Source organism: Clostridium muellerianum (assembly GCF_012926525.1).
Taxonomy (GTDB): domain Bacteria; phylum Bacillota; class Clostridia; order Clostridiales; family Clostridiaceae; genus Clostridium_AM; species Clostridium_AM muellerianum.
Map to the genome: position 1 here is coordinate 57,672 of NZ_JABBNI010000058.1, position 225,208 is coordinate 282,879.

The window sequence follows — 225,208 nt, forward strand, 5'->3', positions numbered from 1 at the left end:
TATAATAAAATTCGCTCTCACGCAGTATAAAGAACTTCCAGCCAACTCTTTGAAGAGTCATTCTTCTATTATGGTTTTCTTCCCAGTTCAAGGAGAATGCAGTATCTTCGCCGCAGCAATCCACTGCTAGTCTACTGTGAGAACCTTCTACCACAAAGTCTATTCTATATTTTCCTATTTTTACATCACATTTAACCGTATACCCTCTTTTTTCTAGAGCACAGAATACGTCATTTTTAAAACCAGATACTAATAGATTATTTGTCTTTTCATACTGGAGTGATTTTTTTTCACTATTTGAGCAGTAACTTAAAAGACTTGATCTTACGCATTTTGGATTTAAATCCTCTATATCCACGCTATGAAATAAGAACATTTGATTTTTAGCACGGCTTGCAGCAACATTAAATCTTCGTATATCTGATTCCTTAGTTAAAGCTGTAAATTTAGCATTTTTAGCAATAACTAAAGATAAGAATATGATGTCTCTTTCATCACCCTGGAAAGAATAAGCATCACCGCATATTAATCTTCTGCGTATCATTTCTTCAATACCTAAATTTTCTTTAAGCAAATTTTCGATAAGTTCACTTTGAGCTTCTCCTAAAAGGGATATAACACCCATAGTCATATTTTTATATTTTTCATCACTGCAGCACTGAACTATTTTATTTACTATAGCTAATGCTTCTTCCTCATTTACATTTTTAGATAAATCTTTAAAACCATTTTCTACTTTAATTGCAGAAACTGTAGGTGAAAATGAATCAGAAGCTTCAGGACATCTTAAAGGTATAATTTCTCGAGAATAACATAAATCATTACTGAAACCAATTATGCTAGGGGCACATCTAAAATGTTCCTTAAGAACCAAACGGCTTGGAAATACTCTTAGTGCTGTATGATAAAGGCTGGTTTTCAAATCAAACCATTCACTATGAGGAATATCTTTTAAATATCTGTGAATAAGATTTTCAACCATTTCATTATCTTTACCTATAGCTTCAGGGCTTATCTGCCATTCATCACCAACAATAACAGCTCTCTTGCCTCTAAGCAGTACAGTTAGTGCTGAAATGTCACTTTGACTGCTTTCGTCTACAATAACAACATCAAATAAATCATCTTCTAGCTTTATAGTTTCTATAACTTTATTTAAAGGCATAATCCAAACAGGTATGACCCCTTTACAATTTTCCATTTCTTTTTGGGCTAATCTTCTATACTTTGAAGCTTGTTTTCCTGTACCTTTTCCAATCCTTTTTATAGACTCCATCCAGGTAAAAAGACTTCTTTTTTGGGATTCAGTAGTACGTATAATTTGATTGTACCAGGTTTTTTTAGCCACTATTTCTTTTATTAACATAGTCTCTCTTAAATTTTCAGCTTCTATATCCTGTTCTAATTGTTCAGGTTTTAATTTGTATATTTCACTTAAAAGAGAACTGCCAGCTTTCCATTTCCAGGCGTTATCCCAATTTGTGTAATTATCTAAAGTAGAATTATCTGACCACTTGCTTAAAAGCTTTTTAGTAAATAAAGGACAGGTACTTTGAAGTTTACTTATATACGTATTTAATTCATTAGCTGTATCTTTTATTTCTTTGAATTTCCACAAATCATCATACAATTTTCTTAATTTTACTTTATCGTAGTCAGCTATCCAATCAGCAGCTTCATTTAAATAGTCATTTTTTATAAATAGTTTTCTTGTGGTTTGCAGTTTAGTATTTAAAGTTTCATGTTCTCTTATATATTTTACAGATTGAAATACATTTATTAAGTAATAATAATCTTTTTTGTTGTATAAGTTAATTTCAACAGGAAATTTTGAACCGGCTAAGTACTCGTGAATAACATTTGCATAAGATTTTTCCCAATCGACTATGGTTTTTATTTCCAATATGTTTTCCGAAATAGTATTTAAAAGATTATTATCTGAATTAGTTATTAACCTTCCACCATATTCTTTTACTGTATTATTCCATAAGGTTTTAAGATTTCTTTCTAAAAGTTCTTTTTCTATAGCCTTTTTAAATATATCACACTGCTCCTTAGTAGCTAAAGGCCTGTAATCTACTTCACAATCTTGTAAAATATAATTGCATTGGTTATGAAATAACTTAAATATAGAACCTATCTTTCCTTTATTACTAATATAATTATAAATTATTTCAAAATCATTTTTTAGTTTGGTTAAGTTTATACCAGAAGGAAATTTAACGTTATGTGAATTTACAATCTGTTTTATAACACTTATTTCATTTATATATTTATTTAAATTTAGAACTATATCTTTCCAAAAGTCTTTATAAGCATTATTGCTATAATAGGATTTTAATACAGATTTAAGCCAGCTATTTTCTATTATTTCTATTTTTTCTTTGGATGATGTGATAAACTTTAAAAATTCTTCTAACCTTTGGTCATCCATTTCAATATCACACAGTTCTATATTTTTTCTGTAACTGTCCAAATTATTTTGCAAAAATTTTACTCTATCTAAAGTTTCTATTATTTCATCGTAGGAAGGAATTTTGTATAATAGACTTCCAACCTTATTAAGCTTGTCTATATCATCTTTTTTATTTTCTTTCATTAGTTTTATAAGTTTATTAAAATCCTGTTCTGTTAAAGTAGATCTTGTCTTCATATCTATGTTATCGTCTAGCCATGAACAGGTGCTTTTATTATCTTTAATCCATTTTGATAATTTTGTAAGGGTAAAAGTTTCATTTCTATAATTTACACTTTTATTTTCAAAGGATTCTGCTTGTTTTAGCTCAGACATAAGATTTTCTATGTTTTTTCTACATTTTCTTAATTCATCTTCTAAAGGTTCAGTTTCCTTCAAAAGAATTTTAGGATTGATTGATAAATTTTCAGTTATTTTTCTTACAGAATCATCTAGATCCTTTAAAGCTTTTGTATCGTTACCTAAAAGACTTATACATAAAGACCTTATTTCTTCAGGTATTTTTTCAGATAATACTTTTAAAGCTTTATCTGTTTGACTTGTAACGAGAACTCTTTTTCCATGAGCCATAAGATGGCAGATTAGATTACATATAGTATGGCTTTTTCCAGTTCCAGGAGGTCCCTGTACCACAACTCCGAAGTTATTAGCAAGCCTTTTTGTTATTTCTCTTTGCTCTTCATTAGCTGGAAGAGGAAATAATATATCTTTGCCTATACTTTCCCATTCATTATAAATGTCGTTATTTCCTGAAGAATTAGTTTCTTTTACTAGGGCTTCTATAGTCTTAGGTATGGAGTTACCTTTATCTATGTAATTTAATATATCATTAAGCTCCGTGTCCCACAGTCTTGTGTCTATATTTCTTAAAATGATACAAGGAGTATTATAAAAAACAGGTGCCTTTGAAACCTTGATAGAACTTAGAGGAGTAATATCTTTATTTAATGAATTTTCTTCAGGCGATGGACTTAGGCAATTTAAAATATTTATTAAAATAGGCTCCAGATCACATATATTTCGTGCATCTACTCCATGCTTTTTTACATCTAAAGCTATATCTAGTAATTTATCTAAATTAGGTAAATCCAAACCTTCTAATATTCCTGTTTCAAAATTTGTTATGTTATTATAAGGGGAAAGGGTAAAAACTGCTTTTTCAGCATTAAAGTTTAATACCATTTTGGTGCTGAACATAGGGTGAATTATTTTTTCACCATGCACTTCTAAGGCTAAAAGCCCGTGTCCCCAAATTATTTCTAAATCCTCACTATTTTTTTCCATGGTAGAATATATTTTAAATAAAGTGTTGTATAAATCATCACATTCTTTATTAACTGTAAGCCAATTTTCATCATCGGTTTTGTTAAGTATACATCCATTTTTATTGTGTAAATCTTGTTCAGAAATTACTTTAATATATTTTGTAACATCTCTTACTATTTTTTTATCCATATTTTTAATGCTTAGTAGATATAAAAATATATTTCGTATTTTTTCTCTCGTGTCCAAAATAAAACCTCCTATAGTAAATAATACAGTTCATTATAGCATATATGTGAGTAGTAGTACTAGTATCCCTATATATGGCAGAAAATAAGTTTCCCTACACAAAAAAATATGTGTAGGGAAACATTGTGTTTTTGTAAATTTTAAATTATGATACCTTTAATTTTATATATTATAGACGCTATAATATTAAGCCTGTGTTATGGCGTGAAGTATAAGAAAAGCTAGGCTACTTTTTCTAACTGTTCTCCTTCTTTTTGTAACTGTTCTTCTTTGCTGGCATTTTGTATGAAAGCCACTGCAAATATTATAACAAATATTCCAAATATCTGTGGTAATTGTACTGTTTCATTAAAACATAAGAATCCCAGTAGAGTTGCAATTATAGGCTCTACACTTACTAGTACACTTGCTTTGCTTGATTCTATATATTGAAGTCCTTTAATAAATGCACCATTTGGTATAACTGTAGCTACAAAACCTATTCCGATAACTAGCATTACAGCTTTAGGACTACTTACAGACATCTTTATTAATTGAACTGGTGGTTTTAAGCACCAAAAGAAAAGTGCTGCAAAAATAAATGAGTAGCTTAACTGAGTTCTATAATCATATTTACTTACTCCAACTTTTCCTAATATGTTTTGAAGAGCTACAGCGAATCCTGAAATAATTCCACATATTATTCCAATGGCATTTAACTTTAATGAACTTGAATCATAAGCTTTTGATATTAAAATGCATCCAATTATAGTAAGTATGACTGAAAGCATTTTTTTATTAGTTAGCTTTTCTTTAAATATTATTCTAGACATTATCATTACCATTATAGGACTAGTAAATAAAAGTACTGAAGCTGTAGCAATACTTGTATATTTTACAGCGTATGTAAAAGATAAAAACATACCATCAAAAGTTACTACTCCATAAATTAAAAAGAATAAAAGACCTTTTAGGTCTATTTTAAATATTTTAGGATTTCTTATTAAATTAAATAATACATAAAATAAAACTGCGACAGTAGGCCTTAAAGATGCTATCTGCAAAGGGCTAAAACCTAGATTGCTAAGTCCTCTAGTAAGTACTCCCATCATCCCCCAACAGGCGCCAGCGAGTGTTATTAATAGGTATCCATATTTTGTGATTTTAGCATCATTCATTAGATGTCACCTCCAGGTTAACTATAATATACCTTTTATGATTTGTAGTCAAGTTAAAAACATTAATGGTAATTTGTTTTTGGTGATAGAACTAGGATTAAAATAAAATCCATTGAGAAAAATTTTAGATACTAAAGCATGGAAATACACATACTAGATAAACTTTAAAATTAGAGAATGAATATTGAAAAATACCTATTATGATTGTAAAATTATGTTATGTACAATTATGATGATGAAATTTATAATATATTTTTAGAAAAGGAAAAAGAATACGTTTAAAATTTGTTAACAAGTTTGACAACAAATTGTAACAGTAAATATGTAAACTGGAAATAATTAACCAGTAGTAGAGAATGACTGCTGATTAATGTTGGGAGATTGAATATGAGTAAAACTATATTAATTGTAGATGATGAAGAAAGAATGAGATTTTTAATAGGAGCTTATTTAAAAAAGGAAGGCTTTACTGTATTTGAAGCAGAAAATGGAAAGGATGCTTTGAAAGTTTTTAAAGAAAATACCATAGAATTAGTTGTGCTTGATATAATGATGCCTATTATGGATGGTTGGGAAACTTGCAAAGAAATTAGAAAGATATCTCAAGTGCCAGTTATCATGCTTACTGCAAAAGCAGAAGATGAAGATCAATTACTAGGCTTTGAGTTAGGTACAGATAATTATGTTACAAAACCTTTCAGTCCTAAAATATTAACAGCTAAAATAAAGGCACTTTTAAAAAGAACTTACCCAGATGGAAATAATGATGATAACTTTTTTGATGGACTTTATATAAACGAAAAATCACATGAGTTTAAGATATATGATAAAGACATATATTTGTCACCAAAAGAGTTTGAGTTATTAATATACTTTATAAAAAACAAAGGAATAGTGCTTAGTAGAGAGCAAATTTTAGATTCTGTGTGGGGTACGGATTATTATGGAGAGCTTAGAACTGTAGATACTCACATAAAGAGGCTTAGAGAAAAACTTGGAGAAAAAGCATATTTAATATCTACTGTAAGAGGAACAGGATATAAATTTGAAACGAAAGGATATGCTTAAGGGTATTTGATATGAAATTAAACATAAAATTTTTTGAAGGTAAAATAAAAAACAAGATAAATAAAAGCATAACATGGAAGCTGTTTATTGTAACTGCCTTGGTTTTTGTGATTTTTATAAGCACAACTCTTTTAGTTCAATCTTTGTTTTTTGAAAAGTTTTATGTAAGTAAGAAAAAAGCAAATTTACAAAATCAAATACAAAAATTTAAAGTGAACTATAATAAAACAAAAGATGAAGAAAAAGAAATGCAGCTTATAAAAGATTTTGAAGAAAATAATAATGCAAAGATAGCTATATTAGATCAATATGGAAACTTAAAGTTTATATTAAAATCTAATAATGAAAAAGCAGATAATGTGAGAATTAAAGCTATTAACGAAGTTATAAGATCATGGAGAGTAAATTCCGATATTATGGAAAGCATGAGAAAACAAGATAAGACAATAACTAGAATAACTTCTAAAAAAACTAATGAAATGAGAACTATAGTAACTGCTTCTTCTGATACTAGTAAAGGATATATAATATTTGCTATATCTTCACTGCAGCCTGTAAATGAGGCATCTTTAGTAATAAAAGAATTTTATTTTTACTTTTATATAGCAGCAGTAATATTGATTATAATATTATCATTTGTATATTCAAATATGATATCAAAGCCGCTTTTAAAACTCAATAAAGCAGCATCTAAAATGGCAGTTATGGACTTTTCTGAAAAGTGTAATATACAAAGTGAAGATGAAATAGGGAATTTATCCAATACCCTAAATTTTTTATCGGAAAACTTACATGAATCATTAACGTCGCTAAAAGAAGCTAATATTAAACTAGAAAAGGATATAGAAAAGGAAAGAGCTTTAGAAAGAATGAGAAAGGAATTTGTTGCTGCAGTTTCTCATGAATTAAAAACACCTATAAGCTTAATAGAAGGGTATGCGGAAGGAATTAAAGATGGTGTATTTGAAGGCAATGATAAGGATTATTATATAGATATAATAATAGATGAATCTAAAAGGATGGGAAATTTAGTTTATGATATGTTGGATTTGTCTCAGCTAGAATCTGGAAATTTTAAATTAGTTAAGGAAGAATTTTTGATGCACAGTTTAATAGAGTCTGTTATTAAAAGATTTTCGGCATTAGTAGAAGAAAATAGTATAGATTTTAAATTAAAATTATTATATGATATAAAAGTATGTGCAGATTGGAGAAGGATGGAACAAGTTTTAATTAACTTTATTACTAATGCTATAAAACATACTAGAAATTATGGATATATTAAAATAGCTATGGAAGAGTTAGAAAACAATAAAGTTTTAATTTATGTGGAGAACAACGGCAAACACATACCAGAAGATGAAATGAATAAAATATGGGATAAGTTTTATAAGGTAGATAAGTCAGGAAATAGAAAATTAGGTGGAACAGGTATAGGGCTTGCAATAGTTAAAAATATACTTATGCTTCATGGTTATGAATATGGTGTAAAAAATGTATATGAAGGTGTAAGATTTTATTTTACAGTAACTTTGAGTAATTCGTTTTAAAAATGTATATTTACAATTTATTCATGAACTTGTCACCAATATGTAATTTATACGTAGTATTATAAGTTTATAAGTACGATAGGAGGGTTGTAAGTGAATAATATAAAATCTAAAATAAATAATATAAGATTGAAAATAAATGATATAAAATTGAAAATAAATGATAAATTTAACATAAATATAGATGATCTAATTTTACATGTTAAAAATAACATAGATATAATTTTGTTTTTAATTATAATATATGTAAAAGTTATGCATTATGGAAAGCAAATATCCCCAGAATATTTTTATTCCAAAGTAAATCGTCCAATTATAGCTTCAATTTTAATATTAGTTAGTTTCTTTACACTATTTAAACAAAGAAGACGAATAAAGCTTTTATTTATACTAAATATTGTTATAAGTTTGGTTTTAATATCGGATATAGTATATTTTAGATATTATAAAGATGTAATAACAGTTTCTGCTTTAAAAAACGTAAAACTTTTAACAGGAGTATCTTCCAGTGTAAAAAGTTTAATTAGTATTAAAGATTTTCTATATTTAATAGATATAGTATTTTTAATACCTATTATAAAAAGATTTGAAGTAGTAGATAACAAGAAAAAAGTTTTCTTTAGAAAAGCAGCAATGTTTGTGGCAACGTTACTTATTGGAGTTGTTATGGATACTCAATCTGTTTATGCAGTTTCTAAAGAGCAGCCTACACTTATAAGTTCAATGAGTGACAGAATATATTTAACAAAAATGATAGGAAATATTAATTTTCATGTTATAGATGCTTATAATTATGTAAGTACATCTATAAAAAATTCATCCAAGCTTTCAACTGCAAGGGAAAATGAAATAAAGGACTTTTTAGTTAAAAATAATCAAAGCACTGGTACGAATTTAACGGGTGTAGGAGAAGGAAAAAACCTTATAATGATACAAGTAGAAGCTCTTCAGAGTTTTGTTATAAACCAAAAAATAAATGGACAAGAAATAACTCCTAATTTAAACAGATGGATAAATAAAAGTATGTACTTTGATAACTATTTCTATCAAGTAGCAGGTGGAAATACTTCTGATGCAGAATTTATGTCCAATAATTCGCTTTATCCTGCAGAATCAGGTTCAGCTTATTATAGTTACAGTGGTAATGCATATAATTCTTTAGCTAACGAACTTAAAAGTAAACAATACTATACTGCTGCCTTTCATGGAAATAATGAAGGCTTTTGGAATAGAAATGTTATGTACCCAGTACAAGGATTTGATAAATTTTATGGACAACATAGTTTTAATATAGACGAGAATGTGGGACTTGGACTTAGCGATAAATCTTTTTTGAATCAGAGTTTTGATAAGTTGAAAACTCTTAAGCAACCGTACTACTCGTTCTTAGTAACTCTTAGTAGTCATTATCCTTATGATGATACAAAAGGATATGGAAACTTTAATGTAGGTCAATATGAAAATACTCTTTTAGGTAACTATTTGAAAGGAATACACTACACGGATGAGCAGCTTGGAGTATTCCTAGATAAATTGGAGAAGGAAAAAATAACAGATAATTCTATTGTTGTTTTATATGGAGATCATTTTGCAATTCCTAAAGACAATGCAGATGAACTTTATAAATTCGAAAAAATAAGTAATGCAAATGACTTGACTTGGGAACAATATCAAAAAGTACCTATGCTAATACACTTCCCTGGAGATGAAAACAAAGGGGTAAATCATACTTATTCAGCACAAATGGATTTGTATCCTACTTTGGCTAATATATTTAATTTACCTAGACAATATATGCTTGGGAAAGATATTTTAAATAGTGACAGTGGTAAAGTTATTTTCAGAACTGGTACTTTTACAGATGGAAAGGTGTTTTATATATCATGGACTAATACTTATTATGATATAAAAACAGGTGCACAAATACCGGAAACTGATACTTTGAAGGCTCAAAAGGAACAATATTTAAAAGAGCTTCAGTATTCAGATGATATATTAAATCACAACTTAATAAAGGATTTCAAAAAGAAATAGCTGAATTGAAATTCTTTTAAAGTATTAATATGTATTTTTTAATTAATGAAATTCATAATTGGAATATTGCTTAAGGTGGTGAAAAAATGTTGAAAGGTATAGATATTGAAAAATTCAGAAGTCTATCTTTTGATGTAATAGTAGTAAGTACAATTTATTTTACTTTTAGCTTTATAAAACAGTTGTTAGCATGATGAAATTTGTTAGATTAAACAATATAGGACGCCAAAGTTTATTTTAGAAATTAATTTTTCAAACTTGTTGTATGTATTTTGCTATGTTATCATGTAGTAGGGCTATTTACAATCAGGAGGTAAAATTAAATGATTAAAGCAGTTTTATTTGATTTAGATGGAACACTTATAAATACTAATGATCTTATTATAAAAAGTTTTAAATATGCTTTTAAAAAACATTTTAATAAAGATATTTCAAGAGAAGAAGTAGTAAAAACTTTTGGAGAACCTTTAAGAGATGCTATGGTAAGATATGATAAGGATAATGCAGATTTACTTCTAAAGCTTTTTAGAAGTTTCAATGAGAGCAACCATGATGAACTTGCTTCAAAGTTTAAGGGGGTAGAACAAGGACTTAAAGGTTTGAAGGATATGGGAATGAAGCTTGCTATAGTTACTTCAAAAAGAAGAAACATGGCACTTAGAAGCCTTAAACTCATAGAGGTGTTTGAATATATGGATGTTATAGTGTGTCCTGAGGATACAGAAAAGCATAAGCCTTTAGGGGATCCAGCGTTAAAGGCTTGTGAGAAGCTTAATGTTTTGCCAGAAGAAGCATTAATGGTTGGGGACAGCCATAATGATTTACTTTGTGGTAAAAATGCGGGATGTAAAACTTGTTTAGTAAAATATACAGCGCTTTCCTTAAAGGAACTTATGAAGTATGATCCCGATTATGTTATAGATAGTGTAGAAGATTTGATTGAAGTTTGTAAACATTCTGATGAGGAAAAGGTAGTATAGCAAAGTTAATAGCATTACATTGAATATTAGGGTAGCAAGTATAAAACAAATAAGTTTAATTATTGAAAATAATAGACCAATCGTATTGGTCTATTATTTTTTTATGCCAGTTCATAATCTAAAAAAAGCCTGCATATATAAATTGTAGTAAAACATTTAAAAAATTGCTTCACAATAATTTTAAATGGTGGTGAACAAAAAAATGAATTTGCTGAGGTTTATGTTGGCAGCTTTAATAGTAGAAGCTTTGTGGGAAACTACGAAGATGTTCTGGCAAAATGGAAAATTTAGTTATGACAGACTTGGGGCATTAGCTTTTGGTGAACTTATAGCTGTTGGTTGTAATATAGATTTTATGAATGCAGTGGGATTGCCTACAAATATACCATATATGGGTGTGATACTTACAGGGGTACTTATATCAAGAGGGTCAAATTTTATGCATGATTTTTTAGATAGTATAAATAATTTTCAGAGAAGAAATATAGGTAAATAGCTAGAGTATATATGTACTATTTTGTATATTTAAAATTGGAATTTTTTAACGGTTGATTTTACATTAATGAATATAGAAAGTATAAAATGTTTTTTAATAGGAAAAATATATAAATAATTTTATTAATGTATCTAAGGAGGAAAAATGTTAAGAGCCATACCTGAAAAGTTGTTAACACCATTAATATCATTTATATCAATAATACTTGGAGCAATAGTTGGAGGGATTTTTGGTTGGATTACAACTAAGAAATCCACTGATAGAAATATAGAAGTTCAGAATAAAATAGTAGAAGATAACAGGAAATATGAGGAGGGCGTGAGAATAAAAAGAAGTCGCCAGTGTGCAAATATAATAAGATTAGATCTATGTACAGCTATTTTTCAAAGTATAAGATTTTTAAAGTCAATTAATCATAAAGATAATGTTGATGTATATCCTATACCTATGGATAGCGAATATGCAGCTGGTGTTGCTTATTTAAAAAGTGAATTTGATTTAAAAGAATTAAGCTATATATACCAGTTATATGGAATTGTAGAAAAATTAAATAAGGACACAAATAGTTTTAACTATGATGATAATAGAATTTACAATTCAATAAAAATAGAATATACTATGCTTTTAAGAAAACTTTATGGAGAAAATTTAGAAAAGGCAGTAAACATAGATATAGATAACATAAGTTATAAAGAATTATACGAAAATGAAATAATAAAATCAGGGTATAGAAAGATTCTAAATAAGTTAGATGAAATTTGTTCAGAAGATTAGCACGTATTCATAATAGTTTCTATAATTATATTTCTTTTAAAGTAAGTTAAGTTAACTTAAAAAAATAAATTCATGGAAATGAAGCCTTAAAATATACATAATAAAAAAACACCTCTAGGCTAAAATATAAATAGGAGGTGGTTTTATGACTTATCGTTCAATGGCAAAAACAGCACCAGATAAAATTAAGGATATAGAACAAAAAAATCCGGAAAACAATCAAGCACAATCTGTACAGAGTACTGATATGCATACAAAGACACACTGGAAGGTTCACAGTGCAGAAGAAGGGGAATTTATCTGTGGAAATGAAATAAGAAGACAAATATAATACTATAAAAGTTAAGAGGCTGTCGCATTAAGAAATTTATATACAATATATTGATTTTGAAATCAATTGCAAAAACAATATGTTGTAATGTTTATTTTAGTGCGATAGCCATTTTTTTATACGAATAATAAGTTCTATTTTTTCAAAATAAGTTATAGAATTAAAAGTAGAGATATTTAAGTAGGTGAAAAAAGTGGCAAATGAAGATTTTTTCACTTTTAGTGAATATATGAAAAAAGAATGTGATGTATTAACTGCTTCTATGGAAGATTATTTGGAAATGATTTATAGATTATCAGAAGAAGTAGGTTTTACGCGAATACATGAATTGGCAAAGGCTTTAAATGTACAACCTCCTTCTGCTACTAAAATGGTACAAAAATTGTCAGAATTAAAATTTGTAAACTATGAAAAGTATGGAATTATAGTTTTAACCAAGGAAGGAAAGGTAATGGGCAGATATTTGCTTAATAGACATAATACCATAGAAGAGTTTTTTAAAGTTCTTGGGATATCTGATGAAGTTCTTGAGCAAACTGAAAAAGTAGAACATACCATAAATGATGAAACTGTAGAATACTTAAAAAATTTTGTTGATTTTTTACAAGAAAGACCAAAAATAATTAATGATTTTAAAAAGTTTAGAAAGAATAAAGAAAACAAAGTAAATAAACCAGGAGAAACTTAAATTAGAATATTATTTACAAATAATGGTGTTGTATAGTTTTTGGGAAAGTCAAGTTTTAGGTTTGGTAATGATATGGAAGAGGAGCTTCTCAAAATACATATATGTATTATAAGAATCCCCTTATATTTAAGAAATAGCTGCTAAGGCATTTTGAAAAAATAACAAGTCCATATGCTAGTCTATTTTTGTAATACTGTGTCTACAGAAACCTTAGATAGTTTAAGCTTCTGCGGAACTTGTTTCCTTGTCTTACAAAAAACATCCGTCGCATATTGGAATTGTTATTTCCTTTCAGATACCTAAATTTTTCTTTGCTTCTATATAAAGGACTTTAACAAATTTTTTAGTGTTAATATGAATAGAAGACATAGAAGATGATTTTCCGCTCTGTAGCTCCAACATTTTTTTACGTACTTCTGTAAAATCAAAGAAGGTAGCTGCATATTCTTCAAATTTAGGATTAGAATAATCAGTTAATCCCAGTGAAGCTAAATGATTTAATGCTTGAAATATGGATCTACGGATTCTTTGTTCTGAAGCTTTTATTTCTTTGTTTAAATCCATTGAGTCACACAAAGGTCCCAATTTTTTCATAGCTACATCAATAAAGATTTTTTTAAGTGAAGGGAAGCCGTGTTCAAAGGCGTTTGCATTTTCACATTCGAATAAATATTTAAGTATATTTAATAAATCTTTACTCCCACTTTCTCCAATCATACCTAATTCCGTTAGCAAAAATTGACCAGAACTTATTATGTCTTTATTTATAAAGTTATAGGTTTGTTTAACACTATCTTTTTCTTTTTTAAATTGGAGTACATTTAATGTTTTTTGAATATCATGTATGGACTTTTCGAGCTGCATATGCTCAATTACTTTTTCAATAATACTTATTACTTCAAGTCTGTTAATTGGTTTTGTAATATAGTATTCAATTCCGAAGGAGTATGCTTTACCAATCATCTCTTTATCTTCTACTTGTGAAAGCATTATGGCTTTTCCTGTAAAAGAATTATCTAAGTCACGAATTGTTTGAAGACCATCTTTAATTGGCATTAATAAATCAATAATAATGATGTCAACCTTTTTTAAAGTTAATAATTGATTATCTATAATGGAACCGTTTTCGGCTTCTCCAACAACTTCGCCCAAATCATAGTCTTCAATAATTTCAGTTAACATAGAACGAATAGCTTCATCGTCGTCAGCAATAAAAAAGTTCATTTTACCACCCTTTCTCTATTAAATTATCGATTGGAAGTTGTATAATAAATGCTGTTTTATTTTCTATACAGTCATTCTCTAAAGTTATACTACCTTTTAAATTATTAATTAATTCTTTTACGTAAGATAATCCCATTCCTGTAGATGGCTTGCCATTTACATCGTACTTTGTGGTATAACCAGGTTTAAAAATCAAATTTCTCTTTTTTTCAGGAATTCCTACGCCGTTATCTGAAATTTCAAATTCAATCAATTCTTCTTTTTTATGAATAGAAATCTTTATAATACCAGTATCATTAATGGACTCAACAGAATTAGATGTTAAATTATTAATAAGCGACAAAATAGTGTAAATATGTAAATGGGGAAAATAATCATTAATATCTAAAATAAATTTTATATCTTTGCCTAAACTACGAGCGTATTTTTCATTAGTTTGAATAATAATATTTCCTATTTTATTTATATCCATATAATCTGTTGAATTTTCTGCAGAGATCATTTTGGATAGACCAGCTTGAAGTCTTTGATTATCCTTTTTTATTTCATGAACTTGTCCGGCAATGGATAACAATTTTGGAGCTAAATCTTTTGGATTTAATGAATAATTAGGATTTTGAAGATCTTGATACATATCATAGCAATTTCTAGTAATATCTTCGGCATCCTTTAAAGATTTCTTTATTTGAATTGATTCCGCATATAAGCTTGAAATAAGCAAAAGCATATGCTCATTTTGTTCTTGATGCTGCTTTACGGTCATCCTTACTTCATTTAATTTAATTATGTTAAAAAAGCTAAGAACAAAAAAACTTCTAATTATAGCTATAATAACAATAAGCCCTAAAGTAGATACAGAAAATTTATTCCCTAAAAAATAATATCTGAAAAATAATTCAATTATACTTGCTGCTATATCTATTAGTACAAATATAGAACCTAATAAAAGTGGTCTTTGATGTAAGCGGTTTGCTTTTACTAAGCAAAAAATAATAGAGTAGGCTGCATAGTAAAAAAAGGCTGAAAAGTGAAAAATGAAGTCGGGACCTAATTGGAAACTTCCTTTTATTAAAAAATCTAAAGCTACGCGAAATGCAACAACGAAAAATCCAACCACAAGTCCAGGTATAAATAAAGGTAACTTTTTCATCCACAGTAAAAAAAATAAGAAAATTGGGGTAGCAAAACTAATACGAAAAGTATCATGAAAAGGATGAATTTTAAGTTCACCTGTTAAAGGTACTGTAATAACCATTAGAGCTAAAATAAATAAATCTTCTTTCAAGTATTGTACACTCCTTTGAATTTGTTACTTGTAATTTAATAATTATATTCTTAAATTAAGTGTTCCATAAAAAGAATAACAGAAAATCTATAAAGATGCCAGCCCACGTATAAACATGGATAATAAGTAGTATTTTAACAACGGTAAAAATTTACTGGCTAAAAACATGCAAATTAATCATCATTTTTTATAAGATAACGTATAAAAATGAATAAAAATAATTCAAAAATTCATTTAAGAAAAAATTACAAAAAATTATTTTGTAGATTTAAGTTTGTTTTAGTAGTTTTTTATAGGCTTTACGGTAAAATTCTGTTATAATAATAATTCGTAATAGAAAAATAAAAGAATAAACAAAGAACAAAAAACTTAAAATTTATAATTTTAAATTAAAAGTAAAGAAAGGATGGTAAAAATGAAAAAAAAGAAATTAGGTCTGGCAGGTCAAATTGTTATAGGACTTATACTTGGTATTATAGTAGGAGCTGTATTTTATGGAAACCCAGCAGTTAGCATATATTTGCAGCCAATAGGAGATATATTTTTAAGATTAATTAAAATGATAGTAGTTCCAATTGTATTTTCAGCACTTGTAGTTGGTATTGCCGGAGGGGGAGATATTAAACAGGTCGGAAAATTAGGTGTAAAAACTTTGGTTTATTTTGAGGTGGTAACTACTGTTGCTATTGTACTTGGATTAGTAATAGGTAATGTATTTCACCCAGGAACTGGTATTGATATGCATTCTCTTGTAAAAAGTAATGTTTCAAGCTACATGAATACGGCACAAAGTGTATCACATCATAGTTTTATAGATACTTTTGTAAACATAGTTCCTACAAATATTGTTGAGTCACTTGCTAAGGGGGACATGCTTCCAATTATATTCTTCTCTGTTATGTTTGGTTTAGGTGTTTCTGCTATAGGAGAAAAAGGCAAACCGGTTCTAGCTATATGTCAGGGTATTGCTGATACAATGTTTTGGGTAACTAACCAGATCATGAAAACAGCACCATTTGGAGTATTTGCATTAATTGGTGTAACTGTTTCAAAATTTGGAGTTAAATCATTAATTCCTCTTGGTAAATTAGCTATAACAACTTATGGAGCTATGTTCTTCTTTGTTTTAGTTATACTTGGATGTATAGCAAAATTTGTAGGAACAAGTATCTTTACACTTATAAAAGTGTTAAAGGATGAACTTATACTTGCTTATAGTACAGCAAGCTCAGAAACAGTTTTACCAAGAATCATGGATAAAATGGAGAAGTTCGGATGTCCTAAATCTATTGCTACATTTGTTGTTCCAACAGGTTATTCCTTTAACCTAGATGGGTCTACATTATATCAAGCTATTGCAGCATTATTCATAGCTCAATTGTATGGAATGCATTTGCCAATATTAACTCAAATTAATTTGGTAGTTGTACTAATGCTTACTTCAAAAGGTATAGCAGGAGTTCCAGGAGTATCATTTGTTGTACTATTAGCTACATTAGGATCTGTAGGTATACCAGTAGAAGGTATAGCATTTATTGCTGGAATTGACCGTATTCTTGATATGGCAAGAACTGCTGTAAATGTTTGTGGTAACTCACTGGCAGTTGTAGTTGTATCTAAGTGGGAAGGAAAGTATGATGCAGAAAAAGGCAAAAAGTATATAAATTCTATTAAAACTGCTGCGTAGATTAAATTTATATAGTTATGTAGAATGTATTAAAAAATTAAATAACTCAACTTTCTCAGTTTGCTTATTATATTAAGTTCAAATTTTGTATGTGCGAAAATTGAGTTGAATAATATGTAAAAAAAGATAACTTTGTCCATAAAAGTGGACAAGGTTATCTTTTTTTTAGAAATATATATAAGAAAAAGTGTTTTTTGAAATATGATAATAAAGCTGCGCAGTGAACTTAATTTAAATAATAAAAAGAAAAGTCAGAAAATATTTAAAATACAAAACTGTATAATTATAAAAATGTGGATGAAATAAAATATAAAAAATTAATAAGCAAAAACATGATAATTTGTTATATAATGACACAAAGTTTTCTTAAATATAATTAATTATCAGGAAAATAATTCCGAATATGTTAATTTTGTATTTTGAAATGAAATGGTAAATGGATTAAAAAATGCATATATATTAGCTGCCAGAGAGGTAAAAATGATGCTATATAATCAATTTGAGAGATTTTTAACTTGTAAAATTGCAAATAAGATGCTAAAATAAACTTGTAAAAAATATGGAAATGAGGGTGATTAATGTGGAAACGGAACTTACAGGAAATAAGAAAGTCAAAACAGGTAAGATGAAACAGCCACCAGGACTTTATTTGTTATTTGCTACAGAAGCATGGGAAAGATTTAGTTACTATGGAATGAGAAGTATATTAATATTATACTTAACGACAGAGTTAGTTAGAGGCGGACTAGGTTACAATAAAGTTGAAGCAACAGGCCTTTATGGAACATATACTTCATTAGTATATCTTACACCATTAATTGGAGGATATTTAGCAGATAGATTTTTAGGACAGAGATTAGCTATAACAATAGGTGGTATAACCATGGCGCTTGGAGAGTTTGCTTTATTTAGTGGTCAAAATAGAACATTCTTATGGATAGGACTTATATTACTTATAGTTGGTAATGGTTTCTTTAAACCTAATATTTCTACAATAGTTGGAAATTATATCCAAAAGGAGATAAAAGAAAAGATTCAGCTTTTACAATATTTTATATGGGCATAAACCTTGGTGCAATGATAGCTCCATTTGTCTGTGGTACTTTAGCAGAATCAACTATGGCTGTAAAACAAGGTGCAACTATAATGCATTATGGTTTTAGATATGGTTTCTTAGCAGCTGGTATAGGCATGGTAATTGGACAAGTTATGTTCAATCTTTTAGGAAATAAATATCTTGGGGATGCAGGAAAGTATCCAGTAAGTAATAAGGTTAAGAAGGCTGATACTAATAATGGTGCCGAAGAAAAAGAAGAAGATGCAAGAAAACCTCTTACACTACAAGAAAAAAGAAGAACCTTAGTTATATTTATATTGGTACTATTTAATATAATTTTCTGGACAGGCTATGAACAAGCAGGAACCTCGCTTACATTATTTACTGAACAATCGGTAAATAGAAGTATTTTTGGATTTGAATGTCCAGTATCTTGGTTCCAATCAATTAATCCTGTATTTATAATAATACTTGCGCCAATAATGGCAGGTTTGTGGATGAAATTATCAAAGAGACCTAAAGGAGATTTAAACATACCTACTAAAATGGCTTTAGGACTTATATTGCTAGGAGTTGGATTCTTGTTTATAGGAATACCAACACTTACAATAGCAGGAGACAGTGCTGCAAAAATAAGTATGCTTTGGGTAGTTGGAATTTACTTTATACACACAGTAGGCGAATTATGTACATCACCAATTGGTCTTTCTATGGTAAGTTCATTAGCACCTAAAAAGTTTGCATCATTACTTATGGGATGCTGGTTTTTAAGTTCTTGTTTTGCAAATAAATTTGCAGGCTTTATAGCTGGCTTTGGACCATTGCAGATTTTCTTAGGACTAGCAGTTGTAGCTATAGCTGTAGGGTTAGTATTGTTAAGCCTTAACAAAAAGCTTGCAGTTATGATGGAATAAATAAAATCACAAAAACAGCAGTTAAAATTTAGCTGCTGTTTTTTAATTTATTTTTAAAGGGTTAAATACATTTCATATTGAGATATAGGGTTTTTAATAAATCCTACATGATTAATGAATCCTTGAATTAAGTTATTATTAGGAAATCCTATTGAAAGTTTTGATAAACTTAAATCGCTGAAAGCTGAAGTTAGTAAAGTTTTTCCTATGGATTTACATCTATAATGTTTGTTTACCCATAAAAAGATAATTCTTCCACTAAGGTCTATACATAAAACTCCTAAAAGGCTGTAATCCTTATAAGCACTGTAAAAATATGCATCATTAAGTTTTTGAATGTAATCAATATCACTTTGCCAGTTTATATGAAAGTCCTTTAAATTTTTAAATATCAGTTTTGTATCTGTAATATCTCTTTTTTTTATTTCAAATTGTACATTATTATTTTTGGTTAAAGATTTTATACTTTTTGTATAGAAATAATTCAAATTATATATTTTTTCATAACCCATATTTTCATAAAATTTTATTGCTCTAAAGTTATCTTTAATTACTTCTAAAAATAATTGTTTGCATCCACTTTTTACAGCTTCTTCTCTGTGCATTTTAAATAGTTCTAAACTTATGCCTGTACCTCTATAGGAAGGGTGTATGGCAAAACTACCGCATCGCATAGTGGAAATGCCTTCATAAGTTTTAATTCCTCCTAAAATGATTCCTATAGGATTATTATAGTCAAAAGCTATAAATGATCTTTCTTTAGAATTACCTTCAGTGTTGAAAAATCTATTTATAAAAGTTTCTTTTGATATATCTATTTTTATCATATAATCACTAAAACCTATTTTAAAAGCATTAAATACTGAATTCATAGGTACTTCTGAACATCTTTTATAATTAATCATTCTATTCTTCGCCTCACTATCTTATATTATTATACAATAAAAATGTTTCCTTTTATTAAGGAAAAAGCGAATTAATTTTATTGTTTAAAGTTGTAAGAAGTATGTCCTAAACTTTAGATGTGGTAATGGTAAAGGAAAAGTGGTATAATTCCACAGAATGGCGATATATATATTTATTAATAAATTTTACTTATTAGATTAAAGATGATTTGCAAATACTTGATAATCCCATTAAAAACTTACGTTATGATGAAAATTTAGTAAACGTTTTACGGGGGATGAAATAAAGTTTTGAATATTATTGCATTATTTTATAATTGTGGTAAGATTTATATAGAATAAACTTTAAGGAGGTCGTATACTGTGTGGTGCTGTTGTTGCTTAAATTTTTCTTTAAAATTAAATGCGGCCTGCGTGTTTTAAGCAATTTATTAAAATTTAAACAAGTTTAATGTATCGCAGGTGAATTTTAATATCCTGTGTTTTTTATTATGCCTTGAAGAAGGTTAATACTAGAGTGGTTGCCACTAGATAAAAACAAAAGTATTTGAAGGGAGAGACTGTATATGGATTTTTATGTTTATAATACTATGTCTAGAAAAAAAGAAAAATTTGTGCCTGTGTATGAAGGAAAGGTAGGAATGTATACTTGCGGACCTACAGTTTATAACTTTGCACATATTGGAAATTTAAGAACATATATATTTGAAGATATATTAAAAAAATCTTTAAGATATTTAGGCTATGAAGTAAAACATGTAATGAATATTACAGATGTAGGACATCTTCAGTCTGATGCAGACGAAGGCGAAGACAAAATGGAATTAGGTGCTAAACGTGAAAATAAAACCGTATGGGAAATAGCTAAATTTTATGAAAATGCCTTTTTAGATGATTGTAAAAAGTTAAATGTTGAAATTCCAACTGTAGTTTGCAGAGCTACAGAACATATTGATGATATGATAAGTTTGGTAAAAAGGCTAGAGGAAAAAGGTTATACTTACATATCTAATGGAAATGTATATTATGAAATTGATAAATTTGAAAATTACAATAAGCTTGCAAACCTAAGTATGGAAGAGTTAGAAGCTGGAAGTAGAGTCGAAGTAGATGAACATAAGAAGAATCCTATGGATTTTGTTTTATGGTTTACAAATTCAAAATTTAAAAATCAGATTATGCAATGGGATTCACCTTGGGGAAGAGGATTTCCAGGATGGCATCTTGAATGTTCAGCTATGTCTATGAAGTATTTAGGAGAAAAAATAGATATACATTGTGGTGGAGTAGATCATATTCCAGTACATCATACAAATGAAATTGCTCAATCGGAAGGTGTTATTGGACATAAGTGGGTAAACTATTGGATGCATGGAGAATTTCTTGTGCTGGATAGTGGAAAGATGTCAAAATCTAAAGGAGAATTTTTAACAGTAAACAAACTAGAAGAAAAGGGATTTGATCCATTAATTTATAGATATTTCTGCCTTCAATCAAGATATAGAAAACAACTATTATTTAGCTTTGATGCATTGAAAGATGCAGAAACTGCATATAAAAAATTAAAGAGCAAGGTGAGGGCTTTAATAAAAGAAGTTAAAGAAGATGATAGAGTAGATTTAGAGAGAATAAATAATTATAAAAATAAGTTTGGAGAAAAAATCAGTGATGATTTAAATATACCAAATGCATTCACTGTTTTATGGGAAGTTATAAAGGATAATGAACTTACAAGTAAGGAGAAATCTACTTTAGTAGAAGATTTTGATAAAGTATTATCTATGGATCTAATGAATGAGGATATAGAAGAAGGTTTAGACTCCAATATTGATAGTGATCTTGTAGATAAGCTTATTCAGGAAAGAAACGATGCAAGACAAAGTAAAAATTGGGCTAAAGCAGATGAAATTAGAGACAAATTAAATTCCATGAATATTGAAATATTAGATTCTAAAGAAGGAACTAAGTGGAAACTAAAAAAATAAAAATGTAAAAGGCGAAGGCTAAAAAATTAGCTTTCCCTTTTTTTATTATAGATTAATTTTCTATTTTAGCATAAAAAGGTATACCATGAGCTATTTAAATTAAATAGTTAGTAGGTTTGAGAAAAATATTACAAACGAGGTTAATTCTCAAAAGGTGTTCAGAGGATTTTTAAGTTATAAAAATTTAAGATTTTTTTATGAAAAAAATTGCTCTTAGGTACTGGAATAAAAGGACTTTCAGGATGATGAAAAACATTTTAAATAGTAATATTAAGACAAAGTCAATGCAAAAAAAAGACAACTTAGTGCATTGGTTTGTAGATAAACTTTCATATTATGTAGAAATATTACAAAAAAAGTGTTAATATATTAACAGGAAGAGGATAGATATATATAAATATACGACTCTTCCTAGAAATGTTTATAAAATATATAATCTCGAAAGGGGAAAATACTAAATGGAAACAGGAAAATACTTAGAAGAAACAAAGAAAACCTTAACACCTCTTTTAGCAATGGAGGAGGCAGCAAGATGTCTTTTATGTCATGATGCACCTTGTAGTAAGGCATGCCCAGCAGGAACAAATCCAGCAAAATTTATACGTTCACTTCGTTTTAAAAATCTTAAAGGCGCAGTAGAGACAATAAGAACAAACAATGCACTTGCTGGAATATGTGCAAGAGTATGCCCTTATGATAAATATTGTGAAGGAGCCTGTAGCAGATGTGGTATAGACCAACCTATAAGAATAGGCGAACTTCAGAGATATTTAACTGATTATGAGAAAACTATAGACATGAAGGTACTAGATAAGGTAGAAGTTACAAAGGAAAAGGTAGCAGTTATAGGTGCTGGTCCAAGCGGTATTACAGCAGCAGCAGGACTTGCATTAAAAGGATATAAAGTAACTGTATTTGAAGAAAAAGATATTTTAGGTGGATGGTTAAGTTATGGAATACCACCAGAAAGACTACCTCAAGATGTTGTAGAAAATGAGATAAATTATATAAAAGATTTAGGGGTAGAATTTAAAACAAATTGTAAAGTTGGAAAAGATATTAAATTAGGTGATCTTAGATCAGAAGGATATAAAGCATTCTTAATTTCTAGTGGAATCCAAAAAGGAAAGGCTATAGATGTTAAAGGCGCTGATTTAGAAGGTGTTGTAAATGGTGTAGATTTTCTTGGAAAAGCTAAAACAAATAAAGGTGATGTAAACATAGGCAGTCACGTAATCGTTATAGGCGGTGGAGATGTTGCCATGGATTGTGCATCAACTGCTAAGTTACTTGGGTGTGAAGATGTAAAAATAGTTTATAGAAGAGCTATAGAGAAAATGCCTGCAGATGTACATGAAAGAGAATACATACAGTCATTAAATATTCCTATATTTACAGGTTTTAAACCATCAGAAGTAATAGGAAGCAAAGGAAAAGCTGTAAGCTTTAAAGCAACTGGTATGTTCAATGAGTCAGATGTATTGGAACTTAAAGCTGATATGGTTATATTTGCAGTAGGACAGGAAATAGAAGAGGCTAAACTTATTGCTGATGTAAAGACTAACGAAAAAGGAATAATCGTTACAGAAAATTGCAGAACAAATGTAGAAGATGTATTTGCATCAGGAGATATAGTTGCAGGTGACAAAACAGTTGTACAAGCTGTTGCATTAGGTAAATTAGCTGCAGAATCAATAGATTCTTATTTAGCAGGTTTAAGGTAGTTACACAAGAAATTAGGAGGCGTAGATTAAATGAGAAGAAAAAATCTTTCAATAGAATTTTGTGGAGTAAAATGTGAAAATCCATTTTTCTTAGCATCATCACCAGTTGGAAATAATTATGATATGTGTGCAAAAGCATTAGAAACAGGTTGGGGTGGAATAGTATTTAAAACAGTTGCTATGGAAAGAATGATAGAGGTTTCACCACGTTTTCATGCTAATAAAAAAGAGGGAACTCCTTTCATAGGATTTAAAAATATGGAGCAAGTTGCAGAACATTCACTTGAAGAAAATCTTGCAGATATGAAAAAACTTAAAGAAAATTACCCAAATAAGGTATTAATAGCTTCAATAATGGGTTCAAATGAAGAAGAATGGACTAAGCTTGCACAGCTTGTTACAGAAGTAGGTGCAGACATTATTGAATGTAATTTCTCATGTCCTCAGATGACAAGTCATGCTATGGGTTCAGATGTTGGACAAAATCCTGAATTAGTAAAAAAATATTCAGCAGCAGTAAGAAGAGGTACTAACCTTCCTGTACTTGCAAAAATGACTCCAAATATAGGACGTATGGAAGTACCAGCAGTAGCTGCAGTTGAAGGTGGAGCTACAGGTGTTTCAGCTATAAATACAATAAAATGTATAACTGCAGTAGATTTAGATAAAAAAGTAGCACTTCCAATAATAAATGGTAAGTCTGCTATATCTGGATATTCAGGAAAAGCTGTTAAGCCAATAGCTTTAAGATTTGTAAGTCAACTTGCTAAAGAACCAAAGCTTAAAAATGTTCCAATAAGCGGTATTGGAGGAATAGAAACTTGGGAAGATGCTATTGAATTTATAATGCTTGGAGCAAGTAATCTTCAGGTAACTACAGCTATTATGCAGTATGGATACAGAATAGTTGAAGATTTAATTAGTGGAATAGAATATTATATGGAAGAAAAAGGTGTAGAAAAACTTTCAGATTTAGTAGGTGTGGCACTTGATAACGTAGTACCAGCTGAAAATTTAGATAGAGATTATATAGTATATCCAAATTTTGATACTGATAAGTGTATTGGATGCGGAAGATGCTATGTTTCATGTTATGATGGAGCTCATCAGGCAATTGTGTGGGATGAAGAAAACAGAAGACCTTCAGTGAATAAAGATAATTGTGTAGGTTGTCATTTATGTGCACTAGTATGTCCAATAGAAGGATGTATAACAAAAGGTGAAATCAAATTCAAAGATTTTGGGGTAAAGAGAGAAATATCACTTTAGACATATGAAAGAAAATAACAAGTCAAAGATGTTAGTATATTTTTTTGAATATGCCTCAACCCAAATGGCAAAGGAGAGTTTTTATGAGCGCTATAATGGCAAGTGCTGTTAGTATGGGAATATTATCATGGATGTGGGCTGTTCTAAGTGGGGCTATTGGAGTTTCAACTTGGGCTGGCTTTATGGGTACTACAACCTATTATGCATCAGGAGAACGGTTTATAAAAGGATGGGTAAAAGGTATCATAGCAAACATGACAGGAGTACTATGGGCTGTAATTGCTATAGAAGTATCTAAAGTTGTTCATATTTCTGGCATAGGTGCTATTATGACAGGAATTGTTTCTTTTGCCATGGTAGCAGAAGCTAAGTGGAAAAAGTTTTCGTTTATACCAGGTGCATTTATTGGATGTGCAACAACTTTTGGAATTATTACTTTAAATGGAACGTATTTATCTAGCATAGAAGCACTTCTAATGGGTTCTGTAGTGGGTATAGCTTCAGATGTTGGAGGAGTAATGATATTTAAGTTAACTGGTAAAAAAGAAAGTACAGAACATATAAAAAAAGCTTCATTGAAAAATGAAGCATAATTAATAAACTTTGTTTAGTAAGTTAGGGGCTGTTGCACTAATTAATTAGTGTGGCCAGCCCTTTTAGATTACAATCTTTGTTATTATAATTGTTTAGATCTAAAAAAGGATGTGTATTAAAATGAAAAATGATATGTTAACCTGTAATATGGATAGAATGGAGGATAAAATTGTTACATTTAGCAAATTTGGTGATGCTGGTCATGGTGGTATAACAAGATTTTCTTTATCAGAAGCAGCTCTTCAAGCAAGAGCAGAATTCTGTAACAGAATGAAGACAATGGGCGCAGAAATTAAAACAGATGATATGGCAAACATTTATGCAATACTTAAGGGGTCAGAAGATCTTCCTGGTGTAGTAATGGCATCACATTTGGACTCAGTTAGAAATGGTGGAAATTATGATGGAGTTTTAGGTGTACTTACAGCAATGGAAGTAGCTGAGACTATAGTTACAGAAAAAATTTCACATCGTCGTCCTGTTATAGTTATGGTATGGACAAATGAAGAAGGATCTCTTTATCCACCAGCTATGATGTCATCAGGTGTTGTTTGTGGTAAATTTGACAAAAAAGCTATGTTAGCTTCAAAAAGTCCTGAAGGAAAAACTTTTGGAGAAGCTTTAAAGAAAAGTGGATATGAAGGAGATATATCAAATAGATTAAATCCTAAGGAATATATAGCTATGCTTGAATTACACATTGAACAAGGTCCTGTACTTGAAGCTGAAAAGAAGGATATAGGTGTTGTAGAAGGTGTTGTTGGAATGGTTAATTACAGAATCAGAACTTATGGACAATCTGATCATGCAGGTACTACTCCTATGAAATACAGGAAGGATGCTCTTTTAGCAGCAGCCAGTGCTTTAAAATATCTACATCAAGAACTTGATAAACTTGATAGTAATCTTGTTTACACTACAGGTGAAATAGTTTGTCATCCATGTGTCCATACTGTTATTCCTGATTTTGTTGATTTTTCATTAGATGCAAGACATCAGGACCCTGAAGTAATAAGACAGGTTGTTAAAGTTATTGAAAATATTCCTAAAGAATTTGACAAATGTAGAGTTGAATATGAATTGCAGTGGGCACGTAATACAGTTGCTTACAACAAAGAATTGGTTGGTTTTATTAAAAAGAATGCAGATGCATATGGATATCCAAATATGAATATTTATAGTGGTGCAGGTCATGATGCTCAGTATGCAGCTGAAATGTTACCTACAACTATGATATTTGTTCCAAGTAAAGATGGACACAGTCACTGTGAACCTGAATTTACACCTGTTGAAAATTGCTGGAAGGGTGCTAATGTATTATTACAAACGGTACTTGATGTGGATAGAAAATAGTTAGAACTTCAAAAATATAATAAAATTAGATTAGGGATACAACGCAAAATATACTAACATATAGACTAGTTGTTTTTTAAATATAATTTAGATGTATAGGAGTATTATATATTTCTATGTATTATTTTACATATTAAGAAAGTTTAAATACCAACGATTTAACTATTATAGAGATACTTAAATAAGGAAAATAGTTTAGTAATAATTTTAGAAGATTTTTAGGAGGGAAATATGAAATATAAAATAGGGGAAAAAATTCAGTTTACACAAACATCTATAATAGAAACTAATAAAGGAAAAAAGGTAAAGATAAAAAAAGGCGATGAAGCTATGGTTTTAAGAAGAGTAGATGATGAATGTGGCGAAATAATTTATATGACAGGGGAAGCTGCTGGATTAAGCCAGGTAATAGCAATAGAAGTAGATGGAGAATTAAATGCAGATTACTTTGCAAAAAAGATAATGGAAGACCTATAAAATTATTTTATAGAAACTCTTAGTTTGATTATTATTTAAAGATTTTAATAGAAAACAGAAGCTTATTTGATATACTTCATTTAGGCATCTGAAAGAAAATAATAAGTCCAGATGCGAAGGATATTTTGCGTCAGGCAAGGAGGCAGGTTCCGCAGATAGTTGAACTATCTAAGGGTTCTGCCGACGCCGCATGACACAAAATAGACTAGTAGATGGACTTATTATTTTTTTGAAGATGCCTTATAGTAGATAGTTTAAATGAAAGACTGCCTATATAAATGAGAGATTATCATTTTAAACTTCTGTTTTTTCTATTATATATTTATACGATTATTAATAGAATTTATGTATGAACATATTTATAAGGTGGATGAATATGAGAATACTTAAAGTTTTAAGAAGTGTTAAAAAAACTAATTTGCTTATATTTATAGCAATGTTTTATATAGGTATAATATTAATTTTTGGAGTAATTTATTGGGAAATAGCTAATTTAACTTCAGGAGAATTTTTCGTTTTTCAGGAAGATGTAAACATGAATATAAAAATGAATGCTTTTAAAAAACAAACAGGCATAAAAGCATATAATAAGGATTTTAAAAATGTTATAAATGATTTAATGATAGCAGGAGAATACAAAAGACCTTTTGTAAAGATTTTAAAGAATGAAAAACTATATACTTTTGACTTTAGTAATTCACTAGGGGATATGTGGGCTAATTATTACTATTTATTGGCTCAGGAAAAGGGAATTACTCATATGAAAATAGAAAGTGCAAGAGAAGATATGGTAGCTGCTAAATTTAAAACTTATGTAATAAAAATTTCTTTATATAAATTAAATGGTAAAAACAAGAATGGTATATATGAAATTTATAAAAATGATAGTAATAATTTAATGAAAATAGATACGGTAGAAATGTGGGTGGAAAATTATCCTTTATTATGTGAAGAATTTTTTAATGATAAAAATTGTTTTTATCCGCTAAATTTTTATTTTGTAAACTTGATAAAAAATTCGGTTTCATTTTTAGATGATAGTCCTATTGTATTAAAGAAAATTGCAAATGATAAATTCAAGTATTCCTTATGGAATTTTTTGTATTTTAGCACAGTTACAATTACTACTTTAGGGTATGGAGATATTTTGCCTAATTCTACTTTAGTTCGTGTGCTTGTAATGGTTGAGACCATATCTGGTGTTTTTGTAGTAGGAACTTTTGGATCCTGTTTGTTTTGGAATAAGAAAAAGTAAATATATATTTAAATTAAATTTCACGGTTTAAGAATATTGTGAAGCAATATTTTGAGAGAACAGAGGACAATTGTCTTCTCAAAAAGTTGCTTCGCAATATGCTTTAGATAAGCAAAAAAAACTTTAAAACTTTTGTTAAAAAGGATAAAATATAGTTAAATGTTTAAATTATGAAGGGAGCTGTTTAGCTTGACGGAAAAACTATATTATAAAGATGCTTATATAAAAGAATGTGAAGCAAATGTTTTAGATATAATAGAAAAAGAGGGAAATGTACTTGTTGTATTAGATAAAACACCATTTTATCCAGAAGGAGGAGGACAGCCTTCAGATATTGGAACAATAGATGGAATAAAGGTAAATTATGTTTCAGAACAGGGTGAAACAATATATCATCATATGGAAAAAGCACCGAAAAATAAGAAAGTAAAATGCTTAATAGATTTTGAAAGACGCTTTGACCATATGCAGCAGCACTCAGGAGAACATTTGATTTCAGGAGTTATTTTCAAGCTTTATGGTGGAAATAATAAAGGATTTCATTTAGGAGAAGAATATGTAACTTTAGATATAGATATAGACCATTTTAGTGAAGACATGATTAAAAAAGTTGAAGATGAAGTGAATGAGTACATATATGCAAATAGAAGCTTTGATACATACATGGTTACTAAGGATGAAGTAGATAAAGTTCCTGCAAGGAAAAGGATAAATGTAGATGAAGACATAAGAATAGTTGAAGCAAAAGATATGGATTGCTGTCCTTGTTGTGGTACACATGTTAAAACTACTAGTGAAGTGGGTATAGTGAAGATTTTAAAGGCTGAAAGATATAAGGGAATGACTAGAATTTATATTAAATGTGGAAAAAGAGCACTTAAGGATTTCCAACTAAAGCATGATATTGTAACAAATTTAAATAAAGCTCTATCTGTAGATGAAAATGGCATATTAGATAGGGTTAATAAGCAGTTTGAAGAGATAGAAGGCCTAAAAAGAGAATCAAGTAGATTGAAAAGCATTTTAGCAGGAATTGAAGCAGAAAATATAATTAAGAATGCAAAATCTAAACTTATATCAATACTTATTGAAGATAAGAGTTTTGAAGATATACAATTGATAGGTTCTATAATTGAGAATAACGGTTATATAGTTATTTTAGCATCATTAGAAGAACAAAAAATATTGTTTTTAAATAATACAGATATAGATGTAAGTTGTGGAAAGTTATTTAAAGAACATATAAAAGAGTTCAATGGAAAAGGCGGCGGAAAAGATAAAAGAGCTCAAGGAACTTTTGATAATAAAGAGGATCTTACTAAGTTCTGTCAATTTTTATCAATGACTGTAAGAGAAAAGCTTTAGACGGTAGTAGATATTGCTGTTTTTTATGTACTTAATCTATACATAATAAAAATATTGCGAAGCAACCTTCACTGTCCTCTGAAAAAGTTGTGTCGCAATTTGCTCATATTGTATGTTATTTTGGAGGGGATTTAAGTGAATAAAACTGGGACTGCTGTTATACTTTGTGGAGGTAAAAGCAGCAGAATGGGTTTTGATAAAAGCAAAATAGAAATAGAGGGAAAATATTTAATAGAGTTAATAGCTAAAAAATTAGAAACTATATTTGATGAAGTGGTATTGGTAGCTGAAAAAAAGGATAAATTTAAGAAATTAAAGTATACAGTGTTAGAGGATTTAAAAAAAGAGTATGGTCCAGCAGGTGGAATGTATACAGGACTAAAATATGCTAATTCCAAATATGTTTTTTTCATGGCTTGTGATATGCCTATAGTAAACTTAGAATATATAAAGTATATGATGAAAATAGCTGAGGAAAGTGACTGTGATTGTGTTCTACCAAGGAATGGAAAATGGATTGAACCAATGTATGCTTTTTATTCTAAAGATTTAATAAAGGATTTTGAAAAAGGAATAGATAACAATAATCTACTTCTTTATGATATAATAAAAAGCTCGAGGATTCATTATATTCCAGAAGAGGTTACAAGAAGTTATAGTAAGGATTTGGAGATGTTTGTTAATCTAAACTATGTTAAGGATTTGGAGATATTGAAAAAGATATACTAAATTATGTGATTTTTAATAGAATAGTTTTTTAGTAGTGCAAATAATAGTAAGAGAGGAATGTTTTTATACATGGGAAAAGTTTTAGTTTTAGCAGAAAAACCTTCAGTGGGAAGAGAAATTGCGAGGGTTTTAAAATGTGGTAAAAAAGGCAATGGATGCCTGGAAGGGGAAAATTATATTGTAACTTGGGCTTTGGGACATTTAGTTACTTTAGCAGACCCAGAGGCTTATGATGATAAATATAAAACATGGAAAATGGAAGACTTACCAATGCTTCCAAAGTATCTGAAGTTAGTAGTTATAAAGCAAACTGGTAAACAATTTAATGCAGTTAAGGAACAATTAAATAGAAAAGATGTAGTTGAAATTGTTATTGCTACAGATGCTGGAAGAGAAGGAGAATTAGTAGCAAGATGGATAATTGAAAAAGTTAGGGTAAATAAACCTATAAAAAGACTTTGGATTTCTTCTCAAACGGACAAAGCTATTAAGGAAGGCTTTAGAAATTTAAAACCTTCATCACAATATGATAATTTATATAGAGCTGCACAATGTAGGGCAGAAGCGGATTGGATTGTAGGACTTAATGTTACAAGGGCATTAACTTGTAAGCACAATGCTCAACTTTCAGCAGGAAGAGTTCAAACTCCAACTCTGGCTATGATTGTTCATAGGGAAGAGGAAATTAAAAACTTTAAACCAAAGGATTACTACAGTATAACTGGAAGTGCTAATGGATATACTCTTCAGTGGCAAGGTGGTAAAGGACATTTTAATACCTTTGATGAAGATTTTGCAAACAAGATAGTATCAAAGGTTAATAATCAAAATGGAAAAGTAGTTGATGTAACAAAGAGTGATAAGAAAAAGTACGCACCAGCGCTTTATGATTTAACAGAGCTTCAAAGAGATGCCAATAGACTTTTTGGTTTTTCTGCAAAGCAGACACTTTCTATAATGCAAAGATTATATGAAAATTATAAGTTCCTGACTTATCCAAGAACAGATTCAAGATATATTTCAGATGATATAGTACCTACACTGCCAGATAGATTAAAGGCAATATCAGTGGGAAACTATAGTAAATTTGCTATGGAAATTATGAAGGGAAGAATAAGATCACATAAAGGATTTGTGGATAATAGTAAGGTTTCAGATCACCATGCTATAATTCCAACAGAAGAAAAAGTTAATCTTTCAAAGCTGAGCAATGAAGAGAGAAAAGTATATGATTTAGTAGTTAAAAGATTTTTAAGTGTAATGCTTCCTCCATTTGAATATGTGCAAACCACTGTAAAGGTAGAAGTTAACGGAGAAAACTTTGTAGCCAGTGGAAAGGTAATTAAATCAAAGGGTTGGAAGGCTGTATATGATAAAGATGAAGATTTCGATGAAAATGATGCACATGAAAATGAGTTAAAGGAACAGGTGCTTCCACAGATAAATAAGGGAGATAGTATAAAGCTTACATCAGTTAAGATGCATAAAGGACAGACAAAACCGCCTGCAAGGTTTAATGAAGGAACATTACTGTCTGCTATGGAAAATCCACAAAAGTATATCAATATGAATAAGGAATATGCTAAAACTTTAGGAGAAACAGGTGGACTTGGAACAGTTGCTACAAGGGCAGACATAATTGAAAAATTATTTAATACTTTTTATTTAGAGAAAAAAGGTAAGGAAATAATCCCAACGTCTAAAGGAAAACAGGTTGTGGAATTGGTTCCAGAAGATTTGAAATCACCACTTTTAACTGCAAAATGGGAAACTGACTTAAATTTGATAAGTAAAGGAAAACTAAATGATAAAAGTTTCATAGGTAATATGAGAAATTATTCAATGAAGCTTGTGGAAGATGTAAAAGGAAGTCATGATAAATTTAAACATGATAATTTATCAGGTGCTAAATGTCCTGAGTGTGGCAAATATATGCTTGAGGTAAATGGAAAACATGGAAGAATGCTTGTGTGTCAGGATAGAGCCTGCGGTCATAGAGAAAATTTAGCAAGATTAACTAATGCTAGATGTCCGAACTGCCACAAAAAGCTAGAGCTTAGAGGACATGGAGAAGGACAAATTTATGTGTGTACAACTTGTAGCTTCAGGGAAAAAGCAGCATCTTTCAATAAAAGATTTGATAATAAGGAAGGCAAGAACAGTAAAAGAGATGTAGCAAACTATATGAAGAAGATGAAGAAAGAAAGTGAAGTTCCAATGAATTCAGCTTTAGCAGATGCATTAGCTAAATTAAATTTAAAATAAGAGAAGGAAAAGAATATTAGATATAGTTTTTTAGAACAATAAATAACTATTTAAAGGAGTATTTCAAAACTAAACAATTAGTTTTGAAATACTCCTTTTATATAAAAAAATACTTGACCTGGAGTTAAGTCTAAGTTAAGTATTTAAAAATTAAACATATTTAGAAGAAATTAGTGTGTTACTTTTGCTATTATTAAGGGAATAATAGTCTCATAAAATTATGAAAGGTAGTAAGTATTTCTAGTATAAATATTATGTATTTTGTATTAAAAAGTAAAGGAGAATTAGAGTATGAAATTTTATATGACCAAAAAACATAGATTAATAAATATAAAAATGATAATATTAGCTATTCTAACTTTACTAATATACATATGTAATACTAATCAAGTATTGAGTAGTAATGCTGATTGTAAAGAAGAAATCGTAAGTTCTATAGAAAAGATTTTCAAGATTAGAAATAAGGCTATATTAGATAAAAATTTGGAAATGGTGGGATCTATTTATGATAGAAGTACTAAATATGGAAATTGGGCTTATGAACATGAAAAAAAGAAGATAAACTATATTCATAATTGGGAACAAAAACAGGGAGTTAAGTTTACTGATATTTCAGCTAAAACTGTAATTAGAAGTATTAAAGGTAATGGAGACAAATATACAGTGAATTTGTTATGTTCAATGGAGTATAAGTATATATATGAAAATGATCCTCAACTAATAAATATATCTAGAATAGGGATGCACCATTTGCTAAATATTATAGATAAAGATGGGGTATGGCTAATTACAAAAGAATGGTATGAAGATCCTTTTGCAGATTCCTTAAATTTAGATAATTTAAAAGTGGATTCTATTAGGCAATATATATCCTCACAACAATCAAGAGATATTTCTAATATAAGCAGTAGAAGAATAAAGGCTGTAGAATATGCTGATCAATATTGTGGAGCAGCTAATGATGAAGTATTTGGATTTAAATATAATAAAAAATATAGAGACTATAATCCTATGGGAGGAGATTGTGCCAATTTTGCATCTCAAATATTATTTGAAGGTGGAGGATTTAGAAAAAACTCTGCCTGGAATTATGATAACAAGGGTGCAACTCGTGCCTGGTTAAATGCGGATGGATTTAAGGAGTATATGATCCATAGTGGCAGGGCATCTGTTATTGCACATGGAAGTTATGAAAAGGTATATATAGAAGGCTATAAACTGCTTCCAGGAGATTTTGTTGCCTATGAAAAAAAAGGTGATGTTAAACATATTTCAGTTGTAACAGGTGTTGATTCAAAAGGATATCCTTTAGTTAGCTGTCATAATACAGATAGGAATAGAGTACCCTGGGATCTTGGATGGAGTGACAGAAATATAAGATTTTGGTTGATTCATGTAAACTATTAACATATGAAGTAACAAAAGTGTATTTATGTTGTTTATGAGTATATTTTAGATATCTTTAAAATATAAGATACTATAATAAAGATAAAAACAGTAGAGACGGCTTTTAGTACTAAGAAAAACCGTCTTTACTGGTAGAAATTTACCTGCCTTTTGTTTTTTGGTTTTACTCAATTTTCAATCATTTCCTTATGTTCATAATTAAGTATATGATGATGCCAAATATATCCTGGCTCCAGACTAGGATTGAAAGGATAGAAATTATCACCCGACGTTACATCATATACCTCAGAATCCTGTGGAGCATAACGAACTCTAATTGTCAGGGGTTGTTAAGAGTACTTTTCCGGCCACTTTCATTTGGTGAAGGCAAAGATGGATAGTAATAGGGCTTTGTGTTGATTCAAGGTCTGGTGGAAAAGATAGTTTCTATCTAGGTCTTCTATGCTCACAATGTCCAGGTACCCATCGTCGTTCCCAATGTCCAGGAATCCACCATCCATTAGGACCACAACGTTGAGGACGAGGACGTTGTGGAGGGTAATACTGAGGCCGTTGACGGGTCATATTATAATCCATCATTGAATAAAGCGGCATATATGAGTAAGGTTCATAGTTATAATACATGTATATACCTCCATAATAATTAACTACTATATTATTATATGAAGAAGTTTAAAAAAGGTGCATTTATTTATATATGGAATTACATCATAAAGATAGATGAAAAAATTATAGGATTTTTAGAAATTGATGATATAATACTATACATGTGCAGTTGCTACTTTACTCATTGGAATTTATGCAAATCTTCCACTAGCTATGGCCCCAGGATTAGGGTTAGGTGCTGTGTTTGCATTTGTAATGGTAGGAAGTATGGGTCTTAATTGGCAGACTGCTTTAGGTGCAGTATTTATATCTGGTGTTGTGTTTTTCTTACTAGCTATAACAAATGTTACAAAATCTATTATAGAAGCTATTCCTAAGGACCTTAAATCAGCAATTGGAGTAGGTATAGGCTTATATATTTCTTTTATTGGTTTCAAAAATGCAGGATTAGTTGTTACAAATAAAAGTAATATAGTGGGACTTGGCAACCTACAATCTTAACAATTATAATGATGCCTTTGACTTTTAGTATTGTAGAGGGTATGTCATTTGGATTTATATCTTATACAGTTCTTAAGCTTGCTGCAGGAAAATATAAAGAAATAAATCCTATTATGTATGTACTTGCAATTATATTTATAATTCATCTAGCAATAGCGTAAGGTGAAACAGAATTTAAAGGTAAAAGAAGAACTTCATTATAAAGAGAATTTTAGATTAAAAATGAATAAAAATTTAGTATATTGATAAACTTAATAATGTGTTATAGAGGACGCATTATAACGCAATGTGAGGGAACAAATAAATCCAGGCAGGAGTAATCTAAAAAAATTATTTGTTAAAGTGAAAAAGGCTGAAATTTATCAGCCTTTTTTGTATTAAATGACCCTAATTGCTAAAAATAATTTTAGAACAATGTAATAAATTATTTTATAAGAGGGGGATATTGTGGAAAAAGAAAAAAATAGACATAGTAAAATAGTTACAAGTACTATAATTTCTATTTGTACTTTGATTGTTATATATTTTGGTATAGCAGCATATTTTAAAAATCATTTTTATTTTGGATCGCAAATTAATCATGTTAATGTTTCAGCTAGAACTGTAGAAGAAGTAAAAGAACAAATGAAGTCAAAGTTAATGGCATATACGCTGAATATAAAGGAGCGTGGAGGTAAAAGCGAAGAAATTAGATCTATTGATATTGGTTTAAAGTATAATTCAGGAGGAGAATATAAGAATTTTAAAGATAGACAGAATCCTTTAAAATGGATGTCAGCTTTTTTTAGTACAAAAAATTTAAAAATGACAGATGTAGTTACATATGATACCAAACTATTGAAAGAAAGAGTGGAAAAGATCTCCTGTCTTGATAGTAGAAATATAGTTGAACCTAAAGAGCCCAGCTTTAAATATACAGATAAGGGCTATATGGTTATAGATGAAGTAAAGGGAAATAAGATTAATAAGGATATTTTATATTATGATGTAACAAAGGCAATACTTAATGGAGAAACTGAAATAGATTTGGAAGCAGCTAATTGTTATGTGAAGCCTAAATATACTTCAAAATCTCAAAGAACTATTGATATTAAAAACATTCTTAATAAATATGTATCTTCAAAAATTACCTATGCTTTTGGAAATCATAAAGAAACTATAGATAGTTCCATAATAAATAAGTGGCTTAAAATTAATGAAAATTTTGAAGTTGTAATTGATGAACAAAAAGAAAAAAGTTATATTAACTCATTGTTTAATACTTATAACACGGTGGGAAAGACAAGAAGTTTCGTTACAACTTCAGGAGAAACAATAAATATTAGTGGTGGCGATTATGGTTGGTACATTAATACTAGTAAGGAAATACAAAATTTAAATGAAGTAATTAAGGAAGGAAAAACTATAATAAAAGAGCCTGCTTATATTCAAACTGCTTCTTCTCATGATAGTAATGATATTGGGAATACATATGTGGAACTGAATCTGACGAACCAACATTTATGGTTTTATAAAAATGGGAGTCTAATAGTACAAGGGGATGTTGTTACAGGTAATGCCAGTAGTGATGATTTAACACCTGAAGGTATTTATAGGTTAAAATATAAAGAAAAAAATGCAACACTAATAGGTCAGGATTATAGTACTCCTGTTGAGTTTTGGATGCCCTTTAATAAGGGAATTGGAATTCATGATGCAAGTTGGAGAGATGAGTTTGGAGGGAATATATATAAGACAAATGGTTCTCATGGTTGTATAAATTCACCATACTATTTAGCAAAGGTAGTATTTGATAATATTCAGATAGGAAATCCTATTGTTTGTTATTATTAGATATGTTGAGATATAAACTTATACTGATATAGCAAAAGGCATGTAATAATGGATTTCAATTTCTGAACATGTATCATTTAAAAGAATTTCACAGCGCTTCCATAGTTATTGTAAATTTAAACAATGATGCAGATGGTATTCATATATATCAGCTTTATTTGTAACTCCAGCAAAGGTAGATTTAAATAAAACTAAAAAATTCAACACTAATCAAGAGCTGGATCAGATAAAACATTATAAGAAGGATAAGACTATTACTGTGTACAGCGATGTAAAGACAGGTTATAATTTATATACTGCTTATAGAATATATAATTGATAAAGTTAAGGGGACTAGAAAATAGATTAATATTTATGAAATATGTGATTTAAGAAAGAGGACGTTTGGCATTAAGAACGTCCTCTTTCTTATGCTTTTTTCATTTAAAGTAATGATATAATTTAATGAGAATTAATTACTCGACTTTTTCAGAGGAAAATTGTTCCTTAAAAAGTACTTTGCATTGTGCTTATATAAAGATCCAATTTTATATATGCCAAAGTTGAGTCGATTATAATTGTAATATTGTGGAGGAAAGAAATGAATTTTATAGCTATAGATTTTGAAACTGCAAATGAAAGAAGAAATAGTCCATGCTCAATTGGTATTGCCGTTGTTAAAAATGGACATGTTGTAGAAAAAATACATTATTTAATAAGACCTAAAGAAATGAGGTTTATGCCAATTAATATTGGAATTCATGGAATAAGACCAGCTATGGTTGAGAATGAATTAGAGTTTGATAAGGTATGGGAAAAGATTAAGCATTATTTTAATGGAAATTTAGTAATAGCTCATAATGCTTCCTTTGATATATCAGTTTTAAGAAAGACTGCAGAACTTTATTCTATAGATCTGCCAGAGTTTAAATATATTTGTACCATGAAACTTAGCAAAAATTTTTATAAAGGAATTGAAAATGTAAAATTAAACACAGTAAATGACTTTTTAGGATATGAGTTCAAGCACCATGATGCATTGTATGATGCTCTTGCATGCAGCAATATATTACTTAGTATAGCAGCGGAGTTAAAATGTGATGATATTGGTGAAATATCTAAACTAGTAGGAGTAAGCATTGGGACTGTAGATGGCAGCGAATATAAGCCGTCACGTATTAAAGGAATGACAATAAAAACCTCTAATAGAATTTATGTTCCTAAAAAACAAAGTGTATGTGAAAGATTAAAAGCTGATGCATATAAAAATGAAGTGGTGGTGTTCACTGGAAGGCTGGATTCTATGTCAAGAGATGAAGCTATGAGATTAGTTAGGGTACTTGGGGGAACTGCAGGAAGTTCTGTTACGAGAAAGACAACAATTTTAGTTACTAACATGAAAGATATAAAAGATTTGCGTAGGGAAGAAATGAGCACTAAGCTTAAAAGAGCAGTGGATTTAAATGAAAAAGGACAAAATATAAGTTTTTTAAATGAAGAGGAGTTTTTGAAAATAGAATAAGTTTAAGATTAGTTATGATGAATCGTACCATAAATGACTTCAATATTATTGAACATATTTAATACAGTAGGTCTTAAAATAATAAAACAAGCCTTAATTGCCAATATAACGGTGATTAAGGCGTTAATTAAAGCAAAGATGCAGGCATTGGAGGTGGTTCTACAATGATGATGTTTTACCCGGAAAGAGAACTTACTGTTGTTTATTTGGGATGCGGTTTCGTTCTTGGTTTAGAACATTTTCAAAGAATACGGATTTTTTGAATGCTGAAATGATTGTAGTAGTTACTGGATAAAAGAATAATTACACTTTTACTCGGTAAAAATAATCTATGAGGTGATAAAACATGACTCATATAAAACAAGAAATTAATAAAAATGGAAACATGCAAAATGGAAAAGATATAAATTTAGGAGCTTCAGATATAGTAAATGGTGCTGGACCACAATATACTATTAAAGGAATTGAAATGGAATCAGAAATTGAAGAAGTATTAGAAGAAAGCAAAAAACACGGCTAATAGCTGTGTTTTTTCTTGGTTGTGTAACAAAGTAAATTATAAAAATAAATGTTTATTTTTGTAGGAATTCTCATTGTTTTTCTAAAACCCCATTAGAGTCTTAACATTGTTACAATTTTCTTTAGATGTAAGCATCTCTAAAAGTTTAAAAGCTACATTGAAAGCAGTTGAAGGATTATAGGAAGTGATTATATTTTTATCTACGACGATAGGCTCATAAGCAAGAACATTTGCACCAAATTCAGATAATTGTGTTTGTCTTTCACCATTTCCTAAATTATATGTTGTGGCATTTCTATGAGTTAGTACTCCACTTTTTCCAATGGGAAGTGCACCAACACAAACAGAAGCAATTATTTTTCCTGCCCTGTCAAATTCTCTGATTAAATTTAAAAAATCTTCACTATAAGCATCTTCATAAAAGCCTGCTTCTTCAAAACCTCCTGGTATTGCAAGTGCGTCAAAATCATCAATGTTAACTTCACTGATGTGCATTTCAGGAATCACTGTGAAGTTAAAGGTGCATTTCAATTTTTTTCTTATTCCCACAGTTATTAAATCTGTAGTGCCATCACCATCTGATTTATTCCATCCAATAACATCTGTAAAAACACTTGCTTCTACTGCTTCAAAACCGTTGGCAAGAAGTAATAATACTTTTTTCATACTTAAAAATCTCCTTTACTTATATATATTTTTTGAGACTTGGTTTTCTAAATTATAACTCTATGTGTACTATCAGTAAAATTGAAATAAATGAAGCAAACAATCGAAATATATGATATTGTAATATTATATATTTAAGGGATAAAGGAGTGAGATTAATGGAAATTAGACATTTACAAACATTTATAACTATAGTTAAACTTGATGGATTTACAAAAGCAGCGGAGCATTTAGGATACGCTCAATCCACAATAACCTCTCACATTCAAATTTTAGAAAATGAACTAGATGGAGCTTTATTTGATCGATTGGGTAAAAAAATTATTTTAACTAATGTAGGTAAGGAGTTAGTTCCTTATGCTAAGCAAGTGTTAGAGGTATATAAAGAAATTAAGAACATAACTTCAGATCAAAAGGGTGTGTCTGGCGATTTAATTATTGGGGCGTCAGAATCATTAACCATATATCGGCTAGGAAAAATTTTAAAGGAGTATAAAAAAAGCTTTCCAAAGGTAAACATCATTTTAAAGAGTTTAAAGTGCAGTGATTTAAGAAGTAAATTACACAATGGAGAATTAGATATTACACTTACTATTGAACCGGAAATCATGGATAAAAATTTAATTGTTAAAAATTTAAAAGATGAAAATATGGTCATTATTGGTGCACCAGATGCAGATTTAGAGTTTCTATCAGAAAATTTTGAAGGTGAAGCAGCAAGAGAAAGCATCATATTTACTGAAAAAGGATGTATTGCTAGAATGGCCTTTGAAAATTACTTAAGACAGAAAAAAATAAGGTATGCAAATCCTTTAGAATTATCAAGTATGGAAGCTATTAAAAAATGTGTAATGAATGGATTAGGAATTTCATTTCTACCTTTTTATATAGTGAGAAATGAGATAAAGGAAGGAAGGCTTAAGATGACAGAAGTAATGGAACCATTTGATAAGTTTAGAACTCAACTTGCGTATCATAAAAATAAAAGTATATCATTGCCAATGAGTAAATTAATAGAAGTTATATTAAAAAACTCTAGTAATTGGATATAAATATAGAGGATATTAATAATATACTTGATAAATACATTCTAAATTTATAGTATATAATTTTTGTAAATTAAAAAAATTAGTAGCTTTCAACTTTGAGTGAGAGGCTATTATTTTTTTGAGTTTTTTTCTATTTATATAAATACTTATTTATTGCTTCTATTCCAGCCTTTAATATTCTATCAGAGGAAATTTCTTTTTTTAAAAAACCACTCTATTCACAATAGAATTAATCATATCATATCTTAAGAATATTTAATTTATTAAGAGTTTTAAGATGGTAAATTTATAAATGATTCGTTCTATAAAAACGATAATTGATTTAACAGTATATAACTTGACATTAGTTCGGTAGCGTACTATACTTATATTAATAGTAAGTGAAAAAGATGGGAGTATTACTCATTATGAATAAATATTTGGCTATATCTAAAGTTTCAAAAATAAGAAGTGAGATTTTTAATTATATTGAATGTGAACTTAAAAAGCGAGGAATTGAGGGACTTGTAGTGTCACATGGTAATATATTAGATATACTCTATGATAATAATGGAAAATTAACTATGAAAGAAATAAGTGAAGGAATTAATCGTACAAAGTCTACAGTTACTCAGTTAGTGGATAAATTATTATTAAACGGATATGTTACCAAAGAAGCAAATTTAGAAGATAGGAGATCATCTTATATAGTATTAACCCAAAAAGGGCTAAGTATAAAGAAAGATTTTAAAGAAATTTCAGAGAATGTGATTAAAGAATTTTTTTATGGTTTTACAGAAGAAGAAGCTGAAACTTTACTTATGTTATTAAATCGGGTAATAAACAACTTTACCTGATAATTTTTTACAATTATAGTTCGGCACCGAACCAGTAAAGGGGGGGAATAAAAAATGACATAAATTAATGTAGTGTATTTTAGGTTATAAAATTAAAAAAATATTCGAAGGAGATATTAAAATGAATGAAACTATAGAAATAGTAAAAAGTCTTAAAACTGTTAGGAAGTTTTCTGATAAAAATATATCAGAAGATAATTTGGAACTTATATTAAAATCATGTGTAAATGCAGCCACAGCATCAGCAAGACAAACCTATTCTATTATAGTTGTAGATGATAAAAAAGTTATGAAAAAGATAGGATATGTTGGTGACAAAATGCTGGTATTTTGTGTTGATTTTAATAGAGTGATGGACTCAGCTGAATATTTAGGATTTCAATATAAGCATGAAGTGCCTATTGTAGATTTTATAACAGGCAGCACTGATACAATCCTTGCTGCGCAGACTGCTGCTATTACTGCGAAATCTCTTGGAATTGATTCTTTTTTTAGCAATTGTGTACATAGAGGGAATATTAATAGAATATATGATTGTTTAAACTTACCAAAAAAATATTGTTTTCCAATAGTTGCATTGATACTTGGATATTCAGGTGAAGAAAAAATAAAATTCACAAAGAAAGGCAGATTAAGTGGAGAAGGAGTAATACATTTTAGTAAATACAAGAGATTAAATGATGAAGAATTGAAAAATATAGTTTTAGAATATGATAGCGAAGATAAACACTTTCTATCTTTAATTGATAATTGGAGAGAAAAAGGATATAAGCATTACCTAGAATATTTTTATGAAAAATGGTGTGGATGTTCAAGAACAAATGAGAAAAATGATAATCAAATAGAACCTAATAGTCAATATAGTGAAGTAGAAAAGATGTTATTGAAGACTGGATTTTTATCAGAAATGTAGTGAACTTTAAAGGTTGCACTTCTTATTCAACATTGGAAGCATTGACAATTTAGTATACTTAATAAGTCTTAGCAAGTAGAAAATGCTACTTTTTTATTAGTTGTTTACTATAATACTAATTGTTTTATGTTTTTTATAAATGATATATAATTGAAAAGGAAAATAAGCAGATTTATAAGGAGTGCATTACATGTTAGTTAAAATTACAAATGGCTGCGTTACTTTTGGCGCAAATACAATATTATCTAATATAGATTTTGAAATAAATGAAGGGGAAAAAGTTGCTTTAGTTGGACGAAACGGATGCGGAAAGACAACTCTGCTTAAGTTGATTTCTGGTGAATATGAGCTTGCAAAGCTTGATAATGGTGAAACATCCTCCATTATTACAGCTAGAAATATAACTATTGGTTATCTTAAGCAGATTACCTTTGAAGATGAAACTGTTACTCTTGAGGAAGAAGTAAAAAAAGCCTACAAGGAAATACTTGATATGGAAATTAGAATGGAGAAACTTCTTGGTGATATGGAAAGCGGTTCAAATAATTCTGCAGTTAAGAAATATTCAGAATTACAGGAAAGATATAATCTGCTCGGGGGATACTCTTATAAGAAGGAATATGAGAGTGCTATTAAGCAGTTTGGTTTTACAAATGAGGATAAGTCAAAGACTCTTTCAGAGTTTTCAGGAGGACAACGTACTAAAATTGCCTTTATTAAGCTTTTACTCAGTAAGCCGGATTTATTGGTATTAGACGAACCTACCAATCATCTTGATATTAATGCTATTGAATGGCTTGAAGAATATTTAAAGTCATATAAAAAGTCAGTTCTTATAGTTGCCCATGACAGGGAATTTTTAGATAAAATTGTTGGTGCAGTTTATGAAATTGAGCGAGGAAAAATCACAAAATACGCTGGGAATTATTCTGCATTTGCTGAAAAGAAGCGTATTGAGTGGGAAATACAGCAGAAAAAACACATTGAACAACAAAAGGAAATAGCTCATTTAAGTGGAATTGTTGAACGTTTTCGTTATAAAGCTACCAAAGCGGCTATGGCACAATCTAAAATAAAGCAGCTTGAGCGTATGGATATTGTAGAAGCCCCTGAGACCGCAGATACAAATAGCTTTCATGCGGATTTTGAACCTGAATACCAAAGTGTTCAATTGGTATTGTCAGTAAAGGATTTGAAAATAGGCTACAGTGAAACACTTTCAACAGTTTCACTTAATATAACTCGTGGTGAAAAAATAGGGATTATTGGAGGTAACGGATTAGGTAAATCTACCTTTTTAAAAACTATTGTTGGTGCAATACCTCAGCTTGGAGGTAACTATTCCATTGGAGATAAGGTTAAAATTGGATACTTTGACCAGCATATGGCACAGTATAAAAGTGATAAAACTGTATTGGATGAATATTGGGATGAGTTTCCTAACTTAACTCAGACAGAGGTTAGAGGTGCTCTTGGAGCTTTTCTTTTTACACAGGAGGATGTGTTTAAACCTGTTAATGCCCTTTCTGGTGGAGAAAAGGTACGTTTGGAATTATGTAAGATATTAAAGCGAAGACCAAACTTTTTGATCCTCGATGAACCTACAAATCATATGGATATAATAGGTAAGGAAACTTTGGAGAAAATGCTCATGGATTATACTGGTACGGTGCTTTTTGTCTCCCATGACAGATATTTTGTGAAACAGATTGCTTCGTCAGTTTTGGTATTTGATAATGGTAATGTTGACTACTACCCTTTTGGATATGAGTACTATTTGGATCAGGCAGCAAAGAAATCTTGTGAGGAAGAAAAACTTGCAGTTAAAGAAAAAAGTAAAAAGAAAAAATTTACAACGCCTGGCAAGGAAAGAGCTAAAATGGAGGCAAGGATTAAAAAACTTGAAGTATTGCTCCAGGAATGTGATGAAAAAATTGCAAAACTTGAAGAAGAGCTTCAATCGGAAGAGGTTGTTTCCGATTATGTAAGATTAACGGAGCTTCAAGAAGAACTTATATTACAGGAAGAGCTCAATATGAGCTATTTGGAAGAATGGGACGAATTGCAGGACAAATTAGCTTAATAATTTAAAAATAATGTGACGCAAGGGTGCAGTAGCAGTTTGTATTTTAACTTTTATTCCATGATATATGGTAAGTGTTTCATCACTGCTAAATGTTTTAATTATTCAAAAATTTTGAGCTAAGAATAATACTAAAACAATTTAGCTAATGTGATGAAACACTTACCATATATCATTACATAAAAGTTAAAATACAAACTAGTAACTTCAAGCGTATACATATAATTAAATTGTTTTATTAATATCGTAATTTGTTATAAGCAATTTTTAATATTAGAATTACAATAGTTACTACACAACTTTTTAGGTGGAGGGAGCATTGAATATATTAGCCACCAATTTTTATATGCGAAAGTTGAGTTAACATAATTCTATCTTGTTTCTTCCATTAAGTTTTGCTTTATATAAGCAATCGTCTGCTCTTTTGATTAATGAGCTGATATTGTCATCACATTTTAACTCAGCTATTCCTATACTTATAGTAATATGTGAGCATTCATATTCAAATATATAGTCGCTAACTTTAAGTCTAATTTTCTCACACAGGCCATAACCAGCGTTTAACTGCGTATTACACATCAATATTAAAAATTCTTCACCACCAAACTTCTCGTTAATTCCTAATTTAGTAGTAACTAAAGTAACAGCTAGAATAAGTAAAATAAAAATATATAAATCCATGAAAATCCTCCAATATTTCTACATTACTAACATGTAAAAAAGTTTACACTTTTTACCGATTTTTTTTATATAAATAGATTTTGTATGTCTAATTATATCATTAATTAAGAAAATGTAATTTTTTAATTCAATTTTAATTTTCAATAGATAATATAGGATATGATAGAGTAAGTTATATTTAAGTTTACTAATTTAATTCAGTAATCTAGGAATAGCATGAGGTGATGGTAATTTGAAGGATTTTAAAATTCTTTTAGTGGAAGATGAAAAGCAAATGTCAATGCTTATTGAAATGGAGCTTGTTCATGAAGGATATAAAGTTGATACAGCCTATGATGGTAGAGAAGCTTTAAAAAAAGTACAGAATATGGAGTATGAATTAATTCTTCTTGATATCATGATACCATATTTGAATGGTATTGAGGTTTGCAGAAGAATAAGGGAGTTTTCTTATGTACCCATAATAATGTTGACAGCTAAAGGAGAGGTACCAGATAAAGTTTTAGGACTTGATGTTGGTGCCAATGATTATTTAACTAAACCATTTGCCATAGAAGAATTGTTAGCAAGAATAAGGGTATATAAAAGGGATAAAACCTTAAAGAATAAAAATGATGAAATTAAAGTTAAAGATATAGTTATGGACAATAAAACTCATCAGGTTTGGAGAGGTAATAAGGAAATTGAACTTACTAAAAAAGAATATTATCTTCTTGAAATGCTTTTAATTAATAAAAATATTGTACTTACTAGAGATAAATTAATTGAGGAGATATGGGGGTATGATTATGATGGAGATACCAATGTGGTAGATGTGTTTATAAGATATTTGAGAAGCAAAATTGATAATGGCTTTGAAGATAAACTTATAACTACTATAAGAGGAGTAGGATATGTTATTAAAGATAATTAATCGTGTTTTAAAGGTTATTAGAAGTGCAAAAATTTCTATAAAGCTCACAGTAATATATGTTTTTATGTTTTCGTTAGTATTACTTTTGTTAAATGCATCAATTTTGTATGGTGTTAAGTATTATATGTACAATCAAGCAAATAAACAGATAGAAGATATGCAAACTATAGTGTTAAATAAGATTACATCACAAAATGAGCGGATAGATTTGGCAAGTAAAGAAATTTTATCAAACTTTCCGTCTAAAGAAAATGTATCTGTAAGGATAATACAACAGGATGGAAAAGTAATAAATTCATCAGAAAAGTTTGATTACAATATTAAACAATCTAATTTAAAAAAATCACCAAGTAAAGAAAAGCATATGGAGGATAAAGAGCGTCATTTAACATATAAAAATGTTAAATATGAAAGTAAAAAGTATGGCACTGTATATATTCAAATAGTAAAAGATATGCACAATGAATATGAGTTTATGAAAATATTATTTGTAGTTATGGCTGCAGCTGACTTTATAGGAGTTATTGCGTCTATTGTATTGGGATATATGGTAAGTAAAAAAATGTTGAAACCTATTGATCATATAACTAAAACTGCTGAGAACATAAGTATCAAAAATTTGAAGGAAAGAATAGAGGTAAAAGAAGGATCTGATGATGAACTTAAAAGGCTTGCCAGCACCTTTAATAAAATGATAGATAGACTTCAAGAAGCTTTTAATAGGCAGGCACAATTTGTTTCAGATGCTTCACATGAGCTTAGAACTCCTATTGCTGTCATTCAAGGATATGCTAATTTACTAGATAGATGGGGAAAAGATGATAGAAATGCTTTGGAAAAATCCATTTATGGAATTAAGTTAGAAGCTGCTAATATGGCTGATTTAATTGAAAAGTTATTGTTCCTTGCAAGAGGGGATAGTGATACTCAAGTTATAGAAAAGAAGGAATTTTGGCTTAATGAATTGATTGATGAAGTAGTGGAGGAAAGTAAAATAATAGCACAAGATCGCAGTATATGCAGCAATAAAAATGATATTGTGAAAATTTTTGCAGATCATAAGATGATAAAGCAGATGTTGAGAATATTTATTGATAATAGCTTGAAATTTACTTCAGAGAATGGAAGGATAAATATAAGTTCAGAAGTTCAAAACAAAGCTGTAAAAATAACTGTTAGTGATACAGGTATTGGAATACCTGAGAATGAAATTAAAAACATATTCAATAGATTTTATATTGTAGATAAATCTAGATCTAAAGAAAAAGGTGGTACGGGGCTTGGATTGTCCATAGCAAAATGGATTGTTGATATGCATAAGGGAACTATAAATGTAGAAAGCGAAGAAGGTAAAGGCACAAAAATAGTAGTGACACTGAATATAGATAAATAGCTGGTATAAGGTGAAGGAAAAAGTTTCTTTTACCTTATTATTTTTTTATTATGCTTATATTAAGTTGAAATTTTTTAAGAAAAATCTAAGAACGTTTTAATGTAATTTTAATCTTAATAGTTAATAATGTATAACATAATGAAAGCAAATTAGATGGATAAAATTATATATATTAATTGCTATTATAATAATATCTATTATTCCGGGAATAGCTGCATTTATTAAAGAAAAAAGAGATGGTGATAATAATGAAGATGATGTTAGCAATACAGGATCTTGATAATTATATTCTCTTAAGTATAAAGAATAAAATGCATGGATATGTAATGGATAAAACTATGGTGCTCATAACCTCTTTAGGCAATGGAGGAATCATATGGATTGTAATATCCATTTTACTAATGAGCAATAAAGAGTATAGAAATATAGGCTTTATGACTTCAGAAACGTTAATATTAAGCACAATTATTGGTGAAGGAATAGTAAAACATTTAGTTAGACGTATAAGGCCATGCAACCATTTAAATGAAAATAAGCTTTTAATTGCAGAGCCTAAGTCTTATTCATTTCCGTCAGGACATACACTATCTTCTTTTGCTGTAGCAGGGGTTTTGTCAATGTACTTTGCAGAATATAGTTTTATTTTTATAGGCATAGCATTTTTAATAGCTTTATCAAGATTATACTTGTATGTTCATTACCCAACTGATGTTATAGCTGGAATTATATTTGGATTGTTATGTTCAAAGTTGGTATTTATAATTTTACAACAAGGATATTTTGAAAAAATTATAGTAGTGTATAAAAATATGTAATAGAAGGGATATTTTAAATATGAATATGGAGTTTTTTAGATTAATAAATAATTTAGCAAATAAAAATGCATTGCTAGATAAAATAATGATTTTCTTTTCAAAGGATGTACCCTATATATTTATGGCAATTACCGCATTAGTGTTTATTCTAGGTGTCATTAAGAAAAATGAAGAGTTCAGAAAAGTATCTGTGAACACATTTATCATTACAGTAATTAATTTAATGTTAAGTTTTATAATTGGAAGTGTGTATTATGTAGATAGACCTTTTGTGCACAATAAGGTTAATTTGCTTGCTTTGCATGTTAAAGATGCATCTTTCCCAAGTGACCATGCTACAGGAACAATGAGTGTAGCGTTAGGACTTAGAAAATACAATAGAATACTTGGGATAATAATGACAATACTATCAATAGTAGTAGGATTTTCAAGAGTGTATGTTGGAAATCATTATCCTTCAGATGTTATTGGTGCTTATATTATAGTATTTATTACAAGTTGCTTCTATAATTTATTATTGAAAAGTAAAGTTGAAGGGCTTTATATGAAGGTTGAAAAGCTGTTAATTAATAAATTGAAGTTTGATAAGAGTATAGAAGACAATGTACTAAATGAATAATAAGATAATTTACATTCATACTGTACTAAGTTTATGAAAGGTAGATATTGGAGGGAGTTGCAAGTTGCAGTCTATAACAGTGCTTTTTAATCATTATGGATATATAGTTTTACTAATTGCATTAATGTTAGAGTTGATTGCGTTTCCACTTCCAGGTGAAGTTCTTATGACCTATTGTGGATTTCTTATAAATCAACAGAAATTAAACTGGTTGCTAAGTATTATAATTGCAGCAGCTGGAACAATTATAGGAATAACAATATCCTATTTTGTAGGAAGTAAACTAGGAGTTACGTTTTTTAAGCGGTATGGTCATTATATTCATTTAGGTCCAGACAAGTTAGATAATACTTCAGTATGGTTTAATAAGTATGGTAACAGATTAATATTAATTTCATATTTTATACCTGGTGTTAGACATATTACAGGATATTTTTCAGGAATAACGGAAATTTCTTATAAAAAGTTTGCATTGAATGCTTATATAGGAGCTTTGTTATGGACTGCAACATTTATTTCTTTAGGAAAGGTTTTAGGAACTAAATGGGAAAAGTATCACATTATGATTACTAAATATCTAATTATTAGTGGTTTGATAATAGCTCTAATTATAGTGACTATATATCTGTATAGAAATTATAAGCAACAAATTATTGAATTTACTTTAAGAATACTTGGAAATGCCACAAAAACATTCAATTCTTTCGGTAAAATTAAAGTTGCAGTAACAGGTGTTGCAATAGCTTTTTTAGTTTTTTTCGCACTTGTAATTGGTGTTACTCAAGATTTTTTAGCCCATGAATTTAATCAATTTGATACAGTTGTAACCTATTTAATAAAAACAATTTTTACAGAAAATTGGCGATATACGATGAAGTTATTTGATAATATAACATCTTTGAAGATATTAATATCAGTTGCAGTATGTGCGATTATATTAATTATGATAAAAGGTATTGATAAGTTTCTTGAAATTAGGTTCATGTTTTTAGCTATTGGTGGTGGAGAAGTTTTACAGACTATATTAAGGCTCATTTTTAGACGCTTAGGGCCATCAGGGCTATTACTAATAGAAGATATTAAATATACTTTTCCAGGTAAACAATCCTTAATGGCTACAGTTACATATGGATTTCTATGTTTTCTTATATTGCGTCATATAAAGAAAGATTGGATTAGGACTGTATCTGTGGGAATAACTATACTTATTTGCTTTCTAGGAGGCTTGAGCCCTCTATTTTACCAAATTCAATATCCAAGCGATGTTTATGCTGGGTACATTTTTGGCGGTGTATGGCTAACTTTAAATATTGTTTTATTAGAAGTATTTCGTATTTTACCTAAGGTACAATTGCAATAATAAGATATTAGGAAAAATTCAGATAAAGCTAGGAAGAGTTTTTGAAAATTATGGGAATATGATTTATAATTATATTATTAAATTATAGAAGAATAAAGAAGGGATGATGGGTGTACATTAATCTTAAAAAGGGCAAAAAAATTTTTGGTATTGAACGGAATATCTTCTTTACTGGCATAACTAGCTTTTTAACTGATACAACTACGAAAATGATATATGCTATTATGCCATTATTTTTAATGTCTATAGGTGCGTCAAAGACAGAAGTATCACTTATTGAAGGAATTGCAGAAAGCACTGCATCAGTTCTCAAAGCTTTGTCAGGATGGTGGAGTGATAAAATAGGCAAAAATAAACCTTTCATGGTTATAGGATATGGTTTTACAGCTATTTTGTCTCCATTATTTTCAATAGTAACTTCACCCTTACAGGTTCTAGTTATCAGATTCAGTGAAAGGGTTGGAAAGGGAATAAGAACTGCTCCAAGAGATAGTCTTGTAGCAGGTTCATCAAGTGATAGTGAAAAAGGAAAAAGTTTTGGGTTTCATAAAGCTATGGACAATAGCGGGGCAGTATTAGGACCATTGATTACTTTTATAATTTTATCAATTTTCCCTGGTGATTATCGTAAGGTATTTATATTTTCAATTTTACCAGGAGTACTTGGTTTGTTTACTATAATTTTCTTTGTGAAGGAGGCTAAAAAGAGTAAAGAAACTCTTCCTAAGAAAATTACTTTTAAGGACTTTCATGTTAAATATTATATATTTCTAGGGATTGCTTTCATTTTTGCATTGGGGAATTCAACTGATGCTTTGTTATTAGTAAAGGCTAATGTATTTAGTAATGCTAATAATACTTGACTTCTATACCAATAATATAGCTTTAATAAGGACTATTATTAAATACATTCAGAGTATGTTTTATTCAATCAGGCTACATACACGTCTTGCCCGCTAGTTACTGATTATCCTTAAAAATAAACTAAGAAAAACTTACTGCAAAATTATGCAGCATTTTTTTATGCTTAAAAGAAATGTTGCAAAACTAACAACTTTAGTTTTGCAACATCCCATTTTTTAAGTTTTTGTATGACAAAAAGATAGTTCACTAAAGGCTTACAATATAAAATATGGTAAGTTATTTTACACTTATAGAGAAAATTTAAATGTGCATACTTATTACTTTATATTGTTAACATTTTTTAAAATTCTCTCAAGCTTTTCAGTAGATGCAATTCGGTCATTGCATTTCTTACTGTCTAAACAAATATAAAAGCCTATTGACTTATAGGCACCTTCCCCTGAATTAGATGTTTTACAGACAGGTGAGACAAAAGCTACTTCATCTTTTCTTCCTACATGATTGCAAAGTGAACATATATGGGTATTGTTTGAGCTATGGTTTGGCATTCTACATGTCATACCTATGAGATTACCATTCATATTATATGCTACAAATAACTTTTTAATGGGTTCATCAATCCAACCTAAATATACATTCTTTGAATCTTGTGAATCCAAATTTTGCAATTTTAATTTCTTTTCTTTTTTAAACAGTTTACTGATTTGTGCATTTGTAACTTTTGGCATTCCATATACATATTTATCTAACCCATCTAAATATTTATCAATTTGGAATGGGTCATTTATTTCATTAATATCAAGAAGTTCTTTTTGTTCATGGGATAAACTTGTAAAAGTATTTAATATCTTATCGGATATATATGCCTTACTAGCTTCAACAATATTAATATCTACACAGCTTTTAAAAGTATTATTTAAATCATTTAAACATTTTTTTATATAATTATACTCATGTTTTTTTATGAAAGCTTCCATAAAATTTAGCACCTCTTTTCTAATATGTGTTATTTTTTATTATCAATAAATATAGGTATGTCATTGTTTTGGTTTAGCTACATTAATGAACCCACTAAAAAAAGATGATTATTAATACTCCAATCGAAAGTAACAATAATCATCTTAATATAAGATATACTTCATATTCACAATCATTTTATTTTTGAACCTTATCTTAAAATATAAATGATACTTTCATTGGATTGACACAATGAAATCATAACATAGTTTAAAATAAGCATTCAATCTAATAAATAATTCCGTAATGATTATGAGCATAGAAGTTTTTCCTTACCTATTATTCTTCTTATACTTTTTTCTGATAGATAATATTCTTGAGTTAGTTCATCAATAGTAGCTCCATTAATATATTTTTTATAAATCTCATTATTTCTCAATTTAAGGCTACTCTTTATACCACTCTTTTCTCCCCAGGTTTTATGATTTCCAATTTTTCTGGGTATGTAAAGATATTCTCCATCTACATATTCTTGTATTATTTTAACAATTTCCTCTGGCAACACATCTTGTGCTTTTACATGTTTCATTTCCTTACTCCTTCACTCTTATTATAGAATTGAAGCAAAGAATACACAAAAGCTATGTGTTACAGAGCCTAAAATATGCACGCAGTTCAGCTAATTTAACAACTTAGGCTCCAAACAAAGCATAGCTGAGTTTGTTGTAGTCCTTGCAAGGAGCAAGCTGATGTAAAGCTGAATGTATCATCATAGACCTTCATAAAAAATCACCCCCAATACGCACATATTATATCATGATTATCAAGTTTTATGAAATACTATGAAAAATATTGGCTTCTTCAAAGCTCTTTCAGGTATCTTCTTGCAACTGTATATTTTATATTTCCAATAATGTTATTGTACTTGGATGCGGTCCAGTAGGACTTTTGGCTCAAAAATTTTGCTGGCTAAATGGTGCAGAAAGAGTCATTGCAGTAGATTATATAGATTACCGATTAAAACATGCTAAAAAGTATAATAAAGTTGAAACGGTGAACTTTGAACAACATGATAATACTGGTGAATATTTAAGAGAGATTACACATGGGGGAGCAGATATTGTTATTGACTGCGTAGGAATGGATGGAAAGATGACACCTTTAGAATTTTTAGGAACAGGTGTAAAACTTCAAAGCGGAGCATTAGGAGGTTTTGTTATAGCCACCCAGGCAGTTAGAAAAGGTGGAATGATACAAGTAACAGGAGTCTATGGAGGAAGATATAATGGATTTCCTTTTGGAGATATAATAAACCGCAATATTAATATAAGAACTGGTCAGGCACCAGTAATTCCTTATATGCCAACACTCTATAATTTAATTGTTAAAAATAAAGTTGATCCTAGTGATATTGTTACTCATAAATTGCCACTTAATAAAGCACCTCATGGATATGAAGTTTTTGATACAAAAACTGAAGACTGTATTAAGGTCGTACTTAAACCATAAGAGATTTTAAAATTAATTAAGGAGGCTTAAAAAATATGGAACAACAAACAATTGCACCACATGAAACTATGCAGCTTCATGAACTGTTAACCTTTAAAGACCTTTGTCTTACTAAATCAGTTACCATGTCATTATTGGTTAGTGATGAAGAATTAAAAACTATTTTAAAAAATGATGCCGCTACATTAAAGCAACATATAAAAGAATTAAGTGAGCTTATGACACATTCACCTATAGCTACTTCGGTAGATGGCGAATCTTAAACTAATATAGAAAGAAGGTAGGCATATGAATTCAATAATAGAAAGTCTTACTGGAATGGATAAAATGAGTGATCAGGTTATAGCTACAGACTTTTTGATATCTGCTAAAAGTGCCGTTAGAAATTATTCAATGGCACTAACTGAAACAACTTCCAAGGAGGTCAGAACAGTACTTAGAAAGCAGCTAAATGATGTCATTATAGCGCATGAAACAATTCTAAACTATATGTCAAAAAAAGGTTACTATAATGCTTATAATTTAAATGAACAATACAAAATAGATATGCAAACAACAGAAACAGCACTAAATCTTACATAAGCCAACCAAGGAGGCTTACTGCAAAATTAAAATTATATAGCAGTTCTTTTTATGTTTAAAAAAGAGCAAATAAATGAGATATTGCAAAACTAATCACTTTAGTTTTGCAATATCTTCTTTTGTCAATGCTATTCAGTTGATGATATAATAACGGTTTTGCTAAATAGTTCATAAGTTTTTTAAATTGGACATGCATATGCTGTGTTTTTATAATTAATAACAATATCAAAATAGAAGTGCATAATTTAAAAGGTTAGTAAGATTTTGAAATTGCAAGTATTTTTATATAAAGTATAATTACTATAAATAAACTGTATTATTGTGATATTATATTGAAAAAGCGTAAATATTTTACATGGAAATGAGAAATATACGAATAAAGTGGTATAATGTTTACATAAATTAAATTTAGAGATTTAATGAATTATGAGAGCTATTGATACAGTGTGGAGGTAGTAAAAATGACAGAAAAAGAAAAAATGATTAATGGAAAACCATATAGAGCATCTGGAGAAGAATTATTTAGGGAACGACAACATGCTAAGGAAATGCTATTTGATTTTAATAGCTTGCGTCCAACTGAAATTGATAATAGAAATGTGATTATAAGAAAATTGCTTGGCAAGGTTGGAGTCAGCTTTTTTATTGAACCACCATTTCGATGTGACTATGGATATAATATTTCTATTGGAGAAAACTTTTATGCCAATTATAATTGCACTATTTTGGATTGTGCTAAAGTTACAATTGGTGATAATGTTTTGTTTGCACCTAATGTTAGTCTTTTTACAGCAGGTCATCCAATTCATTTTGAGCCACGTAATGAAGGGATTGAATATGCCTTTCCAATTACTATAGGTAATAATGTTTGGATAGGTGGTGGTGTTATTATAAATCCCAATGTTAAAATTGGTGACAATGTAGTAATTGGTTCTGGTAGTGTAGTAACAAAAGATATTCCATATAATTCTATTGCGGTAGGTAATCCTTGTAAGGTTATAAGAAAAATTACGGATAGTGATAAGCAATATTACTTTAAAAATCTTAAAATTCAATAGCATATGAATATAGTATGAATGATATGCTATTTAGTCTTGAGGCACTTTTGTATCATACTTTAAATGCTATATGATATCCAGCTAAAAACCTTTAGAAATAAAAATCTGAAGGTTTTATTTTTATATAGAAATTTTTTGTTTTTTTGTGCAGAATGTTTCTAAAAATATTAAATATGTTCATCAAATAAGCAGCTTTAATATTATTGCTTTTACAAAATATGATAATTTATTTGATTTATATTACATAATATGTTAATCTTTTGAAGGTGAGGTGATAGTAATGTACGAATTAGTGAAATATGGTTCTGTTATAGTATGTACGATAATAATATTAGTTGCTATATATCAGGTTGCAACAGGAAAAGCTAAATTTCAACAAAAGAAAAAATAATTGAAATGTTAATGATATATTTTATATAAAATTAAAGTGGCTATTGTATTTAATTAAATACAATAGCCACTTTAATTTTAACTTATTACTATGATTGCTATTTTCTTTGGAATTTTAATACTAGGTAACTCAACTTTAGCAATAATCATTTTTTATCTATATATTTTAAGTTATTTATTCTAATCAAAACTTTAACTTTACTTTGCTTCGCGTTATACTTTTAATTTGTATTTGTCTTTATTTTGTAAATACCATTTAGGAATTATTAAGTTGAAATTATCATAATGATCAAAGGATTTTAAACAACGTTTCATCATTCCATCAAATTCTTTTTGTCCAAGTTTTTCTGCCCATTTAATTGAATACAAAGACGCATGTGCTACATATACTGCTTGTATTTTCCAAAAGTCAATTGGAGGATTTTCATTAAAGTATCCTTGAATTTCTCCTACTGAGAATGCAATACTATGTTCTATATCAAAACTTTCAATCTTGTAAAACTCTTCATATTTATCACCACATTCTAAGCGGTTAAAATCTATAACTCCAATTGTTTTATCAGGTGTATATATTAAGTTTCCCACATGAAAGTCACCGTGTTCATAAACAGGTGATGACTTGCATAACATATTAATGTTGTTTCTTACAAATGCTATAGCTGTTTCATCATTTGGAATTCGGATAGATGAATTTTCATATTTTTGTAACTGCAATAACTTTTTAGAAATTTTATTTACTGAAGGAATATCTTGTGGTTCAACTGGAATGCTATGAATTTGTTTTTAAAATGTTCATAAATATTTTTTATTATTTTAATCAAAAATTAACAAATTTGATTAAAATTCCAATAGAGGATAAAATTAAAATTAGTTAAAATAAACTTAAATATCAATTATATGTAGAAATGACAATTGGTCATAAAATGAGGTGAAGCATGAATATAGTAAAAAAGTATGAAGAATTAACTAAAAAGGAAGCTAAAACTAACCCAAAACTAGCATACAACATGATTAAATTGGGACTTTTTTTTGAAAAACAAATAGTAAAATTATCGTCTAAAGAAGTTCCAAAAGCATATACAGAGTTAAGTTTAATAGCTGTTAATTCAATTCTAAAGGCATTAAAAAATCCTGAAAATTCTGCATGGGTTAATATCTTTACTCCAGTAGAAATATTACAATGCTTTGACATAAATCCTTTATCAATAGAATGTATGTCATGCTTTATGTCAGGATTTCAATGTGAAGATTTTGTAAATGAATATGCTGAAAATATGGGTGTAGCAGAAACCTTATGCTCTTATCATAAAGGTTTTATTGGAACAGTTGAAAGCGGAATACTTCCAGAACCTAAATTTGCATTTACAACATCTACTTGCTGTGACGGCAATATTAACACAATACGTTATCTTACTGCAAAACACAATTTAGACTCATATATATTAGACATTCCTTATGAGTATTCTTTAAAAAGTGAAAAATATGTTGTAACTCAATTGAAGCATATGATTTCTATGATTGAGGAGAAATGTAATAAAAAATTTAATGAGGATAAATTAAAAGAAATATTAAAAAGAGAAAATGAATCTAAGAGGCTTTTTAAAGAATACTTAAAATATCAAAGAACAAAATATTATCCAAGCTCTTTAACGTTACATATGTATATGCTGTTTGCATCTCATGTGGGTATAGGAACTAAAGAAATTTATGATTTTTACAAGTTATTAGTGGAAGACATAAAGAAGTATCCTGAAAGTGAAGGAGTAAAGATATTTTGGGTTCATCTTTTACCATACTATCAAGAGACGATGAAGGAATATTTTAATTTTAATCCTAAATATCAGGTTCAATGTTATGATACAAACTTTGATTATATGGAGGAATTGGATATAGAACATCCACTAGAAGCATTAGCTAAAAAACTTATTTTAAATATATATAATGGTCCTTATGAAAGAAAGGTTGAAGCAATTGGAAAGGTAGTAGACGAGCTTGATTCGGATGCTGTTATCCACTTCTGTCACTGGGGGTGCAAGCAGTCTTCAGGTGGAGTAATGCAGCTTAAGCAGGCTATGAAAGAGAAAAGTATACCTATGCTTATTTTAGATGGTGATTGTATGGATAGACGAAATTGCCATGATGGTCAGTTAAAAACCAGGTTGGAAGCATTCTTAGAAATACTAAAAAATACGGAGGCAAGCAGATGATTGGATATACATGTAAATATGCACCTATAGAAATATTTACAAGCTTAGGAGTTAAGGTAAAGAGAATTGAGCCTAATGTAACAAGTTATGATAAAGCAGAAACAATAATGCATACTAATTTGTGTTCCTATGTTAAGGGTGTATTGGAAGATGTGATTATGAATGATTATGAAGGAGTAATATTAACCAGCTGTTGTGATAGTACTAGAAGACTATATGATACACTAAAAGATAACTTTCCAGATAAATTTATTTATATATTAGATTTACCAAGAAAGGTTAATGAAGAATCTGTTAAGCTTTATGAAGATACAGTTAAGGAAATGTTGTATTCTTATGAAAGGTTTAGTAGGAAAATATTTGACGAGAAAAAACTTAAGGAAGTATGCGATTCACTAAAAGTCCAATCCATTAAACCTTCAAAAGGGCTAAATATAGGATTAATGGGTGCAAGATGCAATGATGGAATAATTGAATTAGTTAAGAGCTATGATGCTAATGTATTGTTTAATATTTCATGTACTGGAGATGAACGAAAATACGATTTAAAGAGTGAAAACATATATCATGAATATATAAAAGACTTATTAAGCAAACTTCCATGTTTGCATATGACAGATATTAGTGAAAGAGAGAGTTTTCTTGAGGAGCAGAAGAAAAATTTAGATGGAATTGTTTATCATACAGTTAAGTTTTGTGATATTTATTCTTATGAATATGCATATATTAAGGAAAATTATGATATTCCTGTATTAAAAGTAGAAACGGATTATACTAAGCAATGCGAAGGTCAAATAAAAACAAGAGTTGAAGCTTTTATTGAAGCGTTAAAAGCAAAGAACGGGATAGGTGATGATGTTATGGAAAAACGTATTGATGATAGGCTAAACAGTAAGGATATCATGGAAGACACTACAGGAAAAAGATATGTAATGGGAATTGATAGTGGTTCAACATCAACTAATGCTGTTATTTTAGATAGTGATAAGAAAATTGTAGCTTATACTGTAGTGAGAACTGGAGCTAAAAGTAGTGAAAGTGCTAAGAGAGCTTTAGATGAAGTACTTAAAAAGGCTGGAATGGATAGAGAAAGACTTTCACTAATTGTGTCTACAGGTTATGGAAGAGTTAGTATACCTTTTGCAGATAAAGAAGTAACAGAAATAAGCTGCCATGGAAAGGGTGCTCATTATATAAATTCTAAAATTAGAACAATAATAGATATTGGTGGACAGGATAGCAAAGTTATTAAACTAAATGAAAAAGGTGAGGTAATTGACTTTGTAATGAATGATAAGTGTGCAGCAGGAACAGGAAGATTTTTAGAAATGATGGCTAGAACTTTAGAAATAGATATAAAAGATATGGGGCCAGAGTCTTTAAAATGGAAGGAAAGTATAAAAATAAGTAGTATGTGTTCTGTTTTTGCTGAGTCAGAAGTAATTTCGCTTATTGCACAAAATAAAGAAAAAGCCGATATTATTCATGCTTTAAATCAATCTATATCCAGCAAAACCAATGCTCTTCTTGGAAGGGTAGGAAAAGAAAGTGAATTTATGATGACAGGTGGAGTAGCGAAGAATATAGGGGTTGTAAAAGCTTTAGAAGAAAAAATAGGAGAAAAGCTATTTATATCTGATGAGCCAGAAATAGTTGGAGCAATAGGAGCAGCATTGTTTGGCTTTGAAGGGTTAGAATAGAAGGTTTAAACTTGTGAAAGATAGATAGAGCACTATTTTTATTATCACTCATCATATTCCTTATACATATTATAGAACAAGAAGTTATGAGGAGGAATAGAGATGAGTAGAAATCATGTAAGTCATGTAAATAATGTAAGTGATGTAAGTGATGTAAACAATATAGATAATTCTAAAACTGAGCCAGTAGAGAAAGTGAGTAAGAAAGTAAGTCAGTGTGAAGAAAAAATAAAGAGTGTTGAAGAATATCTTAATGCTATAGATAGTATTTATAAAAAATTCTGGGAAGAAAATCAGAGTAATGATACTATTAAGTATAGTCCTAAAATTTGGTATAGAGGTGTTAGAGCTCAGGATTATGAGATGTTACCTTCTATTTCAAGAAATGGATTAAATGTAAGTCATGAAACAATATTTTTATCCAAATTCAAATCAAAATCAATACCTTATTTAGGTCAGTTACCAGCATATCCTTTTTCAAAAGGACTTTCTGGTTATTGGGATTGGATGTTTTTAATGCAGCATTATGGTGTACCTACAAGACTTATGGATTGGTCTGAGGATGCATTAGTAGCACTTCTTTTTGCTATTAATGTAGATGCAACAGATAAAGAATTAGCTAAAGATCCTGCGGTTTGGTGTTTGAATCCTGTTAAATTAAATGAAGCTTTTAAGTTTAATGATGTTTACCCATTAGGATATATTCCTAATGTAGAGGAAAAGGAAGTATACGAGATGTTTGGACCAGAACAAAGTGGATTTGTTAATAAGAAGCCCTGTGCAGTTTATGGACCTTTGAATAGTACAAGAATTGTGGCTCAAAAAGGAGTATTTACAATTTTTCCGTATAATAACAATATGACTGAATTTGATAAGCTTCTAGATAGTTCTGACTATATGGAAAAACTTATAATATGCAAGGATTCAAGGGAAGATATTACAGAACAGCTTAGGAAATATGGTATAAACTACGCACAATTATTTCCTGAAATTGAGTATGTTTCAAAAGAAATATTTGAAGAGGGATATTAGCATAGAAGGGTTTCACTGTGATATAATTCTTTGTAGGAATTATTTAGTAGTAAAATTTTCGCAGTTTAAAAATATTGCGAAGCTTTTGTCTGGCAGTATGCTTATATTATGCCCAAATTTTGTATGCGCTAAAATTGGGGTAATATTTTATTAACCTATGGGGAAAATATTATGAACAGTAAAAATAATGGTAGCAGAATCGTTTGAAAAACCGTTGATGAAAAAAATCACAAAATGTAACATATATTGTTTTGTGACTTTACTTTTATTAATTTATAAATTATAATTAAATTATCTAAAAGCTATGAAAGGAATAAGTAGGTCAGTTTTATGTTATTTAGAGAGCATTTGGTTGGTGAGAAGATGCAAACACACTGATTCGAAATACATCCTGGAGCTGCTGCCTGAATTATAGTAGGGTTTGACGGGCACGCCCGATATAGCGTGAGAGTGTGATTGCACTCAGTGAGGGAAATTCTGTGAGGAATTTCTAAGTCAGAGGTGGTACCGCAATTTTTGCCTTCTGTTCCAATTGGAGCAGAAGGCTTTTTTATTAAGCAATCATCTGATTATAAGGAGGATGAGCTTCATTACTAAATATTTTTGATAGGAGTGTTATAATGAAAATTTATGATGAACTAGTAGCTCGTGGCTTGATTGCACAGGTTACTGATGAAAGTGAAATTAAAGAACTTATTGATAATGGTAAGGCAACCTTTTATATTGGATTTGATCCAACTGCTGATTCTTTACATGTTGGTCATTTTATGACTCTTTGCCTTATGAAGCGTTTGCAGATGGCAGGCAATAAACCTATAGTTCTTTTAGGCGGTGGAACTGGTCATGTTGGTGATCCATCTGGACGTACTGATTTACGTTCTATGATGACACCTGAAACAATTCAGCATAACTGTGACTGTTTTAAGAAGCAGATGGAAAGATTTATTGAATTTGGTGAAGACAAGGCAATTATGCTTAACAATGCAGAGTGGCTTTTAAAGCTGAATTACATTGATTTCCTTCGTGATGTAGGAGCTTGTTTTTCTGTAAATAATATGCTACGTGCAGAATGTTATAAACAGAGAATGGAAAAAGGGCTATCTTTCTTAGAATTTAACTACATGATTATGCAATCTTATGATTTTTATTATCTTCATAAAAATTATGGTTGTAATATGCAGTTTGGCGGCGATGACCAATGGTCTAATATGCTAGGTGGTACAGAATTGATTCGCCGTAAACTAGGTGAAGATGCATATGCTATGACAATTACATTGCTTTTAAATTCTGAAGGTAAGAAAATGGGTAAGACTTCTAGCGGAGCTGTATGGCTTGACCCTAATAAAACATCACCTTTTGAATTCTTTCAATATTGGAGAAATGTTGGAGATGCTGATGTTCTTAAATGCATACGTATGCTTACCTTCTTGCCACTTGAACAGGTTAACGCAATGGACAAATGGGAAGGTAGCCAGTTAAATGAGGCTAAGGAAATATTAGCTTATGAATTGACTAAGCTAGTTCATGGTGAAGAAGAAGCAGAAAAGGCAAAAAATGCTTCTCATGCTCTTTTTGCAGGTGGTACAGATGACTCTAATATGCCAACTACTGAAATTTCAGATGACCAGCTAAATGATGGTGTTATTAGCATTTTAGATTTAATGGTAGCATGTGGTTTAACTGCGTCTAAGAGTGAAGCAAGACGTGTAGTTCAACAGGGTGGTGTATTTGTTGATGATGATAAAGTTAAATCCATTGACTATAATATTACTTTAGAACAACTAAAAAATGGTGTTAAAATACGTAAAGGAAAGAAAACTTATCATAAGGCTTTGATAAAGTAGATTAGATAAAATACAATTAAAGAATAGTAGTTATCCAATTTGACATGGAGCTACTATTTTTTAATATGATTGAGAATATATTTATTAAAGCTAAATGTTAATTATAAGAGGAGGAATTAGCATGAAAACTAATAAAAAGGTTTTAAGTCTTATTCATAGCGATTTTGAGGATTTAGAATTTTGGTATCCTATTTTAAGGCTTAAAGAAGAAGGAGTAGAAGTAATTGTAGCTGGTGAAAAAGCTGGTGAAACATATATTGGTAAGTATGGAGTTCCTGCACACTCAGACTGTGCTTTTTCAGAAATAAAGGTAGAAGAATTTGACGGTATTTTAATACCAGGAGGGTGGGCTCCAGATAAACTAAGAAGATTTCCAGAAGTTATAGACATAGTAAGAAAGATGAATGATGAAAACAAGGTAGTGGGACAAATATGTCATGCTGGATGGGTAGCAATCTCAGCAAAGATTTTAAAAGGAAAAAAGGTTACAAGTACTCCAGGAATAAAGGATGATATGGAAAATGCAGGTGCAACCTGGATTGATGAAGATGTAGTTATAGACAAGAATCTTGTTTCTAGCAGGCGACCAATGGATTTACCTATATATATGAAGAAATATATTGAAGTTTTGAACAAGTAGTTATAATAAGCTAAAAAATATATATAAGTATATTTTATAATTTCTCCAAGAAGTTTTTTGGAGAATTTTTCTATGTATATAAATATAGGAATAATACTAATTTGCTATAGGTTTGTAAGAAATATTTAGTATAATAGGTGTATGAGGTGAGTTTTTTGAAGATAAACAATTTTTTTAGCTTTATGCTATTATTATCTGCATTAGTATTGTTTTTTATAGGGTGTTTTTCATGGAAAAGAGGCAAGAAATATGTTTCTATATCTTTGATTCCTGTATCAATTTATGCATGTGGATATGCATTTGAAATACTAAGTACAAGTATTGAATGGGTAAAATTTTGGGTTAAGGTGGAATATTTAGGAGGAGCTTTTTTAGGAGCACTATGGTTAATGTTTGCAATTAATTTTACTGGGAGCATGGACAAAATTAAGAGAAAAACCTTAATGCTAATATATATTATACCTACTATAACATTAATAGTTAATTATACAAATGATTTTCACCATCTGTTTTATAAAAAAATGTATATTAACAATCAAGGGGTTTTTCCAATTTTAGAGGTAATACATGGACCATGGTATTGGATACATACAATATATAACTATGTATTAATGCTTGTAGGACTGGTAGTTTTTATAAGGGCTTATTTAAAAGCAGTATCAATTATAAGAAAGCAAATATTACTTTTAATAATAGCCTGGATAATTCCATGGATTTCAGATGTTATTTACATTTTGGGATTACTTCGTTTAGATGTGGATTTAGCTCCACTTGCACTTTGTGTTTCAGCAATAATATATAGTTTTGCTGTGCTAAGATTTAAACTTTTAAAACTTACACCAATTGCACTGGATAAAGTTTTTTCTAATATGTTAGAAGGGGTCATAATATTGGACTGTGAGAATAATATAGTGAATTTTAATGATGCATCGAAAAATATTATTTCAGAATTACAGTATATAGAAGCAGGTGATAAAAAAATTGATGAGGTATTGAAGGAGTATGAGACAATATTAAAAGCTGTAAATAATGATTGTTATAATGAAGGTTTAATAAGTATAAAGAATAAAGAGCAGTTAAGATATTATAAGATGAACATTACCAATATATATGAGAGTAATGGTAAAAGTAGTGGTAAAATAATAATTTTGAATGATATTACTGAGTTTGAGTTGCAGAGGGAAAGGCTAACTGATAATTTGAATTTTATTGAAACGCTTATGGATGCTATTCCCAATCCTATATATTTTAAGGATGAAAATGGAATATACAACCATTGTAATATTGCTTTTACAGAATATTTAGGGATTAAGAAAGAAAAAGTAATAGGAAATACTGTTTACGAAATATTTGAAAGGAAATTAGCAGAAACCTATGATAAAACAGATAAGAGTTTAATGGAGAAAGAAGGAGCTCAAGTTTATGAATCAAAGCTCATGCATAAGGATGGTATACATCATGATGTGATTTTTAATAAATCAGTTTTTGTAAATGAACAGGGTAATTATAAAGGATTAGTTGGAGTTATACTAGATATTACAGAAGAAAAAAAGAATAGAGAAAAAATAAATAAGCTATTAAAGCTTAAGGAAGTTATGCTGAATATTGGGTATTCTATTAATGAAATATCAGATATTAATGATTTGCTCCAATTAATATTAGATGAAGTTATTAACTCTATTGATATAAGAGGTTGTGGTTCTATAGTGCTTTTACATGAGGATAAAAATTTAAGAATAGCTGCATCTAAAGGCTATAATTCAGGAGATATTAAAAAATTTGTGATTACCCTTGAAGAATGTGTTGCATGGCGTAAGAATGAAGAAAATTTAAATAAGACAGTTATTTATAATGATATTGATAAAATGAAGAATGTAAGTATGTTAAACACAGCAGAAGGAAAAAAGATAAAATCTGTTGTTAGGTCACCAATTATTATAGATGATAATCTATATGGATTTTTAAATATTGATAGTATATATAATAATGTATTTGATGAAGTATATTTAGAATTAATGGAATATGTAGCAAATCAAATTTCTATTGCAATTACTAAGCATAAGCTTTATGAAGAAATATTATATTTATCTAGATATGATAAATTAACCAATGTGTATAATAGAAGTTATTTTGAACAATTACTTCGTAACAATATTTATAGCAATGGTACAAATAAAAAAGAATTTTTTTTAGCAGTTTGTGATTTAAATGGATTAAAATATATTAATGATAATTATGGACATTTAGCAGGAGATGAATTAATTAAAACATTTTCAAGAGGGCTAAGTAGTTTAGCTGAACCTTTTGACATTATAGGAAGATTTGGAGGGGACGAATTTGTTGGAGTTTTTTTTAATGTGGATTTCCAAAGTTTAAATAATAGATTTAAAGAATTGAGCAAAAGCTTTAAAAATAATCCAATAACTTTTGAGGAAAATAAAATTATTTGCAGCTATAGTTATGGAATTGTTGGATTTCCGAGGGATGGAGAGGAAATTGATGAGCTAATAAAAATTGCTGACAAGCGTATGTATGAATATAAAAGTATGGTTAAAAAAATAATTACTAATAAAGATGTTTAGATATACCAATCAATATTCTATACAAGTTTGTGTAAATCAAATTTGTATAGGTTTTTATTTATATTTAAATCGTTAGCATTTATATATAACATAAGGTCAGCAGATATTTTTACTGCATTCATTTTTGGTTTAATATAAAAAAGTTAAAGTGGACGCTGGTATATGATCAATAATTTTAGGAAGTATTGCTGGGCTTTTATGGTAATATATTAAAGATATTTTTGGAAGTATGATTATTGTGGTGGGACAATTATACACAGTAAAATAAGCGGCAGAAAGTTAATGCCGCTTAAATGTTTAATTTCAATATTATGATATACATAAATCAGCTAAAATAGATTTTTCTATTTCTAAAGCAACTCCATCATTTTGTACTGTATCTGTAACTTTTTTAGCGAAACCTTTAACATAATTATCTGCATTTCCCATGGCTATTCCACAACCTACAGTAGAAAGCATTTCTATATCATTTTTTCCATCACCGAAAGCATAACTATTTTCTATTGGAATATTTAAGTGATTAAGTGCTTTTAATATTCCTGAAGCCTTTGTGTTTGATTTTGAATATAATTCAAAATAACCTCGGTTTAAATCATAAAGATAATTGAAGTCTTCATTTTTCAAAGATAAGCAATAATCCATAGATTTTTTATCAGTGCAAAGCATTTCAATCTTGTATATATCTACATCTTCAAGGTTATAATCACCCTGTAAGTATTTTTTTGATATATTGTAATCGGCAAAAAGTGAATGTAGTTTTTCATATTCATTTTTAATGTATGAATATGATTCACCTTCTAATATATATTGAATATTACGTTTTTCAAAATTGTGTATAAAGTTTCTTATATGATCCTTTTTTATAGAGTTTTTATATATACATTTTTCTTTAACTTGTACATATGCACCATTAGCAAATACAAAACCATCAAATCCAAAGTTACGTATAGCATCACTTAGAAAAGCATAGGGCCTTCCTGTTGCAATAAAAACATAATTTCCATTTGATTGTAGTGCACGTATAGCTTTTTTTACTCTAGGAGTGATGTCTTTTATTCCATTTAAACAATCAATTAGAGTTCCATCAATATCAAAAAATACTGCTTTTTTCATAACTCCTTATCCCCCTCCTGATATCATGTTACTATTTGATGTAACTTATTATCATTTAATATCATTTTATTTTATTTATTCTCATTTGTCAATTGATTTAATCGAACTTTAATATTATAATTATTAAAACAAAGTAAATGAGAGTTAATTGGAGGAGAAAATGTTTATTGAGGAAAGACACAAACTTATCTTAGACTTATTAGAAAAAGACGGAAAAGTATTAGTAAAAGATTTAAGTATAAAGTTTCAGGTAAGTGAAAGTATGATTAGAAAGGATTTACAAGTTTTAGAGAAAAATAACTTGCTACAACGTACTTATGGTGGTGCTATTAATATAAAACGTACTATAGTAAATGCTGAAAGTTTCTCCAAGAGAGTTGAAAAAAATACAGATTTGAAAGAAATTATTGCTAAAAAAGCATATGATTTAATTGAAGATGGTGACACTATATTTTTAGATTTATCAAGTATTTCTTATTTTCTTACAAAGCTTATTATGCAGAATAGAAAAAAAGTCACATTAATAACTAATATGGTTGCGCTATCTTCATTATTTAATTTAGATTCAAATATGAATGTTATTTTTATAGGAGGAGATTATAATTTCCTTGAAGGTGGAAACATAGGGTCTCATTCCATTGAACAAATAAAGCTTTACAGATGTAATAAATCATTTATAGGATGTAGTGGAATAGATTTAAGAGATGGAAGTGTTAGTTCTGGTATATCTGAAGATGCAGGTACTAAAAAAGCAATCATTAGTATATCTAAAGAATCATACCTGATGGCATTAAATGAGAGATTTAGTTTAGATGGGATTTTTAATTTTTCAAATATAACAGATTTTCATGGTGTTATTACAGAGGATTTGCCAAATAACGCTATAATGAATTTGGTTGAGCAGTATGATGTAAATTTAATTTGATTTGGAAAGTAAACCGTCTAGTGGTATAATTATGCATATATTGAAAAGTATTAGAATTAAGTGACAATAAGTGCAGAAATATGTTGATTTGAAACAATTATATTAGTTAATGCTAGAGGTGAGGTTATGTATAGAAAATTATTTGAAAAAGGAAAAATAGGAAAATTAGAAATTAAAAATCGTATTGTTATGGTGGCATTAGCATCTGGGGTTGCAAAAACTGATCAAACTGTTGGCGAAGATATGATAGAATACTATTTAGAACGTGCCAGGGGTGGAGCAGGTTTAATTATTGCTGAGAACACCCGTGTAAATGATGAACATGGTGTTGCAGCAAAACGTCAGATATCTGTTGCTAGAGATGAACATATAGTTCCACTTGAAAAATTAGTAAATGTACTTCATGCAGAGAAAACAAAATTTTTTGTACAATTACATCATCCAGGAAGAGAAACCTATTCTAATTTAAATGGAGATAAGCCAGTAGTTGCTCCAAGTGCAATACCTTGTGGAGTTTGCAAACAGGAAACTCGCGCATTAGAAACTAGTGAAGTAGAAAGCTTAATTAAGGATTTTATTAATGGTGCAAAACGTGCAAAAGCGGCAGGAGTAGATGGCGTTGAACTTCACGCTGCACATGGATATATAATTTCTCAATTTTTAAGTCCATACACTAATAAAAGAACGGACAAGTATGGTGGAAGCTTTGAAAATAGATTCAATTTCTTAAAGGAAATAGTCTTAGGTATTAAGGAAGCTTGTGGTAAGGATTATCCTATAAGTGTTCGTTTGACAGTAGATGAATTACTAAAATTAAATGGAGTAAAAGAAGAATATTTAAATTTAGAAATGGGAGTTAAAGTGTGTATAGCTCTTGAAAAAATAGGAGTAGATGTTATAAATGTTTCTAATGGAATCTATGAAACCTTTAACTCTTTATCAGAGCCTATGACCTATCCTCAAGGTACAAGAACACCATTGATTAAAGCTGTAAAGGATGCTGTTAATGTACCGGTTATTGCTGTTAATATGATTAAAGAACCTTGTTTTGCAGAAAAAATGCTGGAGGATGGATTAGTTGATTTTATTGGTCTTGGAAGAGCTTTAGTGGCAGATCCTAATTGGCCTAAAAAAGCAGAAGAGGGAAGAGATGAAGATATAAACCGTTGTATTTCCTGTACATTTTGCTTTGAAACCTTATTAAGTGAAGTTATTCCAGATGTTGGACCAATTAAGTGCGCAGTAAATCCAAGAGCTGCTCATGAGCTTCAGTATAAGGAATTTAATAAAAATGGCAATGGAAAAGTAGTAGCTGTTATTGGAGCAGGAGTTTCTGGTTTAGAAGCAGCAAGGGTACTTTCAATTCGTGGATTTAAGCCAGTAATTTTAGAAAAGTCAGATAAAATTGGTGGTCAAATTAATATTGCAGATAAGCTTCCAAATAAAGAAAAAATCCATTGGATTGTAGAGTATGAAAAAACACAACTAAATAAAATGGGAGTAGAAATTAGATTTAATACCAATGCTTCTGTTTATTACTTGAGAAATATGAAGCCTTATGCAGTATTTATTGCCACAGGTGCAATACCAATAGTTCCAGAATCTATTGAAGGTTTAAACAGCAATAATGTATATACTATTGATGATGTGTTAAGTAGAAGAGTAAACATTACAGGAAAAAAGATTGCAGTAATTGGTTCAGGAGCATCTGGTTTAGAAACTGCAGAATTTTTGTGTGAAAAAGGTAATGATGTATCTATTATTGAAATGCAGGATGAAATTGGAAAAGGTATTTATGTGCAGCATTACTTAGACGCTATGGATAGATTAAGTAAGTTTGATATTAAGTATATGCCATCTAATAAATTATTATCAGTAACTGATAGAGGGGTTAGATTAGAAAAACTAGTTGAAAATAAAATTGTGGATTATAATGTAGACTATGTAATATTATCTTTAGGAGTTAGATCAAATAATGGAATGGTAGACGTTTTTACTAATAGATTTGACAATGTTAAAGTTATTGGTGATGTTTCAGAGGTAGGAAGAGTTGAATCTTCAATACGAACTGCTTTTGATGCTGCATATAATCTATAAAAGTTAGCAATACAAAGGTAAAATATATTTATTGTAAAGCTAGATAGTTATGTTGCCTAATTTCAATTCATTAGAAATGTGAAAAGTTATATAAAACATATTATTCAAAACTACTTAAAAGATTTTGGATAATATGTTTTTTTATTAAATAATGCTAATTATTTCGCTTCTAGGTTTAAAAATTCAGCGTAATAAATATCCTAAAATTTAAATTAAATATTTATGGGTTAATAGTGAAAGAAAATATTATATAACCATTCTGATTTATATAATATAGTAATGGAATATTATATTAATGTCAATAATTAAAAATATAAAAATATACTAAATCTTGTACAATATTTAATTTATTTAGAAATTTATAAATAATTATTGACAACAATAGCAAAAACATTATAATATTGCAATTAAGATAGTACAAAATGAAATAATGGTCGAAATTGTAAGATATATGTAGTTTTAATTGATAATTCTCAACCATAAGTCCACTGACTTGATATGAATAGATTCATAAAGGATTACACATTCTACTAAAAAGAAAGAACTTACTTTTGTTCTTTTCTATACAAATTTTAAAAATAGGAGGTCTTTTTTATGAAGAAAAAACTTGCACTATTATTAAGTTTAATTTTTGTTTTTTTAGTGGGATGCACTACTAAACAGCAAGAAGCTGCTAAACCAAAGGAAGCTAGAAGTATGGTACTAGCTACTACTACCAGTACCCAAGATACGGGACTTTTAGATTATTTAGTTCCATTATTTAAAAAGGATACTGGAATAGATGTAAAGGTAGTAGCTAAAGGAACAGGAGAAGCTTTAAAGCTTGCTCAAAATGGAGATGCTGATTGTCTTTTAGTACATGATAAAGCAAAGGAAGAAGAATTTATAAAGAATGGTTATGGTATTAAAAGAAATGATGTAATGTATAATGATTTTGTTATTGTAGGACCAGCTGAAGATCCAGCTAAGATTAAAGAAAAGGCTTATAATAATCCAGTTGATGCTTTAAAGATAATTAAGGATAGTAATGCTAAATTTATCTCAAGAGGAGACGAATCAGGTACTCACAGCAAAGAAAAGAGCTTATGGAAGTCTGCAGGAATTACGCCTAGTGGAAGCTGGTATGTATCTGCAGGTAAGGGAATGGGTGCAGTATTACAAATGGCAGATGAAATGAAAGCTTATACTTTAACTGATAGAGGAACATATTTATCTATGAAAAACAAGTTAAAACTTCAAATTGTTACAGAGAAAAGTCCTCAGTTATATAATCAATATGGAGTAATAAAATTAAATCCTGCCAAGAACCCTAAGCTTAAGGAAAAAGAAGCAGATGAATTTTACAATTGGATTTTGTCTGATAAAATTCAAAAAACTATAGGTGAATATGGAAAAGACAAATATGGTCAGGCACTTTTTATTCCAAATGCTAAAAAATAATTTATAATGGGAGACATTTTTAAAATGCTAACACTTATAAAAGAACTACTTCCTGTTATAGGTATGTCCCTAATGGTATCCATGTCATCTACAGTTATGGCAGCAGTAGTAGGAATAACTATAGGGATTTTAGCAGGACTGAAAGACTTCAAATTGAAAAAAGTTATAGTAAGATTATTAGAAACCCTTATGAGTACTCCACCAGTACTCATGGGGCTTTTAGTATATTTACTACTTTCTAGAAAAGGTGCTTTAGGTAGTCTGGAGCTTTTATTTACTCCAACAGCTATGATTATAGCACAGACACTATTGGTATTTCCTATAATAACTGGTCTTACAATCAGTTCAACACAAAAGCAGGGGAGGGAGATTAAAAAAAATTGTAAAGTACTTGGTGCTTCAAGATTCAAAACCTTATTAACCATAATTGTGGAAATGAAGGAACAGTTACTTACTATAGCTGCCAGTGGCTTTGGAAGAGCTATTTCAGAAGTTGGAGCAGTAATGATGGTAGGAGGAAATATTAAAGATCATACAAGAGTAATGACCACATATATAGCATTAGAAACAGGAAAGGGAAATTTTGAAGGAGCTATTATAATAGGAGTAATACTACTTTCTATTTCTTTAATTATAAATATTATTCTCCACAAATTTCAAGGAAGTGAAACTGATGAATATTGAGGTTTTAAATATTATAAAACAATATGGAAATAGAGTAGTGCTAAATATAGACAAATTTAATTTTAAAAACACAGGATTATACATAATTTTAGGCTTAAATGGAAGTGGAAAAAGTACATTCCTTGAGTGTATAGCAGGGGTAAATAGAATTAATTCAGGAAGCATAAAATATGACCATAAAGATTTTAAAGATGAAAAAGATAAAGTTTCAATGCTGCTTCAGAAACCATATATTTTCAATACTTCTGTTAAGGAAAATATAACAAAAGGACTTCTATTTAAAGAAAAAAGGTGGGAAGAGCTTTTAGAAAAGTATAATTCTTATATTAAAGATTTTGATATGGAAAAATTAATGGATAAGAATGCAAAAACTTTATCTGGTGGAGAAAAAGCAAAAACAGCTCTTTTGAGAGTAGCTATGTTGGAGACAAAGATAACTTTATTAGATGAACCAACTGCTAGTATGGACTTAGAAAGTACGCTAGTTGCTGAAAAATTAATAAAAAGTATGTCCTTAAATGGCAGAATTGTAATAATGATTACTCATGACTTGTATCAGGCAAAGAGAATAGCTGACTATGTTCTGTACATGGATAAAGGTAAAATTATTGAATATGGAGATAAGGGTGAGTTTTTTACAAATCCTTCAAATGAAAAGCTTAAAATGTGGTTAAATGTAGATTGCATAAAATAGAATTAAATACTAAAATCATCACTTTGATGGTAGAAGATAGGAGGCACTGAAGTATGGACTTTTATAAGGTATTATCAGTTGAAGAAGTAAAAGATATAATTAAATCTAAATTTTCTTTAGGTTTAGGAAAAGAATTAATAGATATAGAGCAGTGTAATGACAGAATACTTTATGAAGATATTGTTTCACCATTAAATATCCCAGGTTTTAAGAGATCTATTGTGGATGGATATGCAGTAAAGTGCAGAGATGTGCAGGGTGCTAGTGAAAGCATACCTTCTATGCTGGAGTTAAAAGGAGAAGTTATAATGGGCAAGATGCCTTCTAAAGCATTGGAGTTTCCAGGAGAATGTATGTACATACCAACTGGTGGAATGCTTCCTGAAGGTGCAGATAGTGTAGTAATGATTGAGTATACTGACAAAATGGATGATACTACTATACTTGTGAATAAGTCAGTTTCCTTTGGGGAAAATGTGCTTAATGAAGATGAAGATGTAGAATTGGGAGAAACTGTGCTTAAAGCAGGAACACTGCTTAAACCTTACAGTATAAGTATGTTGTCAAGCTTAGGAATTATTAGGGTACCAGTAGTTTGCAAGCCAAAGGTAGGGATAATTTCCACTGGGGATGAAATTATAGCACCAGAAGAATATCCAAAGCCTGGTGAAATTAGAGATATAAATTCATATCTTTTATACTCTTCTGTCATTGAAGATGGTGGAGAACCAATATTCTATGGAGTTATAAGAGATGATTATGATAAATTATTTGAAAATGTAAGAAAAGCTAATGAAGAATGTGATTTAGTTCTCATATCTGGTGGGAGCTCAGTAGGAAAAAAAGATGAAACTGCAAGAGTTATTGATGGACTTGGAGATCCAGGCATACTTCTTCATGGAATAGCAATAAAACCAGGTAAGCCAACCATACTAGGAAAAGTTAAAGATAAACCTATATTTGGGTTACCAGGACATCCTCTTTCCTGTGCAGTAGTTTATAGAATAATAGTTAGATATCTTCTGCAGAGGATGATGAAATTTGAAGAAGTTGAATATCCTATTCCTTGTAAGTTTAGTACTAACTATCATAAGGCCAAAGGAAGGGAAGAATATCTTCCAGTTACAATTGAAAATATAGAAGGAGAATATATAGCTGTACCTGTTTTAACCAAGTCTGCTGTAATAAGTGGATTTACCAAGGCTTGGGGTTATGTAAAAATAGATAAAAATATAGAAGGAATTTTTAAAGATCAGCAGGTATATGTTTATAAATTTCAGAGGTGATATTATGGCACAGAAGGTATATTTATCAAATTATGAATTTAAAGAAGCATTAAATAAATATTTAGGTGAAATAAGTTCTGTATTTCTAAGGAAAGAAGTAATAAATACAGAAGAAGGTTTAGGCAGGGTTACTGCGGAGGCGGTTTATTCAAAAATTTCTTCACCTTTTTATAATTGTTCTGCCATGGATGGAATTGCTCTTCATAGTTCCAAAACTATAGGAGCATCTGAAAAGCATCCTATTGAACTGGAGGAAGAGGAGGATTATATAGTAGTAGATACAGGAGATCCAGTTCCAAAGGAATATGATTGTGTAATAATGGTAGAGGATATAGTTAACATAGACGAAAATAAAATTCAAATATATAAAAGTGCAGTTCCTTGGCAGAATATACGTCCTTTAGGTGAAGATATAGTGGAAAATCAACTTATTGTTCCATCAGGTCATGTTGTAAGACCTGTAGATATAGGAGCAATGCTGGCAGGAGGAGTAAATGCAATTGAAGTTTACAAAAAACCTTTAGTAGGCATTATACCAACAGGTACTGAACTAGTGGAACCAGGTAGTGACCTTAAAGTTGGAGATATAATTGATTTTAATTCAAGAGTTTTCAGTGCACAAGTAATTGAATATGGAGGAATGCCAAAAAGGTATGGTATAGTAAAAGACGATTATGAAACTTTAAAGGAAACTTTAAAAAGAGCTGTTTCAGAGTGTGATATAGTTATAATCAATGCTGGTTCTTCTGCAGGAAGAGAAGATTTTACCAGTGATTTAATTGCTGACTTAGGAAAAGTTTATGTACATGGTATTGCTATAAAACCAGGAAAACCTACTATTATGGGACAAATTGATAATAAGGCTGTTCTTGGTATACCTGGGTATCCTGTTTCTGCTTATTTTATAATGGAAAAAGTTCTTAAGAAAATAGTAGAAAATTATCAAGGGCTAAAGACAAAAGAACCTGAAAAGGTAGATGCAATTTTATCAAGAAGAATTATATCATCCTTAAAGCATTTAGAATTTGTGAGAATGAAGCTTGGATATGTGGGAAATAAGATTATTGCCACACCACTATCAAGAGGAGCAGGTGCTACTATGTCACTTGTTAGAGCAGATGGAACATTAGAGGTTCCTCAAAATGTAGAAGGTATTGAAGCAGGAACTAAAGTTGAAATAAATCTTATGAGGGATATGGAGGAAATCAAAAACACTATTGTGTGTATAGGCAGCCATGATCCTATTTTAGATATATTATCAGATATGCTTCATGTAAGAAATAAGCATTATTATTTGTCTTCAGCTCATACAGGAAGTATGGGAGGAATAATGGCACTCAAAAATGAAGAAACACATATTGCTCCAATTCATTTATTAGATATGGAAACTGGGGAATATAATATTTCTTATATAAATAAATATTTAAAAAATAAAAATATTGCATTGATAAAAGGAGTAAAAAGAATTCAAGGACTTATGGTTCAAAAAGGTAATCCTTTGGCACTTGAAAAAATTTCAGATATTTCAGAAAAAAATGTGCGTTTTGTAAATAGACAAAGAGGAGCAGGCACAAGATTACTTTTAGATTATTACTTAAAAAAGATTAACATTTCACCAGAACAAATTAATGGTTATGAAAGGGAAGAGTTTACACACCTTTCAGTAGCAGCGGCAGTAGCTAACGGAGATGTTGATTGTGGTCTTGGAGTATACTCTGCAGCGGATATGATGGGGCTTGATTTTATTCCAGTGTGTAATGAGGAATATGATTTTGCAGTGCCTGCACAGTATTTGGAACTTGATATAATTAAAGAGCTGCTTCAGGTTATGAAAAGTGGTGAATTCTTAAAGAAGCTTGATGAACTTGGAGGCTATGATTACTCGGATATATGCAATATAATATACTCAACTTTCGCAGTTTAAAAATAATGTGACGCAAAGGTGAAGTAGCAGTTTGGATTTTAACATATATCACTACATAAAAGTTAAAATCCAAACTAGTAACTTCAAGCGTACACATACAATTAAATTGTCATAAGTTATTTTAGTAATTAAAAGTTATATTTATCAATACATTATAATGCTTAGAAATTAAGGCAAAGCCTGTAGGTATATTAATATATTAAATTTAAAATCAGTTATTTTCTATTTTATAAAAACATCTCAAAAGAGATTTCTCAATTGAATTGTTGAAAACTCTAATACGAAAATACATTATATATTCAATGCGGACTCCAGCTAAAAAGTTGTGTCGCAATATGATTATTATATTAAGCTAAAGTTTTGTATGTACGAAAGGAGATACTTAGATGCCTTGTATTTTATCAATAAATATAGGTGAGAAAAAAGGAGTTGTTAAGAAGGATATTGAAAAGGGATATTTTGAAGTAAATCATGGTCTTGTAGGTGATATTCATGCAGGAAAATTGGATAGACAGGTGAGTTTACTGGGGCAGGAAAGCATTGATAAGATAAAGAAATCAGGAATAGATGGCTTTTGTACAGTTAAGTTTACGGAAAATCTTACTACCTTGGGCTTGGAGTTATATAAGTTGACTGTTGGTACAAAAATGAAAGTTGGTGAAGCTGTTTTAGAAATTACTGAGGTTGGAAAACAGTGTCATAAAGGCTGTGAAAGAAGAAAACTAGCAGATGACTGCGTAATGACCAGGGAATGCGTATTTGCTAAAGTGTTAAGCTCTGGATGGATTAAAAAAGGAGATAAAATTGAAATAGTATGAAAAATGCTAATGAAAAAGTATATAGAAAATCAGTAAGAAAGATAGCTCAAGGTCGTGCTATATATAGCTTTGATAAAATAATAGGGAAAAGCAAAAACTTTGTAAGCATCATAGAGTATGCAAAAAAAATATCTGACAGTACATCTACTGTATTGATAACTGGCGAAAGCGGTACAGGTAAAGAGGTTTTTGCACAAGCTATACATAATGCTAGCAGCAGAAGAGATAAAGTTTTTATTGCAGTAAACTGTGGTGCTATACCATCAAATCTTATTGAATCAGAGCTGCTTGGGTATGAAGAAGGAGCTTTTACAGGAGCTAAAAAGGGTGGAAATGCTGGTAAATTTGAAATGGCTCATGGTGGAACTATTTTTTTAGACGAAATAGGTGAAATGTCTTTAGAGACACAAGTAAGACTTTTAAGGGTTATAGAAGAAGGTGTTGTAAGCAGAGTTGGAGGTTCAAAGCAGATTCCTGTAGATGTGAGAATTATAGCAGCTACCAATAAAGATTTGCAAGAGGAAGTAAACAAGGGAAGCTTTAGAAAGGATTTGTTTTACAGACTTAATGTTATTCCTCTAGGACTTCCTCCTCTAAGAGAAAGAAAAGAAGACATACCTATTTTAGTGGATTATTACATGTCCAGAATAAGCAAAAAATTGAATAAGAAACAGTTTAATATTGATAACAGAGTTATGAACAAGTTTTTAGAATATGAGTGGCCTGGAAATATAAGAGAATTGGAAAACGTTATTGAACTTATAGTAAATACAGAAAAGATTCCAGACTATATACTTAAAATACATAAAACTTCTGTAGTTGGAAACAATAAAGCTGCTGAAAGTTCTATAAATTTTGAAAGTATGAAGCTTGAAGATGTAGAAAAAAATCATATTATAAAGGTTCTTAAAAGTTTCAGTGGAAATATAAGTTTAGCAGCTAAGGCAATGGGAATTGGGAGAAACACCTTATATAGGAAGATGGAAAAGTATCATATAGATTGTTCTGAAATGGAACAATGATCTGAAATGGAACAAAAGTGCGCCAAGATGGAACAATAATTTTGGCGCAGTACCCTCCAAACACTACATTTTCATCATTGGCATGATTTATGCTATATATGAATATGCAATTATTTGAATAATCAATTTTTTTAGGAGGGTTTTTTATGTACGGATATAATGGTAAGGTGTTAAGAATTAATCTAAGTAATAAAACTTATATAGTAGAAGAATTGAAAATTGACCAAGCTAAAAAATTTATAGGCTCAAGGGGATTAGGCGTAAAAACCTTATTTGATGAAGTAGATCCCAAAATAGATCCATTATCACCTGACAACAAATTCATTATAGCAGCAGGACCACTTACAGGAGCGCCTGTTCCAACAAGTGGAAGATTTATGGTAGTTACAAAATCACCTTTAACAGGAACTATTGCTATTGCAAACTCAGGTGGAAAATGGGGAGCAGAATTCAAAGCAACTGGATATGATATGATAATCGTTGAAGGCAAATCTGATAAAGAAGTTTATGTAAATATAGCAGATGATAAGGTAGAATTTAGAGATGCTTCTCATGTTTGGGGAAAACTAACAGAAGAAACTACAAAAATGCTTCAAGAAGAGACAGATCCAAGAGCTAAGGTTTTATGTATAGGACCAGCTGGTGAAAAATTATCACTTATGGCAGCAGTTATGAATGATGTTGATAGAACAGCAGGTCGTGGCGGTGTTGGAGCTGTTATGGGTTCAAAGAACTTGAAAGCCATTGTAGTTAAAGGAAGCGGAAAAGTAAAATTATTTGATGAGGAAAAAGTGAAAGCTGTATCACTTGAAAAGACAGGTATTTTAAGAAAAGATCCAGTAGCTGGCGGAGGACTTCCAACATATGGAACAGCTGTACTTGTTAATATTATAAATGAAAATGGTATACACCCAGTAAGAAACTTTCAAAAATCTTATACGGATCAAGCAGATAAAATTAGTGGAGAAACTTTAACTAAAGACTGCTTAGTTAGAAAAAATGCTTGCTATAGATGTCCAATTGCTTGTGGAAGATGGGTAAAACTTGATGATGGAACTGAATGTGGAGGACCAGAATATGAAACATTATGGTCATTTGGATCTGATTGTGATGTATACGATATAAACGCTGTAAATACAGCCAATATGCTCTGTAATGAATATGGATTAGATACAATTTCAGCAGGATGTACTATTGCAGCTGCTATGGAACTTTATCAAAGAGGTTATATTAAAGATGAAGAAATAGCAGCAGACGGATTGTCACTTAACTGGGGAGATGCTAAGTCCATGGTTGAATGGGTTAAGAAAATGGGACTTAGAGAAGGATTTGGAGACAAGATGGCAGATGGCTCATACAGACTTTGCGACTCCTATGGCGTGCCTGAATATGCAATGACTGTTAAAAAGCAAGAACTTCCAGCATATGACCCAAGAGGAGCACAAGGACATGGTATAACTTATGCTGTTAACAACAGAGGAGGCTGTCATATTAAAGGATATATGATAAGTCCTGAAATACTTGGTTATCCAGAAAAGCTTGATAGACTTGCAGTAGAAGGAAAAGCAGCATATGCTAGAGTGTTCCATGATTTAACAGCTGTTATAGATTCACTTGGATTATGTATTTTCACAACATTTGGTCTTGGTGCGCAGGATTATGTTGATTTATATAATGCAGTAGTTGGTGGAGAACTACATGATGTAAATTCTTTACTACTAGCTGGAGATAGAATATGGACTTTAGAAAAAATATTTAATTTAAAAGCAGGTATAGATAGTTCGCAGGATACTCTTCCAAAGAGATTGCTTGAAGAACAAATTCCAGAAGGACCATCAAAAGGAGAAGTTCATAAATTAGATGTACTACTACCTGAATATTATTCAGTAAGAGGATGGGATTCTAATGGTATTCCTACAGAAGAAACTTTAAGAAAGCTTGGATTAGAGGAGTATATTGGAAAAATCTAAACCGGGAGGGAAGAATGAAGCTTGAAGTAAGATTGTTTGCAACATTTAGAGAAGGAAGAGAAAAAAAGTATTTTTTAGATTTAAATGAAGGCATAACTCCGAGAGATATTGTTAATATGCTTAAAATAGATGAAGAAGAGGTAGCTATACTTCTTATAAATGGAAGAGATGGCAAACTAGATACTATTTTATGTGATAACGATGTACTAGCCTTATTTCCACCAGTAGGAGGTGGCTAAACTTGGAACGTTATGACAGAAATATGAAAACTCTATCAGAAGAAGAAAATCACAAATTAAAGGAATTTAAAGTTTGTGTTATAGGCTGTGGAGGAATTGGCGGATATATTATTGAAATGCTGGGTAGAATAGGAATTGGCAGCATTACAGCAGTAGATGGAGATATATTTGTAGAATCCAATTTAAACCGACAGATACTTTCTAGCAGCGAGTCTCTAGGATTAAGTAAAGCTCTAGAAGCAAAATACAGAATGAAAAAGGTGAATCCTTTAATTGAGGTAAAAGCAGTAAACGAAATGTTAACTGAAGAAAATGCTTTAGAAATTTTAAGCGGTCATCATGTGGTAGTAGATGCACTTGATAGTATACCAGCTAGACTTTTACTTCAAGATAGCTGTAAGAAATTAAATATAACGATGGTTCATGGAGCTATAGCAGGATGGTATGGGCAAATTACTACCATACTTCCTGGAGATGATACTTTAAACAAAATTTATAATAAAGACAAAAATCACACAAAAGGCGTTGAAAAGAAAATGGGAAATCCATCCTTTACGCCAGCTTTAGCAGCTTCAATTGAAGTAAGTGAAGTAATAAAAATTTTAATAGGAAGAGGAGAACTTTTAAGAAAAAAGGTACTTTTTATAGATCTTCTTTCTAGCGATTATGATGTAGTTCCTTTTGAATAAAAAATTGTAAATAAACTGTGTAAGTGGAGATTTTAAAACTAATTAATTGGTTTTGAAATCTCCATTTTTTTATTAGACATGAATTTACCCTTTCAAACAAGAATTTAGTTTTTCATTTTAGATAGAATAATTAAAAAAATGCTTGACTTGGAGTTCGCTCTAAGTAGTAAAATTTATATACAAGGATTAAATTTACTTATCTAAATTAATGAAACTGTTTAAGAAAGTGTAAAATATTGAAAAGGAGATATATAGTATGGAAAATTATTTAGGACAGGATATTCCGAAATTAGGATTTGGGCTTATGCGTCTGCCAATGTCAAATGGTGAGATTGACATTGAGCAGGTAAAAAAGATGGTTGATTTGTTTTTATCCAAGGGGTTCACATATTTTGATACAGCGTATGGTTATAATAATGGAAATTCTGAACGTGCCATAAAAGAGGCATTAGTAGAACGTTATCCGCGAGATAAATATTTGCTTGCAACAAAACTGCCTGCATGGGCAGGTGCAAAGACCAAAGAAGAAGCACAGCAGATGTTCTACACATCACTTGAAAGAACAGGAGCAGGGTATTTTGATTTTTATTTATTGCATAACTTGGGTGAATCACGTACTCAATCCTTTGATAAGTTTGAAATTTGGGACTTTCTGAGACAAAAGAAGAAGGAGGGGTTGATTCATCATTTAGGTTTCTCATTTCACGACAAGGCTGTTGTATTAGATAAGATTCTAACAGAACATCCTGAAATGGAGTTTGTTCAACTACAAATTAACTATGCAGATTGGAATAATCCGATGATTGAATCCAAATTGTGTTATGAGATTGCTAGAAGACACGGTAAGCCAGTTGTTATAATGGAACCAGTAAAAGGCGGCATATTAGCGTCACCTCCCCCTGCTGTGGAAAAGATTTTTAAAGATGCTAATCCCAACGCGTCTTTACCTTCCTGGGCAATTCGTTATGCAGCGTCACTAGAGGGCGTTATTGTTGTGTTGAGTGGAATGTCTAATATGGAGCAGATAGAGGACAATATTTCACACATGAAAAATTTTGAGCCGCTTACTGAAAAAGAGTATGAGATTATCAATAAAGCTCAGAAGGAACTTGATTCAATTTCATCAATTCCCTGTACATCATGTGCATATTGTATGAAAGGATGTCCACAATCCATAGCAATTCCAGGTATATTTAAGTCTATGAATATGATCAACATATACAATAATGAACAGGCTGCCAAGGGTTCTTATGCGTGGAATACAAAAGGTAATAACTTAAAAGCTGCATCTGCTTGTATTGAGTGTGGTCAGTGTGAGAGTGTTTGTCCTCAGCACATCAAGATTATCGATGAACTTAAGAAAGCGACTTCAGTATTTGAATAAGTATATTCATTAATAGAATATGATATATATGGAGGTACAAAAAGTGAAAAAATTAGGATTTGGATTTATGCGTTTGCCACTCAAAAATAAAGAAGATCAATCAAGTATTAATTTTGAACAGCTAAATAAAATGGTGGATACTTTTTTAGAAAGAGGATTTACTTATTTTGATACAGCTTATATGTATCATAATTTTATAAGTGAAACTACATTAAGAGAAGCATTGGTGAAACGTCACCCAAGAGATTCCTTTACTGTTGCTACAAAAATGCCAACTATGTTTTTGAAAACAAAAGAAGATTTGAATAAAATTTTTAATGAACAGTTAGAAAAGATTGGAGTAGATTATTTCGATTATTATTTGCTTCATAATCTAGGTGTATCTCATTATGAAATTGCAAAAAAATTAGATGCATTTTCATTCATTCAAAAAAAGAAGGAAGAAGGAAAAATTAGAAATATTGGTTTTTCTTTTCATGATACAGCAGACCTATTAGACGAAATATTAACTGCACATCCAGAAGTGGATTTTGTTCAGTTACAGTTAAATTATCTGGATTGGGAGAACGAAAGTATTCAGTCTGGAAAGTGTTATGAAGTAGCTAAGAAACATAATAAGCCAGTTATCGTTATGGAACCAGTTAAGGGTGGAACATTGGCACAAGTACCTAAGAAAGTAGAAAAGTTGTTTAAAGAATATCATCCAGATATGTCTGTACCATCCTGGGCAATTAGATTTGCAGCAAGTCATGAAAATGTAATGATGGTACTAAGCGGAATGTCTTCTATGGAACAGTTATTAGACAATACAGGATATATGCAGGAATTTAAACCCTTTGTTTCGGAAGAATACGATATTGTAAATAAAGCAGTTAAAATTATTAATGAAGCCATTGCAATACCTTGTACTGCATGTCAGTATTGTGTAGATGGATGTCCAAAGAAAATTGCAATACCAAAATACTTTGCACTATATAATGCAGAAAAGCAGGCCTTAAATCAGGGATTTTCAACACATAGCGTATATTATGCTAATTATACTAAAACACATGGTAAGGCATCTGATTGTATTGAATGCAAAAAATGTGAAAAAAGTTGCCCTCAACATATTGAAATTACAAAGCACTTGAAAGAGGTAGCAAATACATTTGAAAATCAACAGAGGAGATCAGGAAAATAAGGATAAACATCCTCATCATCAGAACATATAATATTTGATGATGGGGTGATTTTTTATTTTATGTCTAAAAATTTTTCATAAGACATCTTGATTTAGAGTGTACTCTAATTGGTAGTCTACTAATGTTTCATTAGTAAATGAAAAAATAGTACTGGAGGAAGAAACATTGGAATTAAAAGTATTAAATGATAAAGAACTTTTTAAAGATAAAGAAGAAATATTAAAGTTAAAGAAAATATCCATGAATGATAAAGAGCTTTTTAAGGATTTTGATTATATAGGTTCAGATTATGTATTTTCCTATATTTATATGTACAGTGAACTCTATAAATTAAAAATTTACCATGATGATAGGACAATAATCATATATTCAGGTTATGAGAAACCATCATTTTATATGCCACTAGGAGATACCGAATATGGTATAAAGCTTGTTTTGCAACATTGCCGTCAGCATCAGTTGAAATCTTATTTTGCAAAGATACCGGATAGTCATATTGAAATATTTAGATCTATGAATTACAAAATCCAGGAAGATAGAAACTCATTTGACTATATATATTCAAACTCATCACTGGCAGCTTATGAAGGACATGATTTTAGAAAACAGAGAAATAATCTTTCTAATTATCTGAAAAACTTCACTCCCGTTTACAGCAGTGATATAGTTTCTAATATTCAAAAATGCAAGGAATTTACACTAAAATATTATGCTGAAACTGATGTGGTACAACCTACCTTGAAGATATTGGATTGTATTGATAGATTAAATCTAAAGGGAGGTATAGTATGGAACGGTAGTGATATGCAGGCATACTGTATATACGAAGAAATAACTAGTAATATGGCTATTTCTCATGTAGAGCTTACTGATAACAGCCACAGAGGAGTTCATGCTTATATGATAAATGAGATGTCCAAGAACATGAATGTGGAGTTCATTAACAAGGAAGATGATATGGGAATAGCTGGTCTTAGAAGGTTTAAGGAGAATTATAATCCATGTAAACTGTCTGTAAAGTATTGTGCTTATCCTGATTTTCAATTCTAAATAATTTAGTGGGGTGCAGTATTTGTAGCCCACTTTTGATAATGAAACAATTCAAGCTGGAGTTAATGCATTAGGGGCAATTTACATTAGTTTATCATGATATAGAACGATCATTAAAAAAATTTCTTGACTTGGAGTATACTCTAAGTGGTAGGGTATTATATAGAAAGATTATTAATAGTTTAAACTAGAAAATACAATTTAAAACATGGAGAATAGTAAAAACGGATAAAAACTTTCAATGTAAAGCTGATTCAAGTATTATAATATTGAATATTAAGATGTAAAAATCCATGACTATAAAATTTAGAGGGTAAGAAGGGGTAATAAAAATGAAGATTTTATATTATGATTGTTTTTGTGGAATAAGTGGGGATATGAATTTATCAGCATTAATAGATTTAGGTGTTCCAAAAGAATATTTAATTCAGGAGCTTTCAAAGCTTAACTTAGATTCTGAATATGAAATAAAAGTTGAAGGTTCTGCTAAGCTTGGAATAACAGGAACTAGAGCAGACGTTATATTAAAAAATAGTACACGTATTTCAGAGCAAGTTTTACATACTGAGCATAACCATGAACATTCTCATCACCATAGTGGTGAAAATAATCATAATCATGAACATAGTCACGAAGAGCATGTTTACAATGATGAGCATCATCATAGAAATTTGAAAGATATAGAGAAAATAATAAATTCTAGTGATTTAAATGATAAGGTTAAAAAGCTTAGTTTAGATATGTTTATGAAGGTTGCAGAAGCAGAAGCAAAGGTTCATGGAAAAGATATATATGAAGTACATTTTCATGAAGTAGGAGCTATTGATTCAATTGTAGATATAGTGGGAGCAGCTATTTGTTTAGATTATTTAAAAGTTGATAAAATTATTGCATCTCCAGTTCAGGTTGGAGGAGGATTTGTTAAATGTGCACATGGTCTCATGCCAGTACCAGCTCCTGCAACAGTAGAAATCTTAAAAAATGTTCCTATAAATGTTGGAATTGTACAATTTGAAACTACAACTCCTACTGGAGCAGCAATACTTGCAGCAAATGCTTGTGAATTTACAACAAATATTGATTTTTCAATTAAAAAGATTGCATATGGAATAGGTCATAGAGATTTAGAAATTCCAAATGTGTTGAGAGTATATTTAGGTGAGAAAGAAAGCACTGAAGAAATAGAAGAACAATATATTTTAGAGACCAATATAGATGATATGAATCCAGAGCTTTATGGGTATGTAGAAGAAAAACTATTTGAAGCAGGAGCTTTAGATGTATTTAAAACACCTATATTTATGAAAAAGGGAAGACCAGGAACAAAATTAAGTGTACTAGTTAGCGAAAAAAATGAAAAAGATGTTCTAGATGTAGTTTTTGAAGAAACAACTTCAATTGGTGTTAGAAAATTCAAGGTTGAAAAAATAATGTTAAATAGGGAGTTTTCAAAAGTAAAAACGGAATATGGAGATATTACAATAAAGAAAGCTTATTATAAAGGAAAACTTGTGAAATATAAAGCAGAGTATGAAGAATGCAAAGCCATAGCAAAGGAAAAAAATATATCTATAAATAAGGTATATAAAGCAGTTTATAAACAAGATATACATTAATGCTATAGGTGATAAATGAAAAGAAAAATGATAAACAGTGAAAAATATAACGAAATGATAAAGAAAATTTAAGATGAACAAAATAAATAGATTATTATTAAAAGATGAATTTGAAACTATACATAAAGCAGTATATAAGAATCTTAGGAGGACAAAGTGGATAAGAAAGAAATTAAAATTTTATTACAAGAAGTTAAAGATAATAAAATAAATGTAGAAGAGGCTCTTAAACAATTAGAAGATTTACCCTTTAAGGATTTAGGCTTTGCTAAGATAGATAATCATAGAGAAATGAGAGTTGGTTATCCAGAAGTAATATATTGTGAAGGAAAAACAGTAAGTGAAGTTAAAGATATTATTAAATTCATGCTTACAAAAGACAATAATATATTAGGAACTAGAGCTAATGAAGAAATGTATAATGCAGTAAAGGAAATATGTAAAGAAGCAGAATATAATAAATTTGGTAGAACAATAACAATTGAGAAGAAAAAGCAGCCTCTTACAGATAGTTATATAGCTATAGTTGCAGCAGGTACTTCTGATTTACCTGTTGTAGAGGAAGCTTATGAAACTGCGAAAATATTAGGAAATAAAGTTGAAAAAATAATTGATGTAGGGGTTGCAGGCATACATAGACTTTTTGCAAAGCTAGACGTTATTAGAGGAGCAAAAGTTGTTATAGTGATTGCAGGAATGGAAGGAGCTTTAGCCAGTGCTATAGGCGGACTTGTGGACAAAGCTGTTATAGCAGTTCCAACAAGTGTTGGTTATGGAGCCAACTTCGGAGGAGTTGCAGCATTGTTATCCATGTTAAATAGTTGTGCTAGTGGTGTGAGTGTAGTAAATATAGATAATGGATTTGGTGCAGCATATAATGCCAGTATAATTAATAAATTATAATCTAAGATTCCAAAGGATATAATGTGAAAAACGGAGGTAAATTCACATGACCATTACAGAAGTAAGTAAAAAATATGGACTTTCAGCAGATACTCTTCGTTACTATGAACGTGTAGGGCTGATTCCTGAAGTAAATCGAAATAAAAGTGGAATAAGGGATTATACAGAGGAAGACTGCAAGTGGGTTGAATTTATCAAATGTATGAGAAGTGCAGGCCTTCCTATTGAAGTATTAATTGAGTATGTTACATTGTTTAAGCAGGGTAATGAAACAATTGAGGTAAGAAAAGAACTATTAACTGAGCAGCGTAAGCAGCTGGTAGAAAAAATGGAAGATATAAGAAAAACAATAGAACGTTTGGATCGTAAAATAGAAAGATATGAACAAGCAGTAGTTATAAAAGAAAATGAATTGAGAAGAACAGATAATTAAATATCAATGCTATTTTTAATTAGGAGGTGCATGATATGGAATATAGAATTTTAGGAAGAACAGGAATTAAAGTAAGTGCCATTGGTATTGGAGGTGAGGGATTTGAAAATAAAAGTTATGAGGATTGTGAGACAATTATTGATACTGCAATGAAAGAAGGTATTAACTTTATTGACATATACAATTCAAATCCAGAAGTTAGAAGTAATGTTGGTAAAGCATTAAGCAAATACCCTCGAAACAGTTTTGTAATTGAAGGACATTTATGTTCTACCTGGGATAAAGGACAATATTGACGTACAAGAGATATTGATGAAGTTGTCAATGCATATGAAGATTTTTTAACAAGAATGAAGCTTGACTATGTGGATGTAGGAATGATTCACTATGTTGATGATGAAAAAGATTTCAATAACATTTTTAATGGAGAAATAATTAAATACGCAAAAGTATTAAAAGAAAAAGGAGTTATCAAGTCTTTAGGAATATCAACGCATAACCCAGATATTGCTTTTAAGGCAGTGGAAACAGGAATAATTGATGTAATTTTATTTAGTATTAATGCTGCTTATGATATGCTGCCTGCCAATGAGGATGTAAATATACTATTTGAAGAAAGTACTTTTAAAAACAGGACTTATAATCTCAATTAGCTCAATTAAAAAGTCCTTCTATGGCATATGCGTTAGAATACATGGTTGGTAAATGGAGTGCAATAGTAGTAAATATAGGTTTAATAATATCTTTATTGGGGGCATTCCTTGGATGGACTTTGATATGCTCGGAATTATCATATTCTGGAGGTAAAGGTGGAGCATTTCTAAAATTTTTCACAGAAGAAAATAAAAATGGTGCTCCTAAGAATGCTCTTTTGGTTACAAATGTGATAACTCAACTTTTCTTGATATGGGCTTTCTTTTCTAAAAGTTCTTACCAGATATTATATGATATTGCGAGTTCTGCTGTATTAGTACCATATTTTTTCTGTGCACTATACTCACTAAAAGTAACTATAACTAAGGAAACATACGATATAGGTGATAATAAAAGAATTAGAGATATGGCTATATCAGGTTTATCAGTTATATATGCAGCAGGTTTGAACTATATGCTTCTTCTTACTATATTATTTTATTTAAAACACCAACGTTTATCAGACGTCCTTCAGCTTCTGCTTTTTTAACAATCAAAAATTGGTAGTATGCTATGATTGTTGTATGGGTAATAAACTATTAATTAATATTACTTATAGTTTTCTTTTTTTATGAAATTTACACATATTTTATGTCACAAAATTAAGGCAGTTTTTATATTATATAATGTGTTTGAAATTTTACAATCCTTTAATTGTAGATATTAAATACATAAATATTTAAATAAGACAGGGGCCATCAATTTTTAATTTTTATTGTGATATAAGGGGATGGGAATCATGAAAAAAAGAAAAAGTAAATGCAATAAAATTACTATATGCATTATAACTGCTATATGTACTTTATTTGCTATATATTTTGCATTATCAGCATACTTTATAAATCATTTTTATTTTGGCTCACAAATTAACCATGTTAATGTTTCAGGTAAAACTGTAGACGAAGCAAAAGAAAAAGTTGCATTTGAACTTCCGAAATATGTGCTGAATTTAAAAGAGAGTGATGGTAAAAGTGAACAAATTAAAGGTATTGATATTGGGTTGAAACATAATTCGGGAGAGCAGTATAAGGATTTTAAGGATAGGCAGAAGCCTTTAAAATGGGTTTCAGCATTTTTTTATACAGATAATTTAAAAATGACAGAGGTAGTTACATACGATGAGAAATTGTTAAAAGAAAAGGTGGAAAATCTTTCTTGTGTTAATAGCAGTAATATAATTGAACCTAAAAATCCAAGTTTTAAGTATGAAGATAAGGGTTATATAATTATAGATGAAGTAAAAGGAAACAAGGTTAATAAAGATATTTTATATAATAACGTGACAAAGGCAATACTTAAGGGGGAAACTACATTAGATTTGGAATCAACCAATTGTTATGTGAATCCTAAATACACTTCAAAATCCCCAAAGACTATTGAGGTTAAAAATATTCTTAATAAATATGTATCTTCAAAAATCACTTATACTTTCGGTAATCTTAAAGAAACCATAGATGGTCATGTAATAAACAAGTGGCTTAAAGTTAACGAAAATTTTGAAGTTATAGTTGATAAGCAAAAAGAAAAAGCTTATATGCAATCATTATTTAAAACTTATAATACAGTAGGGAAGACAAAAAACTTTCATGCAACGTCAGGAAAGACAATAAGTATTGGAGGTGGTGATTATGGTTGGTCAGTTGATATTGATAGTGAAATGCAAGATTTAGATGAAGTTGTTAAAGAAGGAAAAATTGTAGTAAGGGAACCTGCCTATGCTCAAACTGCTTTTTCTCATGATAGTAATGATATTGGGAATACCTATGTGGAAATAGATATGACAAAACAACATTTATGGTTTTATAAAAATGGATCACTAATAGTACAGGGAGATGTTGTTACGGGGAATGCAAGAAATCATTCTACACCAGAGGGGATTTATAGATTAAAATATAAACAGAGAAATGCGGTTTTAACTGGTCAGGGATATAGATCTCCTGTTGATTTTTGGATGCCATTTAACGGAGGAATTGGAATTCATGATGCAAGCTGGAGAAGTAAGTTTGGAGGAAATATATATAGGACAAATGGTTCTCATGGTTGTATAAATTCGCCACATTATTTAGCGAAGACAATATTTGATAATATTCAGGTAGGCAATCCAGTTGTTTGTTATTATTAAGAATAAACATTGCAACATATTGCGTTTGTAATTGATTTGCGAAGCAATATATAATCATTAATGGCAAAGATCAAGCTACAATTTTTGTAGTTTGATTTTTCTTTCCTATAATGTATGGTTTTTTAGTTTATTTAGGGATAAGGACATTTTACAAAATCAGAAAAATAAAAAAAGTTCCACACATAGAAATGGATATTCTTTGTGTGGAGCTTTCTTATGATAAAAACTTAATAAATTGTTCATACATTTGTTAAGAAACGGTGAAAGTAACAAGTTAAAATGGATTCATCAAATAATTTAAATAAAGGAGAATAGTTAATGGATAATAAATTACCGCAGAGGAGTTTTTTATATGTTAGGATTGATTAAAAAAACAATATATCTAATATTTACTTTTTTCATAGCACTTTTTATAGCATCATCATTTTTTGTTAGAGCTCAGTACAATTACTTTGTATATGGTGATACTCCTATTTTACAAAATCAAAAGCCTGGCATTTTTATTTTACTTATAATACTACTAATTTTATTAAGTATAGTTCTGTACAAGCTGTGTTTAAAATTCAATAAGTACAGTAAAAAAGTTGTAATTCCAGTAACACTGTTATTTTCATTTATTATTCAAATAGTTATCATATTTTTATTTACTAGGTTACCTACAGATGATTCTCAAACGGTAGTTTCACTGGCTTTAAACATGTTATATAATAAAGATTATTCTTCATTTCAAAGTGGTGGATATCTTTATATGTTTCCTTTTAATTTTTCTATTGTATTATATTTACAAGCTTTATTAGCTATATTTCCAGATAACTATTTAGTTATAAAGATTTTTAATATACTATTTACTCTTCTTACAACCTTAATGATTTACTTAATATATAAAGAGATAAATTATAAGTCAAAGGAAAATGATTATGGTGTATTAATTTTTGCTGCAACCTATGTACCATCACTATTTATGTGTAATTATATATACAATGATGTTATAGCTACAGCACTTTTTACTACTGCTATATACTTTTTAATAAGATTTATAAAGGAAAAGTCAACTAAGTATATTGTTATTTCCTCAATTCTTTTAGCAATTGGAAATTATTTTAGAAGTGTAGGAGCTATTATTTTTATAGCTGCAGTTATTTACATTTTACTATGTATAAAGAAAATTGGAGTTAAAAAAGGAATAACCTCTTTATGTATAATGGCTTTGCTATTTAATGTTCCAGGATTTACTCAAAATGTTGTTTTACAAGCTACCCATACTGTAAGTCAATCTGTTAATAAAAATTCTGCACCTATATATATGTGGCTTAACATGGGTATAAATAAGGACAGATTTGGTTTTTGGGATAATATGCAAAGCTACAATATATATGAAAGGCAAGGAAATTATAATAAAGAAAAAAGTACAGAATTATTTAAGGAAGAAATAAAAAATAAGTTATCCAACTTAACTCTTGTGGATTTAACAAAAATGTATTATAAGAAGATTGTATGGGTATGGACAGAAGGGACATACCAAATTGAAAGGTATGGTCTTGGTGTTCAATCATCATCTAGTCCAGGAGAAAGGGGAAAAGGCATGGTAATGGGTGGTTATAGTTATACTACCTTTGCTACTGATTTATTTAAGGGAAATTCACAATATAGAAGTGGATTGATTTGGATATTATATGTAATGAATTTCTTAATGTATTGTTCTATTTTGGTTAGATTGATAGGTGGAATAAGAGCTAAAAGGTTTGATGAAGTGTTCTTAATTTTAGTGATTTTAGGGTTCATTGGATTTTATGTTTTATGGGAAATTAAATCTAGATATATTTACCCAGTATATCCTTTATTAATAGTTTTATCGTACATGGGATTTAAGGATGTATATGATTTTGTATCAAAAAGAAAGCTTTCAGAGTACCTGCCGTTACTTGGAAGGAGGTCGTAAAATATGAGAAAAATAATATGTAGTATATTTATAGTTGCAGCACTATTTATTTGTTCTATATCACTTACTTCCTGTAAGGCAATTACAGCTCAAAATATAACCAATACTGGTTCTAGTCAGGGGATGAACGGTGGAGGAATGAATGATAACAAAATGTCTAATGCTGATCTTATTGGTAAAATAGTATCTGTGGATGGAAATACTATAAAAATAGAGGTAGCAAAGCAAAATTCAAATGGCAATAAGAATGTAAATGGTGCTTCGAGTACAAATGGGAATGCAGCATCTGATATGAACGGTAGTCAAAATACTAATGGAGCTCCAAAGATGAATGGTAATCAAGCTCTCAAGGGAATACCAAATACAAATGGCAGCTCAAGTGTAAATAGTAACCAAGCTAACAAGAACAATGATGATAGAAAGTCACCTCAAGGTGGATTTCCAGGTGGTAAGCTTGAATTAAGCTATACTGGTGAGACAAAAACAATTACAGCTAATAGTGATGTTAAAATATCAGAAAGAACTGGTATGCCTGGCCAAAATGAAAATGACAGTTTAAAATCATCTACAAAGATATCAGACTTGAAAAAGGGACAAGTAATAATGATTTGGTATAAACAAAATACTAAAACGGTAGAAAGGATCAGTGTGATGCAGTCATAGAAAATAAACTTTAGGATTAAAACTTAAAATATATTGAAAAGTGGCAGTTATTAAGGCATATGAAAGAAAATAGCAAGTCAAAGATGTTAGTATATTTTGTGTCAGACAAGGAAACAGGTTCCGCTGATAGTTGTTCTATCAAAGGGTTCTGTTGACGTAGTATGACGCAAAATATACTAACATACTGACTTGTTATTTTTTTGAATATGCCTAATAGTAACTACCACTTTTTTATCATTAACATTTCTTTTTATTCTTCAGATTGTTGAAAATACAATCATAGCAACAAACAAAAATAAAAAGGAGTATTAACAGTCAGAAGTTGTTCCCTTTGGTAAAATTTCTAGTATAAGCCTATTCGTTTTATATCCTGAACTTTTGAACCATTTCATTAAGCTTTTGAGCAAGTTCTGCTTGGCTTTGAGAAGTTTTTGCTAATTCTTCTATAGCTTTTGTTGTTTCACCAACACTTATTTTTATTGTTTCTGAGTGCTCACTAAATTTGTGTGTACTTCCAGTCACGTTTTGGGCTGCATTACTTACCTGATTTACTGTGGCTGTGAGTTCCTCAGACATAGCCGCAATTTCTTCAGACATTTTATTTACAAAATTTGCATCACTATAGTATTGAGTACCAACATTTCCGAACTCATGAAATTGTGGATTTACTTTTTCGTTTATAAATTTCAATACATCATTGCCATTTCCAGATAAATTTTCGAATGCATTCCACACTTTTACAATAGTATTTTGAATACCTGTCACTGCCTGTGAAGATTGTTCTGCAAGTTTTCTTACTTCCTCTGCAACTACTGCAAACCCTTTACCTTGTTCACCAGCTCTGGCTGCTTCTATGGCTGCATTCAAGGCAAGTAAATTTGTTTGTTCTGATATGGCTGCAATAGTAGCTGCCATAACTTTTATATCATTTACAACTTTTCCGTCTTCAATGGCCTGTAACATATGATTTTCTTTTTCTTCATACAAGTTTTCTACATTTATTACTGCCTCTTGACCTTTTTTCTCAACCATAGATGCTCTTTTTTTAAATTGATGTGCAGTAGTACTTCCTTCTATAGCTTTCTCTGATAGTTCATTAATGCTTGAATCCACTTCTTCAATAGATGCTGTTATTTCTTCTGATGATTCACTTACTTCTTTAATTCCAACTGCCATATTTTTAACTGCATTGTTTATTTCCTCTGTTTTTGATGATATTTCTTCAGCTGTAGCAGAAAGTTCTTCACTAGATGCACTTATGTTCTCAGAATTTGTCATTATTTGCTTGATCAAATCAATTAAATCTTTCTGCATTAAATATACTGAATTAGCAAGTTCTCCAATTTCATCTCTACGTTTTATAAATTTATCAGGTACAACTGTAGTTAGGTCTCCTTTAGCTACAATTTTTATGGTTTCTACAGCTAATTTTAATGGTTTTGATATATCTGAATTTAACAATAAAGCTAATCCAATTGAAAGTAGTAATCCTATTAACATTAGTATAAGTATAAACCTATTACTATTGAGAAATATAGAATGGTTATTTGAATTTTGTATTTTTGAGTTATCAATATTTACATTAATTAATTTATCAAGACTTGTAAACATTGCGTTTCTTACAGGTGGTATTTGTTCATATTGTTTAACTGCTTCATCAAAGTTTCCAGAATCAACAAGCTTAATTACACTTTCCCTTAAAGTTTTATATCTATCACTTTGATTGTTAAATGTAGACCAAATTTGTTTTTCAGTATCAGTCATAGGGAGTTTTTCATAATTTTTAATATGTACCATATTTTCGCTTTTATTTGATTCAATATTTTTTTCTAAATCATTTTTTTTTGAAGCATCCCTTACATAAACTAACTGAAGCATATCACTTTTTATTTCTGTTAAATTTTGTTCTATGTCTGTGAGTAAATAAATACTTTGTAAATTATTATTGTACATTGACTCAGAATTTACAGCCACTGTTTTTAAGGACATCATCCCTATAATGCCAACTATAGCAATTACTATAGATACAATAATAAAAGATAAAATTAATTTTGTTCTTACTTTAATGTTTTTAAAAGAATTCACTCCTATGGCCCCCTCAAATTTAAATATATTATTACTCATGTTTCGCATAAATTTTTATCACATACTATTTCAAATGTTAATTTGTATTGTAGTAATTTTATTACATTTAAAAAGCTTTATACCATTTAAAATAAAACTGTAAAATTGAAAAATTTAATCATGCGAAATGCGAGCTATTATACAATTTGACTTATTTATTATATACATTATAATTTATTTAGACGAAATAAATATTTTGTCCCAAAAATGATAATTATATACTTAATTATCATTTAATTCTTGAAATATAAGTCCATAAATTCAAAAATATGACATTTTTCATTGCTTTTTTATTCAAAATATAACATTATTTTCATCTTCTTCTCATAATAATTGGATTTTGCTCAATATTATGTTATAATTTATTGGACAAAATATTTATATTGTATAATTATTTTGAAAAGAGGAACTTAAATGGAAAGAAATAGTGACAGAAAAATAAAATATCTTACCCAAGAGGAAGCAAAAAATCTTTTTAGTGCTATTACTAGTCTAAATAGTATACACGCAGTTAGAGATTTGGCAATTTTTAGAATTGCTTATAGATGTGGGTTAAGAGCTTCAGAAATTGGACTAATTAAGTTAGAAGATTATAATGCTTCAAAAGGTGAACTATATTGTAAAAGACTAAAAGGTAGTTCTAATAATACTATACGTCTTGATAGTAAAACTAAAAATGCGTTAGATAAATATATAAGTGAAAGTGCTCCATTGTTTAATTCTGAAATTCTGTTTAAAAGCCAAAAAGATAAACCAATTTCAAGACAAACTCTTGATTATTTAATGAAAAAGTATTGTTCCTATGCTAATGTTCATGATAAGAGTAAACATCATTTTCATTCCATAAAACATACTACAGCAGTTCATTTAGCAGAGTCTGATATGGACATAAAAGAGTTACAATGGTGGCTTGGGCATAAATCTGTTACAAACACAGAAATTTACTTTCAGTTTACAACTAGGCAGCAAGAAAAAATGTATTCCAAACTTGAAGAAAAAAGTGAAATGGTTTAAGATTTAACCCTAGTTTTGTGCAGATATAATATAAATTATGCAAATAATTTATTTGGGTGATATTATGAGTGAAAATTATGAAAGCACAAATAATAAGCAAGAAAATAAAGTTTTAGATAAGGCATATTCAAAAAAATAACAAGTCAGTATGTTAGTATATTTTGCATCATACTGCGTCAACAGAACCCTTTGATAGAACAACTATCAGCGGAACCTGTTTCCTTGTCTGACACAAAATATACTAACATCTTTGACTTGTTATTTTCTTTCATATGCCTAAATCAATATACAATAACATATCTTTGATTAAAAACATTTTTTTAAATGATGAAATACTAATTGTTAGAGAATTCACTTTCAAGTATCTGTTATTGAAAAAAGCTAAATTCAATGATACACTGATAATAGTTATTAATAGATAGGTTATATATAAAAGTGGGCTTGAATTTAATTAAGTAAGTTTTTATATTAAATTAATCTATTAAGTAGTTAAATTATTTCATGGAAGGGGATGCTAAGGAGATGTCAAAAGTATATTTTACAAATTTAAGAACTAAGCCAGGTTTCAATTTATTAGATAAGCTAGAAAAATTAATAAAAAAGGCTGGTATAGAAGATATTGATTTTAAAAATAAGTTTGTAGCAATAAAAATTCATTTTGGAGAACCAGGTAATTTGGCTTACATAAGACCTAATTATGCTGCAAAAGTAGTAAAAATTATAAAAGAATTAGGTGGTATACCATTTCTAACAGATTCCAATACTTTGTATACTGGCAGAAGAGCTAATGCAATTGACCATTTGGATTCTGCTTTTGAAAATGGTTTCAATCCATTAACAGTAGGTTGTAATATAATCATTGCAGATGGACTTAAGGGTACTGAATATAGGGAAATAGAGATTGATGGTAAGCACTGTAAAACTGCTAAAATAGGTTCTGCTATAGCAGATGCAGATATTGTTATATCTATGAATCATTTTAAAGGACATGAAATGACCGGATTTGGTGGAGCATTAAAAAATTTAGGTATGGGTTCTGGTTCAAGAGGTGGAAAGCTTGAAATGCATTCTGCGTCTCAACCTAAAATACAGGAGACAAATTGTAAAGCATGTAAACAGTGCGTAAAAAGATGTTCACAGGAAGCCATAAGTTTAAATGAAAACAAAGTGGCTTCAATAGATTACAGTAAGTGTATAGGATGTGGACAATGTGTTGCAGTATGTCAATTTAATGCGGCACAGGTTGTTTGGAATGAATCAGCAGATACTGCTAACGAAAAAATAGCTGAATATGCCTATGCTGTTATAAAGGATAAAAGAAATTTTCACATTAATTTTATAATGAACGTTTCTCCAGATTGTGATTGCTTTAATTCAAATGATTTACCTATTGTACCTGATATAGGTATAGCTGCATCCTTTGATCCTGTAGCACTTGATAAGGCTAGTGTCGATTTGGTAAATAAGGCTCCGATTATTGAGGGATCTGTACTTACAGATAAGCACTATCATGAAGGTGAAGATAAATTTAACCATGTACATGTGAATACAAATTGGGAAACTGGGTTAAAGCATGGTGAAGAATTAGGAATGGGCGCTTTGGACTATGAATTGGTAACAGTTTAATTAGCTTAAGGATAAAAGGGCAGACTTCCTAAATTAAAACAATTGCGAACATAGTTTTGTTCATAATTAGTTTATTAAAGTTTTAGACTTATTTTATAGAAATGAAAAGAGGTTGTCGTATTAAGAGATTTATATACAATGTATTGCTTTTCAAATCAATGATAAGCACAATGTGATATAATATCCTTAGTGCGATCCCCACTTTCCTTTGTAACATAGAAAACTTATTTTCTGTGATGGCTATCTTTACATTATAATTAGCAGTTTAAGTATTTATATTTTGAAAATTTCGAATAGCAACTGATTCAATTTTTTGTTTATTATTCACATGGATTGAGTAACTTCCGCTAGTGAGAATACCCGTAGCCTTAATTCTTACATTTTTAGCATCTTCTTTAGAAATTTTTATAGTTTCATCCTTTGGACTAGATTTTTTAAATAGCACTTCTTTATCATTATAAATTTGTATATTTACTGTTCCAAATTTAATATTTGATTTTATATTTATGTTGTAATCTTTTCCATTTTCACTTATTTTATATGAATCTTTTCCACTCCATAGTCCAAAGGTATTATTATGTTCATCATTATCAAAGCCTGCAGCAGGATTTACTTCACTTACAGATACTGAACTTGAGTTATCATCTGTTTTTAAATTAGAAGCTTTGGTTAATCCCACAGATCCTATAATGGCAACTACTAAAATACTCAAGATAATGCTTCTTAAGGAAACTTTTTTATGTCTTGATATCATGGCAATTCTCCTTTTTATTTCTGATTTGTTTTTAATCATTGAAGTTGTTCCAATTAATGAATTGTTGGCATTGTTTATTTCTAGTATTTTTATAATTGTATGCCCGTATTGTATATTTTCATTATTTTTTAAGTATTTAAGAACATCAGAATCACAGGAAATTTCACAATCCTGTTTCATTTTGCAAAATCCATATCTTATTATTAGATTGAACCAATATACAGCGTTTAAAACTATGGTAATCCAGTTAATTAGTATGTCTTTTCTCTTCAAGTGGCAAAGTTCGTGCATTATAATATATTTAAATTTCTGATCTGAAATGTTTTTTGCCGCTTTTTGGGGTATGAAAATTATAGGATGAATTATTCCATGTAAACAGGGGCTGCTTATATAATTAGTGTACATTAAAGAAATTTGTTTTTTTATATTCATAGTTTTTATACAGTTATTTAATATTTCATTGAAACTAAAAAGAGTTTCCATTAACTTTAACATGATACCACCTGCCAATTTATTTGTTTGAGGAATCACTATTTGATTTATTTAAAATGTCTTTTAACTCTTCGATTTCTTCACAAGATAACTTTTTATTATTGACAAAATTTGATACCATTGAATTAATAGAACCGTTGAAAATTTTATTTAAAAAAGATTTACTTTCCTCATTTATATAATCATCCTCAGAAATCAAAGAGTGATAATAATATTCCTTTCCATCTTTACGGAAACTAATAGCATCTTTATTTAATAACCTATTTATTAATGTTTTTATAGTATTAGGCTTCCATTTACTTTTACTTTCAAGCTGTTCTATGATTTTATTTGATGTTATTTCAGAATATTTCCATATAATTTTCATTACTTCTAATTCTGCATCAGAAATGTTAGTGTTATTTTTCATAAAATAAATCGCCCTCCTAAATATTGTTTACACATGTAATTGATAATTTAATATTACGCTTGTAAACACAAAAAGTCAATAATAATGAAAAGTTGACTGTGTAATGGTAAAATTATTATATTTTTAAACACTATATTAGTTATTGTGATATAATCGTCAATATAAATAAAATACTATTTATGTTTTTCTAGGCGATAATGAAAGCATTAAATTAAATTTCAGACCACGTTATTTATATGTAGTTTATTTAAAAATCAAAAAAGCCTTTTGCTGCAATGTGGTTTATATAAGATATTTAGAGGAGTGATAATGTGACAGGTAAATATATAGTGTCTCGATTTATAAAAAATTACGAGGACACAAATAATATAAATGTAAGAGAAAAGTATGGTATTTTAAGTGGTGTTTTAGGGATAGTAGTAAATCTAATGCTTTTTATAGTAGAAATTATTCTTGGATTTTTAACAAACAGTATTGCCATAGTAGCTGATGCATTTCATAATTTAACTGATGTAACCAGTTCTATAGTGGCTCTTGTTGGCTTTAGGCTGTCAATCAAACCAGCAGATAAAACACATCCTTTTGGTCATGGAAGAATGGAGTATATTTCTGCATTAATAGTTGCATTTTTAATTTTAATGGTTGGATTTGAATTTGTAAAAACTTCCTTTGGTAGAATTATGCATCCGGAACTAGTAACCTTTAACATTACAACTTTAATAATTATAGCGTTTGCCATACCTTTAAAGCTATGGCTTAGTTCTTTTAATAAATCTTTAGGCAAAATGATTAATTCATCTACTCTTGAAGCAACAGGAAGAGATGCTTTAAATGATGTGGCAATATTAAGTGGAGTAATTATTTCGTTAGCATTTGCTTATATATTTAAAGTAAATATAGATGGATATGTTAGTATGATTATAGCTATATTTATAATGTTATCAGGAATATCTCTAATAAAGGAAACAATAAATCCACTTTTAGGAGAAGCACCTGATCCAGAGTTAGTAAATGAAATAAAAGAGTCCGTACTTGAATATGAACATATTTTAGGTGTTCATGATATGATAATACATAACTATGGTCCAGGAAGGTCTATGGTTTCACTGCATGCAGAAGTTCCAAGCAACATATCAATTATGAAAATCCACGAAATAATTGATAGAGGAGAGAGGCAACTCTCAGAAAAATTTAATATGTTTATAGTTATTCATATGGATCCAGTATGTCATGATTCAAAAGAAATTAACGATGCTGAAAAGGTGGTACAGAAGGTACTTAAAAACTTTCCTATTATAAGTTCTTTTCATGACCTTAGAATAATAGGGGAAGGTGAAAATAAAAATATTGTTTTTGATATAGTAGTAGGCTTCGATAATGAGTTAACAGAAGAAGATGAAAAAAGACTTAAATTAGATATTGATACTGCAGTTAAATCTGAGCACACGGGATATGATACGGTTGTAACTGTCGATAGGGACTATATTGATTAATTATAATATTAATAGCTACTTGTAAAATTTTTACATAAACTTATTTAAATATAGTTTTTTAAGAGGAAAGCTATGTTTAAAAGGGGGACAAATTATGAACGTAATTACCTATTGTTTAAAGATTGAAAATGATAGTTCGGATTTATATTATAAAGAAATATCATTAATTTCAGATAAAGTAGTGGAAAAAATTAAAAGCTCACATTCTTTAATAATTAATAATTTCGTAAGTTTTATAAAACGAAGCGGCATAGAAGAATGTAGAAGTAATGAAGAATATATTTTAGAGTTTCTTACTATAGGGGTTTTACTTTTGGTATATGAGGATAGAGCTAAAAAGTTGAAGTTAATTCCTCAAAAGGCGCTTTCATACTTATCTCGAGTTCGAAATAATACTAAGATTTTAAAACCTGGATTTAATAAACTTAAAGGAATATTATCAACAATGTTTCTTGATAAGAATCAAATAGACAGTATTAGTTTTGAAAAAGTATATTTTAGTGATTTTATTAATTTACTTAGATGGATGGAAGCTTCAGGTGATTTTAAGTTTTCTTTGGAAAGGTTAGTTAATTGGTACAAGTTTCTTAAAAGTGAATCTAAAGAATATAAAAATGAAGTTATTAGTAAGGCTATCTCTGCTGCTAAATGGTTTAAAATAGAAGGAAGTAAATCACTTAGTAAATATACTTGGGGTGTAAATAATTTTTTAGTTAAAAATCATCCAGGATATAGATTTAGAGAAGATGTGTTGTTTTGTGGCAGAAAGGAAATAGAATATCATCTTAATATGGTTGGAGCTGAAATACTTAATAAAGTTTTTAGAAAGGATTTTATTAAAACAAAATCTAAAATGGTTTTAGTTCCTTCTTGTATGAGGTTTCACAATGATGCTAATTGTAAGGTTAAGAAAACTGATAAAGGTTATTTTTGTGCAAGCTGTAGTGAAGCCTGCAAGGTAAATAAACTTTCAAAGATAGGCGGTAAACATAATTTTAAGGTATATATGATACCTCATGAGTCAGAAGCTTTTTCAAAAGGAAAAATATTAAAAAGAGAAATTGGAGTTGTAGGAGTAGCTTGTGTTCTTAACCTGCTTGAAGGTGGTTGGAGGGCAAAAAGTTTAAATTTCATACCACAATGTGTAATATTAGATTACTGTGGCTGTAAAAATCACTGGCATAAAGAGGAGATAAAAACGGATATAAATATGGGAGAGTTAAAAAGAGTACTACAAATTTAGATGTGAAAAATATTTGAAATACTCTTTTTAAAAAATTTACTTTAATCTAAGAATTGCTTGATTTACGTTTCATACTCCAAATTAATTCTTTTATTTACTTGTCCACTCTTAAGAATCTTTTTATATTTTTTATAGCCTAATTACAAAGTTTATTTTCTTATTATATCTTCTTCAAATATAGAAGTTACCTCATTTATTCAAAAGACTAACCGTTTGCGTTTTGCTTTTCTAAATTTAAAAGCTTTTCTTTCATTTCTAGCCCACCTGCATAGCCAACTAAATTTCCATTAGCACCGATAACACGATGACATGGAATAAATATAGCAATTGGATTCTTGTTATTTGCCATACCTACTGCACGGCAAGCTTTTATATTACCTATGTTTTGGGCTATATCTTTGTAGCTACAAGTTTTGCCATAAGGAATTTGCTGTAGGGAACTCCAAACTTTTTGTTGAAATTCAGTTCCGTTTGGTGATAGAGATAGATCAAAGCTTTTCCTATTTCCATGTAGATATTCCTCAAGTTGTTTAATTGCTTTTTTTATTAATGGGGTTTCAATTATATTTGCGTCAGGAAAAGTAATTTCTCCAAGATGCATATGGGTAATGGCTATGCCATTCTCAACAATGCTTATTTTACCAATTTCTGTTTCGTAGTAAAATATGTTTTTCACAAGTAATACCTCCACAGTGTATAGTTATTCTATAGATATATTTTACTATATTCACTGCGTATTGTCTTTGAAAATATTATTTTAACATAATGCAAGTGATAATAGATTAAAACAAAAGGGCTACGCTCTAAAATCCTATATGCGTTCGCCCTATGGTTTATATATTCTTATATTGGTATTAGGGGATACTTTAATCTCCAGCAGCTTGAGCATCTGCCTTAGTTTTGTGAAGTGTACCATGTGGATGTTGAGGTGGTGCATAAATAGAATATAATTTAATAGGTCCCTTTCCCGTATTGATTAAATTATGCCATGTACCAGCAGGCACAAATATTGCAAAACCATCATGAACTTTCATCTGAAAATCCAAGTGTTTTTGGCTGTTACCCATTTTTACAATTCCTTGACCTTCTTCAATACGTAAGAATTGATCAACATCGGGATGAATTTCTAATCCTATGTCGTCTCCTGGATCTATACTCATTAAAGTGAGTTGGTAGTGTTTTCCTGTCCAGAGAGTAGAACGAAAATAGTTATTTTCCTTAGTAGCTTCCTCAATATTAATTGCAAAAGGTTCTGGTCCATAATCCTTTGATTTAGTTGAATCATCATCCTTTGAAGGTTTAAAAGAATTGGATTTTAAATTACTGTTTATAGGCGAATTGGGGTAATTAGGCTTTAAATTGCTATTCATGTTATTTTTCATATTATTAGTAAAAGGAACATATCTGCTGTTAGTATTCTGATTTGAAAAGCCTGAAGCATACATAGGCATATTCATCATACAAGGACATTGATACATTCTATAGGCATTAAGCATATATCTTTGTGGATTAATAAAATAAGAAGATGGATATGTTTTGTAAGGATTATACATATTATTCATTCCTTTCATGGGATTATAGAATTATTATATGATTTATGTTTAAAAAGTGTGATTAACAACTATTACAGTGCTATGTAAATTTATACATAGGATTTTTTTATTTTTTGTTGTAAAATTGTATTATAATATGATTAAAATTTAACAAGAAATGGACCAGCATATGTAGTTAATAATTGACGAAAATTATAGTATATAATATTTTCGACATTAAATTTTTAAATTTTTGGAGAGTGATATTGTGATAACTATTAGTGTTTGTGTAGGAAGTGCTTGTCATTTAAAAGGATCTTATAAGGTTATAAATAGTTTGCAAAAATTAATTTCACAATATAAATTAGAAGCTTCAGTTGAATTAAAGGGGGCCTTTTGTCTTGGTCATTGTACACAAGGGGTTTCTGTAAAAATTGATGAGAAAGAAAAAATATATTCAGTTAATGAAAGAAATGTGGAGCAGTTTTTTGATGAAGAAGTTGTTAGGAGGACAAAATAATGAAATATATGAATTTTTCCAGTGCTAACTGTAAAAATTGCTACAAGTGTTTGCGATCATGTCCTGTGAAAGCTATAAAATTCAAAAATCAACAAGCAGAAATTGTAGAGGATAGATGTATTGCATGCAGTCATTGTCTAGCAATATGTCCTCAAAATGCCAGACATATAGTAAGTGATTTGGAAAGAGTTAAAGAGGCTATAAATTCAGGTAAGCGGGTAATAGCAACTATTGCGCCTTCCTTTGCAGGAGTTTTTGATGTAGACCCTGGCAGGTTTGTAAGTGTACTCAGAAAATTGGGCTTTTCTCATATAGAAGAAACTGCTTCAGGGGCAGATGTAGTTTCAGAACTGTACAGACAGTACATGAAAGAGGAAAAGTTGGACAACTATATATCAACAGCATGTCCTTCAGCTAACTATATAATTGAAAAGTATTTTCCACAATTGATTAAGTACATGATTCCAACAGTATCACCTATGATTGCACATGGAAAGGTATTAAGAAAGATTTATGGAGAAGACAGCTTCATAGTATTTATTGGACCTTGTATGGGGAAAAAAATAGAATCTGAAAGCTTCATAAATAAGGAGGTTTTAGATGCAGTAGTAACCTTTGAAGAACTTACAAATTGGGTAGAAGGTTTAAATGTGGATATGCAGGGTTTAGAATCAAGTGAATTTGATAGAAATTCCTTTAAGGATGGAAGAAAATATCCACTATTCAGAGGCATAATAAATTGTGTAAGTGATGTTATTCAAGAGAAAAAACTAGAAGTCATATCTGTAAGTGGTACAGAAGAATGTATGGAGTTATTTAAAAGTATTGAAAAGGGAGAGGTTACTAATGCTTTTATTGAAGCTAGTGCATGTAAGGGCAGCTGCATTGGTGGGCCAGGTATGATCAATAATGAAAAGGGTTATTATAAAAGAGTTCAAAAGGTTAAAAATTATATAAATAGAAATACCTCTATTAGTGAACACAAATTGGACATAGATAAAGACATAGATTTTTCTAGATCCTTTATAGATAAGAGTATTGAAAAAAATATAGCTTCAGAAAAAGAAATAGAAAAGATAATGATGGAAATGGGAAAATACAATATTCATGATGAACTTAATTGTGGAGTATGTGGTTACAATACCTGTAAAGAAAAGGCTCAAGCTATATTTGAAGGTATGGCAGAATCTAATATGTGTCTTCATTATATGAGAAATAGAGCTGAGAGCATAAGAAATGTTATATTCGAAAATGCAGTTAACTGTATTATATTCTTGGATGGTGAAATGAGAATTAAAGACATCAACCCTGCTGCAGAAAATGCATTTACAGTTAGGGCTGAAAATATAATAAATAAGCCAGTATCTTTGATTATGGATGATAGGGACTTTAAACATGTAAAGGAGACAGGAAATGATATATTAGGCAAAAAAGTATCTTTTCCAAATTATAATCTAGATTTTATAGAAACAGTACGATATCTTGAAAAACAGGATATAGTAATGATAGCTTTAGTAAACATTACAGAGGAAGAAAAAAATAAGAGAAAGCTTGTAAAACTTAAAGAAAGTACCATAAATACAGCTCAAGAAGTAATACAAAAACAAATGCGTGTGGCACAGGAAATAGCAAGTTTACTGGGGGAAACTACAGCGGAAACAAAAATTGCATTGACTAAATTGAAGAAAGTAGTAGAAGAAGAAAAAGGGTGTGATAGTTAATGGAGTTTTTTATAGAAGTAGCTTACGGTACTCTGATAAAACATGGAGAAGAACTGCCAGGAGACATGGTAAATGTAGTAAGATTAGAAGATTGCACCATAATAGTGCTGGCAGATGGTCTTGGAAGCGGTGTGAAAGCTAATATTCTTGCCACTCTAACCTCTAAAATTGCAGGCACTATGCTTAAAGAAGGTGCAGATATATATGAAACCATAGATACTATAGCTAATACACTTCCAGTATGTAAAGTTAGAAATATTGCATATTCTACTTTTACCATAATTAAAATTTATAATAATGGACAGGCATATATTGCAGAATATGATAGCCCACCTATTTTTGCTATGAGAAATGGTGAAACTATGGATATAAGCAAAAAAGAAGTTATTATAAATGGCAAAATTATAAAAGAAAGCAACTTAATTTTACAAGAAAATGATGTACTTACTGTGGTAAGTGATGGAGTAATACATGCAGGTATTGGAGAAATATTGAATTTAGGATGGCAGTGGAAGGATGTAGAAACTTACTTAAAAAAGAGAACAGGTAATAATTTAAATGTACAGGTTATAGCTAAAGATTTACTTGAGGCATGTTGGGATTTATACTGCTGTAAACCAGGAGATGATACTACTGTTGTTTCTGTTAAAATAAGACAACCATCTTATGTAAATGTATTTACAGGGCCACCTAAAGATAAAGAAATGGACAGCACTGTCATAAGGAATTTCATGAATAGTCCAGGTAAAAAAGTTATATGTGGAGGAACAGCTGCTAATATTGCAGAAAGGGAGCTTAATAGAAAGCTTAAAGTTAATTTAGACTTTTTAAATAAGAATGTTCCGCCTACAGCTTCTATGGAAGGAATAGATTTAATAACAGAAGGGGTTTTAACTTTAAGTATGGCTATAGAAAAAATAAAAAAGTATTTAAATCCTTCATCTGATGATAGAGAATTTATAGATTACAATGGAAAAGATGGAGTATCTGCTTTAGTTAAAATTCTCATGGAAGATTGTACCCATTTAAATTTGTGGGTAGGAAAAGCCGTAAATCCAGCACACCAAAATCCAGATTTTCCTGCAGATTTAAGTATAAAGTTAAAATTAGTAGGGGAATTGTATAATCAGATGAAAAGTTTAGGAAAAAACGTGAATATAAATTATGTATAAGGATAGAGGAACAGTTTCATAGTTTAAAAATAATGTGACACAAGTAACCGAAGAAACGTTAAGCTGTATTCCTGCACAACATATATCAGTCTTCATACAGCTTAATGCTTCTTCTTAGTGCATTGTGTATAGCATTATTTCAAAAGGCTTGTAGCTTGATATTAATAAAATCTATATAATCCTTTTGCTTTTTCATATGTGATGATTCAACAAAAGTATCATCTACACAAAGGTTTTTTGATAGATATGAACCGCATTTAGGACAGCAGGGAATATCGAATTCTTGTACTAAAAATTCATCATTATTCATATTAGAGATCATTTTATCAATAAACACCTTGTTATCATAAAGTTCATCACAGCAGGGTTTATCACATTGAAAAAGGCCGTAATCACCTTGTGGAGCAAGTAATTCTCCCTTTTTTCATAGCAAAATCCTTTCATTATTTTGCATATTTAATAGCCTTTACAGGGCAATTTTCTAAGCAAAGACCACAATGTAAGCAGTTTGCTTGTTTTATAAAATAAGGTAAGCCTTTATCTACACACTGCTGAGGGCAGATTCTTCTATTATTCTTTATATAATACTTAATTAATACAAATAGCACTTATTTGCAGTAATTAAGCATTATGAGAGTTACACTAATCATTAGAATTTAAGAAATTACATTATATCATAGCTATGATATAATGTAATTTCTTAAATTAAAGAGTATATTCTGCAGGCGGATTTCCTGAGAAATCAGCTATAACAGCTTTTGTACCTGTAAGATAGAATACTTCAAATATTGGATTATCAGCAGTTTGATACTGACTTTTTACAATAGGATTGTTCATGCATGCTTCTTTTGCAGACATATTGTTTTCAAACACAGCCTTACCATTTAGACGAATCCATGCATACGAAGGACTAGAAACAGAAATTTCAATGTAAGGGTTTTCCTTCATGTCTTTATAAACATCTTTAGTATTATTAGTGCAGAACCACAGCTTACCATCCTTTTCAAGACAAAACATGAAAGGACGACATTTTGCCTTTCCATCACGGCCCACTGTTGCAAGATACTGTACTGGATTTTCACTTAAAAACTTTACTACTTCATTCATATTTAATATCTCCTCATTATATTTCAGTTATTTATATAGAAATTACTTTCATTAACGTTAATAATTTTAAATTTATTGATTTTTGCCGGTTACAATTATATAATATATTCCATAGTATGCTTTTGCAAGTAAGCACTTTTAAGTAATATAAGTACCTATAGGTAACTATTTAGTTATTACAAGGCTTTGAAGCATAAGTTATTAGTAGTAGATAGTAAATACAGATGCCTAATATAAAAAAAGGAGGTGAAATTTTATGAAAAAAGAATTACCTGCTTGTCCTGTTGAAACTACTCTTTTACTCATTGGTGAAAAGTGGAAGGTGTTAATATTAAGAGATCTTATGGAAGGTACTAAACGTTTTGGTGAATTAAAGAAATCAATAGGTACAATAAGTCAAAAGATGTTAACTCAGCAGTTAAGAGAGATGGAGGAGGATGGATTAGTTAGTCGAAAGGCTTATGCTGAAATCCCACCAAGAGTTGAATACTCACTTACAGAATACGGGGTTAGTCTAAAGCCTATACTTGATTCCATGTGGGCATGGGGTGAACAATATAAAGAAAAGATAAAGGCAAACTCAGATTTATACTAAAAAAGTGGAGAGTATTTTAATTGATATTGAACAACAATAAATTGAGAGGAACTAAAAGCAATTAGGTTATACACTCTGATTGCTTTCAGAATCTTGATTTATACATATAGTATTTCTAGATTTAAAATATTGAAAAACAGCACTATATATTTTTGTGATATTTCCTACAAGTATAGCACAAATTACTGTTCCTTCGCGCACTCCTTTTATATTTCCAAAAGTGAAAAGTGAAATTATTATTGCAATTATACATAAAGTGGAATCAAATATAATTTTTACATTTCCAAATTTTTTTGCTAATTTATTAGAAATAGCTTTTACAACACCTTCTCCAGGATTTATAATTACATTAGCAACAACCTGTAAATATACTCCTAAAGCTAAGAGTGAACATCCCAAAAGTAAAACAAGCATTTTTATTAAATAAATATTAGGATTTACAGAGGCAAAAATGTTCATTCCTAAATCAACGAAGAAACCAAAGAATGGACCTACAAATAATTGAAGGTATTGTTCTTTGGGAAAATCTTTTCTTAAAACAATTATTTCCACAAGAAAAAATACAATACTCAATAAAAAGGTGAATTGCCCAACAGTAAGCGGGAATATCATAGAAAGTACATAGGGCAGACTATTAATAGGGGTTGTTCCTAAACCTGATTTTGAGGTTAGGCTTATTCCTAAACCCATAAAAAATAAACCCAGAATAAATATAAAATATCTTAAAATTATTTTGTATTTGCACATTAGTAGCACCTCCTTAAAAAATAGTTCTTGTTTATAGCAATAGTTTCATATGCAACTATTATTATAATGATTTATAAATACGGTGTCAATATTTACTTTTAGTTATTAAATGATTAGTATTTTGATATTTCTACTTTTTAAGTTTGTATTTTCATATGGCATCTGATTAATAAGCATTAGATGAAGTTGGCTTTTATTTTATGTTATTTATGTTTTGATTAGAATTGATTGACAGTATAGTATATTTACTTTAAAATTAAGGTTGCATATGAAACTTAAGTTGGAGGATTATTTATGAAGGATTTATCAAAATATATTTCTGTAGCACATAGACGTTCGCAAATATTTTATACAGAACATCTTGAAAAACTGGGAGTTACCAGTGGACAGTTTATGTATATAGTTTGCATTTGTAAGAATCCGGGATATACCCAGGATGAATTATCTCAACAATTGATTATAGATAAGAGTACTGTAGCAAAGGTTTTATCTCAGCTTGAAGCAAATGGATTTATTACTAAAGCTACAAATTTAAATGATAGACGTGCGTTTAATATTTTCCCTACAGGTAAGGCAATTGATGTATATCCTAAAATATTGGAAATAAAAGATCAGTGGCATCATAGAATAACAGAAAATTTAAGTGATATAGAATGTGATGTTTTTCAAAAGTTAATGGAAAAGGTTATGGAGAATAGTATTAAAACATGGAAGTAAAGCTATGTTTTAATACTAAATACTTATAATAATCTATTTTTTACTTGTTTCTGCAATAATATTGTTACGAAGTGAAAATTTTATGAGCTTTGATCTGGAAAAAAATATCAGTATAAGTAAAGTTTATTTGAAGCTAATAATTGATTTATAAAATAAGAAATCTACTAAAAGTCTATTGTAGACTTTTAGTAGATTTCTTATTCTACATTTGATAACATGGATACAAAATTGATATGTATAAGAGGCGTAATGAGTAGTATGCTACAATACCTTGGTGAAAAAGATGGGGATAATATATAGTTTTAGATGCTAAATAATAAATATTTTTAAAATAAAATTTGAAATTATAGTTTACAATATGTATAATATATTTAACGATCGTAAAATATAACTAACAGATATAAGATATAATTAACAAAATTTGAATGCATTTTAATACTTATTTACTAATGGAGGTTTCATATATGAATCTAAATACAATAATTGGAGAAAATCTTAAGCGATTAAGATTAGAAAGAAATTTAAGTTTTGGGCAATTGGCGGAGTTATCTGAAGTAAGTAAAGTAATGATTTCTCAAATTGAAAAGGGAGATAGCAATCCAACAATTAATACTATTTGGAAAATTGCAAAGGGGCTAAATGTTCCATATACTATGCTTATTGATAAACATGAAGATCAAACTTCTGTGGTAAAAAAGTCAGACGCTGAATACCAAGCTAGTGAAGACGGAAGTTATCGTGTTTATTGTTATTATGGAAGCACACCACATAGAAATTTTGAATTGTTTTTACTTGAATTGGATTCAGGTACATCGTATACATCTATTGGTCATTCGCAAAAGTCTCAGGAGTACATAAATATTCTTCAAGGTGAACTTGTATTATCAACAAATGATAAGGATTATTTATTGAAAGAAGAGGATTCTATCTGTTTTCTATCGGAAGAACCTCATGTTTATAGAAGTTGTGGAAAGAATACTCTTAAAGCCACGGTTGTAAATTTTTATCCAATTTAATTAAAGAAAAATATTGGTAAAATAAGGGCTGGATTTAAAAGTGTTGGGCTATTATTTAATGGTTTTAAATAAATTTTTGGAGGAATGAAAAATGAGTGAATTAATATTTCAAAAAGACAGCTATTTAAAGGAGTTTGATTGTAAAGTTATTGGGGTAGATGAGTCTGAAAATGCTGTTATTTTGGATAAAACAGCATTCTATATTGGTGGGGGTGGCCAACCATGTGATTTTGGAGTGTTGGAAACAGCTGCAGATAAGTATGTTGTTAATAAGGTTAAGAAAAAGGGAAGTGATGTATACCACTATATTGATGGAAAACTTCCTAAAGTTAATGAAGTATGTGTGGGAAAAATAGATTGGGAACATAGATATAAAATGATGAGAACTCATACAGCTATGCATATTTTATGTGGTGTTGTATGGAGGGACTATAAAGCTCAAGTAACCGGTGGAGATATGGACTGTTTAAAGGGGAGAATGGACTTTGAATTTGAAAACTTTGACAAAGAATTAATAGAAGAAATAGAAAAAAAGGTTAATGAAGAAATAAAGTGCAAAAGAAACATTAAAGTAAATATTTTAGAAAGGGAAGAGGCTTTTAAAATTCCTGATTTAATAAGAACGAAAATAAATCTTTTACCAGAAGGAATTAAAGAAATAAGAACAGTTGAAATTGAAGGACTGGATCTTCAAGCAGATGGAGGAACTCATGTAAAGAATACTGCTGAAGTTGGGAAAATAAAAATAGTGGACTTTAAAAGTAAGGGGAAAAATAATAAAAGAATATATGTTGAAATAGAAGATTAGATTAATACTTAACAAATGTTAATGATAATTATAATTACATTTGTTTAGTTGAAGAGCTTTAGTCATGATAAAGAAGGAGATGCTTAAATACATAGGCGTCTCCTTCCTGTGTTTATGAGTTTATTTATAAAAACATTCTTGTGGATTATAATCATAGATTAAGTTAATTAAGCTTGGAATAAATTAGCTTTAATTAATGGCTTACGAATTTGAGGACCTATTAAAGTAGCAATTAAAATCTTAATAAGGTCACCAGGTATGAACGGAATTACGCCTGCAGCAAGTGCTGAACCTAGTGACAGATGAGCTTGATATGATAACCATACAGTACCGAAGGCATAACATACAGCAGTACCAACTACCATACCTATAAAGCATAGATACCATTTGTTAAAAAAAGTATCAATAAAAAACCCTGCAATTAGTGCCATAAAGAAAAATCCTATAATATATCCACCAGTTGGGCCTAAGATTTTAGATGGACCACCAGTGAAACCAGAGAATACAGGAACGCCAACAAAACCGATTAACATATATATTATATAACTGACACTGCCTTTTTTCATGCCAAGTGTGTAAAGTGCAAAATAGATTGCTAAGTTTGTGAAAGAAATTGGTATCACACCAATAGGGATTGATAAAGGTCCAAGAATGCAAATCACTGCAGCCATAACTCCTATAACTGCCATTTTGTAGATATTAGATTTGTTTTTCATAATTTTCCTCCATTTTAATTTTAGTAATATAAAAATATTATTTTGAAATATCAAAGCCTAAACTAGTTAGCATTTCTTTATCCTGTATAGTATCATTGCCTATAGTGGTTAACATATCTCCAGTGATTGTAGCATTACAACCAGACAGGAATATCCTAGCACCACCATCTTTAAAGTAATTTCTGCCTGCTGCTATACGAATATATGCAGTAGGATTAATATAACGGAATATAGCAACAGTTCTTAAAATATCTTCTTCAGCAAGAGGCTTTAAATTTTCATAACATGTCCCTTTAATAGGCATAAGTGCATTAATAGGAATAGAATCTATTTGTAATTCTGATAGACTTACAGCCATATCAATACGGTCATTCCAGGTTTCACCCATACCAATGATACCGCCAGAACAAACTCTAAGACCAACTTTTTTTGCCAGCATAATTTCGTGAATTTTATCTTCATATGTATGGGTAGTGCAAATATTAGGAAAGTTGCGTTTAGAAGTTTCTATGTTTTCATGATACATTGAAACGCCAGCCTTCTTTAAACGAATGAATTGTTCTTCAGTTAGAAGACCATGAGAAGCACAAAGACTAATTCCACATTCCTTATACATTTTTTTGTACGATTCAATAGCTTTATCAAAATCTTTTCCTGTTAAGGATCTACCAGCCGTAACAATGGAATAGCGGTGTATGCCATTTGATTCATTCTTTTTACAATCCTCTAAAATTATATCGGGATCTAAAAATTTATATTCTTTAATTCCAGTGTGATGATGAGCAGATTGAGCACAGAATTTACAATTTTCACTGCAACTACCACTACGAGCATTGATGATGGTACAAAGATCAACCTTATTGCCACATAGTGCCTGACGAATTATATTAGCACCTTCAAGAAGTTCCTTTATATCTGTGGTCAAAAAGGAACTGAAATCTTCTCCTCTTTTTAAACGTCTGCCCGAAATAATTTCTTTTGCTAAATCTTTCATTTTAAAATCCTCCATTTAAATGCTTAAGTGTAAACAAAGTATCCCAACATCAATTAAAATTACATAAATATTATGTATTAATTAATAAACTATCAAAAAATATGTTTGGCATATATTGAAGTATATATGAACATAAAGATATTGTCAACCATTTTTATGGCTAAGGTTAACAATTGCATTTCCTATTTAAAATATAATTAGATTATGAATGAAAGTTTTGATAATAATAAAAGAGGTAGTTATCAATAGTAACTACCTCAGGTTGTTCATAAACTCAGCACTTTAAAAAATGTTAGGTTTAATTTTTTTCATCATAAACACTTCTATCTTCAAATTTATATATTTATATTAATAACATTTAAGTCTATTATTTTTTATAATCATTGAAGATGCTATTAGAAAAGTTCCAATAACTAAAAATATAATTGGAATATGGCACATTACAGCCCTTGTGGTAAGTCCAAGAAAATCTAAACTTGTTAAACCATTTAATATACCTACATACCATAAAATTATATAAATTATTTCAAAGGCAGTAGGACTTCTAGCAAAATTTCCAATAAAAATTCCTAAAGCATTTACAAAGAAGATTCCCATTAAAATATAAAGAATTCCTAAAAAATTATGCAGTAGCAAAAACTTTATTATCACAGCTGTATTTATAAGTATAGTGAATAAAATTCCAGCAGCAGTAAAATTTAAAGGCTCTGTATTCCTGTAATTTTTATAAGTTAAAAGATAATTTTCCATATTAAAATCTGTTTGAACAGTACCTAATTTAGACCATATAAAAATAGGCAGAATCCATATTACAGGGATTAAAAACTTATTTAAGGTATCGCCTTTTGAAAAAAGTACTCCTATAGAGCAGAAAATCAAGATTGCATACCAGTATAAATTAGGTGAAGTAAGTATAATTTTAAAATTACTTTTCAATATACTGAGATTGTTAGAATAGGTTTTGTTTTCGAAAATTTCACTTAACATTGTTCCCTTAAAAGGGGTATATTTCTTTTCTTGTACAATACTATTAATATTTTTAGAAGCTTTTGTTCTAATAAGGGAAGTTCTTTTAAAAAACATGGAGACTAAAAAAAGCAAAAGAATACCTATAAAAATCCAAAATAATCTTTGGAACAATATGTTTAAACTAATGTTTACATTATCCATTATAAAAGTCTTAATATTTCCATGAAGCGGGCCACTTGTGCCAAGACTAAAAGAATCTATATCAGCAAGCTCTTTAAAGTTAAGCTTTAATTGTTCCGATATTATTTTGGCAGCAGTATTCATTCCAAAAACATCTGCTAAAGTAGAAGTTCTATTTTGGATGGAGTATATTATTATTCCAGACCAGGCAAAGAAGTATACTACATTTCCAAAGGAGTTTCTTAGAAAAGGAATAACCTCAAAGATTATTGCTATAACTGCTGTAATAAAACAAGCTGGCACTGCTAATATTAAAAAGGGTGTTAAAAGTTTAATTGGCTGCAAATAGCAGCTTTCACCTCTAACAAATTGCATTATAATAGTAATTATAATAACTACAAGCATTTGAAGTAGAAGAAATAGTAAATTACCAAAGGCTTTTCCAAATATAAATATCCAGGATTTTGTTCCTATAGAAGCTGTTATTTCACCTATTAAAAGTTCTTTTTCTCTTTTTATAGAATTTCTAACAAAGTAAAATCCAATTAAAGTTACAACACTGATAAAGGCTATGGTAGAAACCCAGCCAAGCCATACGGAATTATAAATACCTCTATAGAAGTATTTACCAAAGGAATAGTTTAACGTATAGTAAAGACTGCTGTTATTTTGTGGAAAAAATAAATAGGATATATACATTATTAAAAGAGTTATAATGAAGGTAGTTTTACTTCTTGTTCTATCTAAAAAATCAGATATTCCTATATAGTAAATTTCATATATGCTATTCAATATTTTCACCTCTCTTTTTTGAAGTATAATAAATATAAGCATCTTCAAGGGTAGGAATCACGCTTAATGCATTTTGCAATGGTTTTGATTCTGATATTATTCTTATAACCATTCCTTCACTTCTTCTTATTATATTTCCTGTTATATAGTTATCCTTTATTTCTTTAAGGTGACTTTCTTCAGTTAAACATTCCCATACTATTCCCTCTAATGAATTTATAAGTTCTTCATTTTTACAAAAACACATGAGCTTACCTTTATCAATAAGAACTATTTTTTCAGCTGAAGCTTCTACATCAGACACTATATGGGTAGATAATATTATTATTTTATCTTTTGATAAACTATTAATTAGATTTCTAAAGTTCATTCTTTCATTGGGATCTAATCCTACGGTGGGTTCATCTACTATAAGAATTTTAGGATCATTTAAAAGAGCTTGTGCAATGCCTATTCTTTGCTTCATACCACCAGAATAATTTCCAATACTTTTATTTGCAGCGTCTCTAAGATTTAGTAAATCAATAAGTTCATTTATTCTATTTACTGCTTTTTTCATGTTAAGTCCTTTTAAAGCTGCCATGTATTTTAAAAATTCAATAGCATTTAAATTAGGAAATACTCCAAAGCTTTGAGGTAAATATCCTAAAGCATGTCTAAGTTCATCACCATTTTTATGAATGTTACATCCATTCCAAGTAATAACACCTTCTGTTGGCTTTGAAACTGTGGCTATCATCTTCATTAATGTTGATTTTCCAGCACCATTTGCACCTAAAAGACCTATTATTCCTCTTTCTAATTCCAGATTAAAATTTGAAAGAGCTGTAAAATTATTTGAGTATTTTTTAGAAACATTTTTGATTGAAAGCATAATATTTCCTCCTAAAATTAAATTGTAAAATTATCTGATGGTTATCCGCTTTAATACTTCAAGTAACTTTATGAAAGAGACTATAACTAAATTAAAGGCTTAAAATATATGTTTTCAAGTTGAAGCAAAGAGCGGGTAGGTACCAAATAAACTCACTTAAAATAATAATAGATTAGCCTTAATATAAAGCTAATCTAACATTAATAAATTCTAAAATTTAAGAGGAATAGAGATAATAAATAAATTATTTTCGGATTCACTAGAAGTAAGTTTGATATCTCCACCATGTTTTTTTATAATCTTTTTTGTTATAGCTAGACCCAAGCCACTTCCGCCAGCACTAATTTCTGATTTCACAAAAGGTTCAAATATTGTATATCTAATTTCTTTATCAATATATTGTGCATTATTGCCAATTTGTAAAATTACATTATTATCTTCTAAATAACAAGCAATCTTTAATTTTGTGTAATCTTCATTATGATTTAAAGCATTATTAAAAATGTTGGAGAGTGCTCTTTTCATAAGCTTTTCATCAAATTTAAATATAATAGGATAGTCACTTATGTTGAGGTCTAAGTTAAAGTGCTTATTTTGAAATTCTTCATAGTATTCTACAATGAGACGTCTAAGCCATTCAGTAAAGTTAAGCTTTACTAAAGAAGGACTATATTCGGAATCTTCTAGTTTTGAAAGTGCAAATAAATCTTCAATGAGTGTTGTAGAGTATATTGCTTTATTATGTATTATCTTTAAGAATTTTTCTTTTTCCTCCAAGGTTACATTCTCTTCTAGCAAAAGTTTGGAGAATCCTTGAATAGAGGTTATAGGTGTTTTTAAATCATGAGATATATCAACTAAAAGTCTTTTTTTGCTCTCATCTATTCTTTTATTTTCTTCTTTAACTTTTTCAAGTTCTATTACCATTTCATTAAATTCAGTTTCAACATCTTGAAGTTCTTTTAAACCTTTTATATTAGCCCTAGTGCCATAATTCAGTTTTTTTAAGCTTTTTATGCTGCGAATAAAGTTTTTAAGAGGATTTGTTATAAATTTAGAGCTTATAAGGCTGCAAATATATAAACCTATTAACAAATAAAGAAATTGAGTTAAATATAGTATTCCATAAACCTTAAAAGAAAGAAGAATGTCAGCTTTAGTATATAAATTAGGTTTATAGGTAAAGGAAAGTGAGAGTTTTCTTCTATCAATTTTGTAAAGAAAAAGATAGGGTTCAGCATGCTTTCCTTTTACTGAAAACACTTCTCCATAGTAAGGACTTTGAGATGAATAATTTCCAACAGAAGATAATCTAAATAGTTGTTCATCATTGTATTGCATTATATTATCTTTTTTTTCGCCCTTTATGTAGATTACTTTTTTATCTTTGTTTAGGACTTCTTCCCAAGCACCTATTTTAGAAAGAAAACCTAAATTTATTTTATCGAAGTCTTCATTATAATAAGAAGACATGGGTATATTATTGATTTGTTCATTATTGAAAACAAGCTTTTTTACTATAAACGCTGAGGATTTATAGGATAATTGTATAATTACATACAATACTAGAAAGGTTATTAAACAATTTATTATAAGAAAGTTTTTTACACCTAATTTTTTCTTAATAATATTAAAGTTAAACTTCATCATTTAATTACCTTCAAATATATAACCAAGGCCTCTTATAGTCTTGATAAACTTAGGTTCTTTAGGATTGTCCTCTATTTTTTCTCTTAACTTACTTATATAAACCATTATAATTTTTTCATCTCCAAGATAACATTGTCCCCATACATCTTCATATAATTGCCCTTTAGTGAAAACCTTATTTTTATTTTTCATAAAAAAGCATATAAGTTTATACTCAAAGGAGGTCAGCTGAAGTTCCATATCATTCTTATATACTTTACAGCTTTCTTCATCCAACTTTAGGTGCTTATTAATAATTGTGAGGTTGATTTCTTCCTTAGTGTTGTTAAATATGGTACTTCTTCTTAAAAGTGCTTTAACTCTTGCAATAAGTTCTAGAGTATTAAAGGGTTTGGCAAGATAATCGTCTGCACCAAGGAATAGACCATCAATTTTATCAATATCTTCGCCTTTAGCAGATAAGAATATTATAGGAGTGTTACTTTTTTCTCTAATTTTTCTTAAAACTTCTTTTCCATCAAGGCCAGGCATCATTATATCTAGTATTACAATATCTATTTGCTGTTTTTCAAAAATTTCTAATGCTTCTTTTCCATTAAATGCTTTATAGGTATTATAGCCATTATTCTTCATATAGAAATTTATTAACTCTACAATTTCTTTGTCGTCATCTACAATTAAAATTGAATTCATATTTTTAATTCCCCCTATAATCCTTAATATTGATTTATCCAATTGTTAAGCTGCTGAATGCATGATTTTAAGTTTCCGCTGAAAAAAATCCCACTTAAACCTAAGAATCATTTGATGGTATTCTATAGTAAGTAGTTTAATATCACTATTAATTTACGTCAAGTTTTGGAAGATAAGGTATTAAAGTGCTGCCAAAGCTTGTAAGAATGTGCTTATGAGTAGGATAACCCTTCAATGTGTATTCCTGTAAAATAAAAATTATCATAAAATTAAGCTCCTATTAATTTTACATTAATCCCAGAAGTATATACTCATATTAAGCTTGAAAAATTAGCATGCGAAATAAAACTAAAAGCTTGAAAACATATTATACGGAGGTACTAATCGTGATAAAAAAGGTGTTATTAATTTTTGTACTGATTTTAGCTGTGGCAGGAGGTATATTATTCTTTTCGCCAACTAAAGCTGAGAATTCACAAAGAATATTTACTTCAAAAGAAATAGAAAATTTAAAGGAAATATCATTAGAGGGAGATTTTGATGTTAATATTACAGCTTCTGATTCAAAGGATATAAAATGCAGCTTTTCTAAGGCTCAAAAAGGATTTATATTTGGAGCTTATAACTTTGAATCTGGTATAGAAAATGATGTTTTAAATGTTACTTCAAGTAGTAGAATAGGTACAGTTTGCCTTGGGGGCTATGAAAGATTAAGTTTAAATATTGATATACCTAAAATTTATAAAAATAAGCTATCTATAAAGTCTAAATTGAGTAAAATAAAAATAGTGAATTCAAGTTCAAAGGATATAAAGTGTGATGTACATGATAGCAATATAAAAATTTCACTAAATAATATATGTGGTAATATTACTGTAAATTCAAACTTAGGAAATATAAATTTAAAGCTTCCTAAAGATGAAAAATTTAATTTGTCTGCCAAATCACATATGGGAAAGGTGACTAATAATCTTGACTCAAATGTAGATCATTCTTTAAAAGAAAAGAATATTAATCTTTTATCTTCAGATGGTGATATAAATATAAGTGGAAATTAACAATGAGATATACTATCTCATGCAATATTTAATAGTTTTTTTAAAGTTACAACATGAAAAAAGTGAGATGTAATTGATGGAAGTGAAAGTGTGAACGATGATATTTAACAAGTAAATAATGTAGTGTTGAAAATTGTTATATTTTCTACAGAATTATGGAATATATGAATAAAGTAGAGTAATATCATCATAAATTAAAGCACATATGATTCAATAGCTTTATCAAAATCTCTCCCTGCTAAGGATCTGCCAGCAGTAACAATAGTTCTTTGAAAACAGTGATCATGGATTGTTCTGGGAACAGCGCAATAAATTTAACGAATTTCACAATCCAGTTTTTACTAAAAACCAGGTGATGAATTTAGACTTTACGATGCAGTTTCAATTTTCTTATCTTGCAACTGATGCAGATCTGGAGATTAATATTTGTAAACGATTGAATGTGTAGACAAAAAAAGGTACAATTAATATGTGTGTAATTTTTAATACATTTAGAAAAAGATAGTAAAGCTTATACAGTGTAAATGCTGTTTGCAATATTATTCTTTTTTATAGAAAATAAATATATTTTGGGGAGGGTTATTATGTCATTTCAAGAAAAAGGTTTTAAATCATTTAATGAAAAAGATACAGTGCAAGCGTGGATTTATACTCCTATTCGTAAACCTCGTGGAATTATTCAACTTGTACATGGTTTTGGAGAACATTCACGTAGATATTTACATATGATATTAAAGCTGAATGAGGCAGGTTTTATAGTGGCAGCTGATGATCATGTAGGACATGGAAAGACAGCGTATGATTCAGGTAATTGGAGTGATTGGGGAGATAAAGGCTATATGACAATGGTAGAAGATGAACATACTCTTCGTAAAATTGTACAGGAAGAATACCCTAATTTACCTTATTTCATGTATGGACACAGTATGGGATCTATGATTGCCAGATGTTATGCTGCTGCTTATGGAGAAGGAATAGATGGTTTGATTTTATGCGGAACTTCAGGTGTGTTTCCAAATGCAGCTGAACTTGTACCTGTTTTGGAAAAAGAAATAGATGAAGGTAAGGGAGAAGAGAGTGATCTTGCTTCTTTAGACAAGCTTTTAGGTTGGATGACAAAGCGCTGTGAAAATTCTACTACAGCAAATGACTGGATTTGTGGTGATCCTGATGTGGTAGCAGACCATGCAAATGATCCATTCAATAACTTTAAAACACCACCTAATATACGTTCACTGTACCATTTTGTTAAAATGATGGACAGTATTGTTGGAACACAGTGGGCAGAAAAAGTACCAACATCAATTCCTGTTTATAATATGGCTGGAGATCAAGATCCAGTTGGTCAGTATGGAGAAGGCGTTTATGCTGTATCTAATTGGCTTGCAGAAACAGGACATAAGGTAAAAACAAAAGTTTATCCTGGAAAACGACATGAAATCCATAACTATCGTGACATTAGGGATGAAGTTGAGGATGGAATGATAGATTTTATAAACAGCATTATTAAGAAATAGTAAAAGTGTGCTTTATTTTGTTCAAAGTATTAAATAATTTCTGAGTTAAATTGAGAGTTTAAAGATGTTAAATCTGTTATTGATTTTAAAGATACTTATTGTGGATTAAAAGATTATGAAAGAGTTGTGACCATATGTATATGGATGGATAGGAACAGACCTTTGGGAATAAACACTAATGGGATATTACTGTGTTTTAAATGCAATTTCATATTGGAAATAATGTTTGGATTGCTTGTAATGTTGTGACTTGTGGAGGTGTCAATATTGGGGATAACGTAGTTATCGGTGTAGGCAGTGTTGTTACAAAGGATATACTAGGTAACTATATTCTATATGGCAATCCATGTGCCAATAAGAATGATTACAGAAAAAAATTCAAAGTTAGACTTATTGTAATTATTCATAGCATAACATAGTTATGGGATGAATTAATATTATTTAAGGATATTTTTATATAATGTGAATTTTCTATGGAGAGGTGAGTATATTACTTACCTCTTTTATTTATTATGAATTTAAAATTTTTTCAATTCAAAAATATGTTCTTGTAAGAGGTAAATTATCATGAAAATATTTGACAGTATTTTAGACAATGATGATAAGAAGAAGGATAAAGATGAAGGAAGACTTACGCTTCATAAGGAAGAGCTTGATATAAATAAAAGTGTGGTTCAAAAGGGTGAAGTTGAATTAATCAAAGAAATTGTTGAAGAACAGAAAAACAGTGGATGTTCCAGTTACTCATGAAAAAGTTGTCATTGAAAGAAGGTCAATAGATAATGAAACAAATTATATTAATGTAAGAAAGCATGAGAATATTTTTTTATTATTAACGTTATATAGAGTGTAAAAGCTTTTACAAAATACCTGTTTATAGGGAGAATTAATATGAAAATAAATGAAACAAACTATATTGAAAAACTAAAAAAAGGTGATGAGAAAGCATTAGATTATATTGTAGACCAACATCTTCCATTGGTTAAAGGTACAGTACGCAAGATTTTGATGCAATTCAATGATTCAGGACTTATAGAAAAATCTTTGTTCTAAAGTTCATTTTAGGGTACAAGTCTACAGAGATAGCTGAAAAATTGAATATAACCAAAGCAGCTGTAGACAATCGAATATACAGAGAAAAACGAAAGCTTAGAAAAAAATTTATAAAATCAAATTTGGAGGTAGTTTAGTATGAAGGACATTTACGAAATTCTAAATGATGTTGATATAGATGAAAAAGAATTTGAAGAGGCTTGTGTAAGTAAGGAAGATAAAGATAGAATTAAACTTAATTTAAGAAAAACTATAACTAAGAAAAAATTAAGCTGTAAAAAGAAGGCAGTAATTGCAGCTACTTTAACTTTTATTATTTGTTCTTCCGTAATATCAGTTAATCCAGCATTAGCAAATGAAATACCGGTGATTGGGGATTTATTAAATAAGAACTTAATTAGTGTAAACAAACATTACAAAGATTACATTGATGTTATTGGAAAGACAAAATCTGATAAAGGTATAGATATAACCTTTGAAAATGCAATAGCAGATGATAATGAACTTTTCCTAAGCTTTACTTTGAAAAATAACAATGAGGAAATTAAAAATAACTATTCAAATGCTCTTATGATCCCTACATCACTCAAGGTAAATGGAGAAAAATTAGATATAAACTTTGGACCTTCTTGGGAGGTTATTGACAATAACACTATTAGAGTACTTCAGAAGATTCGCTGGTCCCAATATGAAAAAAAGGATAAGATGAATATAGATATAGGCATAGATGAGCTTTATGGAAAGAAAGGAAACTGGGGAGTCAGCTTCTCTGTTGATAAAAGCAAGCTAGTACAAAAGACAGTTCAATATAAGGTTAATAAAAAAATTGATATTAACGGTATAGAAGGTAAAATAGACACAGTTAAAGTTTCGCCTCTAACAGTATCTATAAATGGAACAGGAGACATTAATAAGACTGCTGAAAAAGGCCAGTTTGTGGATTTTATAGCTTTAGATGATAAAGGCTGCGGCTTGTTGTGGAATGGAAGTGGAAATGAGGGTTCAGGAAATTCAAGTACATGGTCTACAGGTTTTATCAATACAGAAAACTCAAGTAATTTAACAATCATACCAGTATATAGAGGTAAACAAGAAGAAAATAAACTTTCTGCTGTAAAACTGAATGTTACCACAGCAGCTAAACCATTAGTATTAAATATAAATGCTGATAGAAGTATAAGGGTAAAAGATTACTTTATTGAAGGTGATTACCTAGTTATAAAATATGCTCAGCAATACAATGGTAAGGAAGCTTTAAGCAATGTGCTGGATACACCAATATATTTGACTGTTGATGGCACTGAAATGAAGGAAGCTGTTGATGATGCGGCTAAGAGTATTCGTAATAAATATGATAATAATACTCAGCCAGTAAGTGTATATAAGATTGGAAAATCTAGAGATATTATGTTAGGCACATATGATGGTTTCAATTTAACAATTATGAAGGATAAGAGTATTACAGTTAAAACAAAATAAAATACAACAAGGTATAGTTAGTAACAATTGAAAAAGTAAATAATTTTCTAGAACATCACATTGTTCAAATTTGAATAATGTGATGTTTTTTCAGCATAATACAAATATATGATCTATTTATAGTGAATTCATGATTCGCAGATTTTCTAAAAAAACAGCATAATTAATAAAAATGTGTATTTATAAATGATGAACGTTAATGTATAACAAGAAGTTAACAAATTTTAAATTTTCTTCTTTTTATACAATAATTGTATTATATATCAAAAGTTATTAATCCATAAGAAAATATTAGCAAATATAGGAGCAAGTCAATAAAATGTATAACAAACTTCATGGTTTGAATTAGGATGAAGTTATTTATAACGTACAAGATTTAGAAGTATTATTAAATAATGGCATAATATTTTTGTAAAGATGTCTTTATAGTATTTTTTAACATTTATAGGAGTGTTTTTTATGAATATATTATTTAAAAGGGCAGGTATTGAAGATACACAGAGATTATTAGAAGTGCAAAAAATGAGCTTTTATGATGATTATATAGAATATGGAGAGTGTCCTGGATATGAACATTCTTTAGAGTATATGGAAAATATTATAAAGACATCCGTAATATGTAACATAATTTATAATGATGTGATAGTAGGTGACATAGTTGTGCGAAAACGTGAAAACAACAATTATTATTTGGGTGGAATATGCATTATTCCAGAATATCAGAATTTTGGTATTGGTCAAAGAACAATAATGCATATAGAGAAAGACAATGTAAGTGCCGTTTGCTGGGAGCTGGAAACTCATTTTAATAGATATAGAAATCACCATTTTTATGAAAAGATGGGCTATAAGAAGATTGGTGAATACAGGCATTCATATAAATTAGTGTTATTCAAGTTTAAAAAGATAGTATAATATTAATATTTAAATACCGTATTATTTAGAATAGTATGTTTGCTTTACATAAAGGAAGTATATCAATAGAATAATACGGTATTTTTGTATATTTAATTATATAGGTATTCTTATATCATGTTCTATTTTTGTAATTCGTAAGAATTCAAAGGTTTGCAGATTATTTCATTAACTCTAAGTTTTTCAAGGTTTCGTGTAGATGCAGCCTGCATCACTAGTGCTGTATCTGAACCTTTTCCAGTTCCGGCAACCGCTATTACTTTTTCACCATTTGTCAATAAACATGCGTCTGAAGCCATGAGAACTATTTCATAGCAAACTTTAACTCCTTCGCAAAAGCGTCTTAAAAAGTTTGCTATAATCATTGGAACATTAGATGAATACAACTTATCGGTGTGGAAAAGCATTGTACCAAAATGCACTTCATGTCCATTTTCTTTCAATGTTTTAACTAATTCTTTAGGAAAAGCATTTTCTTTTCTATTAAAATCATATTGATGTGGTATTACAATCAACTGTACTCCCTTGTCTTTAAAAAAATACATAGCTCTTTTTGCTGTTGACCCCGTAGTTGAAGCTAGTACCAATTTTTTAATTCCAAGAACCCTTAATCTTTCTTCAGCCAGCTTGAATGTTTCAATTGTATTATCATCTTTTACGTTTTCAAAATATACTGTCTTAACTTCCATAATATATCTCCTTACTTATCTTGTAGTTATATTCGTATATAGGATTTTTTATAGTGCAACAGAGAAACATCCTCCTTCACTATCCTTTGTCCTCTGAAAAGCTGTGTTACATTATGCTTAAATTGCTAAAGTTAAGTCTTTAATAAATGGTCTGACGTACCAAGAAATTTAGTTAGTATTATAGTGAAAATGTTTCAGGTTCAGCAGTGAAAGAAGAAATAGTAGCTGTTCCTTTGGTAAAGTACAATACTGCAAAAATTCCATCATCAACGCTGTACATGGATTTTAAAGATGGAACAGCTTCAAGTGCTAATTCTTTTACTTCACGTCTATCGTCATTTGCAACTTCTCCAGTAATACGAATCCATTGACCTTTTTTGTTCATACCACTAATTTCAACCTTAGGGTTTTCCATCATTTGTTTAAAACACTTTTTTGTATTATTTGAGACAATATATAGTTTTCCTTCATATTCAAATACAGCACCAAAAGGTCTTACTCTTGGTTGATCTCCTTCATTAGTTGCTAGGTAAAAAGTACCAATTTCCTTTAAAAATTCTAATGCTTTTTTCATAATTATTGCTCCTCTCATATATGTATGTTAAAATTGATTATGCAATAATAATAACATGTACAATAAAAATAACAAGTACGATTTTTTGACATTGTAAGTATATAAAAGATACTATTGGAGGAAATATAATGGAGAATACTAATAACCTTTTTGGAAAATGTCCATATTTTACAGCACAAAAAGTGTTTTCAGGAAAATGGTCAATTTTAATTATGTATCATTTAAATGAAGGACCACTGCGTTATGGAGAACTACAAAGAAGAATAGAGGATATAACACAGGCTACATTAACAAAGCAATTGAGGATGTTGGAAGACTTTGGACTAGTTAGCCGGCATGTTTATTCAGAAATTCCACCTAAAGTGGAGTATTCGCTGACCGATTTGGGAAAAGCATTCAGACCAGTGCTAAAAGAGTTTAGAATTTGGGGAGATAAGTATATTGAATATATTAAAAGTAAGTAGGTGTCAATATAACTACAGAAAATAATCTTTTTGGAGCTGTCACACTAAGAATAGATACTATAATATGCCATATTAGTTTTTAATTTATAAAACACCATATTGTAGATAAATTGACTAGTTAAGCAACTCCCTTTTTATACATTTTTCAGCAAGTTCAAGGAATAAGTTTATTTTTATAAAATTCTGCAGTGTAATCAATAAAACGCTTAGTGGCTTTAGCAACATATCTCTTTTTGTTATAAGCAATAGCAACTCCACGCTTTGGCATAGGGCATTTCAATTTGTAAAAACGGAGATTTTCTGCATCAGGAGAACATTTTATAAGGGTATCGGAAATGAAAACAGCTCCAAGTCCTTTTGAAGCAAACTCAAAGGAAGTCATTTGCTGATTGAAGGACATTTTTACTAATGGAGTAATGTTATAATAATGAAAAATAGACTTTGATCTTCCAAAGATTTCATTTGTTGGTTCTAGCAAAAGAAAAGGAAAATTTTCCATGCCATATAGATCAATAGCTGGCTGGTTTTGAGAAAGATGCTTATTTTTTCTGATTTCCTCAGAGGTCATTCCACAAGTAAAAATTTTTGTATCTATAGGAAGATTCAAAGGGATACCTAGTAAAATTTGATTTTCAAATAAAGGAACAGATTGGAAGAGTTCTTCTTCAAACCAATCAGTATCTAAAATTAAGTCAATGAGCCCATCTGCCAGCATATCTTTAAGTACAGGAAGAGATGCTTCCTTTGCAGCAATTTCTACTCCTGGATACTGATTTGAAAATTCAACAATAAGTTCAGGAAGCAAATAGGTCATAGATATGATAGCACCACCAATTGTAATTTTCCCAACTTTAACTTCATTTAAGTTTTCAAAGCAGTCAGCACATTCTTGTTCTATTGATACAATTTTTTCCACTTTATCTATGTATATGTGTCCAGCAGCTGTTAATTTTAGCGGGGATGTTTTTCGTTCGAATAAAGGTTGACCAATTTCCTGCTCCAATTTACGAATTGAAATACTCAAGGCTGGTTGTGTCATATGCAAGTTTTCTGCTGCCTTTGAGAAGCTTCCAGACTTATATACTTCATAAACATAATTCATATTTTGAAACAATTTTATCACCCCTGTATAAATTAAATTTATATATATAGTAAAATATATAAATTTGATTATATAACAAAACAATGATAATATCAACTCATCAATAAAGGTTGCAAGGAGATTGAAAATGATTGAGTATATTATCGTATGTCCATTGGTTTTTTTTGCTGGTTTTGTAGATGCAATTGCAGGTGGAGGAGGGCTTATATCCATTCCAGCCTTCATGATTTCTGGAGTTCCGGTTCATTTGGCTATTGGTACAAATAAATTGAGTTCAAGTATGGGAACAACTATAGCTACATATCGCTATGCTAGAAATGGCTATATCAAATTGAAATTGGCAGCTTGTAGTGCTGTTTGTGCATTGATGGGATCATCAATTGGTGCTGTGATTGCCTTAAAAATTAATGATTTTTACTTTAAAATTTTGATGTTAGCCATATTACCAATTACTGCTTTTTATGTTTTGCGTAAACGTAATTTTGAAGCTAGTGAAGACATTAAAACATTATCAAAGGTTAAAACCTATTTAATTTGTATGCTCATAGCATTTTTGGTAGGATTGTATGATGGTTTTTATGGACCTGGAGCAGGAACATTTCTACTATTATTACTTACAGGTGTTGCGCATTTGGGTTTAAACCTGTCAGCAGGAACCACGAAAGCTATTAACTTATCTTCAAATGTGGCAGCATTAATTACCTTTATGATAAATGGAAAGGTAATTCTTATTTTAGGGTTAGTTGCAGGGTTGTTTAATATTGCAGGAAATTATATTGGTGCTGGTTATTTCACCAAAAGTGGGACAAGAATAGTACGACCTATTATTATGACTGTATTAGCCATATTCTTTGTTAAAGTATTATTTGACATATTGCCTGTGCAACTTCTTAGTTTATTCTGATTTATTACAAGGTATTGGTACATCATTTAATTTAAAATAGTCTTCTCCCCACTTACAAAGTAGTTTTACTATAGGAACAAATGTATTGCCCAGCTCGGTAAGTGAGTATTCTGTCTTAGGTGGAACTACAGGATAAAGAACGCGATTGATAATGCCATCACTTTCCAATTCCTTCAACTGGTGACTGAGCATTCTTGGCGTTGCTTGTGGAATACGTTTTTGTATTTCATTATATCGCAGCGTCTTATCAATGAGTTCATATATTATAATAGCTTTATACTTCCCACCAACAATATCCATTGCGGCTTCTACTGTACAGTGATAACTTTCTAATTTAGCTCTATCCATATTAAATCTCCTTACTATCAAAAAGTATAGTATGTAACTAAAAGTATATTATATAACAAAAAAGTGCATTATTGCTAAGTTGCTTATTTACGATATAATTATAGTTGAGGCAAGAAGGAATGTCAATTCACTTAGAATATGGCTATTTCAACATGGAAAATATAATTATACAGCAATATACTATTCTTCACTGATAGTATGAGCATATAGAATAAGGAGGAAAAATAAAAATGAAGGTTTTATTATTAAATGGTAGTTCAAGAACTAATGGATGTACTTATACAGCATTAGCAGAAATTACAAAGGTTTTGGAAGAAGAACAAATTGAATGTGAGATTGTGCATATTGGAAATCAACCAATTCGTGATTGTATTGGCTGCAATAAGTGTGGAGATTTACACAATGCTTGTGTATTTAATGATGATAGCATCAATGAGTTATTGAAAAAGGCAGAAAATGCAGATGGTTTCATATTTGGTACACCTGTTTATTATGCACATCCTAGTGGACGTTTGTTATCTGTTTTGGATAGATTGTTTTATGCTGGTTCAGGTGTATTTAGACATAAACCGGCTGCTGCCATTGCATCAGCAAGACGTGCTGGAACTACAGCATCTATAGATGTACTTAACAAGTATTTTACTATTGCAGAAATGCCAGTTGTATCATCTACTTATTGGAATATGGTGCATGGATCTACACCTGAAGATGTTAAGAAGGATTTGGAAGGATTGCAAACTATGCGTAACATTGGAAAGAACATGGCATGGCTTCTTAAATGCATCGAACTTGGCAAGAAACATGGTATTAACATTCCCGAAACACAAAAATCTGATTGGACAAATTTCATACGTTAATGTTCTTTATAAATTTGAATTTAAAAATTATAATTTTATTTATACTATAGAGGAATCTTTTTAGCCGGTTAATACCGGCTATTTTTATGCATTTTCTAATAAAACAGTGATTCTTTCAAACTTCATTCTTCAATAAATTTCATTAATTCTTCGTTAAACTTATCTTGTTCATCATAGAACGACCCATGACCGCTGAATTCAAATGGCACAAGTTTTGAATTTTTAATGTTTTGGTTTTGTATTTTAGCTAGTGAAAATGGAACGACTTTGTCATGAATGCCATGAATAATTAAGGTTGGAACATTTATTGCTGATAGGTCAGAAAATAGTACTTCCTTTATCCAAGTATTTGCAATGGCTGCAGTTGCCCAACCTGCTGCCTGTAAACCTAATTGAAAGAACCAATCAGAGAATGATTTGGTTATATGCTTAAAGAAAAAAATATCACCGAAATCACTGAGCATTTTAGGACGATCTGTGTATGTTCCATCAATAATTTTAGTTACGGTCTCCTTTTCTAAACCATATGGGAAATTTGGGCGTTTGATAAGACTAGGAGCTGCTGCGGCAAAAAGAGCAAGTTTAGATACTCCGTATCCTTTATAACGAGACATGTATCGAATAGCTATAGCTCCACCAGTTGAATGTCCTGCTAGTGTAAAATTATTTAATTTTAATGCATTAACCACACACCTAACATCATCCGACAACCTATTGTAGTCGTAACCTCCATAAGGTTTATCTGAATTGCCAAATCCTCTAGTATCTATTCCGATGCATCTGAATCCCATCTTAGGAAGTTTATCAAACTGATATTCAAACAGCTTATGATTTCCAGGCCAACCGTGTAGAAATAAAATTGTTTTCTTGCCCTCTGGGTTAAGATCATGTACATAAATCCTTACATTTGGTTCTACTAGAACATAATATTCCATGCGAATACCTCCATTAATAAAAACACTTCATTAATAGGCTATTCTTCTTGTCATAAATATGTGAGTTGTCCTTTTGCTTTCTATATTATATTGATATTTTACTTTTTAATTATAGCTCTTTTTGTATTTGCATTATATAGCATCTTAAGACATGAAGTAAGTAGATAATTTAAAACAAAAAAGCAAGGATACATTAAATTGGGGAATTTAATGTATCCTTATCTTTTATATAAATATTAGGGTTCGGGACAAACAATTTAGGATTTTAGCACTCTTTATTAGTATATTTAGTATGAAGCAATTTGTGCGCTTTTTCACTATTTGGTTTACCTAAGAATTCATCATAAAGCTTAATTATAGCTGGATTTTCATGAGATTTTCTTAAAGGTTTATTTCTATCTTCTTCATATAAAGCGTTCATTCTGTCTTTTAAAATTTCATATTTTCCATGGATATATGGCTGACCTCCGCCATCAATACATCCACCAGGACAAGCCATTATTTCGATTATTTGATAATCAGCTGTTCCTTCTCTTATCTTGTTTAGAAGTTTACGTGCGTTTCCAAGACCGCTGACAATAGCTGCTTTTACTTCCATATCTTTTATTTTTATTGAAGCTTCTTTTATTCCATCTAAACCACGAACGATTTCAAAATCTACATTATCTAACTTTTCATCAGTAATCCATTCATAAGCTGTACGAAGAGCAGCTTCCATAACACCACCGGTTACTCCGAATATAACACCAGCACCAGTGGATTCTCCAAGAATACTGTCAAAGTCTTCATCTTGGAGCTTATCAAATTGAATTCCTGATTCTTTAATCATTTTTGCCAGTTCTCTAGTACTTATAACAATATCTATATCATTGTTCATTTCAGGTCTTGCAGCTTCATATTTCTTAGCAAGACAAGGCATAACTGAAACTAATATGATGTTTTTAGGGTCTATATTCATTTTTTCTGCAAAATAAGTTTTAGCTATAGCACCAAACATTTGTTGAGGTGACTTGCAGCTGGATGGAGAGTCAAGTAAATCGCCAAATTCATGTTCGATGAAATTTATCCATCCAGGACAGCAGCTTGTAAGCATTGGAAGCTTGCCTCCATTTGTAATTCTACCCATAAGTTCTGTAGCTTCTTCCATTATAGTTAAGTCAGCAGCAAAATCTGTATCAAAAACTTTATCGAATCCTAAAGAACGGAGTGCTGCCACCATCTTACCTGTAACTGGTTTTCCAGGTTCTAAACCAAATTCTTCTCCAAGTGCTGCTCTTACAGCTGGAGCTGTTTGAACTATAACAAGTTTATCTTTATCGTTTAATGCTTTCCAAACTTTAGGAGTATTATTAACTTCTACTAAAGCGCCTGTTGGGCATACTGATACACATTGACCACAGAATGTACAGTTTGTGTCCAGCATTGCAGTACCAAAAGCAGGGGATATAACAGTTTCAAAACCTCTGTCTACTGCTGATAGTGCAGAAACAGTTTGGATTTCAGTACATACAGTTTCGCATCTTCTACATAATACGCATTTATCTAAATCGCGGACTATGGAAGGACTGGAAGTATCTTTTGGATAAGTTGACATTTCGCCTTTATACTTAATTTCGCGTATTCCCATATCAGCAGCTAAAGTTTGAAGCTCGCAATTAGTGCTTTTTTCACAAAGCAAGCAGTTTTGTGGGTGGTCTGAAAGAATAAGTTCTACTACATTTCTACGAGCGTTTATTGCTTTTATGGAATTAGTATTTACTACCATACCTTCAGTTACAGGAGTAGTACATGCAGGAGCAAGGTTTCTTCTACCTTCCACTTCTACAACGCAAACTCTACAGGAACCAGGTTTGTTTTCTGATCCATCATGAAGTTTCAAATGACATAAAGTTGGTATTTCTATTTCAAGTAGTTTTGCAGCTTGCAAAATAGTAGCGCCTTTTTCCACTTGCACTTGTTTATTATTTATAGTAAGAGTAACTAAACTCAAAACTTCCACCTCTTTCTTAAAAATTTTGCATAATTATTTTTTTTCTATTGCGTCTACTGGACAGCCGTTTAGGCATGCTCCACATTTAATACATTTAATTTGATCTATAGTGTGAAGCTGTTTAACCTTGCCGCTAATACATGTTACAGGACAGTTACGTGCACATTTAGTACATCCAATACATTTATCTGTAATTTCAAAGCGAAGTAAGTTTTTACAAACGCCTGCTGGACAAGATTTTTGTTTTACATGAGCTTCGTATTCGTCTGCAAAGTATTTCAATGTACTTAATATAGGATTAGGCGCAGTTTGTCCAAGACCACAAAGAGAAGTGTCTTTTATAGTTTGAGCTAAATCTTTTAATTTTTCTAAGTCTTCTTCAGTGCCTTGTCCGTTAGTTATTTTTGTTAATATTTCTAATAAACGTTTGTTTCCAATTCTACAAGGTGTACATTTTCCGCAGGATTCTTCTACGGTAAACTCTAAATAGAATTTAGCTATATCAACCATACAGTTATCTTCATCCATAACAATCATTCCACCAGAACCCATCATAGAGCCTATGGAGGTTAAAGATTCATAATCTATAGGAATGTCTAAATTTGACGCAGGAATACATCCGCCGGAAGGTCCACCAGTTTGTACTGCTTTAAATTTACGGCCGTTTTTAATACCTCCGCCTATATCATAAATTATTTCTCTAAGTGTTGTACCCATAGGTACTTCCACAAGACCTACGTTATTTATTTTACCGGCTAAAGCAAAAACCTTTGTTCCTTTAGAAGTTGCAGTGCCTATTGAGCTATACCACTCAGCGCCATTATTTATTATAGCTGGAATGTTTGCTAATGTTTCAACATTGTTTACGCAAGTTGGCTTATTCCAAAGTCCGCTTTCAGCAGGGAATGGAGGTTTATTTGTAGGCTCACCACGACAGCCTTCTACAGAGTGGATTAAAGCTGTTTCTTCACCACATACGAAAGCTCCAGCACCGTATCTTATATCTATATTGAAACTAAATTCTGTTCCTAAAATCTTATCTCCTAAAAGTCCCAATTCAATAGCTTGTTCAATAGCTATTCTAAGTCTGTTAACTGCAAGAGGATACTCTGCTCTTATATATATAACTCCTTTTGAAGCACCAATAGCATATCCTGCAATGGCCATAGCTTCCAGTACACTATGAGGGTCACCTTCTAATATAGAACGGTCCATAAATGCACCGGGATCTCCTTCATCAGCATTACAAATTATATATTTTTGATCAGCGTCATAAACTTTAGCAAAGGACCACTTTTTACCTGTAGGGAAACCTCCGCCTCCTCTACCTCTTAATCCTGAATCTGTAATTAATTTTATAACATCATCAGAGCTCATTTCTGTAATGGATTTTCCAAGGGCTAAATATCCATTTGTTGCAATGCTTTCAGTTATATCTTCAGGATTTATAAATCCACAGTTTCTAAGTGCAATTCTTTGTTGCTTTTTATAGAACGACATTTCATCCTGTCTTTTCACTTTTTCTTTTACAGATGGTTCTTCATATAAAAGATCTTCTAATATTTTTCCGTTTAATAAGTGTTCGTTAACTATATCAGAAGCATCTTCAGGTGTAACATGAACATAAAATACATTGTCAGGGCTTATTTTAACAATAGGTCCTTTTTCACAGAAACCAAAGCATCCTGTAATTTCAACAGTAACTTCTTCTGAAAGACCAGCTTTTTCAACTTCTGCTTTTAAATTGGATACAATTACATCACCTTCTGCAGATTTACAACCTGTTCCACCGCAAACAGTAACATAACGTTTACATCTTTTGTTTTCACAAGCAAGTTCATCTTCTATGGATGCTTCTCTAATTTTTAAATTTTCTGAATAATCCAAGCATGATTTTTGAAGTTCTTTATAAGAATTGATTTTCTTCAAAGCCCTTTCCTCCTATTCCTTATATTCATCTAAAATTTTATCTACCATTTGTTTTGTAAAATGACCATAAACTTTATCATTAACAGTTACTACAGGAGCAAGTCCACAGGCACCTACACATCTTAAAACTTGGATAGTAAATTTTCCATCAGATGTAGTTTCGCCAACTTTAATGTTTAATTTCTTTTCAAATTCTTCAAGCACATCTCCTGAGCCTTTAACAAAGCATGCAGTTCCCATACATATATTTATAACATATTCTCCGGTTGGTTCTTCGGTAAAATAAGAATAGAATGTAACAACACCGTTAACTTTAGATACAGGTATATCAAGTTTTTTAGCTACAAATTTTTGTACATCTTTTGATAAATATCCAAATAAATTTTGAGCTTTATGGAGAACTGAGATTAATGATCCGTTTTTTTCTTCAAGATTATTTATGAATTGTTCCAGTTCGTTAAAATATTGTTTTTCTAAATTATTGCAACACACTAAGGTATACCCCCTCTGAATGTATAAGATTTTTCTACTTGTTTAAATTATATCAAACTTTTTTGAAAAATAAAGAGATATTTTAAAAAACTTTAGTATAAATATATGTAAAAAAAGTATTATATTATATAAAAATAAAAAAATAATGTTGCTTTTAGATAGAAAAACACCAAAAATAGCGAATAGAATATTGTTAAGTTTGTAGAAGAAAAAACATATAAAAATTTACTGGTGATACAGTTAATATTCTTGAACTGTGTTAGATATAATTTGTGAAATTTAAAAAATAAGAGAGAAGATCACATATAGCACTATTTTGCTATTTATAAGTTGATTGAATGTATGTCTAAACGGGACTAAAAGATGTCAATATGGAGCGTACAAATCAATTATTATGGGCTAAAATAGTATTGTAAACAAAAGAGAATAATTCTCAATATCAAGTAGTAGATTAGAGTACATTTAGTAAATATAATTAATTGTTTTATCTATATAACTTTAAAATTGTATGTCGAAACGCGGTCAATAATGTACAATGAAAAAAGTTAAATGAGGAGGAAATTAAAATGAATAACAGAACAAAATTACTTACAGAGACACCATTTAAACTTATGCTTTCATTAAGCGTACCAGCTATTTTAGGTATGATGGTAGTAGGACTTTATAATTTGATGGATGCAGTGTTTGCAGGACAGATGATTGGGTCGAATGCAATGGGGGCTATCTCAATTTCATATCCATTTACGTTAATTAACAGCGGAGTTGCAACATTCATAGGAGTTGGTTCTGCATCAGTATTATCAAGAGCTATTGGTAAAAAAGATAAAAAAACAATGGATTCAATCATGGGTAATCTTATAATGGTGGTACTTATATTATCAGTTATAATTACTATAGTTGGTACTATTTTCACAAAACAAATACTTGCAGTTACTGGTGCTGAAGGTGAAATTTTAAGTAGTGCTGTTCGCTATCTTAGAATTATATTTATTGGCTCGATATTTGTAAACTTTTTTCAAAGTGCCAATATGGTAATGAGGGGAGAGGGTGCATTAAGACAATCAATGCTAATTGTAGGTAGTGGAGCTATTTTAAATATGATTCTTGCTCCAATATTAATAAGTATATGTAATAAATTTAATATGGGAATTGAAGGTGCTGCATATGCTACTTTAATTGCACAATTCGTACAAGCTGTTGTTACTTTAATACATTTTACAAAAAAAAGCGAAAACTTAAAGATTAATAAAATAAGATTAGATAAAAATATTTTACCTGAAATATTTGCAGTTGGATTTTCAGCAATGCTTATGCAAGTAATGACATTGTTATATCAAACATTTATTTTCAATAGTGCTTCAAAATATGGTGGAGGAACTTCTCAAATTTTATTAGGAGCTGCATTAAGGGTTCAAACATTTGCATTTATTCCATTGTGGGGAATTAGTCAAGGGTTTCAGCCAGTTGCAGGTACTAATTATGGTGCTGGGAAATATGATAGGGTAAAGACTATGACATTAGTATTTATTGCAAGTGCATTTGTATTATCTTTAATTTTCTATTTACCAGTTGAAATTGCACCAGGAGTGGTGTTGTCACTATTTATTAAAGAAACCAATATAATTCAACAAGGAATATCTAATTTTAGAATTATGTTTAGTACTTATATCTTTCTTGGAATTTTTATAATGGTTATTACCTTATTCCAATCATTAGGAAAAGCTACAAAAGCAAGTGCTGTAGTACTATTACGTCAGGTAATACTTTTTCCTCTTATTATGATCTTGCCAAAATGGATGGGTATTAAAGGCATCTGGGTGGCAATTGGATTAAATGATGGTATACTTGTTTTGATTACTATTTGTATGATGATGTTTGAATTTAAGTCTTTATCATCAAAAACAAATATTGAAACAAGTGTTGGTACAGTTTAAGGTGTAGCAAAAAATAATAGACATAAGATGCACTCATATTTTTGAGTGTGTCTAAATTATTTTTTTAAAGGGAGGGCTTAAAATGCAAGGAATAGATATTTTTCAAGATCATGAATTTTTAAACAGAGTTTCCTTGGTTGAAAAATTTGATAATAATGATTATAGAACTATATATAAAATGGATTGCAACAATGGTCTTGGAATAATGACAGTATATAAGGTATTTACAGGAATCGAGTTAATATATTATGAATTTGAAGTAGCATCTTGTTTATGTGATTTACCAACATACGATAACATAATTGAAATAAATCATTGTAAAGAAGGAAGAGAAGAATGTAAATTACTTGATGGCAGTTTTTTGTATATGGGAGAAGGTGATCTTTCTATTAATATGATGAGCAATCATGCAGATACAATTGGCTTTCCACTTAAGCACTATAAAGGGATTTCTGTTGTTATCTATATGGATGAGATTGTTAATGAAGTGCCTAAAATTTTAAAGGATATTAATATAGATATATATAACTTGAAAGAGAAGTTTTGTACTCATGATAAATGTTTTGTTATGAGAGCTAAAGATAAAATTGAACACATATTTTCTGAATTATATTCAGTGCCTGAATCAGTACAAAAGGCTTATTTTAAATTAAAAGTTCTAGAGCTTTTGGTGTTTTTAAGTATTACAGATGAGTCTCAGGAGGAAGAGAAAGAATATTATTCTAAAGAGCAAGTAGAACGAATTAAGGAAATAAAGAAATTTATTACAAAAAATTCACAACATAGATATACAATTGAAGAATTGGCAAAAATGTATTGTATAAGTCCTACAGGTTTAAAAACATATTTTAAAGGAATATATGGAACTTCAATTGCAACATATGTTAAAGAGTATCGTATTAAAAATGCAGCAATAAGCTTAAGGCAAACTAAAAACAGTATAGCAGATGTGGCCTTAAGTGTTGGATATGAAAGTCAAAGTAAATTTGCAGCTGCTTTTAAAAAAATTATAGGTATAAGTCCTTTGGAATATCGAAAAAAATGCTTAGAAGATATATTATTATAGCAATGTGAAGTATGGGATCAGATGCGGCTATAGAAGCTGCTGATATTGTATTAATGGATGACAATCCTCAAAAAATAGCTACTGTGGTTAAAATAGCACGTAAGACATTAAAAATTGTAAAACAAAATATTGGATTTGCACTAATTATAAAAGCTATTGTTTTAATTGCGGGTGCATTCGGCTTAGCTAATATGTGGGAAGCTGTATTTGCAGATGTTGGAGTATCAGTAATTGCAATTTTAAATGCTATTAGAGCTTTAAAAATAGTATAATATTTTATTATAATTAAAAATGGAGTATCTCAAAATGAATATAATATATAACAAATTTTGAGATAACTCCAATTGTATATTAAGGTTTATTTTTGTTCCATACTTGGAATTAGATCTTTTATAACCTCTCCACCTATTATCATACCTGCTACTGGTGGAACAAAAGAAATGCTTCCTGGTATTTGTCTTTTTGCTGCACATTTCTTTGTGCCTCCAGTACAAACACAGCCTTCCTTACAAGTTATAACTTCTTCATAATTTGGTTTTATAGGAACCTCTTCTGAATAAAGAACCTTTAAGCTTTCAATACCTCTTTTTCTAAGTTCATATCTCATAACCTTCGCTAGAGGACATATTTTTGTATCATATATATCAGCTATTTTAAATTGTGTAGGGTCTAATTTATTTCCAGTACCCATACAGCTTATTATGTTTATGTTGTGATTTTTACACCATACTATTAAAGATAATTTTGATGAAACTGTATCAATAGCATCAATTACATAATCTGCATTTAAAGGTATTATGTCTTCTATATTATCTTCTTTTATAAAAGTTTGATGAATTGTTATTTTACATTCTGGATTTATCTGCAAAGCTCTTTCTTTTAGCACTTCTACCTTAGATTTACCTATAGTATTGAAGTTTGCATGTATTTGTCTATTTAAATTGGTTAGGCAAATAGTATCATCATCTACCAATATGAGATGTCCTACGCCAGCTCTTACTACAGCTTCGAAAGAAAAACTTCCTACTCCACCTAAACCCAAAATAACTACAGTGCTGTTTTTTAGTTTTTCTAGGGCAGTACTTCCTATTAATAATTCTGTTCTTGAAAGTGAATGTTGTTTCATTTTGTATAAGCTCCTTTGATTATAGATTACGACAGGGGTATAAGTTTTAAATTAATATTAATGTTATATTTCAATATATACGAATTTTGTTTCACTTGATAGTATATAATACTATGAACAAATGTCAATAAGAAAACACATACATTTGTAATACTTAATATAAAACTTGTTCATTTTATTATGGTATAATTTTATTTAAATTATTTTCAGGTATATATACAAACTATTTGCTTTATAGCGAAAGCTTTCTTTTCCAGGTTCCTCTTAAGAAGCGTATAAAGAGAATGGTAAAACGAAATATATTATCTGCTACCATGCAAATCCACACAGCGTTTAAACCAAGTTTAAATTTGGATATACATATGAAGGTTGATACAATTCTTACTCCCCACATAGATAAAATTGATACAAATACTGGAGTTTTAGTATCACCTACTCCATTAAATATACCTTCTAATATTATTAGGGCTCCAAATATAGGCTCAGATACAGCTACAATACGTAGTGCAGAAGAGCCGGATTTAACAACTACAGGATTTTTGGTAAATATGGACATCATAACGTTTGGAAATATAAATAATATAGTACCAGTTATAGTCATTACAACAACTGCAATTCCTAATATTGTTACAGACATTTGATGTAATTTTTTTTCATTTCTTTCACCTAAAGCGTTTCCAGCAAGTGTTGAAGCAGAAGCTTGCATACCATAGCCAGGAATATAAAAGGCTTGTTCAGCAGTCAGAGCAATAGAATGGGCAGCAAAGGCTAAAGTACCTAATCTTGTTACTAGAGAAGAGAAAACTACTTGACCCAAACAGGTTACTACACGCTCAATGGTTATTGGAAAACCAACGCTAATGCATCTTTTCATAATTGGAATATTTAGTTTTATTTTTTTACCTTTAGGTGATACCAGTTTATTTCTATAAAGTGCAAAGAACATTAGACAACCACTTATACTGTAGGATATAGCTGCAGCAGTAGCAGAGCCAGCAACCCCAAGTCCTGCTCCATAAATAGTTAGTTTAAAATTGCCAATATCTATAGTTTCAGTGCCGTAAATCAATAGAAAATTTAAAATAATATTGGTTATATTCATGATAAGATTAACCTTCATAGGTGTTTTCATATCACCTGTAGAGCGTAGTACAGCACCAAAAACTATAGTTGCAACACGAAATAACATAGGAAAGCATATGATGCCAAAGTAAAGTGAAGCATCTCTTTGGATTTCCGAAGAAGCTCCTAACCACTTGGGAAGAAAAGGAGTGATAGATAAGGTTGCTATTCCCATTATTATTCCTAGTATAAAAGTTATTATAATGGATTGAATGGCTGCTATTTTTGCTTTTTCAAATTTTTTTGCACCTATGCATAAGGAGATATATGATAATACACCTATGCCCATAGCAAAAGAAGGACTATTTATAAGCCAGTTTACTGTGGTTGTAAGTCCAACTGCAGCAGAAGCTTGAGCACCTAGTCTTCCTACCATAGCAGAGCTTACATATTGTACTGTTGTTTGAAGCGCCTGTTCTACTATAGAAGGCCAGGCTAAGGCACATATAGATATAATCATTTCTTTTCTTTGATTTATATTTTTCATAATATTCTCCAAATTATCATATTGTTGATAGATTGTATATTTGATATAATAAGGGATATTGTAACTATATAGTCAAGAGGATGAATAGAAATGAAGAATAAAATATATCTGTCCACTGGTGAGCTAGCACAAATGCTCGGTGTTACAAAACAAACAGTAATTTATTATGATAAAATAGGGTTAATTTCTCCTGTAAAACGTGGTGAAAAGCATTATAGGTACTACACACTAGAGCAAGCAGATGAATTAGACTCGATTTTAACTTTTAGAAATTTAGGAGTACCAATAAGTGTACTTAAAGAATATTTAAGTGTTCGAAATGCAGAAGGGTGCATTGAAATGCTTAAGAAGCAGGAAGAAAGAGTTAATTTAGAAATTCAAAAGCTAGATAAAATAAGAAGAAAAATAGAAGGAAGGTCAAAACTGCTTAATCAGATATTAAAGGTTAAAGATTTTGAAAAGGTGGAGTTTTCAATAATGGGTAAAGAGTGGTATATGATAGAACATTGTATAGAGAAGGATGAAAAATCATATATGCAAAGTTTTATTTCCATTTGTAATCGATCTAAAGAACTTCAGATTGATTTTGAAAATCCCATTTGTAGTATAATTACACAGGAAGCTTTGATGCTAGGAAATTATAAAAAGACAGCTTATTTTGGAATAAAAATACCTGAAGATTTTAAGGGAGATGTGATTAATAAGTTTGAAAGACCATATGGAACCTATGCATCAACTTATCATAAGGGTTCCTATGATTCAATGTATCTTTCCTATGAAAGATTGATAAAAGGCATAAAAGAGCAAGGATACAGTGTATGTGGCAATGCATATGAAATGGACTTGCTTAGTACACTTACTAATGCTAATAGTGATGAATACCTCAAACTTATTTATATACAAGTTTGTTAAGAATATAATTAAATTAATTACAAAGGTATTGGGAAAAGTGGTAAAAGGGGAGAAGATATATGAGTGAAATAAAAATAGGCCTATGTCAGATGATGGTAGAAAAAACTTCTAAACAAGATAATATTGAAAAAGCTAGAAATATGATAATTAGTACAGCAGAACAGGGTGCGGAAATTGTAGTTCTTCCAGAGATGTTTAATTGTCCATACAACAACAAGCATTTTAGGGAATATGGAGAAGGTTCTCTAAAAGACGAAACTTTAAGTATGCTTTCACAAATTTCTAAAGAGAAAAATATATACTTAATAGGAGGCTCAATTCCTGAACTTCATGAAGGGAAAGTGTATAATTCCTCTTTTATATTTAATAATGAAGGAAAATTGATTGGTAAGCATAGAAAAATGCATCTATTTGATATAGATATTAAGAATAAAATTAAATTTAAAGAATCAGAAGTATTAACACCAGGAGATAAAGTCACAATTATAGATACTAAGTGGGGAAAAATGGGTGTAGCTATTTGTTATGATATAAGATTTCCAGAACTAACAAGGATCATGGCACTTGAAGGTGCTAAAATAGTATTTATACCTGCTGCATTTAATATGACTACAGGTCCTGTACATTGGGATCTTTCATTTAGAGCTAGAGCTTTAGATAATCAAATTTATATGGTAGGAGTATCCCCAGCTAGAAATGTGAATTATTCTTATGTAGCTTATGGAAATTCCCTAGTAGTTGATCCTTGGGGAAAAATAATAAATAAGCTGGATGAAAAGGAAGGAATACTAGTACAAAGTATAAATTTAGATTATATAGATGAAGTTAGAGAATCACTGCCTTTGCTTAAACATAGAAGAACAGATTTGTATAAAATAGACTATGAAGTGTAATTGATAGCACATACTAAATATTAAATGATGTCCAATGTTAACGCATAAAACTCAACTGTAAAAGAATCAATAAAGCCAAGAAAAATGACAAAAACAAAGGTTGCTGCCTTATTTTTAGAGAGCGACAGCAATAACGAGGCCTCAAGGCCTCTTTTTTATTAAGAGTCTTATTAAATGTAGTTTTATTTAAATTTTGTATAAATTAATGATAGCTATAATTTTTAAGAATTTTTGTTTTCTAAGCTCCACTTAAAAAATGTATAGAAAGAATGGTGTCTTGTTGAAAACGTTATACTTATTGATATATAAGTATCTCATTATATTGACACTAAATGCGTGATTTTGAATTATATGGTATAATTTATATAAAATGCAATAAAGGAGAAGAATATGAATAATGTTTTAAAGCAAATAAAAAATAGAAGATCAGTTAGAGTGTTTGAAAATAGACCAGTAACAACTGAGATAAAAAATGAGATATTAGGAGCTGCTTTTGAAGCCCCAACTGCAGGGGCAATGATGCTGTATAGCATAATTGATATTACTGATGAAATATTAAAGAAAAAGTTGTCAGTAGCCTGTGATAACCAGCCGTTTATTGCAAAGGCACCTTTAGTACTTATATTTCTTGCAGACTATCAAAGATGGTACGATACTTTTTGTTTTGAAGAATGTAATCCAAGAACTCCAGGGGAGGGAGATGCACTGCTAGCCTGTGCTGATGCAATTATAGCAGCCCAAAATACAGTAGTAGCTGCAGAATCTTTAGAAATTGGTTCTTGCTACATTGGTGATATCATTGAAAATTGCGAAACTATTAGAGAACTTTTAGAGCTACCGGATTATGTTTTGCCTGCTGCAATGGTGGTTTATGGTTATCCTGTTTTGCAACAAAAAACTAGGATAAAACCTGTTCGGTTTGAAAGTCAGTATATAGTATCTGAAAATAAATATCATAGGATAACTAAAGAAGAACACAAGGAAATGCATCGTGTAAGATTTCAAAAGAGGGGATTGCCAGAAGAAAGTATTAATGAAAGAATTAAAGCACTTTGTAATCGTAAGTATATGTCTAATTTCTCTTTGGAAATGAATCGATCAGCAGGAGAATATCTTAATAAGTTTAGGTCAAAGTAATATTTTTTAACATAATTATAAATTTAAAAATAAGTATCAGAGTATTTGTATTCATGAATAGTATTATAAATAAATCAATATATAAATGGTAGTTAAGTTTACAATATAAACATTAGGATGAAGTTAGAGAATCACTACCTTTGCTCAAGCATAGAAGAACAGACTTATATAAAATAGTACATTAGATGATATGAGGGAAAGTTATGCTTTCTTTAAAACAAAAATGACGCAATCTATTGGATAGTGTCATTTTTTATAATTTCAATAATTTTATCAGCTGTTTCTGAAATGGAAATATCGCTTGTATCAATTTTTATGGTATTCATGTTTTCATATAGAGGAATGCGATTTAAACCAGCATCCAAGGCTTCTTTTTCTCTTAAATTATTTTTTATATCCTCTGATACTCTTTTTATGTAACTGCTTTTATTGCAAATAAGGGTTATCTTAATTACCTCAAATTCTAATCCATCAAGCTTACTTAAAATCATTTCAAATATTTCTTCTAAATGTATTACCCAGTTGAATATTACGTATTCATAAGATGAATTTGTTAAAAAGTTTCTTAAAAGATGAGTTATATTATCTATAACCATTGTCTTATTTTCTTCATTTACAATGAAAGGATTCATCATCCAGCACCAATCGCCATCAAGCCATACTGAACTTTCTAGTTTTTGATACAATGCTTTACTAGTTGCAGTTTTTCCAACTCCCATTGTTCCGTTTATAATAATTAACTTTTTCATTGATTACCTCCCCTTAAATTAATAATTATTAGTGAAGGATTAATAGTTTGAGAGTGTAGAGTGGAAAGTTGAGTTAGTAACCCTCTACTTCAAATAGATTAATCATGCTTACTACCATATTATATCATAACTGATTTATTATAGAAAATAGCAATGCTTTTGATACAGTTGACGAACTGCTTGTAAAGTAGTAATAATAAATATTAAATAATAAAAAATAATATTTTTTGAAAATTGAGTTTATTTTTAGTCATTTAATGTTATAATTTATTCAATGTTACAAAATTGTGCAAGGAGGTAATAAAAGCAAGCTGAATTTACAGATATGTTTTTATAGGAAAGTATTTCACAGATAATAAATAAAGGTAGATTATGAAATAATATAAAAATGAAGTTTTATAACAATAATAATATTGTATTAAGGAAGGAGGATATGCTTATAGAGAATCATTTTTGATATGTAAGCATAAATAAGTATATGATTGATAATAAAGCATTTTATAAATTAAGTTATGGGTTATACATTGTAAGTTCTGTTTCTGAGGATAAATTAAATGCTCAGATTGCTAATACAGTTTTTCAGATAACATCAGATCCAGCTACGGTTGCAGTAAGCATTAATAAAAAAAATCTTACCTATGAATACATACAAAAAAGTAAATTGATAGGGGTTTCTGCTCTATCATTGGAAACGCCTATGGACCAAATAGGAAGATTTGGATTTAAGTCTGGAAGAGATATAAATAAATTTGAAGGTATATCATATAAATTAGGAGAAACTGGTGTGCCAATAGTTTTGGATAATGCAGTATCCTATTTTGAATTACAAGTTGAAAAGGAAATAGACGTTTTAACGCATACAATATTTATCTGCAAAGTAGTAAATGCAGAATTGATTAAAGATGTAGATGCAATGACGTACAAATATTATCAAGATATAAAACGAGGTAAAATATTAAAACCTGCAGTATCCTATGATGAGAATAAAGTTGAGTCTATAAATGCAACTAGTGATATGCCCCAATATATATGTTCAGTATGTGGATATATTTATGATCCAGCTGTTGGAGATCCTGATTCAGGTATTTTACCAGGAACTTTATTTGAAAATATACCAGATAATTGGACTTGCCCAATTTGCGGAGTAACTAAAGATAATTTTGAAAAAATGGCTTAAAATATTCTATAGGTGCACATTTAAATATATATTTGAAGATGTAATGAGAAAATTATAGATATCTAACTTTAAAATTTTAATTTTATTATAAAATCAAAATTAAGTTTTAGTATTCATCAAAGTAATATAAGCTTTAATTATGATGTTGTATATTTATAGCAATAAAATAATAGGAAAAACCACACTGTGTTGCTTTATCAAATTTCACAGTGTGGTTATATATCATAATACAAATAGGAAAATGAAGTGTTTTTAAACCATAATATAATTGTATAAATTAAGGAATGTAAGCTGTTATGCTATCAATAAGAAAATGTATTATAAAGTTTTTAAGGAAGTAATTTTAGCAAATTGACTATTGTAGATATCACTATACAAGCCGCCTTTAGCTAATAATTCATCATGGTTTCCTTGTTCAACAATATTTCCTTTGTCCATAACAAGTATCTTATCTGCATTTTTAATTGTAGATAATCTGTGTGCTATTATAAAGCTTGTCCTTCCTCTCATCAGGTTATCCATGGCATTTTGTATTTCTAATTCTGTACGTGTATCTACACTTGAAGTTGCTTCATCAAGTATTAAAATATAAGGATTGGCTAAAATAGCACGAGAAATGCATAAAAGTTGCTTTTGTCCTTGTGATATTGAGGAGTTTTCGTCATTTAAAACTGTATTATAGCCATGAGGAAGAGTTCTTATAAAATAATCAGCTCTGGCAAGCTTTGCAGCTTCTTTAACTTCTGAAATTGTTGCTCTATCTCTGCTGTATGAGATATTATCTTTTATACTTCCATCAAATAACCAGGAATCTTGTAGTACCATTCCAAATAAAGAACGTAGATGACTTCTTTTGAGTTCAGTTATATCCGTGCCATCAATTTTAATTTTTCCATCATTTAACTCATAGAATCTCATAAGCAGGTTTATCAAGGTAGTCTTTCCTGCACCAGTTGGACCGACTATAGCAACTTTTTCACCTGATTTTATATCTAAATCTATTCCTGTGATTATAAGGTCTTTTCCGTATCCAAACTTTACATCTTCAAAGACTATATTACCTTTTGTATCTGATATTGTTTTATAATTTATAGTATCTGTCAGCTCTTCTTCTTCATCTAAAATCTCAAAAACACGTTCTAGCGAAGCAATAGCTGCCTGCATTGAATTTAAAATATAGGCGGCTTCAGTTAGTGGTTCTGATGATTGATCTACATACTGAAAGAAGGCCTGGATTAGTCCTATTGACAACCTTCCTTGAATGACAAATATAGCTCCAAGAGATGCTATTAGTACATATCCTATTTGATTCATCAAACGAATTAAAGGATTTATAGCATAGGTAATGAATTGAGCTTTTTTTTCATCAAGGTATAATTTGTTATTGGATATTTGGACTTTACCTATTATTTCATTTTCCATGTTAAAGGTCTTTACCACCATTTGACCAGTAAAATACTCTTCTATTTGTCCATTAAATTTACCTAGAGATTCCTGTCTATTTGCAAAATAATTTATGCTCTTTTTTCCAATTATGGAAGTAGCGATAATTCCCATAGCAATAGTAAAAATAGCAATTAGCGTTAATATCCAATTTATTGAAAGCATGAGAATAACAGCTCCTATGATTGTAAGTGTTGCTGTAATAAATTGCATCATTCCTGACTGCAGGGTTTCAGATACTTTTTCTAAATCATTTGATATTCTGCTTAAAATTTCACCTTTATTGTGTGTATCGTAATATTTTAAAGGAATTTTTGAAAGTTTTTCACTTATTTTTTTCCTTATGGATAATACTAGTGTTTGGGATACTGCAGCCATTATATTCTGCTGTATATAATTAGCTAATGAAGATAGTAAATATATGAATAGCAGAAGTAATGAAAGCTTCTTTATAATATGAAAATCTATATTGAAAGAACCAGTAGAAGACATATTTTTTATTCCTTCATAAATAGTATTAATAGCTTTACTAAAAATCAATGGAGCAGCCATTGTAAAGGTTAAACTGATAATAGCAAAGAATATTACAATAATTATTTTCCATTTTTGATTAAGGAGTAATTTTATTAATCTTTTCACAGTTTTCTTTGTATCTTTAGCTTTTTCTATAGACATTTCAGTGTCAAAAGAAATTGAGTCGCTTGTGTTTTCTTCATACATTATTCTAATTCCTCCTTACTTAGCTGTGACTCAGCTATTTGCATGTAAATAGGGCAATTTTTAAGAAGCTCTTTATGAGTTCCTATTCCTGCTATTTTTCCTTCTTCTAAGACTATAATTTGATCTGCTTCCATAATTGTACTTATTCTTTGAGCAATGGTTATAACAATTGCATCTTTTAATCTTGGTTTTATAGCTTTTCTAAGTTTTGCATCTGTTTTGTAGTCTAAAGCAGAAAAACTGTCATCAAATACATATATATCACTTTTTTTAGCTAAAGTTCTTGCTATACATAGCCTTTGTCTTTGACCACCTGAAAAGTTACTGCCTCCTTGTGTTACAAAGGAATCATAGCCATGATTTAGTTCTGAAATAAATTCATCTGCTTGGGCAGCTTTAGCAGCATTTTTTATTTCATCTATAGTGGCATCCTTTTTACCATGTCTTATGTTATCAGATATGGTTCCACTAAAGAGAAATGCCCTTTGAGGTGAAAAACTTACTATATCTCTCAAATCTTTTTGAGAAAAATCCTTTATATTAACACCATTAATTAAAATTTCGCCACCTTGTATTTCATGTAGTCTTGGTATTAACTTACCAATAGTGCTTTTTCCTGAACCAGTAGCTCCTATGATAGCAGTGGTTTTACCGCTTTCACATATAAAATTGAGATTTTTTAAAACAGGTTTTTCAGCATCTTTATAGGAGAATGTAACATTTCTAAATTCTAAGATTTTTTTATCACTTGAAGTAAATTCAGTTGTTTTTTCATCTATTATTTCAGGTTCATATTCTAGTACCTCCAATATACGTATTGAGCAGGCACTGGCACGGGGTACATTAAGTAGTACAATTATAGCCATTACTAAGAATACGAATATTATTATTGAATATTCAATAACAGCCATAATATCTCCTATAAGCATAACACCTTTGCTTACTCTCATTGATCCAAACCATAAAACAGCAACAGCGCAAATATTCATTATTGCCATTACTCCAGGCATAGCTACAGCTAGTATTTTATTCATTTCTATATTGATATTTGCATAATTTGTAAAGGTATCATCCATTAATTTCTTTTCATGTTTTTCACGGTTAAAAGCACGTATAATTCTTATTCCTGAGATATATTGTCTCACTCTAGAATTTATTTTATCTAACTGAACCTGTATTTTAAGGGACAAATTTATAACTTTTTTGCTTATGAGTATATTAAATACTATAAAAATTACTCCTGTTATAAAGATTATTAAAGCCATATAGCTATCCTTAGAAAAGGCAAAGAACATTCCTACTATGGTTATAAATGGAACTGGAATAATCATTTCAAAAAACATGGTTACTATATTTTCAATTTGATTTACATCACTTGTACACCTTGTAATCAAAGATGAAGTGGAAAAATGTTTAAAATCATGTATTGATAACTTTTGTGCATGTGAAAACATTTTGATTCTAATATCTCTAGAAAGTGATCCTGATAAATTTGCAGATAAATAGGTAGAAAGTATGGCAAGTATGCCAGTAAATATGGCAACGCTTATCATTATTCCACTAGTTTTTAATACATAATGTATATTACCTTTTATTACTCCATTATTTATTATTTTTGCAGTTAATGTTGGAATATATAATATACCTATAGTTTTTATTAGTATGATTGTAAATAGTGAAATTAAAAGTATTTTATTAGTTTTAAAGTGTTTAAATAGTTTTAGCATAATATTCTCCTTTATATATGATTATATCCACAGATCATATAATAAACTGTACAGTAACTTGACAGTCAATACTTTTATAAATAGAATAGTCTAAAGAAGAAAAGAATCAATAACTTAATGGTTATAGAAAGTGTGATTTATGAGTGATTTTATAAGTTCAAAAAAGTATTTATCCATAGGTGCTTTTTCTAAATTGGCTGGTATAAGTAGAAAAAACTTAATATATTATGATGATGTAGGAATATTAAAACCTGCATTTGTAAAGGAAAATGGGTATAGATATTATTCCTGTAGTCAATTAGATGAGGTAAGCATCATTCTTGCTCTAAAAGATTTGGATGTTCCATTAAAGAAAATAAAAAGTTACATGGAAAATGTATCTCCAGATAATTTGATTCATTTAATTGCTGCACAGAAGAAGAAAATATTAGAAGAACTTAATAGATTAAATCAAATGAATTATATTATAGAGCAGAGAATTAATAATGCTCCAGTAATATCTAACATTAACTGTGGGGAAATATTATTGGAATATTGTGAGGAAGAAGTGCTGTTTTTAGGACCTGAATATTTGCATAATCCTAATAATTTTGAAGATGACTTTATTAGTTTTTTGGATTATTGTGAAAGTAAAAAAGTACTATATGGGTATCCTTTAGGAGTTTACACTAATCATGATAGTTTACTTACTGATAATATTAGGAATTATAGATATTTTTATAAGGTTTCTACAGATACAGATTTAATAGAAAAAACAATAAAGCCAAAAGGTCTTTATGTTATAACCTATGATAATAGTTATTTAGCAGAAGATATGAAGATTTTTGATAAGGTAAACAAATTTATAGAAAAGAATCATCTTGGTATTTGCGGAGATGTTTATATAGAAAATATATCAGATGAAGTAATCACTAAAAATCCAGAAAAGTATTTATCAAAAATTTCTATGAAGGTAGAGAAAATGGATTAATGTGGTTAAAAATATTGTGCAGTATTACTTTTAGAGGATAATTGACTTTATTTCTATTTTAAGAATAAAGCTTAAAAGTCAAAAAAATAAATGTGGAAAGCAGGCATCTTTATTTTGTATAATAAATAAATGCATAGACATAATAAAAAAAGAAGCTTTAGTTGATATGCTTTAAAATATTAATTAAATCAAATAAAGGAGAGATATGAAATTATGAAAAATAAACCAGATGATAGAAGTGATAATGTAGATAAAATTCAATATAATATTGATAAAACTATTCAAAATTATGAGATTGCAGAAGAAGTGATTGGAAAAACAGATAATGAAAAAACAAAAAAAGACCTGTCAGAAAAAAATAAGAGAAGAGAAGAATCTCTAAATAATATGAGAAAAGAAATTAAAGATGAAGCAATGTATAAGAAGAATGAATATAAGTAAAATACAGCAAGTGAGGACAGCGAATAAAAACAGTATTAAAAACGGTTGGTTTAATAAATTACAACAATTTATCAAGAATACCACATTTTTAGAAATAAATATGTGGTATTTTTGACAAATTGTATAAGTGAGTTTACAATAACACTTGCTAGTAGCATACTAACAGCAATATCTATACTTTTAATTGTAATAGGTGTTGTTGGATTAAATTTAAGTGGGGCAAATCATTAATTGGTTAATGATAAAATGGACAAGACTTTAATTTAAAAAACAACTTTTAGGTTGCATAAGGAGTTAGTTATATGAATATAAAAAGTAAGAGTTTAATGGATGTTCATTTAGCTGTTTTTTTATTTGGCTTAGCAGGCTTATTTGGAAAATGGTTATCATTGCTATCAATGATAATTGTATTCGGAAGGGTTTTCTTTTCAAGCATTTTTTTACTGATTTTAATGCTTTATCTTAAGAAAGATATAAAATTAAAAAATCAAAAACACTATTTTTATTTAGCACTAATGGGAGGGATTTTAGCAATTCACTGGTGCACTTTTTTTAAGTCTATTCAAGTATCTACAGTAGCGATAGGATTACTTACATGTTCTACGTTTCCTGTATTTGTTACTTTTCTTGAACCATATTTTTTTAAAGAGAAAATTAATGTAGTGGATATTGTAAGTGCAGCTATTGTATTTTTAGGTGTAGTACTTATTATTCCAAAGTTTGAGCTTAGAAACAGTACAACTCAAGGAGTTTTTTGGGGAATAATAGCTGGTTTTACTTATGCTATTCTTTCAATGCTTAATAGAAAATATGTAAAAGAATATTCAAGTTTAGTAATTGCCTTCTACGAACAGGTAGCAGCTGCAGTTATATTAATTCCTTTTTTATTTTTCCAAAATCCTGTTTTTCATATTAAAGATATAATATTACTTATTATATTAGGTACAATTTTTACTGGAATTTCTCATTCACTATTTATAAACAGCTTGAAAAATATCAAAACCCAAACAGCAGGCATTATATCTAGTCTTGAACCAGTATATGGTATTGCCTTTGCTATTATTTTATTAAGAGAAATACCTACGTTAAGAGAAATTATGGGAGGAATTATTATATTAGGTACTGTTTTTTATTCAACTATTAGATCTAAGTGATAATGGTAGTAAATTTAATAAGGTATCTGAAAAAAACAACAAGTCTAATATGTGACGGATATTTTTGTAAGACAAGGAGAAAGGTTCCACAGGAGTTTAAGCTATCTAAGGTTTCTGTAGACACAGTATTACAAAAAATAGACTAACATATGGACTTGTTATTTTTTTGAAGATGTATGATGTATACTTAAGTTGAAATTTTTAAAAATACGGGAAAGCTGCGAATTAAAGTTTTGCAGCTTTTTTTATATTGCAATACAAGAAAATATTAATATTTTATGAATTTACCATAAATAGTATTTATTTGTGTTATAAAGCTAAAAGGAATAAGCAAAATAATAAATATGTATGTTTTACTTTAAATTTTGTTTCCAAATAATTAAATATGCGTAAATATTCAACGTATTGGCTTGACTTAAAATTATAAGTATTCAAAAATATGGTAACATATAAGTGTAAATATTATTTTAATTTCATAAAAGACATATGTAATACACTTGTAAGTATAATAGATGAGAACAATATAGATAAGTTCTTCTAAGGTTCAGATGTGCAAAATTCTTAAATGATATTTTATAAGTTAATATATATTTATTATAAGAAAACTCCACCTGAGTCAAGGAATTATTTGATAACTAAAGTAGGAGGCTAATAATGGTTAAAATTAATTTAAAACTTAATCAAGGCAGTCCTCAATATAGTTGTAGTTCTTGCATGGACTGTCAAAGTGTTTTTGGGAAGAGTTTATGTTCTATAAAAAATAGAGGATGCTGCTGGTATTTCCCTAAATTTACACTGTATGAAATTCATAAAATGGTAAAAGAGGAAGATGGATTAAAAGCATTAAGCAAAATTATAAATCTTCCCAAAGTAAAAATTTATAATTATTATATACATGCAAAAGGTTATTTTGATGAAGTAGGTTATAAAAAATATATTAAAACCTGGCATGTACATGATAGTTATGTTAAAGACAAATCTGTTTTTTTTAGAGCATGTCCATTTGTAATATCGGGGGTGGGGTGCACATTACCTGAGAGATATAGAAGTTATGTGTGTAACTTTTTTATTTGTGATGAAATAGCAAAAAAAGCAGAAAGCTATGATGAATTTAAAAACTATATAAATGAAAGAAACAGTTATGCTGGATGGATTCAGTGGGAGAATCTTTCACTTGAAGAATTCTTTACTGAGAAAAAATTAAATTTAGTAGAGAATTTTGAGGAAATTATAAGTATTCTTAAAAAGGTGCCGTTAAGGGAATATGAATTTAAAAGATTAGATCCAATAGTAGTGCTAGAGAAACCTAATAATAATGTCAACAAAAAATTAGGCTGATATATGAGAAATTGAACATACGTTTTCATAGGTTATTAAACTAAACAAGTTGAAGTACAGTGTTTAAAATATATATAAACTTTTAATTTAGAGGTATTTATATAGAATAAAAACAAATATTAGATGAAATTATACATTACTATTGTATAATTTCATTTTTTTTCCCCTGTTTCCTCTAGGTCCCATTAGATTTGGTAAGTTTTCTATCGATACTTTACTAAAGGGTAAATTATCTAGAGGAGGAAGGTTTATGTTTAAACGATGTTTTGCAAGCTTTACAACATTTCTTTTATTTATTGCAATGTTTTTAATTGCCTCTACACAGAAAGCTTATGCTTATCAGAACAGTGGGTACTTTGATAATGTAAAGGTGGGACTTACAAGTATGTCCGCTACTACTATTACCGCTGTATTAAATGGAGACTACACTTTAAATGGACAAACATATCCATCGGGCTCTGTTTTAAATTTTGGAGTAAATGGAACAAGTGTTACGTTAAATGGAGTAGTACAGAGTGAGATTACTTTAATTCCTAATAGTAGCTCTAATTTGTTAACTCTTACTTCTAATTCAGTATCAAATAAGTACTTAGGTTATTTTTCAATAAAATTTTATAATGGAAAAGTACTGCCCATTAATATAATTGATATTGAAAGCTATTTAAAGGGTGTAGTAGGATATGAATTGGACAATAGTTATCCAATGGAAGCTTTGAAAGCACAAGCAGTGGCAGCAAGAAACTATGCAATATCACGAATAGGATATGCTATAGCTAACGGTTATGATTTTGATGATACTCCAGCTTATCAGACATATAAAGGTTATGATGCAAGCCTTAACAATGTGATTAGTGCTGTGGATCAAACTAAAGGACAAGTTCTCTTATATAATGACAAGTTAGTGGAGACACTATATTCTGCATGGCATGGAGGAGTTTCAGAAAATAGCGAAAATGTATGGGGAAATTACGTGCCATATCTACGATCTGTACAAGATTCCTTTGAAAATTTACCTTGGCCAGGTGGTAATATGGTACTGACTAATGCACAGATACAAACAATTTTGGTAAATAAGAAATATATAGCTTCTACAGATACATTTGTAAATTTAGATTTAAGTTCAATAACTAAATTTGCAAGTGGTAGAGTATCAAATATTAATATTATTTATAAAGATTCAGCAGGAACTACTCAAACAAAGTCTGTAAAAAATGATTATACAAGGACTTTCCTTGGATTGCCAAGTAATCTTTATAATGTGACTTATGATACAGTAAAAGGAGCTTATACTTTTTCAGGAAAGGGAAATGGACATGGTCTTGGAATGAGCCAGATTGGGGCTAAAAACAGGGCTGATGCAGGACAAACTTATGATCAAATTTTAAAGTTTTATTATCAAAATGTATATTTGCAGAATCTTATTACAAGTGCTATCTTAACTAACTTCACTCAGAGTACAAATAGCTTGCTTGCTGGAAACACTAGTTCCTTTAATGCAACTGCAACATCTGGTAGTGGAACTTATTTGTATAAGTACGTGATAATGAATGGAGCTAATGTTGTATACACAAGAGATTATAATAATACTTCATCGTTAGATTATGTACCAAGCACTGAAGGAAATTATACTGTACAAGTTTATATGAAGGATCAAAATTCCACAGCTGATTCTGATGATACAAAGACATCTTCTTTTGTGGTTTATGGAAAGCCTACTATAAGTAATTTAACTACTAATAAATCACAATATTTAGCTGGACAAACTGTTAACATAAATACAGCCGCTGTGTCAGGTTCTGGAAGTTATCTTTACAAATATGTAATTTCTTTAAATGGAACAACTTTGTCCACTGTAGATTATAGCAGTAATACAAATTCACTTTATAAAGTAAGTAGTGCAGGAAACTATAATATAACAGTATATGTGAAAGATTCACTTTCAACAAAGGATTATGACGATATGAAAACTGCGGCGGTTCAAGTATACGATCAACCTACTATGACTTATACTAGTACAAAAAATTATATTTTTGTTGGAGATACTGTGAATTATAGTATAAGTGAAGTAAATGGTTCTGGCAGTGCACAATATAGATTTGTGGCTATGAATGGAAGTAATATAGTAGCTGATAGTGGTTATTTAAGTTCAAACACTTTTAGCTTTAAACCAGAAGCTTCAGGAAATTATCAAGTTGTTGGATACATTAAGGATTCACTATCTCAAAAGACCTTTGATGCTCAAAGTACCTTGAATTTGAATGTATATAATCCTCAAATTAAAAATGTAAATGTAAATGGATATTTTTATGTAGGAACTATATTAAGTTTTTATGCAGGTAGTACAGGGGTGAGTCCTTCTGGAATGAGCTACAGGTATGAGGTGTATAATAATGGAAGAGTAGTGGCATCTAATAATTTCAGCACCTCCAGTACATTTTCTTTTATACCTACTATAGCTGGAACTTATACAGTTAAAACTTATGGTAAGGATGGATTAAGTACAAAGGATTATGATAGTATAAAGCAATTTAATATCATAGTAAATAGTAAGCCTTTATATATTGCTACATTGCCTTTAAGCTTAGGAACCACAAGTAATGATGTAGTATCATTGCAGAATGCTTTAATAAAATTGGGATATAATATTTCCAGTGCTACAGGATATTTTGGAAGTCAAACTAAAAATGCAGTAATAGCTTTTCAAACAAGTGAAGGAATACCATCAAACGGAACGGTAGAAACTTGGACGTGTAGTGAATTAAATTATGCGCTTATAACAAAATCAGGAATAAAAAACTTAAGCTTTTAATGAAAACAGGAACTTTGATACTTTTTCAAGGTTCCTGTTTTGTATTATGTGAGTTTAATTACAGTTTAATAGTATTGTCGGCAGAATTCATTTTTTCCACTATGGTATACATATTACTAATTTCACCTACAAGTAATTTTTCCTTTAATCCATAAAAATCAAGGCAGGTTCCACAGCTTAATATATTTACACCTTTCTCTTTAAGCACTTTAATACTTTCAATGCAGTCAGAACCTTCAGTGGTAAGTTTAACACCACCATTTAAAAATAGTATTTCAGAAGGAAGGTTATCACTTTCACTTAAAGCATAGAAATAGCTTTTTATTAAAATTGTTCCTAACTTGTCATCGCCAATACCAAGCTTATCAGAAGAAACTACTATAACAAAATTTTTATCATCAAAGTTCATAGGCTTACAGCTGCAAGAATCTTTAGTGATATCTATATAATAAAGGCCTTCTTTTTCTTCAACTTTATATTTGAAACCATTACTTTCAGCAAATTTTGAAATATTATTTTTTGAAACTTCATTGTCAACTATAACAGTAGCTTGTCCTTCATTTATAGAATCAAAATGTTTTTTTGTATTAATAACAGGTTGAGGACATTTTAATCCTTTACAATCAATTATATTTGTCATTTACAAGTACCACCTTTCAAAATTAATTAAATAATTGTATATTTATTTGTTAAACAATGCAATAATAATAGTATTGATTTAAGTAAATTATAACATAACTATATATTTAGACATTATAGTTTTTATGAATAAGTTGTAGTACAACTATTTGCAAAAGCTATAGAAATGTAACAAAAAAATAATAATCAGAAAATTCTGTAACACTGGTTAAAGTCGAAAATTTATGTTATTATAATATACAGTATTTATATATGCAACTAACTAAAGGATAATATAAAAAGGAAGGATTTGTACAATGAAGGAATTTATTTCTATGATGGGACAATTTATTTATAACTCCATTATCTGTGGCATAGATGTTTTTCAAGTATTAGTAATTATACTTACAATGTATTATTTAGTTATCTCATTATTTGGGTTTTATAAAAAAGAGGATAAAGAAGCAGAAACTTGTAAGCCAAAAAAGAAATTTGCTTTGTTAGTAGCAGCACATAATGAGGAAATGGTAATAGGAAATATTGTGGATAGCTTAAAAGAATTGGATTATCCCAAAGATTTATATGATATTTTTGTAATTGCAGATAATTGTACTGATAGAACTGCAGAAATTGGAAGACAGCATGGTGGAAATGTGCATGAGAGAAATGTTTCAGATAAAAGAGGAAAAGGTTATGCGTTAGAATGGATGTTTGCTAGAATATTTAAAATGGATACTAAATATGATGCTATAGCTATTTTTGATGCAGATAATTTAGTTTCAAAGAATTTTCTAAATGAAATGAATTATAAATTGCTTAAAGGATATAAAGTTGTTCAAGGTTATATAGATAGTAAAAATCCAGATGATTCCTGGATAACACAGTCTTATTCAATATCATTTTGGACATCTAATAGGTTATTTCAATTAGGAAGAGCAAATTTAGGATTATCAAGTCAGATAGGTGGAACTGGATTTTGCATGGATACAGAAACACTTAAGAAATTAGGATGGGGTTCTACTTGTCTTACAGAAGATTTAGAGTTTACTTGTAAATTAGTACTTAATGGACATAAAGTAGGTTGGTCTCATAATGCTATAGTTTATGATGAAAAACCTTTAACATTAAAACAATCATGGAATCAGAGAAAAAGATGGATGCAGGGATTTGCGGATGTATTCTCAAGGTTTTTCTTAAGACTTATGAAAAAAGCTGTAAAAGAAAGAAGTTTTATTACCTTAGATTGTGCTTTGTACACTATGCAGCCGTATGTAACATTGTTTATGGCAGCTTCTGCTATAATAAGTTTAATTAAAGGTGTTAGTGGTATAGATGTAATAACATTGGATGGAATTTTTAGATACATTTTTTATAGTAGTCAAAGTAGTAATATTCAATATGCTTGGATGATATTTAGTATAGGTCAATTCTTATTTACACCAATAGTTATGTTGTTAGAGACAAAGTTGTCTAAAAAAATGTTTGGAGTGTTTGCTCTATATTCTTTAAATGCAGTAATATTTTCAAAGGTTTTTAGTTATTTAAGAGAAAATTATGTGGGATTTTTAAGCACATACAATTTATCTACTATAGTTACAGACAAACATATGAATGAATTTATAATTCCTTCAATTGAATATACAGTCTTGATTACCATTATTTACATAATGATGTTTGTTATTATTATAGGCATGGTTGATAGAAAATATTCATTAAAAATATTCATATGGTATATGTTGTTTAGTGTGTATACTTTAACATGGGTTCCTATAACTATTCAGGGAATTTTAAATAAGGATAAGAAAGAATGGAGCCATACTAAACATATAAGGCAAATAAGTATTCAAGAAGTGGAATAATCAACAAATGTTACTTAGCTAGATATAATAGCAGGTAGCTATTAAATAAAAAGTGCTGAATGTCAGGAAGTTTAATCCAGACATTTAGCACTTTCTATTTTTTCAGCCAGCTCATTTAAATAAGTCCATCTCTCCAATAAATAATCGAGCTTTTCTTGTAATTCTTGTTTTTCAGCTAAAAGCTTTTGAAGCATTTCGTAATCACTACCTGTAGAATTTATCTTTGAGTCTAAGATTTCTATTTCCTTTTCTACACCAGCAATAACATCATCTATTTCATCAAATTCTTTTTGTTCTTTGTAGGAGAACTTTAAAGCTTTATTTTTCTTTTTTTCCTCTTTGTAATCTGATTTAGTATCTTTTTTGTTTGATTCTTTTAGTTCTTCTTTATTTTCACTTTCACATTTATCCATGTATTCAGTATAATTTCCAGTATAATAATCTATGGAAGAATTACCCTTAAAGATTAGAAGCTTTTTAAAAGCTTTATCTAAAAAGTATCTATCATGAGATACAGCTATAACTGTTCCTGAAAAGTCTTCTAAATAGTCTTCTAAAACAGTAAGTGTTTCTATGTCCAAATCATTAGTAGGTTCATCAAACATTAATACATTAGGAGCACTCATAAGCACTCTAAGTAGCTGAAGCCTTCTTTTCTCACCACCAGAAAGTTTTGATATAGGTGTCCATTGCATTTCAGGAGTGAATAAAAATCTTTCTAGCATAACAGAAGCACTTAATGTTTCTCCATCTGAGGCTTTTAAAAATTCTCCAACTTCTTTTATATATTCTATAACCCTTAAGTTTTCATTCATTTCTTTATTTTCTTGAGAAAAGTATCCTATTTTTACTGTTTCACCTATGTTAACTTCTCCAGAATCAGGTTTTATTATACCTGCACATATATTTAGAAATGTAGATTTGCCAATGCCATTTGGACCGATGATACCAACTCTATCATTATTTGAAAATATGTAACTGAAGTTGTCTAGTATTTTTTTATTTTCAAAGGACTTACTTATGTTTTCAAGTTCTATAACCTTTTTACCAAGTCTAGTACTTGCAGAGGACATTTGAACTCTGTCACTAGCTGTATCGAATTTAGTATTTTTAAGATCTTCAAATCTTTCAATTCTAGCTTTTTGTTTAGTACTTCTAGCTTTTGCACCTCTTTTTATCCAAGCCAGTTCTCTTTTGAAAAGGTTTTTGTGCTTATCTTCTAATGATTTGTTTAATTCTTCTCTTTCTAATTTTTTTTCTAAAAAAATACTGTAGTTTCCACTATAGCTGTAGAGATTTCCGTTATCCAATTCTATAATTCTATTGGTAACTCTATCTAAAAAGTATCTATCATGGGTAATCATAAGTAGAGCACCTTTTCTGTTGTTCAAATAATTTTCAAGCCAGGCTACAGTATCGTTATCAATATGATTGGTAGGTTCGTCTAGAATTAGTAAATTTGAAGGGGTTATAAGGGCACCAGCCAGAGCTATTCTCTTCTTTTGACCTCCAGAAAGAGTTGCTATCTTTGCGTCAAAGTCAAAAATGTTAAGTTTAGTAAGGATAGTTTTAGCATCACTTTCTACCTGCCATGCATTTAAACTATCCATTTTAGCGGTTAAATCCAAAAGCTTTTTTTGTTTGACTTCATCATTCGGATTTTTTTCTAAGGATTTAAGTACATTTTCATATTCTCTCAAAACCTTCATTATTGGAGAATTTCCCTTAAACACCTGTTCAAGAACTGTAGCATTTTCATCAAAGTAAGTGTTTTGAGAAAGATAATTTATTGTTAAGTTGTTTGAGGTTATTATATTACCGCTGTCGTAAGTTTCTGTGCTAGCAGCAATTCTAAGTAAAGTAGATTTACCTGTACCATTTATACCGATGACTCCTATTTTTTCTCCTTCATTTATGCCTAAAGATATATTGTTTAGAATAAATTTTTCACCATAGCTTTTACATATATTTTCTAAAGATATTAAGTTCATTTAATTCACGTATCCTTTCTAGCTATTTTCATAACACTATTTAGTATATTATCAAAAAAGGTTTTTGTAGGCAATACTAAAAATATATTTGTAATGTACTATTTATGTATTAAGTGGTAATAATATTTTATGTAGGAATTAAATTTAGAGTTATAATAATGTGCATTTTTTAAACTTAGAGCTTTCCAGTTTAGTTTAAAATGCGAATTAAAGAAAATATTACTCAAAAATAGAATTTTATGAAGGATATTATTTTTTTTTATGGAATAAAATAATATATATATCTATGGATTAAAATGCAAAAATTATAATTAAGGGAGGGCTGTCCATGGGTTATAGTATAAAGGAAATTAAAGGAAATTCCCAGGGTATGATATTAAAGAAAGTCAGCATAAATGGCAACATCTGTGGAGAATATGCTGAAATATCTATAAATCAGGTATATGAAAATAAAAGTAGAGGTGATGTAGAAGGAGTATATGTTTTCCCAATACCTAAAACTGCTATAATATCAGGATTTGAAGCAGAAGTAGGAGGAAAAACTTTAAAAACTATAGTAGAAGAAAAGGAAAAAGCATTTAAAATTTATGAAAATGCTAAAAGTAGAGGAGACAATACTGTATTTTTAGAAGAATTAAAGCCTCATATGTTTAAGATAGCCATAGGAAAAATTATATCTGGTGAAACAGTTAAAATAAAATTATCCTATATAGATGAGTTGCAGTATAAAGATAAGAAATTTAAACTTACAATTCCTGCAATGCATGAACCAACTAAAATGGATGAGGATTCAAAGCTTAACAATTTAAGAAATACTTTAGTAAATAAGCTTGTAAAGAAAGAATCAGAAGACAGCGAGTTTCAGTTTAAAACTAATATTATAGTAGAGTCTTTATGTAAATTGGAATTTGAATCTCCTTATCATAAGCTTAAAGTAGAAAGAGAAGGGGATACTGTAGCTAAAATTAACTTACAGGATGATTATGAGGCTATGGATAAAGACTTTATACTTATTATGAAAGAAAAGGATCCTTTAGAAGCGGATGGCATGATTTATGAATATAAGGAGAATGGTGAGGATAGAAGGGTAGTTTATCTTAGAATGATTCCTAAGCTTGATGATTATGAAATAGAAGAAAAAGAAAGTTATGTTTTTCTTATAGATATTTCAGATACTATGAAAGGCGATAAAATACAGCAGGCTAAAGATGCACTTCAAATTTGCATAAGAAACCTTGAAGAAGGAGATACTTTTGACATTATTGCAATGGGAGAAACTTTAAAGTATTTCTGGGATGAGGGAATGGCCCAATTTAATTCTGATACTTTAAAGAAAGCATCACAGTGGATAGAAAACTTGTCTACGGAAAATGATGCAGATATATTTGGAGCTATAAAATACAGCCTTGAAAATGAGGGCGGACATAATACAATATTAATTTTTACAGATGATGAAGTTGAAGAAGAAGATGAAATATTAGATTATGTAAAGGAAAACTTAGGTGATAATAGAATATTTACCTTTGGTTTTGACTCAGAAACTAATAATTATTTCTTGAATAAGTTAGCTCATGAGAGTTTTGGAAAAGCCGAGTTTATAAATAAAGGACAGAGAATTGAAGCTGTAGTATTGAGACAGTTTAAGAGAATTCAAAATCCAGAAGTAGATGATGTGCAAATAGACTGGGGAAATATGCAGGTTCAAGCTACTTACCCACGAACTATAGATTATATGTATGACAGAGAAGCTTTTTCAATTTTTGCTTATGTAATAGGAGAAGTAAGTGATGAAATAGTTGTAAGTGGAAAAGTTGGCGATAGAGAGTATGTAAAGAAAGTGGATTTGGATAACTTTAATACAGAGGATAATGCTAATTTACTTAAAAAAGTATGGGCAAGAAAGAGAATTAGGTCCATTGAAATGAATATGATGTCTCAGCGTGGAGATGTAAAAGAAGCCATGAGGCAAAAAGTAATAGAGCTATCTAAAAACAATGGATTAATAAGTCCAGAGACCACATTTATCTTTATGGAACTTAGAGAAGAGCCAGTGCTTGGCATAGAACTTAAGAATATAATTCCAATTAGTGTTAAAGAAATAACCTTATCACATGAATTTGAAGAAGAAAACTTAGATGCAGCAGACAAGTCAGGTTTTTTGTATAAAAAATATGAAGGAACTATATTAGAAGAAAAAATTCACAAATTAAAAGGAGACAATTTATATCTTAATAGTAAATATCCAAGAAATAAGCTTTTAAGAATAATTGCTAAAAATCAATTTGCAGAAGGAGCTTTCGTGGATTATGAAGACAGTAGTACAGAGGATAAAGTAGAAACTACTGCTATGGTTTTATTAGCATTTATTTTAGGTGATGAAGATATAGATATATATTTTAATCAATTAAATAAATCTGTAGAATTTATATGTGATAAATGTGTTAGTGAAGATTTTAAATTAGAAGATAGAGTAGGGAAAATGATAATTTTGGCTTTAGATAAAGCTGAAGAAAAGGGAATATTAAAGGAAAAAAATATGCAAAAAGCTGGGAAAACCTTAGATTATTTATATGATTTATTAAATAAAAGAGAAAGCGCTAAGGAAATGTTAAATAATTTAGTAGAGTATTCTTTAAAGAAAAATGTGGCTTCACTTTTCACAGTAAGTGAAGATGGAAGCTGTATAAATGAACAAATAGTAATTAGTGAAGAAAGAAATTCTATTTTCAGCATGGCTAAATTAGCTGTTCTCATGATTTTAAATGATATAGTTTAATAAAAAAGTTACTTAAAGATAGCTTTTAAAATCATTATAAAAATAACATAATATATAGAAGCTGTTGAATTAAAGTATTAAGAAGTGCATTCTATAGAATAGACAATATTAAAAGGTCTATTCTATAGTTTTTTTTATATAGAGAGCTAATCTATAGTTAACAGTGGATATTTAAAAGAAAAATTTTCTTCAAAAATTAACATAAAAAGATCATCCGTAACTTTCAATTATCTACTGCGAATTTTAAATATTCTATAAAGGTTATTGAATTTTAGTTGCAATTGTCATATATTATATATAATGGTTGCAATTAACAATTTTTAAATGTTGTTTTGGAGGAAAAGACAATGATAGAAATGAAAGCTTTAAATAAAAGCTATAACGGAAATATAAAGGCAGTGGACAATTTGAATTTAACTATACCTGATGGACAAATATTTGGATTTTTAGGTCCTAATGGAGCAGGAAAAACTACTACTATAAAAATGATTACAGGTATTATAAATCCAAACAGTGGAGATGTTTTTATAAATAATATAAATATAAAAGAAAATTCTATAGAAGCTAAAAGGAGATTTGGATTTGTTCCAGATAATCCAGATATATTTTTAAGGCTTAAAGGTATAGAATATTTAAATTTTATGGCTGATATTTATGATGTGGATAGTACAGAAAGAATAAGTAGGATAAAAAGTTTATCGGAAAGATTTGAAATGAATAAAGCTTTAAAGGATCAAATACAAAGTTATTCTCATGGGATGAGGCAAAAAATAGTTATAATTGGAGCTTTAATTCATGATCCTTCGGTATGGATATTAGATGAGCCTATGACAGGTCTAGATCCAAAATCATCCTTTACATTAAAAGAAATGATGAGGGAACATGCAGATAAGGGTAATACTGTATTTTTTTCAACACATGTATTAGATGTAGCAGAAAAAATATGTGATAGATTTGCTATTATAAATAAAGGCAAAATTGTATTTAATGGAACTTTTAAAGAGCTTAAAGAAGGATTTAAGGAAACTGAGTCCCTGGAAAATATATTTTTGGAGATGACAGAAAATGAATAAATATATAGTTTTAACAAAAGCTCTTTTAAAAAATGGCAATGGTTTATTAAATGGAGATAAAAAGAAAAGAATAAAAGCTATTGCTATAGCAGTAGCCGTTATTTTGGCATGTATACCAACTATAGTAGCATTTATTTATTTTATTCAAAGTGCCTATGATTTGCTTTATAAGATAAATCAGCAGGGGTTAATTTTTTCAGTAGGAATAAGTTTTACTTTTATTTTTATATTCTTTTTTGCCATATTATATTCTTTGAATGTGCTATATTTTTCAAGAGATATAGAAAATTTATTACCACTACCATTAAAGCCCTGGCAGATACTGGCATCTAAATTTACTATAACTTTATTATATGAATATCTTACTGAGGCAGTAATATTATTGCCATTGTTTATAATATATGGTTTAAAGGGAAATATGGGATTTGTATATTATGCCTATTCTGTAATATTGTTTTTAACAATACCTATAATACCTTTAAGTATGGCTAGTATTTTGAATATAGTAATTATGAGATTTACTAATATGGGCAATCATAAAGATTTTCTTAAAATTATAGGCGGTATTTTGGCTATGGTTTTAGCCGTAGTCTTTAATGTAAAGATGCAAAATATAGGAACATCTGGAGTGAATGAAAAGCAAATATTAAGTATGCTTAATGAAGGAAATAACTCTTTAGTTGGTATTTCAAGTAGAGTATTTCCGGGAGCTTCTCAAGCTGTCAAAGCCATAGTATTTAATGAAAGTTTTACAGGATTAAAAAATATAATATTATTTCTAATAATAACTTTATGTATTCTATTAATATTTTTAACATTAGGACAAAAGCTATATTTTAAAGGGGTAATAGGAATTTCAGAAGCACCTTCTAGAAGAAGAAAACTAAATAATGAGGATTTACAGAAGGCATCACGAAAAAGCTTGCCCATTAAATCATTAGTGATTAAGGAATTAAAAATATTGTTTAGAACTCCTGTATATTTTATGAATTGTATTATTATGAATTTTTTATGGCCAGTATTTTTGATTATACCTTTTTTGGCAGAACCTGAAATTTTTAAAAAATTTAAAAACTTAGTTCCTTTACTTAATGATACGAAATGGATGGGGTTTATTATTGTAGTATCTTTGGCAGCAGGGGTATTTATAACTTCAAGTAATCTTATAACTTCTACAGCTGTATCTAGAGAAGGAGAAAACTTATTTGTAAGTAAATATATTGCTGTAGGTTATGATATTCAATTAATGGCTAAAGTTTTATCTGGAGTAATTATGGGCATGGTAGGAATAATAGCTTTGCTCCTAATGTTATTCTTTTTAATTGAACTGCCTGCATTTATAATTCTTATAGTTTTTGTATCATCATTACCTGGAATTTTATTTTCAGCTATGTTCGGCATTATAATTGATGTTAGCTTTCCAAAATTAAATTGGGACAATGAGGTGAAAGCGGTTAAACAAAATTTTAATGGATTTATAGCCATTATGGTTGGAATAGGTGTAAGTGCACTTATAGTAATGGGGATTATGAAGTTTAATGAAGATAAATTGTTGATTGGTATGATTATACTTTTATTATTTTTAGCTTTAGACTATATATTATATAAATTTATTTCAGCTAAAGGTTCAAAGTTATTTGAAAAAATTGAAGTATAGTGTGGAGTAGTAATCAAAATGAAAATAATACTTAATCACATATGTTAATTATAATAGTATAATGTATTATAATATATATAATTAAGCGCTTTTCTCTTTAACTATGAGTTTTTTTAGTTAAATTTATTCAATATGCTAAAAATGACTTTATGAAATGCTAAGAGGAGTGATTGTAAATGATAAAGCCATCAGAATACCATAAACAAGGTTTTACCTGTGGAGAAGCTATGATAAAAGCTTATAATGAGGAGCACAATACTGATATACCTGTAAGTCTTGGAAGTGGAATGGGAACTGGATTTACAGTGGGAAGTGTTTGTGGAGCTGTAGGAGCAGCGGCTGTAATAATAGGGTCATTAAAGGGAAGAGAAAATAGTGATGAACCTAATGATGCTAGAAAATATGCAAAGGAATTAATGCAGGGAATTAGAGAAAAGTATGGTACAGAAATTTGCAAGGATTTAAAGAAAAATGGAATTAGCTGTGCTGATATCATAGAATATACTTATGAAAGTTTAAATAAAGTAATTTAACTATGTAGAAGTCTTTCTACATGATTTTTTTATAAGGCATTTTCAAAAAATAACAAGACCAAATGTTAGTCTATTTTTGTAATACTGCGTGGACAGAACCCTTAGATAGCTTAAGCTTATGTGGAACCTGTCTCCTTGTCTTACAGAAAATATCCGTTGCATATTGGTCTTATTATTTTTTTCAAATACTTAAACTATTTTAATTTTTAAATTTAGTAATAAGCTGATATAATTTTACGTAAGGATATTAACGTAAATATGTAAAAAAGTATAAAAAGAAAGGAAGTGAATTTTAGTGAGGGGTCAATACATACAGTATACTCTTTCACTAAAGATATACAATGAATAAGGAACAAATAGCACAGTTAAAGCTTGAAGGATTTATTAATCAGAGAGATACTATATATTTTACATTAAGAATTATAGCTGTATCAGGAATTATGTCATCATCTGAAATGGAGAAGGTTTTAAGTATTGCAAATAAATATGGAAGAGGATATATAAGTTTTACAACGCGATTAGGAATTGAAATTCCCTGGATAAAAGAAGAAGATATAGAAAGGGTAAAAGAAGATTTGAAAGCATTCAATTTAAAGTCTGGAGGTACTGGAAAAAAAGTAAGACCTATTGTTTCATGTAAGGGTACAGTATGTACTCATGGATTAATAGATACTCAAGGAATATGCAGTAAATTACATGAAAAATTTTTTGCACAGGATTTACCAGCTAAGTTTAAAATAGGAATAGTAGGTTGCCCTAATAATTGTGCTAAAACTCAATTAAATGATCTTGGATTTATGGGACAAAGACTTCCTAAGTTTGAAGAAAGTAAATGCAAAGCTTGTGGAGCTTGCATAAAAGTATGTAAATCAGGTGCTTTAGATAAAGTAGATGGCAAAACAAAGGTTTACTCAGAAAAGTGCTTAGGTTGTGGTAAATGTATAAATGCTTGTCATTTTAATGCTATGGAAACTAGCAAAGAAGGAGTAGCAGTATTTTTAGGTGGGAAGTTTGGAAGAAAATATAAAATTGGAGACAAGCTACATACTATTTTTAAAGTAGATGAAATGGAGGAAGTAACACAAAAAGTATTAGATTATTATACTGAAAATGGCAATAGCGGTGAAAGATTTGGAGATATGATAGATAGAATAGGGATAGAAAATATAAGAAATGAATTAGTATAGTAATAAGGTAAAATCATGTATAAAAACTTTGCATAGTCCTTTTAAATATTTTAACTATAAATACATAGTGTAAGAAAAGGTTTAACTATGTTAATAGATAAAAAGGATGTAAAGAGTAAGTTATTAAAACTATTGATGAATCTTACTTATTAAGGAAGGAGATATCGCACTAAGAATAAGCATTACAATATATTAATTTTGTTATTTACAAAGTAATATATTGTATATAAATTTCTTAATGCGATAAATTCTTTCCTTTAAAACTTTATATGTAAAATTTTTACTTGAAAAACATGTTAGTTAAATGCTAAACTAGTAAAGGTTTTGAATTTTTTGATTTATGAGGGGGTGTATGTAATATTTAACACTTTTAAAAATAATGTCCTTAATTATTAAAAGATAGGCATTAAGGAATATTATTATAAATAGGAACTATGTTAAAATTCAAGTAATAGAAAGAAGAGATACAATTGATTAAAACATTAAAAAAGCTTTTTATATTTGCATTTGTTGTTGTAATTTATCAATTGAATTCATATAATTTGGTAATGGCTAGTAATGTTTCTACTGAATCTAAAATTCAAGTTACTTCAGTTAATGACAAATCTAAACATTCAATGGAACAAAATTCAATTAAACCTATAGAAGCACACAATATATCTAAAGCCCAAATATCAAGTGATTCATCTGATGCTTCAAAATTAGATGGTAATATTGCTTTTTCAACATCCAATTTAAACAATGTTGAAAACGTACCTATAAATAAAATTTGGACAATAGAATTTAATCAGACTATGAATCTATCTTCTGCTAAAAATAGCATAAAGATTATAGATAAAAAAACTAACAAGGAAGTACCTGTAAGTATATCCTTAGATAAAAATGATTTTTGTGTAGTTATATCAAGCATATCTTCTTATGCTTATGATAATTATTATACGTTAAGTATAGATGGTAATTTAAAATCTGATAAGAATAAAATTTTAAAAACTCCTGTTAGCATGGATTTTAAAACTGCTTCAATGCCAGCTGTAAATAAAATAACATCAATAGATAATATAAATGCATCTATAAAACAGGGAGATAGCTATAAACTACCTGATGAAGTAACTGCAAATATGTCTAATGGAGAAAAAAGACAAGTAAAAGTTAATTGGGACAAGCATTCAGATAACTTAAATGTATCAGGAACTTATGTTTATCAAGGCTATGTTGAAGGATACGATAAAAAAGTAACTTTAAATTTAACCATAAGTTCTTCTAGTACAAGTACTAACACTAATACAAATAATAATAACAATACTAATACTAATGATAATAATAAAAATACATTATCAAGTATCAGTACTACAACTGCATGGATATGGCAGCTTCAAAATCAAGTAGATACATATGGTGGTATAGATAATTTAATATCAAAATTAAAATCTTTAGGAATAACTAATGTGTGTGTTAAATACAATGAAGGTGAAAGAGCTACTGGCGGTGGTATGAATTTTAGAGGCGATTTTTTAAAGTATGTAGATAATTTTAAAAAAGCAGGATTTAAAGTAGGTACTTGGGGATTTAATCATTTTAATAATGTTGAAGGTGAAGCGAATTTAATAATAGATGCTGTTAAGAACAGTGATTATTATGTTTTTGATGTTGAAGATGCAGTAATAGGTAAAACAGAGCAGTCAGAAAAAGTATGCCAACTTGTAAGAAATCAATGTCCAAATGCTGTTCTTGGTTATACTTCTTATCCAATAGCAAGTTATCATCAGGATATAGCTTATTCAGTGTTTAACAAATACTGTGATTTTTCTGCACCTCAATGTTATTGGGGAGAAATGAAGTGGCCAATTAAAAAATGCATGGATAAAATGATTCAGGATTATAAAAATTACGGATTGGACAAGCCAATATTTCCATTAGTACAAACCTATGATGTGTATTATAGTGATTATGCTGATTATGCTGCATATAAATTTAAATGCACTGGATTGTGGTCATTTGATGAAATAGGTGCTACATGCATAGATTTTTTAAAGTGTGAAGGAAGTAAATTAAATAACTAAAATTGCAAATGAAAAAGTATCCTTGGAGGATTAAAACTCCTTAGGTTTTTATATTAGATAACAAAAGGCTTCAGAATTGATTTAGGGGCCTTTTGTTATTTCAGTAATTATGGATGAATTTTATGCAGAGGAAAAATTAAATGATAACTATTCAGCTACAGTAGAAGATATTTGGATAAACACCATTATGGAGAGATTCTAAGAGGCGAAAGAATAAAAGGAGTTTTTAAAGTGCAGTATGTTTGAATTATTTAGATTATGTGGTATAATTTTTCTAAAGATTAAGTTAAGCTGTATGTTAGTATGAATTAAAATAAATTGGTGTACAAGTAAGTACACTAGATATAGATAAGAGGTGGGGAAAGATATGTTAAAGAATATAGATTTAAATAGTTTAGAAAAAGCACTTATTGAAGAAATTAAATTGAGCCTAGAGGAAGCGTCTAATGGAGCAAAATTATTAATAAATGAATTAGATACTATTTTTGAGAAATCCCTTAAGGATTGGTCAGAAAAAAGAGAATACACAAATGTAAAAGTTAAAAAGATTGATATTTTTTCACTAATGCATTATGGAGAATTAAATTATGTACAGTCTATTAGGCTTTTAAATGAATATTATTTAGATAGAATTCCCCAAAAACATTTAGAAATTATAGAAAATACAAAAAAAGAGCAGCGTAATGATCATTTTTGGAAAACTCTTTATTTAATAATGTTCTCATAAATGTAATAAGGGACGATTATTAGAATGCCATATTATTTAATAAATTTTGTGGCGTTTTTATGTTGTAATTCGAAGAATATATAAGCGGAATTATTGATGTAAAAGGAGATTAAGGTTATATGCAAAGTTGGTCAAGTAATATAAATTATTATGAGCTATCAGATAAATATTGTATTGTAAAAGCTAATCCACAAGAATTTGCAATATACGAATCAGTTTATGGTGATAAAGTTTATAATAGATTTGCAGTTAAGCATTGGGATTTACGGTTGGCAATAAGCCTTGATAACCCTTTTGCAAAGTATGAAAGCTTTTATTGGATAAAAGCTGGTGAACTCAGAATAGGTGGAGTACTAATAGAACCTAATGTACTATCGCGTTTATTTATCATTCCACCATTTACAAACTTATTTGAAATAATAAAATTATTAAAAAAGTTATTGATTGAATGGTCGGATTCTAGCAAAAACATATATGCTTATCAAATTTCTAAAGAACAATCTCAATATTTTGAAATGCTTGGCTTTTGGGCAGATAAAAATAGAAGATGGATGATGAGACCTACTGAAGTTTTTGATTTTGACTATGATAACACTATAATAGTAAAAACTCCAGAAGAGAGTAACAATGAAGAAATTGCTAAGCTATTTTATGAAAGTTTTCGTGGAGGTATAGATTATCAGTATGCTGCTAAACAAGATGGACAGGAATGTACGTATGATGGTTATCTAAGTGAAGTAAATGAGTATTTTAACATATGTACTGAAGAAATACTACGTGAAGCATCTACACTTATATATGACAAAGCAGAGAAGAAATTAATTGGTGCTTGTCTTGTAGCATGTATTGAGGAGTGGCCTTTAGTATATACTATTGGGGTTAATCCTTCATATAGAGGAAATCATCTGGCAACAACAATGATTAAAAAGGCACTAACTGTTTTAAATAATAATCAATATACTATTTTACGATTATTTGTAACAGTAGGAAATTTTTCGGAATCAGTTTATTACGAACTTGGTTTCGTTCCAGGGGCTGAATTTAAAAGATTTTATATACCAGCATTAATTAGGCAAGAATGAATAATTAATAGTTAATATGAATTTTTTTCTGTTACACTAAAAAAGCATCTTTTACTATTAACTCTTAACTATTAGTTCTTACCTTATGAAGCTTTGATTTGCGATATACTTATCTTATAAGCATATTTCATTATAATATTTAATGGCATTTTTCAAATGGTCATATTTAAAATCTGGCCAAAGGTCATTTGTAAACCATAACTTGGCTTTTGCAGATTGCCATAATAAAAAATTACTTATTCTCATTTCACCACTCGTTCTAATAATTAAGTCAACATCAGGCAATTTTGAAGTAAACATATAATCGCTAATCAACTCTTCATTTATTTGGTCAACATTGAAATTTTCAGTATCTATGTTATGCATTAAATTTTTTGCAGCATTTGCTATTTCTGAGCGACTTCCATAATTTAATGCTATATTCAATATCATACCTGAATTATTTTTTGTTAAGTCCTCTGTTTTTTTAATTTCAGATATCAACTCAGAGGAAAGATTATCTATAGCGCCAATATGCCTTACTTTAATGTTTTTTTCAGCTTTATTGCCCAATTTTATAAAGAATTCTATAAAAAGTTTCATTAAGAAATTTACTTCTTCATAAGAACGATTCCAATTCTCAGTAGAAAAAACATAGAAAGTAAGTACTTCAACGCCTAATTCAGAACAATGTTTAGTAATATTCTCAATTGGCTTTGTACCAGCTTTATGACCAAAGCTTCGAGGAAGACCTTTACTTTTAGCCCATCGACCATTTCCATCACAAACTATGGCAATATGTTTAGGTATCTTAATTCTGTTATCATTTAATAAATCCTCAATTTGATTATTCACTTTTTTGCCCCCTTTTCTCTAATAGTTGTTAGGTATTAGGTTTGCTTATAGAAACAAAGCATTTTTAATATATTTATATCATACAAAATGAAAATTATTGTAACAATATCTTACAATAACAGAGTCTAAAATGAAAGGGTATGTGGGAAAATAAAATATATATTTTTGCTTATGTGATTTAAAACAATATATAAAACGTGCGTAAAATGCATAATAAAAAATTTCTACATACTTATTCTATATGATATATTACTAGTCGGTAATTCTATAATAAAAGTTGTACCATTACCATCTGTGCATTGCACGTAAATAGTGCCGCCGTGCAGTTCTATAATTTTTTTTGTAATTGGAAGTCCCAAGCCATTTCCATGTGTGGCATGAGAAGTGTCTCCCTGATAAAACTTATCAAAAATGTGCTTTTGCGTTTCCTCATCCATTCCAGGGCCATTATCGCTTATGCTAAAGCGAATTGAGCTATTATACTGATGCAGACTCATATGAATTAGAACATGTGCAGTAGTAAACTTAATTGCATTATCAATAAGATTAATCCACACCTGGCTAATCAAATCCTCATCTCCAGTAAAATTAATCTCTTCGCACTCAAAATCAAAGGAAGGGTCTTTTATGTTCCATTTTTGTGCCATGATTGCAATACACCTTCTAATCTGTTCTGTTAGGTTATATTCTTTTGAATTTGAGATAATGGCCTGATTTTCAATTTTGCAGATATTCAGCACATTTTTAGATAGATCTACCAAGCGATCAGATTCACTGATTATGATGTCAAGATATTCATTATGTTCTTCCTCTGTTAAATCACTATATTTCAACATTTTGGCGAAACCACGCATTGATACAATAGGTGATTTGAATTCGTGGGAAAAGTTGTTTACGAAATCAGAACGTAAAATTTCGATGCTACTAAGTTCCTCCGCCATGTGATTAAAACTTTTGCTAAGCTGCTGAAGTTCTGGGATGCCTTTAAGATTAATTCGTGTACTAAAATCTCCTGCTGAAAGAGTATCTATTGCAACCATAATTTTACGAAGTAGTCTTAATGGAATCCTGCTGAAAATAACCGATAACATCGTTCCAAGCAGTATACTGATTAGGGCGAATGTAACAAACATACGAAGAGGATTAGGCGAAAGCTGTAATTGAATTATTCCTTTACTTCTTAATAATAGGAGAATAAATATGATACATGACGTAGACACTAGAATAAGAAATACAAGTCCTGTAAAAATCATTGTCAATCGCCAGTAAGAGGTTTTTTTACTCAACATTCTTCACCGCCTTATAGCCAACACCTCGGATGGCAACAATATCAAACTCAGGATAGCTGCCAAATCTTTTACGTAGTCTTGTGATATGTACATTAACAGTGGTATCCACAGACTCTGAATCCATTCCCCATATTTCATCCATTAATTGAAGGCGGGTGAAAATATAATCAGGAGTAGAGAGCAGTCTATAAAGCAGCTGAAATTCCTTCTTTGGAAGGGTCTGTTTTTCTTCCTCCCGTGTGACAGTAAACGCATCACTATCTAGTATAACTTTGCCAATTTTAAGTATATGCTCACTTGCTTCCTTTGCTCGCCTAAGCAAGGCTTTAATACGCCAAAGCAGCTCTTCTTCATCTGCTGGCTTTGTCATATAATCATCCGTTCCAGATTGAAATCCTTTGATTTTATCTGCAGTAAGTTGTTTAGCCGTTAGCATTAGAATAGGAATCATATTTCCACTATTTCGTAGGATTTCAGTGAATTCATATCCATTCATTTTCGGCATCATAACATCCAGCACAATAAGGTCAATATGGACTTGATCTAAGATGTCAAGTGCAATAGTTCCATTATGAGCTAAATGCACTTCATATCCAGCATGACTGAGAATAGCCTTCATCAACCTAGCCTGGCTTTTATCATCTTCTACAACCAAAATTTTAAACATTATAATACCTCCATGCCTTTTTAAATAATTATAACATGAAAAAAAACTTAAGATTAACAGATATTAAAATTGCTCTTAATTCTATTTGTTTATAATTTGTTCATATTTCTAAGTCGTGAGTTAATTTTTAGTTTTTCATGCTGCCATATAATGTCGATTATGAGTAGTTTAACAAGTTGATCATAAAACTTGCATTAAGTTTATTGAAAAAACTAGACTAAAAATTAATCTAGTTTTTGTTAAGTTAATTCCATTCAACGAATATTTAATAAAAAAAGAGCTGTTGTAAATAAAAAATTAAAAAATGTCTAATGAAATTAATTTTAATAAATAATTTGCATTTATTATTAGGAGGAAAAAAATGATTAAAAGAAAGAAGTTAATTTGTATAATAATTGCGTTAGTTGCTGTTTCTGTTATAACAGTTGGAGTAAGTGCTTTTTCAGGTAAATCTAAAAGTAAATCATCTATAATTAACATGAATAAAGTTTCTGTAAAAGTAGTTAAGGTAAGTACAAGTTCAGTTACAAGCAATGCATCTTTTAATGCTTCACTTGAGGCGTCTGAAGAGGGAACTATAAGTAATAAAGTAGGAGGTAAGGTTACACAAGTTTCCTTTGAAAATGGACAAAGCGTGTCAGCTGGACAAGCTTTAATAAAGTTAGATGATACTGATATAAGAAATAATATAAAGTCTAGTGAAGCACAAGTTGCTGCGGCACAAGCTCAATTGAATTCATCAGAGAGTTCAGCAAACTCTTCACAAATAGGAATTAATAAGCAGCAAACAAATTTAGAAAGTGCTAAGAGAAACTATGATAGAATGAAGGCCCTTTATGATCAAGGTGCAGAAACAAAAGTTGATCTTGAAAATGCAGAAACACAGCTAAAAAATGCGCAAACTGATTTACAAACAGCTAAGGCTAATGCTCAGTCTTCAAGTCTTTCTGCTGAAGCGCAAAGAGCTAATATACAAAAATCACAAACAGATTTGAATACTCAAAGAGAATCACTACAAAATACAATTATTACAGCACCAGTTAGTGGAGTTATCAGTGGAAAAAATGTTACTGTAGGTCAATATATAAGCCCTGGAACAGTTATTGGAAAAGTAGAAAATATATCTTCAATAAATGCTGTTATTGAAGTGAAAGATAGTGATTTAAGTTATGTAAAATTAGAAGCAAAAGCTAAATTTAAGCTAAGCAGTGAAGATTCAAAAGAATATGATGGAGTTATTAAGAGTATTGATGGGGTAGCAGATCCTCAATCTAGAATATTTAAATGTAAAATTCAAATTGACAATAAGGATGGAAAGCTTAAGCCTGGTGTTTTTGGAAAGATAAAAATTGTTAAGGATGAAAATAAAAAAGCAATTACATTGCCATTAAAAGCACTGGGAGGTAGTAAAGGAAAGTATTATGTTTTTACAAATAATAATGGAGCAGCCAAAAAGCAAAATATAACTGTAGGAGAAATTAGTGAAGATACAGTAGAAATAAAGTCTGGAATAAAAGATGGAGATAATGTCATTTGTACTAATGTAGGCACTTTGCAAGATGGTGATGCTGTAAAAGCAGCAGAATAGGAGTTGAAGTTTAATTATGTTTTTATCAGATGTTAGTTTAAAAAGACCTGTATTTATCACTGTAATTATTATTGCTTTATTGGCTTTAGGTGCCATTAGTTATATAAATTTACCAATGGATCAGCTTCCAGATGTTGATATGCCAACAGTATCTGTTAGGATAACTCAAAATGGAGCAGATCCAGATCAAATTGAGTCAAAGATAACAAAAAAAGTAGAAGATTCAGTAAGCCAAATATCGGGAGTTAAGCATGTTAGCTCAACTATAACAGGAGGAGTTTCAAGTACTACTATTTCTTTTGAACTAGAAAAACCTTCAGCTGAAGCAATGCAGGAGGTAAAAGATAAGTTATCTAATATTAGAAGTGGTTTGCCAAGAGATATTGATGATCCTATAGTTTCAAAATTTGATGCTAGTGCATCAGCTATTTTTTCTTTTGCTATAACGGGCTCAATGTCTAATAAAGAGTTATCACAGATAGTAGATGATAACATTGTGAAAAAATTACAAACTATAAATGGTGTTGGAGCCGTAAGTATCTCTGGTGAAGAGGAAAAAGAAGTTCACATAAAACTAAATAAAGAAAAAATGAATTCCTTAAATATTACAGTTTCAGAACTTACTAATGGTTTAAGTGCTGATAATATTAATTTATCAAGTGGAAAAGTTTCTGGCGGAGATACACAAATAAGCTTAAAAACTGATTCTTCTATAAAGAAGGTAGATGATTTTCTTAATGTTTTAATTACAAAACGTAATGGAGTAGAAATTAAACTTGGAGATATTGCAACAGTTGAGGATGGAAGTAAAGAAAAAAGTAGTTTATCTTTTTATAATGGTAAAGAAGCAATTGGTATTGATATTGTTAAACAATCTAATTCAAATACAGTGCAAGTAGCTAAGGATGTTAAAAAAGAAATTGAAAACATAAAAAAAAGCTTGCCATCAGGGGTTAAAATTAACCTTGTAGCAGATAATTCAACATCTATAATTGATTCAGTTAAAGATGTTCAGCAAACAATGATAGAAGGATGTATACTTGCAGTTGTCGTAGTTTTTATATTTCTTAGAAATGTTGCAAGCACTGCAATTAGTGCTATTGCCATACCTGTATCCATAATTACTACTTTTGCAGTAATGAAATTTATGAATTTTACACTTAATACAGTATCACTAATGGCTTTATCTCTTGCAGTTGGACTTTTAATTGATGATGCCATAGTTGTTATTGAAAATATCGTGCGTCATCTTCATATGGGAAAAAGTCCAATACAAGCAGCAAAGGATGGAACTTCAGAAATAGGACTTGCAGTTATAGCTACTACTCTTGCCATAGTAGCAGTATTTCTTCCTATTGCTATGATTAATGGTATGGTAGGAAAGTTTCTTGTGCAATTTGGACTGACTGTTGCTGCCAGTGTTTTGGTTTCACTATTTGTAGCATTTACCTTAGTACCAATGCTTTCTGCAAAGAATTTAAGCAGTAGAGAAAAAGAAATACCTATAATAGGAAAATTTCTAGAAAGATTTAATAATTCTTTTGATAATTTATCTAAGGCTTATTCTAAATTGTTAAAGTGGTCACTAGAACATAGAATTGTAACTTTAATGATACCAATAGGGTTATTAGTAGTAAGTTTGCTTTTAGCTACACAATTGAAGACAGGCTTTGTTGCTGCAACGGATAATGGACAAATAGCAATAACAGCAGATTTGGATTCAAGTTCTACCCTGGATAATGCTTCAAAAGTTGACAAAGATATGGAAGCTATTATTAAGAAAAATAAAACTGTAAAATATATATCTTCTACAGTTCAGTCGAATAAAATTAGACTTAATGTAAAAATTTCAGATAAGCAAGATAGAAAAGATGGTATTGATGAAATTATAGCAAAAATGCGACAGGATTTAGTTAATATTTCAGGAATCAATTTATCAATTAACTCAGCTGGTGGCTCTACAGGCTCAGGTAAGGCGGTTCAATATCATATTCAGGGTTCAGATTTTGAAAAACTTAAGGAATATGCTTTAAAGGCTGAAAAAGTGATGAAAAATACTCCTGGAGCAGCAGATATAGGAATTACTTATACATCTGGGAAACCAGAAGTGAAACTTGAAGTGGATAGAGATAAGGCTGCGGATTTAGGAGTAAATCCAAGTACAATTTCTAGTACATTGAATACCCTATTTAATGGAACTGTAGTGAGTCAGTATGAAACTGAAAAGGATAGATACGATGTTCGTATGCAACTTGAAAAAAATGATAGAAAAGATTTTGATAGTTTACAAGGAATCTATGTGACCAGTACAAGTAATAAAATGATTCCTATAGATCAAGTAACTAAAAAGGTATTCTCTACATCTTCATCTACTATAAATAGATATGATAAAGAAAGAGAAATTCAATTAAGCGCAAATTATGCTCAAGTAGCACAAAGTGATTTTACTAAAGCATTTAATAATAAACTAAAAAGTGAAGCGCCTATGCCAAAGGATATAAAATTAAGCGCTGGGGGAAGTCAAGACCAAATGGCAGAAAGTATGGGAGGTTTAGCTCAGGCACTTCTCATGGGAATTTTATTTATATTCCTTGTAATTGCAGCTCAGTTTGAAAGTTTTGTAGATCCATTTGCTATTTTACTTTCGCTGCCACTAGCCATTATTGGTGCAATTTTAGGTTTGCTTGCTGGCAATAAAGAATTAGATATGATGTCTGCAATAGGTGTTATTATGTTGATGGGGTTAGTTACCAAAAATGCAATTTTACTTATTGATTTTGCAAAACAAAATTACAGTAAAGGAATGAATTTAAAAGAAGCTTTAATAAATGCCGGTCATACACGTTTAAGACCAATTATTATGACTTCTTTAGCAATGATTTTTGGTATGATTCCTACAGCAATAGCCTCTGGCGCAGGATCAGAACAACGTGCACCTATGGCTTTTGCAATTATTGGAGGATTAATTACATCCACATTATTGACATTATTATTTGTGCCAGTGGTATACACATATTTGTATGACTTAAAGAGATTTTTTAGTAAAAAGTTAAAAAGGTTTAATGAAAAATAGTAACATTGTACAAGCAGTATCATATAATATTACTGAGCGAAGGATGAAAATAAGAAGAAACTAGTTTATTTTTATTAAAAATAATAGAGCAAAGGTGTCATTTAGCCTTTGCTCTTTTTTATAGCTTAAAATTATATAAGAAGAATGGAATTTAATATTTTAGAAACAAAAAAGTAGCAAAGCATATGCTTAAAATTCATACTTATGCATTTTAAGGCAGTTCTTTATCTTTATTTAGTTTAAGAAAGAAAAAATGAGATAGCTAAAATAAATAATATACCATGGAAAAAATAAATTTTACTAATAGTTTTAACTATATTATAATAAAAAAGCTAATTAAGGTATTATTAAAAAGAGTAAAAATGTGAATATTATTGTAAAAATTTTTAATAATATCAGTAACATTTGAGGAGGATTATTATGAAACAAAAGCTAAGTTTTCAGCAAAATTTGCTGATAGGTTCATTGTTATTTGGACTATTTTTTGGTGCAGGTAACTTGATTTTTCCAGTACAAATGGGACAAAAAGCTGGAAATCACACTTTGATAGCCACTATTGGATTTTTAATCACAGGTGTAGGACTGCCTATGGTTGGAATTGTTGCATCAGCACTTTCAAAAAGTGAAAGCTTATTCGATATGGCAAAACCCATCAGTCCACGTTATGCAAGTATATTTACCTGTTTATTATACTTAACAATAGGCCCGTTATTTGCTATTCCGAGAACTGCCACAGTAGCATTTGAAGTAGGAATTCATCCTTTTATTTCTAATGAATATTTAAAGGTTGGGCTTATTATTTTTTCATTAATATTTTTTGCTATTACAATTTATTTTTCACTAAAACCAGGACAAATTTTAGATTGGGTGGGTAAATATCTTACTCCTACTTTTTTGGTACTTCTATCAGTTTTATTAATTGCTACTTTTATAAAACCAATGGGACAAGCTAGCCAATATGTTGCTCAAGGAAATTATGCTGCTCAGCCATTATTTACTGGTTTATTAGATGGGTATAACACTATGGATGCTTTAGCATCTCTAGCATTTTCTATTATTATTATTTCTAATATACAAAAGTTAGGAATTAAAGATTCTAATTCGATTGCTGCTGAAACATGTAAATCAGGTTTGGTTAGTGTTGTTGGTATGGCTATTATTTATGCATCATTAGCTTATATGGGAGCTACAAGCTTAGGTAGTGTTAATCGTGCTGATAATGGAGGAAGTATCCTATCTATGGTGAGTAACCATTATTTTGGAGTTGTTGGTAAAGTATTATTAGCAGCTATTGTAGGAATTGCATGTATAAAAACAGCTATTGGTTTGATAACTTCTTGTTCTGAAATGTTTAGTGAAATGTTCTCAAAATCAATTTCTTATAAGAAGTATGCTGTTTTATTTACACTAGTTTCATTTGTAATTGCTAATTTTGGATTAGAGAATATCATACAGCTATCTGTACCAGTTCTTATGTTTTTATATCCATTAGCCATTACTTTGATTTTATTATCAGTATTAGCTCCATTTATTCATAAGCAAAGTGATGTTTATAAATGGACAACTGGCTTAACAATTATTGCAGCATTTTTTGATTTATGTAAGGCGTTACCACAATCCATGCAGGGAAATGTTATAGTTACACAAATTGTTAATTTTGCTCATTTATATTTGCCTGGATTTGATTATGGATTTGGATGGACATTACCAGCACTTTGCGGCTTTTTTATAGGACTAATTATTTGGGGGATTCGTTTAAGAAAAGTGATATAGCTTAAAATAAAAAACATTATATATAGAGAGAAATCCTATGCAGAAGTAGTAAATATTATTTAAAAATTAGTAAAGAGAATATATTATCACTTCCATAGAATTTTTAACTGTTGTAGATTATACTAACTCAAAGTACTCCAATACAGTAATAAATTTAAATGGAAGTGATATTTTTGTACATTTCTTCAGATGAAATTAGAAAACTTGCAGAGCAATCTAAAAATTCAACAGAAGAAATTAAAAAGATTATTGAAGATATACAAAAAATATCGAAACAGTTAAGTACAGAAATTAACAGGTTCATTTTAAAATAATTATATTGAAAAAAGGGTCTTATGCATTAAGGATAAATACTATAATGTATTGAGTTTGTTATTAATTGTAAAACAATATATCGTATGTAGATTCTTAATGCATAAGACCTTTTTTTATTTTGTTACAAAACAAATACTAAGACATAAAACTCAACACCAGTATTTTATATATTAAGAAAAAATAATCTTAATTTGTATTAACTATGAAAAAAATTGCGGTTTATTGATATTTAATGTAAAATTTAAGTGCCTGGTAAATTAACTTTATGTTTAATGCAGAATGGGGGAAAGCATCATGATAACGAATACAAAAACTTTAAAATTTAAGATTACGGTAAACTCTATATTAGTAGTGTTGTTAGTTACAGTAGTACTTGCAGCTGCATCCTATAATATAATTAGCAAAAGATTGGATGCACAGATAAAAATTGATGGAAACAATTTTGTAGAAGAAGTAGTTTCAGAAATTGAAACTAACAATTCAGTATTAACAAACTTAAACGATCTTTTAGGACAAAAAATTAAAACTACGGCTTATTTAGTTGGTCAAAATTCTAATGTATCAAATGAATATTTAAAGCAGGTAGCAGATGAAATTCAAGTACAGGAAATAGACATATCTGATCCTCAAGGTGTAATACTTTATTCAAACATACCAGCTAATATTGGATATAAATATCCAGAAGATCATCCTGTGCAGCCTGTTCTTAAAGCACAAAAAACTGAACTTATTGAAAATGTAAGAAAGAGTACAAATTCATCAGATAACAATTATTATAAATATGGTTGTGTGTCTTTAAAAAATGGTGGAATTGTACAAGTAGGTGTTATTGCAAATCAAGTTGAAAAATTAAATCAAGCAGTAAATGACCAAAACTTAGTAAATAAGTTAGGCAAAAAGTCAAATATAGTATTTGCATTAACTTTTAATACTGATTTGAAGGTTTTGGCACACAGTGATAAAAGTAGAGTTGGAATGTCTTTAACAGATGCAGGAAGTAAAACTGCAGCAAAGGGCCAAGCATATAGTTCTGTGTATAATTATAAAAGAATGACAGATGTGTATGATGTTTTAGTACCTGTAAAAGATAACAGTGGAAAAGTAATTAAGGTTGTTGATGTAGGAATTTCACTTAAAAACAAACATGAGGCGCTAGTAAATGTTATATTTAGTTTTATAATAATATGTTTACTTGCACTTATAATAAGTTGGTTAATATTAAGAACATTGGTGGGTAAAAATTTAAAACCTTTAGCTAAATTAGCTGAAGGAGCAGAGGATATTTCAAGTGGTAATCTGACAAAAAATATAGAAATAAATAGTGAAGATGAAATAGGAAATGTTGGACATAGTTTTAATAATATGATTGATAATCTTAGAGGGATTACAGGAGATATTAATAATGTATCACAAAATTTAGCAGCTTCCACAAAAACAATTTTAGCATCTTCTGAGCAAGTTTCAGAGGTGTCAGAGGAAATTTCTGTTTCCATACAGGAAGTTGCTGATGGATCAGAAAAGCAAGTTGCAGCGGCAGATGAAATATCGAGTGGCATGAAAACTGTAGTAGATAACATATCCAATATAAATGAAAAGGTTACTAATGTAGTAGAATTTTCTAAAGATATAAGCAAACTTGCAGTAGATGGAAGAGAAAAAATGGACAACATGGTTACACAAATTAATGTTATAAAAAACAGTGTGAATTATTCATCAGAGGTAATAGTAGAACTTCAAAAAACTTCTGAAGAAATAGGAAATATTGTAGAAATAATAGATGGAATAGCAGACCAGACTATGTTATTAGCTCTTAATGCTTCTATAGAAGCTGCTGGTGCAGGTGAAGCAGGAAAAGGGTTTGCTGTGGTAGCAGATGAAGTTAGAAGTTTGGCAGAGGAATCTAGAGCGTCTTCAAGTACTATTAAAGATTTAATTGTTGCAACACAAGAGAAAACTAATAAAGCACTTTTATCTATAAAAGAAGGCAGCAGGGAGTCTGAAAAGGGAGAAGTTATAGTAAAAGTAGTTGGAGAATCTCTAAATAAGATTTTGAAAGCTTTTGATGAGACAAGAGATAACCTAGAACAGGTTAATAAAATGGTTGTAAATTCTAAGGGGACTATTGTTAGTGTGGATCAAAATGTAAATAAGATACAGGAGGTTACAACGAATACAGCAGCAAACACTGAAGAAGTAGCAGCATCTGCACAGGAACAAACAGCAGTACTTCAAAGTATTGCAGAAGACTTACAAAAGCTTAATGAAATGTCAGAAAAACTTCAGGAAAGTGTTAAAATATTTAAAATATAAGTGTTGACAAAAAAATATAAGTAGTAATATAATAGATTATAAATTATATATTAAATTCATTGAAGAGAAGAGTACTTTTAGAATTGATTTGAAGCGAGCAGGGATGGTGGAAGCCTGTATGAGATCTAAAATGGAAGAGAACCTCTGAGAATCTTGTTCTTGAAAGATTAGGAGCAAGGCGTTAACGGCGTTAGAGTTTCGAGTGGATAAGGTAGTGATACCTGTCAATTAGAGTGGTACCGCGGATATAACCCGTCTCTTTTTAAAAGAGACGGGTTTTTTATAAGTAAATATATATAAAGTAAATTTTAATTATTTAGCACCAAAGCTGTTTACTTACTATAAGTGCAAGTGAGAATTACGGATGGAGGCTAGTGATCAATTATATTTTTGGAGGTTTTAATATGGATTACAAAAAATTAGTAGCAGAAAGAATAAAAGAAAATGTTGAATTGGATTTAGAAACCATAGAAAGGTTAATAGAAATACCACCAAAATCTGATATGGGAGATTTTGCTTTTCCATGCTTTCAACTATCAAAGGTTTTAAGAAAAGCACCAAATTCTATAGCAGAAGAATTAAAAAATAAAATAAATAAAGAAAGTTTTGAAAAAATTGAAAATTTAGGACCATACTTAAATTTCTTTGTTGATAAAGTGGATTTTACAAAAAATACAATAGAAAAGGTTCTTACAGAGAAAGAAAAGTATGGAGCTTCAGATATGGGAAAGGGAAAGAATATAACTATAGATTATTCTTCACCTAATATTGCAAAACCTTTCCATGTTGGACATCTAAGCACTACAGCTATAGGAAATGCTCTATACAAAATTTTATCTTTTGAAGGATTCAATTGTATAGGTATTAATCATTTAGGAGATTGGGGAACTCAGTTTGGAAAGCTTATATCAGCTTACAAGAGATGGTGTGATGAAGAAGCTCTAGAAAACAAACCAATAAATGAATTATTAAGGATATATGTTAAATTCCATGAAGAAGCTGAAAAGGACCCATCTTTAGAAGATGAAGCAAGAATGTATTTTAAAAAATTAGAAGATGGATGTGAAGAAGAAACTAAACTTTGGCAGAGGTTTAAAGACTTAAGTTTAAAGGAATTTAAAATTGTTTATAATATGCTTGGAGTAGAATTTGATTCTTATGCAGGAGAAAGCTTCTATAATGATAAAATGGATGCAATAATTGAAGAAATAGATAAAAAAGGCTTGCTTACAGATAGTAATGGAGCTAAAGTTGTAATGCTTGATGACTATAATATGCCTCCATGTATCATAAAAAAATCAGATGGAGCAACTATTTATGCTACTCGTGATTTAGCAGCAGCAAGCTATAGAAAGAAAACTTATGATTTTTATAGAAATATATATGTAGTAGGAGCAGCTCAGTCTCTTCATTTTAAACAATTATTTACTACATTAAAGCTTATGGGACATGATTGGGCTGATGATTGCAAACATGTAGCTTTTGGACTTGTTAGATTTGCAGATAAAAAGTTATCAACAAGAAAAGGGGACGTTATATTCCTAGAAGATTTATTGAATGAAGCTGTAGAAAAGACTTTAGAAGTAATAAATGAAAAGAATCCTGATTTAGAAAATAAAGAGGAAGCTGCTAAAAAGATAGGTATAGGATCAGTGGTATTTGCTTACTTAAAGAATAACAGAGAAAAAGACATAATATTTGACTGGAAGGAAATTTTGAGTTTTGATGGTGAAACAGGTCCATATGTTCAATACAGCTATGCAAGAGGAAAGAGCATTCTTAGAAAAGCAGGAGAAATTAAAGGAAGTGCAGACTATAGCAAGTTAAGTTCTAAAGAAGAGTTTGAACTTGTAAAGTCTCTTGGAAACTTCCAAAAATCTATATTACATTCTATAGATAAATTAGAACCTTATATAGTAACAAGATATGTAATTGAAGTAGCTAAAGGATTTAATAAATTTTATAATGCTCACAGCATAATGAATGCAGAAGATGATGCTACAAAGGTAGCAAGAATTAAATTAGTAGAAGCTACCTGTCAGGTTCTAAAGAATGGATTGGCTTTAATAGGAATTGAAACAGTAGAAAAAATGTAGCTTTAAAAGTGCTTTAGGACAGTTAAATATTGTCCTAAAGCACTTTTATTAGTTGTTTTCAAATGTTTTTCATTGTTATATAATAAGTAATGTAGGTTTAGGAAAACAAAAGTTTGGAGGACTTTATAAATGTTTATAAAAGAATATAAAGAAGTATTAAGTTTGCATGAAAATGTATTCCAATACTACAATATGGATAAAATTGTATACTTTGATATAGAAACTACAGGTTTTGATAAGGAAGAGGATTATGTAATACTTATATCTTTAGGAAGATTTGAAGATGAAAATAATTTTTACATAAAACAATATTTTTTGGAAAATTTAGAAGATGAAAAAGAACTGTTATGCAATTTTAAAAAAGATATAATTGGATATAAAAAATGGTGCTCATACAATGGTATAGCCTTTGATGAACCTTTTATAAAGAAAAGAATGGAAAAGCAAAATATAATATTTGAGTCTCCAAAGTATCATATAGATTTATATAGACTTATAAGACCTTATTATAAACAAATGGGTATGCAAAGATGTAATCTTAAAACTGTAGAAAAGTATATAGGTATACAAAGAGAAGATCAGATAGATGGAGGTATAAGTGTAGACTTATATAAAGAATTTTTATTAACTTCTAGTGAAGAACTTAAAGAAAAAATTATGCTGCACAATTATGAAGATGTATTAAGTTTGCCTAAAATACACGAACTTATTTTTAAAGTAGATAATAATCATGATTTAGTTAGAGAAAACGTGATTACAAAAAAGCAATGTAAATATCTTAAAGGTCTCCTTAAGAAAAATAATATTAACTTGGATGTGGACATAGATAGAATATCCAGAAAAGCTGCTTCAAGAACTATAGATAATATACTCAGAGGATGTATAGATTGCAATGAATTAAAAGACATAATTAGCAATAGTTACTAAATTGAATAGCAAATTTAAATAGGTAATATAAATTATTAAAAATATTTAGACTTTCGGCACAATTCATTGTATAATATAGAAAAGGAGGTAGATTTTATGATAGGACAAATAATGCATTCTGATATAGTTAAAATAAAAACAGATGACGATTTAAAAAAGGCACTTGAGATCATAAATTCTAATAAAGTAAATGGGGCACCTGTAGTTGATGAAAACGATAAATTAGTAGGTATAATAGTTAAAGCTGATATATATAGATTTTTAATGGAAGAAGGTCATTATGATACTTGCCCTGTGGATTGGGTAATGACAAAAAATGTTGTTACAGCATCTAAAAATGAGGGTATTGTGGAAGTAGCAGCTCGTCTTAGAAAAAACGATATTATTGCTATTCCTATAGTAGACGATGGCATTTTGGAAGGTATAGTGTCCATTGAAGATATAGTTGATTATATAATAGAAAAAGAAGAATATTATAATTAGACATATTTAAAAAAATAACAAATCAGTATGTTAGTATATTTTGCGCCATACTGCGTCAACAGAACCCTTTGATAGAACAACTATCAGCGGAACATGTTTCCTTGTCGATTGCAAAATATCTAACATCTTTGACTTGTTATTTTCTTTTATATGCCTTAATAAAAAGCCTGTTTAAATATACAGGCTTTTTATTAATTTTTTTTGTAATGACTGCAGTGGTTGGAACAACAGCCGCAGTCACAGTTTCCAGAAGCTTTTTTCTTTATATTCTTGTATAATATATATGCTGCAAAGGAAACTAGAATAACAGTTACTAAAATTTCAATTAGCATATTTTTAACCTCCAAATTTAAAATATCATAGAACCTAATCTGAAAACTATAAAAGATATCAGCCAGGCTAAGGCAAATTGGTATACTACAGAAAATACAGCCATATTTTTACCATATTCTTTTTTCATGGCAGCTACTGCAGATATACATGGAGTATACAGTAGTACAAAAACTAAAAATGCATAAGCTGACATTGGTGTAAAATGGTGAATAAGAGATATTTTTAAATCACCGCCGTATATAACACCCATAGTACCTATTACTGCTTCTTTAGCCATAAGGCCTGTAAGTAATGAAACTGAACTTTGCCAATCTCCAAAACCTAGAGGTTTAAATATTATGCTAATATAATTTCCAATATAAGCTAGCATACTATTATTTATGTCTGTCATACCGTAAATGTTAAAGTTAGATAAAAACCAAATAAGTACTGACATTGAAAATATTATAGTTCCAGCCTTTTTCAAAAAGCCTTTACCTTTATCCCAGGTGTGTAAAATAACATTCTTTAATTCGGGAAGCTTGTATTCAGGAAGTTCTATTATAAAAGGTTCTTCGTCTTTTTTAAATAAAGTGTTTTTAAAAAGTATTCCTATTATAAAGGATATAATGATTCCTAAAAAGTATAGAGACATTATAACAGACGTTTTATTTGCAGGGAAGAAAGCGGAAGCAAATATAACGTATATAGGCAATCTTGCATTACAAGACATAAGTGGAACAAGTAGGGCAGTAAGTTTTCTGTCTTTTTCGCTTTCTAAAGTTCTAGCTGACATAATTCCAGGAACTGAACACCCGAAGCTCATTACTAAAGGAATAAAGGCTTTTCCTGATAGTCCCATTTTTCTCATTAATTTATCCATTATAAAGGCAGCTCTAGCCATGTAACCACTGTCCTCAAGTATAGATATGCCAAGGAAAAGTGCCATGATAACAGGTAAAAATACTACTACAGAGCCAACACCGCCTAAAATACCTTCTAGAAGTAGTGATTTAAACCAAGGGCTTGTACTAGACAACAGGTTTTCTAAAAAAGGAATTAAGGCTGAATTTAAAAGCATATCTAGTTCATCCGACAAGGGTTGTCCTACCCAGCTAAAAGTAAATTTGAAAATTAAAGCTAAAGTAATAAAAAATATTGGGTAAGCTAAAAATTTATTAAGTACAATTTTATCTATTTTTTCTGTAGGTGAAATATAATTTTTAGCTTTACTAATAAAGCATTTATTTAGAACTTTATTAATATAGTCATAAGTTTCTTTTTCGTTTTGAAACTGAAATTCATTCTCAGCACGTTGGCTTAAAAAATCGCCGCCAATAAGCATTTCTTTTAAATTATTTATTCCTATGCCTTTGGAAGCAACAATTGGTATTACTGTTACATTTAATTCTTTAGATAATAAAGAGTAGTCTATTTTAATTCCTTTGGAATCTGCCACATCTATCATATTTAACACTAAAATTATAGGTTTATTAAAGCTTTTAAGTTGAGTTGTAAGGTATAAATTTCTATCTAAATTCGAAGCATCTACTATGTTTATAATTACATCTGCACCACCGCTAACCAAAAATTCTCTAGATACTTTTTCTTCATTGGAGAAGGTATCCATGGCATAAATTCCTGGAAGATCTACAATCTTTAAGGAAGGGTCCAGGTATCCTTCTTTTTTATCTACAGTTACTCCTGCCCAATTACCTACATATTGGTTAGATCCGGTTAAAGTGTTAAAAAGTGATGTTTTTCCTACGTTTGGATTGCCAAGCAAAGCTGCTGTAATCATATTAGTCCTCCTAAGATATTATAATTATGAATTTTTAATAAATATGTTTTTGGCGTCTTTTTTACGTATTGCTAAATTAAATCCTCTTAAGGTTATTACTATAGGATCACCAAGTGGAGCTGAAGCCTTTAAAGCCACTTCTGTTCCTTCTATACATCCTAAAGCAAGCAATCGTTTTGTTAGTTTTTCATTTCCACATATGCTTTCTATTAAAGCTGTCTCTCCAAGTTTTAAATCACAAATACTCATTATTACCACCTCGTAATGAAAATCATTATCATTTATTATATATTAATAATAACATCATTTATAAACAGTGTCAATATGAAATGATGAAAAATAAAAAACACCCTTAAGATGGGTGCTTTTACTATTGAGCTATGTCTTTTGAAGTATCACAAGGTACTGAGGCTTTTTCTTTTTTAGGTATAAATACTGAAACTAGGATGCTTAAAGCAAGTAGAGCAAATATAGTAATTAGAGATACCAAAGTAGAAATATCTACATGGAAGAACCCTGCCGAAAGTTTTATACCTGTAAATATAAGTATTAGGGCAACTCCATATTTTACATAAGCGAATTTGTTGTGAAGTTTTTCTAATAGAAAATACATATTTCTAAGTCCTAATATTGCAAATATATTAGAAGTATATACTATAAAAGGGTCTGTGGTTATGGAAAATACAGCAGGAATTGAATCTATTGCAAATAGTATATCTGATCCTTCTATAAGTATAAGTATTGCAAAAAGTGGGGTAGCATATAGAACTTTATTTTGTCTTGTAAAGAATTTTTCTCCTTCTAATTTATTTGAAATAGGTATTATCTTATGTAAAACCTTTAGAAGTTTGTTATCTGTGAAATTTTGTACTTTTTCTTTCTTAAACATCATTTTAAGGCCACTTACCATAAGTATTAATCCGAATACGTATAATATCCAGTGAAATTTATTAACAATAGTTACTCCTAAGATTACAAATATGAATCTTAAAATTACTGCTCCAGCTATACCATAAGTTAGAACTCTTTTTTGATATTCAGGTTTTATTCCAAAAGTTTCAAATACCAGTAAGAATAAAAACAGATTGTCTAAACTTAAGCTTTGTTCAATTACATAACCACCTAAAAAAGCTAAAGCCTTTTCATGTCCCATAAATATATAAATTCCAATATTGAATAGCAGAGCCAGTCCGCACCAGAATGCAATATGTTGTAGTGACTTTTTTGTAGACATAAAATAAAACCTCCCTATAATCTTTAAATTTATTTAGTATTATCTTTAATTAAAACATGGGTATTTGTATTAAAAACGCACGAAGACTTTTAACATAATCTTTAGAACCAAATAAGGATTATGTTAAAAGTCTCATTACCATATACAGGTTTACAAAGCCAGATTATCAATCGTATTGTTGACTTTGTAATTTTAATTACTCCCTTTTAACAAGTAGTTATTAATTTGTTAATGAAATAATACCATAAGAATTAACTCAATGTCAAGTTAAAAATAATATTTATAGGGATTAATTCTAATGTTATATATAGTATTTCATACCATTACTGAAATTGAAAACATAAAACAATAACTTGATAAAAATTATGATATCCATTTTTGATTGATATTAATTAATGATAGCTGTCACTTGTTAATTATATTTAATAGGATATATAATTAAATTGGTATTAAGCTTAAATATTAAATTCAAAATAAGTAAAATTTTATTTTTTATATGGATTTTATCTGTATTTTACTACAGATAAAATTTTTGAAGAGGTGATATTGTGGTTAAAGTAAGTGACTTTAAAAAAATAATAGATAGATCACATAAAAGATGCATGAATTATGAAATTAGTAAGGAAAGAATATTCCCTATAAGGACGTTGAATCCAGTGGAACTCCATAAAGCTTTAGAGGAGGATAGTGAGTTGATAAAAATTTCTATATCCTTTATGGAGATATTGTATGATTTTTTAAGAGGGTCGGGTTTTGCGTTATACCTTACTAATAGCAAAGGTTTTGTTCTCACTATAATAGGTGATGAGGAAATAATAAAAGATATGGCTAAAGCAGGAATTGTAGAAGGAGCTGATATGAGTGAGAATAGTACAGGTACTAATGCTATTGGTACAGCACTTTATGAAGATTGTTCGGTTCAAACTTCAGGAGAAGATCATTACATAAAAGCATATTATCCTTTAACCTGTTCAGCAGCAGTTATACACAATGAAAGAAGAGAGATAGTTGGATGTTTAAATTTAACAGGAAAATGTCAATTAGCGCATTCACATACTTTAGGTCTTGTGGTGGCTGCAGTGAAATCTATTGAAAATCAATTGAAGGTTGAGAAAACTCAAAATGAATTATTTAATGCTTATCAATATTTAAACAGAGTAATGAATTCTATTAATTCAGGAATTTTTGCTTTGAATACTAATGGAGTAATAAAAGCTATAAACAAAGGTGCTTGTATAATGTTACATATTAGGGATGAAGAGGTCATAGATAATAAGGTTGATAAGATTTTATCCAACTGGAAGGATATGATTAAAGAGATTACAGATGGAAGAGTTTATGAAGACAGGGAAGTAACATATTCCCATGGGGATAAAAAGAAAATATTTAGTTTAAATGCTTATCCAATAAAAAATAAAAGTGGATACATAATAGGTGTAGTTGGTATATTCAATGATATTCAAAATGTTCATAAGTTAGTAAATAAATATACTGGAAAAAATGCTACTTACACTTTTCAAGACATAATAGGGCAGAGTAAAAAAATTTTAGAATTAAAAAATCAAGCCCAAAGTATTTCTAACAGCCCATCTACAGTACTTATCCAAGGGGAAAGTGGCACAGGAAAAGAACTGATTGCTCAGGCTATTCACAATAAAAGTAGTAGAAGAGATAAAAGCTTTGTGGCAATTAATTGTGGTGCAATACCAAAAAGTTTAATAGAAAGTGAACTTTTTGGATATGAAAAAGGTGCTTTTACAGGAGCAAAACAGGGAGGTCATCCAGGAAAATTTGAACTTGCAAATGGTGGAACGTTATTTTTAGATGAAATTGGAGAGATGCCTCTTGATGTTCAGGTACATTTTTTAAGGATACTACAAACTTCTTGTTTTTATAGAGTTGGTGGAACTAAAAATATAAATGTTGATGTGAGAATCATTGCAGCTACAAATGAAAATTTGAAAGAAAAAGTTGAAAAAGGAACTTTTAGAGAAGACTTATATTATAGATTAAGCGTAATTCCAATTAGTGTACCACCACTTAGAGAAAGAATAGGAGATGTAGAAATTTTAATACAGTACTTTTTAAAGGCAAAATCAATTAAATTAGGAAAATCAATACCTAAAATAAAAAATCATATTTATGAAAAACTTATTAATTATACATGGCCAGGAAATGTTAGAGAATTAGAAAATTGTATTGAAAATATAGTTAATATGAATGGTAATACTTCCTTTAGTTTTGTAAATGATCCTTTAATTATGAATTCTAAAACTGTTTCAAAGGAAAGTTTTAAATACAATATGTGTACTTTAGAAAAATGGGATAAAATTGCTATAGAAAGCTGTATAAAAAACTGTAATGGTAACATTACCAAAGCTTCTAAAATATTAGGTATAAATAGAAGTACTATTTATTCAAAAATGAAAAAATAAAATATTTAAAATAATTATTAGAAAATTAGAAATGATTATTGTTATGTTAAAATCATAACAATAATTTTGCGTGATAAATGTATAAAATAACAACAGTGTTGAAAAATACAACAATTACTTGCTAAAAAGTGTTGCACTTTTCAACACTTTTGATTTGCGAAATAAAAAAATATTAAAAAGCTCCTATTTATTAGGCAATATAAGCATTGGCATTATTATTGCTATAAAATAAAGTGTACAAATAATTAACATGTATTGTTAAAAAATAATCTTATGATTCAAACTGTTACTAAGTAAGAAGTCGTTTGGACAAAAGAGTACATTAACTTAGTTAATAATTATACTAAGTTTAAAATAAAATTATAAAAAGTACTAAAGAAATAGGAGGTTTCAATTATGAAAGGTTTTGCAATGTTAAGTATCAATAATTTAGGGTGGATTGAAAAGGAGAGACCAACTGCTGGTCCTTATGATGCTATTGTGCGTCCCTTAGCGTTATCACCATGTACATCAGACATACATACTGTATTTGAAGGAGCACTTGGAGATAGACATAATATGATTTTAGGTCATGAAGCTGTTGGTGTAATTGATGAAGTTGGTAGCGAAGTAAAGGATTTTAAGGTAGGAGATAGAGTAATTGTTCCAGCGATAACTCCTGATTGGAGATCACTAGAAGTTCAAGCAGGATTTCAACAACATTCTAATGGTATGCTTGCAGGATGGAAATTTTCAAATTTTAAGGATGGTGTTTTTGCAGAATACTTCCATGTAAATGATGCAGATATGAATTTAGCACTTTTACCAGATGAAATTTCTTTAGAGAGTGCTGCTATGATAACAGATATGATGACTACAGGTTTTCATGGTGCGGAATTAGCAGATATACAATTAGGTTCAAGTGTTGCAGTAATAGGTATTGGTGCAGTTGGCTTAATGTCAATAGCAGGATCCAAGCTTCGAGGTGCAGGTAGAATATTAGCAGTAGGAAGTAGACCTGTTTGTGTTGAAGCAGCTAAATTTTATGGAGCAACAGATATAATTAATTATAAAAATGGAGATATTGCAAAGCAAATTTTAGATTTAACTCATGGAAAAGGTGTTGATCGTGTAGTTTTAGCGGGTGGAACTACAGAAACTTTAATACAAGCTGTAAGTATTGTTAAACCAGGTGGAGTAGTTTCTAATGTAAACTATCATGGAAAAGGTGACTTCCTTCCAATACCTCGTGTTGAATGGGGATGTGGAATGGCACATAAAAAAATAGTTGGAGGTCTTTGTCCAGGAGGACGCCTTAGAATGGAAAGGTTAATAGATTTAGTGAAATATAATCGTGTGGATTTAAGTAAATTAGTTACTCATGTTTATACTGGATTTGATAAAATTGAGGACGCTCTTCTTCAAATGAGAGAGAAACCAAGAGACTTAATAAAACCAGTGGTAATTATATAGATAAGTAGAGTAAAGAATTTATAGTATTTTTCAATTGATTTACATTTAAAGTATAATGCGATGTAAAGTGTAGTGAAAGTTAAAATCAAAACTAGTAACTTCAGTTGTACATATTACTATTGATAATTTTATAATTTAGCTCTTAAAACTTTAGGCGGAAGCCTTTAGAATAAACACATAAAGCAAAAGTATTTCTCTTGGTATAATAGAATTGCGAGTGCTGAAAATAATCAAAATAAGGCACCATATAACACATAGATTCAAAACTGAAAATGAATCTATTACTTCAGGCTGCGCCTTAAGTTGTGATTAAACTAAATAACTTAAAATATATAGATAAAAAATAATTATTATGAAAGCTACACTTTTAAGATAATAGTATTTATGTAGACTGAAGTAAGAAGAAACGTTAAGCTGTATGAAGACTGATATATGTTATGCAGGAACATTAGAACTTCTTAATGAAGTGAGTGTTCCTGCATAACATATATCAGCCGTAATACAGCTTAACGTTTCTTCGGTTACTTGTGTCACATTATTTTTATATTGTAAAAATTAATTGGCATCTTAATTGTAAATATGATAAAATAACTTTCATGAATTTATTAAATTATATTAACTTAAAAGTGAACTATGGGAGATAAAAAATGAAAAAAGAAAAAACGTTTACGATAAATGAGATTTCAATGATAATTAGTAGTTTTGCAGTACAGGCTATGATTTATGAAGTTGCTTGTTGGCCATCTCCTGGTTTAGTATCCCCAGTATCTTGTGGAGCCCATAAAGATATGAACTTTTTTACTTTTATTGATAGTACAGCTGTTTTAAGCAAGTATTTAACATTATTTGTACAAAAAGGATTTTCAAATAAAGAGTACAAGGACATATTTAATGATATCAGAAAGTTGGGAATAGAAGCTGAAAAAGATATGTTTGTTAAAACTAAAGGAGTTAATACTCATAAAGGAATGCTTTTTTTAGTAGGGGTAATTTGTGGAGCTGTTGGAAAGGCTATTTATGAAAATCAAGACTTTGAATGTGTACAACATATTATAAAGGAAATGACTAAAGGTATAGTTTCTAATGAGCTTTTAGGCTTAAAGGAAAAAAGTGAATTAAGCCATGGAGAAAAGATATTCCTTAAATATAATACAGAAGGTGTTAGGGGAGAAGTAGAAAAGGGAATTCCTACAGTTTTTAATTTTTCGCTAGATTTTTATAAGAAGAGTGCAAAATTAAGCACTAATGATAGACTAGTTCATACTCTTATTGGTATAATGAGTATTTGCGATGATTCAACTATAATATATAGACATTCATTAGAAGTTTTAAATGAAGTAAAAGAAAAGGCAGTATCCATACTTTCGTTTGGGGGAATGAAGACACTTCAAGGAAAAGAAGAAATAAATAAGATGTGTAGTGAGTTTATAGAAAGAAATATAAGTCCTGGAGGAAGTGCTGATTTATTAGGAGTAACAGTATTTTTGGCTTTAGTGGAAGAATATATGAATAAAGAAATTTAAATAATAAGTTACTGTATAAAAGTCTGCCGATAAGTTTAGTTTATTGACAGATTTTTGTATTTTTAACATCATTGCGGTATTTTGTATTGTATTAAAGTTATTGGGAATGGTTACGACAATAATTGTGTTAGTTATTTTATATATTATTCATTATTATGATAAATTTTACATAAAAGTATTTTATTAATATTAAAAAATAATAAAATGTATATTTAAGGAAGTGGAACCAATGGTAAATGAAATAAGTGATAATAATTTAATTCAGTCTTTTTATAATTTAATTCCATATTTTAAAAATTACTTTGATAGTGAATTAATTTTCACCATATCCAACACTGAAAAATTTCTTTTTGTGCAGGATAGTGAAAATTTGAAAATGGCATCAAAAACAGGAGATAAAGTACCTAAGGGATGTGCAGCAGATATATGTCTTAAAGAAAAAAAGCCTATATCAGCAGTAATACCTGAAGAAGTATTTGGAGTTTCATTAAAAACAAATGCAGTTCCAGTTTTTGAAAATAATGAAATAGTTGGAACTATGGTAATAGGTATGAGTTTAGAGAAAAAGAAAAAGGTATCAAGTATGGTAAACTCAATTTCTGAGTCCATATCACAAATAAATGATAATTTATTAAATATGTCTTCTGGTCTTCAAAAAATTTCTGAAACAAATTTAGATATTCAAAAGTTTGTGAAGGAAACTAATGAGAGTTCTAAAGAAACGGATGAAGTTTTAAAATTTATTCAAGGTGTTGCAAAACAAACTAATTTGCTTGGATTAAATGCAGCTATAGAGTCTGCTAGGGCAGGAGAATATGGTAAGGGCTTTAGTGTAGTATCAAATGAGATTAGAAGGCTTTCTGATTCTAGCAGAGAGTCTATAAATCAAATTAATAATATACTTAATACTATGCAAAATTCAATATCGGAAATTTATGAAAGGTTTAATGGCTCTAACGAAATATTAAATAAGGAAACAGCAGGAATGCAGCAAATTTCAGCAGCGGTTGAGGAGCTTAATTCCACAGCAACGGTTTTAAAAGATTTTGCTGATAAGCTGTGATAGGGAGATATTAAAAATGAGAATAACTACTTTAATAGAAAATACTCAGGATAAAAATGAAAGATTAAAATATGAACATGGACTTTCAATGTTTATTGAGATGGAGAACTGTAATATTTTGTTTGACACAGGAAAAACAGGGGATTTTATAGAAAATGCTGAAAAGTTAAAGGTAAATCTTAAAAACACAGATATTTTAGTTTTGAGCCATGCTCACTATGATCACTGTGGTGGAGTAAAAAGATTACTAGAAACTTATGATATAAAACCTAAACTTATTATAAGTGAATATTTTTTTGAAAAAAGCAATAAATATCATTATTCTGACGGAAAGCTTAAATCTGATTTTTCAGGTGAGATGGGCTATAAATATATAGGAATAGATTTTGATAAACAGTATATTGATAATAAAAATGTGCCTATAAATTTTATTAAGGATAATATCTTTAAAATCAATGATAATGCTTTTCTATTTTCAAATTTTAATAGATATTATCCTTTTGAAAAAATCAATGAAAATATGAAAATTAGGTATAATGATAAATATGAAGTTGATATGTTTGAAGATGAAATAGCTTTAGGGATTAAGACAGAAAAAGGATTAGTTGTTATACTTGGATGTGCTCATCCAGGATTTTTGAATATGATAAATACAATTAGTGAAAGAACTGGAGAAGAGGTAATAGGTGTAATAGGTGGAACTCACCTTATTGAAGCAGATGATGATAGAATAAAAGAGTCAATAAATTATTTAAATGCTTTAGATATAGAAATTTTAGGATTGTCACATTGTACTGGAGAAAAGGCTATAAAGATGTTTGATGAAAACTGCAAAGGAAGCTTTATAAATAGAACAGGAACAGTACTAAACTTAATTTAGTATTCAGATTGATTAAACACCCATATGTTTTTAAAACAAATGGGTGTTTTTTTATAGAATCTTTATTAATTGATTTTAAATTTAGAAATTTCAGTAGATAATAATACTGAAAGATCTTCTAATTCCTTTGATGCAGTTTTAAGCTCCAAAAACATTTTTTCTTGATCATTTACTATTTCTTCAGTAGAGGATGTATTAGCAGCGGATTCTTCACTTATTAATGATACATTTGAGATAGCTTTATGGATACTTATATTTTCAGCTAGCAGTTTTTTTGCAATTTCAGATACGTCAGAACTAACATTTTTAATCGTTTCAATTTTATTTTCTATTTTAGAAAATATAGTAGTGATAGTTTCCATAGAGCTTGTACCTGATTCCATATAATTTATACTTTCTTTCATAGTTGATGAAGCTTCTAATACTTGTTTTTGTATTTGTGATATTTCTTTAGAAATTTCTTCAGTTGAATTAGAAGATTGTTCAGCTAATTTTCTGATTTCTTCTGCAACTACAGAAAAACCATTACCATGTTCTCCAGCTCTTGCAGCTTCAATACTTGCATTTAGAGCTAATAGGTTCGTTTGATCCGATATAGAACTTATTGTAGTTGTTATATTTTCAATGTTTTTAGATCCATCAGAAAGTTGAGCTATAACTTTACTGGAATTTAATATACTTTTTTTCATATTGTTTAATAAATTTATTGTAGAATTTAAATTGCAGGAACCATGAGATATATTGTTCCTGGCATCCGATATCATTGAATCAATATGTGTGCTTATTTCCACTAGATCTTTTGATTGCTTTTCCATGTTACCTATATATTTAGTAACATTTGAAATTTCAGCAGCAGTTTCTTTAGCTCCTAAGGCTAAATCTTTAATGTTTTCTTGAATGTTTTTAGCACTTTCGGCAACATTAAAACCAATTTTCCTATAGTTTCTAGATGAGGACGAAACAATATCGGAAACATTTTTTAATTTTAATATAATATCCTTTAAGTTTTTTATCATTTTATTAAAAGTGGCATTAAATATTCCTAATTCGTCTGATGTTTCAGGCAAATAATTAACTAAATGTCCTTCAGCTACTTTTTCAGCAGCTATAGACACGTTTAACAGTCTATTAAAGAAGTATTTAGTTAAAAGAGTTAGTATTATAATTAGTAAAATTATTGAAATGATTGTTAGAATGCTTGTTGAATATAATAAAGAACTTATGCTATTGGTATACTCACTAGTAGGTACTTCAAGGAACATGTACCAGTCAGTGCCTTCAATATGTGATGAAAAAAGCATCTTTGTCTCATTATTATCTTTAAATTGTCCAGAAAAACTATTTTGGGAAACAGCTTGTTTAACTAAATTTAAATATTCATTATTAGAGCTTTTTAGAAAGTTACTATTGTTAATTAATTTACTGTCTGGATGAAATAATACAGTACCATCTTTATTTAGTATATATACTTTATCTGTTTTTCCTAAATGAAAATTTGTAGTTTCTTTAAATACTGTAGAAACAAGACAGGCACCACTTACAAGTCCAATAACCTTGTTGCTTTTTATATCTTTTACAGGACATTCCATAGATATAATCCAGTCAGAAGGGTTTTCTTTAGCTGTAAATGGATTTGATATAATTGATTTACCCTGCATAACTAAAGGAAAAGTACTTTCGGAACTTATATCAATTGTTACATTATTTTGTAAAATTAGTTTTCCTTTAGTATCACTTATACCTAAACTATTATAAATTCCATTATAATTTTTTTGCTCACGCTGAAAATAAGAAATTATTTCATCGTAATTCATACTAGATACTAATTCAGTATTTGCAATTACTTGCATTTGTGATAATCTTGAATTTACCCAGGAGGATAGGTTTTGTGCATGAATAGTAACAGTTTGTTTACCAGAGCTTTCCATAGAATTTAAAATTGACTTCTTTGAATTGTTATAACAAATAGCTGTAAGAATACTTATTAGTGAGATGAAAATAAAAGATATTATACAAATTGCCTTAATTTGTAGCGAATTTCGTGCTTTCATGATAGTCCTCCAATTCATACTTCATTTGAAATTATTGTAAAATACAGACGATTATAGAATTAATTTGAAGAATTATGTGGAAAGTTTGTTTTTTATGAATATTTTAGCATTAAATAAAAACGTGGTCAATATATTGTTTATAGTTTACTATAGATATAATATAGAGTTGTCGAAAAATATGATATATAAGTAGAATGGTGAATTTAAAAAATAATAAAAAATGAATAAAGATATAGATGAAATTAATATAGATACTTAAATGTGGCAAGAATAATTTATCTTGCCACTGTTGTTTTAGATAGATAATATAGTATATTAAAAGAGATTTCTTATAATATTACAACAAAATTAAATAATAAAGTTTATAACTAATTTATCACAAAATTATTATAAAGTTAAGAAATCTTTTTATTAGCATTAGTATCAGTTGAATTATTTAAATTGTCGGTAACAACATTTTCTTTAATAGTATTGTCTGTTGAGGCTTTTTTTGAAGTATCAATAGAGGTTTTATCTACATTATCAGCTGGATTTTCCTCTTTTTTAGCATTTCTAAGTTGTTTTTTATATTCGCCAATGGCTTTTGCAACTAATTTTGTACTCTTTCTTGACTCTTTAAGTTCACCTGAAGCATAAGATAAGGCCCTTTCTGCCACATCCATCTTACCTTTGAATTTTGCATCTTTGTACACTGCATATGCAACTTTACCGATTTTCATATGGCCTGAAGCTGAAGCTAAACCAAATACAACATCTTTATTTAAACCCTTATTATCTTCATCATCTTTAAGTTCTAATTTTCTATCATTTTCTAACTGACTTTTCTTATCAGTATTTTTAGATTCAGGGTTTTCAAGTTTTTTTTGAACTTTTTGTTCCATTTCTTTTTGTTCAGTTTCCTGCAAATTTTTTTGAAGTTCTTTTATTTTTGCATTTTTTTCTTCCTTAGAAAGATTGCTGTTTTCAACGTCACTTATTTGCTGCTGAATTTGTGCTTTTTGCTTTTCTAAAGGATTATTTTGTTTATTAGCAGAATTATTTTTATTTAACAATGTACTTGTTATATGCTTATTAAGTACATTAGATACCCCGCTTATTTTCATATACATACTTCCTTTCTTTAATGTGATATTTAGTTCAGGTATACAAATTAAAGTATATCTATTAATATAATCGACAAGGAAAAAAAGAAAATAATGTTAATGTTGTAAATAGAAACTTATTTGTAGTGAATGAAGTAATCATACTTGATTTTGTAAAATTGTAGAAAATATTTATAATAAAATTGCTAAGTTTGCAGCATAACATTTAAAATGAATATATTTTCACTGGTTTCAATATAAGTAGTTCCAAAGTATTTGTGAGCAGTATTTTTAATATTTAGAAGTCCTAATCCATGATTTACATCATCACCTTTATTAGTGGTTAATTCATCTTTATTTAACCAACCTTCGGTACTATTTTTTACTTCAAATATAATAAAGGATTTATTTAGTATGGTTTTTATATGTATAAATTTCGGTATATTTTTTTTTATGATTTTTTCAGAAGCTTCTATTGCATTATCTAAAGCATTTGCAAGTAGTACACATAGATCAAAAGGATCAATTGCTAAGTTTTTTGGAATTCTGACATCGCATTTAAATAGTATATTTTTGTTTATGCAAATATTATATTTTTCACTTATAACCGCATCGGCAAAAGGATTTCCTGTATTTACTTTTAAATTAAGATTTTCTACAGATTTTGTAATTTTTTCAAGATATTTTATTGCATTTGTTATATCATTATTATCCATTAGATTTTTCATGCAAATCAGGTGATTATTTAAATCATGCCTAAACATTCGTGTATTTTGAAACTGTTTTTGCAAGTTTTTATAATGCTTGGCTTGCATATAAAATTGATGTTTTAATAATAATTCTTTTTCACGAAGCTTGTTTTCTTTAAGAAGTTTGTCTGAAATTATTATGGTAAATAAGGAGCATATTAAAGCCATAGAAGCAAATCCTATCATTTTAATATTGCCAAGTAAAGAATTAAATCCTGTGTTATTAGTAATATAATAAATTCTAAAGTATTCACATAATATAGATACTATGAACACATTTGGAAGAGTAAAAAGTAGACTGTATTTTACTGTACCAAAAGTTTCATTCACAAAAAAATGTTTTGATACAAAATTTATTATAAAAATAAATAATAATGTTGAACAAACTTCAGATGACTGATTTATTAGCATTCTTACAAGTTCAGTTCCATAAGCTGAATTTTTTATAGAGACATAATGTGACACATAAATTAAGGGGATAGTTGTATATTGTACAAGTTCCCCAATACAAGTGTAAATTACTATTGATATAACTTTTTTAAAATATGTTCCCCTGCAAAAAATTAAAGATAATATAAAAGCATATATTGATACAAGTATCCATTCATAGACACCATCTATATTTAATATTTTTGCTATAAATGGAGGCAAATTTACTGTTACAATCATTATTGAAATTATGCAAAAATGGTTTATTTTAAAGCCCAAAAACCGTTTAAATAATATGTATAGCATTATAATGCTTGTGGTAGAAGTTATAATTCCAACTAATTTTTCTATTATAGTAAAATCAAACACTTTTATACCTGACCTTTCTTTAAATAAATTAAAAATGCTTTTGAAAAGTCATCGTATTTGCTTTGAGACAGCATTATTTTTTCATTATTGTCAAGTGTTATACTTGATTTATCGAATTTCATTACATACTTTAAATTTACTATATAGCTTCTATGACATCTAAAAAAATCACGTTCTGGAACTTTTTCTTCTACATTTGAAATTTTGTCATAATACTGTATAGTTCCATTAGTGGTATGTATAATTACAATTCTATTTTGCATTTCGAAGAAATATATGTTATTCAGCAATATTTTAATGGCTTGTCTGCCTTTTGTAATTACAATATACAAATCACTATTTTTTTCTTCTTTAAATGATTTTAAAATTCTATCTATAATTTTTAATATATTTTCTTCACATACAGGTTTTATCAGATAATGAAACGCTGATACATCAAAGGCTTCAAATACGTATTCTTTAAATGATGTTATAAAAATAATTTTTGAATTATTATTATTTTCTCTTAGTTTTTTAGCTGTATCTATTCCTGAAAGTTTATTCATTTTTATATCTAAAAAAATAATATCAAAATAACTTTTAGAATAAAGTAGGTTTTCACCGCTATTAAATTCTTCAATTTCATAATCAAAATTAAAATGTTTTAGCACATTTTTAAGCTTATTTGTAGTATCAAGTCTTTGAAGTATTTCATCATCACAAATGGCAATTTTAAACATGTACAGCCTCCTTTCTAAGCGCACAAGTATATTATATCAAATATTTAATGTTTCACATTACATATAATGTAAATATGTTACAAGAAAGTAATGAATTAATCAAGTTATTCTTATATTCAGCAAAGGTTTTACATTATTATGTTGATAGATTTAAAATTTAATATTAGAATAACTTCAAAAAAATCGATACATAGTATAATGTTTTTAAATAGAAAAAAGTTGTAAGGATGCAGACTTGGAAAGTGGTATTGTGGAATAGAGTGTGATAAGCTTAGAAATAATAAAGTTTTTATTGATTTAGGAAAAACTTATATAGAATTGTATGAGGCAGCAAAAGACGCTGTTATTGCATATGAAAGAGAAGACATAAAATCAGCAGAACAATGTCTTGAAAAAATGGACATGTGTTCAAAGGAAGTATTTACTTTAATGAATGAAATGAAGAAATTATTAAATTAAGGATATTAGGCATCTTCAAAAAAATAATAAAAGTCCATATGCTAGTCTATTTTCTGTAATATCGCGTCCACAGAACCATTAGATAGAACAACTATCTGCGGAACATGTCTCCTTGTCTTACAAAAAATATCCGTCGCATATTGGAATTGTTATTTTATTTCAGATGCCTTAAGTAAAAAATTCATGAAAAATAATTATAAGCGCAGAGTAACTATTTAAATAGTTATTTTACGCTTATTTTTATTTAGAAAGTTAAGGAAACTTTAAGGTTTCATTAAGAGAGAGGAAAGTATATAATTGTAAACTTAAAATAAAGATTCAGCATTGAATCAAAATTAAATTTAAAGGTAGGATGTAAATATTATGAATAATTTTTTTGAAAGCACAAAAATAAGAAAAATTATACTTATTTATATTGCTGTAGTAATTTTTTTTTGTATAATTTCTGAATTAAGTTTTGTGAAATCTACAGGCATATTAGATGAAAATTTGTTTTTATTATTATGTAATTTAGGAGTTTTAGTATGGTTTATGTTAAAATTAAGAAAAGTAAGATATGATGTCAAAAAAGGGCTAATTGATTTAAAACAAGATTTAGATATTAAAGATATAGCATTTAGTATTATAATAAACATTACTATCACTATAGGATCTGTTATAATTGCAGTTTATGCTTTAAAAAGTATATCACCTTCATTTATGAAGGGACTTTTAGAAGAACTAAATAAAAATGATTTAAATTCTTTATACAGCATAATTATTAATGGAATTGCAGCATCATTTATAGCACCAATTGTGGAGGAATTTGTATTTAGAGGGGTTATACTTAATAGATTAAAAATGAAAATCGGAATTAAAAGATCAGTAATAATATCTTCTATTTTATTTGGAATGATTCATTACGAACTAGGAATATTGTCTGCAATTATTTTTGGTATATGTATGTCATTAATATATTTAAGAACAAGAAATATATTTGCTACTATAGGAATTCACATTATCAATAATTTTATAGTTTTTGTTGTACAAGTTATATCTTTTTTCATAGATAGTAATGGAAGTAAGGAAAGTATAACTTTAAATAGTTTTAATTTGTTATGGCTTATAAGTGGAATGGGATGCTTTATACTTGGAATAGTTATGAGTATTTATTTTATAAAAGTAAACTGGAATAAAAGAATTATAGAACAATAAGACAGGTAAAGAAAGTATAATGAAAGGAAAGTTTATACCTATGAAAAAAATTTTAATTACTGATGATGAACAGGAAATAATAGAATTATTAACATTATATTTGGAAAAGGAACATTATGAAGTACTTGGAGCTTGTGATGGATTTTCAGCACTAGATGTTTTGAAAGATAACATAGTTGATATTGCAATAATTGATATAATGATGCCTAATATGGATGGGTACACTCTTATAAAAAAAATAAGGGAAAAATATAAGATTCCTGTTATTGTAATGTCTGCAAAAAGTGAAATAAGTGATAAAATATTGGGACTTGAACTTGGCGCGGATGATTATATAACTAAACCCTGCGATCCACTGGAGGTATTAGCAAGGGTAAAAGCACAACTTAGAAGATGCTTAGAATTTGATAATAATGAAGAAAAACCTGTAGAAACGATTATAATAGGGGAATTAAAATTTCATACTGATTCATGTGTTCTTTATAAAGGAGATAATCAAATACAAATTACATCTACAGAGTACAAGCTACTTTTACTTTTAATGAGCAATCCTAAAAAAGTTTTTACTAAAAAGCAGATTTTTGAGTGTATTTGGAATGAACCTTTTTATGGTGATGATAATACAATAATGGTTCATATTAGTAAGCTTAGAGATAAAATTGAAGAAGATTCTAAAAATCCAGTGTATTTGAAAACCATAAGAGGACTTGGATATAAAATTGAGTATAAAAAATAGTTTATATATGGAGTGTAGTATAAATGTTTTTCAAGAAGTTAAGAAAAAAATTTAAAAGATTGTATATTACTATGTTTAAAAACTATATTGTCTTTATGTTTTTAATGCTTATTGTACTACTCGGCAGTATAGGTTTTGTGATTCTTACTATAGGAAAGATGATTTCATCGGAAGAGTACGTAAAAGATACTCAAAAATCTTTTATGGCATCAAAAATAGTAAAAAGTGATTATAAAAAAATCGATGCATCAAAAATTATTGCATCTAAAGGTTGGGTTGAAATACTTGATTCAAATAAAAAGGTTATTTATGTTATAGGAAGTAAAAAAGATAAGATAACAAGTTATACTGAAGATGAACTTTTAAATTTTATGGACTTAGCTTATAATAATTTGAAAAGTGATACTTCCTATTTTTATTCTATTGCACCTCTTAATAGTAATAGACAGAAATTTTACTGTGTTGTGAAAGTGCCTCCTAAGGTTGTGACATTAAATGTGGATATAACGCCTTCACAGGATAAGTATATTGAAAAAGCAGCAATTTGTATATTAATAGGTATAGTTATAATTATAGTGTTTTTAATAACATCTGTATTTTTATATGCTTATTTGACTACTAAAAAGGTAGTTATGCCACTTAAAAAGATATTACAGGGTATAAAGAAAATGATAGAAGGGGATTATTCCACAAGAATTAATTTTAATGCAGAAAATGAGTTTGCAGAAATAAGAGATGCTTTTAATTTTATGGCTGAAAAAATTGAAACTTCAAGAGAAGAACGAAACAGGATGGAAAGTTTAAAGCAACAGCTTTTATCAGATATATCCCATGATTTAAAAACTCCATTAACTTCTATTATGGGATATTCAAAGGCACTTAGAGATGATGTTGTTTCAGATGATGAAAAAATCAAACAATATTTAAATACTATATATAACAAATCACAAAGAACAGTTTCCTTAATTGAAAATCTTCATGAATTTACAAAACTTGATAATAGCAAGTTTTCAATAAACAAGGAAACATGGGATTTTTGCGAATTTATACGGCAAATAGTATCTGAATACTATAATGAATTTGAAGAAAAAAACTTTGAACTTGAAATAAGTTTACCAGATCATGAAATTATGTATGAATTTGATAATGTAGAAATGGAAAGGGCAATTTCAAATATCGTATATAATATACTGAAATATAATAAAATTGGTACAAAGGCAAAGATAGAATTAAACTGCGATAATAGAGAAATTCAGCTCGTAATTGCAGATGATGGAATTGGTATTGATGAAAATTTAAAGAAAACTATATTTGAACCTTTTGTAAGAGGTGACAAATCGAGATATACAAAAGGTGGTACAGGACTGGGACTTTCTATTGCAGATAAAATAGTGCAAAAACATGGGGGAAGCCTAACACTTGAAAAGTCAGAAGAATATAAAACAGTGTTTAAATTAAAATTTCAATTTTAGACAATATAGTTGCTATTGTCATATCTTTATTTATTGTTTAATTGGATTATTATTGGTATAATTATGTCTTATAGTAGGTTATTTAGTATGAATAAGAATTATAGATAATTTGATGAAAGAAAGGAAAAGAAAAGTTTGGAATACGCAAAATCTGTAAGATCTATAAAGAAGTGTATTAGTATATTGGTACTGGCGATAGTAATTACATTGGTGTTTTTTGTTATAAAAGCATATATGGCAGGTAATTTTTCTTCACAATCGGCTTTTGAAAATTATATTCGACAATTCGGAGTATTTGCACCATTTGCTTTAATAGTGATTCAACTATTGCAGGTTATATTTCCTGTTATTCCAGGAGTTTTAGGATCTATAGTTGGTGTGGCGCTTTTTGGAAGCTTGAAGAGTTTTATATTTAATTATATAGGTATTACTTTAGGTTCGATTATATCATTTTTACTAGCTAGAAAATATGGAGCCAGCTTTGTAAAAAAGATTATAACAGAAGAAAAATATGAAAAGTATATTGGAAAGTTTGAAGGTGGAAAGGGATATGCTATTTTACTATTTTTTACACTATTAATTCCTCTTGCACCAGATGATATTTTTTGTTATTTATCTGGATTAAGCAAAATGTCATTTAAAAAGTTTTTATGTATTATCATATTTGGAAAGCCCTGGTGTATATTGGCTTATAGTTATGGATTCGGAGCATTCTTTAACCAGTTTTTAAAATAAAGTATAAATTAGTATATTAAAAAGCAAGGCTCTTAAAAGTGAAGCGCCTTGTTTTTATCATTTAAATAAAGTATAGAAAGAGAGATAAAAATGAAGGATACGATAAATAGAATTAGAAAGTTTAGAAATGATAGGGATTGGAATCAATTTCATACACCAGCCAATTTAGCCAAAGCAATTTCAATTGAAGCTGCAGAGCTTTTAGAAAATTTTTTATGGGATGAAGAAAACTATAATAAAGAACATGTACTTGAAGAACTTGCAGATGTTATGATTTACTGTATTCACATGTCAGATTCTTTAGGTGTGGACTTAACAGATATTATGAACAGCAAAATGGATCAAAATGAGAAAAAGTACCCAGTTGAAAAATGTAAGGGTAATAGTAAGAAGTATACAGAATTCTAAAAAAGATATTTTAAATAATTTCTGAATTCAAAATAAGATAAAGTAAATTTAAAAAAATATGTATACAACATTGTAATTAAGTCTTACATTTTGGATAAAGATTAAAATTTAGTTTTGATTTTATAATAAAACTAAGGTTTTCGAGGTAGATAGCTATAATTAAAAGAATATAACATCATCTATCTATAAATATATGCATTAAATATATTTTTTTAAAATAAATATTGAAGTAGAATAATATTTATTTTGGGGTAAATATGAGTATAGATAAAGATATGGAAAAGGTTATGAAAAAGAGCATAGAAAAAGGAGTAGAAAAGGGCATTGTAAAAGCTGTTGAAAAACTTATTGATGAAGGCATAATTCAATGTGCAGCTATTACGATGGTGAATGAAATTATGAATATTATTAAATGTTCACTAGAAAGTACCATAAATATTTCTATATGTCCTGCGATAAAGCACCTTGAAGAAATCTTGATAAAAATCATTACTTCTGAATGTGCTCTTAACGATTTAGAAAAAATAAAAGCAAACATTAGGAATATTAAAAATGAAGAACAATTAAATTTTATATTAAACAAATTATATTTAGAAAACAAACACATTTCTTTGGAAACATTTAATAAATATATAGACCAATATGTTAATGATATAAAGCAAAATTCTCATGAAGGAGAAGTTCATTTATAAAGGTAATAGTTAATGTATTGGAAAGGGATAATTATAAATTTATAGATAAGCTTAAAAATTATAGGAAAAGTATTTCCAAATATAGATAAATTATTTATGGAAACTAGTAAATAGGCTGTACCTGATAAAGGTACAGCCTATTTTTTATAGATTTAGTTTCACAAATTAGAGATAATATTTAAGCAGCTAATTATGTGTTATTAGGAATAATTATAGATTTTATGTTAAGTATAGATGATAAAAATAAGGTAATGATAAATATATTATTATCTAAAGTATTTCCGAGGATATGTAAAAATTTGAATGACAATAATTTTTGAGCCCTACTGAATAGGGTATTGTTCAAACTGATACTTATTTATGAAAAAGAGGTGATTAACAGTGAAAAAGTTTACTAAAAGAACCTACGAAAGTGAAAAGAAATTTAAAAAAGCATTAAAGAAGCTGGCAAAGAAAGGATTCAAAGTTTTAAATACCATTGTGGATAACGGTAAATATGTAGTAGACTATCAAACTAGAACTTAATATTAGAAATATGGATTTTAACTACTAGTTGTTATTAAAAAGTTTTTGACTATTATAATTAAAATCAACAATTGAATTTTAGATATAAAATAAGAGATTTGATACTTTTTCAAACCTCTTATTTTAAGTTATATTACTTTGAATTAGATTTTTTATAAAAAATATACAAAAAATGTAAAAAATATGATAATATGTAAGTACTGGGGGTGGCAGTGTGGAAAAAGTATATGCCTTTGAAAATTTAAAAGATATTGATAATATAGATTTTAACAAGGAAAAGGTACTTTCTATTATAGAGAAGCTAAAGCTGGAAAATAATCATTTAAGGAAAACTAAAAAATACGGTTTAGTTTGGGAAGATCAAGTAGAAGAAGCGGAAGAAATTTTAAAAAATAATTATCCAGTGCTTACAGAAGTTAAAGAAAAGGAGTTGTGTAGAGGAGAAAGTGATATTATAAATTTAATAATAGAAGGAGATAACTTATATGCTTTAAACACCTTATTATTTACTCATGGAATGAATGATAAAAAGCAAATAAATATTATTATTGATCCTCCATATAATACGGGAAATAAGGATTTTATATATAATGATAACTATGTTAATGGTGAAGATACCTATAAACATAGTAAATGGATTTCTTTTATGAATAAGAGATTAAGATTAGCAAGGGAACTTTTAAGTAGTGATGGAGCTATATTTATATCTATTGATGATAATGAACAAAGTCAGCTAAAGATGTTATGTGATGATATATTTGGATCGGATAACTTTATTAATTGTATTAGTGTTAAAACTAAAAGTGCTTCAGGTGCAAGTGGTGGCGGTGAGGATAAAAAGTTAAAAAAGAATATAGAGTATTTACTTATTTATTGTAAAAGCAGGGAAAAATGCAAACTTAATGCTGTATACAAAGAACAATCCTTAATGAATCTTATAAGAGAAAGAAGAGAAGAAGGAAAACAGTATGATTATAGACAGGTGCTTATAGATGAAGGTACTAAGAAGTATATGTGTACCATAAAAGACGGAACTTCAGAAGATATTAAAATTTTTAAACATGAAGGATATGTTATGAAGAGTATATCAGAGATTATAGAGGAAGAAAAACTGTCAGAAAGTGAAATCTATTCAAAATATTTTTCTAAAATATGTAGCAGTACTAATTCACAATCCTCAATAAGAAAAAGGGTAATAAAAGGGACTAATGATTATAGAGGACTTATATCCATAGAATATGTTCCCAAAACAGGAAAAAATAAAAGCAAATTAACTACTAAATATTATATTAATAGCAGGATAGTTATATGGTTATCAGATGTAGCTTATAGGAAAAATAATAAAATATATAAAAAGGAGAAATTAGGAACTCTTTGGGATGATGTTAGCTGGAACGGAATTTCATCTGAAGGTGGAGTTACTTTTAGTAGTGGAAAAAAACCCCTAAAATTTATAAAAAGAATAGTTTCTATGTGTGATTCTAACGGAATTTTTATTGATTTCTTTGCTGGATCAGGAACTTTAGGACAAGCTATTTTAGAAATGAACAGAGAGGATAACGGGAAAAGGCAATTTATATTATCCAATATAGGAAGAGAAACTCCAGAAAGCGACCTAAATATATGTGAAAATATAACTTATAGACGTATAAGAAATAATATTACAGGATATATAAATTCTCATGATACTTATATAAAGGGAATAGGAGGAAACTTGAAATACTATAAAGTGGATTTTATTCCTAAGAATCAAAGTAGAGATGCTTTAAAAATTAAACTTGCAGATAGGTGCGTTGAACTTTTGTGTATAAAGGAAAATTGCTTTAATTTATATAAAGTAGGGTATCAGTATAGTATTTTTAATAATAACGACTTAGTAATGGTAATTTGCCAGAGCTTTATAGATTTTTCTATTATTAATAATATTGAGGAAGATTTAAAGTGTTTTAATTCATGTGAAAAAATTCTCTATATTTTAAGCTTAAATTATGAAATAAGTGAATTTGAATTTCAAGAATTAAGTGCTATTGGAATAAAGATTAAACCAATACCACAAAAAATCATGGAAGTTTATGAGGAGGCACTAAAATCATGGTAGTGCTGAAAAGTTATCAAAAAAAAGCTGTTAGAGAATTGACCTGTAAAACTAACGGTTTGCTTAAAAGTAATGAGAAAAAAAAGGTACTAGTTCTTAAGTCACCTACAGGTTCAGGCAAAACTGTAATTGCATCAAAATATATTGAAATGATTAGTAAGCTTGAAAGTAAAGATTTTTGTTTTATATGGATATCTATTGGAAAGGGTCATTTACATGAGCAAAGTAAAAATAAAATAAGCAGTATACTAGAAGGAAGCCCTTCTTGCAGGTTGCTAGAGGATGTCATTAGATATGGAATAATAAAAAGAAATGCCATAGTAGTAGTTAATTGGGAAAAGCTTAATACAAAGAAAAATGGAGCATGGGATAATGTTTTAATGAGGGAAGGCGATGGAATAAATTTTCTTAAGCTTATAGAAAATACAAGTAGTGTAAGAAAAATAATGTTAATTATTGATGAAAGTCATAATACTACAGACACAAGAACTTCAAAGGAGTTAATGAATATAATAAATCCTGAAATTATGCTTCAAATGAGTGCTACTCCAAAGTATATACCTTCAGGAGAGGATATAAATGATAATAAAGCAGCGTTTGTAAAGGTTTCTCCGGAAGAAGTTATTGAATCGGGAATAATAAAAAAAGAAGTACTCATAAATGATAATATTGAAGAAGTAGACCTAGATAATAAAAACTCCATTGAAATTGTAGTGGAAATGGCCATTAAAAGAAGATTAGAATTAAGTGAGGCTTTTGAAAGAGAGAATGTTAAAATAAATCCATTATGTCTTATTCAAATACCTAATGCTAAAATGGGAGAAGAAGTTTTACATGAATTAATTAGAATACTTAAAATTAAAGGAATATCCATAGAAAATAATAATCTTGCTCTGTGGATAAGCAATAATTCTAAAAACTTAGAGAATATTAATGATTTTAATTCTAAGGTTGAGGTTCTAATTTTTAAAATGGCTGTGGCTACTGGATGGGATTGCCCAAGGGCTCATGTGCTTTTAAAGCTTAGGGAAACGGTCAGTGAAGTTTTTGATATACAAACCATTGGAAGAATTCTTCGTATGCCAGAGCAGAGGCACTATAAAAATGAGATTTTAAATAAAGCGTATATATATACTAACAATAAAGATATTTCTATTAAGGTGGGAAATTTTTCCTTGGTTAAAATTTTGAAGGCTAAAATTAGACCTGAAATGAAAAATATTGTTTTACGCTCCTATTACAAAGAACCTAGTAAAGATATTATTGTTAAAAGAGAAATATTAGAGAAGATCTTTTATAAGGAAGTTGAAAAAGAATTAAATGTATCAAAAAATAAAAGTGCTGTAAATAATTTATATGCTTTAAATAAACTGAATTTTAATATGAACATTGATAATTTGGAAAGTGAGCTCATGTATGATGGGCATATTGAAACAGCAACATTAGACAGAATAAATGTAAAAATAGATCATAAGGATAAAAAGATAAAGGTAAATGCATTTGACATTGAGGAAACATTTACAACTCTTATAAAAAGAACTTCAGAGATTTTTTGTTCTTGTTTAAAAGAGCTGATTTATAAATGTTTTAATGAAATTTTTAGTTATGACATAAAGGAAATAGGGGTAATAACTACAATACAAGGATTATTTATTGTTAATTATGAAAAAATTTTCAAAGCAATATTAAATAGTACTGTAGAAAAATATACAGAGGTATATAGAAAATATCAACTTAAAGAAACAAAAGAATATTATAGTGATTTTTCTATAAAGGAAACAAAGCTTGTAGATGATGTTACATATGAATTTTTTAAAGCAGAAAAAAATATATATGATAAATGTTACTTAAAGAAAAATAGGAGGCAAACTGAAAAAACTTTTGAAAATTTTTTAGAGAAAAATGGAGATAAACTTATGTGGTGGTACAAGAATGATGACAAAGGAAGAGAAAACTTTGCTATACGATATGAATATAATGGAACGCCTCATGCATTTTATCCAGATTATGTTGTACTTTTTAAAACGGGATTAATTGGAATATTTGAAGTTAAATCAAAAAATGATAGAGAAGCAGAAACTAAAACAAAAGCTAAAGATGAGTATTTACAAAAATATTTAAAAGAAGAAATCGCTAAAGGAAAAAGTATTATGGGTGGGATAGTTGAAGTATCTGATAGAAATATAAAAATTAATAACACTAACAAAGAATATACTGCAAATAATTTGGCGAATTGGGAAACCCTTAAGTGCTAATTTACAAATTCATAGTGTTCATACTATAGATACACAAAATCATAATTAGACAGATTTTAAAGTTTAGTTTTAATTTCATAGTGAAATTAAGATTTTGAAGTATCTATAGTATTTAAATATATAGACCATATTCAAAATATACAAAGTAAAAATGTTCTTTGTGTTTTGAATATGGTCCTTGATAATATTTAGAAAATGTAAAATTAATCCATTTTTTCTCTCCAGAAGCCATATGCAATATGAGCCTTAATCAGCACTTGAGCAGAAGAAACTAATAGGTTTAAAATATTGCCTCCAGGTGGAATAACTATTTTGCCATTTTCTTCATTAACAAGAGTGGAGTTTGGAGGAACAATTCTTGTATAAGCTTTAACGCCCCCCTCAATTTTATTATTTAGAAACTGACCAGTAAGAAATATTATCTTTGGCTTAGGTGGTGGTAAAATCGTAAGGTTAGATGGTGTAACAGAGGTTACTTTAGTTGCTCCTTCTGGTATAGTAGAGTTTAAATATATTCTTGATTCTATTGGTAAATTTGAAGTATTAGTTACAGTAGTAACACTAAAATATAGATTTACGCCCGAGTCTTTAGGATTGTATAAAGCTCCCCAAGCATAATTATTAAAACCTAAACTTAATAAATCAGATTCTCCAATAAAATATTTGCCTTCAAAGGATTTAAAAATTGGATTTTCAATAGTAACGACTTCTCTCAAAGAATGAGATTGGCTATTATTACTCATTTGAATCACCTCGGTATATTTTATGAATTATAGTAGGAATTGTTCCATAATATAAGTACATTGCCATGCAAGTAACCGAAGAAACGTTAAGCTGTATATCAGTCTTTATACAGCTTAACGTTTCTTCTTACTTCAGTCAAAATATATACTATTATACCAAAATAAACATTTTTAAATTATACTATTGTATCTATATTAAAAAAGATATATTATAATGAATGGTGTACAGATTAAAACATTTTTACAAGAGAGGACAGGATAATATACTGATGGAAGGTTTAGGATTAAACTCACAAAATGTTTATAGAATAATTGAGAAACTAAAGATGGAGAAGGTATTTTGTATATCATTAATACTTTCAATATTCACTTCTTTTTTTGTTAAGCCTCAAATATCTTATATAAATTTTAAAGTTATTGTACTTCTTTTTAATTTGATGATAATAATTTCTGCTTTAGAAAAGTTGAAGTTTATGGATAAAATTGCAGTTACAGTGTTATTAAAATGCAAAAATACTAGAAGGATTTCTATAGTATTTATCATAATAACTTTTTTTGCTTCTATGCTGGTAACAAATGATGTAGCACTGCTTACTTTTGTTCCTTTAGCTATGCTTACTTTTAAAAAAGCAAAATTTGATCCAATGAAAACAATAATACTTCAAACTTTAGCTGCTAATATAGGTAGTAGCCTTACACCTATGGGAAATCCACAAAATTTATTTCTGTTTACTTATTATAATTTAAGCAGTTTTCAGTTTTTTTCTATAACAATACCTTTTGTAGCATCTGGTGTGCTTTGGCTTATTTTATTAAATAAAAGAGTGCCTAAAAAAAGGCTTAGGCTGTCTCTTGAAACTGTAAATTTAGAAGATAAAAAGAGGACTAGCATATATTTAATTATTTTTGCAATTGTAATCTTTTCTGTATTTGGAATTATAAATTATAAATATGCATTTTTAGTTGTAATAATAGGTGTACTTTTTATGGATAAATATCTTATAAAACAAGTGGATTACTTTTTATTAGCTACTTTCATATGTTTCTTTATATTTATTGGAAACATATCTAATATAAAAAGTATTCAAGTATATTTACATAGTTTTTTGCAGATGAAAGATATGCCTTATTTTTCTTCTATAGTATTTAGTCAATTAATAAGTAACGTTCCATGTTCTGTATTAGTATCAGGATTTACTGAAAATTGGAAACAAGTACTTTTAGGAGTTAATATTGGAGGAATGGGAACATTAATAGCTTCACTAGCAAGCCTTATTTCCTATAAAATATTTATAAATGAAAATGAAGATAAAAAAAACAAACTGTATTTGAGTAAGTTTAATATTTATAGCTTTGCAAGTTTATTTTTATTTACTATTGCAAATTATTTGTATATTCATCTATAGAAGTTATTTTTTTATCTTAGATTTGGCTAGTAATTCATATAAGCATTGATATATCAATATTTTAGTATAAAAAATTTTTTCTAAAGAAATTAAGTATTATAAATGGTTTACAGATTTACTTACCGGATTGAAGCTAATATAAACGAAGTTATTAATATCAAATGGATTTGACCGATGCCACTGAACAAGTTAATAATTGACATTAGTAAATCTGCCTGTTAAATAGCAAATTGATGCTTGTTAACAGGCTTTTTAGTAGTTTAGTATTTAAAAAGGATTAGTTTTTCAAAAATTTTAACCAATAAATGTAATTAATGTTTTAAAGTATTAGAATGTGCAATTTCAAATTGTCTGGTTTTTCCCATCATATAAGCTAGCTTAATAATTTTTTGTTCTTCTTCAGACATTTCTCTATTAAACATTTTTTCAAATTGCTTAATTAGATTAGAGGTATCAAGTGTATTTTTTTCAGTATTATTTCTAGTAGGTCTAATATTTTTATTTACATCATAGTTAGTTATTTTCATATTTTTGTTATATATTTTCTTGAAAATTTCTGCTGTATAATAAGCGTCATTAAGGGCATTATGAAATTCGCCTTCAATATTAATATTTAGTAATTCTGCAGCATTTTTAAGTCCAATACTAGTACCCTTTGGACAGTTAAGATACTTAGATGCATAAAGTTGAAGATTAATATATTTCCTGGGAATTAGAGATATATCTAGATTGTGGTATTTAATATTTCTAAATAATTCTTTTATATCACAAGCACCCCATACACATAATATGTTTTTATCATTATCTATGAATTCCAAAATTTCTTTGTAAACTTCTTTAAATGGTTGTGCTTTGTTTAGCATATCTATTGTAATGCTGGTCATTTCTTCTACAAAAGGATTCATAATGGTATACAATTCAGGCTTTATTAATTTGTTTAGTATAGAGACAATTTGAAGATTTTCATCAAGCTTTACAGCACCAATCTGAATTATTTCAAAAGGACATTTTGAATTTGTTAAGTTTTTATTTTCTTTTTTAGATTTTAAACTTTGATTAAATTCTAAATCAAATACTATGTAATTCATTACTATTCTCCTGGGTTTATAAAATTTATATAATTTAGTATTGTTATGTAATAAATAAATGTTTAAATTTAAAAGATCTATCTATTTAGTATTAACATTTTTTTTATTTGATCTAATGGTTTTAATAAAAAAGTATATACTAATAACTAGAATGGTTATACAAGTAAAAAACTCGGCAACCTGTGTTACAATAGGAACTATGCTTTCCCAGGAATCACCAAACCAATAGCCTAAGCCTAAGTACATACACGACCATAATAAATCACCCAAAGCAATAAATAAAGTAAAAGTTACTAACTTGTACTCTACAATTCCTGCTGCAGCATTAACAAAAGGTCCCATTGCAGATATTAAAAACCTAGTAAAAAAAACTGTACCTTTGCCATGCTTTTCTAAATAATCTTGTGCTTTTATTATTTTAGGATGGAAATATGTTCTCAATCGCAGAGATTTATTTAAAAATTTGTGACCTAAAAGTTTCCATAGAATATAAGAAATAATATCACCAATACATGAAAAAAACCAAATTTGTAAAAAGAGAACTACTATGTTAAATTCACCAGCATAAGCAAAAGCTCCAGAGGCTAGTACTATCAAACATGCGCCTGTTGGAATTCCTACAGATCCAAGCATAATTAAGATACTTAAGAACCAAATGTTATAATCTCTAAAGTATGTTATTAATAAATTAGTAAAGCTACTCATATTTTTTACCTTCTGAATTTCTTTGGTTTTTTATAATTTTTTTTAAATTGTTTTTCATTTCTTCTGGATTTTTATTATACTTTTTCGTTAATTTAACGATAGGTATATTTTCATCGCCATTGTTAGGAGTAATTTCAAGGATTTTGAAAATTTCTTGTTCACTTATATTGTATTTTTTAGATATTTTTTTAACAGTTAACCGTTCATAAATACTCATATTCCCTAATTGTCTACTTTCTTTATTAGGAATCTTAATTTTTTTAATTCCTCTATGCAGCAGTATGGATTGCCTTATTGTTATAAATGTAATTATAATAATTAAAATTGATAATATACTTACTTTTGATTTGTTTGTCATAAATATCCATCTCACTTATATTATTATAGTTTTTATATAAAATTTATAAAAAGAATACATTTTCAGTGATTATATATAATGTTTTAATAAATGTATATTTAATTAAAATTAGTATGATTTATTGAAAGAATAAACATTAGGTATATTTTAATAATTATATCATGTTAAACTTATTTGGTCACTTATTATAATATTTATTGAAAGTTTAATAAATTTAATATAATCACATATGTAAATTAAATTCTTTTAAAACACCCATTTATGATTTATAAATGAGTGTTTTAAAAGAAATACAATTTGTTGTGAATCTAAAAAATTGCTAAATAAAGTAATGTTTAAATTACTGTCTTTTTAGTTCTATTTTAAAGGCTTTATTTTTGCCATTTTCTTTAGAATCAAACACTAAATACAAGTTTTGTATTTTATCAAAATAAGGGCTTTCAAAGTCTGGTCCCTCTATAGAGTAATTTGAATTAACTGGATTATTGTCAAGCCATCCACCTTTATAATTGTATCTATTGCCTTTTTCATCTTCTAGATGAATGTTAGTTATGTTCATGTCTTTTGGAATTAGAAATTTAGCATTTGTAGTGGTAGGATATATATTTACATATTCTATTTTTATGTTTGAATTTTCAGTTGTTTCTTCAGCTTTAACATATTTTATTTCTTTTGCATTTTTAATTTTATCATCGATTTGTACAGTAATAGCCCAATTGCCCTCAACAAATTTAGGAGATTTATGGGTTAATTTATAAAAAAATCCATAAAATTTATTATATCTGTAACCTAATGTGTTATCTGAGAAATCATAAAACTCAATAGTGATACTATCTGGTATTTCATCTATTTTACTTTTACTAGAGGCAAATTGAAATATTCCTTGTTTTATTCTTGTATTTTTAAAACTTTCCTTATTTATATTGTTATGTTCACAGGATTGATATAGAATACCATCTATTTGGTAAACTTTATTTTTGTATTTATCATTAAATTCTTTAGCATCTTTGGCAATTTCATCAGAAGTTCTTTCATCATAGAGAACTCTTCCTTTATTATCTGTAATTTTAAATTTATCGTAATTTAAATCTTTAAAATCTTTATACCTATCATCTGCCTTTAAAGTATACCCAATGTTAAGTTTATTTCCACTTATAGTAACTTGATCAATAGTTACTGTAATTCCTTTATCAGTAGCTTTCTTATCTTTAGATGTTTCTTGTACAAATCCATTTTTAACTGCATTATCAATTCCCTTATCTTGAAAATTACTAAACAAGTTTTTTACAGGTGCAGTAACATTATTTATATAGTTAGCAAAAGCAGGGGAAGCTTTGCCAAGGAATATTAACAAAGCAAAACTAGCAGCAAGACTTGAAGAAAGTTTCAAAAATCTTCTCTTGTGTCTGTTTTTAGCCCTTTTTATAGCTTTTTCTATAATTAAATCTGCTTCAATTGGAACTTTTATGTTTTCAAAATTATCTTTATAAGGTTTATTATTATAATTCATTTTTATTCTACCTCCAATTTAATTCTTAATTGTTTTAAAGCTTTATGAATATAAGTCTTTACTGTACCAAGCGGGTAGTCCATTATTTCAGCTATTTGTGGAACAGTTAAGTCTTGAAAATATCTAAGTATTATTATTATTTTTAATTTACCATCTAAATTATCAATGGCTTCGTATAGATCTAATATTTCTTCTCTATTATTGTTATGATCACTTTTTTTAGGTATATCAACATTTTCCTTAAAGAATATAATTCTTTTTTTCTTATTTAAATAGTTAACGCAATTGTTTATAAGTATTCTCATAATCCAAGTATTAAAGTATTTTGTTTCCTTTAACTTTTTTATAGATACATAGGCTTTGTAAACAGTATTGTCTAATATTTCTAAAGCATCATGTTGATTCTTAGTATAAGTATAGGCAGTTTTGTAGAGAATCTCTTTATTTATTTGCATAAGTTTACAAAAAGCATTTTCATCTCCATTTTTTGCATTAGTGGCTAATTCTTCAATTTCCATATTGTAATCCTCCAAGAAAATTATATGTTATCACCGATAATAACTTTTCATCTATTAGACAATCTATTATATAGTTTCGTTTTATTTTTAGTAAAGTTTTTTCATAACGGCTCTAAATTTGACTAATAGCTAATATTTTAATGAAATATTATAGTAGCTTTAATTAATTAAAAAAAGGAATAATACATTAGTGTTAATGCAATTTGATAAAATATAGACTAAGATGTAAAATATAAAATGTAATAAAATTTTACTTTAAATAGATATTTGTATAAATTTTAGAAAGTTAAATAAACTAGAGTATATTTTGTACTATTTTTATTACATGAAGAGCGTTAATTTATAAAATACAATTTTATGGGAGAGCACAATGACAATATTAAAAAAACATTTAGCAGCCTTATTAGTAGCATCAAGTACATGCTTATTATATACATCCAAAGTACTTGCCAGTGATATAAAAGTAAATAGAATATCAGGTCAAGATCGTTTTGAAACCTGTAGCAATATAGCGGATTCTGGTTGGACTAAAAGTGATTATGCAGTGCTGGTTAATAGTGAAATGTATGCAGATGCTGTTGTATCATCGCCATTAGCAGATAAATATAAATCACCAATACTATTAGTTGAAAATGATAATATTCCAGATACAATAGTAGATGAACTAAATAGATTAAGAGTTAAAAAAGTATTTATTTTAGGCGGTACAAGCTTAATATCTAAAAATGTTGAAAATAAGTTAAAAAATATGGGGATATCCATTGAAGAGAGAATTGCAGGTCAAGACAGGTATGAAACAGCAGTAAAAGTAGCAAGTCATATAACAAATTCTAATAATTCTGTTTATGTGGTAAATGGCGAGGACTGGAGAGATGCATTAGCAATTAGCCCAGTAGCTACAATATCACATAGTCCTATAATTTTTACTAATAAATACGGTGTTCCAGATGTGGTTAAAAAAAATATAGATAATGCAAGCCGTACTTACAATGTTATAGGTGAAAAAGATGATTATGATTTTTTACATAATATTGAACAATATCTGGGAGGAAAACAGCTAAAGACTTTAGGGTATAATAAAGCTGATACAAATATTGAAGTATATAATTCTTTTAAAGATAAAATGAAATTAAATAAAGTTTATTTAGCGTCAAGCAAAGCTTTTGCTGATGGGTTGTGTATAAGTCCATTGGCAGGAACTAATAAAAGTCCACTATTTTTTGTTGATGAAAATAATATAAATGAATTTAAAGATTTTTTAGATAAAAATAGGAATAGTATAGAAGAAATTGATGTTATTGGAGGACAAGGTGTTATTGCAGATTCAACCATGCAAACTTTATTAAAATTAAATACTACTGCCAGCATAAATAATAGTGATAGTATAAATAATAATAGAGGAAATGGAATTCCTAATATGAATGGAGATAACAATGAAGATGTAAATAATGATGAAAACAATGGTTCAATAACTCCTATAATGGGACAATCACAAGTATCCGTAGAGCAGTGTGAAAAATTTCTTAGAAAAAGAAATTCTAATGCTCCCTATTTAGCTAGTATTTATAAGAAATACTGTGATATTTATGGAATAAGGTTAGAATGTGCATGGGTGCAGATGTGTTTAGAAACAAATTTTTTGAGATATTCTGATACTTCAATAACTACATTAAATATGAATAATTACGCAGGGCTAGGGGCTTTGGATAGTAATGGAAGAGGACAAGCACTTAGCTTTTCTACAGAAGATGATGGAGTTAAATGCCACGTTCAACACCTGTTTGCATACAGTAGCAGAAATCCATTACCAGTAGGAGAGGTGCTAATTGATCCAAGATTTAACCTAGTTCAAAGGGGCTGTGCTCCTAAAGTTGAAGACTTAGGAAATGGTAAGTGGGCTTCAGATAAAGAATATGCACATAAATTATTAAACTTACTAAATGAATTAAAATAAATATAGCAAAGTTATGTATTTATAATATCAGTATATAAGGCATCTGAAATTATTATTTTCTTTCAGATGCCTAATTTTTAACTTTTTAGTATTCATTCCTTTATGTTGAAGTGTTTTGTTACTTGATATGTTCAACATTTTGGGATGAATTTTATTTTTTGAGGTTGCATTGAATGCAAATATTGAAGCTTCAAGTACTGGAGAAGCGAGAAAAGATTTTGTTGTTGCAGATCAAGTTAGGAAGTTAGCAGATTCAACTCAAGAATTAGTGGATGGAATAAATAAAAAATAACTGAAATGAATAGCGATGTTGAAAATTAATCAAGTTCTGTAGAATATTCGGAATTGGCTTTAAGGGATGGGGTAAGTTCAACTGAAAGAACACAGGAAGCTTTTTCAGACATTTTTACTTCTTCAAAACATGTAAAAGAAAAATCAGAAGAAATTAATAATTCTATAGATACTACTCAAAAAGGACTTAAAGAAATATCAGGTGATATAAATGGAATAATTAGCTCGTCAAGGACCGTAAATAACGAGATTACTGATTTAAATGTACAAGCATCGCAAAAATCAATAATATTTTCGGATATAATTAATTTTTTAGAACAGATTTATACTATTTCTATAGAAAACATGAATGGAAAAGAAAAGTAAAAATAGCAAAAGCCGATGCACATAAATTGAGCATTGGCTTAAAATTACTAAAATATATCCAAAACACCGGTACTCTAATTTTGATCCCTATCTAATGATAGGTGGGTGTCAGCATAAATGATTCAATCGCCTTAAATGCCATAAAAGGACTCACAGAAAGGTACATTTTCTCACTTAACTTATCGGACTCCCTAAGTTAAAATGTAGGTTCAAAATAAGAGCTTAACGCATATTTCAGAAAGATATTTTAAATATACAATATAATTTTAAAAAGTTTAACTAAAGATTAAACTTCTTAACAACATTATCGTTCTCATGCATTTATATTAACAGATTTTAATAAATGATTCAAGAGATATTTCTATAGAAGATTATTCTTCATCAACCAGAATATCACATAATCTAATTAAATATCTATTTTAATTAACCTTAATAATAGAATATTGAATTGATAAGAAGCTATAGATTTGAAAAAGGTAAAGATAAATATATTGTATTTTATGAAAAAGTACCTTTATCAGGTTGGAGTGTTGCAAGTGTAATTGTATTTGTTTCTAAGCGTATGACATTGCCTTTAGTAAAGCTATCTAATTTTGCTGAAGAAATAGCAGAGGGTAATATCAGATGCTAGTAAAGAGATGCTTACTAAAGGCAGATATTACATCAGAAGTAATAACAAATGTAGCAGCTATTTCTGAGGAGCAAACAGTAAGTATGCATGAAATGGGAAAAACTGAAAATAAATTAGATGAATTAGTAATAAAACTTAAGAGTGAAGTTGATAGGTTTAAGATTTAGAAAATGTATTAAAATATTTGCAATAATTAAATAAATACAGTATAATATCTTATGTTTATATCAAAATAATTTTAAGCACATAGGAGTATATTAAAAATGAGAGCGAGTTATAAGAATCCAAAAGAATTGGCAAGTAAATTGAAAGATTTAGTTGATACGTATTTTGAGGGTTTGATAAGTTATGAAGAATTAGAGAAAACGACTATAGCTATAATAAATGTTAATGGTGATAGGGTTTATAAAAATGGATTTATGCCAACAAAGTTGGCCAGTATCCTTGGTACTGAAAGAGTGAATATTATAAATAAGATACAAAAAACAATGGAATAAATTGATACCCTAAAGGGGCTGGCTTAAAGCAAATTGAGGATGCAATATATTTAGTTTTAACTTAAAAACTATTAATATGTTGAGAAGTATTTTTGTTTTGAGGCAGTCTTTTTTGATGATTTGATGATAGTGCTTTTATAAATTAGGAAAGAAGTGTTATAATAAGCGGTTTTAATATCAAGTGATTCTTAGGTTCAGGTGGAGTTTGCTTATAAGAATGAGTGTATTAGCAATGGTAGCGATCGTATAAACTGAATCGGGAGTATCTATATAAGAAATATGAAGAAATTAGTAGAATAAGAGAGTATTAATAATATAATTTAAATTTTAGTTAAATAATACAAATAATTATTAAATGTAAAGATGATAGAATTACATTCGTTACATGAGGTGATTAACAAGGAAAATAAACTTGTTGACAGAGTCTTAAGTAACATGGTATTATGTTAAAGCTGTGTGAATGCAGCAAGCTTAACAAAAAGAACTTAAAAAAAGTTCTTGACAAGATTAAGCAAACATGATAAGATGTAAAAGTCGCTGAGATGCGACAAGATCCTTGAAAATTAAACAGAGTGAAAGTAAGATTTAAATCTTATTTTAAATAAGCCAGTATTAGTTAAACTAATAAGTTTAACGTCAATAATTTGAGTACAGATTAAACTTTTAAATTGAGAGTTTGATCCTGGCTCAGGACGAACGCTGGCGGCGTGCTTAACACATGCAAGTCGAGCGATGAAATCCCTTCGGGGGTGGATTAGCGGCGGACGGGTGAGTAACACGTGGGCAACCTGCCTCAAAGTGGGGGATAGCCTCCCGAAAGGGAGATTAATACCGCATAATATTAGTTTTTCACATGAAAGATTAATTAAAGGAGTAATCCGCTTTGAGATGGGCCCGCGGCGCATTAGCTAGTTGGTGAGGTAACGGCTCACCAAGGCCACGATGCGTAGCCGACCTGAGAGGGTGATCGGCCACATTGGAACT

General features: G+C 29.2%; 196 protein-coding genes, 1 rRNA gene, 1 other RNA gene, 5 pseudogenes and 2 other annotated features (1 of these 205 running past the window's edge). Of the genes and pseudogenes, 143 read left to right on the top strand and 60 right to left on the bottom strand.

What is annotated here, in order from left to right:
• On the bottom strand, positions 1–3,988 hold the 5' portion of the coding sequence (locus HBE96_RS19825; RefSeq protein WP_169299443.1) for an AAA domain-containing protein. 56 nt of this gene lie to the left of the window's left edge; 3,988 of the gene's 4,044 nt are visible here — the first part of the coding sequence; it begins with the start codon at positions 3,986–3,988; its stop codon lies off the left edge, out of view.
• A gap of 221 nt (positions 3,989–4,209) precedes the next feature.
• Positions 4,210–5,145: a DMT family transporter gene (locus HBE96_RS19830; protein WP_169299444.1), complete on the bottom strand. Its 936-nt coding sequence runs from the start codon at positions 5,143–5,145 to the stop codon at positions 4,210–4,212.
• Positions 5,146–5,532: 387 nt separating this feature from the next.
• On the opposite strand from HBE96_RS19830, the gene HBE96_RS19835 reads away from it, so the two are divergent.
• The 8 genes from HBE96_RS19835 to mntR all read left to right on the top strand — a co-directional run bounded on the left by HBE96_RS19835 (position 5,533) and on the right by mntR (position 13,066).
• Complete coding sequence (locus HBE96_RS19835; protein ID WP_169299445.1) at positions 5,533–6,213, top strand: response regulator transcription factor; 681 nt, start codon at positions 5,533–5,535, stop codon at positions 6,211–6,213.
• Between the two features lie 11 nt (positions 6,214–6,224).
• Entirely contained in the window at positions 6,225–7,763 is a 1,539-nt protein-coding gene (locus HBE96_RS19840; protein WP_169299446.1) for a HAMP domain-containing sensor histidine kinase, read from the top strand.
• Positions 7,764–7,913: 150 nt separating this feature from the next.
• Positions 7,914–9,797, top strand: coding sequence for an LTA synthase family protein (locus HBE96_RS19845; protein WP_206155014.1), 1,884 nt, complete (start codon positions 7,914–7,916; stop codon positions 9,795–9,797).
• Positions 9,798–10,120: 323 nt separating this feature from the next.
• Positions 10,121–10,777, top strand: coding sequence for a pyrophosphatase PpaX (ppaX, locus tag HBE96_RS19850; RefSeq protein ID WP_169299447.1), 657 nt, complete (start codon positions 10,121–10,123; stop codon positions 10,775–10,777).
• 202 nt (positions 10,778–10,979) lie between these two features.
• On the top strand, positions 10,980–11,273 hold the full coding sequence (locus HBE96_RS19855) for a hypothetical protein (protein WP_169299448.1): 294 nt from the start codon (positions 10,980–10,982) through the stop codon (positions 11,271–11,273).
• Positions 11,274–11,417: 144 nt separating this feature from the next.
• On the top strand, positions 11,418–12,047 hold the full coding sequence (locus HBE96_RS19860; protein ID WP_169299449.1) for a hypothetical protein: 630 nt from the start codon (positions 11,418–11,420) through the stop codon (positions 12,045–12,047).
• A 145-nt stretch (positions 12,048–12,192) separates the two neighbouring features.
• Complete coding sequence (locus tag HBE96_RS19865; RefSeq protein WP_169299450.1) at positions 12,193–12,378, top strand: hypothetical protein; 186 nt, start codon at positions 12,193–12,195, stop codon at positions 12,376–12,378.
• 193 nt (positions 12,379–12,571) lie between these two features.
• Positions 12,572–13,066, top strand: a complete 495-nt coding sequence (gene mntR, locus HBE96_RS19870) for a transcriptional regulator MntR (RefSeq protein ID WP_169299451.1) — start codon at positions 12,572–12,574, stop codon at positions 13,064–13,066.
• A gap of 291 nt (positions 13,067–13,357) precedes the next feature.
• On the opposite strand, the gene HBE96_RS19875 is transcribed toward mntR, so the two are convergent.
• Both HBE96_RS19875 and HBE96_RS19880 read right to left on the bottom strand, forming a co-directional pair.
• Positions 13,358–14,290, bottom strand: a complete 933-nt coding sequence (locus HBE96_RS19875) for a response regulator (RefSeq protein WP_169299452.1) — start codon at positions 14,288–14,290, stop codon at positions 13,358–13,360.
• A gap of 1 nt (position 14,291) precedes the next feature.
• Positions 14,292–15,575: a sensor histidine kinase gene (locus HBE96_RS19880; RefSeq protein ID WP_169299453.1), complete on the bottom strand. Its 1,284-nt coding sequence runs from the start codon at positions 15,573–15,575 to the stop codon at positions 14,292–14,294.
• A 415-nt stretch (positions 15,576–15,990) separates the two neighbouring features.
• Here HBE96_RS19880 and HBE96_RS19885 point away from each other — a divergent pair, with 415 nt between their 5' ends.
• The 3 genes from HBE96_RS19885 to HBE96_RS27035 all read left to right on the top strand — a co-directional run bounded on the left by HBE96_RS19885 (position 15,991) and on the right by HBE96_RS27035 (position 19,233).
• A complete protein-coding gene (locus HBE96_RS19885; protein WP_169299454.1) occupies positions 15,991–17,262 on the top strand; it encodes a cation:dicarboxylate symporter family transporter in 1,272 nt (423 codons plus the stop codon).
• Positions 17,263–17,842: 580 nt separating this feature from the next.
• The gene (locus tag HBE96_RS27030; protein ID WP_483416375.1) at positions 17,843–18,328 is read left to right on the top strand and encodes an MFS transporter; all 486 of its coding nucleotides are present in this window, start codon (positions 17,843–17,845) and stop codon (positions 18,326–18,328) included.
• Positions 18,319–19,233, top strand: a complete 915-nt coding sequence (locus tag HBE96_RS27035; protein ID WP_483416376.1) for a peptide MFS transporter — start codon at positions 18,319–18,321, stop codon at positions 19,231–19,233. The genes HBE96_RS27030 and HBE96_RS27035 overlap by 10 nt, the downstream gene beginning before the upstream one ends.
• 53 nt (positions 19,234–19,286) lie before the next feature.
• Here the strand turns inward: HBE96_RS27035 and HBE96_RS19895 are convergent, their stop codons facing one another.
• Positions 19,287–20,138: a GNAT family N-acetyltransferase gene (locus HBE96_RS19895; protein ID WP_169299455.1), complete on the bottom strand. Its 852-nt coding sequence runs from the start codon at positions 20,136–20,138 to the stop codon at positions 19,287–19,289.
• Between the two features lie 566 nt (positions 20,139–20,704).
• On the opposite strand from HBE96_RS19895, the gene cysS reads away from it, so the two are divergent.
• The 11 genes from cysS to HBE96_RS19950 all read left to right on the top strand — a co-directional run bounded on the left by cysS (position 20,705) and on the right by HBE96_RS19950 (position 34,561).
• Positions 20,705–22,123 (top strand): cysteine--tRNA ligase, encoded by a 1,419-nt coding sequence (gene cysS, locus HBE96_RS19900; protein ID WP_169299456.1) that lies wholly within the window; start codon positions 20,705–20,707, stop codon positions 22,121–22,123.
• A gap of 458 nt (positions 22,124–22,581) precedes the next feature.
• On the top strand, positions 22,582–23,847 hold the full coding sequence (locus tag HBE96_RS19905) for an FAD-dependent oxidoreductase (protein WP_169299457.1): 1,266 nt from the start codon (positions 22,582–22,584) through the stop codon (positions 23,845–23,847).
• Between the two features lie 30 nt (positions 23,848–23,877).
• A complete protein-coding gene (gene preA, locus HBE96_RS19910; protein WP_169299458.1) occupies positions 23,878–25,116 on the top strand; it encodes an NAD-dependent dihydropyrimidine dehydrogenase subunit PreA in 1,239 nt (412 codons plus the stop codon).
• 83 nt (positions 25,117–25,199) lie between these two features.
• Positions 25,200–25,709, top strand: coding sequence for a DUF1097 domain-containing protein (locus HBE96_RS19915; protein WP_169299459.1), 510 nt, complete (start codon positions 25,200–25,202; stop codon positions 25,707–25,709).
• 121 nt (positions 25,710–25,830) lie between these two features.
• The gene (locus HBE96_RS19920) at positions 25,831–27,063 is read left to right on the top strand and encodes a Zn-dependent hydrolase (protein ID WP_169299460.1); all 1,233 of its coding nucleotides are present in this window, start codon (positions 25,831–25,833) and stop codon (positions 27,061–27,063) included.
• 231 nt (positions 27,064–27,294) lie between these two features.
• Positions 27,295–27,540, top strand: coding sequence for a hypothetical protein (locus HBE96_RS19925; RefSeq protein WP_169299461.1), 246 nt, complete (start codon positions 27,295–27,297; stop codon positions 27,538–27,540).
• A 376-nt stretch (positions 27,541–27,916) separates the two neighbouring features.
• Positions 27,917–28,795: a potassium channel family protein gene (locus HBE96_RS19930; RefSeq protein WP_169299462.1), complete on the top strand. Its 879-nt coding sequence runs from the start codon at positions 27,917–27,919 to the stop codon at positions 28,793–28,795.
• A 189-nt stretch (positions 28,796–28,984) separates the two neighbouring features.
• Positions 28,985–30,160 (top strand): alanyl-tRNA editing protein, encoded by a 1,176-nt coding sequence (locus HBE96_RS19935; RefSeq protein ID WP_169299463.1) that lies wholly within the window; start codon positions 28,985–28,987, stop codon positions 30,158–30,160.
• Positions 30,161–30,295: 135 nt separating this feature from the next.
• Positions 30,296–30,889: an NTP transferase domain-containing protein gene (locus HBE96_RS19940; protein ID WP_169299464.1), complete on the top strand. Its 594-nt coding sequence runs from the start codon at positions 30,296–30,298 to the stop codon at positions 30,887–30,889.
• Between the two features lie 69 nt (positions 30,890–30,958).
• On the top strand, positions 30,959–33,154 hold the full coding sequence (locus tag HBE96_RS19945; RefSeq protein ID WP_169299465.1) for a DNA topoisomerase III: 2,196 nt from the start codon (positions 30,959–30,961) through the stop codon (positions 33,152–33,154).
• 291 nt (positions 33,155–33,445) lie between these two features.
• A complete protein-coding gene (locus HBE96_RS19950) occupies positions 33,446–34,561 on the top strand; it encodes an amidase domain-containing protein (RefSeq protein WP_169299466.1) in 1,116 nt (371 codons plus the stop codon).
• A 426-nt stretch (positions 34,562–34,987) separates the two neighbouring features.
• On the opposite strand, the gene HBE96_RS19955 is transcribed toward HBE96_RS19950, so the two are convergent.
• Entirely contained in the window at positions 34,988–35,125 is a 138-nt protein-coding gene (locus HBE96_RS19955; protein ID WP_243187004.1) for a hypothetical protein, read from the bottom strand.
• A gap of 213 nt (positions 35,126–35,338) precedes the next feature.
• Between HBE96_RS19955 and HBE96_RS19960 the strand changes: the two are divergent.
• The 4 genes and pseudogenes from HBE96_RS19960 to HBE96_RS19975 form a co-directional block, all read left to right on the top strand.
• Positions 35,339–35,668: pseudogene (locus tag HBE96_RS19960) on the top strand (solute carrier family 23 protein); the annotation flags it as partial.
• Positions 35,669–36,115: 447 nt separating this feature from the next.
• Entirely contained in the window at positions 36,116–37,501 is a 1,386-nt protein-coding gene (locus HBE96_RS19965; RefSeq protein WP_169299468.1) for a peptidoglycan binding domain-containing protein, read from the top strand.
• Positions 37,502–38,081: 580 nt separating this feature from the next.
• Positions 38,082–39,002: an exonuclease domain-containing protein gene (locus HBE96_RS19970; RefSeq protein ID WP_169299469.1), complete on the top strand. Its 921-nt coding sequence runs from the start codon at positions 38,082–38,084 to the stop codon at positions 39,000–39,002.
• A gap of 346 nt (positions 39,003–39,348) precedes the next feature.
• Positions 39,349–39,522 (top strand): hypothetical protein, encoded by a 174-nt coding sequence (locus HBE96_RS19975; RefSeq protein ID WP_169299470.1) that lies wholly within the window; start codon positions 39,349–39,351, stop codon positions 39,520–39,522.
• 81 nt (positions 39,523–39,603) lie between these two features.
• On the opposite strand, the gene HBE96_RS19980 is transcribed toward HBE96_RS19975, so the two are convergent.
• A complete protein-coding gene (locus HBE96_RS19980; RefSeq protein WP_169299471.1) occupies positions 39,604–40,188 on the bottom strand; it encodes a DJ-1/PfpI family protein in 585 nt (194 codons plus the stop codon).
• Positions 40,189–40,346: 158 nt separating this feature from the next.
• Here HBE96_RS19980 and HBE96_RS19985 point away from each other — a divergent pair, with 158 nt between their 5' ends.
• From HBE96_RS19985 to abc-f, 4 genes are all read left to right on the top strand, one after another.
• Positions 40,347–41,240 carry a LysR family transcriptional regulator gene (locus HBE96_RS19985; RefSeq protein ID WP_169299472.1) on the top strand — a complete coding sequence of 298 codons (894 nt, stop codon included), beginning with the start codon at positions 40,347–40,349 and terminating at the stop codon, positions 41,238–41,240.
• Positions 41,241–41,644: 404 nt separating this feature from the next.
• The gene (locus HBE96_RS19990; protein WP_169299473.1) at positions 41,645–42,073 is read left to right on the top strand and encodes a MarR family winged helix-turn-helix transcriptional regulator; all 429 of its coding nucleotides are present in this window, start codon (positions 41,645–41,647) and stop codon (positions 42,071–42,073) included.
• A gap of 121 nt (positions 42,074–42,194) precedes the next feature.
• A complete protein-coding gene (locus HBE96_RS19995; protein WP_169299474.1) occupies positions 42,195–42,986 on the top strand; it encodes a nitroreductase family protein in 792 nt (263 codons plus the stop codon).
• Positions 42,987–43,176: 190 nt separating this feature from the next.
• On the top strand, positions 43,177–45,069 hold the full coding sequence (gene abc-f / locus HBE96_RS20000) for a ribosomal protection-like ABC-F family protein (RefSeq protein WP_169299475.1): 1,893 nt from the start codon (positions 43,177–43,179) through the stop codon (positions 45,067–45,069).
• 360 nt (positions 45,070–45,429) lie between these two features.
• On the opposite strand, the gene HBE96_RS20005 is transcribed toward abc-f, so the two are convergent.
• Positions 45,430–45,750 carry a GGDEF domain-containing protein gene (locus HBE96_RS20005; RefSeq protein WP_169299476.1) on the bottom strand — a complete coding sequence of 107 codons (321 nt, stop codon included), beginning with the start codon at positions 45,748–45,750 and terminating at the stop codon, positions 45,430–45,432.
• A gap of 232 nt (positions 45,751–45,982) precedes the next feature.
• On the opposite strand from HBE96_RS20005, the gene HBE96_RS20010 reads away from it, so the two are divergent.
• The 6 genes from HBE96_RS20010 (at position 45,983) to HBE96_RS20035 (ending at position 51,713) form a co-directional block, all read left to right on the top strand.
• Positions 45,983–46,663: a response regulator transcription factor gene (locus HBE96_RS20010; RefSeq protein WP_169299477.1), complete on the top strand. Its 681-nt coding sequence runs from the start codon at positions 45,983–45,985 to the stop codon at positions 46,661–46,663.
• Positions 46,644–48,056: a sensor histidine kinase gene (locus HBE96_RS20015; protein WP_206155009.1), complete on the top strand. Its 1,413-nt coding sequence runs from the start codon at positions 46,644–46,646 to the stop codon at positions 48,054–48,056. The genes HBE96_RS20010 and HBE96_RS20015 overlap by 20 nt, the downstream gene beginning before the upstream one ends.
• Before the next feature lie 248 nt (positions 48,057–48,304).
• Positions 48,305–48,871 carry a phosphatase PAP2 family protein gene (locus HBE96_RS20020; RefSeq protein ID WP_483416379.1) on the top strand — a complete coding sequence of 189 codons (567 nt, stop codon included), beginning with the start codon at positions 48,305–48,307 and terminating at the stop codon, positions 48,869–48,871.
• A 19-nt stretch (positions 48,872–48,890) separates the two neighbouring features.
• Positions 48,891–49,490: a phosphatase PAP2 family protein gene (locus HBE96_RS20025; protein ID WP_169299478.1), complete on the top strand. Its 600-nt coding sequence runs from the start codon at positions 48,891–48,893 to the stop codon at positions 49,488–49,490.
• 64 nt (positions 49,491–49,554) lie between these two features.
• Entirely contained in the window at positions 49,555–50,850 is a 1,296-nt protein-coding gene (locus HBE96_RS20030) for a VTT domain-containing protein (RefSeq protein WP_169299479.1), read from the top strand.
• A 110-nt stretch (positions 50,851–50,960) separates the two neighbouring features.
• The gene (locus HBE96_RS20035) at positions 50,961–51,713 is read left to right on the top strand and encodes an MFS transporter (protein ID WP_342590206.1); all 753 of its coding nucleotides are present in this window, start codon (positions 50,961–50,963) and stop codon (positions 51,711–51,713) included.
• Between the two features lie 318 nt (positions 51,714–52,031).
• Here the strand turns inward: HBE96_RS20035 and HBE96_RS20040 are convergent, their stop codons facing one another.
• Together HBE96_RS20040 and HBE96_RS20045 are read right to left on the bottom strand one after the other, a co-directional pair.
• On the bottom strand, positions 52,032–52,691 hold the full coding sequence (locus HBE96_RS20040; protein ID WP_169299480.1) for a FusB/FusC family EF-G-binding protein: 660 nt from the start codon (positions 52,689–52,691) through the stop codon (positions 52,032–52,034).
• Positions 52,692–52,981: 290 nt separating this feature from the next.
• Positions 52,982–53,260, bottom strand: a complete 279-nt coding sequence (locus HBE96_RS20045; RefSeq protein ID WP_169299481.1) for a CD3324 family protein — start codon at positions 53,258–53,260, stop codon at positions 52,982–52,984.
• A gap of 263 nt (positions 53,261–53,523) precedes the next feature.
• On the opposite strand from HBE96_RS20045, the gene HBE96_RS20050 reads away from it, so the two are divergent.
• The 4 genes from HBE96_RS20050 (at position 53,524) to HBE96_RS20065 (ending at position 55,820) form a co-directional block, all read left to right on the top strand.
• The gene (locus HBE96_RS20050; RefSeq protein ID WP_243187006.1) at positions 53,524–54,180 is read left to right on the top strand and encodes a zinc-binding dehydrogenase; all 657 of its coding nucleotides are present in this window, start codon (positions 53,524–53,526) and stop codon (positions 54,178–54,180) included.
• A 35-nt stretch (positions 54,181–54,215) separates the two neighbouring features.
• Positions 54,216–54,443, top strand: coding sequence for a spore coat protein (locus HBE96_RS20055; protein ID WP_169299482.1), 228 nt, complete (start codon positions 54,216–54,218; stop codon positions 54,441–54,443).
• Positions 54,444–54,468: 25 nt separating this feature from the next.
• Positions 54,469–54,762 (top strand): spore coat protein, encoded by a 294-nt coding sequence (locus HBE96_RS20060; protein ID WP_169299483.1) that lies wholly within the window; start codon positions 54,469–54,471, stop codon positions 54,760–54,762.
• 461 nt (positions 54,763–55,223) lie between these two features.
• A complete protein-coding gene (locus tag HBE96_RS20065) occupies positions 55,224–55,820 on the top strand; it encodes a sugar O-acetyltransferase (RefSeq protein ID WP_169299484.1) in 597 nt (198 codons plus the stop codon).
• Positions 55,821–56,423: 603 nt separating this feature from the next.
• On the opposite strand, the gene HBE96_RS20070 is transcribed toward HBE96_RS20065, so the two are convergent.
• Positions 56,424–56,924: a phosphotransferase gene (locus tag HBE96_RS20070; protein WP_243187007.1), complete on the bottom strand. Its 501-nt coding sequence runs from the start codon at positions 56,922–56,924 to the stop codon at positions 56,424–56,426.
• A 221-nt stretch (positions 56,925–57,145) separates the two neighbouring features.
• On the opposite strand from HBE96_RS20070, the gene HBE96_RS20075 reads away from it, so the two are divergent.
• The 6 genes from HBE96_RS20075 to HBE96_RS20100 all read left to right on the top strand — a co-directional run bounded on the left by HBE96_RS20075 (position 57,146) and on the right by HBE96_RS20100 (position 66,215).
• Positions 57,146–58,417 (top strand): 2-hydroxyacyl-CoA dehydratase subunit D, encoded by a 1,272-nt coding sequence (locus HBE96_RS20075; RefSeq protein WP_169299485.1) that lies wholly within the window; start codon positions 57,146–57,148, stop codon positions 58,415–58,417.
• On the top strand, positions 58,414–60,117 hold the full coding sequence (locus HBE96_RS20080; protein WP_169299486.1) for an acyl-CoA dehydratase activase: 1,704 nt from the start codon (positions 58,414–58,416) through the stop codon (positions 60,115–60,117). Before HBE96_RS20075 ends, HBE96_RS20080 begins: the two co-directional genes overlap by 4 nt.
• A 102-nt stretch (positions 60,118–60,219) precedes the next feature.
• Positions 60,220–61,149: an FRG domain-containing protein gene (locus tag HBE96_RS20085; protein ID WP_169299487.1), complete on the top strand. Its 930-nt coding sequence runs from the start codon at positions 60,220–60,222 to the stop codon at positions 61,147–61,149.
• A 295-nt stretch (positions 61,150–61,444) separates the two neighbouring features.
• Positions 61,445–61,676, top strand: a binding site (T-box leader).
• A 93-nt stretch (positions 61,677–61,769) separates the two neighbouring features.
• A complete protein-coding gene (tyrS, locus tag HBE96_RS20090; protein ID WP_169299488.1) occupies positions 61,770–62,993 on the top strand; it encodes a tyrosine--tRNA ligase in 1,224 nt (407 codons plus the stop codon).
• A gap of 121 nt (positions 62,994–63,114) precedes the next feature.
• The gene (locus HBE96_RS20095) at positions 63,115–63,633 is read left to right on the top strand and encodes a type 1 glutamine amidotransferase domain-containing protein (RefSeq protein ID WP_169299489.1); all 519 of its coding nucleotides are present in this window, start codon (positions 63,115–63,117) and stop codon (positions 63,631–63,633) included.
• 155 nt (positions 63,634–63,788) lie between these two features.
• Positions 63,789–66,215 carry a histidine kinase N-terminal 7TM domain-containing protein gene (locus HBE96_RS20100; RefSeq protein ID WP_243187008.1) on the top strand — a complete coding sequence of 809 codons (2,427 nt, stop codon included), beginning with the start codon at positions 63,789–63,791 and terminating at the stop codon, positions 66,213–66,215.
• A 309-nt stretch (positions 66,216–66,524) separates the two neighbouring features.
• Here HBE96_RS20100 and HBE96_RS20105 read toward each other — a convergent pair whose 3' ends face one another.
• Positions 66,525–67,328: an HAD family hydrolase gene (locus tag HBE96_RS20105; RefSeq protein WP_169299490.1), complete on the bottom strand. Its 804-nt coding sequence runs from the start codon at positions 67,326–67,328 to the stop codon at positions 66,525–66,527.
• A gap of 160 nt (positions 67,329–67,488) precedes the next feature.
• Between HBE96_RS20105 and HBE96_RS20110 the strand changes: the two genes are divergently transcribed.
• The 24 genes and pseudogenes from HBE96_RS20110 to HBE96_RS20220 all read left to right on the top strand — a co-directional run bounded on the left by HBE96_RS20110 (position 67,489) and on the right by HBE96_RS20220 (position 93,100).
• Entirely contained in the window at positions 67,489–68,253 is a 765-nt protein-coding gene (locus tag HBE96_RS20110) for a DeoR/GlpR family DNA-binding transcription regulator (RefSeq protein ID WP_169299491.1), read from the top strand.
• Positions 68,254–68,379: 126 nt separating this feature from the next.
• Positions 68,380–70,350, top strand: coding sequence for an oxidoreductase (locus tag HBE96_RS20115; RefSeq protein ID WP_169299492.1), 1,971 nt, complete (start codon positions 68,380–68,382; stop codon positions 70,348–70,350).
• 594 nt (positions 70,351–70,944) lie between these two features.
• Positions 70,945–71,790, top strand: coding sequence for an ABC transporter substrate-binding protein (locus HBE96_RS20120; protein WP_169299493.1), 846 nt, complete (start codon positions 70,945–70,947; stop codon positions 71,788–71,790).
• 24 nt (positions 71,791–71,814) lie between these two features.
• The gene (locus HBE96_RS20125; RefSeq protein ID WP_169299494.1) at positions 71,815–72,474 is read left to right on the top strand and encodes an ABC transporter permease; all 660 of its coding nucleotides are present in this window, start codon (positions 71,815–71,817) and stop codon (positions 72,472–72,474) included.
• Complete coding sequence (locus HBE96_RS20130; RefSeq protein ID WP_169299495.1) at positions 72,464–73,168, top strand: ATP-binding cassette domain-containing protein; 705 nt, start codon at positions 72,464–72,466, stop codon at positions 73,166–73,168. The genes HBE96_RS20125 and HBE96_RS20130 overlap by 11 nt, the downstream gene beginning before the upstream one ends.
• Positions 73,169–73,221: 53 nt before the next feature.
• The gene (locus tag HBE96_RS20135) at positions 73,222–74,454 is read left to right on the top strand and encodes a molybdopterin molybdotransferase MoeA (protein ID WP_169299496.1); all 1,233 of its coding nucleotides are present in this window, start codon (positions 73,222–73,224) and stop codon (positions 74,452–74,454) included.
• A gap of 4 nt (positions 74,455–74,458) precedes the next feature.
• The gene (locus tag HBE96_RS20140) at positions 74,459–76,378 is read left to right on the top strand and encodes a molybdopterin biosynthesis protein (RefSeq protein WP_169299497.1); all 1,920 of its coding nucleotides are present in this window, start codon (positions 74,459–74,461) and stop codon (positions 76,376–76,378) included.
• Between the two features lie 386 nt (positions 76,379–76,764).
• A complete protein-coding gene (locus HBE96_RS20145; protein ID WP_169299498.1) occupies positions 76,765–77,196 on the top strand; it encodes an MOSC domain-containing protein in 432 nt (143 codons plus the stop codon).
• Positions 77,197–77,219: 23 nt separating this feature from the next.
• Positions 77,220–78,218: pseudogene (locus HBE96_RS20150) on the top strand (sigma-54 interaction domain-containing protein); the annotation flags it as partial.
• Between the two features lie 146 nt (positions 78,219–78,364).
• On the top strand, positions 78,365–80,188 hold the full coding sequence (locus HBE96_RS20155) for an aldehyde ferredoxin oxidoreductase family protein (protein ID WP_169299500.1): 1,824 nt from the start codon (positions 78,365–78,367) through the stop codon (positions 80,186–80,188).
• A 14-nt stretch (positions 80,189–80,202) separates the two neighbouring features.
• Positions 80,203–80,427, top strand: coding sequence for a MoaD/ThiS family protein (locus HBE96_RS20160; protein WP_169299501.1), 225 nt, complete (start codon positions 80,203–80,205; stop codon positions 80,425–80,427).
• Positions 80,428–80,429: 2 nt separating this feature from the next.
• Positions 80,430–81,116 carry a HesA/MoeB/ThiF family protein gene (locus HBE96_RS20165; RefSeq protein WP_169299502.1) on the top strand — a complete coding sequence of 229 codons (687 nt, stop codon included), beginning with the start codon at positions 80,430–80,432 and terminating at the stop codon, positions 81,114–81,116.
• Positions 81,117–81,372: 256 nt separating this feature from the next.
• The gene (locus tag HBE96_RS20170) at positions 81,373–82,500 is read left to right on the top strand and encodes an aldo/keto reductase (RefSeq protein ID WP_169299503.1); all 1,128 of its coding nucleotides are present in this window, start codon (positions 81,373–81,375) and stop codon (positions 82,498–82,500) included.
• A 28-nt stretch (positions 82,501–82,528) separates the two neighbouring features.
• Positions 82,529–83,680, top strand: coding sequence for an aldo/keto reductase (locus HBE96_RS20175; RefSeq protein ID WP_169299504.1), 1,152 nt, complete (start codon positions 82,529–82,531; stop codon positions 83,678–83,680).
• Between the two features lie 166 nt (positions 83,681–83,846).
• Positions 83,847–84,731, top strand: coding sequence for a phosphatidylglycerol lysyltransferase domain-containing protein (locus tag HBE96_RS20180; protein WP_169299505.1), 885 nt, complete (start codon positions 83,847–83,849; stop codon positions 84,729–84,731).
• Positions 84,732–85,063: 332 nt separating this feature from the next.
• On the top strand, positions 85,064–86,347 hold the full coding sequence (gene larC / locus HBE96_RS20185) for a nickel pincer cofactor biosynthesis protein LarC (RefSeq protein WP_169299506.1): 1,284 nt from the start codon (positions 85,064–85,066) through the stop codon (positions 86,345–86,347).
• A gap of 156 nt (positions 86,348–86,503) precedes the next feature.
• Positions 86,504–87,250, top strand: a complete 747-nt coding sequence (larB, locus tag HBE96_RS20190; protein ID WP_169299507.1) for a nickel pincer cofactor biosynthesis protein LarB — start codon at positions 86,504–86,506, stop codon at positions 87,248–87,250.
• Between the two features lie 46 nt (positions 87,251–87,296).
• The gene (locus HBE96_RS20195) at positions 87,297–87,683 is read left to right on the top strand and encodes a MerR family transcriptional regulator (RefSeq protein WP_169299508.1); all 387 of its coding nucleotides are present in this window, start codon (positions 87,297–87,299) and stop codon (positions 87,681–87,683) included.
• A gap of 35 nt (positions 87,684–87,718) precedes the next feature.
• Positions 87,719–87,979, top strand: coding sequence for an aldo-keto reductase family protein (locus HBE96_RS26485; protein WP_243187009.1), 261 nt, complete (start codon positions 87,719–87,721; stop codon positions 87,977–87,979).
• Positions 87,980–87,991: 12 nt separating this feature from the next.
• Positions 87,992–88,336 (top strand): aldo/keto reductase, encoded by a 345-nt coding sequence (locus HBE96_RS26490; RefSeq protein ID WP_342590213.1) that lies wholly within the window; start codon positions 87,992–87,994, stop codon positions 88,334–88,336.
• Between the two features lie 20 nt (positions 88,337–88,356).
• Positions 88,357–88,866, top strand: a complete 510-nt coding sequence (locus HBE96_RS20205) for an amino acid permease (RefSeq protein ID WP_243187011.1) — start codon at positions 88,357–88,359, stop codon at positions 88,864–88,866.
• A 249-nt stretch (positions 88,867–89,115) separates the two neighbouring features.
• Complete coding sequence (locus tag HBE96_RS20210; protein ID WP_206155010.1) at positions 89,116–90,498, top strand: L,D-transpeptidase family protein; 1,383 nt, start codon at positions 89,116–89,118, stop codon at positions 90,496–90,498.
• Between the two features lie 352 nt (positions 90,499–90,850).
• The gene (locus tag HBE96_RS20215; RefSeq protein WP_169299510.1) at positions 90,851–92,437 is read left to right on the top strand and encodes a glycosyltransferase family 39 protein; all 1,587 of its coding nucleotides are present in this window, start codon (positions 90,851–90,853) and stop codon (positions 92,435–92,437) included.
• A gap of 3 nt (positions 92,438–92,440) precedes the next feature.
• Entirely contained in the window at positions 92,441–93,100 is a 660-nt protein-coding gene (locus tag HBE96_RS20220) for a hypothetical protein (protein ID WP_169299511.1), read from the top strand.
• Positions 93,101–93,463: 363 nt separating this feature from the next.
• On the opposite strand, the gene HBE96_RS20225 is transcribed toward HBE96_RS20220, so the two are convergent.
• Positions 93,464–95,185, bottom strand: coding sequence for a methyl-accepting chemotaxis protein (locus HBE96_RS20225; RefSeq protein WP_342590207.1), 1,722 nt, complete (start codon positions 95,183–95,185; stop codon positions 93,464–93,466).
• A gap of 453 nt (positions 95,186–95,638) precedes the next feature.
• Here HBE96_RS20225 and HBE96_RS20230 point away from each other — a divergent pair, with 453 nt between their 5' ends.
• Together HBE96_RS20230 and HBE96_RS20235 are read left to right on the top strand one after the other, a co-directional pair.
• Entirely contained in the window at positions 95,639–96,238 is a 600-nt protein-coding gene (locus HBE96_RS20230) for a tyrosine-type recombinase/integrase (RefSeq protein WP_169299513.1), read from the top strand.
• 522 nt (positions 96,239–96,760) lie between these two features.
• On the top strand, positions 96,761–97,864 hold the full coding sequence (locus HBE96_RS20235) for a DUF362 domain-containing protein (RefSeq protein ID WP_169299514.1): 1,104 nt from the start codon (positions 96,761–96,763) through the stop codon (positions 97,862–97,864).
• Positions 97,865–98,129: 265 nt separating this feature from the next.
• Here HBE96_RS20235 and HBE96_RS20240 read toward each other — a convergent pair whose 3' ends face one another.
• Together HBE96_RS20240 and HBE96_RS20245 are read right to left on the bottom strand one after the other, a co-directional pair.
• Complete coding sequence (locus HBE96_RS20240; RefSeq protein ID WP_169299515.1) at positions 98,130–99,113, bottom strand: M56 family metallopeptidase; 984 nt, start codon at positions 99,111–99,113, stop codon at positions 98,130–98,132.
• 16 nt (positions 99,114–99,129) lie between these two features.
• The gene (locus HBE96_RS20245) at positions 99,130–99,519 is read right to left on the bottom strand and encodes a BlaI/MecI/CopY family transcriptional regulator (RefSeq protein WP_169299516.1); all 390 of its coding nucleotides are present in this window, start codon (positions 99,517–99,519) and stop codon (positions 99,130–99,132) included.
• Between the two features lie 311 nt (positions 99,520–99,830).
• Between HBE96_RS20245 and HBE96_RS20250 the strand changes: the two genes are divergently transcribed.
• Together HBE96_RS20250 and HBE96_RS20255 are read left to right on the top strand one after the other, a co-directional pair.
• Positions 99,831–101,012 carry a cation diffusion facilitator family transporter gene (locus tag HBE96_RS20250; protein ID WP_169299517.1) on the top strand — a complete coding sequence of 394 codons (1,182 nt, stop codon included), beginning with the start codon at positions 99,831–99,833 and terminating at the stop codon, positions 101,010–101,012.
• 94 nt (positions 101,013–101,106) lie between these two features.
• Positions 101,107–102,255, top strand: a complete 1,149-nt coding sequence (locus tag HBE96_RS20255) for a DUF116 domain-containing protein (protein ID WP_169299518.1) — start codon at positions 101,107–101,109, stop codon at positions 102,253–102,255.
• A 205-nt stretch (positions 102,256–102,460) separates the two neighbouring features.
• Here the strand turns inward: HBE96_RS20255 and HBE96_RS26790 are convergent, their stop codons facing one another.
• Together HBE96_RS26790 and HBE96_RS20265 are read right to left on the bottom strand one after the other, a co-directional pair.
• Positions 102,461–102,931: a methylated-DNA--[protein]-cysteine S-methyltransferase gene (locus HBE96_RS26790; RefSeq protein WP_169299519.1), complete on the bottom strand. Its 471-nt coding sequence runs from the start codon at positions 102,929–102,931 to the stop codon at positions 102,461–102,463.
• A 190-nt stretch (positions 102,932–103,121) separates the two neighbouring features.
• The gene (locus tag HBE96_RS20265; protein WP_169299628.1) at positions 103,122–103,808 is read right to left on the bottom strand and encodes a cupin domain-containing protein; all 687 of its coding nucleotides are present in this window, start codon (positions 103,806–103,808) and stop codon (positions 103,122–103,124) included.
• A 247-nt stretch (positions 103,809–104,055) separates the two neighbouring features.
• Here HBE96_RS20265 and HBE96_RS20270 point away from each other — a divergent pair, with 247 nt between their 5' ends.
• From HBE96_RS20270 to HBE96_RS20280, 3 genes are read left to right on the top strand one after another with little or no spacing between them, the layout of a single operon-like run.
• Positions 104,056–104,307, top strand: a complete 252-nt coding sequence (locus HBE96_RS20270; RefSeq protein WP_169299520.1) for an NAD(P)H-dependent oxidoreductase subunit E — start codon at positions 104,056–104,058, stop codon at positions 104,305–104,307.
• Positions 104,307–106,028 carry a [Fe-Fe] hydrogenase large subunit C-terminal domain-containing protein gene (locus HBE96_RS20275; protein WP_169299521.1) on the top strand — a complete coding sequence of 574 codons (1,722 nt, stop codon included), beginning with the start codon at positions 104,307–104,309 and terminating at the stop codon, positions 106,026–106,028. Before HBE96_RS20270 ends, HBE96_RS20275 begins: the two co-directional genes overlap by 1 nt.
• A complete protein-coding gene (locus HBE96_RS20280; RefSeq protein WP_169299522.1) occupies positions 106,028–107,200 on the top strand; it encodes a SpoIIE family protein phosphatase in 1,173 nt (390 codons plus the stop codon). Before HBE96_RS20275 ends, HBE96_RS20280 begins: the two co-directional genes overlap by 1 nt.
• A 139-nt stretch (positions 107,201–107,339) precedes the next feature.
• Here HBE96_RS20280 and HBE96_RS20285 read toward each other — a convergent pair whose 3' ends face one another.
• The 3 genes from HBE96_RS20285 to HBE96_RS20295 all read right to left on the bottom strand — a co-directional run bounded on the left by HBE96_RS20285 (position 107,340) and on the right by HBE96_RS20295 (position 108,307).
• Positions 107,340–107,522 (bottom strand): hypothetical protein, encoded by a 183-nt coding sequence (locus tag HBE96_RS20285; RefSeq protein ID WP_169299523.1) that lies wholly within the window; start codon positions 107,520–107,522, stop codon positions 107,340–107,342.
• A 121-nt stretch (positions 107,523–107,643) separates the two neighbouring features.
• Positions 107,644–107,808 carry a 4Fe-4S binding protein gene (locus HBE96_RS20290; RefSeq protein WP_169299524.1) on the bottom strand — a complete coding sequence of 55 codons (165 nt, stop codon included), beginning with the start codon at positions 107,806–107,808 and terminating at the stop codon, positions 107,644–107,646.
• A 97-nt stretch (positions 107,809–107,905) separates the two neighbouring features.
• On the bottom strand, positions 107,906–108,307 hold the full coding sequence (locus tag HBE96_RS20295; RefSeq protein ID WP_169299525.1) for a pyridoxamine 5'-phosphate oxidase family protein: 402 nt from the start codon (positions 108,305–108,307) through the stop codon (positions 107,906–107,908).
• A gap of 256 nt (positions 108,308–108,563) precedes the next feature.
• On the opposite strand from HBE96_RS20295, the gene HBE96_RS20300 reads away from it, so the two are divergent.
• Complete coding sequence (locus HBE96_RS20300) at positions 108,564–108,902, top strand: winged helix-turn-helix transcriptional regulator (RefSeq protein ID WP_169299526.1); 339 nt, start codon at positions 108,564–108,566, stop codon at positions 108,900–108,902.
• Positions 108,903–108,968: 66 nt separating this feature from the next.
• Here HBE96_RS20300 and HBE96_RS20305 read toward each other — a convergent pair whose 3' ends face one another.
• Complete coding sequence (locus HBE96_RS20305) at positions 108,969–109,649, bottom strand: YczE/YyaS/YitT family protein (protein ID WP_169299527.1); 681 nt, start codon at positions 109,647–109,649, stop codon at positions 108,969–108,971.
• A 294-nt stretch (positions 109,650–109,943) separates the two neighbouring features.
• Here HBE96_RS20305 and HBE96_RS20310 point away from each other — a divergent pair, with 294 nt between their 5' ends.
• The 3 genes from HBE96_RS20310 (at position 109,944) to HBE96_RS20320 (ending at position 112,190) form a co-directional block, all read left to right on the top strand.
• The gene (locus tag HBE96_RS20310; RefSeq protein WP_169299528.1) at positions 109,944–110,366 is read left to right on the top strand and encodes a MarR family winged helix-turn-helix transcriptional regulator; all 423 of its coding nucleotides are present in this window, start codon (positions 109,944–109,946) and stop codon (positions 110,364–110,366) included.
• Positions 110,367–110,830: 464 nt separating this feature from the next.
• Entirely contained in the window at positions 110,831–111,382 is a 552-nt protein-coding gene (locus tag HBE96_RS20315; RefSeq protein WP_169299529.1) for a helix-turn-helix domain-containing protein, read from the top strand.
• Between the two features lie 91 nt (positions 111,383–111,473).
• Positions 111,474–112,190, top strand: a complete 717-nt coding sequence (locus HBE96_RS20320; protein ID WP_169299530.1) for an alanyl-tRNA editing protein — start codon at positions 111,474–111,476, stop codon at positions 112,188–112,190.
• Between the two features lie 167 nt (positions 112,191–112,357).
• On the opposite strand, the gene HBE96_RS20325 is transcribed toward HBE96_RS20320, so the two are convergent.
• The 6 genes from HBE96_RS20325 to HBE96_RS20350 form a co-directional block, all read right to left on the bottom strand.
• Complete coding sequence (locus tag HBE96_RS20325) at positions 112,358–112,906, bottom strand: biotin transporter BioY (protein ID WP_169299531.1); 549 nt, start codon at positions 112,904–112,906, stop codon at positions 112,358–112,360.
• 37 nt (positions 112,907–112,943) lie between these two features.
• Positions 112,944–113,900 (bottom strand): biotin synthase BioB, encoded by a 957-nt coding sequence (gene bioB / locus HBE96_RS20330; RefSeq protein WP_169299532.1) that lies wholly within the window; start codon positions 113,898–113,900, stop codon positions 112,944–112,946.
• A gap of 348 nt (positions 113,901–114,248) precedes the next feature.
• The gene (locus tag HBE96_RS20335) at positions 114,249–115,841 is read right to left on the bottom strand and encodes a hypothetical protein (RefSeq protein ID WP_169299533.1); all 1,593 of its coding nucleotides are present in this window, start codon (positions 115,839–115,841) and stop codon (positions 114,249–114,251) included.
• A complete protein-coding gene (locus HBE96_RS20340; protein ID WP_206155012.1) occupies positions 115,834–116,715 on the bottom strand; it encodes an ABC transporter ATP-binding protein in 882 nt (293 codons plus the stop codon). The genes HBE96_RS20335 and HBE96_RS20340 overlap by 8 nt, the downstream gene beginning before the upstream one ends.
• Before the next feature lie 210 nt (positions 116,716–116,925).
• A complete protein-coding gene (locus HBE96_RS20345) occupies positions 116,926–118,365 on the bottom strand; it encodes a HAMP domain-containing sensor histidine kinase (protein WP_169299534.1) in 1,440 nt (479 codons plus the stop codon).
• Positions 118,366–119,058, bottom strand: a complete 693-nt coding sequence (locus HBE96_RS20350; protein ID WP_169299535.1) for a response regulator transcription factor — start codon at positions 119,056–119,058, stop codon at positions 118,366–118,368. It lies immediately after the preceding gene.
• Positions 119,059–119,444: 386 nt separating this feature from the next.
• Between HBE96_RS20350 and HBE96_RS20355 the strand changes: the two genes are divergently transcribed.
• The 7 genes and pseudogenes from HBE96_RS20355 to HBE96_RS20385 all read left to right on the top strand — a co-directional run bounded on the left by HBE96_RS20355 (position 119,445) and on the right by HBE96_RS20385 (position 125,080).
• Positions 119,445–120,116 (top strand): DUF4097 family beta strand repeat-containing protein, encoded by a 672-nt coding sequence (locus HBE96_RS20355; RefSeq protein ID WP_169299536.1) that lies wholly within the window; start codon positions 119,445–119,447, stop codon positions 120,114–120,116.
• Positions 120,117–120,700: 584 nt separating this feature from the next.
• The gene (locus tag HBE96_RS20360) at positions 120,701–121,633 is read left to right on the top strand and encodes an alpha/beta fold hydrolase (protein ID WP_169299537.1); all 933 of its coding nucleotides are present in this window, start codon (positions 120,701–120,703) and stop codon (positions 121,631–121,633) included.
• A gap of 200 nt (positions 121,634–121,833) precedes the next feature.
• Entirely contained in the window at positions 121,834–122,052 is a 219-nt protein-coding gene (locus HBE96_RS20365) for an LbetaH domain-containing protein (RefSeq protein WP_206155013.1), read from the top strand.
• Positions 122,053–122,200: 148 nt separating this feature from the next.
• A pseudogene (locus HBE96_RS26500) lies at positions 122,201–122,456 on the top strand (YsnF/AvaK domain-containing protein); the annotation flags it as partial.
• 68 nt (positions 122,457–122,524) lie between these two features.
• The gene (locus tag HBE96_RS26505) at positions 122,525–122,686 is read left to right on the top strand and encodes a hypothetical protein (RefSeq protein WP_243187014.1); all 162 of its coding nucleotides are present in this window, start codon (positions 122,525–122,527) and stop codon (positions 122,684–122,686) included.
• Between the two features lie 138 nt (positions 122,687–122,824).
• The gene (locus HBE96_RS20380) at positions 122,825–124,165 is read left to right on the top strand and encodes a DUF4179 domain-containing protein (RefSeq protein ID WP_169299538.1); all 1,341 of its coding nucleotides are present in this window, start codon (positions 122,825–122,827) and stop codon (positions 124,163–124,165) included.
• Positions 124,166–124,624: 459 nt separating this feature from the next.
• Positions 124,625–125,080: a GNAT family N-acetyltransferase gene (locus HBE96_RS20385; RefSeq protein ID WP_169299539.1), complete on the top strand. Its 456-nt coding sequence runs from the start codon at positions 124,625–124,627 to the stop codon at positions 125,078–125,080.
• Between the two features lie 122 nt (positions 125,081–125,202).
• On the opposite strand, the gene HBE96_RS20390 is transcribed toward HBE96_RS20385, so the two are convergent.
• On the bottom strand, positions 125,203–125,769 hold the full coding sequence (locus tag HBE96_RS20390; RefSeq protein ID WP_169299540.1) for a pyruvate kinase alpha/beta domain-containing protein: 567 nt from the start codon (positions 125,767–125,769) through the stop codon (positions 125,203–125,205).
• 178 nt (positions 125,770–125,947) lie between these two features.
• On the bottom strand, positions 125,948–126,343 hold the full coding sequence (locus tag HBE96_RS20395) for a pyridoxamine 5'-phosphate oxidase family protein (protein WP_169299541.1): 396 nt from the start codon (positions 126,341–126,343) through the stop codon (positions 125,948–125,950).
• A gap of 128 nt (positions 126,344–126,471) precedes the next feature.
• On the opposite strand from HBE96_RS20395, the gene HBE96_RS20400 reads away from it, so the two are divergent.
• Complete coding sequence (locus HBE96_RS20400; protein WP_169299542.1) at positions 126,472–126,807, top strand: winged helix-turn-helix transcriptional regulator; 336 nt, start codon at positions 126,472–126,474, stop codon at positions 126,805–126,807.
• Between the two features lie 154 nt (positions 126,808–126,961).
• Here HBE96_RS20400 and HBE96_RS20405 read toward each other — a convergent pair whose 3' ends face one another.
• A complete protein-coding gene (locus HBE96_RS20405) occupies positions 126,962–127,921 on the bottom strand; it encodes a LysR family transcriptional regulator (protein ID WP_169299543.1) in 960 nt (319 codons plus the stop codon).
• Between the two features lie 115 nt (positions 127,922–128,036).
• Here HBE96_RS20405 and HBE96_RS20410 point away from each other — a divergent pair, with 115 nt between their 5' ends.
• Positions 128,037–128,813: a sulfite exporter TauE/SafE family protein gene (locus tag HBE96_RS20410; RefSeq protein ID WP_169299544.1), complete on the top strand. Its 777-nt coding sequence runs from the start codon at positions 128,037–128,039 to the stop codon at positions 128,811–128,813.
• On the opposite strand, the gene HBE96_RS20415 is transcribed toward HBE96_RS20410, so the two are convergent.
• Entirely contained in the window at positions 128,805–129,161 is a 357-nt protein-coding gene (locus HBE96_RS20415) for a winged helix-turn-helix transcriptional regulator (protein WP_169299545.1), read from the bottom strand. The two genes, HBE96_RS20410 and HBE96_RS20415, sit on opposite strands and share 9 nt — an antisense overlap.
• Positions 129,162–129,391: 230 nt before the next feature.
• Here HBE96_RS20415 and HBE96_RS20420 point away from each other — a divergent pair, with 230 nt between their 5' ends.
• On the top strand, positions 129,392–130,018 hold the full coding sequence (locus tag HBE96_RS20420) for a flavodoxin family protein (RefSeq protein ID WP_169299546.1): 627 nt from the start codon (positions 129,392–129,394) through the stop codon (positions 130,016–130,018).
• A 122-nt stretch (positions 130,019–130,140) separates the two neighbouring features.
• Here HBE96_RS20420 and HBE96_RS20425 read toward each other — a convergent pair whose 3' ends face one another.
• From HBE96_RS20425 to nuoE, 4 genes are all read right to left on the bottom strand, one after another.
• Complete coding sequence (locus tag HBE96_RS20425) at positions 130,141–130,953, bottom strand: alpha/beta fold hydrolase (RefSeq protein WP_169299547.1); 813 nt, start codon at positions 130,951–130,953, stop codon at positions 130,141–130,143.
• Between the two features lie 265 nt (positions 130,954–131,218).
• The gene (locus HBE96_RS20430; protein WP_169299548.1) at positions 131,219–132,943 is read right to left on the bottom strand and encodes an NADH-dependent [FeFe] hydrogenase, group A6; all 1,725 of its coding nucleotides are present in this window, start codon (positions 132,941–132,943) and stop codon (positions 131,219–131,221) included.
• Between the two features lie 33 nt (positions 132,944–132,976).
• Entirely contained in the window at positions 132,977–134,872 is a 1,896-nt protein-coding gene (locus HBE96_RS20435) for an NADH-quinone oxidoreductase subunit NuoF (protein WP_169299549.1), read from the bottom strand.
• Between the two features lie 12 nt (positions 134,873–134,884).
• On the bottom strand, positions 134,885–135,364 hold the full coding sequence (nuoE, locus tag HBE96_RS20440) for an NADH-quinone oxidoreductase subunit NuoE (protein ID WP_169299550.1): 480 nt from the start codon (positions 135,362–135,364) through the stop codon (positions 134,885–134,887).
• Between the two features lie 566 nt (positions 135,365–135,930).
• On the opposite strand from nuoE, the gene HBE96_RS20445 reads away from it, so the two are divergent.
• From HBE96_RS20445 to HBE96_RS20455, 3 genes and pseudogenes are all read left to right on the top strand, one after another.
• Positions 135,931–137,298: an MATE family efflux transporter gene (locus HBE96_RS20445; protein WP_169299551.1), complete on the top strand. Its 1,368-nt coding sequence runs from the start codon at positions 135,931–135,933 to the stop codon at positions 137,296–137,298.
• Between the two features lie 82 nt (positions 137,299–137,380).
• Positions 137,381–138,364 carry a helix-turn-helix domain-containing protein gene (locus tag HBE96_RS20450; protein ID WP_169299552.1) on the top strand — a complete coding sequence of 328 codons (984 nt, stop codon included), beginning with the start codon at positions 137,381–137,383 and terminating at the stop codon, positions 138,362–138,364.
• Between the two features lie 8 nt (positions 138,365–138,372).
• Positions 138,373–138,636, top strand: a pseudogene (locus tag HBE96_RS20455) (heavy metal translocating P-type ATPase); the annotation flags it as partial.
• An 86-nt stretch (positions 138,637–138,722) separates the two neighbouring features.
• Here the strand turns inward: HBE96_RS20455 and HBE96_RS20460 are convergent.
• Both HBE96_RS20460 and HBE96_RS20465 read right to left on the bottom strand, forming a co-directional pair.
• Entirely contained in the window at positions 138,723–139,490 is a 768-nt protein-coding gene (locus HBE96_RS20460; RefSeq protein WP_169299553.1) for a tRNA threonylcarbamoyladenosine dehydratase, read from the bottom strand.
• Between the two features lie 232 nt (positions 139,491–139,722).
• The gene (locus HBE96_RS20465) at positions 139,723–141,099 is read right to left on the bottom strand and encodes an MATE family efflux transporter (protein ID WP_243187015.1); all 1,377 of its coding nucleotides are present in this window, start codon (positions 141,097–141,099) and stop codon (positions 139,723–139,725) included.
• Positions 141,100–141,189: 90 nt separating this feature from the next.
• Between HBE96_RS20465 and HBE96_RS20470 the strand changes: the two genes are divergently transcribed.
• From HBE96_RS20470 to HBE96_RS20480, 3 genes are all read left to right on the top strand, one after another.
• Positions 141,190–142,011: a MerR family transcriptional regulator gene (locus HBE96_RS20470; RefSeq protein WP_169299555.1), complete on the top strand. Its 822-nt coding sequence runs from the start codon at positions 141,190–141,192 to the stop codon at positions 142,009–142,011.
• Positions 142,012–142,070: 59 nt separating this feature from the next.
• Positions 142,071–142,904: a carbon-nitrogen hydrolase family protein gene (locus HBE96_RS20475; RefSeq protein WP_169299556.1), complete on the top strand. Its 834-nt coding sequence runs from the start codon at positions 142,071–142,073 to the stop codon at positions 142,902–142,904.
• 390 nt (positions 142,905–143,294) lie between these two features.
• Positions 143,295–144,041 carry a nitroreductase family protein gene (locus HBE96_RS20480; RefSeq protein ID WP_169299557.1) on the top strand — a complete coding sequence of 249 codons (747 nt, stop codon included), beginning with the start codon at positions 143,295–143,297 and terminating at the stop codon, positions 144,039–144,041.
• 233 nt (positions 144,042–144,274) lie between these two features.
• On the opposite strand, the gene HBE96_RS20485 is transcribed toward HBE96_RS20480, so the two are convergent.
• Positions 144,275–144,790 carry an AAA family ATPase gene (locus tag HBE96_RS20485; RefSeq protein ID WP_169299558.1) on the bottom strand — a complete coding sequence of 172 codons (516 nt, stop codon included), beginning with the start codon at positions 144,788–144,790 and terminating at the stop codon, positions 144,275–144,277.
• 478 nt (positions 144,791–145,268) lie between these two features.
• On the opposite strand from HBE96_RS20485, the gene rd reads away from it, so the two are divergent.
• On the top strand, positions 145,269–145,967 hold the full coding sequence (gene rd / locus HBE96_RS20490) for a rubredoxin (protein ID WP_169299559.1): 699 nt from the start codon (positions 145,269–145,271) through the stop codon (positions 145,965–145,967).
• Between the two features lie 318 nt (positions 145,968–146,285).
• Here rd and HBE96_RS20495 read toward each other — a convergent pair whose 3' ends face one another.
• Both HBE96_RS20495 and HBE96_RS20500 read right to left on the bottom strand, forming a co-directional pair.
• The gene (locus tag HBE96_RS20495) at positions 146,286–148,130 is read right to left on the bottom strand and encodes an ABC transporter ATP-binding protein (RefSeq protein ID WP_169299560.1); all 1,845 of its coding nucleotides are present in this window, start codon (positions 148,128–148,130) and stop codon (positions 146,286–146,288) included.
• On the bottom strand, positions 148,130–149,857 hold the full coding sequence (locus HBE96_RS20500) for an ABC transporter ATP-binding protein (protein ID WP_169299561.1): 1,728 nt from the start codon (positions 149,855–149,857) through the stop codon (positions 148,130–148,132). Before HBE96_RS20500 ends, HBE96_RS20495 begins: the two co-directional genes overlap by 1 nt.
• Before the next feature lie 139 nt (positions 149,858–149,996).
• Between HBE96_RS20500 and HBE96_RS20505 the strand changes: the two genes are divergently transcribed.
• The 5 genes from HBE96_RS20505 (at position 149,997) to HBE96_RS20525 (ending at position 156,569) form a co-directional block, all read left to right on the top strand.
• A complete protein-coding gene (locus HBE96_RS20505) occupies positions 149,997–150,827 on the top strand; it encodes a MerR family transcriptional regulator (RefSeq protein WP_169299562.1) in 831 nt (276 codons plus the stop codon).
• Between the two features lie 213 nt (positions 150,828–151,040).
• Entirely contained in the window at positions 151,041–151,268 is a 228-nt protein-coding gene (tlp, locus tag HBE96_RS20510) for a small acid-soluble spore protein Tlp (protein WP_169299563.1), read from the top strand.
• A 302-nt stretch (positions 151,269–151,570) separates the two neighbouring features.
• The gene (locus HBE96_RS20515) at positions 151,571–152,422 is read left to right on the top strand and encodes a DMT family transporter (protein ID WP_169299564.1); all 852 of its coding nucleotides are present in this window, start codon (positions 151,571–151,573) and stop codon (positions 152,420–152,422) included.
• Between the two features lie 654 nt (positions 152,423–153,076).
• Positions 153,077–153,760, top strand: a complete 684-nt coding sequence (locus HBE96_RS20520; protein ID WP_169299565.1) for a hypothetical protein — start codon at positions 153,077–153,079, stop codon at positions 153,758–153,760.
• Positions 153,761–154,010: 250 nt separating this feature from the next.
• Positions 154,011–156,569 carry a SpoIID/LytB domain-containing protein gene (locus HBE96_RS20525; RefSeq protein WP_169299566.1) on the top strand — a complete coding sequence of 853 codons (2,559 nt, stop codon included), beginning with the start codon at positions 154,011–154,013 and terminating at the stop codon, positions 156,567–156,569.
• Positions 156,570–156,627: 58 nt separating this feature from the next.
• Here HBE96_RS20525 and yedF read toward each other — a convergent pair whose 3' ends face one another.
• Positions 156,628–157,209, bottom strand: coding sequence for a sulfurtransferase-like selenium metabolism protein YedF (gene yedF, locus HBE96_RS20530; protein ID WP_169299567.1), 582 nt, complete (start codon positions 157,207–157,209; stop codon positions 156,628–156,630).
• A 316-nt stretch (positions 157,210–157,525) separates the two neighbouring features.
• Here yedF and HBE96_RS20535 point away from each other — a divergent pair, with 316 nt between their 5' ends.
• The gene (locus tag HBE96_RS20535) at positions 157,526–159,046 is read left to right on the top strand and encodes a glycosyltransferase family 2 protein (RefSeq protein ID WP_206155020.1); all 1,521 of its coding nucleotides are present in this window, start codon (positions 157,526–157,528) and stop codon (positions 159,044–159,046) included.
• 71 nt (positions 159,047–159,117) lie between these two features.
• On the opposite strand, the gene HBE96_RS20540 is transcribed toward HBE96_RS20535, so the two are convergent.
• Positions 159,118–161,037, bottom strand: a complete 1,920-nt coding sequence (locus tag HBE96_RS20540; RefSeq protein WP_169299569.1) for an ABC-F family ATP-binding cassette domain-containing protein — start codon at positions 161,035–161,037, stop codon at positions 159,118–159,120.
• A gap of 328 nt (positions 161,038–161,365) precedes the next feature.
• On the opposite strand from HBE96_RS20540, the gene HBE96_RS20545 reads away from it, so the two are divergent.
• From HBE96_RS20545 to HBE96_RS20580, 8 genes are all read left to right on the top strand, one after another.
• Positions 161,366–163,813: a VIT and vWA domain-containing protein gene (locus tag HBE96_RS20545; RefSeq protein WP_169299570.1), complete on the top strand. Its 2,448-nt coding sequence runs from the start codon at positions 161,366–161,368 to the stop codon at positions 163,811–163,813.
• Positions 163,814–164,160: 347 nt separating this feature from the next.
• Entirely contained in the window at positions 164,161–164,886 is a 726-nt protein-coding gene (locus HBE96_RS20550) for an ABC transporter ATP-binding protein (protein ID WP_169299571.1), read from the top strand.
• Positions 164,879–166,543 (top strand): putative ABC transporter permease subunit, encoded by a 1,665-nt coding sequence (locus HBE96_RS20555; RefSeq protein ID WP_169299572.1) that lies wholly within the window; start codon positions 164,879–164,881, stop codon positions 166,541–166,543. Before HBE96_RS20550 ends, HBE96_RS20555 begins: the two co-directional genes overlap by 8 nt.
• Before the next feature lie 176 nt (positions 166,544–166,719).
• The gene (locus HBE96_RS20560) at positions 166,720–167,076 is read left to right on the top strand and encodes a C-GCAxxG-C-C family (seleno)protein (RefSeq protein WP_169299573.1); all 357 of its coding nucleotides are present in this window, start codon (positions 166,720–166,722) and stop codon (positions 167,074–167,076) included.
• Positions 167,077–167,417: 341 nt separating this feature from the next.
• Complete coding sequence (locus tag HBE96_RS20565) at positions 167,418–168,263, top strand: 4Fe-4S dicluster domain-containing protein (RefSeq protein ID WP_169299574.1); 846 nt, start codon at positions 167,418–167,420, stop codon at positions 168,261–168,263.
• 470 nt (positions 168,264–168,733) lie between these two features.
• On the top strand, positions 168,734–170,323 hold the full coding sequence (locus tag HBE96_RS20570; protein WP_169299575.1) for an Ig-like domain-containing protein: 1,590 nt from the start codon (positions 168,734–168,736) through the stop codon (positions 170,321–170,323).
• 367 nt (positions 170,324–170,690) lie between these two features.
• Positions 170,691–171,050, top strand: a complete 360-nt coding sequence (locus HBE96_RS20575; protein WP_169299576.1) for a hypothetical protein — start codon at positions 170,691–170,693, stop codon at positions 171,048–171,050.
• 119 nt (positions 171,051–171,169) lie between these two features.
• Positions 171,170–172,132 (top strand): GNAT family N-acetyltransferase, encoded by a 963-nt coding sequence (locus HBE96_RS20580; protein ID WP_169299577.1) that lies wholly within the window; start codon positions 171,170–171,172, stop codon positions 172,130–172,132.
• Positions 172,133–172,246: 114 nt separating this feature from the next.
• On the opposite strand, the gene uppS is transcribed toward HBE96_RS20580, so the two are convergent.
• The 3 genes from uppS to HBE96_RS20595 form a co-directional block, all read right to left on the bottom strand.
• Positions 172,247–172,966, bottom strand: a complete 720-nt coding sequence (gene uppS / locus HBE96_RS20585) for a polyprenyl diphosphate synthase (protein ID WP_169299578.1) — start codon at positions 172,964–172,966, stop codon at positions 172,247–172,249.
• Between the two features lie 224 nt (positions 172,967–173,190).
• Positions 173,191–174,255 (bottom strand): HAMP domain-containing sensor histidine kinase, encoded by a 1,065-nt coding sequence (locus HBE96_RS20590; RefSeq protein WP_169299579.1) that lies wholly within the window; start codon positions 174,253–174,255, stop codon positions 173,191–173,193.
• The gene (locus HBE96_RS20595) at positions 174,245–174,922 is read right to left on the bottom strand and encodes a response regulator transcription factor (protein WP_169299580.1); all 678 of its coding nucleotides are present in this window, start codon (positions 174,920–174,922) and stop codon (positions 174,245–174,247) included. Before HBE96_RS20595 ends, HBE96_RS20590 begins: the two co-directional genes overlap by 11 nt.
• Before the next feature lie 361 nt (positions 174,923–175,283).
• On the opposite strand from HBE96_RS20595, the gene HBE96_RS20600 reads away from it, so the two are divergent.
• The 8 genes from HBE96_RS20600 to HBE96_RS20635 all read left to right on the top strand — a co-directional run bounded on the left by HBE96_RS20600 (position 175,284) and on the right by HBE96_RS20635 (position 187,487).
• Positions 175,284–176,510: an efflux RND transporter periplasmic adaptor subunit gene (locus tag HBE96_RS20600; protein ID WP_169299581.1), complete on the top strand. Its 1,227-nt coding sequence runs from the start codon at positions 175,284–175,286 to the stop codon at positions 176,508–176,510.
• A gap of 16 nt (positions 176,511–176,526) precedes the next feature.
• On the top strand, positions 176,527–179,583 hold the full coding sequence (locus tag HBE96_RS20605) for an efflux RND transporter permease subunit (protein ID WP_169299582.1): 3,057 nt from the start codon (positions 176,527–176,529) through the stop codon (positions 179,581–179,583).
• A 420-nt stretch (positions 179,584–180,003) separates the two neighbouring features.
• Entirely contained in the window at positions 180,004–181,356 is a 1,353-nt protein-coding gene (gene brnQ, locus HBE96_RS20610) for a branched-chain amino acid transport system II carrier protein (protein WP_169299583.1), read from the top strand.
• Positions 181,357–181,514: 158 nt separating this feature from the next.
• Positions 181,515–181,670, top strand: coding sequence for a hypothetical protein (locus HBE96_RS20615; protein ID WP_169299399.1), 156 nt, complete (start codon positions 181,515–181,517; stop codon positions 181,668–181,670).
• 295 nt (positions 181,671–181,965) lie between these two features.
• Positions 181,966–183,981: a methyl-accepting chemotaxis protein gene (locus tag HBE96_RS20620; protein WP_169299584.1), complete on the top strand. Its 2,016-nt coding sequence runs from the start codon at positions 181,966–181,968 to the stop codon at positions 183,979–183,981.
• 50 nt (positions 183,982–184,031) lie between these two features.
• Positions 184,032–184,244: a binding site (T-box leader), on the top strand.
• Between the two features lie 141 nt (positions 184,245–184,385).
• Positions 184,386–186,077 carry an arginine--tRNA ligase gene (gene argS, locus HBE96_RS20625; protein ID WP_169299585.1) on the top strand — a complete coding sequence of 564 codons (1,692 nt, stop codon included), beginning with the start codon at positions 184,386–184,388 and terminating at the stop codon, positions 186,075–186,077.
• A 129-nt stretch (positions 186,078–186,206) separates the two neighbouring features.
• Positions 186,207–187,004, top strand: a complete 798-nt coding sequence (locus tag HBE96_RS20630; RefSeq protein WP_169299586.1) for a ribonuclease H-like domain-containing protein — start codon at positions 186,207–186,209, stop codon at positions 187,002–187,004.
• 96 nt (positions 187,005–187,100) lie between these two features.
• On the top strand, positions 187,101–187,487 hold the full coding sequence (locus tag HBE96_RS20635) for a CBS domain-containing protein (RefSeq protein WP_169299587.1): 387 nt from the start codon (positions 187,101–187,103) through the stop codon (positions 187,485–187,487).
• A gap of 191 nt (positions 187,488–187,678) precedes the next feature.
• On the opposite strand, the gene HBE96_RS20640 is transcribed toward HBE96_RS20635, so the two are convergent.
• The 4 genes from HBE96_RS20640 to HBE96_RS20655 form a co-directional block, all read right to left on the bottom strand.
• Positions 187,679–187,819 carry a FeoB-associated Cys-rich membrane protein gene (locus tag HBE96_RS20640; RefSeq protein WP_169299588.1) on the bottom strand — a complete coding sequence of 47 codons (141 nt, stop codon included), beginning with the start codon at positions 187,817–187,819 and terminating at the stop codon, positions 187,679–187,681.
• A 17-nt stretch (positions 187,820–187,836) separates the two neighbouring features.
• A complete protein-coding gene (gene feoB / locus HBE96_RS20645; protein ID WP_169299589.1) occupies positions 187,837–189,600 on the bottom strand; it encodes a ferrous iron transport protein B in 1,764 nt (587 codons plus the stop codon).
• Between the two features lie 24 nt (positions 189,601–189,624).
• Entirely contained in the window at positions 189,625–189,849 is a 225-nt protein-coding gene (locus HBE96_RS20650; RefSeq protein ID WP_169299590.1) for a FeoA family protein, read from the bottom strand.
• Positions 189,850–189,970: 121 nt separating this feature from the next.
• The gene (locus HBE96_RS20655; RefSeq protein ID WP_169299591.1) at positions 189,971–190,834 is read right to left on the bottom strand and encodes a TerC/Alx family metal homeostasis membrane protein; all 864 of its coding nucleotides are present in this window, start codon (positions 190,832–190,834) and stop codon (positions 189,971–189,973) included.
• Between the two features lie 602 nt (positions 190,835–191,436).
• Between HBE96_RS20655 and HBE96_RS20660 the strand changes: the two genes are divergently transcribed.
• The 5 genes from HBE96_RS20660 (at position 191,437) to HBE96_RS20680 (ending at position 198,187) form a co-directional block, all read left to right on the top strand.
• Complete coding sequence (locus HBE96_RS20660) at positions 191,437–193,269, top strand: sigma-54-dependent Fis family transcriptional regulator (RefSeq protein ID WP_206155021.1); 1,833 nt, start codon at positions 191,437–191,439, stop codon at positions 193,267–193,269.
• Positions 193,270–193,665: 396 nt separating this feature from the next.
• Entirely contained in the window at positions 193,666–194,721 is a 1,056-nt protein-coding gene (locus tag HBE96_RS20665; protein ID WP_169299593.1) for an NAD(P)-dependent alcohol dehydrogenase, read from the top strand.
• Between the two features lie 647 nt (positions 194,722–195,368).
• A complete protein-coding gene (citG, locus tag HBE96_RS20670; protein ID WP_169299594.1) occupies positions 195,369–196,244 on the top strand; it encodes a triphosphoribosyl-dephospho-CoA synthase CitG in 876 nt (291 codons plus the stop codon).
• Between the two features lie 229 nt (positions 196,245–196,473).
• On the top strand, positions 196,474–197,307 hold the full coding sequence (locus tag HBE96_RS20675; protein WP_169299595.1) for a methyl-accepting chemotaxis protein: 834 nt from the start codon (positions 196,474–196,476) through the stop codon (positions 197,305–197,307).
• 16 nt (positions 197,308–197,323) lie between these two features.
• Positions 197,324–198,187, top strand: coding sequence for an MBL fold metallo-hydrolase (locus HBE96_RS20680; protein WP_169299596.1), 864 nt, complete (start codon positions 197,324–197,326; stop codon positions 198,185–198,187).
• Positions 198,188–198,252: 65 nt separating this feature from the next.
• Here the strand turns inward: HBE96_RS20680 and HBE96_RS20685 are convergent, their stop codons facing one another.
• From HBE96_RS20685 to HBE96_RS20700, 4 genes are all read right to left on the bottom strand, one after another.
• On the bottom strand, positions 198,253–200,238 hold the full coding sequence (locus HBE96_RS20685) for a methyl-accepting chemotaxis protein (RefSeq protein WP_169299597.1): 1,986 nt from the start codon (positions 200,236–200,238) through the stop codon (positions 198,253–198,255).
• Between the two features lie 395 nt (positions 200,239–200,633).
• Positions 200,634–201,341 carry a hypothetical protein gene (locus HBE96_RS20690; protein WP_169299598.1) on the bottom strand — a complete coding sequence of 236 codons (708 nt, stop codon included), beginning with the start codon at positions 201,339–201,341 and terminating at the stop codon, positions 200,634–200,636.
• Positions 201,342–201,526: 185 nt separating this feature from the next.
• The gene (locus tag HBE96_RS20695; protein ID WP_169299599.1) at positions 201,527–202,738 is read right to left on the bottom strand and encodes a sensor histidine kinase; all 1,212 of its coding nucleotides are present in this window, start codon (positions 202,736–202,738) and stop codon (positions 201,527–201,529) included.
• Between the two features lie 131 nt (positions 202,739–202,869).
• Entirely contained in the window at positions 202,870–203,586 is a 717-nt protein-coding gene (locus HBE96_RS20700; RefSeq protein WP_169299600.1) for a LytR/AlgR family response regulator transcription factor, read from the bottom strand.
• A gap of 318 nt (positions 203,587–203,904) precedes the next feature.
• Between HBE96_RS20700 and HBE96_RS20705 the strand changes: the two genes are divergently transcribed.
• The 10 genes from HBE96_RS20705 (at position 203,905) to HBE96_RS20750 (ending at position 214,157) form a co-directional block, all read left to right on the top strand.
• The gene (locus tag HBE96_RS20705; protein ID WP_169299601.1) at positions 203,905–204,045 is read left to right on the top strand and encodes a hypothetical protein; all 141 of its coding nucleotides are present in this window, start codon (positions 203,905–203,907) and stop codon (positions 204,043–204,045) included.
• A gap of 363 nt (positions 204,046–204,408) precedes the next feature.
• Positions 204,409–205,239, top strand: a complete 831-nt coding sequence (locus HBE96_RS20710) for a CPBP family intramembrane glutamic endopeptidase (RefSeq protein ID WP_169299602.1) — start codon at positions 204,409–204,411, stop codon at positions 205,237–205,239.
• Between the two features lie 40 nt (positions 205,240–205,279).
• Positions 205,280–205,975 (top strand): response regulator transcription factor, encoded by a 696-nt coding sequence (locus HBE96_RS20715; protein WP_169299603.1) that lies wholly within the window; start codon positions 205,280–205,282, stop codon positions 205,973–205,975.
• A 23-nt stretch (positions 205,976–205,998) separates the two neighbouring features.
• On the top strand, positions 205,999–207,447 hold the full coding sequence (locus HBE96_RS20720; protein WP_169299604.1) for a sensor histidine kinase: 1,449 nt from the start codon (positions 205,999–206,001) through the stop codon (positions 207,445–207,447).
• A 135-nt stretch (positions 207,448–207,582) separates the two neighbouring features.
• Positions 207,583–208,182, top strand: a complete 600-nt coding sequence (locus tag HBE96_RS20725; RefSeq protein ID WP_169299605.1) for a TVP38/TMEM64 family protein — start codon at positions 207,583–207,585, stop codon at positions 208,180–208,182.
• A 90-nt stretch (positions 208,183–208,272) separates the two neighbouring features.
• Positions 208,273–208,590 carry a nucleotide pyrophosphohydrolase gene (locus HBE96_RS20730; RefSeq protein WP_169299606.1) on the top strand — a complete coding sequence of 106 codons (318 nt, stop codon included), beginning with the start codon at positions 208,273–208,275 and terminating at the stop codon, positions 208,588–208,590.
• A 257-nt stretch (positions 208,591–208,847) separates the two neighbouring features.
• On the top strand, positions 208,848–209,282 hold the full coding sequence (locus tag HBE96_RS20735) for a hypothetical protein (RefSeq protein ID WP_169299607.1): 435 nt from the start codon (positions 208,848–208,850) through the stop codon (positions 209,280–209,282).
• Positions 209,283–209,663: 381 nt separating this feature from the next.
• A complete protein-coding gene (locus HBE96_RS20740; protein WP_169299608.1) occupies positions 209,664–209,807 on the top strand; it encodes a hypothetical protein in 144 nt (47 codons plus the stop codon).
• A 214-nt stretch (positions 209,808–210,021) separates the two neighbouring features.
• Positions 210,022–211,905 carry a DNA methyltransferase gene (locus tag HBE96_RS20745; RefSeq protein WP_169299609.1) on the top strand — a complete coding sequence of 628 codons (1,884 nt, stop codon included), beginning with the start codon at positions 210,022–210,024 and terminating at the stop codon, positions 211,903–211,905.
• The gene (locus tag HBE96_RS20750) at positions 211,899–214,157 is read left to right on the top strand and encodes a DEAD/DEAH box helicase (protein WP_169299610.1); all 2,259 of its coding nucleotides are present in this window, start codon (positions 211,899–211,901) and stop codon (positions 214,155–214,157) included. The genes HBE96_RS20745 and HBE96_RS20750 overlap by 7 nt, the downstream gene beginning before the upstream one ends.
• Positions 214,158–214,360: 203 nt before the next feature.
• Here the strand turns inward: HBE96_RS20750 and HBE96_RS20755 are convergent, their stop codons facing one another.
• Positions 214,361–214,900 carry a DUF6143 family protein gene (locus HBE96_RS20755; protein WP_169299611.1) on the bottom strand — a complete coding sequence of 180 codons (540 nt, stop codon included), beginning with the start codon at positions 214,898–214,900 and terminating at the stop codon, positions 214,361–214,363.
• Positions 214,901–215,169: 269 nt separating this feature from the next.
• Between HBE96_RS20755 and HBE96_RS20760 the strand changes: the two genes are divergently transcribed.
• Complete coding sequence (locus tag HBE96_RS20760) at positions 215,170–216,306, top strand: SLC13 family permease (protein ID WP_169299612.1); 1,137 nt, start codon at positions 215,170–215,172, stop codon at positions 216,304–216,306.
• A 311-nt stretch (positions 216,307–216,617) separates the two neighbouring features.
• Here the strand turns inward: HBE96_RS20760 and HBE96_RS20765 are convergent, their stop codons facing one another.
• From HBE96_RS20765 to HBE96_RS20785, 5 genes are all read right to left on the bottom strand, one after another.
• Positions 216,618–217,394 carry a 3'-5' exonuclease gene (locus tag HBE96_RS20765; protein WP_169299613.1) on the bottom strand — a complete coding sequence of 259 codons (777 nt, stop codon included), beginning with the start codon at positions 217,392–217,394 and terminating at the stop codon, positions 216,618–216,620.
• An 81-nt stretch (positions 217,395–217,475) separates the two neighbouring features.
• Positions 217,476–218,099: a DedA family protein gene (locus HBE96_RS20770; RefSeq protein WP_169299614.1), complete on the bottom strand. Its 624-nt coding sequence runs from the start codon at positions 218,097–218,099 to the stop codon at positions 217,476–217,478.
• A complete protein-coding gene (locus HBE96_RS20775) occupies positions 218,092–218,457 on the bottom strand; it encodes a hypothetical protein (RefSeq protein ID WP_169299615.1) in 366 nt (121 codons plus the stop codon). Before HBE96_RS20775 ends, HBE96_RS20770 begins: the two co-directional genes overlap by 8 nt.
• Before the next feature lie 340 nt (positions 218,458–218,797).
• Positions 218,798–219,967 (bottom strand): DUF4179 domain-containing protein, encoded by a 1,170-nt coding sequence (locus HBE96_RS20780; protein ID WP_169299616.1) that lies wholly within the window; start codon positions 219,965–219,967, stop codon positions 218,798–218,800.
• Positions 219,968–219,969: 2 nt separating this feature from the next.
• Complete coding sequence (locus HBE96_RS20785; protein WP_169299617.1) at positions 219,970–220,485, bottom strand: sigma-70 family RNA polymerase sigma factor; 516 nt, start codon at positions 220,483–220,485, stop codon at positions 219,970–219,972.
• A 370-nt stretch (positions 220,486–220,855) separates the two neighbouring features.
• Here HBE96_RS20785 and HBE96_RS20790 point away from each other — a divergent pair, with 370 nt between their 5' ends.
• The 3 genes from HBE96_RS20790 (at position 220,856) to HBE96_RS26520 (ending at position 223,096) form a co-directional block, all read left to right on the top strand.
• Complete coding sequence (locus HBE96_RS20790; RefSeq protein ID WP_169299618.1) at positions 220,856–222,439, top strand: cell wall-binding repeat-containing protein; 1,584 nt, start codon at positions 220,856–220,858, stop codon at positions 222,437–222,439.
• A gap of 169 nt (positions 222,440–222,608) precedes the next feature.
• The gene (locus tag HBE96_RS26515) at positions 222,609–222,731 is read left to right on the top strand and encodes a hypothetical protein (protein ID WP_342590209.1); all 123 of its coding nucleotides are present in this window, start codon (positions 222,609–222,611) and stop codon (positions 222,729–222,731) included.
• A 53-nt stretch (positions 222,732–222,784) separates the two neighbouring features.
• Positions 222,785–223,096: a hypothetical protein gene (locus tag HBE96_RS26520; protein WP_243187016.1), complete on the top strand. Its 312-nt coding sequence runs from the start codon at positions 222,785–222,787 to the stop codon at positions 223,094–223,096.
• Positions 223,097–223,147: 51 nt separating this feature from the next.
• Here HBE96_RS26520 and ssrS read toward each other — a convergent pair.
• A non-coding RNA gene (ssrS, locus tag HBE96_RS20800) (6S RNA) lies at positions 223,148–223,340 on the bottom strand.
• Between the two features lie 216 nt (positions 223,341–223,556).
• Between ssrS and HBE96_RS20805 the strand changes: the two are divergent.
• The 4 genes and pseudogenes from HBE96_RS20805 to HBE96_RS20820 all read left to right on the top strand — a co-directional run.
• A pseudogene (locus tag HBE96_RS20805) lies at positions 223,557–223,718 on the top strand (HAMP domain-containing protein); the annotation flags it as partial.
• Between the two features lie 2 nt (positions 223,719–223,720).
• Positions 223,721–223,894 (top strand): hypothetical protein, encoded by a 174-nt coding sequence (locus tag HBE96_RS20810; RefSeq protein WP_169299619.1) that lies wholly within the window; start codon positions 223,721–223,723, stop codon positions 223,892–223,894.
• A gap of 96 nt (positions 223,895–223,990) precedes the next feature.
• Positions 223,991–224,224, top strand: a complete 234-nt coding sequence (locus HBE96_RS20815; RefSeq protein WP_169299620.1) for a TIGR04540 family protein — start codon at positions 223,991–223,993, stop codon at positions 224,222–224,224.
• Between the two features lie 664 nt (positions 224,225–224,888).
• A 16S ribosomal RNA gene (locus HBE96_RS20820) occupies positions 224,889–225,208 on the top strand; the annotation flags it as partial.

What these genes read in the sequence shown, in the direction of transcription:
- HBE96_RS19830 (WP_169299444.1), bottom strand. Translation starts at nt 5,145, where the DNA reads ATGAATGATGCTAAAATCACAAAATATGGATACCTATTAATAACACTC.
- HBE96_RS19835 (WP_169299445.1), top strand. Translation starts at nt 5,533, where the DNA reads ATGAGTAAAACTATATTAATTGTAGATGATGAAGAAAGAATGAGATTT.
- HBE96_RS19840 (WP_169299446.1), top strand. Translation starts at nt 6,225, where the DNA reads ATGAAATTAAACATAAAATTTTTTGAAGGTAAAATAAAAAACAAGATA.
- ppaX (WP_169299447.1), top strand. Translation starts at nt 10,121, where the DNA reads ATGATTAAAGCAGTTTTATTTGATTTAGATGGAACACTTATAAATACT.
- HBE96_RS19855 (WP_169299448.1), top strand. Translation starts at nt 10,980, where the DNA reads ATGAATTTGCTGAGGTTTATGTTGGCAGCTTTAATAGTAGAAGCTTTG.
- HBE96_RS19860 (WP_169299449.1), top strand. Translation starts at nt 11,418, where the DNA reads ATGTTAAGAGCCATACCTGAAAAGTTGTTAACACCATTAATATCATTT.
- HBE96_RS19865 (WP_169299450.1), top strand. Translation starts at nt 12,193, where the DNA reads ATGACTTATCGTTCAATGGCAAAAACAGCACCAGATAAAATTAAGGAT.
- HBE96_RS19875 (WP_169299452.1), bottom strand. Translation starts at nt 14,290, where the DNA reads ATGAACTTTTTTATTGCTGACGACGATGAAGCTATTCGTTCTATGTTA.
- HBE96_RS19885 (WP_169299454.1), top strand. Translation starts at nt 15,991, where the DNA reads ATGAAAAAAAAGAAATTAGGTCTGGCAGGTCAAATTGTTATAGGACTT.
- HBE96_RS27035 (WP_483416376.1), top strand. Translation starts at nt 18,319, where the DNA reads ATGGGCATAAACCTTGGTGCAATGATAGCTCCATTTGTCTGTGGTACT.
- HBE96_RS19895 (WP_169299455.1), bottom strand. Translation starts at nt 20,138, where the DNA reads ATGATTAATTATAAAAGATGTTCAGAAGTACCTATGAATTCAGTATTT.
- cysS (WP_169299456.1), top strand. Translation starts at nt 20,705, where the DNA reads ATGGATTTTTATGTTTATAATACTATGTCTAGAAAAAAAGAAAAATTT.
- HBE96_RS19905 (WP_169299457.1), top strand. Translation starts at nt 22,582, where the DNA reads ATGGAAACAGGAAAATACTTAGAAGAAACAAAGAAAACCTTAACACCT.
- preA (WP_169299458.1), top strand. Translation starts at nt 23,878, where the DNA reads ATGAGAAGAAAAAATCTTTCAATAGAATTTTGTGGAGTAAAATGTGAA.
- HBE96_RS19915 (WP_169299459.1), top strand. Translation starts at nt 25,200, where the DNA reads ATGAGCGCTATAATGGCAAGTGCTGTTAGTATGGGAATATTATCATGG.
- HBE96_RS19920 (WP_169299460.1), top strand. Translation starts at nt 25,831, where the DNA reads ATGAAAAATGATATGTTAACCTGTAATATGGATAGAATGGAGGATAAA.
- HBE96_RS19925 (WP_169299461.1), top strand. Translation starts at nt 27,295, where the DNA reads ATGAAATATAAAATAGGGGAAAAAATTCAGTTTACACAAACATCTATA.
- HBE96_RS19930 (WP_169299462.1), top strand. Translation starts at nt 27,917, where the DNA reads ATGAGAATACTTAAAGTTTTAAGAAGTGTTAAAAAAACTAATTTGCTT.
- HBE96_RS19945 (WP_169299465.1), top strand. Translation starts at nt 30,959, where the DNA reads ATGGGAAAAGTTTTAGTTTTAGCAGAAAAACCTTCAGTGGGAAGAGAA.
- HBE96_RS19950 (WP_169299466.1), top strand. Translation starts at nt 33,446, where the DNA reads ATGAAATTTTATATGACCAAAAAACATAGATTAATAAATATAAAAATG.
- HBE96_RS19955 (WP_243187004.1), bottom strand. Translation starts at nt 35,125, where the DNA reads ATGACCCGTCAACGGCCTCAGTATTACCCTCCACAACGTCCTCGTCCT.
- HBE96_RS19970 (WP_169299469.1), top strand. Translation starts at nt 38,082, where the DNA reads ATGAATTTTATAGCTATAGATTTTGAAACTGCAAATGAAAGAAGAAAT.
- HBE96_RS19975 (WP_169299470.1), top strand. Translation starts at nt 39,349, where the DNA reads ATGACTCATATAAAACAAGAAATTAATAAAAATGGAAACATGCAAAAT.
- HBE96_RS19980 (WP_169299471.1), bottom strand. Translation starts at nt 40,188, where the DNA reads ATGAAAAAAGTATTATTACTTCTTGCCAACGGTTTTGAAGCAGTAGAA.
- HBE96_RS19985 (WP_169299472.1), top strand. Translation starts at nt 40,347, where the DNA reads ATGGAAATTAGACATTTACAAACATTTATAACTATAGTTAAACTTGAT.
- HBE96_RS19990 (WP_169299473.1), top strand. Translation starts at nt 41,645, where the DNA reads ATGAATAAATATTTGGCTATATCTAAAGTTTCAAAAATAAGAAGTGAG.
- HBE96_RS19995 (WP_169299474.1), top strand. Translation starts at nt 42,195, where the DNA reads ATGAATGAAACTATAGAAATAGTAAAAAGTCTTAAAACTGTTAGGAAG.
- abc-f (WP_169299475.1), top strand. Translation starts at nt 43,177, where the DNA reads ATGTTAGTTAAAATTACAAATGGCTGCGTTACTTTTGGCGCAAATACA.
- HBE96_RS20005 (WP_169299476.1), bottom strand. Translation starts at nt 45,750, where the DNA reads ATGGATTTATATATTTTTATTTTACTTATTCTAGCTGTTACTTTAGTT.
- HBE96_RS20015 (WP_206155009.1), top strand. Translation starts at nt 46,644, where the DNA reads ATGTTATTAAAGATAATTAATCGTGTTTTAAAGGTTATTAGAAGTGCA.
- HBE96_RS20020 (WP_483416379.1), top strand. Translation starts at nt 48,305, where the DNA reads ATGAAGATGATGTTAGCAATACAGGATCTTGATAATTATATTCTCTTA.
- HBE96_RS20025 (WP_169299478.1), top strand. Translation starts at nt 48,891, where the DNA reads ATGAATATGGAGTTTTTTAGATTAATAAATAATTTAGCAAATAAAAAT.
- HBE96_RS20040 (WP_169299480.1), bottom strand. Translation starts at nt 52,691, where the DNA reads ATGGAAGCTTTCATAAAAAAACATGAGTATAATTATATAAAAAAATGT.
- HBE96_RS20045 (WP_169299481.1), bottom strand. Translation starts at nt 53,260, where the DNA reads ATGAAACATGTAAAAGCACAAGATGTGTTGCCAGAGGAAATTGTTAAA.
- HBE96_RS20055 (WP_169299482.1), top strand. Translation starts at nt 54,216, where the DNA reads ATGGAACAACAAACAATTGCACCACATGAAACTATGCAGCTTCATGAA.
- HBE96_RS20060 (WP_169299483.1), top strand. Translation starts at nt 54,469, where the DNA reads ATGAATTCAATAATAGAAAGTCTTACTGGAATGGATAAAATGAGTGAT.
- HBE96_RS20065 (WP_169299484.1), top strand. Translation starts at nt 55,224, where the DNA reads ATGACAGAAAAAGAAAAAATGATTAATGGAAAACCATATAGAGCATCT.
- HBE96_RS20075 (WP_169299485.1), top strand. Translation starts at nt 57,146, where the DNA reads ATGAATATAGTAAAAAAGTATGAAGAATTAACTAAAAAGGAAGCTAAA.
- HBE96_RS20080 (WP_169299486.1), top strand. Translation starts at nt 58,414, where the DNA reads ATGATTGGATATACATGTAAATATGCACCTATAGAAATATTTACAAGC.
- HBE96_RS20085 (WP_169299487.1), top strand. Translation starts at nt 60,220, where the DNA reads ATGAGTAGAAATCATGTAAGTCATGTAAATAATGTAAGTGATGTAAGT.
- tyrS (WP_169299488.1), top strand. Translation starts at nt 61,770, where the DNA reads ATGAAAATTTATGATGAACTAGTAGCTCGTGGCTTGATTGCACAGGTT.
- HBE96_RS20095 (WP_169299489.1), top strand. Translation starts at nt 63,115, where the DNA reads ATGAAAACTAATAAAAAGGTTTTAAGTCTTATTCATAGCGATTTTGAG.
- HBE96_RS20105 (WP_169299490.1), bottom strand. Translation starts at nt 67,328, where the DNA reads ATGAAAAAAGCAGTATTTTTTGATATTGATGGAACTCTAATTGATTGT.
- HBE96_RS20110 (WP_169299491.1), top strand. Translation starts at nt 67,489, where the DNA reads ATGTTTATTGAGGAAAGACACAAACTTATCTTAGACTTATTAGAAAAA.
- HBE96_RS20115 (WP_169299492.1), top strand. Translation starts at nt 68,380, where the DNA reads ATGTATAGAAAATTATTTGAAAAAGGAAAAATAGGAAAATTAGAAATT.
- HBE96_RS20120 (WP_169299493.1), top strand. Translation starts at nt 70,945, where the DNA reads ATGAAGAAAAAACTTGCACTATTATTAAGTTTAATTTTTGTTTTTTTA.
- HBE96_RS20125 (WP_169299494.1), top strand. Translation starts at nt 71,815, where the DNA reads ATGCTAACACTTATAAAAGAACTACTTCCTGTTATAGGTATGTCCCTA.
- HBE96_RS20130 (WP_169299495.1), top strand. Translation starts at nt 72,464, where the DNA reads ATGAATATTGAGGTTTTAAATATTATAAAACAATATGGAAATAGAGTA.
- HBE96_RS20135 (WP_169299496.1), top strand. Translation starts at nt 73,222, where the DNA reads ATGGACTTTTATAAGGTATTATCAGTTGAAGAAGTAAAAGATATAATT.
- HBE96_RS20140 (WP_169299497.1), top strand. Translation starts at nt 74,459, where the DNA reads ATGGCACAGAAGGTATATTTATCAAATTATGAATTTAAAGAAGCATTA.
- HBE96_RS20145 (WP_169299498.1), top strand. Translation starts at nt 76,765, where the DNA reads ATGCCTTGTATTTTATCAATAAATATAGGTGAGAAAAAAGGAGTTGTT.
- HBE96_RS20155 (WP_169299500.1), top strand. Translation starts at nt 78,365, where the DNA reads ATGTACGGATATAATGGTAAGGTGTTAAGAATTAATCTAAGTAATAAA.
- HBE96_RS20160 (WP_169299501.1), top strand. Translation starts at nt 80,203, where the DNA reads ATGAAGCTTGAAGTAAGATTGTTTGCAACATTTAGAGAAGGAAGAGAA.
- HBE96_RS20170 (WP_169299503.1), top strand. Translation starts at nt 81,373, where the DNA reads ATGGAAAATTATTTAGGACAGGATATTCCGAAATTAGGATTTGGGCTT.
- HBE96_RS20175 (WP_169299504.1), top strand. Translation starts at nt 82,529, where the DNA reads ATGGAGGTACAAAAAGTGAAAAAATTAGGATTTGGATTTATGCGTTTG.
- larC (WP_169299506.1), top strand. Translation starts at nt 85,064, where the DNA reads ATGAAGATTTTATATTATGATTGTTTTTGTGGAATAAGTGGGGATATG.
- HBE96_RS20195 (WP_169299508.1), top strand. Translation starts at nt 87,297, where the DNA reads ATGACCATTACAGAAGTAAGTAAAAAATATGGACTTTCAGCAGATACT.
- HBE96_RS26485 (WP_243187009.1), top strand. Translation starts at nt 87,719, where the DNA reads ATGGAATATAGAATTTTAGGAAGAACAGGAATTAAAGTAAGTGCCATT.
- HBE96_RS20205 (WP_243187011.1), top strand. Translation starts at nt 88,357, where the DNA reads ATGGCATATGCGTTAGAATACATGGTTGGTAAATGGAGTGCAATAGTA.
- HBE96_RS20210 (WP_206155010.1), top strand. Translation starts at nt 89,116, where the DNA reads ATGAAAAAAAGAAAAAGTAAATGCAATAAAATTACTATATGCATTATA.
- HBE96_RS20215 (WP_169299510.1), top strand. Translation starts at nt 90,851, where the DNA reads ATGTTAGGATTGATTAAAAAAACAATATATCTAATATTTACTTTTTTC.
- HBE96_RS20220 (WP_169299511.1), top strand. Translation starts at nt 92,441, where the DNA reads ATGAGAAAAATAATATGTAGTATATTTATAGTTGCAGCACTATTTATT.
- HBE96_RS20230 (WP_169299513.1), top strand. Translation starts at nt 95,639, where the DNA reads ATGGAAAGAAATAGTGACAGAAAAATAAAATATCTTACCCAAGAGGAA.
- HBE96_RS20235 (WP_169299514.1), top strand. Translation starts at nt 96,761, where the DNA reads ATGTCAAAAGTATATTTTACAAATTTAAGAACTAAGCCAGGTTTCAAT.
- HBE96_RS20240 (WP_169299515.1), bottom strand. Translation starts at nt 99,113, where the DNA reads ATGTTAAAGTTAATGGAAACTCTTTTTAGTTTCAATGAAATATTAAAT.
- HBE96_RS20245 (WP_169299516.1), bottom strand. Translation starts at nt 99,519, where the DNA reads ATGAAAAATAACACTAACATTTCTGATGCAGAATTAGAAGTAATGAAA.
- HBE96_RS20255 (WP_169299518.1), top strand. Translation starts at nt 101,107, where the DNA reads ATGAACGTAATTACCTATTGTTTAAAGATTGAAAATGATAGTTCGGAT.
- HBE96_RS20265 (WP_169299628.1), bottom strand. Translation starts at nt 103,808, where the DNA reads ATGTATAATCCTTACAAAACATATCCATCTTCTTATTTTATTAATCCA.
- HBE96_RS20275 (WP_169299521.1), top strand. Translation starts at nt 104,307, where the DNA reads ATGAAATATATGAATTTTTCCAGTGCTAACTGTAAAAATTGCTACAAG.
- HBE96_RS20280 (WP_169299522.1), top strand. Translation starts at nt 106,028, where the DNA reads ATGGAGTTTTTTATAGAAGTAGCTTACGGTACTCTGATAAAACATGGA.
- HBE96_RS20285 (WP_169299523.1), bottom strand. Translation starts at nt 107,522, where the DNA reads ATGATCTCTAATATGAATAATGATGAATTTTTAGTACAAGAATTCGAT.
- HBE96_RS20295 (WP_169299525.1), bottom strand. Translation starts at nt 108,307, where the DNA reads ATGAATGAAGTAGTAAAGTTTTTAAGTGAAAATCCAGTACAGTATCTT.
- HBE96_RS20300 (WP_169299526.1), top strand. Translation starts at nt 108,564, where the DNA reads ATGAAAAAAGAATTACCTGCTTGTCCTGTTGAAACTACTCTTTTACTC.
- HBE96_RS20305 (WP_169299527.1), bottom strand. Translation starts at nt 109,649, where the DNA reads ATGTGCAAATACAAAATAATTTTAAGATATTTTATATTTATTCTGGGT.
- HBE96_RS20310 (WP_169299528.1), top strand. Translation starts at nt 109,944, where the DNA reads ATGAAGGATTTATCAAAATATATTTCTGTAGCACATAGACGTTCGCAA.
- HBE96_RS20315 (WP_169299529.1), top strand. Translation starts at nt 110,831, where the DNA reads ATGAATCTAAATACAATAATTGGAGAAAATCTTAAGCGATTAAGATTA.
- HBE96_RS20320 (WP_169299530.1), top strand. Translation starts at nt 111,474, where the DNA reads ATGAGTGAATTAATATTTCAAAAAGACAGCTATTTAAAGGAGTTTGAT.
- HBE96_RS20325 (WP_169299531.1), bottom strand. Translation starts at nt 112,906, where the DNA reads ATGAAAAACAAATCTAATATCTACAAAATGGCAGTTATAGGAGTTATG.
- bioB (WP_169299532.1), bottom strand. Translation starts at nt 113,900, where the DNA reads ATGAAAGATTTAGCAAAAGAAATTATTTCGGGCAGACGTTTAAAAAGA.
- HBE96_RS20340 (WP_206155012.1), bottom strand. Translation starts at nt 116,715, where the DNA reads ATGCTTTCAATCAAAAATGTTTCTAAAAAATACTCAAATAATTTTACA.
- HBE96_RS20345 (WP_169299534.1), bottom strand. Translation starts at nt 118,365, where the DNA reads ATGATGAAGTTTAACTTTAATATTATTAAGAAAAAATTAGGTGTAAAA.
- HBE96_RS20350 (WP_169299535.1), bottom strand. Translation starts at nt 119,058, where the DNA reads ATGAATTCAATTTTAATTGTAGATGACGACAAAGAAATTGTAGAGTTA.
- HBE96_RS20360 (WP_169299537.1), top strand. Translation starts at nt 120,701, where the DNA reads ATGTCATTTCAAGAAAAAGGTTTTAAATCATTTAATGAAAAAGATACA.
- HBE96_RS20365 (WP_206155013.1), top strand. Translation starts at nt 121,834, where the DNA reads ATGCAATTTCATATTGGAAATAATGTTTGGATTGCTTGTAATGTTGTG.
- HBE96_RS26505 (WP_243187014.1), top strand. Translation starts at nt 122,525, where the DNA reads ATGAAAATAAATGAAACAAACTATATTGAAAAACTAAAAAAAGGTGAT.
- HBE96_RS20380 (WP_169299538.1), top strand. Translation starts at nt 122,825, where the DNA reads ATGAAGGACATTTACGAAATTCTAAATGATGTTGATATAGATGAAAAA.
- HBE96_RS20385 (WP_169299539.1), top strand. Translation starts at nt 124,625, where the DNA reads ATGAATATATTATTTAAAAGGGCAGGTATTGAAGATACACAGAGATTA.
- HBE96_RS20390 (WP_169299540.1), bottom strand. Translation starts at nt 125,769, where the DNA reads ATGGAAGTTAAGACAGTATATTTTGAAAACGTAAAAGATGATAATACA.
- HBE96_RS20395 (WP_169299541.1), bottom strand. Translation starts at nt 126,343, where the DNA reads ATGAAAAAAGCATTAGAATTTTTAAAGGAAATTGGTACTTTTTACCTA.
- HBE96_RS20400 (WP_169299542.1), top strand. Translation starts at nt 126,472, where the DNA reads ATGGAGAATACTAATAACCTTTTTGGAAAATGTCCATATTTTACAGCA.
- HBE96_RS20410 (WP_169299544.1), top strand. Translation starts at nt 128,037, where the DNA reads ATGATTGAGTATATTATCGTATGTCCATTGGTTTTTTTTGCTGGTTTT.
- HBE96_RS20415 (WP_169299545.1), bottom strand. Translation starts at nt 129,161, where the DNA reads ATGGATAGAGCTAAATTAGAAAGTTATCACTGTACAGTAGAAGCCGCA.
- HBE96_RS20420 (WP_169299546.1), top strand. Translation starts at nt 129,392, where the DNA reads ATGAAGGTTTTATTATTAAATGGTAGTTCAAGAACTAATGGATGTACT.
- HBE96_RS20425 (WP_169299547.1), bottom strand. Translation starts at nt 130,953, where the DNA reads ATGGAATATTATGTTCTAGTAGAACCAAATGTAAGGATTTATGTACAT.
- HBE96_RS20445 (WP_169299551.1), top strand. Translation starts at nt 135,931, where the DNA reads ATGAATAACAGAACAAAATTACTTACAGAGACACCATTTAAACTTATG.
- HBE96_RS20450 (WP_169299552.1), top strand. Translation starts at nt 137,381, where the DNA reads ATGCAAGGAATAGATATTTTTCAAGATCATGAATTTTTAAACAGAGTT.
- HBE96_RS20460 (WP_169299553.1), bottom strand. Translation starts at nt 139,490, where the DNA reads ATGAAACAACATTCACTTTCAAGAACAGAATTATTAATAGGAAGTACT.
- HBE96_RS20465 (WP_243187015.1), bottom strand. Translation starts at nt 141,099, where the DNA reads ATGAAAAATATAAATCAAAGAAAAGAAATGATTATATCTATATGTGCC.
- HBE96_RS20470 (WP_169299555.1), top strand. Translation starts at nt 141,190, where the DNA reads ATGAAGAATAAAATATATCTGTCCACTGGTGAGCTAGCACAAATGCTC.
- HBE96_RS20475 (WP_169299556.1), top strand. Translation starts at nt 142,071, where the DNA reads ATGAGTGAAATAAAAATAGGCCTATGTCAGATGATGGTAGAAAAAACT.
- HBE96_RS20480 (WP_169299557.1), top strand. Translation starts at nt 143,295, where the DNA reads ATGAATAATGTTTTAAAGCAAATAAAAAATAGAAGATCAGTTAGAGTG.
- HBE96_RS20485 (WP_169299558.1), bottom strand. Translation starts at nt 144,790, where the DNA reads ATGAAAAAGTTAATTATTATAAACGGAACAATGGGAGTTGGAAAAACT.
- rd (WP_169299559.1), top strand. Translation starts at nt 145,269, where the DNA reads ATGATTGATAATAAAGCATTTTATAAATTAAGTTATGGGTTATACATT.
- HBE96_RS20495 (WP_169299560.1), bottom strand. Translation starts at nt 148,130, where the DNA reads ATGTATGAAGAAAACACAAGCGACTCAATTTCTTTTGACACTGAAATG.
- HBE96_RS20500 (WP_169299561.1), bottom strand. Translation starts at nt 149,857, where the DNA reads ATGCTAAAACTATTTAAACACTTTAAAACTAATAAAATACTTTTAATT.
- HBE96_RS20505 (WP_169299562.1), top strand. Translation starts at nt 149,997, where the DNA reads ATGAGTGATTTTATAAGTTCAAAAAAGTATTTATCCATAGGTGCTTTT.
- tlp (WP_169299563.1), top strand. Translation starts at nt 151,041, where the DNA reads ATGAAAAATAAACCAGATGATAGAAGTGATAATGTAGATAAAATTCAA.
- HBE96_RS20515 (WP_169299564.1), top strand. Translation starts at nt 151,571, where the DNA reads ATGAATATAAAAAGTAAGAGTTTAATGGATGTTCATTTAGCTGTTTTT.
- HBE96_RS20520 (WP_169299565.1), top strand. Translation starts at nt 153,077, where the DNA reads ATGGTTAAAATTAATTTAAAACTTAATCAAGGCAGTCCTCAATATAGT.
- HBE96_RS20525 (WP_169299566.1), top strand. Translation starts at nt 154,011, where the DNA reads ATGTTTAAACGATGTTTTGCAAGCTTTACAACATTTCTTTTATTTATT.
- yedF (WP_169299567.1), bottom strand. Translation starts at nt 157,209, where the DNA reads ATGACAAATATAATTGATTGTAAAGGATTAAAATGTCCTCAACCTGTT.
- HBE96_RS20535 (WP_206155020.1), top strand. Translation starts at nt 157,526, where the DNA reads ATGGGACAATTTATTTATAACTCCATTATCTGTGGCATAGATGTTTTT.
- HBE96_RS20540 (WP_169299569.1), bottom strand. Translation starts at nt 161,037, where the DNA reads ATGAACTTAATATCTTTAGAAAATATATGTAAAAGCTATGGTGAAAAA.
- HBE96_RS20545 (WP_169299570.1), top strand. Translation starts at nt 161,366, where the DNA reads ATGGGTTATAGTATAAAGGAAATTAAAGGAAATTCCCAGGGTATGATA.
- HBE96_RS20550 (WP_169299571.1), top strand. Translation starts at nt 164,161, where the DNA reads ATGATAGAAATGAAAGCTTTAAATAAAAGCTATAACGGAAATATAAAG.
- HBE96_RS20555 (WP_169299572.1), top strand. Translation starts at nt 164,879, where the DNA reads ATGAATAAATATATAGTTTTAACAAAAGCTCTTTTAAAAAATGGCAAT.
- HBE96_RS20560 (WP_169299573.1), top strand. Translation starts at nt 166,720, where the DNA reads ATGATAAAGCCATCAGAATACCATAAACAAGGTTTTACCTGTGGAGAA.
- HBE96_RS20565 (WP_169299574.1), top strand. Translation starts at nt 167,418, where the DNA reads ATGAATAAGGAACAAATAGCACAGTTAAAGCTTGAAGGATTTATTAAT.
- HBE96_RS20575 (WP_169299576.1), top strand. Translation starts at nt 170,691, where the DNA reads ATGTTAAAGAATATAGATTTAAATAGTTTAGAAAAAGCACTTATTGAA.
- HBE96_RS20580 (WP_169299577.1), top strand. Translation starts at nt 171,170, where the DNA reads ATGCAAAGTTGGTCAAGTAATATAAATTATTATGAGCTATCAGATAAA.
- HBE96_RS20590 (WP_169299579.1), bottom strand. Translation starts at nt 174,255, where the DNA reads ATGTTGAGTAAAAAAACCTCTTACTGGCGATTGACAATGATTTTTACA.
- HBE96_RS20595 (WP_169299580.1), bottom strand. Translation starts at nt 174,922, where the DNA reads ATGTTTAAAATTTTGGTTGTAGAAGATGATAAAAGCCAGGCTAGGTTG.
- HBE96_RS20600 (WP_169299581.1), top strand. Translation starts at nt 175,284, where the DNA reads ATGATTAAAAGAAAGAAGTTAATTTGTATAATAATTGCGTTAGTTGCT.
- HBE96_RS20605 (WP_169299582.1), top strand. Translation starts at nt 176,527, where the DNA reads ATGTTTTTATCAGATGTTAGTTTAAAAAGACCTGTATTTATCACTGTA.
- brnQ (WP_169299583.1), top strand. Translation starts at nt 180,004, where the DNA reads ATGAAACAAAAGCTAAGTTTTCAGCAAAATTTGCTGATAGGTTCATTG.
- HBE96_RS20615 (WP_169299399.1), top strand. Translation starts at nt 181,515, where the DNA reads ATGGAAGTGATATTTTTGTACATTTCTTCAGATGAAATTAGAAAACTT.
- HBE96_RS20620 (WP_169299584.1), top strand. Translation starts at nt 181,966, where the DNA reads ATGATAACGAATACAAAAACTTTAAAATTTAAGATTACGGTAAACTCT.
- argS (WP_169299585.1), top strand. Translation starts at nt 184,386, where the DNA reads ATGGATTACAAAAAATTAGTAGCAGAAAGAATAAAAGAAAATGTTGAA.
- HBE96_RS20630 (WP_169299586.1), top strand. Translation starts at nt 186,207, where the DNA reads ATGTTTATAAAAGAATATAAAGAAGTATTAAGTTTGCATGAAAATGTA.
- HBE96_RS20635 (WP_169299587.1), top strand. Translation starts at nt 187,101, where the DNA reads ATGATAGGACAAATAATGCATTCTGATATAGTTAAAATAAAAACAGAT.
- HBE96_RS20640 (WP_169299588.1), bottom strand. Translation starts at nt 187,819, where the DNA reads ATGCTAATTGAAATTTTAGTAACTGTTATTCTAGTTTCCTTTGCAGCA.
- feoB (WP_169299589.1), bottom strand. Translation starts at nt 189,600, where the DNA reads ATGATTACAGCAGCTTTGCTTGGCAATCCAAACGTAGGAAAAACATCA.
- HBE96_RS20650 (WP_169299590.1), bottom strand. Translation starts at nt 189,849, where the DNA reads ATGAGTATTTGTGATTTAAAACTTGGAGAGACAGCTTTAATAGAAAGC.
- HBE96_RS20655 (WP_169299591.1), bottom strand. Translation starts at nt 190,834, where the DNA reads ATGTCTACAAAAAAGTCACTACAACATATTGCATTCTGGTGCGGACTG.
- HBE96_RS20660 (WP_206155021.1), top strand. Translation starts at nt 191,437, where the DNA reads ATGAATTATGAAATTAGTAAGGAAAGAATATTCCCTATAAGGACGTTG.
- HBE96_RS20665 (WP_169299593.1), top strand. Translation starts at nt 193,666, where the DNA reads ATGAAAGGTTTTGCAATGTTAAGTATCAATAATTTAGGGTGGATTGAA.
- citG (WP_169299594.1), top strand. Translation starts at nt 195,369, where the DNA reads ATGAAAAAAGAAAAAACGTTTACGATAAATGAGATTTCAATGATAATT.
- HBE96_RS20675 (WP_169299595.1), top strand. Translation starts at nt 196,474, where the DNA reads ATGGTAAATGAAATAAGTGATAATAATTTAATTCAGTCTTTTTATAAT.
- HBE96_RS20680 (WP_169299596.1), top strand. Translation starts at nt 197,324, where the DNA reads ATGAGAATAACTACTTTAATAGAAAATACTCAGGATAAAAATGAAAGA.
- HBE96_RS20685 (WP_169299597.1), bottom strand. Translation starts at nt 200,238, where the DNA reads ATGAAAGCACGAAATTCGCTACAAATTAAGGCAATTTGTATAATATCT.
- HBE96_RS20690 (WP_169299598.1), bottom strand. Translation starts at nt 201,341, where the DNA reads ATGAAAATAAGCGGGGTATCTAATGTACTTAATAAGCATATAACAAGT.
- HBE96_RS20695 (WP_169299599.1), bottom strand. Translation starts at nt 202,738, where the DNA reads ATGATTGTAACAGTAAATTTGCCTCCATTTATAGCAAAAATATTAAAT.
- HBE96_RS20700 (WP_169299600.1), bottom strand. Translation starts at nt 203,586, where the DNA reads ATGTTTAAAATTGCCATTTGTGATGATGAAATACTTCAAAGACTTGAT.
- HBE96_RS20710 (WP_169299602.1), top strand. Translation starts at nt 204,409, where the DNA reads ATGAATAATTTTTTTGAAAGCACAAAAATAAGAAAAATTATACTTATT.
- HBE96_RS20715 (WP_169299603.1), top strand. Translation starts at nt 205,280, where the DNA reads ATGAAAAAAATTTTAATTACTGATGATGAACAGGAAATAATAGAATTA.
- HBE96_RS20720 (WP_169299604.1), top strand. Translation starts at nt 205,999, where the DNA reads ATGTTTTTCAAGAAGTTAAGAAAAAAATTTAAAAGATTGTATATTACT.
- HBE96_RS20730 (WP_169299606.1), top strand. Translation starts at nt 208,273, where the DNA reads ATGAAGGATACGATAAATAGAATTAGAAAGTTTAGAAATGATAGGGAT.
- HBE96_RS20735 (WP_169299607.1), top strand. Translation starts at nt 208,848, where the DNA reads ATGAGTATAGATAAAGATATGGAAAAGGTTATGAAAAAGAGCATAGAA.
- HBE96_RS20750 (WP_169299610.1), top strand. Translation starts at nt 211,899, where the DNA reads ATGGTAGTGCTGAAAAGTTATCAAAAAAAAGCTGTTAGAGAATTGACC.
- HBE96_RS20755 (WP_169299611.1), bottom strand. Translation starts at nt 214,900, where the DNA reads ATGAGTAATAATAGCCAATCTCATTCTTTGAGAGAAGTCGTTACTATT.
- HBE96_RS20760 (WP_169299612.1), top strand. Translation starts at nt 215,170, where the DNA reads ATGGAAGGTTTAGGATTAAACTCACAAAATGTTTATAGAATAATTGAG.
- HBE96_RS20765 (WP_169299613.1), bottom strand. Translation starts at nt 217,394, where the DNA reads ATGAATTACATAGTATTTGATTTAGAATTTAATCAAAGTTTAAAATCT.
- HBE96_RS20770 (WP_169299614.1), bottom strand. Translation starts at nt 218,099, where the DNA reads ATGAGTAGCTTTACTAATTTATTAATAACATACTTTAGAGATTATAAC.
- HBE96_RS20775 (WP_169299615.1), bottom strand. Translation starts at nt 218,457, where the DNA reads ATGACAAACAAATCAAAAGTAAGTATATTATCAATTTTAATTATTATA.
- HBE96_RS20780 (WP_169299616.1), bottom strand. Translation starts at nt 219,967, where the DNA reads ATGAATTATAATAATAAACCTTATAAAGATAATTTTGAAAACATAAAA.
- HBE96_RS20785 (WP_169299617.1), bottom strand. Translation starts at nt 220,485, where the DNA reads ATGGAAATTGAAGAATTAGCCACTAATGCAAAAAATGGAGATGAAAAT.
- HBE96_RS20790 (WP_169299618.1), top strand. Translation starts at nt 220,856, where the DNA reads ATGACAATATTAAAAAAACATTTAGCAGCCTTATTAGTAGCATCAAGT.
- HBE96_RS20810 (WP_169299619.1), top strand. Translation starts at nt 223,721, where the DNA reads ATGCTAGTAAAGAGATGCTTACTAAAGGCAGATATTACATCAGAAGTA.
- HBE96_RS20815 (WP_169299620.1), top strand. Translation starts at nt 223,991, where the DNA reads ATGAGAGCGAGTTATAAGAATCCAAAAGAATTGGCAAGTAAATTGAAA.